Below are 230,686 nucleotides of genomic sequence, written 5' to 3'. Positions count from 1 at the left end.
GCGAAAAAAATGGGCGCGACGCATGTCATCAATGTCCGGGAACAGGATGCCGGTGAAGAAATCAAAACGATCACGAATGGCAGAGGCGTTGATGCTGCCTGGGAAACAGCGGGGAATCCGGCGGCATTGCAATCCGCACTGGCTTCCGTGCGCCGGGGCGGAAAACTGGCGATTGTCGGTTTACCTTCTCAGAACGAGATTCCGCTCAATGTGCCGTTTATTGCAGATAACGAGATTGATATATACGGAATCTTCCGTTATGCGAATACGTATCCGAAGGGAATTGAATTTCTCGCTTCCGGTATAGTGGACACGCAGCATCTTGTAACGGACCAATATCCGCTGGAGAAGACGCAAGAGGCGATGGAACGCGCCTTTCAATACAAACATGAATGCTTAAAAGTGATGGTGTATCCAAATCGCTGAGTGAACGGGGAGGATCTTTGCATTCTCCCTCTTGCTTATCAAAAATGAAAACGGATTCTTGGGGTGGGAAATGATGATTGAAACAGAAAAAGCAGCGGCAGTAAAGACGAAACATCGCGGCCTGTCCTGGATGGAACGGATCGGCTATGGATTCGGCGATATGTCGTACAATATTATCTTTCAGTTTGTAAACGCATACTTATTATTCTACTATACAGATGTCGGCGGCATTAAGCCTGCGGTCATCGCAGCTTTGTTTCTTATCGTAAGGGTGCTGGACGCTGTTTTTGACCCGATTATGGGCGTGATTCTAGACAAGACGAATACAAGATGGGGAAAGGCAAGGCCGTATCTTTTGTGGGTGGCGTTTCCTTTTGCGTTATTTACGTTCTTATGCTTTACGACTCCTCATTTCGGCGAAACGGGGAACATGGTTTATGCGTACATCACTTATATTCTGCTTGGGATGTCCTTCAGCATGCAGACGATTCCGGTCAACAGCTTAACGGGTCGGATGACGAATTCCGTGGAGGAACGGACGGTTCTGACGACGACCCGGATGATTTTGGTTTATATCGGAATTCTATTGTCGATCTCTTGTGCGACACCGCTTGCGGACGCCATCGGCGGGAAAGATCAGGCGTTTGGATTTCAGATGACGGCGCTTATCTATGCGGCGGTGAGCATCGCATTGAATCTGTTCAGCTTCTTTACCGTGCGGGAACGGATTCAGCCTGAAAAAAGAAAAAACAAGGAATGAAAAAGACGTTGTCTGTTTTGTTCCGAAACAAGCCTTTGCTCATTTTGGTTTCTGCATTTTTGGCGTTTGCGATTGGGTTTAACATTAAGCTCAGCACGATGGTGTACTATTTTACGTATAACGTCAGCCATAAGGAATTTGTGTTTTTAGGAACCGTGTTGTTTTTCGGCGCCGCGCTGATCAGCAATCTGTTTATTCCTTTCTTTTCTGAGAAGCGGGGCCGGAAGCAGGTCATGATCATCACGGCGGCGTTATCGCTGATTTCTTATGCGGGCCTTCAGTTTACATCGTATTCCTCGATTCCCCTTATTTTCTTTTGGCTTTTCGTTTCGGGATTTTTTACGACGCCTTTAAATACGCTTGCTTGGGGAATGGTTGCCGATTGTGTCGATTATGCGGAATGGAAAACCGGAGTCCGGGCTGATGGCGTGGTGATTTCGAGCATGAGTTTCATCAATAAGCTCGGAGTTGCGTTAGCCGGGTCATTTTCGGCCGTTTATCTCGGAATCGCCGGGTATGCCGCGAATACCGATCAGACCGCCTCGTCATTGAATGCGATTAAAAATATGAATGCGCTCATTCCGGGATTGTTCATTCTGCTGTCTATTATTCTTATTTCTTTTTATCCTTTAACTGAAAAGAAATATCAGCAGATGATGTCTGATCTGGAGCAAAGGGCTGCAAGATGAGTATACGTAAAATTTAAAATATTCTATGTAAACGGTTGTATTTATGACTGAAAGCACTATACTGAAACTATAATCGAGAATTGATAAATGAGTGTGATAATGTGGGAAGCCAATCTGTTATTTGTATTGGAGAATTGTTAATTGATTTCTTTTGTACCGATGTGGATGTTGATTTGACGGAAGGACGCAATTTCTTAAAAAGTGCCGGCGGCGCACCGGCGAATGTGTCGGCAGCCATTGCTAAGCTGGGCGGAGACGCGGCTTTCAGCGGAAAAACAGGCAAAGATCCGTTCGGGTATTTTCTGAAGCAGACATTGGACGCCGTACACGTCGATACCTCTATGCTCGTCATGGATGAGAAAGCGCCTACCACGCTTGCGTTTGTTTCATTAAAACAAAACGGGGAGCGCGACTTTGTGTTTAACAGAGGAGCGGACGCTTTGTTTACGCTGGATGATATTGATCTGGAAAAGGTAAACGATGCGAAAATCCTTCATTTCGGATCAGCGACGGCATTGTTATCTGATCCGTTTTGCTCAGCCTATTTACGGCTGATGTCGATTGCGAAAGACAATGGACAGTTTATTTCCTTCGATCCTAACTACCGTGAGGATTTATGGAAAGGAAGAGTTTCAGAGTTTATAAACACCGCAAAAAAAGCCATCGCCGTAAGTGATTTTGTGAAAGTCAGTGACGAAGAGCTTGAGATCATCAGCGGTGCGAACGATCATAAAGAAGGCGTTGCGGTTCTTCATGAGCTCGGGGCCGGTATTGTGGCGGTGACACTCGGGAAAAGCGGCACCCTTCTTTCAAATGGGAAGGATATTGACGTCATTCCGAGCATTCCGGTGACATCAATAGACTCAACGGGAGCGGGAGATGCGTTTGTCGGCGCGGCGCTGTATCAGCTGGCGCGCACGGCTGAGATTCAGACGGCAGCCGAAGATTTTGCGAAGCTGCGTGATATTGTCTCATTTGCCAATAAGGTGGGGGCGCTCGTGTGCACCAAAATCGGTGCGATTGATGCTTTGCCGAGCTTAAAAGAGGTTGAAGTATCACTGTAAAGTATGGAGGATGTTTCTTGAAAGTCATCGGACTTCGGGAAGCATCCTCTTTATTAGGTCTGAAACCCTTTTCGATATACGGTATACTTTAGAAAGGCATCCAGTAAATTGAACCGCTGTGAAGTACATACAATAATGTTTTTATCAGTTCTGAGTAAAACCAAGTTTCTGCTGCTGCCGTCATGTACAGTGTGACGGCCTGTGATATTGAACCGCGGAGGAATTTTTTTTATGAAACATGTTTTTCTTATTGTGCAATGCGCGTTTTCTGTTTTTTGTTTTCTTTGTCTCGCCGCTGTCAATTGGTATCAGGGGAGTGAGCTTGTTTCTGATTCGTTTGATTGGAATGATACGGCTAAATTCTCAAAGCTTTTGAATGGGACGGATACGATTACAAGTCCGGAACAGATTTCGCAGCTGGATTTCTTTGTGTATGCTGCGAAGCATTATCCGTTAGTGAGCGGGTTGATGATCGGGCTGTTTGTTTATTTTTTGTTCTCACTGTATCTGCTCGTGAAGAATTTCCGCCGGCACAAATGGGCTGAATGAGACTATTTTCATATAAAAATACATAAATTCAAGAGAAAATGAAACCTTTTTCGAAAAAAACAGTATATATAACTGTGAACTTGTTACTATTTAATTTTGGGAGGAAAATGAAAAATGAGTATTTTAGGAAGATTTAAAGACATTATGTCAAGCAATATCAATGCGCTGCTGGATAAAGCTGAAAACCCTGAAAAAATGGTTGATCAATATTTACGGAATCTGAACAGTGATTTAGGAAAAGTGAAAGCGGAGACAGCTTCTGTCATGGCTGAGGAACAGCGGGCGAAAAGAGCATTAACGGAATGCCAGGCTGATGCCGAAAAGATGGAAAGTTATGCGATGAAAGCGTTGCAGGCCGGCAATGAAGCCGATGCGCGGACATTTTTGGAAAGGAAAACGGCTGTTGAATCAAGACTGACTGAACTGCAGACGGCTTATCAGCTCGCTTCTTCCAACGCGTCTCAAATGCGTAAAATGCATGACAAGCTTGTCGCTGATATCGGAGAGCTTGAGTCGCGAAGAAATGCCATGAAAGCGAAGTGGTCTGTGGCAAAAACGCAGGAGAGAATGAACAAATTGGGGTCCTCTGTGTCAAATGCGGGCCAATCGCTGACAGCTTTCGGCAGAATGGAAGACAAGGTCAACCGGGCGCTTGATCACGCCAATGCGATGGCTGAGCTGAACGCGTCTCCGAAAGACGATATTGACGAGCTGACGGCTAAATATGACAGCAATCAAAGCAGTGTCGACGATGAGTTGGCGGCGCTTAAGCAGAAAATGCTTTTCAGTAAAGATCAATAGACAGCGGGCTGCAGCTTTGTCCGATATAAAGAGAAAGTGAGAGAAACAGAATGATCATTTCTTATAAATGCCCGAACTGCGGCGATGATATGGTCTTTGACAGTTCATCCGGCATGCTGACATGTCACAGCTGCGGGCGGCAGGATCAGATTGAAAGCCTGCCAAAAGAGTATATAACGACGAGATTTTCCGAAAATGAGGCGAACGAGTACCGCTGTGAGAACTGCGGCGCGGTATTAATGACTGAGGCGGAAACGACGGCCACGACGTGCGGGTTTTGCGGAGGAGCCGCCGTTCTCGCCGACCGATTATCGGGAAATCTCGCGCCTTCGATGGTGATCCCTTTTACGATCAGTAAAGAAGAGGCCATGAGCGCTTTTAAAAAGTGGTGCCGAAACGGCCGTCTGACACCGAAAGGATTTATGTCTGCCGATCGGGTGAAGAGCATAACCGGCATGTACGTGCCGTTTTGGATGTTTGATTTAAACAGCAAGGTTCAGGTCAATGCCGTTTGTACGAGAGTGCGTCACTATGATGATGGAGAATACCGGGTGACGGAGACCGAGTATTACAACGCGTACCGCGATATCAATCTTGATTATCTCAAAATTCCGGTCGACGCTTCAGAAAAAATGAATGATGAATTAATGGACAAATTGGAACCTTACTCATACAGTGAGCTGAAGGAGTTTAATACGGCTTATTTAGCTGGCTATATAGCGGAAAAGTACAATTATACCGATGACGATCTCTTTCCGCGGGCGAAGGATAAAATCAGCCATTATATTGATTCTTATATCAGATCCACCTTCTCCGGGTATACGACGGCTGACATTACGGATGAGCAGATTCAGACCGATAAAATCAGCAGCTTTTACGTACTGCTTCCGGTCTGGATGGTCAGCTACGACTATGAGCGGGCTGAGCACATTTTTGCGATGAACGGGCAGACGGGCAAGGTTGTCGGCAAACCGCCGATCAGTGCCGGAAAAGTGGCCGCGTGGTTCGGCGGCATAACCGCCGGTGCGTTTTTAGCATTAAGACTCGTCTCACTTATGATAGGAGGCGGTTTTTAATGAAAGTATCGATGAAAAAAGCGTGTCTCTTCTGCTTCGTCCTTTTTCTGATACTGTCTTTTTCTTTACATACATCGGCGTCTGCCGCGGAACAGAAGCAATATGTTTATGACAATGCTCATTTATTAACGAAGGATGAAACGAAGAAACTTGAGGAATTGGCCGGGAAGCTGGGAGAAAAGCGCCATACCGATTTTATCATTCTTACCGCAAACGGAACGGGCGGTAAGGAGATCGAACAGTATGCCGGTGATTTTTATGACAGTCATTTTAGCGGAAGCACGGCGATATTGACTATTGATATGAAGGATCGGGAAGTATTTCTCTCCGGATATAAAAAGGCGGAGACGTATTTGAACAGCAGCCGGCTGAATACGATCAGAAATACGATCTCGTCAGATATTTCCGCAGGCCATTATGAAAAGGCGTTTCAGACCTACATCAAGCTGGCTTATAAAGATATGGGGAAAAGTCCGGACGACAAGTCTGACAATCTGCTGCTCACATGGTGGTTTCAGCTGATTATCGCTGCAGCCGCGGCCGGAATCGCCGTCACTGTGATGGTGTACAATTCCGGCGGCAAGGTCACCGTCACAGGCAGCACGTATATGGATCACGATACGTCTGAAGTGCTGAGCCAGCACGACACATATATCCGGACCGACATTACAAGAGAAAAAAGCCAGATAAAGATAATGACAATGACGGCGGAGTCACGAGGGGCGGCACGAGTTACAGCGGAAGCAAGGGTAGTTTTTAAATTATATGTAAAGGATTTGAGCATACATGGGTTTTTTCAGAAATCAGTTAGCAAATGTGGTGGAATGGGAAGAATTCAGAGACGACATGGTTTTCTATAAATGGAACAACCGTGAAATTAAAAAAGGCAGCCGTCTGATCATCCGGCCGGGACAGGATGCCATCTTTTTATACAACGGGAAGATTGAAGGGATTTTCCGTGATGACGGTGATTATGATATCGAATCAGAAATCATTCCGTTTCTATCGACACTAAAAGGGTTTAAGTTTGGCTTTAACAGCGGCATGCGGGCGGAAGTGCTGTTTGTGAATACGAAGGAGTTCACCGTGAAGTGGGGCACAAAAAACGCCATCAACATTCCGGCGGCAGGAATGCCGGGCGGTATGCCGATCCGCGCAAACGGCACATTTAACTTCAAGGTCATTGACTACATCGGATTGATTGATAAGATTGCGGGTGTCAAAGACAGCTATTTAGTAGAGGACATTAAAATCCGGATTACGTCTATTCTCGATCAGCTTTTGATGAAATGGATCACCAGAGAAGGAAAAGACATGTTCAATCTGCAGTCGAATTCATTTGAAATCGGAAAAGGGATTCAAGAAGATCTTGATATGCAGCTGATCGGAGACGGCATGTCGATTACGGGCTTCAATATTATGAGCTTTAACTATCCGCAGGAAGTTCAGGATATGATTACGAAAAACGCTTCTTACGGCATGGTGGGGGATGTGAACCGCTATCAGCAGATTTCCATGACGGACGGAATGTCATCCGGCAAAATGAGCGGAAGCGGCGCCGCCTCAGACATGGCGGGCATGATGATGGGAATGAATGTGGCAAATCAAATGATGAACCAAATGAATCAAAATCAGCAGAACCAGCCGCAGCAAGATCAAAGTCAGCAGAATCAGGGGACGGCGCCGGCAAACAGCTCGGAAGGAGCGGCTAAGCCGAAATTCTGTCCGAACTGCGGAACGAAAACGGAAGGCGCGAATTTTTGCCCGAATTGCGGACAGAAGCTTGCCTGACGATATACGAAAAAGAGGCCTTTTTGGGGCCTCTTTTTTTGTCATGATTTCATTGTTTGAACGATGAGGGCTGTCAGCGCTTTTGATCCCTCAGGTATGAGATGGACGCCGTCCGGTGTGAAGTATTCAGGGTGCTGCAATGCTTTTGCGTGCCAATCGACAAGCGTCACATTTTTGCGTGACTCGGCCTGCCGGCGCAATGATTCGTTTACTTTGCTTTCCCACTGCCGCGGTACACGCGTGTTGACAAGATAGATATCGGCTTTTGAAAAGGAGTCGATCAGTGATTCAATTTGGCTGTTTGTGAAATAGCCATTCGTCCCTAACTCGATGATGACCGCTTTGTTCGGCTGATTAAATGACGCATATTCCGAAGTGAGCTGGAGTGCTTGAGAGACTTGTCTTCCTACCTTTCCGTCGATGGTGACATGAGGGAGGGACTGCCGCAGGTATGACGCAATGTCCAGCATCACCGAGTCACCGATGGCCAGCACGTCTTGCTGAGGCTGTGTTTGTTTTGGATCAGCCGTTTTTTTGAGATGACCGTTCCTTTTTCTCGTCGTTTTTCTTCGTATCTGACTTGTCTGCTGGTTCTTTCTTGTATTTGTCTGACGCGGTATCCGTTCTTTCGCCGCCGTGTTTTTCTTGCTGTCTTCTTCTTTTGCAGGCTGATCGTGATCGGCCGTTTTGTGCGAAGAGGCGGCGGTTTCTTGCTGATCATTCTGCGCGTACGTCCATTGCGGCTGTTTTTCTCTTCGGCTATCCCTGACAGCCCGCCCGCAAATACGAGAATGGCGGCAAGAATGAGACCGAGCGACATTCTGCTGATGACAGAGGACGTCTTCCATTCCAGAAAGCGGTTCAGAAACACGCGGCGTAAAAATGGCCGGAAGCCCGCAGTGCGGATCGGCTGTTCAATGAAATGATAAGATAGCTCGGCAAGAATGAAAGTGGCGCCGATTCTGACGGCGCAGTGCCAATAAACCGGATTTCCGATTTCCTGCACAGGTGTGCTCAGCACGAAAACCGGGTAATGCCAAAGGTAGATTCCGTATGATCTCGTTCCGATCCAGCGAAGCGGCTTCCATGAAAGAACATGTCCCAAAAAGCTGCTCGGATGGCATAAACATGCGACAAGAACCGCTGCGGTGATGCTGATCAAAAGCATGCCGCCCTTGTACAGGAAGGGTTCATATTCATCCGTGTAAAAGACGCAAAGCAGCAGCGCGGCAAAAGCGGCAAGCTCCGTCCCGTGAAGCAGGTGTTTCATGCTGCTCGGCAGCCGTTTGGAAGATAATCGTTTCATCGGCCACACTAAAGCTAAAGCGCAGCCGATCAGCAATTCAAATGACCGGGTATCCGTCCCGTAATAAACGCGGCTCGGATCTCCGCCGGGCACATACATCATACTCATTACGACTGCCGAACATAACGCGATAAACATGACCGCGGCCGCAAGCCGGGCCCGTGTTTTACATATGTACATTCCCGCAAGCAGCAGGAAGGGCCATATGATATAAAACTGTTCTTCAATCGCCAGCGACCAAAGGTTTTTTAATGGCGAAGGGGAGCCGAAGCTGTCGAAATAAGAAAGTTGATGAAAGATAAACCACCAATTGCTTATGTAAAAAAGTGAGGAGACCGCATCTCCGCGTACGGTATGCAGGAGCTCGCTGTTAAACAATACGACCCAAATGACCGTCGTGATAATCATGAGATAAGCCGCCGGCAGAAGCCGTCTGATCCGGCGCACCCAAAAATCACGCAAATCAAGGGTGATGTCATTGCCCTGGGCAGGCAATATAATAGATGTAATTAAATACCCCGATAAAACAAAAAAGATATCAACACCAATGAAACCGCCGTCGGCCCAGTTAAAATTCAGATGATATGCGATAACTGCGAGGACGGCAAAGGCGCGAAGTCCATCCAGTCCGGGAATATAGCGGTGATGCAGTGACTTGTCTGACATGGTATTCCTCCAATAAAGTGTGCGGAAATTCTCGCTGTTTTGCGGATAGCTATAGCTGATTTCTGTACAGTCTTCCATTTGTTCCGTTAATTAGACGCATTCGGAAGGGGATTTTGTTTCAGAAAAAATGAATGAAATGCTGTGATTTTCTTAAACTTTTCAGCCCCCGTCCGGCGTCTGTTATATGAAAAGGGTCCATTATGCATCTTGGCTGTTGCGGGACGAAAGAAAAAATCCATGATCTGCGGATATCATGGATTTTTTCTTTCTTTATCTGATGTAGCGGTCTCCGACAAGCAGCTTGGAGATGACGGAGGTCGGTATTGTAAACTCTGTAACGCCCATATATCCGGGTGCCGCTTCGTATTCATCAAATGAAATAACAAGTTTGTGCTTATCTGTAATATAAAAATTCTGGTCGGCGCGGATGGCTTTAAAAGGCTCCGTCATATCATCTTCTTCGACCCAGTATATTTTATTCGGATCTTCTTTCATCTGTTTTTTCATTTGTTCTTTAATATTTTCGCTGATGACTTTAATATAACGGTCATCTTTAAATAAACTCTTTAACGTAAGCACGGCCTCATTCTTTTTATCAATCGTGATGTAACGGCTTTGCGTATAAGATGAAGCTTGCGTTTTTTCGATATCACGGCGGATTGAGATCAGATCCGCTGTGTCAGTAACGGTTTCATAATCGCTGTAAATACTGAGGTGGCCTTTTTTGCTTTTTGAGGTCGCCTTCATAAATTCCTGGTACAGCTCTTTGCTTTCTTTCATATAATGCCGGTTGATGCTGTCTTCGAGTTTATGATCGGAAAGTCCGGACAGAGCGGGCGTTTTCACATCAATGCTTGATTGGTTCTTTTCTTCCTTCATCTCTACGAATGTGATGGCTTGGACGACTTTGCCGATGACGGGGATTTTAGACATGGCTTGTGCGGCATCCGGGTTGATATTGACAACGGCGGTAAATAAGACGGCCGCAGCGACTGCCGCGGATGTCGGCCACATCACGATTCGTTTTTTCTTCGGTTTTTGCTGAAGGGCTTTTTCGACAATGCTGTCCAGTTCCTTAGGAATGGGCACACTTTTATACTCTTCTCTTAATTGTTCTAATCTCTTTTCCATTAAGAAAGATCCTCCTTCGTCAGCTGAATGCGCATGAGCTTCAGCCCCCTGTAAAGGCGTGTTTTGACGGTGTTGATGTTTTCCCCCGTGATGTCCGCGATTTCTTCTAATTTCAGGTCTTCAAAGAAACGCAGAATGATAATGGTTTTATATTGATGCGGCAGGTCATCAAGCGCTTCGTGAAGGTCTGTGTCTTTGTAGTGATCTTCCTTTCCGCGGCTTAAAAACTCGATCGTTTCATCGTCCATCACTTTCAGTTTTTTCTGTTTGCGGAGAAAATCAATGGCCGTGCGCACTAAAATTTTATAAAACCAGCTTTTGATCACATCGGGGTTTTTGACGGATTCGACCGATGTCAGCGCTTTTTGAATTGATTCCTGAACAATATCTAACGCGTCATCCTTGTTCTTCACGTAACTGTACGCAAGCCGGTAAAAGTCTTCCTTGCGCTCAGTTATGCACATCACAAGCGACGCTTTGGCTGTTTCGTTCTTCATTGCTTCAAAGGGCTCCTTTTTTAAAAATACGTATCATAGGCTGCTGCCTAAGGATAGACGGGACAGGGTGAAAAATAGTTTGCGCAGAGGGGATCATTTTTAAAAGGAAAAGGAAGGAAAGACGATGAGATGAAAAAAAGAGCCGGAACGGCTCTTTTTCGGATGTGTCTGATATTCAGCTGAACGGTTTAGTTCGGTTTGACTAAGATTTTCACTTGGTTTTTCTCTTTGATTAAAGCGCCGAAGCCTTCTTCAATGAGATCGTCGAGCACGATTTTTTTCGTGACGAGCTTATCTGCTGAGAAGTAGCCCTCTTTCATCAGTGCAAGAACGGAAGGGAAGATGTCACGGTATCCGATAATGCCTTTTACGGTCCGTTCTTTGATGACGATATCGTTCGGATGAATTTCCGCTCCTTTTTCCCAGATGCTGACGATAACCGTTTCACCGGCAATGTTTGTTGACTGGATCGCCTGGCGGAGAACGACAGGAACGCCTGTTACTTCATAAGAAACATCAACGCCGCCGTTTGTGCGTTTAGCGATTTCTTCAACGACATCGTCCGTTTTTGACGGATCAATGATGATAGCGCCGAGTTCTTTCGCTTTTTCCTGACGTTCCGGTGAAAGTTCAACCGCGTAAATATCTGTGGCGCCGGCCGCTTTCAGGGCTTCAATCACAAGCAGCCCGATCGGTCCGCAGCCAAAAACTGCCGCCTTGTCGCCCGCTTTTAATTTGCTTTGGCGGACGGCGTAAAGCGCTACCGCTGACGGCTCAACAAGCGCGCCCTGTTCGTAAGAAAGCTCTTCAGGAAGCTTAAACAGCAATTCTTCGTCAACGGATACATATTCAGAAAATCCGCCGCCGCCTCCGGCTAAGCCTAAAAATCCCATTTGTTCATCAAGGTTATAGGCTCCCTGATGTCCGTGTGTGGCAAAAATCGGTTCCACGACGACACGGTCGCCGACGCTGTAATTTTTGACGCCTTCGCCCACTTCCACGACTTCTCCTGAGAATTCGTGACCCATCGTGACGGGCGCCATTTCGTTTGTTAACGGATGAGGTTCGCCGACCGGAATAAAGATCGGGCCTCCCAAATATTCATGAAGGTCGCTTCCGCAAATCCCGCACCATTTGACTTTAATTTTGACTTTACCCGGTTCTGCTTTAGGTTCATCAATGTTTTCGATTCGAATGTCTTTTTGATTGTGCCATCTTGCCGCTTTCATTGATTATCACTCCTAGTCTGATTGAAACGAGTATAGGTACATGATCAATATGAACCACGGTTAAAAGGAATAAAGTGCTTCCTAAAGCCTGATTTCTCAAAATATATCATATTATGCAACTATCAATAGGCCTTATAAAAAGTCCATATTGAATGCAGAAATACTCTATGAATATTATAACGCTAATGAATTAAATTTTGTAGTATAATTTACCATGGAATTATATAGAACAGGTAATTGTGCCGTCGTTATGTGCATGTCTCATCACGTTGTAATGAACATGTAAAGTGATTGAAATATTATAATCGTCTTCTTGGTGTATAATTTTGCCTAGAATAAAGAATCAGGAGGACGAAAGCTTGAAGAAGTTATTCTTAGCCTTATTGATTTTAGCAGGAAGCACGCTGGGAGCGATCAGTTACTCTTCTGATGCAAGTGCTAAAAAAGTGAACGGAAATATTACATGGTATAATGGAGTCGGTAAAAAAGGATCTTCCGGTAAAAAACTGGGACACTGGGATTGCGCGACAAAATTAGGATTTGACGTTCCGAGAAACGGAACGAAAATCAGAGCTTATGCGAAAGCAAAACCGAAAAAGGTTATCACAGTATACAAAAATGATGTAGGCCGTCTGCCGAATGCCGTATTGGATGTCAGCCCGAAAGCGTTCAAAGCGCTCGGATATCCGTTAAGCAAAGGAAGAGTATCCGGTCACTACAGCTATTAAAATAGACCATCTTAAAAAGCAAGGACTCTGATTCTTGCTTTTTCTGATTGACGGAGAGATTGATAATGAAGAAGAAACGATGGATCTGGATGTTGCTGGCCGCCGTTTTGGCGGCGGCGGTCATCGCGTCCGTTTTACTGATTAAAGGAAAAAGCGACGGCGGCGGAAAAGCCGTTGTCTCCGGCGGTCATGACAAGCTGCTTGTTTCCATTACAGACAAAGATCTGATGACGAAATATTACGAGGACGGCCGCGTGCTGTACGAGGAAAAGCTTTCGGCATATCCGGCGTTTGCACTCGATGACGCCCATCAGGTGCTCTATTTTGTCGGGAATAATGACCAAAATGAGATGCGTCTGTATAAGCTTGATCTGAAGACGAAAAAGAAGACGGTGCTTTATAAAGGAACGGCAAGCGCTGACAGTCTGTTTTTATCAAAGGATCTGACGCACATTTATTTCCGTCTCGGAAAAGCGGATGAAGATATTTTCCGTCTCGCATCTTTTGATTTGAAAACGAAACGTTATGAAAATCTGTATCCTGCCGCCGATGAGAAAGACGACAGTGTAAGCAGCTTCTTTTATAACCGCAGCCAAAACGATTTTGCGCTTCTGCATTATTCCGTAAAAGAGGATTATCAAAAAACGGATGAGGCAAATGAGAAGGGGATTGACCCTGAACCGACGAATATCCGGTTTGCAGCAGGAGCTGGCGAACACCTTCAGGACCTGACAAACCTTGAACAGTTTATCAGCGGCGTGGCGGTGTCACCGGACGGAAAGAACCTTGTCTTTACATCTTATACACAAAAAGGGACGGAACAAAAAGCGTCCATCCGTCTGATGAATGTCAAAACGAAAAAAGATGAAACGATTATCTCAAACGGGAAGGATTTCGCTCCGCTGATTGATGCCCAGCCTCAGTTTTCTAAAGACGGCAGCATCATTTATTTCATGGCGGAAGCAAAAGGCGCTAAGCGTCTGAAGGATGAAACGGGGCGGAATGCGAAGGTCCGGACCATTTATGCTTATCATTTGGATTCGAAAAAATGCGAAAAAGTCTGGGAAAATGACAACGGCATTATCAATAGTTTTTCCGTCATCCAATCATAAAAAAACACTCAGCGCCCGCTGGGTGTTTTTTAATGAACAAAGCTGGCTGCGGCTGAGGCGAGCCATTTGAAAAAACGGAGAATCGGAACGGCAAAATGAAGCGTTTCGATGAATGACTGTGCGGCAAGGTTTATTTTCCGCCGTTTTGCCATTTCCTTCAGATCTTTCTGCTGCCGATCGTTTTTCATGTTCATTGCTCCTTTGCATCGTAAAAGGACATGATAACGCAAAGGCCTCTCATGAGACATGGAGGCCTTCTCTATGTTGAGACTCGTAAAAGGGAGGTCTAACTTGATGCCGTTTGATTATTGTTTTGGAGATTTACCAACGAACGGACGCCGTCGATCATTTTACTGCCGCAAAGGGGGCAAGTCGGGGTATCACTGCCGGCAAAATTCTTTCTGCTCCAGCCGATACAGTCCTCTTTTGTGCATTCCCACGTACTGACATCTTCTTTAGGCAGCGGTTCCTGATTACGTTTGTTGTAGTAAGACATAAAGTCACTTCTTCCCTTATGAATTTTCGTGCACTCCTTCATTGTCTCATACTTTTCCCTAATCTCCTAATTCCTTTTTCTATCCAGATTTCCAATGAGGGTGCATCGTCTTCCTGTTATTACAGTATATGCAAATAAGCGCCTTCTTATTTTTTATTTTTGGATAAATAAAAAAAGCCCCTTCTGGAGAAAAGGGGGGATGTTTGTTTACTGTTTATCCGTGACGTCCATCGGCCTCATCATGTCGTAATCTTCGTGCTCTAAAATATGACAGTGCCATACGTAGCGTCCGCTGTAAGGAGCGAAAGTCGCCGCGATTCTGATGACCTCTCCCGAGTGCGCCTGCACGGTGTCTTTCCAGCCTTTTTCACTTGGAGGAGGCGGGACGGCGGGGCCTGTATACACAATGTCGCCGAATTTGTTATAACGCTCTAAGTCAAAAGGACGCCGGTCAAGGATTTGGAAGGAAACAAGGTGCAGGTGTATCGGATGGGTTCCCCCCATCGGATTGATAATCGACCAGATTTCCGTTGTGCCGAGCTTCGGCGCTTCTGTCACAGGATCATGCCATCGCTTGTTATTCAGCGTCAAAACGGGCCGGCCGTATTTGTCTTGCGTATTTGTGAGTTTAAGCGTCCTGATATTGTGTATTCTCTTTGATGTCACATTAGGCATTGTTGAAAGATATTTAGGCTTCCGGCTTGTGTCTTCTCCTTTCAGCGGTTTTGTGACGCGGAATTGCATCACATTGGCGTCTGTATCCGGATCGACGTCGCCCCCGCAGCCGGTGCCGTTCGTTAAAATGATATGTTCTCCGTCAAAGGCGGAGAAATCGATGAGCACATCATACCGCTCTGCCGGGGCTAAGCTGATAGATTGTGTTTTGACCGAGCGGGGAAGCAGTCCGCCGTCAGAACCGATTTGGATAAACTTCCCGCCGTTATTGAGCGAGAGAGAAAATGTTCTCGTATTGGAAGCATTAAGGATGCGGAAACGATATGTCCGCGGTTCAACTTCCATATACGGCCACGCTTTACCATTGACGAGAATGGTATTTCCGCAAAAAAACGGGACGATGGAAGGGTCGGGCAGCGTTTCGGAAGGGTTAGCAGGTCCGCTCGGATAAGACAAGGAACCGTCGTCATTTAACGTGCGGTCCAAAATCATAAGCGGTACGTCGTACTCCCCGGAGGGAAGCTTCAGCTGCTTTTCTTTTCGCTCGCGGATGATATACATCCCGGCAAGCCCGGCGTACACATTGAGTCTCGTAATCGCCATGGCGTGATCGTGATACCATAACAGAGCCCCGCGCTGTTTGTTTGGATAATGGTATACCTCTTTCTCAAAATAAGGACCCGTTTCCTTAAAATCCTTCGTGAACCATGCTTCCGGGTAGCCGTCGCTGTCCGGCGGCGTTGCTCCTCCGTGTAAATGGACGACGGTTTTGACATCGGGGTCCTGATGGCCGCTTTCTGAATGGTGAATGGTATGATCCACGGGCAGAAAATGCTTATCCGGCAGGTCATTCATCCATTTAATATAGACGTTTTCATCTTTGTTCACGTCGATCGTCGGGCCGGGAAACAAACCGTTATACCCCCAAAGCCGGGTCGGCGGGAGATCGCGGTGCAGCTTGTGAAAGCATTCCTTCATGGTGACTTCATAATACGTGCTGCCGTCTGATTTCTTCTGCGGCTGGAGTGTTTCGATAATCGGCAGTTCATCTGCAAATTTTTCTAGTGCCATTTTTCATCCTGTCCTTATCATTTATTGAAATCCTGTACTACAGTTAATGCTGCCTGGAACAGGTTGGTTAAAAAACACCCGCCCTTTTTTGAGGGGGGTGTCTGCGGTTATTGCGCAACCCGGCTTTCGGAAGCGCTCTCTTTCGGTTTTGTTTTTTGCGGAATACATATGAGGCAAGTACCAGCAGAGTAATAAATCCTGTCAGCAGAAATTCAGACCGCATTGAGCTGATAAACAGCATAGATAACAAGATGGCGCAAATGGCGATGATCGTCAGGTAGGTTAAGTACGGATAAAACCACATTTTGATTTTAAGAGATTCAGGGTTTGTCCGTTCGATTTTCTTTCTCATTCTCAGATGTGAGACGGCGATGACGAGATAGACGAGCAGTGCGATCGCCCCTGATGAATTGACCAGGAACAAAAATACGGAGTCTGGAGAAAAGTAGTTCATAACAACGGCAATATAGGAGAAAAAGGTGCCGGCGATAATGGCTTGAACCGGTACGCCTCTTTTACTCAGTTTCATAAAACGCCGCGGCGCTTCATTTCGCTCTGCCAGTGAATACAGCATCCGTGACGTCGTATAAAGCCCAGAGTTCAGGCAGGACAGAACGGCTGTCAGGACGATGAAATTCATGATTTGAGCGGCTGCGGGAACCCCGATATGGCTCAAAACGGCAACGAAGGGGCTTTCCAAAATATTGGCTGAATCCCACGGCAGCAGTGTGACCACAACCGCAATGGAGCCGACGTAAAAAATAATGATCCGCCAAACGACTGAGCGGGTCGCCTTTGTGACGGATTCGACCGGATTTGACGTTTCTCCCGCTGCGATTGCGACGATTTCAGATCCCATGAAAGAAAAAATGACAACGACGATGCCGAGCAGTACGGAACTCGGACCTTTAGGGAAAAATCCGCCGCTGCCCGCCAGATTTTCCAGCCCGACCGGTTTGCTGCCGGGGACGATTCCGAAAATGAACGCAAATCCCGCGATTAAGAAGACAACGATCGTCGCTACCTTCACTAAGGAAAGCCAGTATTCAAATTCGCCGAACGATTTAACTGAATAAATATTCGTCAGTGTTAACAGCACGGTCAGAAGCAGACTCGTCAGCCATAACGGAATGCCCGGGAACCAGTACTGTATGATTCCGGCGCCTGCAATGGCTTCAATGGCAATGACGATGACCCAGAAAAACCAATACAGCCATCCGATCGTAAAACCGGCCCAAGGACCGATGGCGTCATGCGCGTACTGTGAAAACGAACCGCTTGTCGGGTTGATGGAGGACATTTCCCCCAGCATTCTCATAATAAAAATCACTAATAATCCTGCTAAAGCGTAGGAGACAATCGCTCCGGGTCCGGTGGAATGAATGACTGATCCGCTTCCGACAAATAATCCGGCGCCGATCACGCCGGCAATTGAAATCATGGTCATATGCCGGGTTTTTAATCCCTTAGATAAAGAGTTAGGCTGATTCATTCTTTGCCTCCTTTTGGTTTGTTTATGCTGAATATTCCGACAAGTATTATTCTATCATAAATGTCACAGACAGTTGAAAATGATGTAAGAAAATATGACATTTTTTTCTCATCCGTACAGCAGAAGGTGTCGGGATGAAAGAGGAACATGCCATTGACCATTCACACGTTCATATGGAGCCTCTCAAGCTGAAATAAAGCTTCCTTTCTAAAGGGAGCTTTTTCCTTTTTCGGACTGGAAACAATTCGCTGGAAACGTTTTTTATACTGTTTATATTTTGTGGTAAAGTTAGGTTACGATAATTGAAATTTGAGAGATGACTAGGAGGAGAAGAATGGCTTATAAAGAAGAGCTGCATCCGCTGCTGGAGAAAGCCGTTGAGCATATTGAAAACATCATCATAGGAAAACGGGATATCGCCATACTCAGTCTGGCCGCCATTCTCGCAAAAGGGCATGTGCTGCTGGAAGACGTGCCGGGAGTCGGAAAAACGATGATGGTCCGGGCTTTGGCCAAGCTGATCGGAGCTGACTTTAAGAGAATTCAGTTCACGCCGGATCTTCTGCCGTCAGATGTGACGGGTGTCTCTATTTATAATACGAAAACAATGGAATTTGAATACCGCCCGGGACCGATCATGGGGAATATCGTGCTGGCTGATGAAATTAACAGAACCTCTCCGAAAACGCAGTCTTCCCTGCTTGAGGCGATGGAGGAAGGGAATGTCACGATTGACGGAAAGACAATGCGGCTGGCTGAGCCGTTTTTCGTCATGGCCACACAAAACCCGGTTGAATATGAAGGAACGTATCCGCTTCCCGAAGCCCAGCTTGACCGGTTTTTATTTAAGCTGCGCATGGGCTACCCGACTGCCGAGGAGGAGCTTCGGGTTCTGTCTTTGCAGGAAGGGCGCAATCCGCTTGAAACAATCGAGCCCGTCATTTCTAAAGAACAGTTTATCAGCCTTCAGCAAAAACTGGAGCAGGTGCGGGTGGATGATGGAATTAAAGCGTATATCGTCGGAATTACTCAGCATACCCGCCGGCATCCGTCCGTACATCTGGGCGTCAGCCCGCGCGGTTCAATTTCATTAATGAAAGCCGCGCAGGCGTACGCGCTGCTTCATGACCGCGATTACGTCATTCCTGATGACGTCCAGTATTTGGCTCCGTATACGCTGCCGCACAGAATGATCTTGACCGCCGAGGCGAAATTTAACGATGTGACGGCGGAAGCAGTTATAGAGAACATCGTGCAAACGGAAAAAGTTCCCGTTCAAAGGATGTCGGTCCGCTAATGAGAAAGAAGATGCATTGGCTTCTATATGGCTGGAAGCTGCTTATGTTGGCCGTACTGACGGCGGCTGTCTTTTCTTATGCCATGTTTCAGGGCGGATTTGTGAGCTGGTTTTTATTTTATGCGTTTTTGCCGTTTACCGTTTACGCCGGGCTGGTCGCTGTGTACCCGCTGCGGGCGTTTCAGGTGACGCGTGACGTGTCCTCCGCCCAGTTAACCTCAGGCGACAGGCTGTCTGTCACCATCAGGCTGACGAGGCGCCTGCCGTTTCCGCTGACATATATGGTCATTGAAGATGTGATGCCGGAAACGCTTGGTGAGAGGCGCAGTGCGAAGCAGCTTGTGTTTCCCTGGTTTCAAAGGAAGCTGACGTTACAATATGAGCTGCCGCAGGTGCCGCGCGGAGAGCATCATTTACATACGATAAGAGTGCGGACGGGAGATGTTCTCGGGCTTTTGGACAAGACGGCGTCGTTTTCCGTAACGGATACGGTTCTGGTTTTCCCGGCGTACGGGCCTGTTTACTATAAGCCGCAGGCTGCATCCGGAGAAGAGGGTGCGGGTGCCGGCGCTCCGTTTCAGGTACACCGCACAGCAATGGCTGCGAGCGTCAGAAATTATCAGCCGGGCGACCGGTTTTCCGCACTTGACTGGAAAACATCGGCTCGGCGAAATGAGCTGATGACGAAGGAATTTGACCCGCTGCAGAGTATGAATATGATTCTCCTTTTGGACTGCAGGCCGTCCCCTTCGTTTGAAGCCGCGGTGTCAGCTTCGGCATCCCTGCTTTACACGGCGCTTGTGAAGGGCTCTCCCGCAGGATTTATTTCATTGGGGAGCGACCGGACTGTATTTCCCGTCCGGGAGGGAGACCGGCATTTCAGAAAGATGCTGCGTTACCTGGCATCAGCTTCAGAATCGGAAGAAGCTGATGCAGACGGGCGTTTAGGAAAAGAACTAGGTAAAGCTTCCATTGCCGTCGTGACGGGCAGTCTTACAGAAGACCTTCTCAAACAGGCTGAGCCCGGCCGTGCTGACATGACGGTGTTTTTGGCGAAAGAAACGAATGCCGCGCTTTCGGAGAAAGAACGGAAACTCGCTCTCATCTTCGCTCAGAAAAATATTAAGGTGCAAATGATCAGGGGCAAACAGGTGTCCCATGTTGTTTAGAAAGAGAGGTGGCGCGCCATGCCGCATGACGAGAACCAGGGAAGCAGGCTGAGTCTGCTGCTGTTTTATTTTCTCGCTTTTTTATTGTTATGGGAATGGCTCAGGCCGCTGCACAATTTTACGGATACAAAACATACCGGTTTTTTCATCGTTTTTATCGGTTTGGCATTTCTGCTGTCATTCTTCCGGATGAGGTGGTACGTCACCGTGCCGTCCTGCATTCTGTTTACGTTGATCAGTATTCACATCCTGTTTTATAAAGGTTCTATTTTTCAGCCGGAATGGCTCGTTTCTTTTTTGCGGGACGTGATGCAAAATGCCCGCCACATCGGGACCGGAAGATGGAATGATATGAATCCGTCATTCCGCACGTTGCTGTTTTTGTGCTTTTATGGCTGCTCGTGTATTTGCTGCATTACTGGGTGATCTATCAGCGGAAAATATTATTCTTTTTATCATGACGGTGGCGTATATCACCGTGCTTGATACGTTTACTCCTTATGATGCCGCGTACGCCGTCATCCGGATCGTCTTTATCGGCTTTTTGATGATGGGGCTTTTGTATATGGAGCGCATCAGGCTTACGGAACACATAGCGTTTAAAAAAGATTGATACTCAAATGGTTTCTGCCGCTGATGCTGTTTATCTGCGCTTCCGTCGTGTTCGGTCTGGCGGCTCCGAAATCAGACCCGAACTGGCCGGATCCCGTGCCGTTTCTAAAAAAATAACAAACCACAAAGAAGTGCCCGCCGCCGAAAGCAAAATCGGCTACGGCAATCATGATGAAACATTGGGCGGCCCTTTTCAGGAGGATGATACGCCGGTTTTTACATGGAAGGGAAAAGAACGGGCGTACTTCCGGGTGGAAACGAAGGATACATACACGGGGAAAGGCTGGGTGGAGACCGATCAGGGCATGTCCTATAAACTGAACGGCGGCAACGTGGAAAATATATGGTTTGACCGGAGTGTGCAGACGAGACGGTATACGGCACAGGTGTCCATTGATGAGAATTATCTCTATAATCACGTCATGTATCCGATCGGCGTCTCCAATATTAAACCGAAGCACTCGATTCAGCTTGAAATGAACGGAAACACCGAGCAAATTACGCCGGTCAGTGAACAAGTGGGCAACATCCGCAATATGGGACGGTACACGGTGACTTTTCAGGCGCCCGTCTTTAAGCTGAATGATCTCAGAAAAGTGAAAGTGAAACGATACCGTGAGCAGAATCAATTCAATGACCGGTATTTACAAGTCCCCGACAGCCTTCCGAAAAGAGTGAGACAGCTTGCGGACAGACTGACGCGGGATCATCATAATATGTTCGATAAAGCGAAGGCGATCGAGGATTATCTCGGATCTTCCGCATTTTCGTATAATACACAGGATGTCGCGGTTCCGGAGCACAATCAGGATTATGTCGATCAATTTCTGTTTGAAACGAAAAGAGGATATTGTGATAACTTTTCATCGGCAATGGCGGTGCTGCTCCGCTCCGCGGGAATTCCCGCCCGTTGGGTGAAGGGCTATACATCCGGCGAATATAAAGGGGCAGGCGACCATAACGGCCACATTTATGAAGTCACAAACAACAACGCCCATTCGTGGGTAGAAGTGTATTTTCCCGATCAGGGCTGGGTGACGTTTGAGCCGACAAAAGGCTTCACCAATCCGACGGAGTTTACGTCAGAGCAAAATCATACCGCGGCAAAAGACAGCGGAGGCTCAGCGGGGGGTTCGGATTCACCGTCTGACAAGCAGCGTCAGGAAACAAAGCCGGAAAAAGAAGAAACACCGAAAAAGCGGGATCACAGCGCGGCACCGCATCCTGTGATCCGCAACAAAACCGCGGCACACCTGTGGCCGTATGCAGCCATCGTCATCGTGATTTCAGCCGCGGCGGCACTCGTCTGGCTGTTCCGGGCGCGCTGGATTCCGCACGTTACAGCAGCCAGATTGAAGCGGCGAACGGATGAAGACGTCTTTTTCGACGCATATGCCGCGCTGCTCCGCCAGCTGAAACGAAAAGGTTTCAGCAGGGGAGACGGAGAAACACTGCGCGATTTTGCTGCGAGGATTGACGAGGCGCACCATACAAACGACATGTCCGAGCTGACGCTGCGCTATGAGCGGGCCTTATACCGCAGGGATAATGCCGCAAAGCTTTGGAATGAATCGGGACAGTTGTGGGAAAATATAATTAAAACAAGATAGTCTTGACCGCATATCGTCCTGTTGTTAGAATAAATGAATGTTAAATGGGAGCCCGGGAGCGTTAAAAAGCCGGGCTTCCGTACAAGTCTTGCGCGACAGAGGGCTGAACGTTTGTCCTCCGTTTTTTCTGTGTCAAAAACTTAGAGGAGATTAGGTGACAACCATGACGAAGTTAGTGAATGAAATGATTCTTGTTCTTGATTTCGGCAGTCAGTATAACCAGCTGATTACCCGCCGGATCCGTGAATTTGGCGTATATAGCGAGCTGCACCCCCATACGTTGACAGCTGAGGAAATCAAAGAAATGAATCCAAAAGGAATTATCCTTTCAGGCGGACCGAACAGTGTATATGATGAAGGATCTTTCCGCTGTGACGAAAAAATCTTTGAACTCGATATTCCTGTATTAGGCATCTGCTACGGCATGCAGCTGATGACTCATTACCTCGGAGGGAAAGTCGAGGCGGCAAGCCAGCGCGAATACGGAAAAGCGAACATTCAGATTCAAGGAACCCCTGACTTGTTCAAAGATCTTCCGGAAGAACAGGTTGTGTGGATGAGCCACGGCGATTTGGTTGTAGAAGTTCCTGAAGGCTTCACTGTTGACGCAACAAGCCATCACTGCCCGAATTCAGCGATGAGCAAAGCGGACAAGAATTGGTATGGCGTTCAGTTCCACCCGGAAGTGCGCCACTCTGAATACGGCAATGATCTTCTGAAAAACTTTGTATTCGGCGTTTGCGATTGTGAAGGCAAATGGTCAATGGAAAACTTTATCGAAATCGAAATGCAAAAAATCCGTGAAACAGTCGGAGACAAACAGGTTCTTTGCGCGCTAAGCGGCGGTGTTGATTCCTCTGTTGTGGCTGCTTTAATTCATAAAGCGATCGGCGACCAGCTGACTTGTATTTTCGTCGATCACGGCCTGCTTCGTAAAGGCGAAGCGGAAGGCGTCATGAAAACGTTCAGCGAAGGCTTTAATATGAATGTCATTAAAGTTGATGCGAAAGACAGATTCTTAAACAAGCTGAAAGGTGTTTCTGATCCTGAGCAAAAACGCAAAATCATCGGCAACGAATTCATTTACGTATTTGATGATGAAGCGGACAAGCTTAAAGGCATCGATTATCTTGCGCAAGGAACGCTTTACACGGATATTATCGAGAGCGGTACTGCAACGGCGCAAACGATCAAATCGCATCACAATGTCGGCGGACTTCCTGAAGATATGCAGTTTGAACTGATCGAGCCGCTGAACACCCTTTTCAAAGACGAAGTGCGCGCGCTTGGCACAGAGCTCGGCCTTCCGGATGATATCGTATGGCGTCAGCCGTTCCCGGGCCCTGGACTTGGCATCCGCGTACTCGGCGAAGTAACGGAAGAAAAACTTGAGATCGTTCGTGAATCAGACGCGATTCTGCGTGAAGAAGTGGCGAACCACGGCCTTGAGCGCGACATCTGGCAGTACTTCACGGTTCTTCCTGACATCCGCAGCGTCGGCGTCATGGGAGATGCGAGAACGTATGATTACACAATCGGTATCCGTGCCGTAACATCAATTGACGGCATGACATCTGACTGGGCGCGTATCCCTTGGGATGTGCTTGAAGTGATTTCAACACGGATCGTAAACGAAGTGAAACACATCAACCGCGTCGTGTATGACATTACGAGCAAGCCGCCTGCAACGATTGAGTGGGAATAAATCAAGATAAAAAACGTCTCTTTTTAAAAAAGAGGCGTTTTTTTTCATCTTTTTGAAACCGTTTTGCCCCGATTCATATCTAACAGCATAGGAGGTGGATAAGGTGAAGGAAGAACGATTGATCAAAAAGGCGAAAAAAGGCGATGCCGCAGCCTTTGAAAAACTGATCACAGCACACCAGGATACTTTATATAAAACAGCTTATCTCTATTTGCATCACAAGGAAGATACACTGGACGCTGTTCAGGAAACGGCTTACAAGGCTTTTCTTCATATCGCGCAGCTGAAGGAGCCGAAATATTTTAAAACGTGGCTGATCCGGATTCTGCTTCATACGATTTTTGCGATGAGGAAAAAGCACGGAGACGTCATTCCGTTTGAGCCGCAGCATGATACGCGCGCGGAGAATAAGAACATTGAAGAATACATAGATCTTCGGAATGCCCTTGAAACGCTTGACGAACATATACAGCTGACCATTCAGCTTTATTATTTTCAAGATTTCTCGATTGCTATGATCGCTGAACAGACCGGAATGGCGGAAGGCACTGTAAAAACGCATCTGCACAGGGCGAGAAAAGCATTGAAGCAGGAGCTGGAAAAGGAGGATAAACACATATGGAAAAGCATCAAATGAAGCAATTGTATCAGGACATTGACGTGCCGAAAGCTGAGTTGAAAAACGTGATACACAGCGCCGCTGTCCGTGCCGGAAAAGAAGGCGCCGTCAGACGGAGATGGGGACGAAAAGTGATAAACGGCCTCGCGGTTGCTGCTGCTTTGTTTATTCTGTATCTGTCCTCAGGCTTGTTCATGCCCTCCGTTAACACGGCTATGGGAAACATTCCTGTTGCCGGACAAATTTACAGTCTGTTTCAGGATAAGGCAGGTTCTGCGCTGTTTAAAAGCAATTTGGTGACAAAATTGAACGAGAAAGCGGAATCACGCGGAATCACGGTGACAGTGAAAAGTGTGTATTACGACAGCGGACAGCTCGTTTACAATTTTACCGTTGACAATTTGAAATCAGATGAGGAGAGCATCTCTTTTCAAGTCGATTATAAAGATCCACGGAATATGTTAGCAGAGGATTATGACAGCAGTGATATGAAAAAAATGAAAGACGGGCGGTACGCGGGGCAGCTTCGCCTGTTCACGGACGGCTCAAAGCTGAAAGACGGTGATAAGCTTCCGCTTGTCATTACACAAATCAAGGATATCCCTGGAAACTGGCGCTTTACACTTCCGATCAAAAAACAAAAGTCCGTTTCTCTTGAAGGAACGAAAGCTGTGAATGTAAATCACGGATTATACCGCTTTTTCGATATCCGGGCGGAAAACGGAACGATGGGATCGGCTCTCCTGTATTCTATCGACTTCTATGATGCAGCTAAAAATGATACCATCTCGATTGACGAAGCAACGGATGATGCTGGAAACCATTATGAAATGACGATGTCGAATATTGAACTTGGCGGCAGGAAGAATCTTCCCGGCGGCGGGAAAAGAATACGCGGCCAAACTCAATTCAGCAAACCGATAGACCCGAAAGCGAAAACACTTTTCATAACGGGTAATTTAAAATCAGAATCAGAGCCGGGAGAAATCGTGCCTCTGAAAACAAAACTGCCCGTCAGTTATAAAACGAAACATCATCATGTCGGCATTACCATCAAAAAGATCAAACAGCAAGACAGACGGGTAATTGTCGATTATCAATTCAGCGGAATTGATGTAAGCAAGGCGGATGAAGATCAGCTGATGAATGTCGGTGAATCAATCGGTCTCGGCAATACGAAAAAAATGAAAACTTGGCCATCGCTTAATGAGTATGAAAAAGGCTATTATCTGAAAGGGAATAAGGCGAAAGTCACGAATCTTAAAACGGGTGAAATGGAATCCGTTTTTGAATTGGATGATTCATCCGATAAAGACTATTCATTGCGCGATTTCTCATTCGATTCATATGCTTTGTACGTCAATCAAACGGTTATGAACTTGCTGGCGGATGACAAGGGGATCACATTCGCGGTGCCGGTTCGGCCTGCGGACGGAAAATAATGCCGGGAAGGCGGCTTTTGCCGTCTTCCATTTTTGGTCAATTAACGAATAAACCAAATTTTTTTAACGGGATTGTTCGTTTTTTTATTGAGTTTTCAAAATTGAATTGATACAATAGACTCAGAAATCAAATATGCAGATATCGTATAATGGCGGGGATATGGCCCGCAAGTTTCTACCAAGCTACCGTAAATGGCTTGACTACGGATCAATCTCAATCGTTTGATATAAATAATCCATTCTTATTTATTCAGACTGAACGTATGTAGTCAAGCGTCCCAAAATGTTATTTGGGGCGTTTTTTATTTGGCGGATAACGGGCAGAATAAATGGGAGAGAATGAAGGAGGCAATTGGCTTGAAGCAATTTTTTCAGTTTGATGAGCTGGGGACAAGCTATCGTAATGAAATCATCGGCGGTTTAACGACCTTTTTGTCAATGGCGTACATTCTGTTCGTCAATCCGCTGACATTGTCTTTAAACGGTGTGAAAGGATTTCCCGAAGCATTGAAAATTGATCAGGGCGCGGTGTTCACCGCTACAGCCTTGGCATCTGCGGCCGGCTGTATTTTAATGGGGCTCATTGCAAAGTATCCGATCGCGATTGCGCCGGGTATGGGATTAAATGCGTTTTTTGCTTTCTCTGTCGTACTCGGCATGGGGATTTCATGGCAGGCTGCGCTTTCCGGCGTCTTGATTTCCGGAATTATCTTCGTGGCGCTTTCACTGACGGGATTGCGGGAAAAAATCATTAATGCGATTCCGCCTGAGCTGAAATTGGCGGTCGGCGCGGGTATCGGTTTGTTTATCACATTTGTCGGTTTGCAGGGTTCGGGCATTATTGAAGCGAACTCATCGACTTTGGTGTCTATCGGCAATATTCACAGCGGCCCTGTGCTGCTGACGGTTTTCGGTGTTATTGTGACGGTCATTCTGATGGTGCTTCGCGTAAACGGCGGCGTGTTTATCGGAATGCTTCTGACGGCGGTTGCCGGTATGATCTGCGGGCTGATTCCGGTTCCGACACACATTGTCGGCAGCGTGCCGAGTCTTGCGACGACTTTCGGACAGGCGTGGATGCACCTTCCGGATATCTTCTCCGTACAAATGCTGATTGTCATTTTAACTTTCCTGTTCGTCGGATTTTTCGATACGGCCGGTACGCTGGTAGCTGTAGCGACACAGGCCGGACTGATGAAGGAAAACAAACTTCCGCGCGCGGGAAGAGCGCTTCTGGCAGATTCAACATCAATCGTTATCGGAGCCGTGCTCGGTACGTCTACAACGACTTCTTATGTTGAATCCAGCTCAGGCGTTGCGGCGGGGGCGCGCTCCGGCTTTGCGGCTGTTGTGACGGGCATTCTCTTTTTGCTGGCGATGTTTTTCTCGCCGCTTCTGTCAGTTGTCACCACGAATGTGACGGCTCCGGCTTTAATTATCGTCGGCGCGCTGATGGTGGCGCCGCTCGGTAAGATCGCCTGGGATAAATTCGAGGTGGCTGTTCCGGCATTTTTAACGATGATTATGATGCCGCTGACGTACAGTATTGCGACGGGGATTGCGATCGGTTTTATTTTCTACCCGATTACAATGATCTGCAAAGGAAAAGGAAAAAGCGTTCACCCGATTATGTACGGGCTGTTCGTCATCTTTATCCTGTATTTCATCTTCTTGAAATAACGGAAAAACCGGCTGAGGACAGCCGGTTTTTTGTTTTTGTCCTATTCCGTAAAACCAATACATACTATAAAACGTCATGTGGGTGTCCGGGTGAAGAAAACCGCTTGACTGTTTAAGGCCGCTTCGGTACCTTATATAAGTGTTTTATTTTCTTGCTAAACAAATTCCGCCGTATTTTTTTGATAGGAGTTGCTGACATGACGGAAGAAAGAAAAGAAACGTTGGAAGAAGAAAAACAGCATCAGGGAACTGATGAAGAACCGCTGTCGAGAATGTCCAGAAATGCGGGACGTTATCAAAAGCAAAAGAAAAAGAAAAGGAACGGCGCCCGGCTCCGGCTTTTACAGAAAAACTCGCTTCTGCATGGGCCGCGGTCAAACGTTATTGCCGTTTCGCGCTGCGCATTTTGACTTCACCGGTGAAGGTCGTTGGGGAAGACGGCTTTTCCCGCTTTAAATATGCTCTTATTTCAATGCTTGTATTCAGTATCTTTTTCTCAATCGGAAATTGGTTTCAGCTGAGGGCAAGCCAGCAAAGGCCTCTCGGATACGGGGAGCGGCATCATACGTTTTTTGACGGCTTTACCGTCGTTCTCGTGTATACGCTCGTCTTTTTTGCCGCTGCGGCGGGCGCGGTCTGGCTTGTATCACGTTATATGATGAAGCAGAAAATTACGATGCGGGATGCGGCCGCGGGGGTCGGATCGCTTTTGGTTCCGGCTGTCGCCTGCTCTATCGTGTGGATGATTTTCGCGATATTGAATCTGCCGGTCATCACCGTGGTGTTTACGGCGCTGACCTTGTTTCTGGCCGCCTCGGCGATGATGCAGTTTGTGCAGATTCTATACAAATCGGCTGAAAAGCCTGCGGCTGACGTGATGTACTGTATTTCCGCGGCGGTCATCATCATGCTCGTTTTTACGGCTGTGACATGGCCGCTCATTTCCGAGTACTTTACTGCTTCGCTGATTCCTTTATAAGTCGAAATTTGTCTTTCACAATGTTTACAAATTTTTCTAATAAAGCGTGTTGTTTTGAGGACCCGGCCGAGATATGATGAGAGCAACAGCAATTCGAAAGCGGCACTACTCTTTATGATTCGGAAAGGGATGATGAAGATGGCCCCGTTGTTGCGAGAAGCCATTAATCGGAAAAAACAGCACCTGAGGACAAAACTGATCCGCTCTGGGTTTTATCAAGACCATGTTCAGGAACTGTCCGGATACACGCTGAGTGAACTTGAGAAGGAATATGAAGCCGTCAAACGATTGAAAAAAGCCGAGCTTCACTGATAAGAGCTTGAAAGTCTGCCTTGCGGGGCGGGCTTTTTTTCTTTTGAAAATGATGAAAAGAGGGTAAACTATCCTTAATTGAAAGATTGGCTTTTCAAAGTCAGAGGAGGGGAATCAGTGATGCAGACAATTTTATCCAACAGTATAGGTATGGTTCTCATTATTCTCATCATTAACATTATATATGTCTCTTTCTTTACGATCAGGATGATTCTGACATTAAAGGGACAGCGCTATTTCGCCGCAGGCATCAGTACGATTGAAATCCTTGTGTATGTGACCGGCCTGAGTCTCGTTCTCGGCAATCTGAATCAAATTCAAAACGTCATTGCCTATGCGCTCGGCTACGGCCTCGGCGTCATAGTGGGAATGAAAATTGAAGAAAAACTGGCGCTCGGCTACATAACAGTCAACGTCATTACGAAAGAGCTTGATCTGGACCTGCCGAAACAGCTCCGGGAAAAAGGGTACGGTGTTACAAGCTGGGTTGCGGGCGGACTTGAAGGAGACCGGACCGCCATGCAGATTCTGACGCCGCGCAAATATGAGCTTCAGCTTTATGATACGATTAAAACGCTTGATGAAAAAGCGTTTATCATCGCCTTTGAGCCGAAAACGATCCACGGCGGATTCTGGGTGAAAGCAGTGAAGAAGAGGAGAATTAAGGAATGACAAAGCCAAAAAAGAAACGGTTTGAAGTAACGGAAGATGAAACGATTGACACCATTCTCACTTTAATGAAGGAAGAGGGTTATATGCCCGTCCGGCGGATGGAAGAGCCGATCTTTACAGAAAAGAAAGAAAATGGATCAATTCAAGTCGTTCCTTGCGGGAAAAAAATCGTATTTGAAGGGAAATTGATCTAAACACGAACATTAAAAGAAAGAATTTTTATATCGTTCGATAATGTCGTTGACATTATCCAAGTCCGTTGTTAAGATAAACATGAAATCAAAACACGACCTCATATAATCTTGGGAATATGGCCCATAAGTTTCTACCCGGCTGCCGTAAACGGCCGGACTATGCAGGAAAGTGATAAACAGCTGACATGGATATCGCAGAAGCGAACGACTGACGATACGCGCGCCATGCCCGGTTTGTATTGCTTCCTCATAGTTGCAATATAAGCCGGGCTTTTTTTCTGAAAAACAAAGCATGAGAAGGTGGGAACAGAATGCAGCCGCTAGCAGGAATCATCATGGGAAGCACCTCCGATTGGGAGACAATGAAACATGCATGCGACATACTTGACGAACTTCACATTCCTTATGAAAAACAGGTAGTATCCGCGCACCGGACGCCTGATTTGATGTTTGAATATGCTGAAAGCGCCAGAGACAGAGGCTTAAAAGTCATTATCGCCGGAGCCGGAGGAGCGGCGCATCTGCCGGGTATGACGGCGGCCAAAACGACACTGCCGGTGATCGGCGTACCGGTTCAGACAAAATCGCTTAACGGGCTTGATTCTCTTCTGTCTATCGTACAGATGCCCGGCGGCGTGCCGGTCGCGACGACGGCGATCGGAAAAGCGGGCGCAGTGAACGCGGGTCTGTTAGCCGCGCAGATTTTGTCGGCATTTGACGGTGACATTGCGGATAAACTAGAGGCGAGAAGAAATGCGACAAAACAAACGGTGCTGGAAAGCAGTGATCAGCTTGTCTGATAAAAAACGATTTATCCCGGCGCCGTCATCGGCATTATCGGAGGCGGACAGCTCGGAAAAATGATGGCTGTCGCCGCAAAACAGATGGGCTATAAAGTCGCAGTCGTCGATCCCGTGAAAGACTCGCCATGCGGACAGATCGCCGATATTGAGATTACCGCCCAGTATAATGACCGTGAAGCGATTCAAAAATTGGCCGGAGTCAGTGACATCATTACGTACGAATTTGAAAATATCGATTACGAGGCGCTCAACTGGCTCAAAGAACATGCATATCTTCCCCAGGGAAGCGAGCTGCTGCTTATCACCCAAAATAGGGAAACGGAAAAAAAGGCGATCCAGTCAGCAGGCTGTCAAGTCGCTCCTTATCGGATCGTAAACAGCGGACGGGAGCTTGAGGAAGCTGTTCAGGCACTGGGGCTCCCGGCGGTGCTGAAAACATGCCGCGGCGGATATGACGGCAAAGGCCAATTTGTCATTAAGGAAGAAGGACAGACAGATGAAGCGGCCGCGCTGCTAGAAAACGGCACGTGCATACTGGAAAGCTGGGTATCATTCCGGATGGAGCTTTCCGTTATCGTGACGAGATCGGTGCACGGTGAGATTTCAACCTTTCCGGCTGCTGAAAATATCCATAAAAATAATATTCTATTCCAAAGCATCGTGCCCGCGAGAGCGGAGGAAACGGTTCAAAAGCGGGCAGAGGCGCTTGCCGTTCAGCTCGCGGAGAAATTGGAGCTTGTCGGGCCGCTTGCGGTGGAAATGTTCGTCACAGAAGACGGAGACCTTTTGATCAATGAACTGGCGCCGCGTCCTCACAACTCCGGACATTATACGCTCGACCTTTGTGAAACGAGCCAGTTCGAACAGCACATCAGAGCAGTCTGCGGACTTCCTCTCGGCAGAACCGATCTTCTCAAACCGGGAATGATGGTGAATCTGCTCGGTGATGAAGTGAAGCTTGCGGAGGAGCATACGGAGCTTTTAAAAGAAGCCAAACTGTACCTGTACGGAAAACATGAGATTAAAAAAGGCCGCAAAATGGGGCATATGACATTTTTGCGGAAGCCTGATGAAAAATGGATTCAGGACATCACGAACATATGGATGAAAAGAGACGGAGGACGAGCATAATGATCGAACGTTATTCAAGACCTGAAATGTCCGCGATCTGGACGGACGAAAACAGATACCAGGCATGGCTGGAAGTCGAGATTTTAGCCTGTGAAGCCTGGGCTGAGCTTGGCGTCATTCCGAAAGAAGACGTCAAGGTCATGCGCGAAAACGCGTCTTTTGACATCAACCGCATTTTGGAAATCGAGCAGGATACGCGCCATGACGTCGTTGCATTTACCCGCGCGGTTTCAGAATCATTAGGCGAAGAAAGAAAATGGGTCCACTACGGCCTGACGTCAACAGATGTCGTGGATACCGCTCTTTCCTATCTATTAAAACAGGCGAATGAGATCTTGCTCAAGGACATTGAGAGATTTGTTGACATTATAAAAGAAAAAGCGAAAGAACATAAATACACGGTCATGATGGGCCGCACGCACGGCGTACACGCGGAACCGACGACTTTCGGCCTGAAACTCGCGCTTTGGCACGAAGAAATGAAACGCAACCTTGAACGTTTCAAGCAGGCAAAAGAAGGGATCGAAGTCGGGAAGCTTTCCGGCGCGGTCGGCACATATGCAAATATTGATCCGTTCGTAGAGCAGTATGTCTGCGAAAAACTCGGCCTGAAAGCGGCGCCGATTTCCACTCAGACATTACAGCGCGACCGTCATGCGGATTACATGGCGGCACTGGCTTTGATCGCGACGAGCATTGAAAAATTCGCAGTAGAAATCCGCGGTCTGCAAAAGAGTGAAACACGTGAAGTGGAAGAGTTTTTTGCAAAAGGACAAAAAGGCTCATCGGCTATGCCTCATAAACGGAATCCGATCGGGTCGGAAAATATGACGGGCATGGCGCGCGTGATCCGCGGGTACATGCTGACGGCATACGAAAATGTACCGTTATGGCATGAGCGTGATATTTCTCATTCATCAGCTGAACGCATCATTCTTCCTGACGCGACAATCGCGCTGAATTACATGCTGAACCGATTCAGCAACATCGTCAAAAACTTAACGGTATTCCCGGAAAATATGAAACGCAACATGGACCGCACACTCGGTTTAATCTATTCTCAGCGCGTGCTGCTCGCTTTAATCGACACGGGTCTGCCTCGTGAAGAAGCATATGACACGGTTCAGCCGAAAGCGATGGAAGCGTGGGAAAAACAAGTGCCGTTCCGCCAGCTTGTCGAAGCGGAGGAAAAAATCACGTCCCGCCTCACACCGGAACAGATTGCCGATTGCTTTGACTACAATTATCATCTGAAAAACGTCGACTTGATCTTTGAGCGTTTAGGTTTATAGAAGAAGCCAGCCGGAGGCGGCTTCTTCAGCCGCCTTAGATTGAATATTCCCAACATTCGGGTTAGGAGGCCTTCCGTGAATATTGTGAACAATAATCTTCTTTATGAAGGAAAAGCGAAACGAATTTATCAAACTGAAGACGAACAGATTCTCCGCGTGGTCTACAAGGATTCCGCAACAGCCTTTAACGGTGAGAAAAAAGCGGAGATCAGCGGAAAGGGCCGTCTGAACAATGAAATTTCAAGCCTGATTTTCAAACATCTGCACGCCAAAGGAATTGACAACCACTTTGTGGAGCGTGTTTCAGAATCAGAGCAGCTCATCAAAAAAGTGAGCATCATTCCGCTTGAAGTCGTGGTCAGAAACATTGCCGCCGGAAGCATGTCGAAACGTCTCGGCATCCCGGAAGGAACTGAGCTTCCGCAGCCGATTATCGAATTTTACTACAAGGATGACGCACTGGGTGATCCGCTCATCACTGAAGATCATATCCGGCTCTTAAAAGCGGCGGCTCCTGAGCAGGTCAAAACGATCAAATCGATTACAAACCAGGTGAATCAAGAGCTGCAGCATATTTTTGAAGACTGCGGCGTCAGATTAATAGATTTTAAGCTGGAATTCGGCTTAGACACAGAGGGACGGGTGCTTTTAGCGGATGAAATTTCTCCTGACACGTGCCGTCTGTGGGACAAAGACACAAACGAAAAGCTCGATAAAGATTTGTTCAGACGGAACCTGGGAAGCTTAACCGACGCATATGAAGAGATTTTCAAAAGACTGGGAGGCATTTCATAATGTATAAAGTGAAAGTTTATGTCAGCTTAAAAGAAAGTGTGCTCGATCCTCAAGGAAGCGCGGTGCAGCATGCATTGCACAGCATGACCTACAATGAAGTGCAGGATGTGCGCATCGGAAAATACATGGAGCTGACGATCGAAAAATCTGACCGCGATCTTGACGCGCTCGTGAAAGAAATGTGTGAAAAGCTTCTTGCCAATACAGTCATTGAAGACTACCGATATGAAGTTGAGGAGGTTGTCGCACAGTGAAATTTGCGGTGATTGTGTTACCCGGCTCCAACTGTGATATTGATATGTTTCACGCCGTAAAGGACGAACTAGGCGAAGAAGTCGAGTATGTCTGGCACGAGGAAACAAGCCTTGACGGATTTGACGGCGTGCTCATCCCCGGCGGGTTTTCATACGGCGACTACTTGAGATGCGGCGCCATCGCCAGATTCGCAAACATCATGCCGGCCGTGAAAAAAGCGGCTGCCGAAGGAAAACCGGTTCTCGGCGTCTGCAACGGATTCCAGATTCTGCAGGAGCTCGGACTTCTGCCCGGCGCCATGAGACGCAACAAAGATTTAAAGTTCATCTGCCGCCCGGTTGAATTAATCGTGCAGAACGGCGGTACGTTATTCACATCTTCCTATGAAAAAGGACAATCGATTACGATTCCGGTTGCCCACGGCGAAGGCAATTTCTACTGTGATGACGAAACGCTTGAAAGATTAAAAGAAAACAATCAAATCGCCTTCACATACGGCGGCGATATTAACGGAAGCGTCAGCGGCATTGCCGGCGTCGTGAATGAGAAAGGCAACGTATTAGGCATGATGCCTCACCCTGAGCGCGCAGTCGATGAACTGCTCGGCAGCGCAGACGGTCTTACATTGTTCCGGTCTATCGTGAAAAATTGGAGGGAAACTCATGTCGCTACTGCTTGAACCAAGTAAAGAACAAATAAAAGAAGAGAAACTCTATCAGCAAATGGGTGTCAGTGATGACGAGTTCACACTCATTGAATCTATTATCGGAAGATTGCCGAACTACACGGAAATCGGGATTTTTTCCGTGATGTGGTCAGAGCACTGCAGCTATAAAAACTCAAAACCGGTTTTACGCAAATTCCCGACTAGCGGCGAACGCGTGCTGCAGGGTCCCGGAGAAGGCGCGGGAATCGTTGACATCGGTGACAATCAGGCGGTCGTGTTCAAAATTGAATCGCATAACCATCCGTCAGCGCTTGAGCCATACCAGGGTGCTGCGACCGGAGTGGGCGGTATCATCCGTGACGTTTTCTCAATGGGCGCCCGTCCGATAGCTGTATTAAACTCTCTTCGATTTGGTGAACTCACTTCACCTCGTGTGAAGTACTTGTTTGAAGAAGTAGTGGCGGGAATCGCGGGATACGGAAACTGTATCGGCATCCCGACGGTCGGCGGAGAAGTGCAGTTTGACGCTAGCTATGAAGGCAATCCGCTTGTCAATGCAATGTGCGTCGGCTTGATTGATCATAAAGATATTAAAAAAGGCCAGGCGAAAGGTGTCGGTAACACGGTCATGTACGTCGGCGCTAAAACGGGCCGCGACGGCATACACGGCGCTACTTTCGCATCAGAAGAAATGTCAGATTCATCTGAAGAAAAACGTTCTGCGGTGCAGGTCGGCGATCCTTTCATGGAAAAACTTCTCCTGGAAGCATGCCTTGAAGTCATCCAATGCGACGCCTTAGTCGGCATTCAGGATATGGGGGCGGCCGGTCTGACAAGTTCGAGTGCTGAAATGGCAAGCAAAGCCGGCTCCGGCATTGAAATGAACCTTGATCTCATTCCGCAGCGGGAAACGGGTATGACCGCTTACGAAATGATGCTTTCCGAGTCTCAGGAACGCATGCTTCTCGTCATTGAACGCGGACGTGAACAGGAAATTGTCGATATTTTTGATAAATATGATCTTGAAGCGGTTTCCGTAGGTCATGTTACGGATGATAAAATGCTCCGCCTCCGCCATAACGGAGAGGTTGTTTGCGAACTTCCGGTCGACGCACTGGCGGAAGAAGCGCCTGTATACCACAAACCGTCAGCAGAACCCGCGTACTACCGCGAGTTTCAGAAAACGGAAGTTGCCGCGCCTGAAGTGAAAGATGGGACAGAGACGCTTTTTGCCCTGCTGCAGCAGCCGACAATCGCCAGCAAAGAGTGGGTGTATGATCAATATGACTACATGGTGCGTACAAATACGGTGGTCGCTCCCGGCTCTGACGCGGGAGTGCTCAGAATCCGCGGCACGAAAAAAGCGCTGGCAATGACGACGGATTGCAACGCCCGTTATTTATATCTTGATCCAGAAGAAGGCGGAAAAATCGCCGTTGCCGAAGCGGCGCGCAACATCGTATGCTCCGGCGCCGAACCGCTTGCGGTCACGGATAATCTGAATTTCGGAAACCCGGAAAAACCTGAAATTTTCTGGCAGATCGAAAAAGCGGCCGACGGCATCAGCGAGGCGTGCAATGTTCTCAGCACACCCGTCATCGGCGGTAACGTATCACTTTATAATGAATCGAACGGAACGGCCATCTACCCGACGCCTGTTATCGGCATGGTCGGCTTAATTGAAGATACCGCTCATATTACGACACAGCATTTCAAACAAGCGGGGGATCTTGTATACGTGATCGGCGAAACAAAACCTGAGTTTGCCGGAAGCGAACTGCAAAAAATGACAGAAGGCCGCATTTACGGCAAAGCGCCGCAAATCGATCTTGATATAGAGCTGTCACGCCAAAAAGCATTGCTTGACGCAATTAAAAAAGGCCTCGTTCAATCCGCGCATGATGTGTCAGAAGGCGGCTTAGGCGTAGCGATTGCTGAAAGCGTCATGACGACGGAAAACCTTGGCGCCAACGTGACTGTTGCAGGGGAAGCGGCATTATTATTCTCTGAATCTCAATCACGCTTCGTCGTTTCGGTCAAAAAAGAACACCAAGCGGCGTTTGAAGCAGCTGCGGCTGATGCGGTTCATATCGGTGAGGTAACGGCTGACGGACTTCTGGCGATTCAAAACCAGGACGGACAACAATTGGTTCACGCGCAAACGAAAGAACTTGAGCGCGCGTGGAAAGGAGCTATTCCATGCTTGCTGAAATCAAAGGCCTGAATGAAGAATGCGGTGTGTTTGGCATCTGGGGACATGAAGAAGCCCCGCAAATTACGTATTACGGCCTCCACAGCCTCCAGCACAGAGGACAGGAAGGCGCGGGAATTGTCGCGACTGACGGCGAAAAGCTGACGGCGCACAAAGGCCAAGGGCTGATCACTGAAGTATTTCAAAACGGCGAGCTCAGCAAAGTAAAGGGAAAAGGCGCGATCGGGCACGTTCGTTACGCAACGGCTGGAGGAGGCGGATATGAAAATGTTCAGCCGCTCCTGTTCCGTTCGCAAAACAACGGCAGCCTTGCGCTCGCCCATAACGGCAACTTGGTCAACGCCACACAGTTGAAGCAGCAGCTTGAAAACCAAGGGAGCATTTTTCAGACTTCCTCCGATACGGAAGTGCTGGCTCATCTGATTAAACGCAGCGGACACTTTTCGCTGAAGGATCAGATCAAAAATTCGCTGTCTATGCTGAAAGGCGCTTATGCCTTTTTAATCATGACAGAAACAGAGATGATTGTAGCGCTTGACCCGAACGGACTCAGACCGCTGTCAATCGGCATCATGGGCGATGCTTATGTGGTCGCTTCAGAAACGTGCGCATTTGACGTCGTCGGCGCAACGTACCTTCGCGAGGTAGAGCCGGGCGAAATGCTGATCATCAACGATGAAGGCATGAAATCAGAGCGCTTTTCCATGAATATCAACCGTTCCATCTGCAGCATGGAGTACATTTATTTCTCAAGACCTGACAGCAATATCGACGGCATTAACGTGCACAGCGCCCGGAAAAACCTCGGGAAAATGCTTGCCCAGGAGTCCGCGGTTGAAGCGGATGTCGTCACAGGCGTGCCTGATTCCAGTATTTCTGCGGCCATCGGCTATGCCGAAGCAACGGGCATCCCGTACGAACTCGGTCTCATTAAAAACCGTTATGTCGGCAGAACGTTTATCCAGCCGTCACAGGCTCTCCGTGAGCAAGGCGTCAGAATGAAGCTGTCCGCCGTCCGCGGTGTTGTCGAAGGAAAACGGGTCGTCATGGTTGATGATTCCATCGTGCGCGGGACGACAAGCCGCCGGATTGTCACAATGCTCAGAGAAGCGGGGGCGACAGAGGTGCACGTCAAGATCAGTTCACCGCCGATCGCTCATCCGTGCTTCTACGGCATCGACACATCAACCCATGAGGAGCTGATCGCTTCTTCTCATTCCGTGGAAGAAATCCGTCAGATCATCGGAGCCGACACGCTTTCTTTCTTAAGTGTAGACGGATTGTTAAAAGGAGTCGGCCGAAAATTTGAAGACACCAATTGCGGACAATGCCTCGCTTGTTTTACGGGCAAATATCCGACGGAAATTTATCAGGATACAGTGCTTCCTCACGTAAAAGAAGCGGTGCTGACAAAATAAAATGTGAAAATGACATAAAGGCAGCGGGAATTCAGGCTGCCTTTCTCTTTCTGCCTTTTAAGGAGAAACGAATTGACAAGGAGTGATAGGGATGTCTGATGCTTATAAAAATGCCGGAGTTGACATCGAAGCCGGATATGAAGCCGTCAAACGAATGAAAAAACACGTGGAGCGCACGAAAAGGCTCGGCGTTATGGGAAGCCTGGGCGGTTTTGGCGGAATGTTTGATCTGTCAGAGCTTCCGTATCAAAAGCCTGTTTTAATTTCCGGAACAGACGGTGTCGGCACCAAACTGAAACTCGCATTTTCAATGGATAAGCATGACACGATCGGCGTCGATGCGGTCGCGATGTGTGTAAACGATGTGCTTGCCCAGGGAGCGGAGCCGCTGTTTTTCCTTGATTATTTGGCGGTCGGCAAGGCTGATCCGGTGAAAATTGAGCAGATCGTTCAGGGTGTGGCGGACGGATGCGAGCAGTCAGGATCAGCGCTTATCGGCGGTGAGACGGCGGAAATGCCGGGGCTGTATACGTCTGATGAATACGATATTGCGGGCTTTTCAGTCGGCGTCGCGGAAAAAGATGAAATCGTCACCGGTGAACATATCGAAGAGGGGCATCTCTTAATCGGACTTACTTCAAGCGGCCTTCACAGCAACGGATTCTCCCTGGTGAGAAAAGTGCTTCTTGATGACGGCGGACTTGATTTGGATACTGTCTATGAACCGTTTGCGCGTCCTCTCGGAGAAGAATTGCTGGAACCGACGAGAATATATGTGAAGCCGGTGCTCAAGGCGGTGAAAAGCGGTAAGGTGGACGGCATGGCGCATGTGACAGGCGGAGGATTCATCGAGAACATCCCGCGGATGCTGCCGGACGGATTGAGCGCGGAAATTGATTACGGATCATGGCCGATCCCGCCGATTTTTCCGTTTCTGCAGGAGCACGGCAAGCTGAAAGAAGAAGAAATGTTCAATGTTTTTAATATGGGCATCGGTTTTGTCCTTGCCGTTAAAGAAGAAAACCTGACAGACGTCATCGGCACGCTTGAAGCTCAGGGCGAGAAGGCTTATTTGATCGGCCGGGTCAAGCGGGGCGAAGGCATTTCTTTCGGCGGTGCGGCTCTTTCATGAAAAAGTTTGCGGTATTTGCTTCAGGAAACGGATCGAACTTCGAGGCCATTGCCAAACGCATGAGAGAAGAGAAGTGGGATGCGGAGCTCTCGCTTCTCGTGACGGATAAGCCTCAGGCAAAGGCAGTGGAAAGGGCGGAGGCTTTACATATCCCGTCATTCGCCTTTGAACCGTCATCTTTTGAAAACAAAGCGGCCTTTGAACGGGCCATTATTGAACAGCTGCGTCTGCACGAGGCGGAATTAATCGTTCTCGCCGGCTATATGAGACTGATTGGAGATACGCTGCTTGGAGCATACGGGGGCCGCATTATTAATATACATCCCTCGCTTCTTCCGGCATTCCCTGGGATTGACGCTGTCGGACAGGCGTATCGGGCCGGTGTGAAAGTGGCCGGCATTACCGTTCATTACGTCGACGAAGGCATGGACACCGGACCGATTATCGCGCAAAAAGCATTCGAAATACAGGAAAACGATACGCTTGAAGACATAGAGCATACAATACACGAGCTTGAGCACAAATGGTATCCGAGCGTTGTGAAACGGCTGCTGGGACTAAATAACAGAGGTGAAAAGGCATGACAATCAAACGCGCACTAATCAGTGTTTCTGATAAAACAAATCTCGTACCTTTCGTAAAGGAACTGACAGAGCTCGGCGTCGAAGTCATTTCGACCGGAGGAACAAAAAAACTTCTTCAGGAAAACGGTGTGGATGTCATCGGCATTTCAGAAGTGACTGGATTTCCTGAAATTATGGACGGACGGTTAAAAACGCTCCATCCTAATATTCACGGCGGACTGCTTGCCGTAAGAGACAATGAAGAGCATATGGCGCAGATCAATGAGCACGGCATTGCACCGATTGACCTTGTGGTCGTCAACCTTTATCCGTTTAAAGAAACGATTTCAAAAGAAGACGTAACATACGATGAAGCGATAGAAAACATTGATATCGGCGGCCCCGGCATGCTGCGCGCTGCATCGAAAAACCATCAGGATGTGACGGTCATCACAGATCCGGCCGATTACAGCTCTGTGCTCAATGAGATGAAAGAACACGGCGGCGTTTCGCTCAAAAGAAAACGCGAGCTTGCGGCCAAAGTATTCCGCCATACCGCGGCATACGACGCATTAATCGCTGATTACTTAACACGCGAGGCCGGTGAGAAAGACCCTGAGCAATTCACCGTTACTTTTGAGAAAAAACAGTCGCTCCGCTACGGTGAAAACCCTCACCAAGAGGCGGTTTTCTACCAAAGCGCACTTCCTGTCTCCGGTTCCATCGCGGCGGCAAAACAGCTTCACGGTAAAGAGCTTTCTTACAACAACATTAAGGACGCGGATGCGGCCGTTCAAATCGTCCGGGAATTTACAGAACCCGCAGCTGTTGCCGTTAAACATATGAATCCATGCGGAGTCGGTACGGGAGCTTCAATTGAGGAAGCATTCAATAAAGCGTATGAAGCTGATAAAACTTCCATTTTCGGCGGCATCATCGCGCTGAACCGTGAAGTTGATCAGGCAACGGCTGAAGCCCTTCACGGCATTTTTTTAGAGATCATTATCGCCCCTTCTTTCAGTGAAGAAGCGCTGAACGTGCTGACGGCGAAGAAAAACCTTCGTCTGCTTACGCTTGACGTAACCGCATCAGGAAAGAAAGAAAAACAGCTGACTTCCGTACAGGGCGGTCTTTTGATTCAAGATTTAGACGTCCATGGATTTGATAATGCCGAAATCAGCATTCCGACAAAAAGAGAGCCGAGCGAGCAGGAATGGGAAGATTTGAAGCTGGCCTGGAAAGTCGTCAAACACGTGAAATCCAACGCGATCGTTCTTACAAAAGACCATATGACGGTCGGTGTGGGCGCAGGACAGATGAATCGCGTCGGTTCAGCCAAAATCGCCATTGAGCAGGCCGGAGAAAAAGCGAAAGGCAGCGCGCTCGGATCAGACGCGTTTTTCCCGATGCCGGATACAGTCGAAGAAGCCGCAAAAGCCGGTGTCACGGCGATTATCCAGCCCGGCGGATCGGTCCGCGATGAAGATTCGATTAAAAAAGCGGATGAATACGGAATCGCCATGGTATTCACCGGCATCAGACATTTCAAACATTAAGGAGGGGAACGAAGCGTGAATGTATTGATTATCGGAAAAGGCGGCAGAGAGCATACATTGGCTTGGAAAGCGGCGCAAAGCCCGCTTGTTGACACGGTGTACGCCGCGCCCGGAAATGACGGTATGGCAGACTGCGCGACGCTGGTCAACATTGAAGAAAGCGATCATGCCGCACTCATTGCGTTTGCGAAAGAACATCATGTCGGCCTGACGATTATCGGCCCTGAAGTTCCTCTGATTGAAGGGATAGCCGACCAGTTTGAAAAAGCCGGACTGCTTGTTTTCGGACCGTCTGAAAAAGCGGCTATTATTGAAGGAAGCAAACAGTTTGCCAAGGATTTAATGAAAAAATACGGCATTCCGACGGCGGAGTATGAGACGTTTACTTCATTTGAAGAGGCGAAAGCATATGTACAGCAAAAAGGCGCGCCGATTGTCATTAAAGCGGACGGACTTGCCGCCGGAAAAGGTGTCACGGTCGCGATGACGGAAGAAGAAGCGATTGAATGCCTGCACGATTTTCTTGAGGATGAGAAATTCGGGGAGGCGAGCGCATCTGTTGTCATTGAAGAGTTCCTCGCCGGCGAAGAATTTTCTTTAATGGCGTTTGTAAAAGGGGAGACCGTCTATCCGATGGTCATCGCTCAAGATCATAAACGCGCCTTCGATGGAGATAAAGGTCCGAACACGGGCGGAATGGGCGCCTACTCACCGGTGCCGCACATTTCCGATGATATCGTCAGAAGCGCAGTCGAAACGATTGTGAAGCCGGCGGCAAAAGCAATGGTGAAAGAGGGACGCTCCTTCACGGGCGTGCTGTACGCGGGGCTGATTCTGACGGAAAACGGATCAAAAGTCATTGAATTCAACGCGCGCTTCGGAGATCCGGAAACACAGGTCGTCGTGCCGAGAATGGAATCTGACCTCATTCAGGTGCTCTTAGATCTACTGCATGAGAAGGATGTTGACCTAAGGTGGAAGGACACGGCCGCGGTCAGCGTTGTGCTGGCTTCAGAAGGCTATCCGGAAGGCTATGCGAAAGGGACGCCGATCGGCAGTTTGACGTCCGCTGAAGACGGGATCGCCGTTTTTCATGCCGGAACGAAAAAAGACGGCGGACAATTTGTTACAAACGGCGGCCGGGTCGCCAATGTCACGGCATTTGCTGAGACATTTGAAGCGGCGAGGGATAAAGTGTACAGCGCCGTTTCAGGGCTGGCAAAACCCGGACTGTTTTACAGAAGCGATATCGGCGCCCGTGCGCTGAAAGCATCGCAGCGATAAAGAGGAAACCCCCGCGTCATATAAGATGCGGGTTTTCTTCTGAATGACGACTAAGATTGTCATGCAGTCTTGAATTCTGTCCCGGCTTTTGTGATGCCGGGATCGCCGGCAGATTCTTCTCAGACTCGCGGGACAGGAGAAATTAAATAACAAGCCGAAACGGCTTGTTATTTTTCTTGCTGGTAGCTGTCTTCCTGATTCATTCCGGTTTGGAACATATATGTCACCGGACAGAAGCGGAGGATGCCGGACGCCGCTTTCATCGCGCCCATTATCATACAGAAGAGATGCATCTTGCACCAAGGTTTTCTCGTGTATTTCGCTGAAGCGGCAGACAAAATGGTGAGGCCGCAAGTGATGCGCATAACGGCGTTTAATAAACTGATATTCGGTTTCATCATTTCAGCTCCCTTAGAAAAAGTTTTTCATTCATCTTCAATAATTTGTAACGTTTTAGCCGTGCGATAATTGTGCGGATGTGATACGATGGGTCTAATATAAGCGAAGGAGAGTATGTGAATGTCCGAACGTACCTTTAACTGGAAAAATAAAGACATCAGATCACAGGCGGATGTTGTAGACTCAAAGCTGCTTCCAACGCTACTTTTACGGGATGCTCTCGTATTAAATCCTTTTTTAAAACAATGGCTGAAAAAGAACGTCTGGATTTACGGAGACCGAATTGTATATGTTGGTCATGAGCTTCCTGATGCAGCAGAGCACATTCATACCATAAATTGTGAAGGAAAATACATTGTGCCAGGTTACATTGAACCGCATACACATCCTTTTCAAATATATAATCCCCAAACGCTCGCCGAATATGTGTCTCAATTCGGAACAACGACGTTTGTTAATGATAACTTGTTTTTCTTTTGCACAGCGGTAAAAAGAAAGCGCTTACTATATTGGAAGAACTGAAAAAACAGCCGGTGCAATATTTTTGGTGGTCCAGATATGATCTGCAGACTGAAGTGCTGAATGAGGATCAGCTCCTTTCTTTTGATGTCCGCAAGCAATGGATTGAGCACCCGGATGTCATTCAAGGCGGAGAATTGACCGGATGGCCGCGCCTCATGGACGGCGATGACTTGATGCTTCATTGCATGCAGGCGACAAAGAAACTGCGCAAGCGGATAGAAGGGCATTTTCCCGGAGCCTCTGAAAAAACACTGACGAAGATGAAACTGTTCGGGGCTGATTCTGACCACGAGGCGATGAATGGAGACGAGGTGATGAGACGGCTTGAATTGGGTTACTATGTCTCGCTCAGACATTCATCCATCCGCCCTGATTTGAGAACGATTTTGCAGGATCTCCATCAAAAAGGCTTCCGGCATTATGATCATTTCTTTTACACGACGGATGGAGCGACGCCGCATTTTTATAAAGGCGGCATGACGAATGAATTAATCAAAATCGCTTTGGAGGAAGGGGTTCCGGCGATTGACGCCTACAATATGGCCTCCTTTAATATCGCGAAGTATTATCAAATGGATGACTTTCTCGGTGTGATCGGTCCGGGCCGGCTTGCTTCATTGAACATTCTCGATGACCCGATGAATCCGGACCCGGTCACGGTGATCTCCAAAGGCATCCTGCTGAGGGAAGACGGCCGAAATATGAAGGCGTTTACAGAAACGGATTGGAAAAAGGGCGGTCTTGTCCCTCTTGAGCTTTCATATGATATGACGATGGATGATTTACAGTTTTCAATGCCGATGGGTGTGATAATGCGCAACGCCGTCATTATGGAGCCGTATATGATTGCGATTGATAATTCTGTTGACCAGCTTTCTTTTGATCATGATGAATGCTATCTCACGCTTCTCGATAAGCATGGAAAGTGGCGGGTCAATACAATGCTGAAAGGTTTTGCCGATCGGGTGCAGGGCTTTGTCAGTTCCTACACGACAACCGGAGATATTATCGCTGCCGGAAAAAATAAAGAAGATATCCTGCTCGCTTTCTCACGGATGAAAGAAATCGGCGGCGGAATCGTGCTTGCCGAAAACGGGAAGATTCTTCATGAGATTCCCCTCGCTTTAAACGGTTCTGCATCCGCGGAGAATTATGAAGAAGTGCTTGAGAAAGAGCAAAAACTGAGGACGTTGCTGGAGGAGCGGGGCTACCGATTCTGCGATCCGATCTATACGCTGCTCTTTTTGCAGAGCACACACCTGCCTTATATCCGCATTACGCCGAGAGGAATATTCGACGTGATGAAAAAAACTGTACTCTTTCCATCGATAATGCGTTAAAATATAAAAGCAGGGAGCCGACATATGAAAAGATGGAAAACCGTTTGTATGCTTTGTTTTGCGTTTTTGATGCTTGCCGCCTGCCGGCAGAACAATGCCGATCAGGTGCAGCCGAAAGAAGCGGAAGCTCCTTTAACGGGGCTGAAAACTGAGCAGAAGCTTGCAGAACGCCGTCCGATTGCAGTCGCAGTGAACAATCATCCAAAGGCGAGGCCCCAATCCGGGCTGTCAAAGGCGGATGTTGTCATCGAAGCGCTCGCGGAAGGCCGGATTACGCGGTTTCTCGCGATTTTTCAAAGTGAGATGCCGGAAACGGTCGGGCCTGTGCGGAGCGCGAGGGAATATTTTGTCACGCTCAGCAGCGGGTTTAACAGCATATTTGTCCATCATGGCTGGAGTCCCGGCGCTAAAAAGCAGCTGGAGTCCGGAACTTACGATTATATAAACGGTTTGGATTTTGACGGAAGCCTGTTTTGGAGAGCCGATTTCAGCAAGCCGCCCCACAATTCCTACACGTCGTATGACAATATCAGGAAGGCGGCGGAACAAAAAGGATACAAGCTGAACGGAAAAACAGAACCGCTCCCATTTCAGACATCAGATGCAAAACCCGGAAACGAAACCTACAATATTCGGATAGATTATGGAACACAAAACGTTACAAATCTTGTCGAATACGATTATGATAAAAAAGCTGATGCTTATACAAGAAGCTCTGATGGTGTGAAAGCGACAGACCGGGAGACCGGAAAGCCTTTAGCCATGCACAACATTTTTATTGTTGAAGCCGGCCATCGTATGACAGACAAAGATGGAAGGCGGGCCATCGATATTCAGTCAGGGGGGAAGGGCCTCCTGCTTCAGCACGGCGATGTTATAGAGTCAGACTGGGAATATAAAGACGGCCGTATTCTGCCCGTAAAAGGCGGTGAGATTCTTCCGTTTGTGCCAGGAAAGACATGGATTAATATCGTGCCTGATCTCGATGCAGCTTCCATTAGTAAAGGAGAAGGTGTTTGACGATGCAAATCGATAAATTACGCGGAAAAGAACTGGACCAGTTATTTTTATCTATTTTATCGCTGAAAGATCTGGAGGAATGCTATCGTTTCTTTGACGATCTTTGTACGATTAATGAAATCCAATCGCTGGCGCAGCGTTTGGAAGTGGCGAGAATGCTCCGCGAAGGAAATACGTATCACAAAATTGAAAGCGAAACGGGTGCTTCCACAGCGACGATTTCCCGGGTGAAGCGCTGCTTAAATTACGGGAACGACGCCTATGAAATGGCGCTTGACCGAGTAAACAAAGGAGAATCCTCCTCAGCTACGTAAAAAACCGCTCTGCCGATGACGGCAGGCGGTTTTTTTTATGCGTGCTGATTCAAAAGGCCGGGAAGTTCCCTCAGGCTTCCGTCTTCCTCCCGGTATACGATGTGTTCAGCTGAGAAATGAATCGGCGAGCTGATACCCGCCGCCGCGGCAAGGTGAAACAGCCCTTCACGCAACGAGAGCACGTAGTTGCAGACGCGGTGCTGTTTATCCTCGATACTGAGCGCGCGCTGAAGTTTTGGATCGGTTGTCGCTACTCCGACAGGACAATGATTGGTGTGGCATACTTGAGCGCGGATACAGCCGACTGAAAACATCATTCCCCGGGCAATATTGACAAAATCCGCGCCTAACGCGAGGGCAACGGCAATCTTATCCGGAGTGAGCAGCTTTCCGGATGCGAAAATTTTCAGCTTATCTCTTATACCGTATGTCTTCAAAAGGCCGTCAACAAGGGGGAGGCCGGTCAGAATCGGCAGGCCGACGGAATCCGCCAGTTCATGGAAAGAAGCTCCCGTTCCCCCTTCACTGCCGTCAATCGTAATAAAGTCGGGAAGTTTGCCTGATGAACTCATACAGGACATAAGGTCTTCAAGGTCTTTGCGGCTGCCCGGGACAATTTTGATGCCGACCGGTTTTTCACCGACAGTTCTTAATTTCTCAATGAAATCAAGCATGTCCGGAACATTTGAGAATTCGTTGAAGCGGTTTGGGCTGTCAATGGATTGTCCGGGCTGCACATTTCTGATGGCGGCAATTTCTTCGGTCACCTTTGAACCGTCAATATGACCGCCTCTTGCTTTCGCCCCTTGCGCAAGCTTTAATTCAAAGGCTTTAATCTGCTCGAGGCGGCTTTTTTTCTTAAATTCTTCCCATGAAAATTCTCCATCTTCAGTGCGCACGCCGAACAGCCCGGGGCCGATTTGGCAGATAATATCCGCGCCGCCTTTCAGGTGATACTCAGACAGGCCGCCTTCGCCTGTATTCATCCATGTGCCGCCGGCCTGGTGCAGCCCTTTTGACAGGGCGGTGATTGCCCTGTCGCCAAGTGAGCCGTAGCTCATCGCTGATTGTCCGATTAACCCTTTCACATAAAACGGCTTCTTGCATGTGTCGCGGCCGATCACTTGCACATCGTCCGGATGCAGGTAATAAGGGTCCGCTTTTGCTTTTTCGCGGTGTTCGCTGCGTTTCAGCAGGTTGTCCTTGTCAATCTTGTATACCATCGTGTCGATCTTCGGCGTCTGATCTGCGCGCAGCTCCTCCCTTTGTTTCGGGAAGAGGGCGTTACGGATATAATAGCCCGGCTGATTGAAATCCCGTTCTGAGCCGAAGCCCATCATTCTGCTCTTATACTTTCCCGACATGACCGTCTGTTCATATTCTCTCCGGGAAAACGGCTGTTCTTCGTTATCATTGCTGAATAAATACTGCCGCAGCTCAGGTCCGATTTTTTCAAATATGTAGCGCAGTTTTCCCGCTACGGGATAATTGCGCAGCACTGAATGTTCTTCCTGCTTTTCGTCTCTTATGTATATCCAGAGAAACAATGCGGCGGGAACTAAAATAATAAAAATCAATATACAAATCAGTACGATAATGGCTTGTTCCATTGAGATCAGACTCCTTGTCTTTTTTCTCTTTGACATTCCACATATTGTCTGTTTTCAAACATAGCCGTTTCCCGTCCGGCGGAGCGCAATCTTTTTTTGTGAATCAGGTGAATGACGTCTTTTTCCGTTTTTCCGGGCCAAACGAATTTGTTATAATGTTTAAATGGCAAGAAACGAATGGAGGAAAGAAAACGCATGTACGATGTTAACGAGTGGAAGCATGTTTTTAAACTCGATCCGAATAAAGATTTACCGGATGAACAGCTGGAACGGCTTTGTGAATCAGGGACTGACGCCATTGTGATCGGAGGAAGCGACAATATCACCGAGGACAATGTGCTGAGACTGATGTCAAAGGTGCGGCGGTTTTTAGTGCCGTGCGTACTTGAGGTGTCGACGATTGATTCCATTGTGCCCGGGTTTGATCTTTATTTCATTCCGAGTGTGCTCAACAGCAAAAAGGCGGACTGGATTGTCGGCATGCATCATCAGGCGATGAAAGAATACGGAGAGCTCATGTCAATGGAGGAAATCGTGACGGAGGGCTACTGCATCGTCAACCCTGATTGTAAGGCGGCCGCTTTGACGGAGGCGGATACACATATAGAAACAGAAGATATTCTCGCCTATGCGCGGGTCGCGGAACATTTGCTTCATCTCCCGATTTTTTATCTGGAATACAGCGGGATGCTGGCGGACATAGAAACGGTGGAGAAAACGAAGGCTGTGCTGGACAAGTCCGTCCTGTTTTACGGAGGCGGGATTAAAGACGCGGAAACGGCGGAACGGTTCGGCCGTCATGCCGATGTCATCGTTGTCGGAAATGCCGTATATGAAGATTTTGATCAGGCGCTCAAAACGGTGGCGGCTGTAAAGACAAAGTAGCCAAGCGGACGAAATTGATTTATGATAGAACATATGTTTGATAGGCGGTGAACGGATATGAATTACATTAGCAATCAATTATTAAGCGGATTAAATCCCGTTCAGCAGGAAGCGGTCAAGACGACGGACGGTCCGCTGCTTCTGATGGCAGGCGCGGGAAGCGGAAAAACACGTGTGCTGACGCACAGAATCGCATACTTAATGGCGGAAAAACACGTGGCGCCATGGAACATTCTGGCGATTACCTTTACAAATAAAGCAGCCAGAGAAATGAAGGAGCGGGTGGAGAGCATTCTCGGACCCGGCGCGGATGAAATCTGGATTTCCACCTTCCACAGCATGTGCGTGCGGATTCTGCGCAGGGATATTGACAGAATCGGCATCAACCGAAACTTCTCCATTCTTGATACGGCTGATCAGCTTTCCGTTATTAAAGGGATTTTGAAAGAGCGGAATATCGATCCGAAAAAGTTTGATCCGAGAAGTATTTTAGGCTCCATCAGCAGCGCAAAAAACGAGCTGATCGAACCTGAGGAATTCGCAAAAACGGCCGGCGGCTACTACGATCAGGTCACGAGTGACGTGTATACCGATTATCAGAAAAAACTGCTGAAAAACCAATCGCTCGATTTTGATGATTTAATCATGACGACGATTAAGCTTTTTGAGCGTGTGCCGGAAGTGCTTGAGTTTTATCAGCGCAAATTCCAGTACATTCACGTAGACGAGTATCAGGATACGAACAGGGCGCAATACCTGCTTGTGAAGCAGCTTGCGGCCCGTCTTGAAAATATCTGCGTCGTCGGTGACTCCGACCAGTCCATTTACAGATGGCGCGGGGCGGATATCGCGAATATCCTTTCCTTTGAAAAAGATTATCCGAGCGCAAACGTGATTCTGCTCGAGCAAAACTACCGCTCAACAAAGCGGATTCTGCAAGCTGCTAACGAAGTGATCAAAAACAACTCAAATCGCAAGCCGAAAAACCTGTGGACGGAAAATGACGAAGGCATCAAGCTTTCTTATTACAGCGGCGACAATGAATTCGGCGAAGGCCAATTCGTCGCGGGCAAAATTTATGAGCTGCACAGCTCGGGCCGGCGGAAGCTTTCCGATATCGCGATTTTATACCGGACAAACGCCCAGTCGCGCGTCATTGAGGAAACCCTTTTAAAATCCGGTCTGAACTACAATATCGTCGGCGGAACCAAGTTCTACGACAGGAAAGAAATTAAAGACATTCTTGCATATCTGCGCCTTGTGTCAAACCCGGACGACGACATCAGTTTTACGCGGATCGTCAATGTGCCGAAGCGTGGCGTCGGCGCCACTTCGCTAGAAAAAATCGCTTCATATACGGCGATGAACGGAATGTCAATGTTCCAGGCGATCAAACAGGTTGATTTCATCGGCGTCAGCGCAAAAGCGGCAAACGCGCTTGACGGCTTTGGCGCGATGATTGAGAATCTGACGAACATGCAGGATTATCTGTCCATTACGGAACTCACGGAAGAAATTCTCGAAAAAACGGAATACAGAGAAATGCTGAAGGCCGAAAAATCAATCGAAGCCCAAAGCCGCCTTGAAAATATCGACGAGTTTCTTTCCGTGACGAAAAACTTCGAACAAAAAAGCGAAGACAAGTCTCTCGTCGCGTTTCTGACTGATCTGGCGCTGATCGCGGATATTGACCAGCTCGACCAGAAGGAAGAAGAATCAGGCGGAAAGGATGCCGTCACTTTAATGACACTGCACGCCGCTAAGGGGCTTGAATTTCCAGTCGTGTTCTTAATGGGCATGGAAGAAGGCGTGTTCCCGCACAGCCGCTCCCTGATGGAAGAAGCCGAGATGGAAGAAGAACGCAGGCTCGCATATGTAGGCATTACGAGGGCGGAAGAAGAACTGTATTTAACGAATGCCAAAATGCGAACCTTATTCGGCCGCACCAATATGAATCCGGAATCCCGCTTTATCAGGGAAATACCTGGCGATTTATTGGAGAACCTAAATGAGAAGAAAACACCTCGCATGCAGCCGGGACGAAAAGTGCAGCCGAAACGCGGGCCCGTATCCCGTCCCGTTTCCTACGCGAACAAAACAGGCGGCGACTCGCTCAGCTGGGCGGTCGGCGATAAAGCGGGCCATAAAAAATGGGGCACCGGAACGGTTGTCAGCGTAAAAGGAGAAGGCGAGAGCACCGAGCTTGATATCGCATTCCCGAGCCCAGTCGGCGTGAAGCGTCTGCTTGCCGCTTTTGCGCCGATTGAAAAGCAGTAACCTGAAGAGGAAAGGAAGAACATGATGGACAAAGAAACAGCGAAACACCGGGCAGAAGAATTGCGCCGCACCATCGATCAGTACAGTTATGAATATTACACCTTAGATGAACCGAGCGTGCCGGATTCCGAGTACGACAGACTGATGCAGGAGCTGATTGCCATAGAGGAAGAGCACCCGGAGCTCAGAACGCCTGATTCGCCCACACAGCGGGTCGGGGGAGCGGTGCTTGAATCTTTTCAAAAGGTGCAGCACGGCACGCCGATGCTCAGTCTCGGCAACGCATTTAACGATGATGATCTCCGCGATTTTGACCGCCGCGTCCGTCAGGCTGTCGGTGACGGCGTCGCTTACAATGTGGAGCTGAAAATAGACGGTCTTGCTGTTTCTCTCCGTTATGAAGACGGCTATTTCGTCAGAGGCGCGACAAGAGGAGACGGAACGACGGGCGAAGATATCACGGAAAACTTAAAAACGATCCGCAACATTCCGCTGAAAATGAAACGGAATCTTTCCATAGAAGTGCGCGGAGAGGCGTACATGCCGAAACAGTCATTTGAAGCGCTCAATGAGGAAAGGCTGAAACATGAAGAGGAGCCGTTCGCCAATCCCCGGAACGCGGCTGCGGGCTCACTCAGACAGCTCGATCCGAAAATTGCAGCGAAACGAAATCTTGACATCTTCGTCTACAGTATAGCGGAGCTTGACGAGATGGGTGTGGAAACACAGAGTCAGGGCCTGGATTTTCTGGATGATCTCGGTTTTAAAACAAACCAGGAACGGAAAAAATGCGCCACGATAGATGAAGTCATTGAAATGATCGAAGAGCTGCAGGCGAAGCGGGCCGATCTCCCTTATGAAATTGACGGAATCGTCATCAAAGTCGATTCGCTCGACCAGCAGGAAGAACTCGGGTATACGGCAAAAAGCCCGCGCTGGGCGATTGCTTATAAATTCCCGGCGGAAGAGGTCGTGACAAAACTGCTCGATATCGAACTGAATGTCGGAAGAACGGGCGTTATTACGCCGACCGCCGTTCTGGAACCGGTAAAAGTCGCGGGAACGACGGTCTCAAGAGCATCCCTTCATAACGAAGATTTAATTAAAGAGAAGGATATCCGCATTCTCGATAAAGTGGTCGTCAAAAAAGCGGGCGACATCATCCCTGAGGTCGTCAATGTCTTAATTGAACAGCGGACCGGGGAAGAAAAAGAATTCAATATGCCGACCAGCTGCCCTGAGTGCGAAAGCGAACTTGTCCGCATTGAAGGGGAAGTCGCGCTGCGCTGCATCAATCCGGAATGTCCGGCGCAGATTAGAGAAGGCCTGATTCACTTTGTCTCACGCAACGCGATGAATATTGACGGACTCGGAGAACGTGTCATCACACAGCTTTTCCGTGAACATCTCGTCCGTAATGTAGCTGATTTGTATAAGCTGACGAAAGAACAGGTTATCCGGCTTGAGCGGATGGGGGAAAAATCAACTGACAATCTGATCAGCTCCATCCAAAAGTCGAAAGAGAATTCGCTGGAACGCCTGCTGTTCGGTCTCGGCATCCGTTTTATCGGCTCAAAAGCGGCCAAAACACTGGCCATGCATTTTGAAAGCCTGGAAAATCTGAAACAAGCCACGGAAGAAGAGCTGCTTGCGGTAGATGAAATCGGCGAAAAGATGGCCGATGCCGTTATCACCTATTTCCGCAAAGAGGAAATGCTTGAGCTTTTGAATGAACTTGAGGAACTCGGTGTGAACACACTCTACAAAGGCCCGAAAAAAGTAAAAGCGGAGGACAGCGACTCTTATTTTGCCGGCAAAACCATCGTGTTAACCGGAAAGCTTGAAGAGCTGTCCAGAAATGAAGCCAAGGCGCAGATTGAAGCGCTCGGCGGAAAGCTGACGGGATCTGTCAGCAAAAAAACAGACTTGCTGATTGCCGGAGAAGCGGCCGGAAGCAAGCTGACAAAAGCGCAGGAATTAAACATTGAAGTATGGAATGAAGCACAGCTATTGGGAGAGCTAAAGAAATAAGAGGAGTGTTTTCTATTGAAAAAGATGTTGGCATTGGCGGCGACGGCAACGGCGGCAGTACTCATGCTGTCGGCCTGTTCGCCGAGTTTCGGGGGAAAAAAAGAGGAAGAGATCACGCAGAAAACGGCAAAGTCTTCTGAAAAAGCGATCATACCGAAATATAATATCTCTGATTCCTACTATAAAATGGTGCTCCCGTTTAAGGCCGGAAAAGCGCGCGGCCTGACCGCGGACCGGCTGAACACGAGGCTGGACATCGATGAATTCGAGACGGGGCTGATGCGGCTCGCTCAAGACACGTTCCCGACGGATGACTATTTGTATCAGGAAGGCCAGTATTTAGATGAGGACACGGTACTCAGCTGGCTTGACCGCAAAAAAGAAGGCAGTGATCTGAAAAAGGCGAAAAAGGCAGACGCCAATTTCCAGAATCTCGGCTTAAACCCGGTGCTGCCAAGCTCGGGATCAGCAAAAGAGAAAACGAAAACAGCCCGATTTACTTAGCGTCCATGCTTGAGCAGGATTACCTAGTAAGAAAAGATAAAAATTCCATCCAGCTTGGCGGTGTCATGATCGGTCTCGCTCTCAACTCTGTATACTATTACCGCGAAAACACAGGTGATCCGCAGCAGGAAGTGGAGCTCAGCGACAAAACGATCCGCAGCCACGGTGAAGAAATCGCACAGGAAGTCGTTAACCGCCTTCGGAAAATGGATAACCTGAAAAATGTGCCGATTACCGTCGCCCTTTATAAACAAGCGCCGAAAACATCAATCGTACCGGGGAATTACATTGCGAAAACAGAAGTCAAGGCCGGCTCATCCACCATTTCAAACTGGGATGATGTCAAAGAAAAGTACGTCTTCTATCCGGCGGATACAGACACGGCAAAGAAATACCCTGATGATTCCGAAGTGTTTAAACGCTTCAAAAACGCCATCGACAGCTACTTCCCGAATTACACAGGAGTTGTCGGAACGGCAATGTACGAAAACGATGAAATGAGAAAAATGAAGATTGAAATCCCGATGCAATTTTACGGGAAAAGCGAAGTCATCGCCTTTACCCAATACTTAACAGGTGAGCTGATGGATTATTATTCAAAAGGCTCAGTTGATGTCGAAATTAACATTACCTCGTCTGACGGGCAGGAAGCGCTGATCGTCCGCAATGCGGGTGACAAAGAACCGACCGTCCATATTTACGATTAACCAAGAGTGTGAATATCGTTGGAGAGAGGAATGAGGTATGTTAAGATATTTGTATAATTAGGAATTAACAGGAAAACACATTGCATTTCTAAGCGGATGTTACGAATCTGCTGTGAAAAAAGAAGGGCAGGAATGTTGATGAATGACATTTGCTGAGTACACACACCGCCTACAAACGTTATGAAAAGGGTGAATCAGCATGCATAAAGATATTAAAGCGATTTTTGAGGAAGATAAGGTGCTCGCTGAAGCAGGTGAAATATACGGATTTACCAAGTTTCAATTTATCGCGGACGCAGAGAACTACGTATATGAAATTGTGAAAGATAACGAACCGTATATCTTAAAAATTACGCATACGATCAGAAGAACACCGGAATATATTCTCGGAGAAATGGAATGGCTTCATCATCTGGCAAAGGGAGGGCTTTCAGTAGCAAAGCCGATTCCTTCATTAAATGGCAAAGATGTCGAAGAAGTGCCGGACGGAAAAGGCGGAGCGTTTTTATTAAGAGTCTATGAAAAAGCGCCCGGACGCAAAGTGGAGGAATCAGACTGGAACGGAACTCTGTTTTACCAGCTTGGAAAGTACACGGGGAACATGCACCGGCTGACGAAAAGCTACCGTCTGAGCGATCCGGCATATAAAAGGCAGGAATGGGATGAAGAGGAGCAGCTGAAGCTGAGAAAATACGTGCCCGCAGATCAGCATCTCGTATTTGAGCGGGCGGATGCTCTAATGGAAAAACTGCGCCGTTTGCCGAAGAATCCTGAAAACTACGGCCTTGTGCACGCCGATCTGCATCATGGCAATTTCAATTGGGACAACGGAAAAATCACTGCATTTGATTTTGATGATATCGGCTACAATTGGTTTGTGAATGATATCAGTATTCTGCTGTACAACATGTTGTGGTATCCGGTCATCCCGTATGAAGACAAGGCCGCGTTTACGGGTGAATTCATGACTCACTTTATGAAAGGCTACAGGGAAGAAAATGACCTTGATTCCGCATGGTTTGAACACATCCCGGATTTCCTCCGGCTGCGCCATATGCTGATCTACGGATTATTGCATCAGGCGTTTGACCTCAATTCACTCGGGGACGAGGAACTCGGGATGCTGAAAGCCTTCAGGCGCGATATCGAAAATGAAACACCGATTACGGAGTATCAATTTTCTGCATTCGTATAAATAGAAAAACGCCGGCTGAATCCAGCCCGGCGTTTTTTATAACGTATCACATTTCACTCCGACGACGCCCTGAATTTCTTTAATATCATAATAGACGTCAGTGGTGTAGCGGTTTTTATGAACACTGACTTTCACTTCCATAATCGGAAATTCTTTTTCACCCAGATCATCAATCCGGACGGAGTGAATGCGGAGCTGTTTGCTTTTCATTTCCTTTAAAATCTCGGTCATTTTGTCTTTATCGGAAAGAGACATTCTCACGCGGATATCCTTTTCCTTCAAGCGGTTGGGACCGATTTTTCTGATCAGCCACGGAAGAAATTCGACACTGATCAGGATAAACAAGAGGCTTGCGAACGCCTCTTTATAAAAGCCGGCGCCTGTAGCCAGACCCAGCCCGGCCGCGCCCCAGATGATAGCCGATGTCGTCAGGCCGGATATGACGTCATTGCTTTTACGCAGGATCACGCCCGCGCCGATAAAACCGACGCCGGAAATGATTTGGGCGGGAAGGCGGAGCGGATCCATCATGATACGGTAATATTTTGGGAAATGATATGCCGCATTAATGCTGACGATCGTCAGCATACAGGAGCTGACGGCGATGACGATACAGGTTTTCAGTCCGAGCGGTTTGTTTTTCAGTTCTCGTTCAAGACCGATGATCATGCCGATCAGCGTGGCAATGCCCAGCTTTAATAAAATGTCTGGTTCGATAGGCCAGCTCAATTTGCACAGCACCTCCGCAATTTTTCTTATAATAAATTGATATGATTTTCTCACAGTATTTATAGCAGGACAAGTGCGGAAGAAAAAAGCCGTCAGGGATAAAATCTGACGGCTTTTTGTCTATTTCTTGTTTTTCAAAAGAGCTTCCATCCGGCTGAACAGCTGATAAGAAGCATCGGCCGGTTTTTTGGTCAGCAGGCTGACGGCAATACCGGCAATCAGACTGAGGAAGAATCCCGGAATGATTTCGTATACGCCGGTTGAAGCGGCAAGCCCTGTCGTAATCCAGATTAAAACGGCCGCGGCCCCGGTAATCATCGCCGCAAGCGCTCCCCATTCATTCATCCGTTTCCAGTACAGACTGAGCAAGAGCGCCGGGCCGATAGCCGAACCGAAGCCAGCCCACGCATATCCGACCAGATCAAGAATGGTGCTGTTCGGATTCATGGAAAGCAGGATGGCGATAACGGCCACGATCAATACCGACAGGCGTCCGGTCATGACCAATTCTTTATCGCTCGCTTCCCGTCTGAAAAAGGCGCGGTATAAATCTTCCGTAATGGCGCTTGCCGTTACGAGAAGCTGTGAGGAAATGGAACTCATGATCGCCGCTAAAATCGCAGACAGCAAGAAGCCCGTAATCAGCGGGTGGAACAAGATTTTAGAAAAAATAATGAAAATCGTTTCCGGATCTTTTACGGAGACCCCGAAGTGATGAGAATACGCAACCCCGATAATCCCGGTCAGCAATGAACCGACAACTGAAATAACCATCCAGCTCATCCCGATTCTGCGGGCGGGTTTTAAATCTTTCACTTCTTTAATCGCCATAAATCGTACGATGATATGAGGCTGGCCGTAATAGCCGAGTCCCCATGCCAAATAAGAAATAATGCTAATGACGCTCGCGCCTTTAAAGATATCCAATAGTTTCGGGTTAACGGCGTTGATCGAATCAATCGTCGTTGAAACGCTCCCGAGCTGGGTAAAAGCAACGATCGGCACAAGCACTAATGCCGCAAACATGATCGCTCCCTGTACAAAGTCAGTCAGACTGACAGCGAGGAAACCGCCAAACAGCGTGTAAAGGACAACAACACCGGCCGTTAAAAACAAACCGAATTTGTAGTCGGCGCCGAATGCCGATTCAAATAACCTGCCTCCGGATACCATCCCGGACGATGTGTACAGTGTGAAAAAGATCATAATAATCACGGCGGAAACAATTTTCAGCAATGATGACGAGTGGCGGAACCGTTTATCGAAAAAATCGGGAATCGTAATCGCATCATCCGCAACTTCCGTGTAAGCGCGCAGCCTCGGAGCAAGCAGCAGATAATTTGAATACGCGCCGATCGTCAAACCGAGCGCCAGCCATAAGGTCGATAACCCCGTTGCGAACATTGCGCCGGGAACTCCCATCAGCATCCATGCGCTCATATCCGCCGCACCTGCGGACAGCGCCGTTACGAACGGGCCGAGTCCTCTTCCGCCCAGCATGTAATCATTAATATTCGTTGTCTTTCTGAATGCGTACCAGCCGATTAACAGCATGGCAGCAAAGTAAATGCCAAGAGATATAATTAATTCAATACTCACGTTTTTGGACCCTCTCTTCTTTCATGTAAATGTTGCATCACCTCTGTAGATTAGTAGTGCCGGAATATGCGCCGGCGATCCAGCCTTTAGTCATCATTCCATGCGAATCACATATTTAGTGCCGGCTATGGTTACTAAACCTAACAAAGTATCCCCGATCAATCAACTCTCGAAACCTGGCCCGCTCAAGGAAAAAATCCCCGCCAACATAGAACAGCTTAGAGATGAAAACGCTACCAATAAATTATAAAAGTAAAAATTTTCTGACATATAATTCGTTTCTCTTTCTCCCCGATTTAGGATAAAATAGAGAGGGTTTCATCATGCCTCAGAAGGCGGCGTTTTGTTGCTTTAGAGGGCTCGTTTTTGATATGATCAGTATTATATGACGAAACGGAGAATTATGCGGAGGTGGATCTTATGTCACGAATTTCTATAGAAGAAGTAAAGCATGTCGCTCATTTGGCGAGACTCGCCATTACAGATGAAGAAGCTGAAATGTTCACAGAACAGCTTGACAGCATCATCTCGTTTGCCGAGGAGCTTAATGAAGTGGACACGGATAACGTGGAACCGACAACACACGTGCTGAAAATGAAAAACGTAATGAGAGAAGATGAAGCGGGTAAAGGCCTTCCGGTCGAGGATGTCATGAAAAATGCTCCCGATCATAAAGACGGCTATGTCCGTGTGCCATCTATTCTGGATTAAAGGAGGGAGACAGTATGTCATTATTTGATCACAAAATCACAGAACTGAAACAAATGATACATAAAAAAGAAATCAAGATTTCCGATCTTGTTGATGAATCTTACAAACGGATCGCATCCGTGGATGATAAGGTGCAGGCATTCTTACAGCTTGATGAAGAAAGAGCCCGCGCTTACGCGAAAGAACTTGACGAAGCGGTTGACGGACGGTCTGAACACGGTCTTCTCTTCGGAATGCCGATCGGCGTCAAAGACAACATCGTGACCAAAGGGCTTCGCACAACATGCTCAAGCAAAATCCTCGAAAACTTCGATCCGATTTACGATGCGACGGTTGTGGAGCGTCTTCAAGCCGCTGAAGCCATCACGATCGGAAAGCTGAATATGGACGAGTTCGCGATGGGTTCTTCTACTGAAAACTCCGCGTACAAAGCGACGAAAAACCCTTGGAATCTCGATACGGTTCCCGGCGGATCAAGCGGCGGTTCCGCAGCTGCGGTTGCAGCGGGCGAAGTGCCGTTTTCACTCGGATCTGATACGGGCGGCTCCATCCGTCAGCCGGCTTCTTTCTGCGGCGTCGTCGGATTAAAGCCTACATACGGACGCGTGTCACGTTACGGTTTGGTCGCTTTTGCGTCTTCACTTGACCAGATCGGACCGATCACAAGAAACGTAGAAGATAACGCATTCCTGCTTCAGGCGATTTCAGGCCCGGACAAAATGGACTCTACGAGCGCCAATGTCGAAGTGCCGGACTTTCTTTCTTCATTAACTGGCGATATTAAAGGCTTAAAAATCGCCGTGCCGAAAGAATATCTCGGAGAAGGCGTCGGCAAAGAAGCGAAAGAATCGGTTTTAGCCGCTTTAAAAGTGCTTGAAGATCTCGGAGCGACATGGGAAGAAGTATCTCTGCCGCACAGCAAATACGCGCTTGCGACATATTATCTGCTGTCTTCTTCCGAAGCGTCTGCAAACCTTGCGCGCTTTGACGGCATCCGCTACGGCTACCGCTCAGACAATGCGGACAACCTGATCGACCTTTATAAACAGACGCGCTCAGAAGGCTTCGGCAACGAAGTGAAGCGCCGCATCATGCTCGGCACCTTCGCGCTCAGCTCCGGCTACTATGACGCGTATTACAAAAAAGCGCAAAAAGTGCGCACGCTTATTAAAAAAGATTTTGAAGACGTATTTGAGAAATACGATGTCATCGTCGGACCGACAACGCCGACACCGGCATTCAAAATCGGCGAAAAAACCAGCGATCCGCTCACAATGTACGCCAACGATATTTTAACGATCCCTGTCAACCTCGCGGGTGTGCCGGGAATCAGCGTGCCGTGCGGATTTGCGGACGGACTGCCGCTCGGACTGCAAATCATCGGAAAACACTTCGATGAAGGCACTGTATACCGCGTCGCTCATGCTTTTGAGCAGGCAACAGATCATCATAAAGCGAAACCTGAACTGTAAGGGGTGAAATGAAGTGAACTTTGAAACGGTAATCGGACTTGAAGTCCATGTGGAATTAAAAACAAAATCTAAAATTTTCTCAAGCTCACCGACGCCATTCGGCGCGGAAGCGAATACCCAAACGAGCGTCATCGACCTCGGCTATCCCGGCGTGCTGCCCGTTTTGAACAAAGAAGCGGTCGAATTCGCGATGAAAGCCGCAATGGCTTTGAACTGCGAAATCGCAACGGATACGAAGTTTGACCGGAAAAACTATTTCTACCCGGACAACCCGAAGGCATATCAAATTTCTCAATTTGACAAGCCGATCGGCGAAAACGGCTGGATTGAAATCGAAGTCGGCGGAAAAACGAAAAAAATCGGCATTACCCGTCTTCACCTTGAAGAAGATGCGGGAAAACTGACGCATACGGGCGACGGCTATTCCCTCGTTGACTTCAACCGCCAGGGCACGCCGCTTGTCGAGATTGTATCTGAGCCGGATATCCGCACACCGGAGGAAGCTTACGCATATCTCGAAAAGCTGAAATCAATTATCCAATACACAGGCGTTTCCGACTGTAAAATGGAAGAAGGTTCACTGCGCTGTGACGCCAACATTTCCCTCCGTCCGATCGGCCAGGAGAAATTCGGCACAAAAACGGAGCTGAAAAACCTGAACTCCTTCGCGTTCGTGCAAAAAGGACTTGAGCATGAAGAAAAACGCCAAGAGCAGGTGCTTCTGTCAGGCGGAGTCATTCAGCAGGAGACGCGCCGCTACGATGAAGCGACGAAAAAAACCATTTTGATGCGTGTCAAAGAAGGTTCGGACGACTATCGTTATTTCCCTGAGCCTGACCTTGTCGAGCTCTGCATTGATGACGAATGGAAAGAACGCGTAAGAGCAACCATTCCTGAGCTTCCGGACGAGCGCCGCAAGCGTTATATCGAAGAGCTCGGCCTGCCGGCTTATGACGCAATGGTTCTGACGCTGACGAAAGAAATGGCTGACTTCTTCGAAGAAACGGTCAATAAAGGCGCGGAAGCCAAGCAGGCATCAAACTGGCTGATGGGTGAAGTCTCAGCTTACCTGAACGCCGAACAAAAAGAGCTTGAGGATGTCGCACTGACTCCTGAAGGCCTTGCCGGGATGATTAAGCTGATTGAAAAAGGAACCATCTCGTCCAAAATCGCGAAGAAAGTCTTTAAAGAATTAATTGAAAAAGGCGGCGACGCAGAAAAAATCGTCAAAGAAAAAGGCCTTGTGCAGATTTCTGACGAAAGCGTGCTTCTGAAGCTGGTAACAGATGCGCTTGACAGCAACCCGCAGTCAATTGAAGACTTCAAAAACGGAAAAGACCGTGCGATCGGCTTCCTTGTCGGGCAGATTATGAAAGCCTCAAAAGGACAGGCCAACCCGCCGATGGTCAACAAAATCTTACTTGAAGAAATCAAAAAACGATAAAAAAAGCAGCCGCCTGAAAGGGCGCTGCTGACACGGAGACCGGTAAGCGCCGGTCTCTTTTTTTATAAGCTGAAATAGGTTTCAATGGAAGCCCGCAGCGTTTCAATCTGCTCATTTCCGCTGCCTGCCAAGTTGGATAGCATTCCTTTAATAATCGGTTTTCGCGGCTCTTCCTTTGCGTATTCCTCTTCAATGACTTCAAGCGATACGAGGACGTCCTCAGGCAGCCCCTGCTGTGCTTTTATCTTTTGAATATCCGCAAGCAGTCTTTCTCTGTCCGCCGCCGGCTGAGTGAAGATATCCTCAGGCAGCAGCGGATCGGGATTGTCTCTTATCAGTCCCGTAATCAGGTCATCGATTCTGGCAATCAGAAAGGCCGCCACGTTTTCCGTCCGGAATGCCGTATGTTCATTAAAAATCAAGAAATGAATATAGGAGCTCACTATTCCTTGCGCCATAACGGACGCATCCGCTATAAACGGTATGACGGCATCTCCGTAAACGGAGAGCAAAGCATCCCGGTACAGCATGTTAAATTGAATATTGACCTCATGAAAATACTGTTTGACCTTTTGATTTTCAGGAATGACCTTTTCGCTCAGCAAGAGAATGATAAAGTCCTTGTGCTCCATAAATTCATGGAATTGATAAGCGATTTGTTTTCGGAATACGTCCTTAGGCGATTTATGCTGATGTTCTGTTTTGATTTTCTTTATTTCTTCCATAGACATGCCGATGTAATACTCACATGCTGAGAGCAAAAGGTCTTCTTTTGATTTAAAATGAAGATAGAAGGCCCCTTTTGAAATTCCGCATTCACCGGCGATTTCCTGAATGGTTGTTGAAGAAAACCCTTTTTTGGCAAATAAATGGATGCCTGTTTTTATGATTTTCTCTTTTTTTCGTTCATGACGTGCTTCCCCTTAATCCTGAAAAATTTAGAAAAATTTACTGCCTTATTAGTTGACGATGTTGAGTTATACCGTTTAGTATTATATAGAATGACCAGTCAGTCAATAAAAATTAACGGAGGACATGATGAACCACATTATTAACTTTGTACTGAAGAACAAATTCGCAGTTTGGCTGATGACGATTATCGTTACTGTAGCAGGGCTGTATGCCGGTATGAATATGAAGCAGGAATCCATACCGGACGTCAACATGCCTTACCTCTCAGTAAATACGACTTATCCCGGAGCTGCTCCGAGTCAAGTTGCGGATGACGTGACAAAACCGATCGAGCAGGCGGTGCAGAATTTAGAAGGAGTGAGCGTCGTAACGTCCACATCCTCTGAAAACGTCTCATCGGTTATGATTGAATATGATTACAACAAGGATATGGACAAGGCGAAAACCGAAGTCGCTGAAGCGCTGGACAGTGTCAGCCTTCCTGATGACGCGAAAAAACCTGACATTTCCCGTTACAGCCTCAACTCTTTCCCGATTTTGACGCTCAGTGTGACAAGCGGCAAAAGCTCGCTTGAAGATCTGACTAAAAATGTGGAAAACACTCTCGTTCCTAAGCTTGAAGGCATTCAGGGCGTTGCGTCCGTGCAAGTTTCCGGACAGCAGGAAGAGCAGGTGGAATTCTCTTTCAAAGACAAAAAAATGAAAGAGTACGGACTTGATGAAGATACCGTCAAGAAAGTGATCCAAGGCTCTGATGTCAATACGCCGCTTGGATTGTACACATTCGGCAACAAAGAAAAATCAGTTGTCGTTAACGGAAATATTACGTCAATTAAAGATCTGAAAGATATGAGAATTCCGGTCACATCTTCTTCTGCCGCTCAAGGTCAAGCGGGCGGAGCCGGTGCGGCATCTGCGGCGGACGCTCAGGCTATGCAGCAGGCACAGCAAAGCGCGGCAGCAGGGGTGCCGACAGTCAAGCTTTCTGACATTGCCGACATTAAAGATGTGAAAAAAGCTGAATCCATTTCCCGCACAAACGGAAAGGACAGCATTGGAATTAATATCGTAAAAGCCAATGACGCCAACACGGTAGAAGTGGCCGATGCGATTAAAGATGAACTGAATCAATACAAAAAAGACCATAAAGGGTTCAAGTACAGCTCGACTCTTGATATGGCAGAGCCGATTACAGAGTCAGTGGATACGATGTTAAGCAAAGCGATTTTCGGCGCGATTTTTGCGGTCGTGATCATTCTCTTATTCTTAAGAGATATTAAATCAACGATGATTTCTATCGTTTCCATCCCGCTGTCACTGCTGATTGCGCTTCTCGTGCTGAATCAGCTTGATGTCACATTGAACATAATGACGCTCGGTGCGATGACGGTCGCCATCGGACGGGTAGTCGACGACTCGATTGTCGTGATCGAAAACATTTACCGCCGCATGAGGCTGAAAGATGAACCTTTACGCGGGAAGCAATTGGTGCGTGAAGCGACAAAAGAAATGTTTAAACCGATCATGTCATCAACGATCGTAACCATTGCCGTATTCCTGCCGCTTGCCATGGTCGGCGGACAGATCGGTGAACTGTTTATGCCGTTTGCCTTAACAATCGTCTTCGCGCTTGCCGCATCACTGTTGATTTCGATCACACTGGTGCCGATGCTTGCGCACAGCTTATTCAAAAAATCGCTCACAGGCGCACCTGTTAAAGCGAAAGAGCATAAGCCGGGCAGATTGGCCAATTTCTATAAAAAAGTGCTGAATTGGTCATTAAGCCATAAATGGATTACATCTATCATCGCGGTTCTGATGCTTGTCGGAAGTTTGTTCCTCGTACCTCTGATCGGCGCGAGCTACCTGCCTGCGCAAGCGGACAAAACGATGCAGCTCACATACACGCCTGAACCGGGCGAAACGAAAAGCGAAGCTGAAAAAGCTGCGCAAAAAGCGGAAGACATGCTGCTTAAACGCAAACATGTCGATACCGTTCAGTATTCTTTAGGCTCGCAAAGTCCGCTCGGCGGAAGCTCAAACGGCGCATTGTTCTACGTGAAATACGAGGATGACACGCCTGATTTTGACAAAGAAAAAGACAATGTCTTAAAAGAAATCAAAAAAACATCCAGCCGCGGCGAATGGAAATCACAAAATTTCAGTTCGTCAGGCAACAACAACGAATTAACGTACTATGTGTACGGAGATTCAGAGTCTGATATTAAAGGCACGGTCAAAGACATCGAAGGCATCATGAAAAAGGAGAAGGATCTGAAAGACGTCAACTCAGGCCTTTCCAGCACATATGATGAGTACACGTTCGTCGCTGACCAGGAGAAACTCAGCAAGCAGGGCCTGACGGCTTCGCAAATCTCCCAAGCCCTGATGTCCCAAACGTCACAGTCTCCTTTGACAACGGTGAAAAAAGACGGCAAAGAGCTTGACGTCAACATCAAAACAGAAAAAGACCAGTATAAGAGTGTAAAAGAATTAGAGGATAAAACCATCACATCGCCTGCAGGCCAAGAAGTAAAAATCGGCGATGTGGCGAAAGTGAAAAACGGCACGACATCCGATACCATTTCCAAACGCGACGGCAAAGTGTATGCTGACGTAACGGCAACCGTCACTTCTGACAACGTCACGAAGGTGTCATCAGCCGTTCAAAAGAAAGTTGACAAACTGGATAAACCGGACAATGTATCGATTGATACCGGCGGTGTATCAGCGGATATTGCAGATTCCTTTACGAAACTCGGGTTAGCGATGCTTGCCGCAATCGCCATCGTATACCTCGTTCTTGTGATCACGTTCGGCGGAGCATTAGCGCCGTTTGCGATTCTGTTCTCGCTTCCGTTTACAGTCATCGGCGCATTAGTCGGACTGTATGTATCCGGAGAGACGGTCAGTCTGAATGCCATGATCGGTATGCTGATGCTGATCGGAATCGTCGTCACAAACGCGATTGTCTTAATTGACCGCGTCATCCATAAAGAAGCGGAAGGCCTATCGACGAGAGAAGCGCTCCTGGAAGCCGGCTCTACGAGATTGCGTCCGATTCTGATGACGGCGATCGCGACAATCGGCGCCCTGCTTCCATTGGCATTGGGCTTTGAAGGCGGAAGCCAGGTCATTTCTAAAGGACTCGGTGTCACCGTTATCGGCGGTTTAATCAGTTCGACTCTGCTGACTCTTCTGATTGTGCCGATCGTATATGAAGTATTAGCGAAATTCCGTAAGAAAAAACCTGGAACGGAAGAAGAGTAAGACAGCGGGCCTTGGCTCCTTAAACGGAGCCGGGGCCTTTTTTCTTCTGGCAATTCCTGTACATATTGTTGCGATTTTCTCAAGTCATAGTATAATTAAAGGTTGTTAGTGTTAATAATGGATCGGATACTCTTAAGTAGGATGATGAGATAATGAAACGTGCACGCATAATATACAATCCGACTTCAGGACGGGAGCTTTTCAAGAAAAATCTTGCCCAGGTCCTGCAAAAATTTGAACAAGCCGGTTATGAAACCTCCACCCATGCCACCACATGCGCGGGGGATGCCACCCACGCCGCAAAAGAAGCCGCTTTGCGGGAGTTTGACCTGATTATCGCAGCCGGCGGAGACGGAACGATTAATGAAGTCGTCAACGGTCTTGCGCCGTTAGACAAACGCCCGACACTCGGCATCATTCCGGTCGGCACGACAAATGATTTCGCCAGAGCGCTGGGCATTCCGAGAGAGAATATACTGAATGCCGCTGATACCGTCATTAACGGCGTGGCCCGCCCGATCGACATCGGACAGGTGAACGGTCAATATTTTATCAACATCGCCGGCGGAGGCCGTCTGACGGAGCTGACGTATGATGTGCCAAGCAAACTGAAAACGATGCTCGGCCAGCTTGCTTATTATTTAAAGGGAATGGAAATGCTGCCTTCACTTCGACCGACAGAAGTCGAGATTGAATATGACGGCAAGCTGTTTCAAGGCGAAATTATGCTGTTTTTAGTGACGCTGACCAACTCGGTCGGCGGATTCGAGAAGCTGGCCCCTGATTCCAGCCTGAATGACGGCATGTTTGATTTGATTATTTTGAAAAAAGCCAATCTCGCGGAGTTTATCAGAGTCGCGAGCATGGCGCTCAGAGGCGATCATATTAACGATCAGCACATTATTTACACAAAAGCGAACCGCGTGAAAGTCAATGTATCAGAAAAGATGCAGCTGAACCTGGACGGCGAATACGGCGGCATGCTGCCCGGCGAATTCGTGAACCTGTATCGGCATATTCACGTCATCATGCCGAAGGAGAAAGCGGAACAGCTGGATGACTAATACGCGGACAAAATCCTAAAACAGTATTCGTTTTAGGATTTTGTCATCTTTTCAGCGTGATCGGAAACCTTTGAAGGCTGACATTGAATTTGAAGGTTTGCCAGCACGCTGAAACAAGGCTTTTGGTAAAACGAGAGGTGATTATAGATGAAAATGAAACCCCCGATAGAAAAAAATGAATACTATGACGTGACATTTGAGGATTTGACGCACGAAGGAGCGGGCGTCGCAAAGGTTCAGGGATTCCCGATCTTCGTACCGAACGCCCTGCCTGAGGAAAAAGCGCAAATCAAAGTGACACGCGTCAAAAAAGGCTTCGCTTTCGGCCGCTTGATTGAACTGAAAGAAGAAAGCCCGCACAGAACGGATGCCCCGTGCCCAATCTACAAACAATGCGGCGGCTGCCAGCTTCAGCACATGACCTATGAAGGCCAGCTCTTGTTTAAACAGAAACAAGTCAAAGACGTCTTAGAACGGATCGGCAAGCTGGACCTGTCCAATGTCACCGTGCACCCGACGCTCGGCATGGAAGACCCGTGGAACTACAGAAACAAAGCGCAGGTGCCGGTAGGAGAACGGGAAGGCGGACTCGTCGCCGGATTCTATCAGCAAAGAAGCCATGACATCATTGACATGAGCGCCTGCATGATCCAGCAATCCAAAAACGACGAAGCCGTTCAAGCTGTCAAAGATATTTGCGCCTCATACGGCGTCAAAGCCTACAACGAAGAACGCCACAAAGGCTGGCTCCGCCACATCATGGTCAGATACGGCGTCGTCACGGGCGAAATGATGATCGTCTTCATCACAAGAACAAGCGATTTCCCGCACAAAGCGAAGATCATCGAAGACATCACGACGCAATTCCCGCACGTCAAATCAATCGTGCAGAACATCAACCCAAATAAAACAAACGTCATCTTTGGGGACGAAACAAACGTCATCTGGGGCGAAGAATACATCTACGACCTCATCGGAGACGTCAAATTCGCCATCTCCGCCAGATCGTTCTATCAGGTCAACCCGGAACAGACAAAAGTGCTCTACGACAAAGCGCTTGAGTACGCGGAGCTGCAAGGGGAAGAAACCGTCATCGACGCCTACTGCGGCATCGGAACGATTTCTCTCTTCTTAGCGGAGCAGGCGAAGAAAGTATACGGCGTCGAAATCGTGCCGGAAGCCATTGAGGATGCAAAACGCAACGCTGAGCTGAACGGCATCACGAACGCGGAATTCGCAGTCGGAGAAGCGGAAACCGTCATTCCGAAATGGTATGAAGAAGGCATCACGGCCGACACCCTCGTCGTCGACCCGCCAAGAAAAGGCTGCGACGAAGCCCTCCTGCGGACAATCATCGACATGAAACCGAAGCGGGTGGTGTATGTGTCCTGCAATCCAGGCACGCTTGCAAGAGACCTGCGGGTGCTTGAGGATGGCGGGTATCAGACGCTTGAAGTGCAGCCTGTGGATATGTTCCCGCATACGAATCATGTGGAGTGTGTGGCTGTGCTGGAATTAAGAGAAGGCAACTAACCCTTAGGGATGGTTGCCTTTTTTAATCCGCATTTTTTTGTATTCAGGACGAACTCGTGACATGAGAGGAGTACCAGAAGATGTTTGGTTAACGTCTATAATATAGCTTTCTATACATCTCTTTATTAATATTCACTCTAGAGGGGCAGCTTTTTTAATACACTTTCATATCTTGTTTTTCTCCTTACTAATCATTACTTTTTCTAAATAACTCTTAAGAAATACATTATCTATCCTATCCGGGATGTAACCCAGACGTTTATTTAATATATTCTCTATGATATACATTTTCTTTGTGTAATATTGGTAATTATCCGTTGCGATTTGAACACTTTCTGATTCATTTCCCTTTTCTGATTCAAGTCGAGATTTATATAGCTGATCATACTTCTGTTTGCGTATTTTTCTTGAGAGCCGCAGTAAATGAAATAATTCAATTGTTGGCATAGTCATTAGTTCTGGTGTAGACTTATCCAAATCTAATTCAGAAGTATGCTCACGATAATCTATGATTTCACGTTTGCCATCTCTCTGAACATTATGTATGTACATTAAGCAAAAACTACAGTAATACTGATTATCCTTTTGAATTGAAGTTGCACAATAAGGGCATGTTTCCATTATGTTCTCCTTTCTTAATGTTCTAAGATAGTATGTATTTCGGTTATAAACAGGAGTTTTAAATAGTATTGAAATTCTTAACCAATAAAAACCCTTTTAATGATAAAGAGTTTATTGAATACAGCATGTATAAATTTCCTGCAAAATCAATAGTGATCCCCTTGTATAGAAAATCCACCGATCCCTAAATCCAATAACAAAACCCGAAAATAATAAATTATATCGTTATAATTAAGATAATTATTTATAAAAAGATAATAAAGTTGGATAAAAATGAGAAAATACTGGCGGGAATGACGATATAAAGTTAGTGAACAACGGTATAGAATCTTACTTTTCGAGGTGAACAGAATGGGAGAAGAACAAGACATTATTACAGTAACCGATCTGCGCAAAAAATATGGATCATTTGAAGCAGTGAAAGGGGTATCCTTTTCTGTCAAACGCGGCGAGCTGTTTGCATTTCTGGGAACGAACGGTGCAGGGAAATCGACCACTATCGATATTCTCTGTACGCTGATTAAAAAGACATCCGGAAAAGTGGTAATAGACGGTTATACGCTTGGTGAGGGAAAAGAGAATAATCATATCCGCAAAAAGATCGGAGTTGTTTTCCAAGAGAGCATTTTGGATGAACGATTGACCGTTTATGAAAATATCATGAACCGCGGACAATATTATCATTTAAGCAAGGTACAAGTGCAAGAGAACTATCAGTTTGTAACAGACTATTTAAAATTGGATGATATTAAGGAGAAAAAATACAGCGATTTGTCAGGCGGACAAAGAAGAAGAGCGGATATTGCCCGTGCCATCATCCATAAACCAACTATATTATTTTTAGATGAGCCTACTACAGGTCTTGATCCGCAAACGAGAGTATTTGTTTGGAATGCGATTAAAAGGCTGCAGGAAGAAACAAACATGACGATCTTTTTAACGACCCATTACATGGAGGAGGCCGCTGTGGCTGATAACGTTGTGGTCATCAAAGAAGGACGTCTGATCGCAGAGGGTACACCGAGTCAGCTGAAAGATCAATATGCGTTTGACAGTCTGCACATGATGTTTAAGCAAGGCGTTGATCCGACTGCATGGTTTGAAAATAAACAACTGGATTTTACGGTTAAAAACTCTATTTATTCCCTTCGTGTTGAGTCTACTCTCCATGCGCTGGACATTTTGAAAGGTCTTGAAGGAAAAATTGAATCTTTCGAGGTGATTAAAGGAAATATGGATGATGTGTTTATCCATATTATCGAAGAACAAGGAAGCAGTTTGCCAGTAAAGGGGAGCATTGCATAAATGAAGTCTTTATCCAGTTTAATCAGCAGAAATATAAAAATATACTTCCGTGATCGAACGCTTTTGCTTCTTTCTTTGCTGTCAGTATTTATCGTCATTCTGTTATATGCCGTGTTCTTACAGCAGACACAGCTGGACGCTATTAAGGCCCTGGTCGCTTCGACAGATGATCCCAAAGCAATGGTGAACGAATGGATGGTGGCGGGATTGCTGTCCATTACAGCTGTGACAACGACTTTAGGCGCTTTCGGAATTATGGTGAAAGATAAAGAAAGCAAGAGAACGTATGACTTTTTAACAGCTCCTTTATCAAGGGCGACCATCCAATTGAGCTATGTCATTCATTCATTTGTCATCGGCTTGATCTTTTCTTTCATCGCCTTTTTAGGCTGTGAAATTTTTCTCGTTTCAACAGGCAGCAAGCTTTTAAGCGGTACAGATATACTTGAAGTATTGGGGATCATTATTCTTTCAGTTGCACTCTCAAGTTCCATAAATTTATTTTTAACGCTGTTTATTCACACACAAAATGCATTTTCGACGTTAAGTACAATTGTCGGAACAGCCATCGGTTTTTTATGCGGAGTATATGTGCCGATCGGCGGCGTACCGGTGTTTGTGCAGAAGATTATTATGTATTTCCCTATCAGCCACACCGCCGTTCTGTTCAGAAAAGCGTTTATGACAGACTCAGTTGATAAAGTATTTAAACATGCTTCTGCGGACCAAATACAGGAATATGAAAAGCATTACGGGATCGTCTACAAGTTAAACGGCCATTTTATCAGTACGGCTGCGAGCTTGTGGGTCATTGTCATTACAGCCATCATATTTACCGTCATATCTATTTTCATATTTAAAAAACAAAATAAATGACTTCTTCAGACGATACATAACGATGTAACAGGCAGCATCCGTTTACTGGATGCTGCCTGTTTTGTTTATCATTATTTCCGAAGTCTTACTTAATATTTAGATAATCCTTAACAAATTCTTTGTCCTCTTCATCTTCGGGAAAGGTACCCAAGTTATTGAACTCCCAAATCATTTGTCTTTCGTATTCGTCCAAATCAGACTCAATAATATCTTCATAATCATAATCAATTGAAAACGTTCCAGAGCTTTCAAGATTTAGTGTCAAATTTGCCCATACTTCGGGGTTATTTTCTTTAAATTCAGTGTGTAACTGCTTAAACAACTCTTGGAGGTCTAGTAGTAGTTCGGTATAAATTTTTTACTGACCTGAAATTGTTCTGGAATGTCATGAGAGTATATATATTCATCGTTTTCGGGTGTTTGAAAGAAAAAATAAACTTCTCGTGAGCCGTCTAGTGTTTCTGCATAAAGAACAACTTTGCTCCATTCAGAAGGGATCATTCTTCTTATAACATCAGCTATTTGCAGATAAATGTTTTCTAACATTTGTTTTCCCAACTTTATTAGATGGATTTTCAGGATAGTCTTCTAAGTTTTTTTATTGGATTATATCCAGACCGTTATTATTAAATTGCGGGTGTTCATAACGATAGCTTATTTACAAAATGGTTATAGCCCAGCAAAGAAGTGCTGAGCATTAATGATTTATAGACCGAAGTAGCTTATTACAAACTGTTTATCATCCTCATCTTGAGGCAAAATCCCCAAGTTTTGATATTCCCATACCACTTGCCGTTGTGTTCCGTTTAAGTCTGAGGCGATGACATCGGTGTAATCGTAGTCAATTGAGAATTTACCGCTTCGTTCGAGATGCAAAGTGAGGTTTGTCCATAAGTCCTCGTTGTTTGTTTGATCCCGTAACTCTTCAAAGTAATCATGCAATTCATATAGAAGTTCGTCATATATATCTTCATCAACATTAAAATGTTCAGGAATATCGTGTGAATATATATATTCCTGATTTTGTGGAGTAGTAAAGAAGAAGTAAACTTCTGAAGAATCATCTAAAATTTCGGCATAAAGAGCAACCTTCTCCCACTCAGAGGGGATAATTTCATTTATTTGCTCAGCGATTTTTTGATATAGTACTCCCATCTTTTCAGTTTCCACAATATCAGCCTCCTGCTTGATTTTTTATTCTAACATTTTTAAATCTTTTATTTCCGATCTTATATTTGACCTTAAATAAATTAGGTCTTAAAGAGTCTCCACTATAAATAGGCTTAATTTCAATTGTTACTAATTTGGGAGGTTCTTCTTTAAGAGCTTTTGCCCATTCCTGCTCCATCTCATACCATTCCCACCGCTCCTATTAATCTGAGAATTCATAGGCACGATGTTGTCGAATTGCCCTGAGCCTTTGAATTGGGTGGCGATTAGGTGGCCTCCGTCGTCATCTGTCAGACGGTCTGGTTTACCTGCTTTTGACTGTGCATATTGGTTGCGTTTTGCTTCTCCCAGCTGCAAGTCTGCTTTGACACTTGTAATTCTACCATAGTTGTCAGTGGTGTACGTGTAGCCTTCTTTTGTTTTATAGATGACATTCGGCTTCAATACTTTCTTTCTGGTCCATTTCGCAAAATGCTCGCCGTATTTGACCGTTACCGGCGGTACATGCGGTGCCGGTGTCCGTCTGCCGCTTGCGGAGGTTCCGTACGGTTTCGGCAGGATGACCTTGGCGAATTTCTGCAGTCCCTCTTTAAGTGTGACCCCGTTGACTGCATTGTAAGGCACGCCCGCCGGCACTAAGTCGTGACGCGGATGATACGGGAGAATATCAGCCAGGGTGAGATCTCCAATTTGATGTAACTTGGTTTTGACACGTTTTTTTGATACTTCTATGCCTGTGTTGACCTTTTGCTTGATGTGGTCAACGGTTTGTTTTGAGACCGTTATCGCTTTTTGAGCTGCGGCGGATTTGCGTGCTGCTGTTTTGACTTTGGTTGTCACTTTGGCGGCTGTTCCTGTTTTTGAGACGGCACCGACGCCTTTTGTGCCGACAACTGATGTCACAACGGTGCCCACTGCATATGACACCCATCTTGCTCTGGAGTAGGTGTCGCCATTCACCATGTCTTTTTGGTACGATTCTTCGATTGCCGCTGAAATGGCTTCATACGTTTTGATCGGGTGAGCCACCGCTCCTGTAATGGCTTCAACCGTTCCGCCCGGATCTGTGACCATATCCCACAGGCCTGTGACCGCGTCTTTTCCGGAATCATAAAGGCCGACGGCAACGCCTTTGAAACCGTCTGTAAGTTCACGCGTGTTTTCAATTTGAGTGAAGTAGCGCTGCTGTTCTTTTGTCAGGTTTTTATAGCCGATTGTTTTGGCCATTGAGTAGAATTCATCAGCATTCGCATAATCGTAGTTTTTCAGTCTTTCTTTCAGTTTTTCAATCTCTCGTTCCTTCGCTTCCTCTTTCTTCATCTTCAAATAAGCATCCGAATGTCTTGCAATCTCGCCTTTTTTCTTATGGATGTCGCTTTCACGGTACGCCTTGGCGTTGTAGTGAAGCGGCGTGGCGCTTTTTCCTTTGCCCGTGGCGTTTTGGAGCTGCTGAAAGTCGGCTTGGATGAACTGTTCGTTCGCTTCGGTTTCTGCGTATTCTTTCGTTAGATCGTGATCAAGCTTGCCGAGCTTATGTATCGTTTCGCTTCTTTTTTTGTCAGCTGAAGACAGCTTCTGATCTGTGCTTTCCGTTGAAAATAGATCAAGCGAGATGATGTCTTCGATCTCTCCGAGGATGGAGCGCATGTCCTTTTTCTGCCCTTCCATAATCGCCTTTGATTTACTAAGGGCGTGGGTGAGTTCATGCTCCAGGAAAGATTCCTCCACATGCGAACTGGAAAGTCCGGCATCTTCGACCTTGCCGGGAAGGCTTGTGAGAAATGCGATTTTCATGTCGATCAGATCAAGCCAGCTGTCAGTAACGCCGGCGTGGTCCTTGAAAAAGGCTTTGATGTTGTCAGCGCCCCGGCCTGAGAAATCACCGTCACCGAGATCAGCCATGCCTTGAAATGCTTTTTTCAGATTAACCATTTGACCGCGCAGTTTTTTGTATTCACCCGCGCGCTGTTTGGCAGCGGCCAGGAGGGTGGTTGCTTCGAAAACTTTCATGACCATATCCTTTCTTTTGTTCGATATCAAAATTTTACCACGTGAGTCAGGATATACAGTGTAGGAAATAGGTAATAAGAATAAAATGAATCTTTTGGCTTGCGACTTCCTTCCTGTATGAAGGGGGCTTTTTTATGTTTTGTACAATAATCCTCAAATTCGGCTTACTGCGCTCCGGTGATTTTAAGCGTGCCTGTTTTTTCTAATGTCTTACACTCGAAACAACCCAACCGCTGAGGTATAATAGAAGCAGAGTATTTATCATACAGATTCAATTCGTGAAAGAGAGTGGAACAAAATGGGCCGTAAGTGGAACAACATTAAAGAAAAGAAAGCATCAAAGGACGCAAATACGAGCCGGATTTACGCGAAGTTCGGCCGTGAGATTTATGTGGCGGCAAAACAAGGCGAGCCAGATCCGGAATCGAACCAGGCATTAAAAGTGGTGCTTGAGCGCGCAAAGACGTACAGTGTGCCGAAAAATATTATTGAGCGTGCGATTGAAAAGGCGAAAGGCGGCGCGGAGGAGAACTTTGACGAGCTGCGTTACGAAGGTTTCGGGCCGAACGGTTCAATGATCATCGTTGATGCGTTAACGAATAATGTAAACCGCACGGCGCCTGAAGTGCGCGCCGCATTCGGGAAAAACGGCGGAAATATGGGTGTGAGCGGGTCTGTCGCTTACATGTTTGATGCGACCGCCGTTATCGGCGTTGAAGGCAAGACGGCGGATGAAGCGCTGGAATTGCTGATGGAAGCTGATGTGGACGTGCGCGATATTTTGGAAGAGGATGACAGTGTTATCGTATATGCCGAGCCTGATCAATTCCATGCCGTACAGGAGGCATTCAAAAATGCCGGCGTTGAAGAGTTCACGGTTGCGGAGCTGACGATGCTTGCGCAAAATGAAGTCGAGCTTCCGGAAGATGCGAAAGCTCAATTTGAAAAGCTGATCGATGTGCTGGAAGACCTCGAAGACGTACAACAGGTTTATCACAATGTGGATTTAGGCGAATAAAGACAAAAAGGCCGGGACGGCATAAGTTCCGGCCTTTTTATTTTGCTTATGCGGCCGGCCTGTATCGTATTTCTCCGTAAGCAATTATTGATTATTTCACCAAAACTGGGCGGATGCCCATACGTTTCCTTCCGCATGTCATAAACTGGACTGTAACCTATGTGAAGGAGCGATAAATCATGAATGAAAGAAGACCGATTTACGGCGGCTATGGCGGCTACGGAGGCTACCCGGGGTACGGTTTTGGCGGCTACGGAGGCTACGGTGGCTACGGCGGCTTCGGAGGATATCCGGGATACGGTTTCGGCGGAGGCTACGGCTACCCGGGATACGGTTTTGGCGGTTACGGCGGTTTTGGCGGCTACGGAGGCTTCGGAGGATATCCGGGGTACGGTTTTGGCGGCTACGGAGGCTACGGCGGCTACCCGTTCCATCATCATCATCATCGGGACAGCCAATATATCTGACCATTCGGGAAAAGCACTCTTGGAACAGCAAGAGTGCTCTTCTCATGTTCTTGCAGCTGTGTTACGATTGAAGCAAAATCATCAAGTACATAGGACTTTTCTGTAAATCATGAGCAAGTTGTTTATAAACTGAAAAGCATGATCTGTAAAAATCTCTTTATCGGGAGGTTTTACATGTGAGAAGTGAAGACGAAATGATGAAATTGATTCTTGATATTGCGATGAAGGACGAGAGAATCCGTCTTGTCACTTTAGAGGGATCAAGAACCAATAAAAATGTACCGAGAGACAAATTTCAAGACTATGATATTTCTTATTTTGTGACCGATATGGACTCTTTCACATCTGACGAAAGCTGGCTGGATCAGTTTGGCGAAAGATTGATGATGCAAAAACCTGAAGATATGGAACTTTTCCCTCCGGAGCTCGGAGACTGGTTCTCCTATCTCATGCTATTTAAAGATCATCATAAAATCGACTTAACTTTGATCCCTCTGAGTCAAACAGAGGATTATTTTACACAGAGTGATGGTTTGGCGGAAATAGTATTAGACAAGGATGACCGAATCAATAGTAAGATTATTGCGAGTGATGAACAATATCATATAAAGAAACCGACTCCCAGAGAGTTTGATGATTGCTGCAATGAATTTTGGATGGTTTCAACCTATGTGATTAAAGGATTAATGCGTAAAGAAATACTGTTTGCGCTGGATCATATGAATGACATTTTAAGGCCTAATGTTTTGCGTATGATTGCGTGGAATATCGGGATAGAGAATCAGTTTTCATTAAGTGTAGGGAAGAATTATAAGTATATTCAACATTACATGAATGCGAAAGATTGGGAAATCCTGCTGAATACTTATGTCGGCAATACTTATGAAAGCGTGTGGAAGGCATTGTTTGACTGCCAAGGTCTCTTTAGAGCATATTCAAAGTCAGTGGCTGTTTTATTGAGATATGAATATCCTGAATATGATCAACGAATTACGGAATATACATTGAAACATTATCAGCGTTTTCAAGCAGATTTTTCATTATGATTTTTTACTTCAAATTCCAGATGAGTTGCATTGTGTCCGTTTTTAACGGGCTTTTTTATTTTCTTACAGGGCATAAATGCCGATACGGATTCATACCTATTAAGGTCATGTGTTTAGGAAAGGAGGATCGTAATGAAAGAAAATCAGCCGTTTACACCGGTCAAATCCTATAAACCCTTCCACAGCCGGTTTGATCCCTGCCCGCCGATCGGGAGAAAATACTACAGAACGCCGCCGCATCTTTATATGCGGTTTCAGCCGTATCACTTGGAGCAGTTTTCTCCGATGGAGGCATTGAGAAAAGGGACCCTTTGGAAGGATCTTTACGATTTCTATGATAATCCTTATCGGGGGGGAATCGAATATGGCGAAAAAGATTGATGATGAATACTATCGGCTGCTGGAACAAATTCAGGCGGCGGACTTTGTCTTGGTGGAGCTGACGCTTTATCTGGATACGCATCCCCATGACCGTCTCGCGCTTCAGCAGTTTCATGAATATTCCCGGTACTCAAGACAGCTGAGAAAGCGGTTTGAGCCTGAGTACGGACCGCTTCTGCAATTCGGCGTGAGTCAGGTCGGCGCTCAATGGGACTGGGGCCGCGGTCCTTGGCCATGGCAAGTATAAGGAGGGATCTGTAAATGTGGGTATATGAAAAAAAGTTGCAGTATCCGGTTAAAGTCAGTACATGCAACCCGATGCTGGCTAAGTTTCTCATTGAACAATACGGCGGGGCGGACGGCGAATTGGCCGCAGCGCTCCGGTACTTAAACCAGCGCTACACGATTCCTGACAAGGTGATCGGCCTGCTGACGGATATCGGCACGGAGGAGTTTGCGCATTTAGAAATGATTGCGACGATGATTTATAAGCTGACAAAAGATGCGACACCGGAGCAGCTGCGTGATGCAGGGCTCAGTGATCATTATGTCAACCATGACAGCGCGCTGTTTTATCACAATGCGGCCGGAGTTCCGTTCACAGCGTCTTACATACAGGCGAAGGGAGATCCGATTGCTGATTTATATGAGGATATTGCGGCTGAAGAAAAGGCGAGAGCGACGTATCAATGGATTATTGATATTTCCGATGATCCTGACCTGAATGATTCACTCCGTTTTCTGCGTGAGCGTGAAATCGTTCACTCTATGCGTTTCAGGGAAGCGGTTGAGATTTTAAAAGAAGAACGTGATAAGAAGAAAATTTTTTAAACGGCCCTCAAACATGACGGCTGTTTTTTCCTTTCTGCGTTTGGTCTATAATAAAGGTGTCGAATATTCTGATTACAGGAGGATTTTATGACACCATTTACGATTACGGAGGAGAAGACGGGGGCATTCCGGGTCACCTCCGCCCGGAAGGATGATGAAGAAGAGGTCATGGATCTGCTCGTGCAAGCGGCAGAATGGCTTCGCGATAAAGGGTCGAACCAGTGGATCGGCCTTCTGCAAGGGGAAGATACCCACAATATGCGGGAGGCGATCGCCAAAGGGTATGTTTTTTTATTCAGGCAGAATGAAGAGCTGGCCGGCGTCGTCATGCTGCTTCCCGAAGCAAGCGGGTGGGACAGACGTCTATGGGGCGATGAAGGACATGAGGAGTCCGTATATCTCCACCGGCTGGCGATTAACAGGCGGTTTGCAGGCGCGGGGCTCGGCCGGACAATCATGACTTGGGCGGAGACGGGTGTGTCTTGTCCGGGAAAAACGAAAATCCGGCTCGATTGCGTGTCCGGAAACAAGGCGCTTCAGTCGTTTTACAGCGGAATGGGTTACGAATCAAAAGGGCTCGCGCCGGGTTATCATTTGTTTGAAAAAAAGGTGAGTAAATAAAAAGCTCCTTATGACGGAGGTGCAAAAGACATGGGGTTTTTTTATCTGATCTGTCTGGCCGCATTTTGTCTTAACTTTGCCGTATCGGCTGTGCTCCGTAAGAAATGGCCGAAAAAGATGTGGCCTGAGTGCCTTTTGGCGGTGCTGGGCCTGACTGCTTTCGGTACGGTTGTTTACAGTATTTTCGGTATCGGCGGCTGGGAAGGAATGGGCTTGGGGCTTGCCGCGATGTTTGCGGGTTCCGGAGCGGCAGCCGGTTATGCCGCTGAGGTGTGCTTACGGGTCGTCAGATCGAATCAAAAACAGTAAGCAGAAGTGAAAAAACGCGGCCTCGGCTGCGTTTTTTTGTGTGTTGCCGGCCGCTGTATAGAAAACAGGCGGATGTCCATAATGGTAATGACTTTTAAGAAGAAGGTGCGAATATGGGACATTTACTTACAGTGGCTTGGGAGTTAGTATGCGGTTTGGGTATTTTATTTGTGATTTTAAAATTGCTTGGAAAAACTCAATTCTCGCAAATTACGCCGTTTGATTTTATTTCCGCGCTCATCCTCGGCGAACTGGTCGGAAATGCGGTGTATGATAAAGACGTCAGGATTATTGAAATCATTTTTGCTTCTCTGTTATGGGGAGTTTTAATTTATCTCATCGAACTGATTACGCAGAAAGTAAAAAGCACCAGAAAGCTGTTGGAAGGCGAGCCGAATATAATCATCCATAAAGGAAAACTGAAATATGATGTGCTGAAAAAGAATAAACTGGACATTAATCAATTGCAAAGCCTTCTCAGACAGGCGAATTGCTTTTCCATACAGGAAGCGGAGTACGCGATTTTAGAAACAAACGGGATGGTCAGCGTCCTGCCGAGCTTTCAATATGACACGACGAAAAACGGCGACATGCAAATAAAGCCGAAGCAAGTCTCTTTGCCGGTCACGCTGATTATTGACGGTGAAGTGCTGTATGAAAATCTGAAAGAAGCCGGGCTGGAAGAAAAGCAGCTGACTCAGGAGCTGAAAAAGCTGAACATCAAAAAAACGGAGGACGTGCTGTATGCGGAATGGAAGCCTGATAAACCGCTGTTTGTCCTGCCGTATGAGGAGAAAAAATAAAAAGAGCATTGCCCTGGGGCAGATGCTCTTTATTATTTTTCGTGTACGCCTGTTTTAACGGCTCTGACATGATACATACCGACATCCGTTCCAAGCATATAATCAGGTTTCGGCTTGCCTTGGTTTGCTTTGTGGGCCGCGATGTGGTCTTCGCTTTTTTCCCATTGTTTCCAATGGTCTTCTGACTCCCAGCGGATTAACACGACGACTTCTTCATCACCGCGCCGGACTTTTTTTTCCAGAACCGTTACGTCTATCAAACCTTCCTGCTTTTCAATCACGCCTTTTGAACTGAAGCGTTCGATTACTTTGTCGGCATGTCCTTCTTTTACGGTCATTTTTCTGATTTGCACAAACATCTGGCAGCTCTCCAATCCTTTTCACGCTTTATCCAACATTTTAAATGAAAATGATTCTCAAAGTCAATTGAGATGCCTGACGGATTACGATTTCAGGAGAAAGACATGACCATCCTCATCTTTAAATTGCACGAAGCTGCCCCATTCCATTTGTTTCGGTTCATCTAAAAAGGTGATGCCGTTCTTTTTCATCTGTTCGTATGCGGCAAAGACATCTTCACACTCAAATACGATAGAAGCCTTCATTTGCTCTGACCCTTTCATCATCGATTTCGGATAAATAACCAAATGAGTGGCGGCCCCTTTGGGCGCTACCTCAAGCCAGAAGGCGCCCGGTCCCATCGGATGCTCGGCGACGGTTTCAAACCCCGCCTTTTCCGTCCAGAATGTTTTCGCTTTTTGCTGATCATCAGTGTATACGGCGACTGTCGCGATTTTTTTGATCATCATACTGACCTCCTGTTTCATTTCTTTTATAGTGTATCCTCCTGCCGAAAAAAGCAATCAAAAGCTTTAATGTGCCGGCTTTTTTTAATTTCTCTAGTGCGATCGGCGATTCCGATTTATAATTTAGACAAAAGTACATTCTTGAAAGAGGAGACGGCAGTGAACAAAGACCAATTACTTCATGATTATATTATTACACATTCGGCAGAGCTGACGGAAAAATGGCTCAAGCTGAGACGGAAGCTGAGAGGGCGTTTTTATTCTGCGAATCAATTAAGTGAGGAAATGAAACGGCTGCTGATCGAGCAGCATACCTTTACAAACACGGTCATCGCAAGCGCTTTTTTGGAAGATCCGGCCGTTTTTCAGCATAATAAAGACAAATGGGCCGCACAGGTAGCGAAAAGCAGAGTGGAGCAAGACGCGGAGGTTCATGAGGTCGTTGAGGCGATCGGCAATTCAAGAACCGTCTTTTGGGAGGCGGTCACCCGTTTTATGGATGAGCATCAGGACATCGTAACAAATGAGGATGCCCGCCGCTGGAATCACCTTGTCAACGGCTCGTTTGATCAGCTGATGACGGATTTTACTGAACAGTTTCAGAAATTAATGATCGCGAGGCTGTCATCTCAGCAGGAGCTTATTTCCGAATTGAGCTGTCCGGTTATTTTAATCGCGGATACGATCGGCACTCTGCCGCTCATCGGCGCGATTGATACGAGACGGGCGCGTGTGATTTTGGAGTCGGTGCCGGAAAACTGTGTCGCCAAACGGATCACAAACCTTGTGATTGATCTGTCCGGTGTGCCCATTGTCGATACGATGGTGGCGCAGCAATTGTATATGCTGTCGAAAACGTTATTTCTCCTCGGCATCAGAACCGTGTTTTCCGGCATTCGGCCTGATGTGGCACAGACTTCTATCCAATTGGGGCTTGATTTTTCAGAGTATCAAACTTACGGCTCCCTGGAGCAGGCGCTCGCCAGCATGGGTGTCACATGTGTGATCGAGGAAGCAAAAGCATAGAAAAAAGGTGCTCCGGCCAGAGGCGGGGCGCTTTTTTTGTCAGCGGAAAACAATTTAAATATTCTAAAACTTAGTTGACAGCTGGGGATAGTTTGAATTATTCTTATACACATCGAACCGGCACAAATAGCTGATCGTACACAAACGAAAGCTGGCCGTTCTGCCCAAATCTGATACCGGTATAATTGCCCATCAGTCAACTGAAGGCATATTATTTCCCTTTTTTGAAAGGGGATAATATGCCTTTTTTTATGCGGAAAAAGAGAGGAGAAATCAGGCACATGAAAAAAACAGCGGCATTTTTAGTATTGATCTTATTGGCAGGGGCGCTGTCAGCCTGTCAATCTGAGTCCGGCAGCGCGTCATCAGACGGAAAGACCGTTCAGCTGCTGAATGTATCGTATGATCCGACACGGGAGCTGTATAAAGAGTATAATCAGGCCTTTTCTTCCTACTGGAAAAAGAAAACGGGTCAAGATGTAACCGTTCAGCAGTCGCACGGAGGTTCGGGGAAGCAGGCCAGATCCGTAATAGACGGACTCGACGCTGATGTCGTAACGCTTGCTTTAGGTTATGACATTGATTCGATAGCAGAAAAAGCCCGACTCATTGATCAAAACTGGCAGTCACGTCTGCCGGATCAATCAACTCCTTACACGTCAACCATCGTATTCTTAGTCAGAAAAGGGAATCCGAAACACATCACTGATTGGGCTGACTTGGTGAAAAAGGACGTTTCGGTCATTACGCCCAATCCGAAAACATCGGGCGGAGCCAGATGGAACTATTTAGCGGCATGGGCATATGCCGATGAAACGTATCATCATGACGACACGAAAATCAAACAGTTTATGAAAGACCTCTACGGCAATGTGGAAGTGCTTGATTCAGGGGCGCGCGGAGCCACGACCAGTTTTACAGAAAGAGGGATGGGGGATGTGCTGATCGCCTGGGAAAATGAGGCCTATCTCACACTGAAGGAATTCGGCAAGGAGAAATATGAGATTGTCAATCCTTCAATCAGCATTCTGGCTGAGCCTCCTGTCTCTGTTGTCGACAAAACCGCCGATAAAAAAGGAACAAAAAAAGCGGCTGAAGCATATTTGTCCTACCTCTACAGCAAAAAAGGGCAGGAGATCGCCGCGAAGAATTTTTACCGGCCCCGCGATAAAGAGGTTCTGAAAAAGTATGAAAAACAATTCCCGCAGATTAAAACGGTGACGGTCGAAAAGGAATTCGGCGGCTGGAAAAAAAGCGCAGGAAACCCATTTCAATGACGGCGGAACCTTTGACAGCATCTATGAGAAATAGAAAGAGGAAACGAGTATGAGAACGTTACTTTTCAAAAAAACAAAACCGTCCGTGATTCCGGGGTTCGGATTAACGATGGGATTTACATTTTTATATATGGCCGTTTTGGTTATCGTGCCGCTGTCCATGGTGTTTTTTCATACGATGTCAATGGGGCCCGGGGACGTCTGGCATATCATTTCTGAGCCGAGGGCCGCGGCTTCCTATCGGCTGAGCTTCTTGACGGCGGGCTGCGCCGCTTTGATCAATGCGGTTTTCGGCGTTGTCATCGCCTGGGTGCTGACGAGATATGACTTTCCGGGGAAAAGGCTGGCTGACGGCCTGGTTGATCTGCCGTTTGCGCTGCCGACCGCCGTCGCAGGCATTACATTAACGGCAATGTATTCACCGGACGGCTGGATCGGACAGTTGTTTCCTTTCCGTATTTCCTTTACACCGATCGGCATTGTCATCGCATTGACGTTTATCGGGCTGCCTTTTGTCGTCAGGATGGTTCAGCCCGTCTTAGAAAATCTCCAAAAGGAAACGGAAGAAGCATCTGCGTCACTTGGAGCTTCGAAATGGAAAACCTTCCAAAAGGTCATTCTGCCGGAGCTTTTTCCTTCTATTATATCGGGTTTCGCATTATCTTTTGCCCGCGCCCTCGGGGAGTATGGTTCTGTTGTATTTATCGCGGGCAATATGCCGTTTAAAACCGAGATTTCCCCGCTGATCATTATGACGAAATTAGAGCAATACGATTATGCCGGGGCAACAGCTGTTGCGGCAGTCATGCTTGTCATCACATTTTTCATTTTATTCATCATCAATGGATTGCAATGGCTCACCGCGAGAAAATACGCAGGAAGGTAGGGGATATGCCATGCAGCTGGAAACAGCGAAAACAGCCGTGCCTAAGCGGGAGATACGGGAATCACCCGTTGTGAAATGGGTGCTGATCTCAGCAGTTCTGCTCTTTTTGTCCATATTTTTAATCATGCCGCTTGCATTTATATTTATTGAAGCTTTTAAAAAGGGAGCGGAAGCATATATCCTCTTTGTCACGCATCCGGATTCCCTTGCCGCGATGAAATTGACGCTCCTCGTCGTTTTTATCACGGTTCCGCTGAATACGCTGTTCGGCGTCGCCGCGGCGTGGGCTGTGACCAAATATGAATTCAGGGGGAAAAGTCTGTTTATGACACTGATTGATCTGCCGTTTGCCGTGTCTCCGGTAATCGCGGGCTTAATCTTTGTCCTTTTGTTCGGGCTTCACGGCTGGCTTGGTCCATTTTTACTTGATCACCAGATAAAAATCGTATTCGCAGTCCCGGGAATCGTGCTTGCATCCTTGTTTGTGACGCTCCCTTTTATCGCCCGGGAATTAATACCGCTTATGCAAAGCTTGGGAAATGCTGAAGAAGAAGCGTCCGTCACCCTTGGTGCTGGTGGCTGGAGAACGTTCTGGCATGTGACGCTGCCTAATATCAAATGGGGGCTGATCTACGGCGTGATTTTGAGCGCGGCCCGGACAATCGGCGAATTCGGCGCCGTATCAGTCGTTTCCGGTCATATCAGGGGTGTTACCAACACGCTCCCGCTTCATATCGAAATTTTGTACAACGAATATCAGTTTACGGCCGCTTTTGCGGCGGCCTCCGTCATGTCGGTTTTTGCGATTGTGACACTGTTTTTGAAAAACATCATTGAATGGAAAGCCGGTTATCGTTCTGTTAAAGCCGGATGAGGAAGGAGTCATTATGGAGATTACGATCGACAGTATTTCTAAGCATTACGGAAACTATCAGGCATTGCGGGATATCAATCTTCACGTCAATAATGGCGAGCTGGTTGCGCTTCTCGGCCCGTCAGGCTCAGGCAAAACGTCATTATTGAGAGTCATTGCCGGCCTCGAGCAGGCAGATGGGGGACGTGTCCTGTTCGGAAAACAAGATGTGACGGATACGCATGTAAAAAGCAGACATGTCGGTTTTGTGTTTCAGCACTATGCGTTATTCAGCAAGATGACGATTTTTGAAAATGTCGCCTACGGATTAAAAGTCCGTCCGCGAAAGCAGCGTCCCGCCAAAAAGGAAATTGCCGAAAGAGTGAGAGAGCTTCTGGCGCTTGTGAAACTGGAACCTTATGAAAAGCGCTATCCCTCGCAGCTGTCAGGCGGACAGAGACAAAGAGCCGCCCTCGCACGCGCCTTGGCCGTAGAACCGAACATTCTGCTGTTGGATGAACCGTTCGGCGCGCTTGACGCCAAAGTAAGAAAAGAGTTAAGGCAATGGCTCAGACGGCTTCATGATGAATTCGGCATGACAAGTATTTTCGTCACTCACGACCAGGAAGAAGCGCTTGATGTGGCCGACCGCATCGTCATTATGAATGAAGGTGCGATTGAACAGATCGGAACGCCGCAGGAGGTGTATGATCACCCCGCAAATCCGTTTGTGTACGACTTTCTCGGCAGTGTCAACGTATTTGAAGGAAGAGTGGAGGAAGGAAAGCTGATCACCGGAAACGCAGCAATACCTGTCGGGCATGCTGATCAGGACAAGGGGATCGCTTATGTGAGGCCGCACCATTTTACCGTAGAAAAAAACCGTCCGGTCTGCATTCATTTGAAGCAAAGGCGGCTCATATCCGCGCCATCGGACCGTCCGTCAGATTGGAAGCCGTCCGTACCGACACAGGCCAGCACTTGGAGATTGAGCTCTCAAAAGAGCAATATGACGCCTTGGGGGCGGGCGTCGGCGACACGGTTTATGTCAAAGCGAAGGAAGTGAAAGTTTTCGCAAAGAAAACATATCCGAAAATTGTGTAAATGCTGTTGATTTCTGAATGAAAACATAATAGTATAATTATATATTTCTTATCAGAATAGTATGAATTAAAACACTCATTGTCAAAAGACGAACGGCCAGACATAAAGGGGGAGCATGATGACGTCCAAAGGAAACGTAGATCCGCATGTGATCGAAAAGATTATCAGTGCGCTGGAAACGCTCGATTTCGGGACTGTTCAGATTACGGTTCATAATTCCCAAGTGACACAAATTGATAAGGTGGAGAAATATCGATTTTCCCTGAAGAGCAAAGAAGTAAAACAATCTTAAAAAACAGCCAATGACAGGAGGCGGTACATATGAAGCATTCAACTGTTCCTTTCCGGGAGAGCCGGTATCTGCACCTGCCCGAAGTGCGCTTTCTGCAACGGTGCACGAAGCAATACGGCATAAATAAAGGCGTGCTCAATACAATTGACGGCTGGTTTTATGATGCGGGCGTCATTCCGATTCCCGTCAGGCGTCTTTATGTGCTGGCATTCCTCGATTTCGTGAAAACGCCGGGGCAGAAGGGGAATATCCGATTCGGGCACGGCGGATTGACGAAAAAACTGCATGATTTCATGGATATGCAGGAGTGCGCAGCAAAACGTCAGGCCTGACATCCTTAAAATCTTCTTAAAATCATGCAAATTTCTCCCATTTTATTTATAATAGACCTATCACCATCATTTTTTGGGAGGACTTTTGACATGCAAACTGCTGCTTATGAGAGCAAACAATCTATTATGCAGCGCATTATAACGGTATTTGTGTTTACACTGTTAGTTGCGACAATCGGCCTGTATACGGGCCAGTTCATTCCGCCGGCATTGATGCTGCCGCTGTCGATCTTAGAGGTCGTCATGATCATCGCCGCATTTTGGCTGCGCCGAAAAAAAGCCGTCGGATATGTGTTTGTCTTTTCATTCGCTTTTATTTCCGGAATGACGCTGTTTCCGATCATCAGCCATTATGCGTCCGCAGCCGGAGCCTATGTCGTATTGGAGGCATTCGGTTCTTCGTTTGTGATTTTTGCGGTGCTCGGTACGATCGGCGCTAAGACGAAAAAGGACTTGTCGTTTTTATGGTCCTTCTTGCTTGTCGCTCTTATCGCGCTTCTCGCAGTGGGGATCTTTAATATTTTCAGCCCGCTGAATTCCGCCGCCATGATGGCGTATTCCGTCATCGGAACGATTGTGTTTTCAATGTACATCTTATACGATCTGAACCAGATCAAGCACCGGGACATCACGGCTGACCTGATTCCTTTGATGGCATTGACGCTTTATATCGACTTTATCAACTTGTTTATCAACCTGCTTCGGTTTTTCGGGATTTTAAACAGTGATGATTAACCGCGCGGAAAAGGCGCCCTGCTAAGAGGGGTGCCTTTTGTTAATTCTAAGAGTTTTGAATTTTTAATCTCATAAGCCATGAGATCCCCTTTGTCATACGTTTGCCAGCTAGAAGTGAACGGAGGGTTTGTCATAATAACAAACCTGTTTCAAAAAATTTGAAAGGGGAAGGATATTATGCCTTGTAGTACAGATTATGCAACATATGTATTGAGAGTTTGTACCGATGCGGATTCTTATTCTGCAAAAGCTACTTCCATTGATTGTGTAGCATCATATGGGGGCGGGACAATCGCAACATTTGATTATTCCATGACAATTGATGTTTGGAACGGTTCAAAATGGGTGGCTAATGAAACAAAGAAAGGTTCTTTTAGTCACTCAACACCTAAAAAAGTATTTAAACTCTCAAATCAAAAATCGTTAAAAAAGGATCAAATAGTGTGAGAGTGAGGTTGAAGACTAAAAATCGATATACAAATGTAACTTCCAGCATTAAAACACCTGCATTTATAGTGAAGAGAAAGTAATTTTAAAATTATTTCTTCTGAAACAGCCTGAACAAACAAATGTGCAGGCTGTTTTTTTATAACCCTCATCTTTTTACTTCAATTTCCATCTCGTGGAAATTCGCCTTTGTTTTTACGATACTACTTTATGTTCTGTCTCCGGAAAACAGCAGAAGCTTATCAAATAATATTTCAAGCATTTTTGTCAATTCCGCTTTTTGTTCAGCGGTGAAGTTTTCCATGACTCCTGAAATATTGGAGAAGTGGCCGGGAAGAAACAGCATCAGCTTTTCTTTTCCTTCCCTTGTGAGTTCGATGCTGATTTTGCGTCTGTCGCCGGTATGCCGGCTGCGGTTTACAAAGCCGTCCCGTGCGAGTCCGTCGATCAATCCGGTGATGGTCGCTTTGGTGACATTGGATTTTTTCGCCAGCTCCGTCGGACTCAGGCTGTGGCCGGGTGCGTCAAACAGAAACATTAAAATTTTGAATTTCCCTTCGGACAATCCGTGACTTGAGAAATAATGCTCCATGACCTGATTCATTTTTTTAGACATATCAAATAACGTCAAAAATGTTTTCAATGATTCAGCATCCATATCGGCGTAAATCTCAGCGCGTCCGGCAATCTGCGAGTAATCCGGCAAATGTCTCAACTCCATTTTTGTAAGCCTCCGTACCATTTTAGTGATTCAAAGTATAAGCTTGCCGGATTCAAAAGGCAACCTATAAAGATTGACAGTTTTTCAGCCTATATAGTAAGGTGGCTAATAGTTAATGAATGATAAATAAATAGAGAAGGCGGTATCGTGATGAACCATGAAGTGAAAAAGATCATCATAGCGGGCGGAGGGATCGGCGGCCTGTCCGCAGCGATTTCTCTCGGCAGAGCAGGTTTTGAAGTAACCCTTTGCGAGGCGGCGTCCGACATGCGAAAAAGCGGAGCGGGCATTCTTCAGCCTCAAAATGCGCTTCGGGTGCTTCGGGAAATCGGTGTGTATGATGAATGCTGCCAACACGGCTTTCAAACGGAATGGCTGAAGCAGCATGATGAAAACGGAACGCTGCAGTTTAAAGTGAGTGAGGCGTTTTTAGATGATACATTGCCGGGGCGGAATAATATATTGCGGCAAACGTTAAACGATATCCTCAGCAAGCATGCTGAAGCGGCGGGAGTCACGATTCTGCCCGGTAAAAAAGTCGTGTCTTACGAAGAAACGGCAGATGAAATAACGGTGCATTGTGGAGACGGAACCGCGATGACGGCTGACATTCTCGCCGGCTTTGACGGCATCCGCTCCGCTGTCCGCGATCACATGCTGCAAAGGGAAGTGAAAACAGAGTATCTCGGCATGGGAGCGCACAGATTTTACATTTCTTTTCCCGAGCCGATATTTCATGATTCGACACTGATGTATAAAAAAGGGCAGACGCAGGTCGGGGTCGTGCCGCTGTCTGAAAAAACAGGATACGTATTTATCATCCGGCCGTATGACGCTGACTTCAGGGATGATGAGGACACACGTTTTGAACGGGTGAGAGACTTGCTGCGCGGAATTCCGGGAGTAAAGTTTGTGACAGAGAATATGTCAAGGGAATATCCCGTTTTGTTTCATAAGATTGAGCAGATGGCGGTCAAAGAACCGTGGCACAGAGGCCGCGTCGTTCTGGGCGGGGATGCCGTCCATGCAGGAGCGCCGACATTGGCGCAGGGAGCGGCGATGGCGATTGAAGACGCGATTGTGCTTAGTGAAGAACTGCAAAAGCACAAAAACTATGAAACTGCATGTCAATCATACTTTGAAAGACGGGCGGAGCGGGCATTACAGGTGCAGAATCTCTCATCTGAAATCGTCCGCCGCGAGATAAAGGGAACGCCCGGCGTCCAAGACATCATCGGTGAATGCTATCGATTGCTCAAAGAGCCTTATTAAATAAAGAAAGTCCAGAACATGGCGTCTGGACTTTTGTCAGTCTTGCTCAGATTTATTCCGTATCCGCTCAATCACCTCATGCAGCCCCTCAGGCTTGTGAAACTCCACCGGCGAACTGCCTTTTTCAAACGAGATCGTCTCCGCCTCAATGAGCGCGACATAGCGCCCGTTCACTTTTGCGAGATGGATGGATTCGCCGAAATCAGCCAGTAATCCTTTAATCTCTGTTTCTCCGACTTTCATTTTCAGCTCGGCTTCCGGCGTGTGTTCAATGATCTGCGCGGATGCCTCGATGACTTGATGGGTGTCGAGTCGCTCCTGAATTTCCCGCTTTTCACTCGCTTCCCAAATTTCAATGTCGTGCTCAAACTGCTGAAGCTCTTCGCTGTTTTCTTCAAAAGTTTCATACACGTGCTCCTGCACCATGTTCATGACTTGGTTTTTCATGATTTCTGGCATCGATTCGCCATATTCGACAAATTTGAGAAAATCTTCGAAATAACGGGCGTGCGAGGCCTGGTGGATTTTCAGCTCATGCTCTTCCGTCATGCCTTCTTCCGGCATATACGGATATTGAATGCTTTTCATGTTTTTTGTCGTGATGGCCATTTCGACCTTTTTAATGAGAGACGAGGCGTCTGAGATGCGGGCGACCTTCGGCTCGAAATCGCATTTCATCATAAAGACGAATTTGTCCTCAAAATATTTGCGCGGAACGGCCGATGCCACGATAAAAACACCGCCGCGCACGGCGCTCGTGTCAAGGTAAGTGCGGACGAACTGCTCGCTTGCCTCGATAAATGCTTCCTTCGTATCCGCAAGTCTGGCGCGGTTGAAAAGGTTGTAATTCGGATTTGAATCAAGCTCATGGCTCGGCTCCGTGATAAAATGGCCGATTTTTGTGGGGACCTGCTCGGATTGCGGATGCCGTTCGGCTTTCCGTTTGACGATTTTCTTCAATTCCCCGTCAAGAAAATCCTTCAGCTCGCTTTCTTCAAATTCTTCCGTGTCAAGGGTCTGGAAATGTTTGAACTGTTTGTTTGCCTGTTCGTCTTTTCCTTCCACTTGAATGACGTAAAACGATAAAAACTTGATTTCAAAATCCATATGTGAACTCACCTTATTTCTGTATTTAACAAGCCTCTCCAGTATAGAAAAAACCGTTATCGATCGTCAATCCGATGATTGATCCGTGACGGCGGATAATCGGCCGGTGAAAAGGGCAATGTAGTTGGAAGGAACGCATCAACGTGTTAGAAAGGGTGTTATTCATGAAGGAAACAGGTCCGATTCCGCAGCCGAAGACATTCGGCCCGCTCGGCAATCTTCCTTTGCTTGATAAAGACAAGCCTACAATGTCGCTTATCAAACTGGCAAACGAGCAGGGGCCTATTTTTCAGCTGCATACGCCGGCGGGCGCCATTATCGTCGTGTCCGGCCATGAACTGGTGAAAGAGGTTTGTGATGAAGAGCGGTTCGATAAAAGCATTGAAGGGGCTTTGGAGAAAGTCCGGGCGTTTTCCGGTGACGGGCTGTTTACAAGCTGGACGCATGAGCCTAACTGGCGAAAGGCGCATAATATTCTGATGCCGACCTTCAGCCAGCGCGCGATGAAAGATTATCATTCGATGATGACTGATATCGCGGTGCAGCTGATTCAAAAATGGGCTAGGCTGAACCCGGATGAGGCCGTTGATGTGCCTGCTGATATGACCCGCCTGACGCTCGATACGATCGGGCTTTGCGGCTTTAACTATCGGTTTAACAGCTATTACAGGGAAACGCCTCATCCGTTTATCAACAGCATGGTGCGCGCCCTTGATGAAGCGATGCACCAAATGCAGCGTCTCGATGTTCAGGATAAGCTCATGATCAGGACGAAGCGCCAATTTCATCATGACATTCAGGCGATGTTTTCGTTAGTAGACAGTATTATCGCAGAGCGCCGGTCAGGCGGACGGGATGAAAAGGATCTGCTGGCCAGAATGCTGAATGTGGAAGACCCGGAAACGGGCGAAAAACTTGATGATGAAAATATCCGGTTTCAAATTATCACGTTTTTAATTGCCGGCCACGAAACGACCAGCGGCCTGCTTTCCTTTGCCATCTATTTTCTGCTGAAACATCCCCGTGTTTTGGAAAAAGCCTATGAAGAAGCCGATCGGGTTTTGACCGATCCCGTTCCTTCTTATAAACAAGTACTGGAGCTTAGTTATATCCGAATGATTTTGCAGGAGTCATTGCGCTTATGGCCGACCGCGCCTGCGTTCAGCCTTTATGCGAAAGAGGATACGGTGATCGGCGGGAAATATCCGATCACGCCGAAAGACAGAATTTCCGTCTTAATTCCCCAGCTTCAACGTGATAAAGACGCGTGGGGAGACAATGCGGAGGAATTTTATCCGGAGCGGTTTGAACATCCTGATCAAGTGCCTCACCATGCGTATAAGCCTTTCGGAAACGGGCAGAGGGCGTGTATCGGTATGCAGTTCGCCCTGCATGAAGCAACTCTTGTTCTGGGGATGATTCTGCAGCATTTTACCTTTATCGATCACACCGATTATGAGCTCGATATTAAACAGACACTGACGATTAAGCCCGGCGACTTTCATATCCGGGTGCGGCCGAGAAACAAAGGAGCCGTTGCGGCAGCTCTCCCGGCGGCTGAAAAAGCGGCGGAAGACGTCGAAAAAGAAAAACGGGAAACAAAAGGCGCATCCATTATCGGGCTTGATAACCGACCGCTTCTGATTTTGTACGGCTCAGATACGGGAACCGCAGAAGGCGTGGCGCGGGAACTTGCCGATACTGCCGGGATGCACGGCGTCCGGACTGAAACGGCGCCTTTAAATGACCGGATCGGAAAACTGCCGAAAGAAGGAGCTCTCTTGATCATTACGTCCTCTTATAACGGAAAGCCTCCGAGCAACGCGGGACAATTCGTTCAATGGCTTGAAGAAGTCAAACCCGGGGAGCTGGAAGGTGTCCGATATGCCGTCTTCGGCTGCGGTGATCATAACTGGGCGGCGACATATCAGGCTGTGCCGAGACTGATTGATGAGAAGCTTGCCGAAAAAGGGGCGGAACGCTTTTCTGCCCGAGGCGAAGGGGACGTCAGCGGCGATTTTGAAGGAAAGCTTGATGAATGGAAAAAAAGCATGTGGACGGACGCCATGAAGGCATTCGGTCTCAAGCTGAATGAAAATGCCGAAAAAGAGCGAAGTGCGCTGGGTCTTCAATTTGTCAGCGGGCTTGGCGGGTCTCCGTTGGCACAGACGTATGAAGCGGTTTACGCATCCGTTGCGGAAAACAGGGAACTTCAGGCGCCGGAAAGCGGCCGGAGCACAAGGCATATTGAAATCACTCTGCCGAAAGAGGCTGCCTATCATGAAGGGGATCATCTCGGCGTGCTGCCGGTAAACAGCAAAGAGCAGGTCAGCCGTGTTCTCCGCCGGTTCAATCTGAACGGGAATGATCAAGTGCTGCTGACGGCCAGCGGACAGAGCGCGGCTCATCTCCCGCTCGATCGGCCGGTCAGGCTGCATGATCTTCTGAGCAGCTGTGTCGAATTGCAGGAAGCGGCATCAAGGGCCCAAATCCGGGAAATGGCCGCTTATACGGTCTGTCCGCCGCACAAACGGGAATTGGAAGATTTTCTTGAGGAGGGCGTCTATCAGGAGCAAATCTTAACATCGCGCGTCTCAATGCTCGATCTCCTTGAAAAATATGAAGCGTGTGAACTTCCGTTTGAGCGATTTCTGGAGCTTTTGCGCCCGCTGAAGCCGCGGTATTATTCGATTTCAAGTTCGCCGCGGAAACATCCCGGGCAGGCCTCAATTACCGTCGGTGTCGTTCGCGGCCCCGCCCGGAGCGGTTTGGGTGAGTATCGCGGAGTTGCTTCGAATTATTTAGCGGACCGCCGCCCTGAGGATGGTATCGTGATGTTTGTCCGCACTCCGGAAACACGATTCCGGCTGCCGGAAGATCCGGAAAAACCGATTATTATGGTCGGTCCCGGCACAGGAGTCGCCCCGTTCCGCGGATTTCTGCAGGCCCGCGCGGCGTTAAAAAAAGAAGGAAAAGAGCTGGGCGAGGCTCGTCTGTATTTCGGATGCAGAAACGATCATGATTTTATTTACCGTGATGAGCTTGAAGCTTATGAAAAAGACGGAATCGTGACGCTTCATACGGCTTTCTCCCGCAAAGAAGGCGTACCGAAAACGTATGTGCAGCACTTAATGGCGAAAGACGCCGGCGCTTTAATTTCCATCCTCGGCCGGGGAGGGCACCTCTACGTATGCGGCGACGGTAGCAAAATGGCGCCCGATGTAGAGGCAACGCTGCAAAAAGCGTATCAGTCGGTCCACGAAACAGACGAACGGCAAGCGCAAGAATGGCTTTTGGACCTCCAGACAAAAGGCATTTACGCAAAAGATGTTTGGGCGGGGATTTGACCAATGTGATGAAAAGGACTGGATGACTCCAGTCCTTTTTCCTTCAATAAAATGAATTGCTTTCCAATCGATATACATTCGGCTTGTCCAACCACACCTGGTCAAGATATCTTCCCTGCTTGACTCCCGGACCTTCTATTTTGGTCATTTCTAAAACCTGCAGAAATTGTCATCAGAAGTGTGGCTTAAAAGTTTTACCATATGTTCCTCCGTTAGCCAGAAATTCAGACAGCCCTTGCATGCTATCTATTGAGTTGAAGATCAGCAGGCTTCTCTTTTTTATTAGGATGCTTATATAAAGGACGTCTCATGCTGTAATGGAAGCATACCGGCGCAAAGAGTCCCATCTGCTGTTCCCAAGACTAAATAGTTGCGCCTATTTTGGATAAAACCTCTTTACAAATATATGGAATTAGAATATACTCTGTTTCACAAAGTACTTTGCGAAAAGAGGAGCCTGTCTTATGTCAAATCAGAATTTTCGTGAATCAGATATAGCCGAAAACCTATCTCATATCAAGGTCTTGACGAATTACAAGACTGAGTACTCAAGGCAAACCAGTCCATATTTCATTATTTGGGGCTGTATATGGATTATTGCGTATTCCGTTTCTTTATGTAAGGTACCTTCTGTAGTCCTCGCTTGTGTATGGTTTATACTGGCAATAGTAGGATGGATACTAACTTTGAAGACATATCTTAAGCAGAAACAATTTGATCCTATGCCCACTTTTTTAAAGAATCAATTAAAATATGCATGGATTGGATTCAGCTTCATGGTATTCATTTTTGTTTTCCTGATTTTAATGGGATTATTGCCGCGAACAGGAGAATTTCTATCATTTTTGATTGTTTTGATGGTGTCTATTATGTACATATTCTTAGGCATCGTGTTAACAAAAGAGATTTTTGTTATGGGGTTTTGGCTGAGCATACTCGGTATGCTTACATTCTGTTTATTTCCTGAGGCAATGAATATTGTTTTTGCATTTATTGGCGGAGGCAGCCTATTACTTACAGGAATGATTTTGAAAAGAAAAGGGCAAGGAAATGAGTAATGTTAACAATATCAATGATTTAATACATGCCAAAGTACGGTTGGGAATTATGAGTTTACTGATGACTTATGATCAATGTGATTTTACTTTCCTGAAAAAGTCATTAGACATCACAGATGGGAATTTAGGTTCGCATCTGAAAAAGTTAGAAGATGCAGCTTATATAGAACTAACCAAGAAGTTCGTATCCAAAAAGCCGAAGACTATTGTTCAGATTACGAAAGAAGGGAAAGCAGCCTACAAGGAGTACATTAATACGATTGAATCCATATTTAAAATAAATAACAGTGGGGGAATGGTGTAAATGCTGCAAGTTGAACATATAAGTAAGCGCTATGGCACGACTCTGGCTTTGGACAATGTTGCTTTAACAATTCCGAAAGGAGTCTGCTATGGACTTGTTGGACCGAACGGATCCGGCAAATCTACCTTAATTAAGATCATCTCGCGCATCATCCGGGAATATGACGGTAAGGTTGAATTTGTCGGTAATGAAAATGGCAGATTGGGTTATGTTCCACAGGATATCAGCCTTGAAGAAAAATTAACCGCAAAGACCAACATGGAATTTTTCGGAAAGGTGCATGGACTGAATGGCTTAAAACTAAAGCAAACAACAAAAAAACTGTTAGAAGATATCGGGTTGTCAGAAAGGACAAACGACGTTGTGGAGAACTTTTCCGGAGGAATGAAGCGCCGTTTAAATATCGGGTGTGCATTAATGCACGATCCAGACTTAATTATTCTAGATGAGCCGACGGTAGGCGTGGATCCGCAATCACGCCGATACATTTTTAACATCGTAAATCGTCTCAAAAAAGCCGGTAAAACCATTATTTATGTGAGTCATTACATGGAAGAGATTGAAACTCTTTGTGACTATGTAGCTTTTATCGACAGAGGGCAGATTATCGATGAAGGAGAAATAAATGAACTGCTTAAACGACATGAAGAATCATCTATTATGTTTAACTCCTCATTGTCTCATGAATTAATAAAGAGCCATGGTTTTGAGTTTTCAGTCGTTAATTCAGGGCTGATAATAAAAACCAAAGAACCTTTAGAAACCATGGAGCACTTAATTAGGATCAGTAAGGAAAACAATATTGTGCCTCATCAGTTGTTTTTATATAAGCCAAAATTAGAAGATGTATTCTTTAAACTTACCGGCACTGATTTGCGTGATGAAGAATAAAGGGGGAATTTATCATGTTACCGCTCGCTCAAATTGAAACGCTAAAACAGTTAAAGGATAAGTCTCTGTTTTTTTGGACGATCATATTACCCATTGTGTCCATCATATTGCTGATTGAGCTATTTACGACAGACAGTACAAACAAAACTTTAGTAGCTTCTCAATCCGTAACCGGTATGAGCGTATTCTTTTCTACATTCATTATTATCTCCATCGTTATAAGTTTTGTAAAGGATCGGGAAAAAGGAATTGTATCAAGACTGGCAAGTACCCCTTTAAAGCCTTATAACTTCTTCTTAGGAAAAAGCATTCCTTTTTTAGTCATAACTTTTATGCAAATTCTTCTTCTTTCTGTTTTAGGAATATTTCTGTATGATATTGAAATTAATAATTTTCCGGCGTATCTGTGGGTTGTTGTATTGATATCTTTACTGGTTACATCCTGGGGAGTTGCCATTTCAGTCTTTGCAAAGACTGAAAATACCGGCTTGGTCATGACAAATGTGATTGCATTAGGTACCGCTGTTGTATGTGGTTTATGGACCCCTTATGATCAATTGCCAAGCTATCTTCAAACTATTGGAATGCTCTTTCCTCAGTACTGGGCGCATCAAGGGTTAATTCAATCGGTCTCGACGATATCGGGAGGAGAAAGTCTAATATGGGTAACCCTTGTTGTACTGAGCTATACAATACTGGGATTTATAGTTTCTCTAATTGGATACCGGCATTACATTAAAATGGCAAGAAATTAGACCGCTGAAGAATGGGTCATTAAAACGCAGCTGGGACTAAAAGGAGAGCGGGAAATGATAAGTGAAAAACTAAAACTGTATGTCGAGGCTCTATTTAAAAAGTACGAAAGAAATTCGTTACTGAGCAGAAAAAAACGGAGCTAATTCCTTTATTGGCGGGTTTGATGAAACCAGTTCACAATTTTTTTCGCTAATGAGAAACAGAAATTTGCAAGACGCCTTAAGGACCAGTGTTGGAGAACAGTTTAAGCAGTCACAAATGCCAGCTCTGCTGCATGGTTGGATTATAAAAACAAAAGGTATACGTGAAGAAAGCATTTTTGTATATCTTTAGAGTCTAAGCGATAATTTGACAGGGAAAGGACTGGATGACTCCGGTCCTTTTTTTACATCAGCCAAAAAAACCTTCAAGTTTTTCAGTCCCTTTGCATACAATAACTTCAGCCCGCCTGTTGGGCGGCTGTCTTTGATATTCATTTTTCGTTTTTAGAAGTTTGTGTTATTCTTATATTTGGTATCTCCTATTTTCAGACCGGGTCTGATACGGTACCTTTTAATGCCAGAAAAAAATGTGAAACGAAGAACGGATATCCTGCGTCTAATGGCTGGCGGGATAAGATGTTCAATGGGCATGACACGAATGATAAATATATCGTTTTTTAAAATGGTGTGTTTATGGGGCTGTGTGATGCTTTCGTTTTGCTCGGAAAGCAGGAATTGAAGCAAAAAGTAAGAATACAGATTTAAAGTGTTTAGGAAAGTAGAGGTTGCCATGAAGAAATTATTTTCTTACAGACTTAGTTTTTTTGTACTGGCTATTATTTTGTTTTGGGCCAAAACGTATTTAGCCTATCATGCTGAATTCAACCTTGGGGTGAAGGGTCCGACGCAGCAGTTTCTGCTTGTGATCAATCCGTTCTCAAGCGCCATTTTCTTTTTAGGACTGGCATTGTTTGCGAAAGGCCGCAAATCAGCGATTATCATGGTGATTATTGATTTCATCATGACGTTTATTTTGTATGCAAATATCCTATTCTATCGATTCTTCGATGATTTCTTGACATTCCCGAACTTAAAGCAATCCGGTAATGTGGGAAATATGGGAGACGGCATCTTCAGCATTATGTCCGGCCATGATATTTTATACTTTGTTGATATTATTATTTTAATCGCGCTTCTGGTGTGGAGACGTGAGCTGAAGGAATTCAAGCTGAAAAAACGGTATACGTCATTAATTATCGTGACGGGTATTGTTTTGTTCTTCGTGAACCTGGCGATTGCCGAAGAGGACCGCCCGGAGCTGCTGACAAGAACGTTTGACCGCAATTACATTGTAAAATACTTAGGCCTTTATAATTACACGATTTATGACGGCGTACAGACTGCGCAGACGGAATCCCAGCGGGCATATGCCAGCAGCGATGACCTGACGAGCGTTGAAAACTACACATCGTCGCATTATGCGAAGCCGAACGCCGAGTATTTCGGCAAGGCCAAAGGCAAAAACATCATTAAGATTCACCTGGAGAGCTTCCAATCGTTTTTGATCAACTACAAACTTGACGGAAAAGAAGTCACGCCGTTCCTGAATAAACTCGCCCGCGGCGGAGAGGACATGACGTACTTTGATAACTTTTTCCACCAAACGGGCCAAGGTAAAACATCTGACGCCGAGCTGATGATGGATAACAGCCTGTTCGGACTGCCTGAAGGGTCAGCCTTCGTGACAAAAGGGGAAAACACGTATCAATCGCTTCCTGCCATCCTTGACCAAAGTGAGGGCTATACAAGCGCCGTTTTACACGGTGACTACAAATCATTCTGGAACCGTGACCAGATTTACAAACATATCGGCTACGATAAATTCTTTGACGCCAGCACATACGATATGTCTGATGACAACCTTGTCAATATGGGACTGAAGGATAAACCATTCTTCAAAGAATCCATTCCGAAGCTTCAATCGCTGAAACAGCCGTTCTACGCGCATTTGCTCACGCTGACGAACCATTATCCGTTTACGCTTGATGAAAAAGACGCAACGATCGAAAAAGCGAAAACGGGCGACGCGACTGTGGATGACTATTTCCAGACGGCGCGTTATCTCGACGAGGCGCTTGAACAGTTCTTTAAAGATCTGAAGTCATCCGGTTTATATGACAACTCGGTGATTATGCTTTACGGAGACCACTACGGAATCTCTGAAAACCATAACCGCGCGATGAAAGAAATTCTCGGCAAAGAAATTACGCCTTATCAAAACGCGCAGAATCAGCGTGTGCCGCTTATGCTTCGCATCCCTGGCAAAAAAGGCGGGGTGAACCATACGTACGGCGGTGAAATGGACGTTGTGCCGACGATCCTTCACTTGGAAGGCATCGATTCTAAGAAATATATTAATTTCGGCACCGATCTCTTCTCGAAAGACCATGATGATACGGTGACGTTCCGTAACGGAGATTACGTCACGCCGAAATATACTTCCATCTCCAATGTCGTATACGATACGAAGACAGGAAAAGAACTGAAAGGCAATCAGGAAACGAAAAACCTGAAAGCCAGAGTCACAGAGCAGCTGAAGCTGTCTGACAGCGTGATGTACAAAGACTTGCTCAGATTCCACAAATTGAGCGACTTTACGCCGGTTGATCCGTCTAAATATCATTACGGCAAAGAAAAGCTGAATCAGGATAATAAATAATAAAAAGAGCCTTACGGAATTTCCGTGAGGCTCTTTTTTTTGTGTATCTTCACCAATCTGAAAAAAGAGAGAGCTTTTGGTCACAAAGGGCGCCAATCTCTCATATCTTACAGTAGATTTTGAAACCGGTGATAGAGAATCGGACAAATTATCGGGTTGGTTTCTCTTATACGGGCGGTTTCGAATCCAATATTCACAGAGAAGAGGGGTAGAGATGAAAGCAGTCATTCTCTGCGGCGGAAAAGGAACGAGAATGAGCGAAATCACCAATGAACGTCCCAAACCGCTCGCCATGATAGGCGGCAAACCGATTCTATGGCATATTATGAAACTCTATCAATACTATGGCGTGAACGAATTTATCCTGCTTCTTGGTTTCAAAGGAGAGATGATTAAGGAATATTTCTTAGATTATGACTGGAAGAATCACAGCATGACGCTGGACAGCTCTACCGGAGAAGTGCGGATATTGGGAACATCCGAGCCGTGGAAAATCACTTTTTTAGACACGGGGGAACACACGCAGACAGCGGGGCGGCTTTTACAGGCGAAGGACATCATCGGTGATGAAACCTTTCTTATGACGTACGGGGACGGACTGGCCAACATCAACCTGTTTCATCTGATCAGCTATCATCAATCAAAAGGGGCTGCGGCGACCGTCACCGGTATAGAAAAGACCTCGCAATTCGGAACGCTGACGGTTGAAGACGGTATGGCGAAAAGCTTTTCTGAAAAAACCTCAAGTGACGGCATCATCAACGGCGGATTTTTCGTGCTCAGCCCGAAGGTATTTGATTATCTGCCGAAAGACAGGGACGTCATGTTTGAAGAAGAACCGCTGAAGGAGCTGGCAAAGGACGGCGAATTGGCGGTATACCGGCATTACGGTTTCTGGACGGCGATCGATACGTATAAAAACCTGCTGGAAATCAACAAGATGTGGGACCGGGGACAACATGTATGGAAGGTATGGTGATCAAGTTTGAGTTTCTGGAAAAATAAAAATGTGTTTGTGACGGGATGTACAGGTCTTTTAGGAAGCTGCTTGGTGAAGGAACTGATCGATCAGGGGGCTAATGTGACGGGACTTGTCCGTGACACTGTGCCCAAGTCGAACCTGTATCAGGGAGAACAAGTGAAGCAAATGAATATCGTGCACGGCGCGCTTGAAGATCTGGATGTGATTGAGCGGGCGCTGGGCGAATATGAAATTGACACGGTCTTTCATTTAGCCGCTCAGGCGATCGTCGGCGTCGCAAACCGCAATCCGATTTCCACATTTGAAGCCAATATTCTCGGCACATGGAATATCCTTGAAGCGTGCCGCAGGCATCCGCTCATCAAACGGGTGATCGTCGCGTCCAGTGATAAAGCATACGGCGACCAGCCGACACTGCCGTACGATGAAAACATGCCTCTTCAGGGCAAACATCCGTATGACGTATCAAAAAGCTGTGCCGATTTGTTAAGCCACACATATTTTAATACGTACGGACTTCCGGTCTGTATTACGCGCTGCGGCAACTTGTACGGCGGCGGAGATTTGAACTTCAATCGGATTATTCCGCAGACGATTCAGCTCGTGCTGAACGGTGAAGCGCCGGAAATCCGCAGCGACGGCACATTTATCCGTGATTATTTTTACATCGAGGATGCGGTCGAGGCATACCTTTTGCTGGCGGAAAAGATGGAGGAGCTCAATCTTGCGGGGGAAGCGTTCAACTTCAGCAATGAGATTCAGCTGACGGTGCTGGAGCTTGTAGAAAAAATTCTTAAGGCCATGGACAGTGACCTTAAGCCGAAAGTGCTCAACCAGGGAAGCCATGAAATCAAGCACCAATATTTATCGGCGGAAAAGGCGAGGAAGCTTCTGAATTGGACACCCGCGCATACCATTGATGAAGGATTGGAAAAACGATCGAATGGTATAAAGCCTTTTTTCAAAAGTAACAGAAACAGAGGTGAGAGAAAGACGTGACAAGCGCATATTGCACAGTTTTATCAAAAGGAAGGCTGTATCAGGCTATCGCTTTGTTCGGCTCATTGAAAGCGGTTCAGGCGGACGCCCCCATTTTTACTTTGTGTATGGATCAAGACACCTATGACGTGCTTCAGGCAATGCGGCCGGATAATGTCACCTTGATTCAGGTGTCCGCACTGGAAAATGAGGAGCTCCTTGAACTGAAGCGGACGAGGGATCAGAGCGAATACTGCTGGACGGTGAAGCCAGTATTTCTCGAATTCGTGCTGGACGGACATCCGGAATTAGAGCGTGTCACGTACATTGATGCCGATTTGTTTTTCTTCGCTGATCCGCGCGCGATTTTTGACAATCAGCCGGATTGTTCGGTGCTTCTGTCACGGGGCGATATCGTCATTCCCTCATTTGAAAAACAGGAAATCGACATGCTGCAGCGTCTTTTAGGCCGATATAATTCCGGTTTTCTCAGCTTCAAAACCGACAGTGCCGGCACAGATTGTCTCAGATGGTGGAAAGAACGCTGCCTGGAAGAATGCAAAAATGCGCCGGGCGAAGGAAAATTCGGAGATCAAGGCTATTTGGATTACATGTCCGGCCTGTTCCCGAATGTGTGTGACATCATCACGCCCGGCGTGAATATCGGCCATTGGAATTACGGCCGCCACACGTTTTCATGGAAGGACGGGCGTCTTGTGCTCGAAGACGGAAATCCGCTGATTTTCTATCATTTCAGCGGATACCGGATCGTCACAGCCGGCGACATTCGGCAGATTCATGAGACGGACCGGACCGACCTGCCGTTTGTCCATCAGCTTTATCAAGACATTCTGAAGCGGGTGATCGGGACGGTCAGCGCCGTCTGCCCGGAGTTCAGCGGCTTTGCATCTGAGGATGATAACAAATAAATGATCATATACAGGAAGTGAACGAAAAGTGAAGGCAAGCGTCATTGTTCCCGCATATAATTCCAAGGAGAGGCTTTATAACAGCCTGCTGTCCCTGAATGAACAGGAATGCACAGAGCCGTTCGAAGTGATTGTGGCTGACAACGGTTCGGAAGACGGAACCTTATCCATGCTTGAATCATTCAGCGCGAATTTTCCGCTGATTTTTGTGAGAATTAAAGAAAACAGAGGGATCGCTTACGGCCGGAATCAAGCGGTCCGCAATGCCAGAGGCGATATTTTGATTTTCCATGACAGCGACATGCTTGCCGAAAAGGATTTGGTGGCGAAGCATATCAAGGCTCATGAGAACCGGGACGATCTTGTCGTATGCGGTATGTTCTGGAAGCGGATTTACAGCTTTTATTATGACCGTTTTGAAAAAGAGCATAAGGAAAAACTCGCCGAACTGTATGAAGAGCTGCCGGGCGATAAAGAGGCGCTCCTTGATGAAAGTGACATCAGAGACGGAAGCTTTCTTGACCGATGCTTTGATTTAGATACCGACTTTATCCGGGTGCTGAAAAGCATTTTGGAAAAATACGGAGATGATTTGAACGGCTACCGTCTGCCGTGGCGTTTTTTCATTACGAACAATTCATCAGTTAAGAGGCAGCACGTGGCAGATCTCGGCCTGTTTGATGAAGGCATTGTCAGATACGGCTTTGAAGATTATGATCTCGGCATCAGGCTTCATCAGTCGGGAATGAGATTTCAGCTGCGGCGCGATATCATGAGCGTCCATCAGGAGCATCCGAGCAACTGCGCTTCCATTGATGACATCAGGGCGAATATCGCGTACATGTGCGACAAGTACAATGACATTCATTCGCTTGACGTGCACCTCGCGTTTAACGGCCCGTTTGACGCGGAGTTAACCAACAGCCTGATGGCAGACATCGAGGTGCTGCTTGATTATGAGAAATATGAAAGCCTGCTGCACATTTTTCTCGAGCTGCTGCACGCGGTTAAAGACCGCAACCTTGACCCGGACTGGAAGACGAAAAGCCCGCGGATCACGGCGAACAGCTTCCAGCTGCCGGAGGTCGGAAAGCTTTTGACAAAAGCGGAAAAAAAGCTGGGCGTCACGCACTTTGCAAGGGCGTTCAAAGCGCTGACTGCTGATTTACTGCATGTGGATCTTAAATAAATTGGATGTGATATGGTGAGTAAATATCATTTTTCAACCATTGTTTCCAGAACGCATATCTTTAAACTGATGCCGATGATTCATTCTCTCCATGAGCATTGCCGGGATTTTCATCTGTATGTGCTGTGTGTCGATCAGAAAGCGTACGAACTGCTTCAGCAGGTGCCGTGGGAACATGTCACGGCGGTTCAGCTCCATGAAATGGAGGACCCGGAGCTGCTTGAAGCAAAGGGCGGCCGGACGTTTCATGAATATTGCTGGACGCTGAAGCCGGCATTTCTGTTCCATGTGATGACAGAGTATGATGAAGCCGAATATTTTGCCCACTTGGACACCGATCTCTTTTTCTTCTCAGATGCGGGCGAGCTGTTTGCGGAAAAGCCGGATGCTTCCCTTTTTCTGACGGATCACCGCAATTCAGAACGGTTTGCGTCTTATTACAAGCTGACGGGGCAGTACAACACCGGGTTTGTCGGCGCGCGGAATACCGGGGAAGCGTACCGGGCGGTCTGGCAGTGGAGACAGGATTGCATCTCCTATTGTACGGTGGAGATGAATGAAGAAAAAAAGACATACGGTGACCAAAGGTATGTTGAAAAGTGGCCCGCGCAGTTTGAACACGTTCATGTCACGGAGTCGATCGGCGCGAATGCGGCGCTGTGGAATATTGAGCAATATGACGTCAGCCTGCGCGACGGGGCTGTATATGTCAATGACACCCCGCTGATTTTTTATCATTTTTCAGGCTTTACGCTCGTCACGGAGAACGAATTCAATCTGTGCTGGTACTATCACATTGATGACGAGGCGACAGTCAGTATGATTTACGTCCCGTACATCAAAAACGTAAAAAAATGGATTGATGAAATTCAAAAAGCGTTTCCTGATTTCAGAGACGGGTTTATTCCGAAATATGCGGTTCCTGACACTCATTTTTATACGGTTGAAACATAAAATCCCTGCCTTTTCGGCAGGGATTTTTTTATGAATGCCATTCTTTTAATGTTTTGTCGCTCGGCAGGACAAAGGCGAGCAGACCTAAAACGGGCAGAAAGGCGACGGCTGTCATGGTCGGCGTCAATCCCGCTGAATCAATAAGAGCTCCGAGCGCAACCGCTCCGATCGCGCCCATTCCGAAGGCGAGCCCGACCGTAAGCCCTGACATCGTTCCGATTTTGCCGGGAACAAGCTCCTGCGCGTAGACAACCGTCACGGAGAAGCTGGACATCAGAACAACGCCGATCAGCGCCAGTACGCCATAGGCGATGACAGGTCCCGCAAACGGAAGGAAAATCGTCAAGGGAGCCGATGCCGTCATGGAAACGATGATGACGTTCCGCTTTCCGAAACGGTCTGCAAGCGGCCCGCCGAGAAACGTTCCGACAGCTCCGAAAAATAAAAAGACGAAGATGTAGCTCTGTGCCTGCTGAATGCTGACATGATAGGCATTCATCGCATAGAACGTATAAAAGTTGCCGATCGCGCTCACATACCAGGAGCGCGCGAAAATTAAGAAGATAATCATGATAAGGGCGAGAATAATCGGTTTTGTAATCACGGTCTGCACAGCGGCGGCCGGTGATTTTTTACTTACGGCGCGCAAATGAATAAGACGGCCTTTATACCATTTGGCGATATAAATGAGAAACAGCACAGCGATTGCGGCGACTAGCGTAAACCAGACAGAGCCGAATTGACCGAGCGGAACGAGAATCAGCGCGGTAATCAAGGGCGCCATCGCCTGGCCGGTATTCCCTCCGACTTGGTAAATCGATTGCGCCAATCCGCGCTTTTCGCCGGCGGCCATGTAAGCGACACGCGATCCTTCTGGATGAAAGACGGCGGAGCCAAGGCCGATAAAAAAGACACAGCATAAAATCGTCAGAAAAGACGGGGCGAACGCGAGACCTAAAATGCCGAGCATGCTTGCGGTGAGTCCGAGCGGCAAAGCATACGGCATCGGGCGTTTATCCGTATACCAGCCGATGACGGGCTGCATCACGGAAGACACCATATTCAGCGTAAAGGCGATAATTCCGAGCTGCGTAAATGTAAGATTCATGGAACGTTCCAAAATCGGAAACATCGCCGGAATCACCGCTTGCAGTGAATCGTTCAGCAGATGACAGATCCCGATAATGAACAAAATAGAATACATGGTTGTCTCGGGACGATGGACAGGTTTTTCTTTAAGCGGGGCGGCAATTGCCAAAGTGATTCTCCTCCTTTTTATGTAAACGAAGCATACACCATATTATTCATAAGGTGAATGAATTATCAAGTGCAAAAAAGGCTCTTCTTTCTCAAACAGAAAAAAGAGCCTCCCTTTTTATTTATTTAACAAACTGTGTTTTCTCGAATACATCATATAAACGACGATCCCGGCGGCGATCCAGATGACAAAGGCGAGCCATGTCACGCCCGGCAGGCTGCTTGCGAGATACAGGCATAAGCATGCGCTGATGATCGGCACAAAAGGCACGAAAGGAACACGGAAGGAAGATTTGATCTCCGGATGTTTCTTTCTTAAAACGATGACGGCGATCGCAATGACCGTAAAGGCCGCCAAGGTTCCCATATTGACGAGATGCGCCAAGGTTCCCAGATCAATAAAACCTGCGATCCCGGCGGCAACGATCCCCGTCACCCATGTGTTTTGAAACGGTGTTTTAAAACGCGGGTGAACCTTGGAAAACATGCGGGGCAAGAGGCCGTCTCTGCTCATCGCAAATGTAAGGCGCACCTGAGCGTAAAGCAGAGCGAGCATGACCGTTGTAATCCCGATAATCGCGCCGACGGAAATAATGCCTGCTATTTTGTTCTGGCCGACAAATTGGAGCGCGAAAGATACAGGGTCTCCGACATTCAGCTTGGTGTACGAAAGCATTCCCGTCAGGACAAGCGATACCGTAATGTAAAGGACGGTGCAGATGGCAAGCGCGCCGATGATTCCGACCGGCATTGATTTCTGCGGGTTTTTCACTTCTTCCGACGCGTTTGACACGGCATCAAATCCGAGATACGCGAAGAAAACGGTCGCGGCGCTCGTGATGACGCCTTTCATCCCGAACGGCATAAACGGCGACCAGTTTTCCGGTTTCACGTAGCCGAAACCGACGACGATAAACAGCAGAATGATCGCAATTTTCATCAATACAATGACATTGTTAAAGCGGGTGCTTTCTTTCACGCCCCTTGAAACAATCGCGGTAATGACCAAAATAATGATAACGGCCGGCAGGTTGAATACGGCACCCGTTTTGCTGCCGGGTGCGGCGGTCAGCGCCTCCGGAAGATGCAGCCCGAAGCCTGCAAGAAGCGACTGGAAATAAGATGACCAGCCGGTTGCGACGGCGGCGAGCGCGATAACATATTCAAGCATTAAGTCCCATCCGATTAAAAACGCGAGACACTCCCCGAGAGTGACATATGAATACGTATATACGCTGCCTGAAATCGGAATGGATGAAGAAAATTCCGCATAACAAAACGCGGCGAGCGCGCAGGCAAGGCCCGCGAGCACAAACGACAGAATCAAAGCCGGTCCTGCGCCTGTCGCGGCCACAGTCCCGGTAATCACAAAAATCCCCGTGCCGACAACACAGCCGATTCCGAGCAAAACCAAGTCAAAAGCGCTTAACGAGCGGGACAGGCTGGTCTGTTTGCTCTGGGCCTTTAAGTCGGCCAGCGGCTTTTTCCGAAATAGTAAAGACATATGGGTCCTCCTGAAAATTCATAATATTCTTATCATTATATACACTGACGTTTGTATTATATTGTCGAAATTTCTCGCAGTCAATTAAAGAATTTCCCACTTTAAAAGAACAAAGCTAAAAAGCGTCGATGCACGGAAGGAAAGGGAATTTTATTGTGAAATAGTTCAATTTTCTCACCTTAAGACCGATACAAAAGATGACTCATCAACTAATTTCAAGTTTCGGTGAAAGGGAGATGTTTACATGTTTCAATATGAAGAACTAAATAAGCAGTTTATCGGCGGCCGATGGAGGGATGGAAGCAGCCGGAACGTATTGGAAAACAGAAATCCTTATACTCAAAAAGTCATCACCTCATTCCGAAAAGCGACGCCTGATGACGTGGATGCGGCATATCGCGCCGCGGCTCTTGCGAAACAAGAATGGGACAAAGTAAACCCTTTTAAAAAGCGGGCCATTTTGGAAAAAGCCGTTTCTTTCATTGAAGAGCACGAAGAAGCGATTATTTACTTAATCATGGAGGAGCTTGGCGGAACACGGCTGAAGGCTGAGTTTGAAATCGGACTTGTCAAAAATATGATAAAAGAAGCCGCAACATTTCCGGTGCGGATGGAAGGGAAAATTCTCCCGTCCACGATTGACGGAAAAGAAAACAGGCTGTACAGAATACCCGCCGGAGTCGTGGGGGTGATCAGCCCGTTTAATTTCCCGTTTTTCCTTTCGATGAAATCTGTTGCGCCGGCACTCGGCGCGGGGAACGGCGTCGTGCTGAAGCCTCATGAAGAAACGCCGATCTGCGGCGGAACGCTTATCGCGAAAATTTTTGAAGCGGCCGGCGTACCGGACGGGCTGCTGAATGTCATCGTGACGGATATCGGGGAGATCGGCGACAGCTTTGTTGAGCATCCCGTGCCGCGGATAATCTCATTTACAGGTTCAACCGGAGTGGGCAGCTATATCGGACAGCTTGCGGTCAAACACTTTAAAAAACCGCTGTTGGAGCTTGGCGGAAACAGCGCGCTGATCGTGCTTGAGGATGCTGATCTTGAATACGCCGTCAATGCGGCCGTATTCAGCCGGTTTACGCATCAAGGCCAGATCTGTATGTCGGCGAACCGCGTGCTCGTTCACACATCTGTATATGACAAATTTACAGAACTTTACGAAGCGAAAGTGTCATCGCTGAAAGTCGGCGATCCGATGGACCCTGATACGGTTATCGGTCCTTTAATCAATGAGAGACAGGCGGAAGGTCTGAGACGGTCTGTCGAAAAAGCGATAGAAGAGGGAGCGGTTCCGGTGCTGTCCGGCCGATTCAGCGGAACGGTCGCTGAGCCCGTCATTTTAAAAGATGTGAAACCTGAGATGAGCATCGCGAAGGAGGAGCTGTTCGGACCGGCCGTCTGCATCATGCCGTTTGAAACGGAGGATGAAGCGGTAAGCATCGCAAACGCGACACCGTTCGGTTTAAGCGGAGCCGTGCATACGGCAAACGTGGAGCGGGGCGTTGAGTTTGCTAAGCGGATCGAAACCGGCATGATTCACGTCAACGATACGACCATTAATGATGAACCGAATGTCGCGTTCGGCGGCGAGAAACAATCAGGTCTCGGCAGGCTGAACGGCGAATGGAGCCTTGAAGAATTCACCACGCTGAAATGGATTTCGGTTCAGCATGAAAAACGTCAATTCCCATATTAAGAAGGAGTGAAAGAAATGAGTATACAGACAGAGCAGCAAACGCACAGCCTGCTTGACGCTTTTGTCAAAGTTGCGCCTTTTTTAAACAGCCTGATCCAAGATGACATCACCATCGGAATTTATGATACAGAAAAATTAATCGTGAATATTCCGGCTAAAACGTTTTCTCTTAATGTAAAGCCGGGAGACCCGCTGCAAAAAGGGGACATCATTACAGACGCGATCCGCATGAATCAGAAGAAGACAAGCATGGTGCCGAAAGAGCTGTTCGGATTTCCGCTGATCGCCAGAGCGATTCCGCTTCATGATGAAAACGGAAAAGTCATCGGCGGCGTCGGTCTCGGCACGAGCCTTGAAAAATCAGCCAAGCTTCATGATGTCGCTGAAAGCCTGTCCGCCGTCGTGGAACAGACCGCTTCGGCCATCGCGGATATCTCAGAATCCATCAACGGCTTTTCAGCACAGATGACCGGAATTTCCGCTCAGGCGAAACAAGTCAGTGAAAGCGCGGGAGAAATCGCCGACATTTCCGTCACTGTCAAGGGCATCTCGGATCAAAGCAATCTGCTCGGTTTGAATGCGGCCATTGAAGCCGCGAGAGCAGGAGAATCCGGCAAGGGCTTTTCCGTGGTGGCGGATGAGATCCGCAAGCTTGCCACTCATTCAAAAGACAATGTCGGCCAAATTGACCAGATTACGAAAAAAATCCACAGCCTGCTGAAAGGGCTGGAGGACTCAATTGAATCCATCAACCAGAACACGGACGGCCAAGCGGCGGCGGTTGAACAAATTTCTGCCACGATGCAGGAGATTTCAGGAAGCGCCCAGCATTTAGCGAAAATGGCTGAAAACGTTCTCGGAGAATCATAAAAAAAAGGGAGCTTACGGGCTCCTTTTTTGTTTTCCCTTTATCAAGCGGAAACTGCACTTACACGTTTGATCCGTCATGCTAAAGGGGTACACATACGAATACATCACCAATGATAAAGGAGAGTCTTGTATGTCTGATGCAAATCTGCACAACCCGCTGACGAAATATGATCATGATGAATTTCCAAAACAATATCAAGAACCGCCCGGTTTGCAGAAAGAGATGAAGCCTGTGCCGGACTGCGGTGAAACAAGCTATAAAGGAGCCGGCAAGCTGAAGGGAAGAAAAGCCCTCGTCACCGGCGGCGATTCAGGTATCGGCCGGGCCGCCGCAATTGCTTATGCCCGGGAAGGGGCGGATGTGGCCATTAACTATCTGCCTGAGGAACAGCCGGATGCAGAAGAAGTGAAAGCGTTAATTGAAAAAGAGGGAAGAAAAGCCGTTCTGCTGCCGGGAGATTTAAGCGATGAAGCGTTTTGCGGAGAATTGGCGGAAAAAGCGTATCAAGAGCTTGGCGGTCTTGACACGCTCGCTCTTGTCGCCGGCAAACAGCAGGCAGTGGATGATATCAGCGATCTTACTACAGAACAAATCTATCAAACATTTGAAGTCAACGTATTCTCGCTGTATTGGCTCGTCAAAGCCGCGCTTCCGTATCTGCCGGAAGGCGCGTCTATTATCACGACAACGTCCGTAGAAGGGTATAATCCAAGCCCGATGCTGTTGGATTATGCCGCGACGAAACATGCCATTATCGGTTTTACCGTCGGCCTAGGAAAGCAGCTGGCGAATAAAGGAATCAGAGTCAACTCGGTAGCGCCGGGGCCGATCTGGACGCCGCTTCAGATTTCCGGAGGACAGCCCGGTGAAAACATTCCGAAATTCGGCAAGGAAACACCGGCCGTTCCATTAAAGCGTGCCGGACAGCCGGCGGAGCTTGCAGGGATTTATGTCTTTTTGGCCTCAGAAGAATCGAGCTATGTGACATCCCAAATTTACAGTGTAAGCGGAGGAATTCCGACAGCGTAATCAATAAAGAGCTGCCCTGCATACGGGGCAGCTCTTATTTTCGTTGTTATGTGCCGAGCACGTTTTGATTATACAGGACACTCGGATGTGACGGATGATAGGAGGCGGCTTTGTCGTTATGAATTTTCGCTTTTTCTTTGTCACCGAGCTGCCAGTGGCAGACGCAGAGCTGCAGATGGGGATACCAGGTGGAATATTCGAGCTGGGTAAAGCCTGCATCACTGCTTTTGGCGGATAGGGCGAGCTCATACCAAAACACGCCCTGCCGGTATTGCCGTTTCTCCGAAAAATAGTCGCCGAGCCTGCAGCAGAACTCCGGCCGCGGACAATCGATCAGAAATGATTTTAAGAGAGACGTCATGGCAGCCTCTTCATGGCCGACCGCCCTGTAGCAATCGGATAGATATTGGCACGTTCTGATCTCGTCTTCGATCCAGCACTGTTTTGTGGAAAGAAAATGGTGATAATACGTGATGGCGCGCTGATACTGGCCGTGATCCTTTAATTCATTCGCGAAGTAAAACAAATCGCGCGGTGTCATCGTTTCACTGTTTTCCGCCATTTTCTCATAAATCTTCAAGTTGCGGTCTGAGGGAGGCGAGTGCTTTTTCTCGGATTTCCGGTGTGTGACGGCAATATCGGTTTCTATGATGTTTCCGTATACTTCAAGATACTCATGCACGGCTCCGATCCAGCGGAATCCTTTTTCACGCTTGACGAGTCGGTTGCGGCGGTATCTGAAGCTGACCTCTCCCCGATCATCAAAGCCGACGTGATAATACATGGATACCGCGTCCACCTCTTTTGAAAGCGACGCCTTCAGTTCAATCAGCTTTTCACGGTCCTTTTCCGTCAGCATATCGTCGGCGTCCAGCCACAGAATATAATCCATTTCCGCTTTCGAAAACACAAAATTACGGGCGGCCGCAAAGTGATCGATCCATTCAAAATCATAAATCTTATCCGTATAACGGGCCGCGATTTCTTTCGTCCGGTCGGTCGAGCCCGTATCAGCAATCACAATTTCATCCGCAATGTCTTTGACGGAATCAAGACAGCCCGCAAGCACCTCCTCTTCATTTTTCACGATAACGCACAAACTGACGCTGATCATGTCATCACCTCTTCCCCTCCAGTGTATAAAAGGAGAGGCGGAAACATTCTTCGGACAAAATGATCTCTTCCAAGAAATTTGTCTGTCCTTTTACTAGTTTTATTCCAGCGCCTGATTTAAAATGAACACATGAACTTACGTGAGGATTGATAGGAACCATGAGCATCATAAAAGCGGAAAACCTTTATAAAACATACGGAGATAAGACATTATTCGACCATATCTCCTTTCATATTGAAGAGAATGAAAGAATCGGTTTAATCGGCCCGAACGGAACGGGGAAGTCTACGCTTCTGAAAACCATTGCCGGCCTTGAATCAACGGAGGAAGGCGAGATTACGGCTTCAGGAAACGTGCATATTGAGTTTTTGCATCAGGACCCTGAGCTTCCGGCCGGACAAACCGTTCTTGAACATATTTATTCCGGCGGATCAGCCGTCATGAGAACGATGAGAGAATACGAAAAAGCGCTTCAGGCGCTGAATGAAGAACCGGAAAATGACCAGCGCCAGAAACACCTGCTTGATGCGCAGGCCCAAATGGACGCGAATGATGCGTGGGAGGCGAATACGTTAGCCAAAATGGTTTTAACCAAACTTGGCGTCACCGATCTGATGAAGGATGTCAGCGAGCTGTCCGGCGGCCAGAGAAAGCGCGTCGCGATCGCGAAAAACGTCATCCAGCCGGCTGACCTGCTCATTTTGGATGAACCGACAAACCACTTGGACAATGAAACGATTGAATGGCTGGAAGGCTACTTATCGCAATATCCGGGCGCCGTTATGCTTGTCACGCACGACAGATATTTTCTGAACAGGGTGACGAACAGAATTTACGAGCTTGAGAGAGGCAGCCTTTATACGTATAAAGGAAACTATGAAGTGTTCCTGGAAAAACGGGCCGAACGGGAAGCGCTGGCGGAGCAGAAAGAAACAAAACGCCAAAACCTCCTGCGCCGCGAATTGGCGTGGCTCAGAAGAGGAGCGAAAGCGCGCTCGACGAAACAAAAAGCGAGAGTGGACAGAGCGGAGGCGCTCAAGGAGCAAAAAGGGCCGGCAGTCTCCGGATCACTCGATTTCGCGATCGGTTCCCACCGTCTCGGAAAACAAGTAATCGAAGCCGATAACGTCGCCATTACCTATAACGGCCAAGCGCTGATCAGCCAGTTTAATGAGCTTGTCATCCCGGGGGAACGAATCGGCATCATCGGGCCGAACGGAATCGGGAAAACGACACTTTTAAACAGCCTCGCCGGCAGAATTCAGCCTGACAGCGGCAATATCACCATCGGGCAGACGGTCCGGATCGGCTACTACACCCAGGATCACAGCGAAATGAACGGCGATATGAAAGTCATTGAATATATAAAAGAGACGGCCGAAATCGTCAAAACGGCGGAAGGCGATGTCATCACCGCGGAACAAATGCTTGAGCGTTTTCTGTTCCCGCGTCCGATGCAGCAGACATATATCAGAAAGCTGTCGGGCGGGGAAAAACGCCGTCTGTACTTGCTGAATGTACTGATGCAGGAGCCGAATGTGCTGTTTTTAGATGAGCCGACCAATGATCTGGACACAGAAACATTAAGCGTGCTCGAGGATTATATCGAACAGTTCCCGGGCGTCGTCATCACCGTATCCCATGACCGCTATTTCCTTGACCGCGTCGTGGACCGCCTGATCGTATTTGAAGGACACGGCGTCATTTCCCGTTTCCAAGGTTCGTACAGTGAATACATGGAACAAGCAAAAGCGAAGAAGACGGCGGTAAAACAGCCGGCCGAAGAGAAAAAGGCGGAAGAAGAGCCGAAGAAAAAGCGCAAAAAGCTTTCATATAAGGATCAGATCGAATGGGACGGCATCGAAGACAAAATCGCCGGCCTTGAAGAAAAGCATCAGCGTCTGGAAGCGGAAATCGCTGAAGCGGGAAGTGATTTCGGAAAGATACAAGAACTGATGGCCGAACAGGCAAAAACGGCTGAAGAGCTTGAAGCGGCGATGGAGCGCTGGACCGAATTGTCACTGATGATTGAAGAACTTGAGAATTAAGAAAAGCCGGTACGGCCCCCGAGAAGATGGCGGGTCATACCGGCTTTTTGTTTTAAACAAATGTCTCCCGGCGCTTTAAAGACAAAGGTCAAGTTTATCCGGCATAGAAAGTTTACGTTTACGTTAAGGTTCAAATGGTGTATAATAGAAACAGATACGACTAGAGGGGGATTCACCTTGGAATGGATGAAGATTGATCAAGTTGCCAAGCGAAGCGGACTGACAAAACGAACCATTCGTTTTTACGAGGAGATTGGTTTGATTCCTGCTCCTAAACGGACAGAAGGCGGCGTCCGGCTTTACTCTGAAGATGATATGGAGGAGCTCGAAAAAGTCACCAGCACAAAAGAAGTGCTCGGTTTTTCCCTTCAGGAGCTTCAGCAGTTTATGGAGATGAGCCGTCAGCTGGAATTAAACAAAGAGGGGTACTTGTTGTCACTGGATCCGAAGGAACGGAAAGAAAAGCTGGAAGAGATTCAGCACGCTTTGAACCACCAGCTTGAGATGATTGATGAGAAGATCAGCACATTTCAGCATTTTAAAACGCGCCTTAACGGAATGAAAGAAAAAGCTGACCGCGCCATTCAATCAATCGAATAATTTTGCTGTAAACGCTATGGATATAGCGTTTCTTTTAATGGATAAAACAGGAGGTCTGGTCAAATGGATACATCATCACAACAGAAAACAGGCTTATTCAGCCAGCCGAAAGCCGTTTGGGCGGTTGCGTTTGCCTGTGTGATTTCCTTTATGGGAATCGGTCTTGTCGATCCGATTCTTCCGGCGATCGCCGCACAATTACATGCTTCACCTAGTGAAGTATCACTGTTATTTACAAGTTATTTGCTCGTTACCGGTTTTATGATGTTTTTCTCCGGCGCGATTTCCAGCCGGATCGGCGCAAAATGGACGCTGCTTCTCGGACTTATTTTTATCATCGTGTTTGCCGCTCTCGGCGGAAGCTCAAGTTCAATCGCTCAGCTTGTCGGCTATCGCGGCGGCTGGGGGCTTGGGAATGCTCTCTTTATTTCAACCGCGCTTGCCGTTATCGTCGGGGTATCTGTCGGCGGCAGCGCCAAAGCTATTATTCTGTATGAGGCCGCGCTCGGACTGGGAATTTCCGTCGGGCCGCTTGCCGGCGGAGAGCTGGGCAGCCTTTCATGGCGCGCTCCGTTCTTCGGAGTGTCTGTCCTGATGTTTATAGCGCTTTGCGCGATTTCACTCATGCTGCCGAAGCTGCCTAAACCGGCGAAACGCGTCGGTGTGTTTGATGCGATGAAGGCGCTCAAATATAAAGGCCTTTTGACAATGGCAGTATCTGCATTCTTATACAACTTTGGATTTTTTATTTTGCTTGCTTATTCTCCGTTCGTGCTGGATTTAGATGAACACGGTCTCGGATATGTCTTCTTCGGCTGGGGCCTTCTGCTGGCAATTACGTCAGTCTTTACGGCGCCGCTCGTGCACAAAGTGCTGGGCACAGTGCGTTCGCTCGTCGTTCTCTTTATCGCCTTTGCGGCCATTCTCGTTATTATGGGGGTCTGGACTGCCCATCAGACGTTGATCATTACATGTATCGTTGTTGCCGGTGCCGTTCTCGGTATGGTGAATACGATCATGACAACCGCTGTGATGGGTGCTGCGCCGGTTGAACGTTCAATCGCGTCTTCAGCCTACAGCTCAGTCCGCTTTATCGGCGGTGCGCTCGCTCCGTGGATTGCGGGAATGCTGTCAGAACACTTCACCGCAAGCACTCCATATACAGTAGGCGGGATTGTCGTTTTTGTCGGCATGCTTGTCCTTCTCATGGGACGCAAACATCTCGCCGGAATAAAAGCCGGACATTAAGAAAAAAAGGAACTTCCGCACGGGCGGGAGTTCCTTTTTGTGTTTACAGCACTTTCGTCGTCCAAGATTCACAATTCCATGTTTCCGTCGCGATATCCATGTAAAACTCGGGTTCGTGGGAAATCAGCAGAATGGAGCCTTTGTATTCTTTCAGCGCGCGTTTCAGCTCTTCTTTCGCATCGACATCCAGGTGGTTTGTCGGTTCGTCAAGCACGAGCAGGTTTGTTTCTGAATTGATCAGCTTGCACAGTCTGACCTTCGCTTTTTCTCCTCCGCTGAGAACGGAGACGCGGCTTTCAATGTGTTTGGTCGTCAGGCCGCATTTGGCGAGGGCGGCGCGGATTTCGTACTGGGTAAAGGAAGGAAATTCGCTCCACACTTCTTCGATGCACGTATTGTTATTGGTTTCTTTCACTTCCTGCTCGAAATAGCCCGTGTATTGATGCTCGCCGCGCTCCACCGTGCCTTCCAGCGGCTGGATTTCACCGAGAAGGCTTTTTAACAGCGTCGTTTTCCCGATGCCGTTTGCGCCGTACAGGGCGACTTTCTGTCCGCGCTCCATTCTGAGATTGAGCGGGCGTGACAGCGGAGTATCGTAGCCGATGACTAAGTCCTTCGTTTCAAAAATGAGCTTGCCTGACGTTCTCGCAGGCTTGAAATGGAATTCCGGTTTCGGTTTTTCGGCCGCCAGTTCGATCATATCCATCTTATCAAGCTTTTTCTGACGGGACATCGCCATATTTCTCGTGCTGACGCGGGCTTTGTTGCGGGCGACGAAATCTTTCAGCTCAGCCACTTCCTGCTGCTGTTTTTTATAGGCGGCTTCGAGCTGCTGTTTTTTCACTTCGTAGACTTCCATAAACTGATGATAATCACCGACATAACGCGTCAGCTCCTGGTTTTCCACATGGTAAATCAAATTGATTACGCTGTTTAAAAACGGAATGTCGTGAGAAATTAAGATGAACGCATTTTCATATTCCTGCAAATAGCGTTTCAGCCATTCAATATGCTGTTCATCAAGGTAGTTCGTCGGTTCGTCCAACAGAAGGATTTCCGGCTTTTCCAAAAGCAGTTTGGCGAGCAGCACTTTCGTCCGCTGTCCGCCGCTTAAGTCAGTGACGTCGCGGTCAAGTCCGACATCCTGCAGGCCGAGGCCGCGGGCGATTTCTTCAACTTTGCTGTCAATCACGTAGAAATCATTGTTTGTCAGGGCGTCCTGAATGACACCGACATCTTCAAGCAGCTGCTCAAGCTCATCAGGGTCCGCTTCGCCCATTTTGTTGTAAATCTCGTTCATTTCTTCTTCCATCGCAAATAAGTAATGGAACGCATCCTTCAGCACGTCGCGGATCGTTTTTCCTTTTTCAAGCACGGTATGCTGATCGAGATAGCCGACACGCACGTTTTTCGCCCATTCAACCTTACCCTCATCAGGCTCAAGCTTTCCGGTAATAATATTCATAAACGTTGATTTACCTTCGCCGTTTGCTCCGATTAAGCCGACGTGTTCCCCTTTTAAAAGACGGAACGATACATTGTTAAAAAGCGCACGGTCACCGAAGCCGTGGCTTAAATCTTTTACGGATAAAATACTCATCATTACACCTCTATCGTTATCAGACACGCTTTTTTTATCATGTGTCTTTCTCATTTATGATTATAAAGGAGGAGACCGTTTGTTAAAAGGCTTGGAAGGAAAAAGAAAATTGCGTTTGGCGCGTGCATTTGAGATACTATGGAGTAGATTTTAAGAATTGAGGAGAACGACATGACCCAAACATGGCCATTTTTACAGCATACACAACCATTTATCGCCGAAAACTGGGAGGCGTCAGGCTTTCAGGAGCCGACCGTTATTCAGGAAAAAGCCGCTCAGGTGATTATGGAAGGGAAAGACGTCATTGCCGAATCCCCGACGGGAACGGGAAAAACATTGGCGTACACGCTTCCGGTTCTGGAGCGGATCAACCCGGAACAGAAACATCCGCAAGTGATCATTTTAGCGCCGTCCCGCGAGCTTGTGATGCAGATTTTTCAAGTGATTCAGGAGTGGAAAAAAGGCTCCGATCTTCGCGCTTTGTCTTTGATCGGCGGGGCAAACGTGAAAAAGCAGGTGGAGAAGCTCAAAAATAAACCGCATATCATTGCAGGCACACCGGGCAGGGTGCTCGAATTGATTCAGGCGAAAAAGCTGAAAATGCATGAAGTCAAGACGATCGTTCTTGATGAAGCGGATCAGCTCGTGACAAAGGAACACCGCGAAACGATGAAAAAAATCATTAAAACGACGCTGAAAGACCGACAGCTTTTAAGCTTTTCCGCTACGCTGCAGCCGGAGACAGAAGAGGTGCTGAATGCCATCGCACATGAACCGGCCGTTTTGAAAGTGGAGCGGAATACGGCGGAAAAAGCGCGCGTCACGCATCAATATCTCGTCTGCGATCAGCGGGATAAAGTGAAGCTTTTGCAAAAGCTGTCACGGCTGAACGGCATGCAGGCGCTCGTGTTTGTCAGAGATATCGGAAATTTAAGCGTCTATGCGGAAAAACTCGCCTATCACCATGTGGATCTCGGCATCCTGCACGGAGAAGCGAAAAAATGGAGCGGGCAAAGATATTATCAGCGTTTGAACGGGGAGAATTTCCGCTGCTTCTGGCGACTGACATTGCGGCGCGCGGACTCGATATCGATGATCTTCCGTACGTCATTCACGCGGACATCCCGAATGAAGACGGATATATCCACAGATCCGGCCGGACGGGGCGGGCCGGTAAAGAAGGAACCGTACTCAGCCTTGTCACGCCGATGGAAGAATCCAAACTGAAAAAATGGCCAAATCACTCGGAATTGAGCTGAAAGAGGCTGTTTATTCAGGCGGAAAATTATCTGAGAAATAAGAAACGGAGGGCGGGAAGCCCTTCTTTTTTTATTGTAAAATAATAGAAAAGGTTCGGGTGGGGGAGTGGGAAGATGGGTTCAATAGACCGATTTCAAATATTGAAGGAACGTGAGCTGAAAATACTTGAACACTGGTTTAAGAACGATAACATCAGACGGAGAATGGATGCGATGCTGCCATTAGACGCGTGGTATGCACGATTGAATAAAGATGAAGACGATACTGTCATTATGGCATATGACGGGCAGCTTCCGGCAGGAATGGTCTCTATAGAGTTTGTGGAGGAACGGGCGTATATCGGATTGATCGTCAATCCTTTGTACCAGCTTCAAGGGTACGGAAAACAGATTTTGCAAAAACTGCTGACTGATCCTGGGTTTACCGGCGTGCGGGAATGGGCGGCAAGCATCGAAAAAGACAATCAAATCAGTTTAGCCTGCTTTCAAGCAGCGGGATTCACTTTGGAAGATACGGAGCCTGATGAAGACGGCTTTCTGACTTTGATTCTTCGCGGCTGATGCGAAAAAGCAGAAAAGGAGGGGACAAAGCCCTCCTTTTTTCATCATCATGTTAACTTAGATCACTGACTTTGATGATCTGTTTGCCTTTGTTTTCTCCTTTAAACAGGCCGAGGAACGCGTCAGGAATATGGCTGAATCCTTCCGTAATCGTTTCTTCATAATGAAGCTTCCCGTCCTTGAGCCATTCGGCCAATTGTTTCGCGCCTTCGGAAAAGCGGTCAGCATAATCACTGACGATGAACCCCTGCATCAGCGCTTTTGTTTTGATCAGCTTCGGCTGGACGCGGGGGCCCATGTCTTCCTCTTCACTTTCGGTATTATATGAAGAGATCGCTCCGCATACCGGAATGCGGGCGAATTCATTCAGCAGGTTTATCACCGCATCTGAAATCGGTCCGCCGACATTGTCAAAATAGACATCGACGCCGTCAGGGCATGCCTGTTCAAGCGCTTTTTGAATATCATCCGCCGTTTTGTAATTAATGGCTTCATCAAATTGAAGCTCCTCTTTCAGGTACGCGATTTTTTCGTCAGAACCGGCGATGCCGACAACCCGCGCGCCTTTGATTTTGGCAATCTGCCCGACCGTTGAGCCGACGGCGCCCGCAGCCCCTGAAACGACGACGGTTTCGCCCTTTTTCGGACGGCCGATATCGAGCAGCCCGAAGTAAGCGGTCAGTCCGGTCATCCCTAAAATGCCGAGATACGCCTGGGCGGGTGCGATATCCGTATCCAACTTGCGGAGGGCGGACTCATTGACGGCTGAATATTCCTGCCATGCGAGATTTCCGATCACAACATCTCCTTTTTTCAGCTTATCGCCGTCTGTCAGAACTTCGGCAATCACTCCGCCTGTTATGGCTTCATCTAAAGCGAACGGCTCTACATATGATTTTGTATCCTGCATCCGTCCGCGCATGTACGGATCAACGGACACATAACTCGTTTTCACAAGCACTTCGCCGTCTTTCGGTTCGGGAACGGCAATCGTTTCAAAGCGGAAATCGTCATGGACGGGAACGCCTTTGGGGCGTCTTGCCAATTGAATCTGCTGCTGATTTTTCGGCATGATGCATCCTCCTTCAACATGAGTGTTTGTTCCAAATGTAACACGAACCATTTCCCGAATACAAAATCAAACCGTCCGCCGGCAACAAAAAAGAAGGGCCCGGGCCCTTCTTTCCTTATATGCGTATTTAAAAGAATAACCGGTACACATCGGTGTTTTTCTCATGTTCCAAATATTCATAGGCATTCGTTTTTGAAGAATGAAGCATGTCAGCGGTAATGACGGGCTGAAGCGCGGTCAGATAAGAACCCAGCTTATTTTCAATTTCTTTCGGCAGAACGGATTCGATATCACCGATATTGATAATGATAGAGAAAACGAAATCGATATTAATATGAAAAGTATCTTCAGCAAAGACCGTAAGCTCTTTTATTCCATCCGGGCAGCGGGTATGCCGGCGGAATACCTGCTTCACTAAATCACTGACAACCCAAGCGTTAAATCGCTGTTCCGGTGAAAAGTAATGAATAGGAACCACCTCCCTGCTTAATCGGCTCATGAAGATTTTTATTTTTCTGATAAATGTAGCTTTCCCTACTGTAACATGTCCCGCCGGAAAATATCCAGCGACAATCTGCCCGTTTTTTCCCGGAACTCTCTTTCTTTTGTTTGACCTTTGGTTGAGCGGGTAAACATCCAATATACAAAAACAAAAGGGAGGACTTATCAATGAAACCGGTAGTAAGAGAATATACAAATGATCAAAAACTGATGCAGGACGTAAAAGAGCTTCAGCAATTGGGTGTCGCAAAAGAAGACGTATATGTGCTTTCTCATGATGACGACAGAACGGACCGTCTGGCAGATAATACTGATGTCAATACCATCGGAGCGAAAGAAACGGGCATTAAACACGCGGTCGGCAATATGTTTAATAAAAAAGGCGACGAGCTCCGCAACAAAATTCATGAAATCGGCTTTTCAGAAGAGGAAGCATCACAATTTGAAAAGCGCTTAGATGAAGGAAAAGTTCTTCTGTTTGTCACGGATAACGAAAAAGTAAAATCATGGGCGTAAGCTGAACAGATCCCAAGGGGTTTTCGGTCCCTTGGGATTTTTTTGCGGTTTCCGCAATAAAACCGAAAGGCACATGCTGTACATTTTCGGTGCCGTTTCTCAACTGATTTGATAGAATTCAATTGTAATAAATTGGAATGAAAAATCAGGAGGAGCACAATTCATGAAAAAAATGTTATTTATGCTGGCGGTTTGTTTATGTATGAGCCCTGCGGACGTCTATGCCGCTGACCTGGGACGGCAGACGTTAGGAACAAATGACGGCTGGGGAGCCGCTTCCGGCGGGACAACCGGCGGCGCGAAAGCCTCTTCATCGAATGTCTACACCGTATCAAACAGACAGCAGCTCGTTTCTGCATTAGGGGGAAGCGCCAACAGCACGCCGAAGATTATTTACATACAAGGCACAATCAATATGAATACGGACGACCGGAATAAAACGCTCGGCTTTAATGATTATAAGGATCCGGCATATGATCTCAACGCTTATCTGAAGGCGTACGACCCGGACAAATGGGGGAAAAAAGCGCCGTCAGGCACCCAGGAAGACGCCAGACAGCGATCTCAAAAAAACCAGAAAGCACGGGTCGTGATTGACATTCCTTCAAATACGACGATCATCGGTTCGGGTTCAAATGCCAAAGTGACAGGCGGAAGTTTTAATATAAAGAACGGCGTCGACAATGTCATCATCCGCAACATTGAATTTCAAGACGCTTACGACTATTTTCCGCAATGGGACCCGACGGACGGCAGCAGCGGCAACTGGAACTCGGAATATGACAATATCACCATTAACGGCGCGACGCACATCTGGATCGATCATTGCACCTTTAATGACGGATCGAATCCCGACAGCGGTTTTCCTTACTATTACGGGAGAAAATATCAGCACCATGACGGCCAGACGGATATAGCCAACGGGGCGAATTATATTACATTGTCCTATAATAAATATCATGACCATGACAAAGGCTCCGTCATCGGAAACAGCGACAGCAAGACGTCGGATGAAGGAAAACTGAAGGTGACCCTTCACCATAACTATTACCAGAACATCGTCCAGCGCGCACCGCGGGTCCGGTACGGGCAGGTTCATATTTATAATAATTTTTACGCAGGCTCTAAAAGCGCCGCATACCCGTTCAGCTATGCGTGGGGCGCAGGCCACGCGTCAAAAATATATGCCCAGAATAATGTCTTTGAAGTGCCGGGACTGGCTGCTGATAAAGTCATCAGCGTCTTCAGCGGCGGAAAAGCGCTTCATGAAGACGGCACTCTTTTAAACGGCGCCTCCATCAACGCGTCAGCCGCCAACGGATTAAGTCAGTCCGTCGGCTGGACACCGTCATTGCACGGTTTCATCGGCTCATCATCAAATGTAAAATCAGATGTTATATCTAAAGCCGGGTCGGGTATATTAAAATAATAAACAAGAAGCACAAAGGAAAATATTCCTTTGTGTTTTTTAATTAACAAAAACGTTTATTAACTTAGTTAAGTAGTAAAATGGGATAGGGGATGGAAGACAACAAAATAGGAGGAGACCTGTAATGGCTTCAGAAAAAGACGCAAAAAAACAGCAGGCAGTAAAAATCATTCCTTTGCTTATTACTGTTGCTGTGGGATTAATCATTTGGTTTATTCCCGCGCCGTCCGGACTTGAACCTAAAGCATGGCATTTGTTCGCTATTTTTGTCGCAACAATTATCGGCTTTATCTCCAAGCCCTTGCCAATGGGCGCAATTGCAATTTTTGCATTGGCAGTCACCGCGTTAACGGGAACGCTATCTATTGAAAATACGTTAAGCGGATTTGGAAACAAGACAATCTGGCTGATTGTCATCGCCTTTTTTATTTCCCGGGGATTTATCAAAACCGGGCTCGGCGCCAGGATTTCTTACGTATTCGTACAACGGTTCGGGAAGAAAACACTCGGCCTTTCTTATTCACTGCTTTTCAGTGATTTAATTTTATCACCTGCCATTCCGAGCAACACGGCACGGGCGGGCGGCATTATTTTTCCTATTATCAGATCATTATCCGAAACTTTCGGATCAACGCCGGCAGACGGAACAGAGCGGAAAATCGGCGCTTTCTTATTAAAAACCGGTTTTCAAGGAAACTTGATTACGTCTGCGATGTTTTTGACGGCAATGGCGGCGAACCCGCTGATCGCCAAGCTGGCCCACGATGTCGCAGGGGTGGACATCACATGGACAAGCTGGGCAATCGCGGCCATTGTACCGGGATTGGCGAGCTTAATCATTACGCCGCTCGTCATTTATAAGCTGTATCCGCCGGAAATTAAAGAAACACCGGACGCGGCTAAAATCGCAACGGAAAAATTGAAAGAAATGGGTCCGTTTAAAAAATCCGAACTCTCCATGGTCATCGTCTTTTTATTGGTGCTTGCGCTGTGGATTTTCGGAGGAAGCTTAAATATCGACGCAACGACGACGGCCCTGATCGGATTATCCGTTTTGCTTTTGTCACAGGTATTAACATGGGAGGACATCAAAAAGGAACAAGGTGCATGGGATACGCTGACTTGGTTCGCGGCGCTTGTGATGCTGGCGAATTTCCTGAATGAGCTCGGCATGGTGTCTTGGTTCAGCGATATGATGAAATCATCTGTTTCCGGTTTTTCATGGATTGTGGCATTTATGATTCTGATTGTCGTGTATTATTACACGCATTACTTCTTTGCGAGTGCAACCGCGCATATCAGCGCCATGTATGCGGCATTTCTTGCCGTCATCGTGGCGGCAGGCGCTCCGCCGCTGTTGGCGGCGCTCAGCCTGGCGTTTTTCAGCAACCTTTTCGGTTCGACGACGCATTACGGATCAGGAGCGGCTCCGGTCTTTTTCGGAGCGGGTTATATATCGCAAAGCAAATGGTGGTCCATCGGCTTTATCCTGTCAATCGTCCATATTGTGACATGGCTTGTGATCGGCGGATTATGGTGGAAAGTATTAGGGTTATGGTAGAAGAAAAAAGGCAGACTCAGGTCTGCCTTTTTTTATTTCTGTAAGGAATGGGAAGGGCCTGCACATGATGACTTCAGTGCGAATAGAATATTGCCGGGGTGATAATATGAGCAGCGGCCGTAATCAATACATGATATTGAAACAGAAACCTTACAAATATATGAGCAGACATATGAAACGCCGGTATGAACAATTACCATGTGAACATGAAAGTCCGGAAACAGGGACGGAAAAACGATTTCCGTCTTCAGATGAAGATCGATCTGCCTTGTGCGTACCCGGGCTGCGAGGTCCCGAAGGCAAAAGAGGACCCGCCGGCTCCCGCGGTCCGCAAGGGGAGGCGGGTCCGCCCGGTCCCCCGGGGCCTGAGGGGCCGCCGGGAGCGGTTCCTGCGGTAGCTTTTCAAAATACAGCAGAACTAATGACGATTCCGTTAGAAGGAACACCGATAAACGTGTTAAGCGCAGTGATAGCTGCGCCGACAGATCAATTGGTGAAAACGGATGCCGTCATACAAGTAAATGTGGAATTAGATCCGCTCGCGTCTCATTTCTCATTGGTCTTAGCTGTCGAGCTGCAAAGAAATGGCGTATCGATACAAACACAGAGACAAGAGAGGAACCTCTTTTCTTCAGGCGGGCAAATCATAGGAATTCCTTTTACGTACATCGACGGAATGATGGCGGATGAAACAGCCGCGTATCAGCTCTATTTATCCGTCCTTTCTTCGAACTACGTAACACAAGTCGCAGCGGCAAACCGCTCCCTCATTGCGACGGGATTCCCCATTCAAGGATCGGATTAAGGTGATGAAAAGAAATCACCTTTTTTATTTAGGTTGTCAAAACACAGCCCGTATTAATATGCTGTCTTAATAAGTAAGACGGTCAACAACGGGAAGGAGAGGGAAAAAGATTGAATGAATAATCCGATTATAAACGGAAGCTTTGAAACCGGCACATTAGCGGGGTGGAGTTCGGCAAATACCCAGATTAACAGTTTGTTTGCACATTCAGGGAGATATTCTGCGCAATTTATTGGAGCTCAGCCATATGCTTACCTCAGTCAAATCGTTCCCATTTCAGCCAAGTCAGTGACTCTATTCGTATCACTCGCAACGCTCGGAAATGAGCCAAGTCCCCAAGTCACTCTCCAGATCATCTATGTCAGCGCAGCAGGTGAACAAATCAGTTCCATTCAAGAAAATATCACACCCGGAAATTTGCCGAACGTGCTCTTTCACACATGGTCTGAAATCTATAAAACAAGCAGTGTGCCTTCTGGCGCGGCCTCTGCCGTCATTGTATTAAGTAAAGTTTCTTCCGGAACGGTTTTAATAGATGACGTTTCATTGGCGCAAACCGGGGGTGAACCTGGCGTAACAGGAATTACAGGTCCCACAGGAGTGACGGGTCCCACAGGAGTAACCGGAGCAAGAGGAGCGACCGGAGTAACTGGTGCAACGGGAGCAACTGGTGCAACGGGAGTAAGAGGAGCGACGGGTGTAACCGGCCCAAACGGAGTAACTGGTCCGACAGGAGTAACTGGAGCTACCGGCTCGACTGGTGTAACAGGAGCAACCGGAACCACGGGCTCGACCGGAGTGACTGGAGTAACAGGCTCAACCGGTGCAACCGGAGTAACCGGAATAACGGGCTCAACCGGAGTGACTGGTGCAACAGGATCGACAGGAGCAATTGGTTCAACCGGACCGACAGGCTCAACGGGAGCAACGGGAGCAACCGGCCCCATCGGAGCAACGGGTGCATCCGGGGCGACAGGCGCAACGGGAATAACGGGAGTAACCGGCTCGACCGGTCCAACGGGAGAGATCGGCCCAACCGGAGTAACGGGTCCAACGGGAGAGATCGGTCCAACTGGATCGTCAGGCTCAACTGGGATTACCGGCGCAACGGGATCGACAGGAGAAACAGGCGCGACTGGCTCAACAGGAGTAACTGGAGCAACGGGTGTAACCGGTTCAACCGGCGCAACCGGAGCGACAGGTACAACAGGCCGAACTGGTTCAACGGGAGAAACCGGAGCAACTGGAGTGACTGGTGCAACGGGGATAACAGGAGCGACTGGAGCAACCGGAACCACGGGCTCAACTGGAGTAACAGGGGCGATTGGAGCAACCGGCTCAACCGGAGTAACGGGTCTAACTGGTGTAACGGGCTCAACTGGTGTAACAGGAGCAACGGGATCGACAGGCTCAACCGGCACAACCGGTGTAACGGGAGTGACTGGGTCAACGGGGATAACCGGAGTAACAGGCGCAACTGGGATAACCGGAGCCACTGGGATCACCGGAGCAGGCGCGATCATTCCTTATGCTTCAGGTCTTCCCACTGCCGTGACGACCATTGCCGGCGGATTAATCGGAACGGTGAGCCTTGTCGGGTTCGGCAATTCTGTGACGGGCGTCAATGTCGGAGGGGGAGGCGCAATTGATCTTACCGGGGCTGGAGGAACTCTGCTGAACTTTGCTTTTTCTGCTCCGAGAAGCGGAACCATTACATCAATTGCCGCCTATTTCAGTACAACCGCAGCATTGTCGCTTGTCGGCTCGACTGTTACGATAACCGCACAACTATACAGTTCTACTGTGCCGAACAATACGTTCACGCCGATCCCCGGAGCATCCGTCACTTTAGCTCCTCCCCTCACCGGCGTATTGTCAATCGGCAGCATCAGCAACGGAATCACGACAGGACTGAACATTGCGGTAACTCCTCAAACCCGGCTGTTAATGGTATTCTCCGCCACTGCTACAGGCCTTTCGCTTATTAATACAGTGGCGGGATATGCAAGCGCGGGAGTTACAATTTCCTGATAGATTGCAGACTGACTTCGGTCAGTCTTTTTTATGTGTTATATCAATTGTGTAAAAGTAAATATATACCTATCATCACCTTTTTGGTAAGCCGCAAGAGAAAAAGATCACGAAAATTCTCAAAAATGAGAAATAAAGATTTAAAAAATGGTATGATTTTAGGAGGAAAGGACGGCTGGTGCTGTGTTGGAAGCGAAGCGGTTTTATGTCTCTCTGCAAATGAAAATCGCCGGATTAATTACGGCTTTATTAATACTTGTCATCGGAACGCTCACGGTTATATTTGCCTTTCAGCAATTAAAGGAAGGGCAGAAGCAGGCTGAACAGCTGGCGGTGCAAACGGCAAAAACCATTTCATATATGCCTCCCGTAAAAGAGGCGTTCCGGCTTGCGGATCAAGAGGCTTTTACAAAGTTAGATGTCATTGAACAAATGAAAGAACAGGCAGGCGCGCACGCCGTCTACATCACTGATCAAAAAGGGCATGTTGCATTTCATTCGGCCCGAAGCAGTATTCCGAAAGAAAATCAAAATCTGCAAAACAAAACCGTCATGTTCGGCGGGTCTCCGGTTTCCGACGGAATGAAGGCCGTCCGGGGAAGCGCCCCGGTTATTTTGGAGGAAAAAAATCATAACGAAGTCGTCGGAACGGTGACAGTCGAATTTCTACAAGATGAGATAGAAAAAGATATGAAAGCGCATCTGCGGCATTTAGGCTATTTTGCATGTTTGGTGTTTCTTATCGGCATCGGGGGAGCGGCGGCGCTCGCAAAAAGCATCCGTAAAGATACACTCGGCCTTGAACCGCATGAAATTGCAGCGCTGTACAGGGAACGCAATGCGATGCTCCTTGCGATGAAAGAAGGGATTATCGCCGTAAACAAAGAAGGCGCGGTAACCATGATGAATTTATCTGCGGCTGATATGCTGAATCTTCCGGAACCGATGATCGGAAGGCATATAAAAGAAATCATGCCGGGCGCAAAGCTCATGCCGGTGTTGGCAGGGGGAGAATTACCGCCGAACGTGGAGGTGCGTGCCGGAGATAAAGTATTTATCTTAAACGTGAAAGAAATGAAGCAGACCGGACAAGTATACGGAGCGGTGATCAGCTTCCGCGAAAAAACGGAGCTCAAGAAACTGATCAACAAGCTGACTGAAATGAAAAAATACTCGGAGGATCTCCGGGCGCAAACGCATGAATTCTCGAATAAGCTTTACGCGATACTCGGTCTGTTAGAGCTGGGAGAATATAATGAAGCCATTGAACTGATAAAAGAAGAGTACGCCATCCAGAATGAACAGCATGAAATCCTCTTTCAAAACATTCATTCACAGCGGGTTCAGGCCATACTATTAGGAAAAATGGGAAAGGCGTCTGAGAAGAAAGTGAAGCTTTCAATAGATGAAAACAGCTTTTTAGAATCGCTGCCGGAGCATGTGGGTTCATCCCAGCTCATTACGATCATCGGAAATCTTATTGATAACGCTTTCGAAGCCGTCGCCGAAAAAGAGAAAAAAGAGGTATCCTTTTTCATGACCGATATCGGCAGGGATATCGTCATCGAAGTGGCGGACTCAGGAGACGGCGTGCCTCAGGAAAAAACAGAAACGATATTTGAAAAGGGCTACTCTTCAAAGGGGACAAGGAGAGGATACGGCTTAGCCAATCTGAAAGAAGCCGTCAGTGAATTGCAGGGATCGATAGAGATTTCGCAGCAAAAGAGCGGCGGTGCTGTATTTACGGTGTTTATACCGAAAGAAAGGCCAAAGGGGGAATCGGTGTGATTAACATCGCGATTGCAGAGGACGACTTTCGAATAGCGCAAATTCACGAAAAATTTATCGAACATCTTGATGGATTCAATGTCATCGGCAAAGCAATCAATGCCAAAGACACCATATCGCTGCTTGAGAAACGGCAGCCTGATCTGCTGCTTTTGGATATTTATATGCCGGATGAGCTGGGGACAGATCTGCTCCCGCTTATCCGCGGCCGTTTTCCTTCCGTTGATATCATCATTATTACGGCTTCTGCCGAAACAAGGCTGCTGCAGGAAGCGCTCAGATCAGGCGTTTCCTACTATGTCATAAAACCGGTGTCGGCACATAAATTTACAGAAGTGCTTTTGCAGTACCGTGAAAAAAGAGAATGGCTGCACTCACAGCCGGAGCTGAGCCAGTCCGTGATCGACATGTTTTTCGGAAGCGGTCAGAAAGAACAAAAACAGCACAATGATCTGCCGACAGGCATTAATTCGATTACGCTTCAAAAAATCAAAAACGCGCTCAGGGCGTCCCAAAAAGGGATGACGGCTGAAGAACTGGGCGAAAAAATGGGCGCCTCCAGAACAACGGCGCGGCGCTACGCCGAGTTTCTCGTTTCTCGGGAAGAAGCGCTCGCTGAATTAGAGTACGGCATTATCGGCAGGCCGGAACGGAAATATTATTTAGCACATGAATAAGGGATGGGAGAAATGAAGCGGTTGGGAGTGCTTCTTGTCATGCTGGCGGCGCTGGTTTCTTTTGACGGACGGCAGATGGCGGGCATCCGTTCAGCTGAAGGGCCGGTTGAAATTGTCGTTCCGGCAGCGCCTCAAGGGGGCTGGGACGTAACGGCAAAAGCTTTGCAATCGGTAATAGAGCGGAAGCAAATATTAGGCCGGCCTGTTAAGATCGTCTATAAACCCGGCGGAGGCGGAGACAGCGGCTGGAAATATGTAAACGAACGAAAAACGGATGTCATCAGTATGAATTCAAGTCTGCTGTTAAGCAATGAAATTTTGGGACAAAGCCGGCTGAAGGCAGCTGATTTTACGCCTTTGGCCATTATCGCAAAAGAGTGGCAGACCGTCGCTCTTCCGAAGGATTCAAAGATAAAAAGCGGAAGGCGGCTGCTCGGCGATATTAAAGCACATCCGGGCGGCATAAAAATCGGATTTGCGCCCGGCCTCGGAAATGATGACCAGCTCTCCTTTGCGAGAGCGGCGGAAATGGCCGGAATTTCTCCGTTTGATATCCGCTTTTTTCAATACGGAAGCAGCAATGAAGTCATTGAAGCTCTTATCAGTCACGAGATAGACGCCGCCTCAATGACCATTTCAGAAGCGAGAGACGCCTATCGGAAAGGGAAAATCACATTGGCGGCCGTTACGTCTGACAAAAGGCTCTCCGGCTTCAGCGATGTGCCGACATGGAAAGAGCAGGGGGTGCCGTTTGTCTTTGCGCACTGGAGAGGCATCATGGGGCCGAAAGACATGACCGAAGGCGAGATCGCCTATTGGGATCAGGCTTTGAAACAGATTACCTCATCCGCGGAGTGGAAGCAAATGTTGAAAAAACGGGATTGGGAGAGCTTTTATAAAAACAGCAGCGGCGCAAAACGCTTTTTAGAAGAGCAGACCGAGTTCTATAAAGAGATGATGAGCAGCGAAAAATAAGCCTTCCGCATATTTGCGGAAGGCTTTTGATTTATAAATGAACAAAATGAACGAAAAGGTTATAAAAAATTAAAAATCTTTAAAATCCAAAATATTTACTTCAATATCCAATTCTCATAAGATAGCAAAAAGGCGGATAAAGGGGATCGGGCCTTTAAAATGTAAGCGTATTCATAATAAGGGGGACATACTGTGTTAGCAATCTTAGGCTTTCTTATGATGCTTGTTTTTATGGTGCTGATTATGACAAAACGGCTTTCAGTGTTAACGGCGCTCGTATTAACGCCGATCGTGTTTGCGCTGATTGCCGGGTTTTCTTTTAACCGGGTCGGCGAGATGATGATCTCCGGCATTGAACAGGTGGCGCCGATCGCAGTGATGATTATATTTGCGATTCTTTATTTCGGCATTATGATTGATACCGGTTTATTTGATCCGATGGTGTCGCGTATTTTAAAGCTGGTTAAAGGCGACCCGCTCAAAATTGTAGTCGGAACAGCCGTTTTGACCATGCTTGTCGCACTGGACGGAGACGGCTCGACGACGTATATGATTACGACAAGCGCAATGCTGCCTTTGTATATCATGCTCGGAATCCGTCCGATTATTTTAGCGGGAATCGCCGGGGTCGGCATGGGTATCATGAACACGATACCATGGGGCGGCGCGACGCCGCGTGCGGCGAGTGCGCTCGGCGTTGACCCGGCAGAGCTGACGGGGCCGATGATGCCCGTCATCGCGAGCGGAATGGTGTGTATGATTGTGGTCGCTTATGTACTCGGAAGGATGGAAAGGAAACGGCTCGGGGTGATCGAATTAAAACAGCCGTCCCATACAAATGAAACGGCTGCGGCTGCGGAAGATGAATGGAAGCGGCCGAAACTGTGGTGGTTCAATTTACTGTTAACGCTTTCTTTAGTGGGATTTTTAGTGTCAGGAAAAGTGAATTTAACCGTGCTGTTCATCATTGCGTTTTGTATCGCGCTGATTGTCAACTATCCGAAACTTAACGATCAAAGGGAGCGCATTTCAGCCCATTCGAGCAATGTGCTTGCGATCGGTTCGATGATTTTTGCCGCAGGCGTGTTTACCGGAATTTTAACGGGGACGAAGATGGTTGATGAAATGGCCATTTCCCTCGTATCGCTTATTCCGGAACAGATGGGAGGTTTTATTCCGGCGATTGTTGCCTTAACGAGCGGTATCTTTACGTTTCTGATGCCTAATGACGCCTATTTTTACGGCGTGCTGCCCATTTTATCTGAGACCGCCGTGGCGTACGGTGTAGATAAGGTGGAAATCGCCCGCGCTTCGATTATCGGCCAGCCGATTCATATGTTAAGCCCGCTCGTGCCGTCGACGCATTTATTAGTCGGGCTTGCCGGGGTCACCATTGATGAACACCAGAAATTTGCGATGAAATGGGCGGTTCTTGCCGTTATCGTCATGACGGCCTTTGCGCTCATCATCGGCGCAATCACGATTTTTTAACATAAAACACCCGGTTCGTCGCACACTAAAGGCATCAGAGGAGGTGCCATGATGAGTGATCCGTTTATGCCGCTTTTTTCAGTGAGAAGCGGCGCCGGTTTTAAAGCGGCGGATGGCGTTTACGGACTGACCGTGCAGATTGCGAATGTTTACTTTATCGAAAGTCCCTCAGCTCCGCGGGAAATCATTCTGGTTGACGCGGGAATGCCTCAATCGGCGGAGATGATAACAGAAGAAATGAAACGCCGATTCAAAGAGGGGTATGAGCTGAAGGCGGTCATTTTGACACACGGTCATTTTGATCATGTCGGTGCGATTGAAGAACTGCTTGAGCTTTGGGATGTGCCGGTTTACATTCATGAAAAGGAGCTCCCGTACGTCACGGGGAAAGCGGATTATCCGCCTGCCAGGCCCGATGCGAAAAAAGGGCTTGTCGCAAAGCTGTCACCGCTGTTTCCGCGCCATACGATCCGCATTCCGTCCGTTCAGGCACTGCCTTCAGACGGTACCGTTCCGTTTCTTGAGGAATGGAGATGGGTGCATACGCCAGGCCACACACCCGGCCATATTTCATTATTCCGGGATAAAGACCGCGTGCTGCTTGCCGGTGATGCCGTGATCACTGTTGAACAGGAATCGCTTGCGGACGTTGTCATTCAAAAACAAGAGCTTCACGGGCCGCCCGCCTATTTTACAGCGGATACGCAGACGGCGGCCGCATCCGTTCAGAAACTGGCGGAACTGGAGCCGGAAGCGCTTTTGACGGGTCACGGAATTCCGATGACGGGAAAAAACTACCGTGAGGATTTGCTTACACTGGCTGAAAAACTGCATTCCGTTTTGTGAAACACCTGCGAAAATCACAGGTGTTTTTTCTTTGCAGTTTCCAGTATGATACAAAAAACCATTGTGTTCACACCTAAAAACGATACAATGGGAAACAGATGTAAATTGAAGGAGAGAGTTTTTTGAAACATACGGAAATACTTTGGGATGAGGCGAAGGATTTTATTGATGTCTGCTATCGGGAACTCGGAATGGAATCGCAAATCAACGCGCGACTGCACGCGATAAAAGATGAGATAGAGCGGACGGGAAGTTACGTCCATACGGCGGAAGAGCTTGAACACGGGGCGAAAATGGCGTGGCGCAACAGCAACCGCTGTATCGGGCGTCTGTTCTGGCAATCGCTGAACGTCATTGACCGGCGCAATGTGAACACGAAAGAAGAGGTGCGTGACGCATTATTTGAACATATTGAAATCGCCACGAACGGCGGAAAAATTAAACCGACGATTACGATTTTCCCTCCTGAGAAGAACGGGGAGAAACAAGTGGAAATCTGGAATCACCAGCTCATCCGCTATGCGGGATATGAGACTGAAAAAGGAAGAGTCGGTGATCCGGCATCATATGAGCTGACGGCTGTTTGCGAAAAACTCGGCTGGCGCGGGAAGCGGACCGATTTTGATATTCTGCCGCTGCTTTTCCGGATGAAAGGGGACGGGCAGCCGGTCTGGTATGACCTGCCTCAGACGCTCGTGAAAGAAGTGCCGATCACCCATCCGGATATTGAAGAGTTTGCCGATTTAAATCTCAGATGGTACGGGGTTCCGATTATCGCCGATATGAGGCTTGAAATCGGCGGACTGTCGTACAACGCGGCGCCTTTTAACGGATGGTATATGGGAACCGAAATCGGCGCAAGGAATCTTGCTGACGAAAAGCGGTATGATATGCTCAAAAAAGCCGCTTCGGTCATGGGGATTTCCGCCAGCCTGAATACTGACCTGTGGAAAGATCAGGTGCTGGTGGAACTGAATAAGGCAGTGCTCTATTCATACAAAAAACACGGTGTCAGCATTGTCGATCACCATACGGCCGCGAATCAATTTAAGCGCTTTGAAGAACAGGAACAAGACGCGGGCAGAAAGCTGACGGGCGACTGGACCTGGCTGATTCCGCCGATCTCGCCGGCTTCCACCCACATTTTTCATAAATCATATGACGATACGATTGTGAAGCCGAATTATTTTTATCAGGACAAGCCTTATCAGTAACTGATGGAAAAGGTGCGGTACCCTTTCAGACGGTGTGATTCTTCGATGGTTACGTTTGTGACATTTGAGAAGGGGCTGCCTTTTCTGACCGCTTCGGCAAATTGTTTTAACGACTCTTCAGGGCCTTCGGCAAGGATTTCCACCCGGCCGTCATCACGGTTTTTTACCCAGCCGGCTATCTTATGTCTGTCGGCTTCCATCTGGACGAAGTAGCGAAAACCTACGCCCTGAACCCGGCCGTCTGCAATCATATGATACTGAAGCATGGAAAAACCACCTTTTTCTTACTATGATAAAGGAAAGATAGGATATTTCGCAAAGGATGTGAACGAGATGACGCAAGACTATTCTGTCTTATCTATCAATCTCGGAAAGCCCGCAATTCATGAATTTGCCGGCAGACAAATCAATTCAGGCATCATCAAGCGGCCCGCAGATTCTCCCGTCATGCTGTATAAAACCCATTTTGACGGGGACGGGCAGGCTGATCTGAAGCATCACGGAGGTCCCGATAAAGCGGTGTGCGTGTATCCCGCCGAGCATTATTCATATTGGGAAACAACGCTCGCGAGAAAACTTCCCGCCGCCGCGTTCGGAGAGAATGTAACGGTCAAAGGACTGGCCGAACAAGACGTGTGGATCGGAGACGTCTTTCAGCTGGGGGAAGCCGTCGTTCAAGTAAGCCAGCCGCGCCAGCCCTGCGTCAAACTCGCGCTCAAATATGGCATCAAAGATATGGTGCTCCGTGTACAGCAGACGGGATTTACCGGCTTTTATTTCAGGGTGCTTGAAGAAGGATATGTCGATCCGCGTCCCGTTCTCAAGCGTCTGTCGAGAGGCAAAGAAAGCATTTCCGTCTGGTATGCGAACGAAGTGAAATACCGTGATTCAGGCAATCTGTCAGCGATTGAAGAAATACTGCGGGAAGAAGCGCTGTCAGAAAGCTGGAGGGAGTCCTTCCTTAAAAAAAGGGACAGGCTCACTAATGTATAGAAAAAAAGCCGTGCTGCACTGACAGCACGGCTGATTTACGTTATGCTTGTTTTTTTGTTTCCAGCAGATTGGCAAGGAAGTACTTTTTGAAGCTTTGAAGCTTTCTTCCTTCATAGTGGGTAATTCCTTTTTTCTTTAACTCTTCTACATACCAGCCTTTACTGCCATAATGCATGTCAGAAAACTCCTTTCTCCGTTCTCCCGTTGGGGAGGTTTCTTCAGCTTTTGCCAAACTTTTGGCATTGTAACATCTATAAAAAGACGCTGAAAAGGGATAATGCAAAAACTGAGACTTTCGATTCAGAGATGTAAAGCTTTCTTACATATATATGTAAAGGGCGGTCTTTTCATGCTTAATGGCCGGTTAATTTTAACAGCACCGTTCCGAGTGTCATGATTCCGAAAACGACGCCGAAATAAATCAGCATCCCCTTCTTTTTCTTCACCCCGTAAACGGTGAGAATGATGCTTTCAATAAAGAAAATAAACCCGAAGATAATAAACCACATGTTGAAAAATGGCTCCTTTCACAGACATATGTCCAGTGTAGCACAACTCTTATAACGGAGCATAAAAAAGCCGGGCACTGTATCAGTGTCCGGCAAGTTTGACGAGAAGCTGGGCCAAATGCTGTTTTTCATTGTCATCCGCAATGTCCCACAGTTCTTGTAAGAGTTTTTCTTCCGCATTGCGGGGCTCCTCGTGTTTGGCGAGATAGTCCCCGAGGATGGCGGCGCTTTTGATGATTTTGCTGTCATCCAGACCCAGTTTTTTTCCGGCGGAAATTTTCTGATGAAGGTACGCCTTAAATTCCTCGAAATCCTCTAAAATCTGCTGTTTCGTTACGCCGTGCATGGCGTGTATTTCGTTTTCGATTTTGATTTTTTCTTTATCTTTTTTCATGCGTCTCCCTCCTTCGGGTTAGTTGTTGTATACCTGTTTGGAAGGGAGATGAAACATTACAATGCAGTTAAAATAATCGGTTTGTCTTTTGTGATCACGATGGTGTGTTCCACTTGGGCGACAAGGCTTTTATCCGGCGTTTTAAACGTCCAGCCGTCTCCCGCTTCAACAATCGTTTCCGCTTTCGTGGAAATAAACGGCTCAAGCGCGATCACGGTTCCGTTTTTAAACAGCGCGTTATCAAACGGATCGTAGTAATTCATGATGTGGTTCGGCGCTTCATGAAGGTTTCTGCCGATTCCGTGGCCCGTCAGCGTTTTAATAACGGTAAATCCGTTGGAGCGGGCTTCATGGTAGACGGCTCTGCCGATCTGGTTTTGGCGTTTGCCTGCTTTTGCCTGATCCAATCCTTTCTGAAATGCGGATGCTGCGCAGTTACAAAGCTTTTGCAGACGTTCATCGCCTTCTCCGAGTACAAATGAAATTCCCGTATCGGAATAAAAACCGCCGAACTCCGCCGAAATATCGATATTTACAAGATCTCCGGCTTTTAAGATTTTAGAGGCGCTCGGGATGCCGTGAGCGACTTCGTCATTTACGCTGATGCATGTCACGCCCGGGAAATCGTATTCCTTCTCCGGAGCGGAAGCGGCTCCGTGCTCGTCAAGCACAGCCTTTCCGATCAGGTCAAGATCTTTCGTGCTCATGCCGGGCTCGGCTTTTTTCTTCATTTCTTCACGCGCCAGCGCGACGATTCTGCCGATTTTTTTAAGGCCTTCTAATTCTTGATCGTTCGTTACAATCATTGTCATTCCCGCTTTCTATTTTTAATCATCTGATTCAAGCTTACCACAACTGGTTTATAAATAGAAAACCAACAAGCCTTATGTGAATAAATGAAGGAAAATTGGTATAGATCACTAGATAACTTATGTGGTATATTTAAGAAAAAGAAGGGGGATGGGTAAAATGCTTCAATTTTTGCAAAAACTCGGAAAATCATTTATGCTTCCGATTGCCGTTCTGCCCGCCGTTGGTATTATTTTGGCCATCGGCAGAGAGGACTTATTAAATATTCCGTTCATTTACGCGGCGGGGACCGCGGTATTTGATCATCTGCCGCTGATTTTCGCGATCGGAATCGCGATCGGGATTTCCAAAGACAGCAACGGGGCCGCCGCTCTGTCGGGAGCCATTTCTTATATCATGCTGGACGCGGCTGTAAAATCAATCAATTCGACAAATAATATGGCCGTTTTCGGAGGGATTATCGCGGGGTTAATTGCGGGATACACGTATAATCGCTTTAAGGATACGAAGCTGCCCGAATATCTCGGGTTTTTCAGCGGGCGCCGGCTCGTTCCGATTGTAACGGCGCTGATTACCATTATTTTGGCGGGGATCTTCGGATTTGTGTGGCCGCCGATTCAGTCGGTGATTACGTCTTTCGGGGAATGGATGATCGGGCTTGGCGGAATCGGCGCCGGGATTTACGGGATTTTTAACCGGCTTTTGATTCCATTCGGTCTTCATCATGTGCTGAATAATATTTTTTGGTTCCAGTTTGGCGATTTTCACGGAAAAACGGGAGATCTGGCCCGCTTCTTTGCGAAGGATCCGACGGCGGGAACTTATATGACGGGATTCTTCCCGATTATGATGTTCGGGCTTCCGGCCGCATGTCTGGCAATGATTGCCGCGGCTAAGCCAAGTAAGCGCAAAGCGACGGCCGGAATGATGATCGGTCTCGCGCTGACGGCATTTATTACCGGAATTACAGAGCCGATTGAATTTGCATTTATGTTTTTATCACCGCTTTTGTACGGGGTTCATGCTATATTAACCGGGTTCTCTTTATTTATCGTGAATGTTCTCGGAATCAGGTCAGGTTTTTCATTCTCGGCGGGGGCGATCGATTATCTCCTCAGCTACGGCATTGCCGAAAAACCGCTTTTGCTGCTCGTTGTCGGGCTTTGTTATGCAGTGATCTATTTTGTCGTATTCTATATGCTCATCAAAACGTTAAACTTGAAAACGCCGGGACGGGAAGATGATGAGGAAGAGGAAGAAGTGCTTAGTGAAGATACGGCCGGTTCCGTCGAAGAACATGCCATGCTCAAGGGGCTCGGCGGCAGGCAAAACCTCGAAACGATTGATCACTGTGCGACCCGCCTCAGGCTGACCGTGCAGGATACGTCTCTCATTAATGAGGCGGCGCTTAAAAAAGCGGGAGCAAAAGGGGTTATCAAAACGGGGAATAAAACGGCACAGGTCATTATCGGGCCGAACGTCGAATTTGTCGCGGAAGAGCTGAGAGAAGCCGTCCGCCTTGACGACCAGAAGCAGACTTGAAAAATCCGGATCACCTATGTGATCCGGATTTTTTTTGAACATATATCAAGTTTCACATAATGTACAAAAAACAACGTTTTCTTCTATGTTAAGATTCATGTAGAACAAGTATGGAGATGATGTAAGGTGACATGGATTGCAGTTGTTTCAATTGTTGTCATAAGCCTGATTAAGATTGTGCTGACATGCCTTCCTACCGGAGCGGTGGAATGGATCCTCCGCAAGTTTGAAACCCATTCAAAGCTCAGTGACGCGTCCGCTGCCGTTTCCCTCGGCGGAAAACGTCTGGAAGGCGAAGACAAACGCCGGGTGATTGATGATTTTAACGAAGCCGTGTTTATCGAACGGCATTATATATACCCAGGGGATGAAGAGCGTTATCTTCATCCGCAAAACGGAGCCGATCCGCTTGTCATTAAGACGAGAAAAGGAAAAAAGATGTGACGGTGTTTGTATACAGCTACGAAGATCATGTAGATGTTGTCAAACAGCAGAAAAAGAAAGTCGTCGCTTATTCAGTTCTTTCCGACAGCCTGCAAAAGCGCTCTATGGCCGCCGCCGGGAGCTGGACATAAAAAAGCCAGATCATTGATATGATCTGGCTTTTGTTTATTCTTTTTGATCGTCTGCTGAGGAATCTTCACGTTTCGTATAATCAAATTGTGAAGGGTCCACTTTCTTAAAGCCTTTCGGCTGATAGAAACGAAGCAGATCGCCGTTGATGATCTTATCAGACATTTCAAGCTCAGTCTTGACGAGAGAGTCTTCTTTTTTGTCGACTTCTGAATCATCTAAAAGTCTTCCGGTTTTCGTATCGTAATACTTGCCGGACACTTTCGTATAGTTCGGTGAGATGAAGTCTCCGTTACGGAACGGAATGACTTCTCTGTGCTCTTTCGATAAGATATCTGAACCTGACATGAGATAATCTTTCGTATCGACGCCGAGCAGATGAAGAACGGTCGGCGCGACATCGACTTCACCGGCAAATTTATGATTGCGGCCGCCTTTCACGCCGGGAGCGTGGATAAAGAGCGGCACCCGCTGAAGCTGGGCATTGTCGTATTCAGTGATCTCATCTTTGCCGAGCACTTTCGCCATCGCTTTATTATGGTTTTCGGAGATGCCGTAGTGGTCTCCGTACATCACGATAATCGACTTATCGTACAGGCCGTCTTTTTTCAGGTCATGAAAGAACTGTTCAATTGATTCATCCAGATAGTTCGCGGACTGGAAGTAGTTATTGACGACTGAATCGCCAAAGTCTCCCGCCGGGAAGTCCGTGTCTTCTTTATCCATTCCGAACGGGAAGTGGTTGGACAGCGTAATGAACTTCGTATAGAACGGCTGCGGCAGGCTCTTTAAGAGCGGCATGGATTCTTTGAAATACGGTTTGTCTTTCATGCCGTAGTTTTTCGTGTTTTCTTCGCTCATGTCATAATAAGCGGAATCGAAAAACTTATCGATGCCTTCCGCTTTGTACATTTCGTTACGGTTCCAGAAAGTCTGCGTATTTCCGTGGAAAGCGGCAGACGTGTACTTTTTGCCTTTTAAGATCGCAGGAACGGACTGCAGCGTGTTTTGCGCTTTATTGACGAAAACCGAACCTTGCGAAAGCGGGTACAGAGAGTTCTCCATCATAAATTCCGCATCAGATGTTTTACCTTGTCCCGTTTGGTGGAAAAAGTTATCAAAGTAGAATGTTTGATTATCGTGCGCCAGTTTGTTTAAAAACGGCGTCACTTCCTTGCCGTTAATTTTATAGTCAATGATAAAGGATTGCAGAGACTCTAATGAGACGTAGATGACGTTTTTTCCTTCGGCTTTTCCGAAGTAGACGTTGTTCGGCACGTCATAGTTGGCCTTCATATAGTTTTCCACATCCGTTACATCGCTTGAATCGGCAAGCGCGCGCTGGCTGTTTGATTTCACATTCTGCACGGCATCGTAAATCGTAAAGTTGTACGTGCCCAAGTATTTCACCAGATAGTTACGGTCAAATGAGCGTGTCAAAAGCTCAGGACGGTCGGATTCCGCGACGGCGAGGTTGATCAGGAACATAAGCACGGCGGAAGCCAAAACGATTCTGAATGATTTCTTCACCGGTTTTTCAGCCGGTTTTTTCATCTTAAGGGCCAAAATAATCAAAATGACGGTATCCAGGAAGTAGAAGGCGTCTGTCCATCTCATTAACGAGAACGCGCTGTCTCCGAGCTGGCCGCCGTTTGTCTTTGCCTGCATCATGACCGGGATGGTAATGAAATCATTAAAGAATCTATAATAGACGATGTTTGCAAAAAGCAAAAAAGACAATAAAAAATGAATCACAATAATGGCTGTCTGCTGTAATTTTTTCTTGAAAAGAAGCCCAAATCCAAGAAAGAACAAGCTGGAGCTCAGCGGATTCACAAAAAGCAATATTTTCTGGATCGTGTTGTCTATGCCGAGGTTAAAGTTTAAAATATAAGCGACATATGTTTTCACCCACAATAACACGACCGCTATCAAGAAGAAGGCAAGTCCTCTTTCTTTTATAAATGTTTTCATTGTTACACTCCTTTTTTCCGATCACGGTTTACACGGAACGATAGAAAAAACGAACGTAATCAATATACCATGAAACCAGCAAATAGAAAAGGTGGAAAAGGCTCATCGGAAAAAGGGCGAAAAACGCTGTCGCAACGGGGGTTGATCTGTTGAATGACAGCTTTAAAACATATAAATGGAACAAACTGGGCTTTGTGTTTCCGTTTAATCATACCCGGTTCTTTTGAAAAAAGAGGTGAACAGTGATGGATATTGCCCATATCGTGGCTGAAGATAAAATCAAGCGCGCCATTAAGGATGGAGAGTTCGCCGGCATCAAAGGAATGGGAAAGCCCCTGCCGAAAGACGATGCCGCACATCTTCCGGAGTCGCTCAGAATGGGCTACCGCATATTAAAAAACGCCGGGATCGCCGAGGATGAGGGCGCGCTGAAGAAAGAGCTGATGACGCTCGATTATTTGATCGCCAAGTGCCGCAATGAACAGGAGCGGGATCACCTGCGGAACAAACGGACGGAAAAACAAGTCAGACTCGACAAACTGACGGAGGAGAAAGCCATGTTTTCAAAACCCGCATCTTCTCATTATAAGGAGAAAGTGTACAGACGGCTGGGCCGCCCGTAAGCCGGCTCTTTAGATTTTTTTCTGAAAAGGAATGTGCTCCATAAGGCGCGGGTAGGAAATGTGGAGCAGGCCGTTTACGCACTGCGCCTGTAACAGGTGGGGCTCAGCCGGTTCAGGAAGCTCAATCGTCTCATCGATTTCCCCGTAATACCGGTTTTGGCAGACGCCCATGTTCTTTGGAAAAAGGGGTGTGATGTTTCCTCTTATATGCAGCCGTGTTCTTGACAGCAGCCTCAATGTCAATTCTTCTTCGTAAACGCCGGGCATTTCCACAATGACAAATGTGTGCTGTTCATCCTGATAAATATCATAAGTCAGGGTGTTTTTTTGTAAGGAGAAAAAATCTTCGGGAGATTTCCGTTTCAGGACATTGGTCCAAAAGTCGCTGGGCTTGTGCTCGTTCGTAATCTCAAGCCACTTTCTCATTTTTTCGATATCCACTTCGGCAGAACCTCCCTATATTTGATTTGCGATCGGCATTGACGGGTTGGCGATCTGATCCTGATCGCTCACGTCAGGGTCAAGATGGCCCGAATTCAAACATCCGGCGGCCGGCGAAAAATCCCCTAAAGAAAAGTTTGCGCCGACAAATTTGCTGTTGGCGGTGTGGCTGTTTTGTACGGTCTGACCGATATCGACGTTTCCGTTTTGCGTTGCTCCGTTTACTTTTATATTGACGACGTTAATTTGGTAAGGCATTCATAAAAACCCCTTTAATCTATAGTCGGCGGTACCGGCATAACATTTGCGGTATCTGCGGTTCCGATTTCTGTCTGGTCGTTGACATCAGGATCATTTAACAAGTTCTCCATCATCGATTCTATAGGTGACGTATCGCCGAATGAAGAGTTCAGTCCTTGTGATTTGTTATTTGTGGTGGGACTGTTGTATGCCGCTTCCCCAATCGTAATAGATCCGTTGCCAGAAATACTGTTAATCTTCAAATAGTACAGGTTGATAACAGTGGATGGCATCTCTTCACACCTCTTTAACTTAGTTGTACAGTACTGTATGCTTTTTGTGCTCCTGTTGTGAATTCCGCCCGGACATGTTCCCGACCAAACAAGAAGTCAAGGCCCGGTTCCGGAGGGCTTTTTTTTGTTTCAGGGTCTTTCGCAGTATATTTGTGATGAAAGCGCTATAAAAATAGATTGACGACATGTATATACATCATTACAATAGAGTCATAAACATGTATATACAAGTTTGCGAGACAAAATGAAAACGGTTACGGAGGGGTTGGCATGGGTGAGTTTAACCGGGCTGCGCGGCAGATCGCTGAAGCTGTCGGCGGAATTGAAAATATTGAGGCGGCGACTCATTGTGTGACGCGTTTGCGGTTTGCATTAATAGATGAAACCAAGGTAAACCAAAAAATGCTTGATGCAATAGACATTGTCAAAGGATCTTTTGCGGTAAACGGGCAGTTTCAAGTCGTGATCGGGCAGGGGACGGTCAACAAAGTATATGCGGAATTAGTGAAGGAAACGGGGATGGGTGAAGCGTCCAAGGATGATGTGAAGAAGGCGGCAGCGCAAAAAATGAATCCTTTGCAGCGTGCTGTGAAAACGCTTGCGGACATCTTTATTCCGATCTTGCCGGCGATCGTTACGGCCGGGCTTTTAATGGGTCTGAACAATATCTTAACGGCGGAAGGCATTTTCTACAGCACGAAATCGATTGTCCAAGTGCATCCGCAATGGGCGGATCTCGCCAATATGATTAATCTGATTGCGGGGACGGCCTTCGCTTTTCTGCCGGCTTTAATCGGCTGGTCGGCAGTGAAGCGGTTCGGAGGAAGCCCGCTTTTGGGTATCGTGCTCGGGCTGATGCTGGTGCATCCTGATCTGTTAAACGCATGGGGCTACGGGGCCGCCGAGCAGAGCGGCGATATTCCGGTGTGGAACCTGTTCGGCCTTGAGGTGCAGAAAGTCGGGTATCAAGGTCAGGTGCTTCCGATTCTGCTGGCGTCTTATTTACTTGCCAGGCTTGAGCTCTTTTTGACGAAACGGACGCCGGAGGGCATTCAGCTGTTGGTCGTCGCACCGGTGACGCTTTTGGTCATCGGTTTTCTATCCTTTGTTATCATCGGTCCGATCACCTTTGCGATCGGTAACGCGCTGACGGCGGGATTGATTGCCGTTTTCGGCCAATTCTCCGCCATCGGAGGCCTGCTGTACGGAGGGCTGTATTCGGCGCTTGTGATCACGGGGATGCATCATACGTTTCTCGCGGTCGATCTTCAATTAATCGGATCAAAGCTCGGCGGCACATTTTTATGGCCGATGCTCGCATTGTCAAATATCGCTCAAGGATCGGCGGCTCTGGCCATGATGCTGATTACAAAAGATAAAAAACAGCGGGGGCTTTCACTGACGGCCGGCATTTCCGCATATTTGGGCATTACAGAGCCGGCGATTTTCGGCGTGAATCTGCGTTACAAATTTCCGTTTGTGATCGCTATGATCAGTTCGGGAATCGCGGGGATGTTTATCTCCGTCAAAGGCGTTCTCGCAAGCTCGGTCGGAGTCGGCGGCGTGCCGGGGATCTTCTCCATTATGAGCCGGTACTGGGGTCCGTTTGCGATCGGAATGCTGATTGTGCTGATTCTCCCGTTTGCGGGAACATACGGGTATGCGCGGCTGAAACGGCAAAAATAGAAAACCTGCGGGGCGCCTTCTAACAGGCTGTCCCTTTTCCCTTTCCATTCAAAACAATACAGGCGGTGAAGAAAAATGAAAACAGACAGCACACCATGGTGGAAAAAGGCAGCGGTATATCAAATTTATCCGAAGAGCTTTAATGATACGACGGGAAACGGGATCGGTGATCTGAACGGTATTATCGAGAAGCTTGATTATTTGCAGAAGCTTTTGATTGATGTCATTTGGCTTACGCCGATTTACGATTCGCCGCAGAATGACAACGGTTATGACATTCGCGATTACTGCACCATTTATGAAGAATACGGAACGATGGAGGATTTTGAACGCCTTCTTGATGAAGCGCACAAAAGAGGAATCAAGGTCGTCATGGATCTTGTCGTAAACCATACATCAGTCGAGCATCAATGGTTCAAAGAAGCGGTCTCGTCACCCGACAGTCCGTATCGGGATTTTTACATTTGGAAAGACGGAAAGGAAGACGGCCGGGCGCCGAACAACTGGGAATCAAAATTCGGCGGTTCCGCTTGGGAGCTCGACCCGGCGTCAGGCCAGCACTATCTGCATTTATTCGATGTGTCGCAGGCCGATTTGAACTGGGAAAATGAAGAGATGAGAAAACAGGTTTACGACATGATGCATTTTTGGTTCCGAAAAGGGATCGACGGTTTCCGGCTGGATGTGATCAACCTCATTTCTAAAGACCAATCGTTTCCTGATGCCGAGGATGGCCGTGACGGGCGCCCTTATTATACGGACGGGCCGCGCGTGCACGAATTTCTTCATGAGATGAACCGGGAAGTGTTTTCGAAATATGACAGCATGACGGTCGGTGAAATGTCCTCGACAACGGCTGACCACTGCATCCGGTACACAAACCCTGAAAATAAAGAACTCGATATGACCTTTAACTTTCATCATTTAAAAGTGGATTATCCGAATGGTGAAAAATGGGCGCTCGCTCCGTTTGATTTTCTGAAGCTGAAACGGATTTTAGCGTTTTGGCAGACGGAGATGCAAAACGGCGGAGGCTGGAACGCATTATTCTGGTGCAACCACGACCAGCCGCGGGCCGTATCCAGATACGGAGACGACGGCGAATACCGGACGAAATCAGCCAAAATGCTGGCGGCGGCCATTCATATGATGCAGGGCACGCCCTACATTTATCAAGGTGAGGAGATCGGCATGGGCAATCCGAAGTTCGATGACATCGGCTCATACCGCGATGTCGAATCACTGAACATTTACAAAAAGATGAAGGAAGAAGGCGTGTCAGAAAAAGACATTATCGCCATTTTAAAAGAGAAATCAAGAGACAATGCAAGAACCCCCGTTCAATGGAACAGCGGACCGCACGGCGGCTTCACGACGGGAACGCCTTGGATTCCGGCGGCGGATGATTATCGGGACATTAACGCGGAAGCTGCTTTGCGGGACCCGGATTCAATTTTCTACCATTATCAGAAGCTCATCAAGCTCAGAAAGGAATATGACATCGTGACTGAAGGAACGTTTGAGCTGCTTGCTGAAGATGATCCGGCGGTTCTGGCGTACGTCAGACACGGCAAGGATGAAAAACTTCTGTGCATCAACAACTTCTACGGGAAAGAAGCGGACTTTACGGTTCCGCTTAAAGACACGGACGGCTGGCGGTTTACGGTGCTGCTGACGAATGATGAACCGAGGGAAGGGCGGCCGGAACGATTGACGCTCCGTCCGTATGAATCGATCGTTTATCATCTGACAAAAGCGTGATACACTAATCTGGGTGGTCATGAATGAAAGTGAATAAATATATCACAATCTATAAAGATATGGTGCGGCAGATTGAAAGCGGCCAGCGGAAGGCTGAAGACGTTCTTCCGTCTGAAAATGATTTGTGCGATCAATACGGCACATCACGAGAAACCGTCCGTAAAGCGCTCAATATGCTGGCGCAAAACGGCTACATCCAGAAAATCAAAGGCAAAGGCTCCGTCATATTAGACAGAGAAAAAATGCGCTTTCCCGTCTCAGGCCTGATCAGCTTCAAAGAGCTTTCGGAAACGCTCGGAAAAGAGACGAGAACGGAGGTTCACCGTCTCGGGCTGATCCTGCCTCCCTCAGAAGCCGCAAAAGAGCTTGGTACAGAAGCGGATGAAAAGGTGTGGGAAGTCGTCAGATCAAGACGGATTGACGGAGAACATATTATTTTGGACAAGGATTACTTTGTGAAAAAACATGTGCCTCAATTGACGAAGGCGATTTGCGAAGATTCGATCTATGAGTATCTCGAAGGAGAGCTCGGCCTGTCCATCAGCTACGCGCAAAAGGAAATTGTCATGGAGCCGGCGGGGGAGGAAGACCGGAAGTATTTGGATCTCGGCGGGTTCAGCCATATGGCGATCGTGAAAAACCGCGTCTTTTTGGAGGATACCAGCCTCTTCCAATATACGGAAAGCCGGCACAGGCTCGATAAATTCCGTTTCGTCGACTTTGCGAGAAGAGAAAAATAAAAACGGACTGCCGCGGCAGCCCGTTTTTTTGTCAGTATCAAAATGAATACTATCCAACAAAAATGTGCGTACTGGTACTTTCAAAAATAATGGCTACAATAGTACATAACGAGATGAAAAGGAGAGATCATGAATGTCAGATAAAAAACAGCAGATCATCGAAGCGTATCAATTCAGACACGCTACAAAGGAATTTGATCCTGAGAAAAAAATTTCAGAAAGCGATTTTGAATTCATTTTAGAAACGGGAAGATTATCCCCAAGCTCACTCGGTTTGGAGCCTTGGAAATTTGTCGTCGTTCAAAATCCGGAGCTTCGTGAAAAACTCCGCGAGTTCACATGGGGGGCGCAAAAGCAGCTGCCGACCGCAAGCCATTTCGTACTTCTGCTTGCCCGGACGGCAAAGGATATCCGTTTTGACGCCGATTATGTCAAAAATCACTTGCGGGAAGTCAAAAAAATGCCGGAAGATATGTATGAAGGCTATATCAGCAAAACGGAAGAATTCCAGAAAAATGATTTCAATCTGCTTGAATCAGATCGCGCGCTGTTTGACTGGGCATCCAAACAGACTTACATCGCCCTCGGCAATATGATGACAGCCGCTGCGCAGATCGGCATCGATTCCTGTCCTGTAGAAGGCTTCAACTACAAAGAAATCCACCGGATTCTTGAAGAAGAAGGGCTTCTGGAAAACGGAAGTTTCGACATCTCTGTCATGGCCGCATTCGGCTACCGTGTCAGAGAACCGCGCCCGAAAACAAGATCTGCCTCAAAAGACGTTGTAAAGTGGGTTTAAGATAAAAAAAGCTGCCGGGCGTGTCCCGGCAGCTTTTACTGTTTATTTGGTTTTGCTAAAAAACAGGCGGTGATCCAGGACGTAACGGGAATGATGATGCCGATCCCGATTCCGGCGCAAAGAATGGTGACGGCTTCCGCACTGAATACTTTTGAGTTCACTATTTTTTCAGCTGAGTATGATAAGTCTTTAAACCAGATAATTAAAGCCAAATAGCTGCCGAAAAAAGCAAAGAATAACGTATTCGTATTCGTTCCTAAAATATCTCTCCCGATGCTTAATCCGAATATGTACAGTTCTTTTCTGCTCATGGACGGATTATGACTGTAAATTTCCCGCATGGGTGAAGTAATGGAAATCGCGACATCGGTAATCGCTCCAATCGTGCCCATGATGATCATAGCTGCGGTAACCTTCACAAAATCCACCCCGACAAACAGTGTGAATATACCGATATCCCCCAATTCTTCTTCACCGAATCCCTGAATCGAAGTATGTTTTGTTACGGCCATAATAAAAAACAGCAGCAATGCAATGGTCAGCATTGCAGAAATAAAGGCGGTTACGGTTTTGACGTTTCCTCCATTAATATAAAAAAGAGTAATGCTGCAAATCACGGCGGAAGAGAGCAATGTTAAAACAATCGGATTGATATGCGGGTCTGTCATGAAAATAATGGTGAGAAAGAGAACACCGAAATTTAAGAATAACGCAATAAAAGACCTCGCTCCTTTTTTCCGCCGATGATGACCATTAATAGAAATAAAATCGCCGCGAGAATTACGATGACATTCATGAGCTTGCCTTCTTTCGTTTAATAAAAAAGACAGAAGCATACAGACTGGCGGGTATGGTTAATACAATTCCGATCCCCCCGGCCAATGCTCTGGCTATTTCCAAGGAAATGTTCATAGAAAGAGTGAATCCTATCGGGGAATCATTTTCAAATACAAAAGCATCATCGGAATAGAGCCGCTTATATAAGCAAAAAACAGAATGTTGGTCATCGCCCCCATGATGTCTTTTCCGATCTCCATCCCGGAACGTCTGAGAGCTTGTAATGAGATACCCTTGTTTTCTTCATATAATCCGAAGACAGATGACGTCATGGTAATGGCCACATCCATGACCGCTCCCAGTGATCCGATAAATACCCCGGCCATAAACACCGTGTGATAAGGGCGGGTTAAATACTGCATTTCCTCATATCTGAGACCTTTCTCTCCGGTTGCCAGCATTACCAGATACGTAATCAGCAGGGAAACGAACGTGCCTGCGAGTGTCGCGGTTATGGCGGCGTATGTTTTCGCGTGAAAACCGCTGACAAGCAGCAATGAGATGACCGTAAAGATGAGAATACAGATACCGCAGATGAAAATTAACCCTATATTAGGATGCTTCCTGTACAAATCTAATGCAAACGACAGTAAAACGGCATTAAACATCAGGCTGACGATCGAAAAGAAGCCTTGTTTTTTGCCGACGATAAGCAAGGTGAAGATGAAAACCCAGGCGATCAGCAAAAGCTGTTTATCCCGTTTTTTATCTATAATGCTTCCCGATATATCTTTGTTTGATGGTTTCCCTTTATCAATAGAAACGAATACTTCATCGCCAATCGAATATTTCTGATCATTTGCTCCGGATAAAGAATACTGATTGGACAAATGAATGAGCTGTCCTTTCTGACTTCCGTTTTCAAGTCTGGCTGTGATCGTCTGAGTGAAAATCTTATCTTTGTTTTTATGCATGTCCTGTACGTCAGACTGATGTTCCAATGTTGTTTTCGTCACTTTGGCAATCGGCCGCTCATAAAAAGAAGCGTTGTGAGTGACAAAAATGAGCGAGCTGATAAAACAAAGCGCTGTTATCACGTAAAACAGCTTTTTCTTGTAAGACATGCGGTTTCGTTTGTTTCCTGTAATCTTCAAAAAAAGTCCTCCAAACAGGCGGCGCCGTGTGAAAGAGAGGCCCTGCCGTGAAGTGTTGAACGATGCGGATGCAGTCTTTCGCGAATAACGTTCATATTTTATCACTCGGCCGTACGGCTGTCGACTCAGAGGGGGACCGGCAGAAAAAGCTCTCCTGATATCAGATCAGGAGAGCTTTTGGGATGAACCGCCTGATAAAAGCGGTCTTTTTATGCTTCGTTCACTTTTTTTGCTTTTCTTCTTTGATACAGATACAGTGCCGTTCCGAGCGCGCTGATGAGTAACCCGGCAAGAAGGATGGAATACATCGTTGTGGCCGTATCAGGAAGCAGGCCGCCCGGCGATACTCCGTCCTGCGCAGGGCCGGATGACGGTTTTTGTCCGCTTGGCTGCTTTCCGGAGCCGTGATCTCCGCTTGTCGGCGGCGCGCTCTTCGTGTTTGCGTTTAATATGGTGTATTCACTGAAATGATTTGTATAGCCCGTGACGAGATCGTGTGAAACCGAACCGTTGTCTGTTTTTGTATAGACGTTCTTTTTCCGGTCTACATGATAAATGCCGGGCTGTTTCGCCTTTTTCATATTCTCAATGCGCAGGGTGAGCTTTACCGGCGCTTTGAATGTTTTGATGTCTTTGTTTTTCTGCTTCATTGTAAAGTCGTATACATTTGAAAGCGCCCCGCTAACTTTTCCTTTCGGCGTCACACCGAATCGTGTATCAGCTGAAGCAGGGTTTGCCATCGGCATTTTCATGCTGAACTTGTCATGCAGGATCGTAAGGGAAGAATCCGAAGTTCTGTCCTTTAACAGGCCGATTTGTTTTTGGTCACGCTGAGATCAATCGGCTTTTTGGCGCCGTCATTCTTATCGTAATACACGATCGGCGTGTTGGCGTTTTTTGCATAGACGGCAAATGCGCTGTCATCTTCAAGCGTCCACGAACCGTTTTTTTGTTTTGTCGGCAGGTACACTTCCTGCGCGCGGCCGTCAACTTTCGGTTCCACCGCTTTTCCCGCTTTTTCAAGCTGCTCAACGAAGACCTCATAGTCGACAAAGCCAAGGTCTTCTTTATGGGACGCTTCGTTAAAGACGGAATATCCGTCTCCGCCTTCACCGACAAAGTTACTGGTGGCGACTCTGTATGTCTTCTTATCAGAAATCGGCTTTACACTGCCGTCATCCTGTACGGCCGCAGCTTGAAGAACGCGGTGTCCCGGCTTTTTATTCAGTGTAAACGTGTATGTTAAACCGGCAACTTGAGGGAAGGCGCCGCCTTGAGCCTCAATTCCGCTTAACCCTTGTTCCAGGGCTTGTTTGATCTGTTTTCCGGTTAAATCCGCGACGTAAAGCGTGTTGCCGAACGGCATCACATTCAGCACGTCGCCGAGGGTGATGTCTCCTTTATCAATGCCCGCGCGGATGCCGCCCCCGTTTGTGATCGCGATTTGGGCGCCGGCGGCTTCCTTCGCTTTTTGCAGCATGCCGTCTGCGATGAAGTTTCCGAGATTGGTTTCTTTGGAGCGGACATGCTCGCGCTGGCCGTCAAGTGCGACCTTCGTTGAACCGACTTTTTCATTTTTGACTGAGACGAGCTCTTTTTTAAACGGATCAAGCTCTTTTTTCAGATCCGGGTCTTCTTTCGTCTGCTCATTCACCGGCAGCGCTTGAAGAGAGGATTGTTCCGGCAGGACGACGCCGTTTTTGTCAAATGCGACATCGACACGGCCTAAATATTCGCCGTATTCTTTTGCTTGGGCGACGATGGTCGGCTCTTCGTTTTTGACAATTTCCATTTTATCTACAAGCGTATGCGTATGTCCGCCGACGATTAAGTCGATGCCTTTTACCTTTTTGGCAAGATCGAGATCACGCTGATGCCCGATATGGGTCAGGGCGATAATTTTATTGACATGTTCCTTGTTCTGTATTTCTTTTACCGTATCTTGTGCGGATTGGAAGGCATCATGAAAGACAATGCTTTTTCCCGGGCTTGATGTGACGGACGTATCTTCTGTCGTCAAGCCGAATACGGCGACTTTTTCTCCGTTTACATCAAGCAGAATATATGGATAGATGCCTGCTTTTTTCTTTTTCCCTGCCGTAAATGTGTCTGCTTTTTTCATGAATGGTCTGAGTTTTGACTCTTTGGACACATCGACATTTGAGCTGACGAGCGGAAAGTCAGGCGCTTGAAAATTGTATTTCCCGGATGGGTCAGACGCGCTCCCGTTACCGCTCAGGAAGCTGGCGAGAGCACCCGGACCTTTATCAAACTCATGATTTCCGAAGGTCATTGCGTCGTAGCCCATGCTGTTCATCAATTTTAAATCAGCCAGCCCCTGCCACTTTGTGAAATAGAGATCGCCTGAGAAAACGTCTCCCGCATCCAGCAAAATACTGCGGTCGGTTTCGCTTCTGATTTCTTTGATTTTCGTCATCCGCCTCGCCGCGTTATCAAGGTGGGCGTGCGTGTCATTTGTATGCATAACGGTGAGTTTCCATGCGTCATCTTTCGGCGGATCTATGCCCGGTTCATCATCTTTGAATTGGAGCTTGTACTGTCCGTAGCCCGCGTTTTGTGATTCACCGATATAGGCGACGTCATCTGCGCGGTCGGCAAACGGCTTTGCGGCCAAGGAAGATTCAAATGTCAGATTTGTCCCTTTGACCGGAAGGATGGACCAGTTATGATCAGCCTGCGGATTAATCGTTTTCTGCTGGATGATGTAATCCATTAAGACCTGCCTGTTCTCATCGGCAGAAGAGTATACGATTTTATCATTGCTTAAGTGAGGGAATCCTCCTCCGCCTGAAGCGCGGTAATTATTTGTGACGATCAGAAATTCCTGCTTGGCGCTGACGGGCTTTCCTTGATAAGAAAGGTTGACGATCCGGCTTGCATCGGGATGAATGACTGTTCCGTTTTCGTTGTATTTCGCCGGTTTTGTGACATCGACCTGATAGGTGACACCGTCAATGACATCAAAATTGTATGAGCGGTAGGCGTCATTTAAAAGCGCTTGGCTGCCGCCTTTTGCCTGATCGATCTGATTAAATTGCCCCGCGGACATTTCGAGCCAGTCTTTCACTTCGCTTCCGTTCAGCTTGACGATCTGAACCGTGTTGTCATACAGGTACAAATCGCCGATGTTTTTGATGGCGAGGTCGCCAGCGGAAATGTTTGTATAGTAGTTTGAGCCGTTCCGCCCGCCGGCTTTAAACGGGGCGCCCGCCGAGAGGATAGGCAGATCTTTGTACTCCGTATCCTTCATCTTATTTTCGGCGTACCATTTTTGCGCATCCGTTACGATTTGAATGGACGGATCATCTTTTACTTGGGCGAAGAAACTGTTGATATCGGCTTTTGTCTGGCCGACGGGTTCTCTGATGTATTTTAAAGTGCCTTCGTGCGCTTTTTTTGACGGTATTGACGACGGTCTCGTTTTCCGAAGTCACATTGCCGGCAATCGGCTCGATGCTTCCTTTTGCATCTTCCACATGCCACGCGCTGTCTGTTTTTTCAAGCCTAAGGTCGATGACGCCCGCATATTTGCCCCAGCTGCTTGACATAACAACGGGGATGCCATTAATCGTGCCTTTATCGACGTCGAATTGAGCAGCGCCTTTGTATTCGGCATCAGGGAAAAGCCCGTGCTGATGGCCGGATACGATCGCGTCAATTCCGCTGACTTTCGTTGCCAGGTCAAAAACGGCGTTTTCCGCTCCGGAAGACTGCGCTTTTTTCGATGCCGCTGTGGGCGAGGGCGATGACGATATCGGCTCCTTCAGCTTTCATTTTCGGAACGGTTTTCTTTGCGGATTCCACAATGTCCTCGACCTGAACGCGGCCTTCGAGATTTTTCTTATCCCACGTCATGATCTGAGGAGGAACAAAGCCGATGTAGCCGACTTTTAGCTGATGCTTGCCGCCGTTTTCATCCGTGACGGTTTTGTCTTTTATGACATAAGGCGTATAACGGTTTTCGCCGCTTACTGTTTTCACATTGGCGTTAACGATCGGATAATCAGCGCCTTTGATTGTCCCGTCCAGGAATTCAAGCCCGTAATTAAATTCATGATTGCCGAGTGTTCCTGCGTCATAATGCAGACTGTTCATCACTTCAATGATCGGATGGGTCTTTGCGCCTGAAATGATATCATTTTTCTCATATTTTACGGCATATTCTCCGAGGGGATTGCCCTGAATCAGATCTCCGTTATCGACAAGCAGCGTATTCGGGTTTTCGCGCCTGTGCTTCTCAATAAGCTGAGCCGTTCGGGCCAGTCCGAATTCCGTTGTCGGTTTGTCGCTGTAGTAATCGTAGTCCATCATGTTAGCGTGAACGTCAGTTGTGGCTAAAATGCTGAGATTCACACTGGAGGATTTGTTTTCTTCTGCTTTAATGGGTGATGTTGGGAGGATTAGACTAAGTATCATAACTAGGGGCAGCAGAATACGGAGTGTCATATTGACGCTGCATCGTCTTTTCTGTATTCTCACCTGTTCTCCACCTTTCAACAAATTTTGTCATGCAGTACCATTGTAAGAATATTTTGTGAAAGTTTATATAGATTTCATGATGATTCTTGTAAAAAGATAAAAAATGAGGATAATGACCTATGTAAAACAGGCGGGCGGTAAACGCGTTACCTATGTTTGATGTTAGTGTGGCTGGGGTACATGGATTTATGTAGACTTCATCAAGCAGGAGGTAGTAACTATGGGTAAAAAAATTGCAGTTGTATTAACGGATTACTTTGAGGATGTCGAGTATACTGAACCTGCGAAAGCTTTTAAAGATGCGGGTCATGAATTAACCGTAATTGAACAGGAAAAAGGAAAAACCGTCAAAGGCAAACAAGGGGAAGCGGAAGTGAAAGTGGACGCGTCCATCGATGATGTGAATCCGAAAGACTTTGACGCATTGCTGATCCCGGGCGGATTCTCTCCTGACATGCTGCGTGCGGATGACCGTTTCGTCCAATTTGCCAAAGCGTTTATGGATGATAAAAAACCGGTGTTCGCCATCTGCCACGGACCTCAGCTTCTCATCAACGCGAAAGCATTGGACGGGCGCAAAGCGACAGGATTTACTTCAATCCGAATCGACATGGAAAACGCGGGCGCGAATGTGGTGGATGAAGAAGTCGTCGTCTGCCAGAACCAGCTGGTCACAAGCCGCACACCGGATGACATTCCGGCATTCAACCGCGAATCATTAAAACTGCTTGCGTAATATAAAAGCGGAGCGCCGTATCAGGCGTTCCGCTTTTTTGTGAAGATTCCCGGATGACCAGCTCAGGCGCCAGAATAATGCGTTGTTTTTGTGCTGGGCATTGGTGATTTTATGATGCAGCAATTGAGCCGCTTCTTTTCCCGACTGCCGCGGAAAGGAAGAAACGGTTGTAAGCGGGGGATAAGAAATTTCAGCTTCCGGCACGTTATCAAAGCCGACAATGTCAATATCTTCGCCCGGAACGAGCCCGGCTTTTCTGATCCCTTGCATGACGCCGAACGCGACCAAATCACTGAAGCAGAAAATCGCGGTCGGGCGCTCAGACCGGCGGAGGAGCTCCGTCACGGCCTCACAGCCTGCTTCGCGGGTCGGCGCGCTGTCAATGACATATTCATTTTTCACTTCCAGATCCGCTTCACGGAGCGCTTTTTTAAACCCTTTCATACGCTTCGTCCATGTTGATGAGTGCTTCACGCCGCCCAGAAACGCAATCTCCTGATGGCCTTTCTCAATGAAATGACGCACTGCCTTATAAGTGCCTTCTTCATAATCGGCTCCGACAAAATCACAGTCTGCATCGGCAATCTCCCTGACGGCGAGCACGACCGGAATGTCAAGCTGCTCAAGGCGGGAAAGGGTTTCCTCAGCCGCACCTGAAACCGGACACAAAATCAATCCGCCGACCCTGTGCTCCAGCATGGTCGAAATCAGCTGCTCCTGTTTGGCGACGGAATCAAATGTCGTGCCTAACAGCACCGTTAATCCGACTTCCTCAAGCGTATTCTGAACGCCGATCAGAAACTCTGAGAAAAACGTATTGGAAATGTCAGTGATAATCAATCCTACCGTTGTGGACGTCTGTGATCGTAAATTCGCGGCGACCCGATCATATACGTACCCCAGCTCCCGCATGGATTGCAGCACTTTCTCACGGGTCGCTTCGGAAATTCGGGGATTGTTGCGGACAATTAATGAAGCGGTGGATGTTGAGACGCCGGCATGTTCGGCGACCTGCTGCAATGTCACCCGGCGTTTTTTTTGCTGTTTCATACGTCGCATTCCTCACTTGGTTTTTATTCGTTACATCCATTATAAGCGTTTTGGCGCATGAGAAGAAAGAGAGAGGAGGGGGAAAAAGATAAAGCGCCGGAAGACGGATTGTCCTTCGGCGCTTCTGTCACAATAGGTTATTCAAACATTTGCTCTTTAATATACTGAACCGGCATTTCACGGCCTGTCCAATATTCAAATGCCATGGCGCCCTGCCAAAGCATCATGCCGAGACCGTTAATGGTGTTGCAGCCGGCCGCTTGAGCTTGTTCAAGCAATTTTGACGTAACGGGGTTGTAAACGACGTCTGTCACAATCAAATCCGGACGGAGCATGGATGTATCTTCAATAACGCTTAAGCCTTCAAGCGGTTTCATGCCGACACCTGTTCCGTTTGTGAAAATATCGCTTGAAGCGATTTCAGCACGCAGCGCATCTTGATCTTCGAGCGGGAAGACTTTCGCTTTACAAGAAGATCCCTTCATTTCTTCATTGATGATGCGGACATTTTCTTCTGCTTTTTCGAAAAACGCGTCATTGCGGGCGAAAATAGAGATTTCTCCGAGGCCTTCCAATGCGGATTGAATCGCTATCGGAGTGGCGGCCCCGCCGGAACCGACCAGCGTCATTTTTTTCCCTGTGATATCGATGCCGTGTTCTTTTAAGTTGCGGACGTATCCCATACCGTCAGTGGAGTGTCCGATCAGTCTGCCGTTTTCATTAACGACTGTATTTACCGCGCCGGTGAATTTCGCTGAATCCGCGAGTTCATCGAGGTAAGGGAGAATGTTCATCTTATTCGGCATCGAGACATTGAAGCCTCTGACGTTTAAGGCACGCATTCCCGTTACCACATCTTCCAGCTGTTCATTGCCGACTTCAAACGCGAGGTAAGCGTAGTTCAATCCTAATTTTTTAAACGCCAGGTTGTGCATCGCCGGAGATAAAGAGTGTCCGATCGGTGTCGCGAATAATCCGATAAGCTGAGTTTTTCCGTTAATCCGTCCTAATTCTTTCTTCATGATGTATTCCTCCGTTAGTCCATTCATTTGTTTTTCATCCCGCTTTGAGGGCAAAAAACGCTGATTACATATGTTTATTTAAAATGCTGAGTACGCTGCGCAATTCCTCAACGGGAATCTGCCCGGGCGCTGATGCTTCTTTGCCCGCTCCGAACGTGCACGCTGAGCCGAAGACTTCGCCGGCCAGGCGGCTGATCAGGCCTGTTCCCGCCATTGACATCGTGATGATCGGCCGGTCCGCGTATTGTGTTTTCATCGTGTGAGTGGCATCCAATAAGACGAAAACATCTTCCGTGCTTTGCGGCATCACCGCGATTTTCGGAATGTGCGCGCCATACGCCTGCATGTTCCGCAGCCGGGAAATGATTTCTTCTTTTTTCGGTGTCTGATGAAAATCATGATTGGACATGACGACATATACGCCGTTGTCTTCAGCGGTTTTCACAATTGATTTGACTTCCGCTTCTCCCGTAAACAGCTCAACGTCTGCAAGGTCAATATGTTTTGTTTCGATGGCGGTTTTAAGCAATTCAATGTAAAAGCGGTCATCAATAACTTTATTTCCACCTTCTTTATGGGTTCTGAATGTGAAAAGCAGCGGTGTTGCGTCTGCGGCTTTCCGCAGCTTTTCAAGCATGCCTTTTACGGCGTCCAGGCTGTCAACATGCTCGTATACATCCGCCCGCCACTCAATGATATCCGGGCGAAGCCTGTTGACGGCTTCAATTTCTTCGAGCAGTTCTTTCTCTCCTGCCGCCATCAGCGGCACAATGATCTTCGGAAGCCCTTCGCCGATGACCGTATTTCTGATCGTGATAGATTGCATGATAAATCCTCTCCCTTAAAAAATAGTCAGGCTTTCATCACTTGCTTAAAGCGGATTCCGATAAACAACGCGAGAAGGGCGCTGACGGCCGCAATTCCGATATCAAGCAGAAAAACAGGCGTCAGGCCGGCGGCTTTGGATATCGCTCCCGTTACAAGCGGAATGACAATAAAAGATAAGCTTGATGCTATATTAACAAAAGATGTGATCGTACCTTTATTTTTAGGGAATAAAACAGCCATAACCGTCATCGCCAATTGCAGAATGCCCGCAGTTGAAAGTCCGATGACAAAGGAGCTGATGACCGATACGGCCGGCTGCTGAATAAAAATCAGAGCAAGCAGCGCGATTGCCGCGATCACAGGGTACAGCACCATTACCGTAATCGGCTGAATCACTCTGTTTAACAGCACAGCCAGCAATAACACGGACACAAGCGCCCCGATACTGTAATAGCTCAACAATTTGACGGCCTGCACCTCAGGCATGCCCAAAACGGATTGCCCGAACTTAGGAAGCCATACTTGAACGAGCATAAACAGCGCCGTTGATGAAAAGCCTAACAGAATGATTGCGAGGCCTTCGCGCCATATCGACGGCTGTGATGTGAACGCGTCATCAGACGGAGAGGCTTCCGTCCGACCGCCGTCTTCTTTTTGCTTATGATTCGGAAACGGAACTTTCAACAGGAAAAAGCCGTTCAGGAAGAAAATAATGCCCGGTACGAAAAACGTCCAGCCGTAAAACAAATGCCTGTCCGCAATAAACGCGATGAAAAACGGAAGCACCGTCGCGCCGATGGATACAAACGCTTTGATTAACACGGTTGCAGAGCTTGCGTTTTTCGGAAATCCTTCAATAAGCGCCGGATATGTCCCGGAATCCAAAAAGGAATTGGCGATCCCGGCGAAAATAGCGAAGATAAACGCGGCCGTATAGTTTGTCGAAAGCGGAATTCCGATTAGGAAAATCAGATACAGAAAGGCGCCCGACACGATAAACGGCCGTCTCCCGAATGTATCCGAAAGCTTCCCGGCAAACAGAAGCGAAATCAGCTTCCCGATCCCGATGGCGGAGACCAAATAGCTGACCCCGGCTGCGGATGTATGAAGCTGTTTTGATAATGCCTCCATATTGGATGCGATAATAATATTGATCATGCCCAGCAGGAAATAGTTAATATAAAGACCCGCTGCCATTTTGGTGTATATGTTTTTCATGATGACATCCCCTAATGCGGTTAATAAAGAATTAAATTATTTTTTTAATTGATAAAAGCACAGCACCATTCCCCTTTATTGAACCACTGCCTTTCTTTGAAAACTGGTTTGATAAAACGATTGCATAGACAAACTTGAATAACGCTGATAACGAGTATATCGTTCTACTAAACAAAAAAGATAAGCGGCCCGCTCATTTAGTATATCGTTCTACCAAGTTCACAGTTACTATACTCCTTCTTTTTATATGTGTCAAACCGATGAACTTTTATTTTTACTTTTTAAATAAAAAAGACCCGCCGTTTTTCGGCAGGTCTGACATGGGTTTATTTTCTGAGAGAGGCGAGCTCCTCGGCAATGGCCTGCATTTCACTCGGGCTGAATGATGCTTTTTCATGACCATTTGATGAAGGTATGTAAGATCTTCTATTTTTTCATCACTGAAATCTTCCGCTCTGATGACGCCGACATTGAGCATGTTGAGCTTTTGCGAAATGTCTTCAATCATTTTGTTTAACGTTTCTGTTTGTTGGCTCGGCAAATTCATGCATCCTTTCATGACCGTTTTCGTACCCTTTATTCTAACAGAATTCATTTAGAATAAAAGCTTATTTCCACAGCCGCAGAAAAGTTGCTAAGATGTTGATAAGGTTTTTGATCCTCAAAATGCGGGGAAAGAATAGGGAGGTTATCGATATGATACATGTGCTGTTTGTCTGTCTGGGAAATATTTGCCGGTCGCCTATGGCAGAGGCGGTATTTTCTGATATGGTGAAGAAAAACGGGCTGAACGGGCAGATTAACATTGATTCAGCGGGAATCGGCGCCTGGCATGCGGGAAATCCGCCGCATGAAGGGACAAAGGAGATCCTGAAGAAGAAAGGGATCAGCGCAAGCGGCATAACGGCGAGGCAGGTCCGTGAGTCTGATCTGACCGATTTTGATTACGTCATTGCGATGGATGCAGAAAATATCGGACATCTGCGCAGCATGGCCGGTTATAAAAAGCGGCGCCGCGTATTGCAAGGCTGCTTGATTACGTACCGGAGTCGGACCTTGCCGACGTGCCCGATCCGTATTATACCGGAAATTTCAGCGAGGTGTACGCTTTGGTCGAGTCCGGGTGCCGTCATTTGCTGGAGACAATAAAGAAAGACCATCATTTATAAGGGGGATTGACCGATGAAGCAGACACGCATCATGGCAAAAGCGATTCTGATCGGCGCTGCCGCCGGCGGAGCACTGTCCTTATTACATAAGCCGACGAGAGAGGCATGTTTCCGGAATATGGACGCGTGCAGGCGGCGTGCGGCATTTTACCGAAAACATCCTGAAGCCCTGAAGCAGCAGGCTTCTGCAAAACTGGATCAAGTGAAAAGCCTCGCCAATACCGTATCGGACGATCTGAGTTTTTTAAACGGGCAGATCACCAAGCTGAAGCAGACGACGCCGCAGGTCATTGACCTGTTAAAAGAAACGAAGGAGCATTTTTCGAAAAACGATCATTGAGGTGGGATGTCATGAGTTTTATAAAGGAGCTGTTTGCAAGGTTTTCTCTGCATGAAGGACAAAGTAAATCGGCGGAGCTGGCGTATTTTTTCCTGCTGTCATTGTTTCCGTTAATGATTTTCATGCTGACGCTCACCGCCTATCTTCCCATATCGGCAGAAGACGTGCTCGGGGCGGTCGATCAATACGCGCCCGACAGCGCCATGTCCATGGTGAAATCCATAACGGAGCAAACGCTGAACAAGCGCAGCGGCGGACTTTTGTCATTCGGGATTATCGCCGTCATCTGGTCGGCTTCGAATGGTATGAACGCGATTGTCAGAGCATTTAACCATGCCTACGAAGTCGAGGAAAACCGCTCATTTATCATCATTCGCCTGACCTCAATCTTTTTAACCATTGCGATGGTGGTTACGATTTTAATCGCACTGCTTCTGCCGGTGTTCGGCAGAGAAATCGGAATGCTGGCCGCGGATTTTATCGGCGCCTCCGGCTTGTTTTTGCAGGTGTGGTCGGTTGTCCGCTGGGGTATCAGTCCGCTTATCCTGTTAATCGTGTTTACCGCGCTTTACATTTTCGCGCCGAATAAAAAGCTTTCCCTCCGTTTTGTGCTGCCGGGAGCCGTATTCGCGGCAGCCGGCTGGATTATCGTCAGTATGCTGTTCTCATTTTACGTCGGCACCTTTGCCAACTACAGCGCCACATACGGGAGCATCGGGGGAATTATCGTCCTGATGATCTGGTTTTACCTTACGGGAACCCTGCTGATTTTAGGAGGAGAAATCAACGCGCTTTTACATAAACGTAAAAAGCTTCCTGATGAAAATCCGTACCGCGGGAGCAAGCTATAGAGGAACGGATGACGTTCAAGCTGAAAAACGGAGGGAATCGGCTATGACCAAGCATACGAAAAAAGGCGGAAGCCATAATAAACAAAACTCAAAAAACGGTCCGAAGAATAAAACAAGCGGAAGCGCTAACGGGCAGAACGGATACCACTAGAAAGAAGCCGCCTGGCTCAGATCAGGCGGCTTTTTTATGAGACCGGAAAAGAATGGGATTCGGAAGCGGGGCTGTGCTTTGTTTTTCCGAAGACGAGCGCAAGCCAAATACAGACCAGAATCACCGTAATAAAGTAAAACAAGTTGGCGCTTTCAAACCGCTGCATATACCAGCCGCCCGCCACCGGGCCGATCATGCTGCCGAGGCTGAAGGAAATGCCGCAGAGCAGATTGCCCGCCGGCAGCAGATGGGACGGCAGCAGATCGCTCATATAGCTGATGCCGAGGGAAAACATACTGCCGACCGCCATTCCCGCCGTGAAAAAGCAGCAGCCGATGACAGAAGGCGACGGAAACAGTCCGGCCGTCAAAAAGCAAAGGGCACCCGTTAATAAGATGACGAGCAGGACAGGTTTTCTCCCGAATCGATCGCTTAATAAACCGAGAGGGAACTGGAATACAATACTTCCGATGGCAAAAGCGGGCAATATCAGCGCGACGGCATCAACGGATATACCTAAACGAAGGGCGTACACGGGAAAGCTTCCGTTCAGCGCCGTTTCTAAAAAACCGTACCCGAAAGCCGGGAGAAAAGCGACCCAGCCGAAAAGAAGGGCGCGGTAAAACCGTTTTGCGCTGTTGTCCCCGGATGTTTCATCCGGACCTTGCGCCGGGTACTCGTTACGTAAGGCAAACACAAACAGCCAGGCACAAAGACTGATACAGCCGGATACGATAAACGGAAGGGACGGACTTGTTTTCACAAGAGGGACCATGAAAGGGCCGACAGCGAATCCGAGCCCGAAGGACAGTCCGTACAGCGAAATGTTTCTTCCTCTGTTTCGGGGCGTTGACTTGGAAGTCACCCACGTTTGGGTTGAAAAATGCAGCATATGATCCCCGATTCCGATAAGCAGCCGAAGAAAAAACCACAACCATATGGATTGAAGCCAAATAAAACTGAATAAGCTGATGATAACAAGAAATCCGCCCATGACCATCAGAGGTTTGAATCCGAGCTTGCGCAGCGGGGCCTCCATAAACGGCGACGCCAGAAGCACGCCGATATAAAGGCCGGTTGCGTGAAGTCCGTTTATGGCTGCGGATTCTCCGTTCGTTTCAAAAATGACAGAGATCACCGGCAGAAGCATGCCTTGGGAAAATCCGGAGATGGAAACAAGCAGAACCAAAATAAAGAAGTACAGTCGTGACATCGCGTATTTCTCCTTCTTCAGTATCTTTCTTGATCGTACACGGATTTTCCGCGTCCGGCAACCTGAAAATGCCAATTCGAGCTGCCGAGGAAGTGTAATTGAGGGAGTTTTTGAGAAGGATATAAAAAGACTTATTCGAAAAAAGGAGCCAGGCAGATATGAATCGGATTTTTTTCTTTACGGCTGCGGCGGGAGTTCCGCTTTCAGTCATCGGCGGCCTGATGCACTGGCCGTCAGCGGTTTTGTTTATTATTTATTGCTTGACGATTATTGCGCTTGCAAGTTATATGGGGAGAGCGACTGAATCTCTTGCCATTATCGCGGGACCGCGGATCGGCGGTCTGCTGAATGCCACGTTCGGTAATGCGGTAGAGCTGATTATATCGCTTTTTGCCCTAAAAGAAGGGCTGACGGGCATCGTGCTTGCTTCACTGACCGGTTCGGTGCTCGGCAATCTTTTGCTCGTCGCGGGACTGTCGTTTTTTATCGGCGGTTTGAAATATAAGCGGCAGGAATTCAATATTCATGATGCACGGCATAATTCAGGCCTGCTGATTTTTGCCATTATCGTAGCTTTTGTCATTCCCGAAGTATTTTCCATGGATATGGGGGAGAAAAGCAAGCTAAATTTGAGTGTCGGCATCAGCATTATCATGATCCTTTTGTACGTGGCGGCTCTTTATTTCAAGCTCGTCACCCACCGCGGTGTTTATCAGCCGAATCAGCCGGAGACAAAGGAAGAAGAGGAGCAGCCAGAGTGGTCGGGGAAAAGAGCGACAGCCGTCTTATTTATTTCAACTATTATTGTCGCCTACATATCTGAAAACCTTGTCCATACGTTTCATGCGGTGGCTGAACAGTTCGGCTGGAGCGAGCTGTTTATCGGGGTGATTATCGTCGCAATTGTCGGAAATGCCGCAGAGCATGCGTCGGCGATTATTATGGCGTACAAAGACAAGATGGATGTCGCCGTTGAAATCGCGGTAGGTTCGACTTTGCAGATCGCCATGTTTGTGGCCCCGGTTCTTGTGATCTGTTCCATCTTTTTTCCGGTCAATATGCCGCTTGTATTCACATTGCCCGAGCTTGTGGCGATGATATCATCCGTCCTTTTGATGACGATGATTTCAAATGACGGTGATTCGAACTGGTTTGAAGGGGCTACGCTCCTTGCCGCTTATGTCATTATGGCGATCGGTTTTTTCCTGCTTTAACCTGTAAAAAATGCGGATAACAACGATTGCGGAGGAAAAGACTAAAGGAAAATGCTATAGAAAGAGTGATATGATGAGAAAGCTGTTTCATGCCACATTGATTCTGCTGTTATCCTTTAGTTTTTTCGCAATGCCGTCTGCCGGTGCAAAGAAACCGTTTAAGGTTCCCAACTCTGTCGTAAGCATTTCAAAGGAAAATACGTATCCGAATGCTTCACAGGACCAGCCGATGCTTCAGCCGAGCAAACTGGCAAAGGAATTGTTAGATACATCCGAGATCAACATCGAAAATCCGCATCTGATAAAGATGCTGAATGAATCCTCGGTTTCCGGTTCACCGCTTGCCATCGGATATCGGGCGACAATATTTCTCGGGAAATGGGCGCTCGGCTATCAATCGAACGAAACGGTCGCCAACTGGGAATATAAAAAAATCAATACAAACAGAGCGGATAACCGGGGCGGACAGCAAACCGCGGTTATCTCATATGCCCAAGAACAGCAATACAAAATCAAAGGCGGGCTCACAGCGAAGGTGCCGAACGCAGAAGACGTAAAAAGTATGATGATGCAAAAAGCGATGAAGAAAACAAAACTGCCGCTCGCTTTTGAAACGGTTATCGGCGCAGGCACAAAACGCGATCAAACCTACAAAATTTCTCCGCAGCGGCTCGGCTACCTGCACGCCTACGCTCCGGCCGTTAATGAAAAAGGAAAAGTAACATACGGTGAAGTGTATTTGGTGCTGAAAGGCAGCAAGCGGAAACTTGTCGTCAAAAATGTGACTTCGCAAGGAATCGGGGCTTGGATTCCGGTTCAGGATCACGTCACATTCGGTTTTCAAATGACAGCGCAGCCGAGATAACTAAAAAAAGCTGATTCCGGTTCGGGAATCAGCTTTTTTGTGTGTGATACATTTCCTCAAGCAATTGCACATTGTTGTTGTACAGCTCCCGGGCAAGAACGCGTCTCACCGCAAGGCTCGCCGAGAAGTATTCTTTATCTTGAACCATGCCTTTGACGGTAAATTCTATGCCTCTCGTCAATTTGTTCAGGCTCATGATTCCATGCACTTGAAACGGCTCCGTCGCATTGAGAAATTCATCCCGCTTCAGTGAATCGCGAAGCTCATCATTGAGCATGTCGCAGGCTTTTTCTAAGACGGCATATACCCGCTCGGGATCTTCTTTATAACTGATCACGACGGACTCGGTAATCCGCATAAAATCAATGTTATAGTTTTGAAGCTGTCTGACCTCACCGTTTGAAATGGTAAGCAGCTTGCCGGTCCACTCACGGATCTGAAGGGAACGGAGCCCGATTTCTTCGACTGTGCCGTTGAACAGATTGTTAATCGTCACGTAATCGCCTTTATGAAGCTGGCGTTCGTATATCAAAAAGACACCGGCCAATATGTCCTTGATTAACGACTGGGCGCCGAAACCGATGACGATACCGGCAACACCCGCCCCGGCTAAGATTCGGCCGAAATCATGAACGAATAAAGAAATGACGTAAAAGATAAAACCGATCGTCGCCGTATACTGGGTGATGGATCGGACGAGGCTTTCAATCGTTTTCCCTTTCCGTTCCTCCAAGAAATCTATGCGTTTAAATAACACCTGGACAAAGCGGTTGATCAGAAAAACACCGGCGTAAAGCACGAGAGCGACGATGATGATCTCAACCACTTTGCTTTTCAAAATATCCGTAATTGTCGTTTCCATCTTCTGTTAACCTCTGGCTTTTCGTAATGAAAAATCCGTGTCCTGATAATAACTGTTTTTGACAAGGACGTTCGGTCCGAGGCACCGGACGTTTGTGCAGCGGCAGTTCAGCTCTTTGCTCAGCTTCGTCTGTCTCCACTTGTCATATGCATCGGGAAGGCTGTCTGTTTTAATATTGCCGAGCGGCGGTGTATCGCCGAAATCCGTGACAATGATATTTCCGTCAAAAATGTTCACATTCAGGCGGGAGCGGCCGTCAGGGTCGTTTCGCACCGTAACGTTTTTCGCTTCCCGCAGGCGGCGGAGGAGCTTCTGGTCTTCTTCATCAGGGCTGCATGCGTAAAACGGGAGCGTGCCGAACAGCATCCATGTCTCTTCATCGCGAATGTCGAGCAGATGATGAATGGCCTGTCTCATGTCCTTCAGGCTGAGTGATTCAAGCGCGCTGGCGAAATCACTCGGATACATCGGATGGACTTCGTGCCGCTGGCATTTCATTTCTTCCGTAATCTGCCGGTGAATATGTTCAATATGCGGCAGCGTCCGTTTGTTCAGCATCGTTTCCGCTGAAACCATTACGCCTGCTTCGACCAGCGTGCGGCTGTTTTCAATCATTTTGTCAAAATAGCGCGCCCGCTGTTCAAATGTCGGTTTCTTCTCCATCATCGCAAATCCGATGTCGGCAAAGTCCTCGACCGTTCCCCAGTTGTGAGAAATGTGAAGGACGTCCAAATAAGGAATAATCCGTTCGTAGCGCCCGATATCAAGCGTCAGGTTTGAATTGATCTGTGTACGGACGCCGCGTTCATGGGCATATTTCAAAAGCGGGACGACGTATTCCTTTACCGATTTCAGCGAAAGCATCGGTTCGCCGCCCGTAATGCTGATAGAGCGCAACAGAGGAATTTCATCAAGCCGCCTTAATAGAAGGTCGATCGGCAGCGCATTCGGGTCTTTCGGCTGGAGCGTGTACCCGACGGCGCAGTGCTCGCATCTCATATTGCACAAAGTCGTCGTTGTGAATTCAACGTTCGTCAGTTTCATATCTCCATACTGGTCGACATCCATGTACGCTTCCCAAGGATCGTACTCCGGTGTGATCGGACGCAGTGTTGTGTTTTGTGTCATGACTATCTAACTCCTTTATAAATGGGGCATACTAACGTCTGCCAACTGTTAATTTTAGACCTGATCTGCCAAGATCGCAAGTAGCGGAACCATTGAAAAACGGCAAAAAATACGCTACCATTATAAAAAATGAATGGAGTGGAAGTATGGGGAATGCAGTAAACAGCAAAGATCAGCAGCTCGATTACCTGAAGAACAGACTCGATATGTTTATGAATGTCATTGATTCATTAGACCCTGAATCAACGGACGTTGAAGATATAGACCGGCTCATCGGCATGCTTGATGATCTGGAAGCAAAATACGAACGCTTTAAAAAGGATTGGGAATAAACCCCGGCGGATGCCGGGGTTTTTCTTTTTCCATAATGCGGCTGTATAAAAGGGCAGGGCCAACTGCAAAATAAGGAAAAATGCAGAAGGAGTGCTGGTCATGAAATGGTTTTGTTCAATTTGCTGCATGGCCGTTTTACTTGCGGGAGGCATCAACAGCGCAGAAGCCGTGCCGAATGAACGGATAAACTGGGGATTTAAACGCAGTGTCAATCATCAGCCGCCGGATGCCGGCAGACAGCTGGACAATCTGGTCAAAAAATATGATGCCTTTTATTTGGGCAATACGAAAGAAAAGACCATCTATTTAACGTTTGATAACGGATATGAAAATGGGTACACCCCGAAAGTGCTTGATGTGTTAAAAAAACATCACGTCACGGGCACTTTTTTTGTCACGGGTCATTTTGTGAAAGAGCAGCCTGATTTGATTAAACGGATGTCAAAGGAAGGCCATATCATCGGCAATCATTCTTTTCATCATCCTGATCTGACGACAAAAACGGGCGATCAGATTCAAGACGAACTCGATTCCGTCACGGAAGCTGTGTACAACATTACCGGAAAGCGGGACAATCTGTATCTCCGTCCGCCGCGCGGCGTATTCAGCGAATATGTCCTCAAAGAAACGAAGCGCCTCGGCTACCAAACCGTTTTCTGGTCCGTCGCATTTGTCGACTGGAAGGTTAACGAGCAAAAAGGGAAACAATACGCCTATGATCACATGATAAAGCAGGCGCATCCCGGCGCGATCTACCTTCTTCACACCGTTTCAAAGGACAATTCAGAAGCTCTGGACGATGCCATTACCGATTTGAAAAAAGAAGGCTACACGTTTAAAAGCATTGATGACCTGATGTTTGAGAAAGAAATGAAGCTGCCGCGCCTGTAAAAAACACCTCTCCTGGTAATGGAGAGGTGTTTTGTTATTTGATACATTTAATCAAAGCGGCCCAATCCAGATCCCCGAAGCCTTGTGCGATCCCGCTTTCAAAATGGCTCTTGGCCAGTTCGGCAAGAGGGAGTTTTGCGGAAACCTGTTCTGCGGCGGCGAGCGCCAGATTGGTATCCTTGAGCCCTAAAGACATTTTGAAGCCGGCCGGCTCAAATTTCTGCTCGGCCATGATGGTTCCGTAATTTTGATAGACGGGAGAGCCAAAGAGCGCATTGGCGATTTCTAAAAATTGTTTTTGTTCTAAACCGAACTTCTCCATCATTAAGAATGATTCAGATAACGCCTCCAGCATAGAAACGAGCAAGAAATTGACGCTGATTTTCGCGGCATTGGCCGTTTTTGTTTCTTCACCCGTATCAAATACTTGCTGACTCAGGATGTTAAGCAGCGGTTCGGCCTTTTTCTTCGCTTCTGCCGGTCCGGCTGTGATGATGCGAAGCTCGGCCTTCTCGGCGGCATCGGGGCGGCCGAGGACGGGAGCGGCAATAAAGGACTGCCCTCTGCCCGAATGTGCGGCGGAAAGCTGTTCTGACAGCGCCGCACTGATCGTGCTCATTGAAATATGAATGCCGTTTTCAGATAACCCGGCAATAATGCCGCAAGCTCCGAACGTCACGCCTGTTACAGCTTCATCGTCTGACAGCATTGACAGCACAATGTCCGCATGTTCAGCTGCCTGGCGGGGCGTTTCGGCATATTCGGCCCCTTTATCCAGCAGGTCAGCCGCTTTTTCTTTCGTCCGGTTATATACAGTCAGGCTGTATCCGGCTTTCATGATATTTTCGGCGATGGGGCGGCCCATACTGCCGAGTCCGACGATGGCGATCTTCATTTGACAGTCCCTCCAATGAAAAGTTTTCCACCATTATACATGCAAAATGGTTATTCTGCTGGGTACAGGATTGCCGCTTTCAGTTCAGGTTCTGAAGACCATCCGGAGTCTGAGGCGGCTTTCCCCTTATAAAATCCGGTAAACCGCGTCTTGATGATTGTTTTCGAACGGGGCTTTACAGTGAACGTTTTTGATTTGAATGTGACGTCCTTTATGTTTTCTGATAAATCCGGCGTGACAGAAATGGTTTGTTCCCCTTTTCCGTAATGATTGATATAAAGCGTGCAGCTCATGCCCGCTCTTTTTCGCTCAATCAGATGACTGCATTCGCTGCGGTGCTTCAAATATTCGACAGACTCTTTTTCGGGCGCGAACTGTTTTAAGGAAAAAGCGGCATATTCGGTGGCAGGACTGATAGCGGAAGCGGCTCCCATACTGAGAAAGATCAGAAACAGCCCCGCCGCGGGAAGCGTCCGCCTGAATGCGGCGGCACACCAGATTAACGCCGCAAAGTAAAGGACGACCCCGGGAATGACGGAGATATGGGCTCCGTCTTCCGACCAAGAGGAAAAGCCGAGTAACTCAAAGATGTAATCAGACACCGTACAGCCGTTATACAGCGGGGCAATGGACATGACACTGAATAGCAGGAGGACAGAAGAAATGATTTTGTGAGAAAAGATGGTAACGGCGCACACCTCTTTACGTTTTTTTCCAGACTATCATGTTTTCTCAAAAAAAAGAACAGCCGGCAGCCGTTCTTACTTGAAAATATTAAACCAGCCTTTGCGGGCGAACCAAAACAGCATGGCGGCCACAAGAACGGCCATGACGCCCAAAACGATAAAATACCCGTATTTCCAATGAAGCTCAGGCATGTTATCGAAATTCATGCCGTAAACCCCCGCGATGAACGTCAGCGGGATAAAAATGGTCGAGACGATGGTTAATGTCATCATAATGGCGTTCATCCGGTTTGAATTCAGCGTCACATAGCTGTCCCGCAAATCTGACGTCATATCACGGTTTGACTCGATCAGCTCGGCCAGTTTTAACAGGTGGTCATAAATATCGCTGAAATACGCCTTCGTTTCACGGCTTTCTTTTACATGGTCAAGGCTCAAAATCCGGTACATTAAATCGCGCATCGGAATGATCGTCCGTCTCAGATTCAAAAGATCAGTCCGCAATTCAAAGACTTCATTCATTAAAGTGCCGTAAGATTTATGGGTTCTGCTGTCTTCAATTTCATTCAGCCGGTCTTCAATTTTGTACAGCACGGGGAAATATTCATCGACAAGCTGATCCATAATCATATAAGTGATGTGCCCGGGCCCTTTTTTGGCTAAACCCGGAGAAGCGAAAAACCGTTCTCTCACTCTTGAGACGCCGGGCGATTCGTGCAAATGGAAGCTGACGATGAAACGGTCGGACTGAAAAATGTCCACCTCTTCCATTTCCAGTGTGTCCGGGTTCAAGGCGTGGAGCACATAAAAACGGTAGCCGTCATAATGGTCGATCTTCGGCCGCTGCATGTGCTGAAAGCAATCCTCGATCGCAAGCGGATGAAAGTGAAAATAATCCCGCAGCAGCTCGGTTTCATGCATCTCAGCGCCGAAAAAATCAATCCAGTACCATGCGATGTCCGGTTGTTCTGTACGTGATAGGGGGATATTATCTAATATCTCATTATGTGTTGTGATTGCGGTTATATGTATCATAAACAACCCTCCGCCTGCCATTATATCATGCGGCGTTATGAAGAAAAGTATACGAATTGCCGCCCGGCCGCTTCATGATATACTTGGACAAAAAGGGGTGGAGCATATGTGGAAGGAAACGGTTTCGGTCACGCCGCCGTATCATTTTGATAAAGTCCTTGAAAGGCTGTCGCTCGATCCGCTGAATGCGGTCGATCTTCATGCAAGATCAATCAAAGTGCCGCTCAGAACACGGGACGGCAAACTGTCCGTCATCACGGTTCAAGCGGAAGGCACCGCCGCAGACCCGGTCTTCCTCGTCAGCGGAGAAACGGACCGCGAGGAGATGATTGAACGGATCAAACACATTTTTCAATGGGAACAGCCGCTTCAGCCTGTGCTTGATCATTTCTCAAAAACAAATCTGTCGGCGCTTTTTGAGGAGCATGCGGGAACCCCGCTCGTCTTGGAATATGACGTCTACAACTGTCTCATGAAATGCATCATCCACCAGCAGCTCAACCTGTCTTTCGCATTTACCTTAACGGAACGGTTCGTCCATGCCTTCGGTGAACAAAAAGACGGCGTCTGGTGCTATCCCGAGCCGAAAACGATCGCGGCGCTTGATTATCAGGACTTGCGGGAGCTCCAGTTCAGCATGAGAAAAGCGGAATATGCGATTGACATTTCACGCATGATTGCAGACGGAGCGCTCAATCTGGCGGAACTTACCCATTTATCGGATGAAGACATTATGAAAAAGCTGATCACCATCAGAGGCATCGGCCCGTGGACCGTCCAAAACGTCCTCATGTTCGGCCTCGGCCGCCCGAATCTGTTTCCTTTGGCGGATATCGGCCTGCAAAATGCCATCAAACGCCGCTTCGCCCTTGAGGATAAACCGTCAAAAGACGTGATGCTTCAGGTAAGCAGCGAATGGGCGCCGTATTTAAGCTATGCGTCCTTGTATTTGTGGAGAAGTATTGAATGAAAAACCGCTTTGATCATTTTTTGGAAACTTCCAGTGAAAAACATGAAGGAACCGCCGGCTGCATGTTATACTGAAAAGATGTGATATTTCAAATCAGCCGTTTTCCCAGGAGAAAGGCTTTATATAGAAACGGAGAGAAAAAAACGTGAATCAACATCAAAAAAAGGCGCCTGCCGAATTGAAAATCGGGCAGACATTTCCGCTGACCATCAAACGTCTCGGCATTAACGGAGAGGGCGTCGGCTATTTTAAGAAAAAAGTTGTCTTCGTTCCCGGCGCTCTGCCCGGGGAAGAAGTCGTTGCCGAAGCGACAAATGTGCAGCCGAAATTTTCAGAAGCACGCGTCAAAAAAATCCGCAAGCCGTCTGAACACCGCGTCACGCCGCCATGCCCGGTCTACGACCAGTGCGGCGGCTGTCAGCTTCAGCATCTGGCATACACCCAGCAGCTTCGCGAAAAACGCGACATTGTCATTCAGTCTCTGGAACGTCATACGAGATTCAATGTCGAAGAAATGAACATTAAAGATACGATCGGAATGGACAATCCTTGGAATTACCGGAACAAAAGCCAGTTCCAAGTCGGACGCTCGCAAAGCGGCAGCATCATTGCCGGCTTATACGGACTTGATTCTCATAAAATCGTCCCGATTAAGGAATGCATTGTCCAGCATCCGGCGACAAACAAAACAACGGGTATCGTCCGCCGTATTTTGGAAAAACACAACGTATCCGTTTATAACGAACGGACCAAAAAAGGCGATGTCCGCACCATCGTGACGAGAGTCGGTTTTGAAACAGGCGAAGTGCAGGTCGTGCTTGTCACCGCGAAAGAGACACTGCCGAATAAAGATGAGATCGTCAAAGCCATTCAGAACCGGCTGCCGGAAGTGAAATCGATTATTCAAAACGTCAATGGCGCGCGCACATCCGTCATTTTCGGTGACAAAACAAAAGCGCTGGCCGGAAGCCATGCCATTCAAGAAGTGCTCGGTGACGTGTCATTTGAACTGAGCGCCCGCGCCTTCTTCCAGCTCAACCCTGAGCAGACGGTCAAGCTGTATGACGAAGTGAAACAAGCGGCTCAGCTGACAGGAAAAGAAAAAGTCGTAGACGCGTATTGCGGCGTCGGTACGATCGGCATGTGGGTTTCAAGCGGCGCAAAAGAGATCCGCGGCATGGACGTCATTAAAGAATCAATTGATGATGCGAAGAAAAACGCCAAAAAACACGGCATCAAAAACGCGGCATATGTCACAGGAACAGCCGAACACTGGCTCCCGAAATGGTCGAAAGAAGGCTTCCGTCCCGACGTGGTCATCGTCGACCCGCCGAGAACGGGCTGTGACAGAACATTTTTAGATACCATCAAAAAAGTAAAACCGAAACGCTTCGTCTACGTATCCTGCAATCCTTCCACACTGGCGAAAGACTTGCAGACGCTGTCGAAGGACTATCGCGTCGAATATATTCAGCCTGTGGATATGTTTCCGCAGACGGCTCATGTGGAAGCTGTGGCGAAGCTTGTGTTGAAATCGTCTAACTAAAATAAACAATTCGTAATCAGACCTGGATTCGGTATAAACATTTCCGATTTCCAGGTTTTTTTATGCGCAGCCTTTGCCCTGGCTGTCTTTTCTAAACTTTATGTTTCTTCTTTTCTCGGAGATCTTTATTTAAACTGACGAAAAGAGTTGAAAAACGTGTGGAAAAGCGAGTGAAAAACAGCCAATTTTGACCTCGTTTGTATAATGACGCTGTGGTGTATTATGACATTATTGGGATAATGTAAAATAATTTGATATCATTGGTTTGAGATGAAGTTGTAACATTATTCAACTGTAAAGTATTTATCATGCCAAAGTAAGTAGGTCTTTAATAAAAGATAAACAGGAGGTGAAACCGAATGAGAGATATTGGAATTTCAACAACTGAACGAAGGTTCTGAAGTAGAAGCTGTAAAAGGCAAGGGTGCTTACTTACACTAATCACCAGCGGCAGTTGGCACATCGATAAAAGATCAAACACACTAAAAAAGCATGTTTGGTCGTTATACATAATATGAAAGCCTAAACAGGAAAAAAGGACCCCAATGATTTCCCTTATTCCCAAAAAAGGAATAAATCCGAGGCGGAACCGCAAGTGATAACAACTCTTACAGTAATACCTGCGATGGTTATATCCTTAATAAGTAATTATCGCGACAATCGTGCTTCATCATATAATGATGTTAGATTGTCACTTGGCTAAAAAGTATTGCAGAAAAGGAAATGGTAATTGAAATGGGTAAAGTATATAAAAAACGACCGTTATATAAAAAAAGTTGGTTTCACACGTTGTTGGCATTTTTAATATCACAGCTTTATTTTAGTTTTGTAGAATTAACGGGATGGGGTCCGAATTATAGAGAAATGAATGGATTCCCAGCAAACATAGCTGAACTGGATTTCTTTCAAACATATCTTTCATTCTATGATAATCCATGGTTTAATATTGTCACTGTTTTCTTGGGGGTTTTCACTGTTATACAAATCATTACAGGTATAACAAAGAATATTCGAATGAAAGCAATAACTTCTGACGCCTTATTTAATGATGAAAGAAAATGAACACTTTCTTATTAATCTTATGAGTGAGGACTGCGGCACTTAGTCAGCAGTCTATTTTATTGGTTTTGGATCAGAATTATCGAAGCGTAACCTTATACAAATATATATAGGTGATTGTATAAAGATATTAACATATGGGCTTTGAAAGCCGATCGACCCTTCGTACATATACTGTATAGAGCCAAGCCACTTGCGGCGTTGGTTATTTCTAAACCATGAGCAAATCCGAAAAGATCCAGATTGAAGTTCTTGAATTCTGTTAAGTTCGAGTTTATTTTCTCTTGTCATCCTCTTTACTTCATGTGATTCACAATCGGCAAGTTAAGGCTTTTTCTTTTTACATTCTCTTCAGTACTCAGATATACCACCCAGCCCCATTTGCTTAATCAACTTATTTCTTGAAATTTGTTTTATGGTAATAGGGAGAACTCATATGATATTCTATTTAGGTTGGACTCCTTTTTATCCAAAAAGAGCAAAAGTAAGGCCGCTAAGAAAGATGAAGGTCAGCGCTAATCTTAATAAACCACAATATAAATAAAAATTAGGTGTAGATAATCATCACACTTTTTTCTCTCTCAAACCCTTTTAAAGGTTAAGGAGTTGACTGAGTTGATCAGAAATGAACGGTATGGGGTTAACTATAGCGGTAGTCTATTACGTTAACTCAATTAATGTGTTCTACTCCAGTTTGCTTTTTCACTTTTTAAAAAGTGAAATGTTCAAAATTTACTATCGTTTGATAAGAAGTGCTGACACATGCTATAAGTGTAAAAGAAGCATGGTCAGTTTTTAATTTTGGGATAAAGGTTTGGCTGTATCCCATCATGAAAGGATTTGGATTTGTTATGACAGATAATTTCTGGCGTGGATTACCGCGGCCATTTTTTGTACTGGCACCAATGGAAGATGTGACGGATGTCGTTTTTCGCCATGTTGTGAGTGAAGCAGGCAGACCTGATGTGTTTTTCACAGAGTTTACAAACTCAGAAAGCTATTGTCACCCGGATGGGAAGGATAGTGTACGCGGCCGTTTGACTTTCACGGAGGATGAACAGCCGATGGTTGCCCACATATGGGGAGATAAGCCTGAAAACTTTCGCCAAATGAGTATTGGGATGGCGGAATTAGGGTTTAAGGGCCTGGATATCAATATGGGCTGTCCTGTCCCTAATGTGGCTGGGAATGGAAAGGGAAGCGGCCTGATTTGCCGTCCTGAAGTTGCGGCAGAATTAATACAGGCGGCGAAAGCAGGAGGTCTGCCGGTAAGTGTGAAGACGAGACTTGGCTACACGGATGTTGACGAATGGCGCGGCTGGCTGACACACATACTGAAACAAGACATTGCGAATCTTTCCATTCATCTGCGTACAAGAGCGGAAATGAGTAAAGTAGATGCGCATTGGGAGTTGATTCCGGAAATTAAGAAACTTCGTGACGAGATTGCGCCAGATACCCTTTTGACGATCAATGGGGATATTCCTGACCGGGAGACCGGCTTGAAACTCGCTGAACAATACGGTGTTGACGGGATTATGATTGGACGAGGCATTTTTACTAATCCGTTCGCCTTTGAAAAGGAGCCGAGAGAGCATAGCAGTAAGGAATTGCTTGATCTTTTGAGATTGCACCTGGATCTCCATGATGAGTATTCAAAAGAAGAAGCTAGAGCATATAAACCGCTCCCTCGCTTTTTCAAGATATATCTCCGCGGGTTCCGGGGAGCAAGTGAATTAAGAAATCAATGCATGAATACAAAGTCAACAGATGAAGTGCGTGCATTGCTCGATGACTTTGAGAGAAAGTATCTTGATGGGATGGAGCAAGAGTGACATAAACAACCCTTCATCCGGCCCGGAGTTCGGTTTGAATTCCGGGTCTTTTTGTGTGCAGCTTTTACCCAGACAGATCCATGGCCGGTTTCGTCATGCAGAAATAAACGAATAATGGTACATTGATAGAAGATACATCATAAAGGGGGAGAGAAAAATGAAACGACTGTGCATCATCCCCTGCGGCAAGAAAAAAATTTGGGATGTCCATTCAGATACAGGGTCGGTAAGGGCGGAAGACGCTTATCTCAGCCCGTTTCATCAGGCGTGCGAGCGATATGCGAAAGCATTTTTCGATGAGTGGGTGATTTTGTCGGCGAAGCACGGATTCCTTCGTCCGGATGATACTGTTCCCGGAAATTACGATGTCACTTTTGGAACCGGTCATCCGGAGATCATGGCAGCGGACGAGCTGCGCCGTCAATTTCATGAAAAAGGCTTTTCCGACGTCGAAGAGCTTGTCATGCTTGGCGGGAAAAAATACCGAAGCGTTCTAAACGCCGTCATCGGAGAGCATCAGCATATCACCTGGCCTCTGTCATCGTATAAAGGCATTGGTTACATGCTTCAAGCGCTGAATCGGGCTGTTGAAGAAAAGGATGAACTGCAGCGCGTGGATATGAAAAAAGAGTGTAACCACTCAAACGCCGCGTTAGACTGTATGCGGAAGTATGAAGCAATAAAAGATTTCCGAGGAAATAAATACGTCGATCATTGTCAAAGACAGGGTGATGCCCGGTCTTTTTGTATGCCATAAAACGAGACAAAGTGATCAGATCGAGACAAAATGAGACACCTGTCTCAAACTGTCTCCATTGTAAAAATAAAAACATTCATTTTACGGGCTTCAAAGGCTGGCATGCTTCTTGCATTTATAAGTGTGAACCCTAAATAGAAGGAGGCGCACAAAATGGAATTGTTAAAACGAGAAGGCTTGTCATTAACTGAGGAAAAAGCGCTGTGGATGTACCAAAAGATGCTGGAAATCAGGGGCTTTGAAGACAAAGTGCATGAACTGTTCGCGCAAGGAGTGCTTCCCGGATTCGTCCATTTGTATGCCGGTGAAGAAGCGATAGCTGCGGGGGTGTGCGCTCATTTACATGATGGCGACAGCATTACAAGCACACACAGGGGACATGGCCATTGTATCGCCAAAGGCTGTGATCTGGACGGCATGATGGCGGAAATATTCGGAAAAGCGACCGGACTGTGTAAAGGCAAAGGCGGCTCTATGCACATTGCGGATCTTGATAAAGGCATGTTAGGCGCAAATGGAATCGTCGGGGGCGGATTTACGCTCGCATGCGGATCAGCGCTCACGGCTAAATATAAACAAACTAAAAATGTAAGCGTTTGCTTTTTCGGGGACGGAGCCAATAACCAAGGCACCTTCCATGAAGGGCTGAACTTAGCGGCAGTATGGAACCTTCCTGTCGTGTTCATCGCCGAAAACAACGGCTACGGCGAAGCCACGACATTTGAGTACGCGTCAGCCTGTGATTCAATCGCCGATCGGGCGGCTGCCTACAACATGCCTGGGGTCACGGTGGACGGAAAAGATATTTTAGCAGTTTATCAGGCGGCCGGGGAAGCGATAGAAAGAGCAAGAAACGGCGGAGGCCCGTCTTTGATTGAATGTATGACTTACCGAAACTACGGCCATTTCGAAGGCGATGCCCAAACTTATAAAACAAAGGATGAAAAGACTGAGCATCTTGAAGAAAAGGATGCCATCCAAGGCTTTAAAAACTATCTTCTAAAAGAAACGGATGCAAATAAATTGTCAGACATCGAACAGCGAGTCAGCGAATCGATTGAAAAAGCCGTCTCGTTCAGCGAAAAGAGTCCGTATCCGAAAGAGTCAGAGCTGTTGACAGACGTCTACGTGTCATATGAAAAAGGGGGAATGTGAGATGGCGAGAGTCATAAGCATGTCGGACGCGATCAATGAAGCAATGAAGCTTGCGATGAGAAGAGACGACAATGTGCTTGTAATCGGTGAGGATGTCGCCGGGGGAGCGGCGGTCGATCATTTGCAAGATGATGAGGCATGGGGCGGTGTACTCGGGGTCACAAAGGGGCTCGTACAGGAATTCGGGCGCAGCCGAGTGCTGGATACACCGATTTCTGAGGCGGGCTATATGGGTGCGGCCATGGCTGCGGCATCCACGGGGCTGAGACCGATTGCCGAGCTGATGTTTAATGATTTTATCGGAACGTGCTTTGACCAAGTGATCAACCAAGGGGCGAAATTCCGCTATATGTTCGGCGGTAAAGCGCAAGTGCCGATCACCGTCCGCACCACATACGGAGCCGGGTTCCGGGCAGCGGCTCAGCATTCGCAGGCGCTGTATGGCCTGTTCACCAGCATCCCGGGGCTGAAGACGGTTGTGCCGTCCAATCCGTATGACGCCAAAGGTTTGCTGCTGGCGGCAATAGAAGACAATGATCCGGTATTCTTTTTGAAGACAAAACGTCCTACAACATGAAGGGCGAGGTGCCGGAAGATTATTATACAATTCCGCTCGGAAAAGCGGATATCAAACGCGAAGGCAGCGACATCACGCTGTTTGCGGTCGGCAAGCAGGTTAATACTGCGCTTGAAGCGGCTGCACAGCTTTCTGAGAAAGGCATCGACGCCGAGGTGCTTGACCCCCGGAGTCTGTCTCCTTTAGATGAGGAAGCGATTTTCACATCGTTAGAAAAAACAAATCGGCTGATCATCATTGACGAAGCCAATCCGCGCTGCAGCATCGCCACGGATATTGCTGCGATTGTCGCCGATAAGGGCTTTGATTTGCTTGATGCGCCGATTAAGCGGATTACAGCGCCGCATACACCGGTGCCGTTTTCGCCAGTGCTTGAAGATCAATATTTGCCGACACCAGACCAAATTGTCAGCGTCACGCTTGAATTGCTTGGCGAGCCGGCAATGAATTAAAGGAGGGATGTAGAATGGCTGTAAAAGTAGTAATGCCGAAGCTTGGAATGGCGATGAAGAAAGGTGAAGTATCCGTCTGGAATAAAAAAGTCGGCGACCCGGTTGAAAAGGGAGAAAGCATCGCCAGCATCAACTCGGAAAAAATAGAAATGGAAATAGAAGCGCCTGAAAGCGGCACGCTTCTTCACATTAAAGTCAAAGAGGGAGAAGGAGTCCCCCCGGGAACGCCCATCTGTTATATCGGGGAAAACGGCGAAGAAGTGCGGGAGAAGGAGGCGCCGGCTCCTGAAAATGCAGGGAAACCGCAAGCTGAACCTGAACATATTCCCGCTCCCAAAGCCGGGCAAAAGCGTAAACACCGCGTGAAAATATCTCCCGTTGCCCGAAAAATGGCGGAGAAAGCCGGGTTGAAAGTTGATACGCTGAACGGGACGGGTCCCGGAGGCCGAATTGTAAAAGCTGACGTCATCAAGGCCATGAAGACAGAAGCTGAACCGCAGTCTTCGGTTCAGACGGCACAGCCGGAGGGAAAACCGGCTTCAGCGATGAGAAAAGTGATTGCAGACCGAATGCACAAAAGCCTGCAAAACAGCGCCCAGCTGACGCTGACGATGAAAGCGGACATTACGGAGCTTGTAAAATGGCAGCAGCAGCTCGCCGACAGCGCGAAAAAGCGGAGCGGTGTTAAACTGACGGTCACACATTTCGTATCCCGGGCCGCGGCGCTTGCGCTGAAACAGCATCCTGAGCTGAACAGCTCTTATCAAGAGGAGCGGATCATCACCTATCCATATGTCCACCTCGGGATGGCGGTTTCTCTTGAAAACGGTCTCGTCGTGCCGGTGATCCGGGATGCGGAAAAGCTTTCATTTCTTGAGCTTGCGGATCACATCAGCACATCGGCACGCCGGGCGCGGGAAGGCAATGCTTCCGGAGATGACCTGCACGGATCGACATTTTCTATTACAAATCTCGGGGGTTACGGAATTGAGCATTTCACCCCGATTCTTAATCCGCCTGAAGCCGGTATTCTCGGAGTGGGCGCAAGCTATGAAACGCCGGCGTTTAAAGGAGATGAGCTTGTCAAAAGCACCATGCTGCCGCTGAGCCTTACCTTTGATCACAGAGTATGTGACGGCGCCCCGGCTGCGGACTTCCTGAAAACGGTCAAAGCGCTGCTTGAAGAGCCTGCCGGTTTGATTTTATAGAGAGAGGTGAAAAAATGAAACTAGCCATTATCGGCGGCGGGCCGGCCGGATATGCAGCTGCCGTGACTGCCGCGCGGAGGGGAGCAGAAGTCGTTCTGATCGACAAAGGGCCGCTCGGAGGCACTTGTCTCAATGAGGGGTGCATCCCGACAAAGTCGCTTTTGGAAAGTGCGAATGTGCTCGATAAAATCAGGCACGCAAATACATTCGGCATCGAACTGCCGCAAAACATTACACTCAATTGGAACCGCATGCAGGGGCGCAAACGGCAAATCGTCAGCCAGCTCGTGCAGGGAATTCAATACTTAATGAAAGCAAATCAGATTAAAGTCATCAGCGGGACAGCTTCATTTCTCACAGAGCAGACATTACTTGTTGAAGGTGAGGGAGGCGCAAAAGACATTCTGGAAGCGGACTGGATATTGATTGCATCCGGATCTGAACCGGCGGAGCTGCCGTTTGCCCCATTTGACGGCGATTGGGTGATCGACAGCAAAGATGCGCTTTCTTTACTGAAAATCCCTTCGTCTCTGCTCATTGTCGGGGGAGGTGTGATCGGCTGCGAATTTGCCTCTTTATTCAGCCGGTTTAAAACGAAAGTGACGGTGATTGAATCGGCTGACCGGCTGCTCCCGGCAGAAGACGGGGAAATCGCCGCCGCTTTCGAAGACTCTTTAAGAGACAGCGGGGCTGATATTCAGACAAAAGCCGCCCTTCAGCGGATTGACAAAGAAAAGAAAACCGCCGTGTGGACAAAAGACGGAAAAGAAATTGAGGCTCAGGTTGATCACATTTTGGTTGCAATCGGCAGAAAGCCGCGTTTGCAAGGCCTGAATCTGGAGCAGGCCGGCATCCGGTATTCTCCGCGCGGCATTGAAGTCAATGACCATATGCAGACCAATGTGCCTCATATATATGCGTGCGGCGATGCGGCCGGAGGGATGCAGCTCGCGCATGCCGCCATTCATGAAGGAATCACAGCCGCCGCGCATGCCTCGGGAAAGGATAGCAAAGTCAATATGCGGGCGGTGCCCCGCTGTATTTATACATCGCCGGAAATGGCAGCTGTCGGGCTGACGGAAACACAGGCGAGAGAGACATACGGAGATGTGAAAATCGGAGAATGCTCATTTTCTGCTAACGGAAAAGCGTTAATTAAGCATCAGTACGGCGGCAAAATGAAAATCATTGCCGAACCGGAATTCGGAGAAATCGTCGGCGTGTCAATGATCGGGCCGGACGTGACGGAATTGATCGGTCAGGCGGTCATGATGATGAACGGTGAAATGACGGCGGATATGTCGGAGCACTTTATCGCGGCGCATCCGACTCTGTCAGAAACGCTTCAGGAAGCCCTGCTGAATGTCACAGGACTTGCGGTGCATTCCGTATAACCGGAATACCCTTTCTCAGATGAGAAGGGGTATTTTTCGTTGAAAGCGCTTTACTTTTCCCCTACAATATATGAAAAGATGGTCTGAACAGGGGGGAGCAAATACAATGAATGTCATTCGGAATGATTTTAAAACCTGGAAGCGTTTTGTGAAAGAAGGCGTGCTCGATGAATCCCGTATTCAGAAGCGGGTGGCTTCCTCATGGCACCGCTGCAAAAAAGCCGACGTCAACCCTTATCTTGAAAAGGGACCGAATGTAATGCCGGCAGATCATTTAGAAAGGCAGGCCGAAAAGCATGCGTTATTTTTAGCAGCCTCAACGCCGTATGCAGAAAGAATGAAAACGGCGATGCGGGAAATGGAAATGATGGTTCTTCTGATTGATTCTGACGGCGTTGTCCATTCAGTTGACGGCCACCCGCGCACCATTCATGAAGCGAACCGCATCAATTTCTTAAAAGGCGCCCGCTGGACGGAAACGGCCGTCGGCACGAATGCGATCGGGACGGCTCTTTATACAAATGAACCGGTCATGATACACGGCTCTGAACATTATTCGCTCGCTTCTCATCAATGGAGCTGTTCCGCCGCGCCCATCCGTTATGAAGACGGGCGGCTGGCGGGTGTCATTGATATTTCCTGCCCCGCCGCCCGCGCTCAGCCTTTTATGCTCGGAATTGCCTCCTCCATCGCTTATACGGCGGAACGGGAGCTTGCCCTAAAGATCAAAATGACAGAACTTGACATGATCAGCAAATTCGCCGGGCTTACCCGGTCTCACGATCCGATCGTGCTTTGCAATGAAATGAGCCGGGTTATCGCTGCAAGCCGTCCCGTTCAGCATTTTACCGGACATATGCTGCGCGAGCTTGAGGAACAGGGCTATCATATCAAGCAGACGAAGCGGGAGGAGAACGGCTTCTCATGCATTTACTTATCCAAACGAGAAGAAAAGCCGTCGTTTATATTTCATGGTGCGGCAGGCAAAAGCCCGTCATCCCGACATATGCTCCAGCAGCTGGAGCTTGTCGCCCGAACGGACGCAACCGTTTGTCTTACGGGAGAAACCGGGACGGGAAAGGAGATTGCCGCCCGGGCGATTCACAACAACAGCTCCAGGAAAAACGGCCCGTTTATCGCTGTCAACTGCGGAGCGGTTCCTGAAAAGCTGATTGAAAGCGAACTGTTCGGCTACTCGGAAGGCGCCTTCACCGGGGCCAAACGGAAAGGACATAACGGCGCTTTGCAAAAAGCCGATAAAGGCACGCTTTTCCTCGATGAAATCGGAGAAATATCACACTCCATGCAGGTCGCTCTGTTACGGGTGCTGCAGGAACGGAAAGTCACCCCGGTCGGCGGGACAAAAGAGATTCCCGTTGACATCAGAATCATCACTGCCACCCACACTGATCTGAGACAGCTTGTCGAATGCAAAAAGCTGAGAGAAGATTTATTTTACCGGCTTCACGTCTGTCCGATCCACCTCCCTCCATTAAGAGAACGCACCGAAGACATTCCCGGCCTCTTCCTTGAATTTCAGCGAAATCGCGGCTGGCGGGGGGAGCTTCCTGATGACTTTTTAGACCTATTAAAGAGCCGGAAATGGCCGGGGAATATCAGGGAATTGTTTAATGTATTTGAACGTCTTTCCGTCATGTTCCCGGACGGACGGCTGTCAGGGCGCCCCATTGCAGCCCTGCTTGAAGCGTCAGGTCTTAAAGAGGCGGCCGAGTCTTATGAACAGGAAGAAGCGTCCCCTGTCTCCATCCGGGAACACATTCAGAAAAACATCATCGTAAACGCGCTTGAATCAGCGAAGGGGAATGTCACGCTGGCTGCCAAAATGGCCGGAATCCCGCGGAGCACGTTTTACAAACGCCTCAAAAAATTCAAACTCACCGCCGGACAATTGTAAGAAACAAGCATACTTCTCTTGGCTGCCGGACACGTTATGTGTGAGGCCTAAAGGAGGTTTGAGACGTGAATACACAGCGTGCGAAAGACATTTCGGAATCCGCCGCCATGGCGTATGTGACGTATGAAGGAGTCCCGATTTATATTCAGCATGTCAACGAAGACAAGGAAACAGCCAGGATTTTTCCGATCGGAAATCCACAATTTGAGCAGGAAGTGCTGCTTTCTGATTTACAAGAGCATTTTTGAGAAGGGGTCTGCTGATGACAGCAGGCCTTTTTCGTACCTGTGGGAACTTTCCCGCTTTTTGAGAAAAATAACTAAAAATGATCAAATGATCTAACTCCTCCAAACCCGGTACAGATCGGAGCTTCTCATGATATAAATAAAATGTAAACGTTATCAGAGGAGGGCTTCACATGACAGACAAATCATTCTCAATCGTTATTGCAGGCGGCGGCAGCACATTTACCCCCGGAATTGTATTAATGCTTTTGAATCACCTGGAAGAGTTTCCGATCAGAAAGCTGAAACTTTATGACAATGATAAAGAAAGGCAGGAGCGGATTGCGGGTGCGTGTGAGGTATTCATAAAAGAAAAAGCGCCGGACATTGAATTTTTGGCGACTGATGACCCAGAGACGGCTTTTACGGATGTTGACTTCGTCATGGCGCATATCCGCGTCGGAAAATATGCGATGCGCGCGCTCGATGAACAAATCCCGCTGAAGTACGGCGTGGTCGGCCAGGAAACATGCGGGCCGGGCGGAATCGCATACGGCATGCGCTCTATCGGCGGTGTTCTGGAGATTCTTGATTATATGGAAACGTACTCGCCTGACGCATGGATGCTGAATTACTCCAATCCGGCGGCGATTGTGGCCGAAGCTACACGGCGCCTCAGACCGAATTCAAAAATATTGAACATCTGCGACATGCCGGTCGGAATTGAGGATCGCATGGCGAACATCCTCGGATTATCTTCACGAAAAGAAATGAACGTCCGTTACTACGGCTTGAACCACTTTGGCTGGTGGACGTCCATCACCGATCGAGAGGGCAATGATTTAATGCCGAAGCTGAAAGAGCATGTCCGTGAATACGGCTACGTTCCGAAGACGGAGGCCGAACAGACTGAAGCAAGCTGGAATGACACATTCAAAAAAGCGCGCGACGTACAGGCGGCTGATCCGGATACGCTTCCGAACACATATCTGCAATATTACTTATTCCCGGATGATATGGTGAAAAAATCAAATCCGAACCATACGAGAGCCAACGAAGTCATGGAAGGGCGGGAAGCTTTCATTTTCAGCCAATGCGATATGATTACGCGCGAACAATCATCGGAGAAGAGTGAAATTAAAATTGATGATCATGCTTCCTATATCGTCGATCTTGCCCGGGCCATCGCTTACAACACAGGGGAGAGAATGCTGTTAATCGTTGAAAATAACGGCGCGATCGCAAACTTTGATCCGTCAGCCATGGTTGAGATTCCTTGTCTCGTAGGTTCAAACGGACCGGAACCGCTCTCAGTCGGGAACATACCGCAATTTCAAAAAGGCCTGATGGAACAGCAGGTGTCTGTCGAAAAACTGACGGCTGAAGCGTGGGAAGAGCGGTCATTTCAAAAGCTGTGGCAGGCGCTGATCCTGTCAAAAACAGTGCCGAATGCCCGTGTGGCAAGACTGATTCTTGAAGATCTGATGGAGGCTAATAAGGACTACTGGCCTGAGCTTGATGTAAGCCCGTCTCCTATTTCCTGATGACAATCTTCCCCGTTTTCTTTATCTGTTATTCTATATAATAGAAAGAAAACGGGGGGATTTTTGGGATGAGTCTTGAAGAACTGGTTAATCAGCATTACGCGAAATTAAATGACAACGATTTTTATATTTTAAAATATATATTGAATCATAAGCATACGTGCTACCATCTCGGTATCAATGACATGGCGAAAGTCTGTAATGTCTCTCGGTCTTCCATCCTGCGGCTCGCCCAAAAACTGGGCTTCAGCGGCTATAGTGAATTCCGTGTTTTTCTGAAATGGGAGGATCAGCCTGAAGAGGGCGAGAATATGACGTTTGAAAAGCTGCTGGATGATATTGAAGCCAATGTAAAATACGTGAAGTCAAAAGATATGACGGAGATGTGCCGGCTGATAGATGAAGCAAAACGGATTTTCGTTTACGGATCGGGGACGGCTCAGAGGGTGTGCGCCCGCGAGCTGCAGCGGATGTTTGTATCCCGGCGGAAGTATCTGATTTTAATTCAGGACATCACAGAGTTTGATATCATGTGTGATGATTTTAAGGTTGATGACGTATTCATCATTATTTCTTTATCAGGCGAAACACCCGAATTAATTCCGCAGGTAAGGACCCTGTCCGCAAAGGGAGTTCCGTTTATTTCAATCACCAATCTGAAAAACAACGTCCTGGCGCAAACGACGCCGTATAATCTTTATGCGACCAGCAAGCCGGTGACGTTAAGCGATAAAACGGAAATCGTCGCATTTGCCCCGTTTTTTCTGGTGGGCGAAGCATTATTCCGTGCATATGTTGATTATAAAGAGCTCGAAAATTTTGATAAATAGCGGGAGGTCACGTGAAATGATGCAAAAAGTCCAGCGCTTCGGCAGCGCGATGTTTGTGCCTGTTTTATTATTTGCATTTTCCGGTATTATTGTCGGTCTGAGCACGCTGTTTAAAAATAAAACGCTGATGGGGCCGCTGGCTGATCCTGACGGGCTTTGGTATCAATGCTGGTACGTCATTGAACAGGGCGGCTGGACCGTCTTTAATCAGATGCCGCTCCTGTTTGCGATCGGCATACCTGTCGCCTTAGCGAAAAAAGCGCAGGCGCGGGCTTGTTTGGAAGCGCTTACAGTTTATCTTACATTCAATTACTTTATCAATGCGATTCTGACGGTTTGGGGCGGGGCTTTTCATGTCGATATGACTCAGGAAGCCGGCGGAACGAGCGGGCTGACGATGATCGCCGGCATCAAAACGCTTGATACGAATATTATCGGCGCCATCTTTATTTCATCTATTGTCGTGTATTTGCACAATCGTTATTTTGATAAAAAACTGCCGGATTTTCTGGGGATTTTTCAAGGCTCTTCATACATCGTAATCATTTCTTTCTTCATTATGATACCGATTTCACTTGCGGTGGCATACGTATGGCCGATGGTTCAGTCCGGAATCGGCTCGCTGCAAAGTTTTCTCGTTTCTTCCGGGGCGATCGGCGTGTGGATTTACACATTCCTGGAGCGGATTTTAATTCCGACCGGCCTGCATCATTTTATTTACTCGCCGTTTATTTACGGTCCGGCTGTGGCTGAAGGCGGTATCGTCACCTATTGGGCTCAGCATCTCGGGGAATACTCTCAAAGCGTCAAACCGCTGAAAGAATTGTTCCCGCAGGGGGGCTTCGCGCTTCACGGCAACTCGAAAATCTTCGGCATTCCGGGAATCGCGCTCGCTTTTTACGCCACAGCTTCAAAGGAAAAGAAAAAAATCGTCGCCGGCCTTTTGATCCCGGTCACCTTGACGTCCATTGTCGCAGGGATTACAGAGCCGATTGAATTTACATTCCTTTTTATCTCGCCGTTTTTATTTGCGGTTCATGCTTTGCTTGCCGCTTCCATGGCAACCGTCATGTATATGGCCGGCGTCGTCGGAAATATGGGAGGCGGTTTGATCGAAGCTGCGACCTTGAACTGGATCCCGCTGGCGTCAAGCCACGGCTTGACGTATGTATACCAGATCATCATCGGGCTGTGTTTTACCGCTGTTTACTTTTTTGTATTCCGTTTCCTCATTCTCAAATTCAACATCGCCACACCGGGCAGAGAAAAAGAGGAAGGGCAGGAAACAAAGCTTTATTCGAAAAAGGAGTACAGAGAACGGAAGCAGGCTTCAAAAGAAACAGCCGCGGCAGACGAAACACAGCGGGATACAGCCGCTTTGTATATTGAAGCGCTGGGCGGAAAGGACAATATTACGGAGGTCACCAATTGCGCCACCCGTCTCCGCGTTACTGTCGCTGATGAATCAAAGGTCAAAAGTGACGCCGATTTCAGAGAGCTGGGAGCCCATGGCGTCGTCAGAAAAGGCAGGGCGCTTCAGGTCATTGTCGGATTAGGCGTTCCGCAAATGCGGGAGCGCATTGAACAGCAATTGGATCAATAAGGTCAAAACCTTCCCCTCCCCGGGAAGGTTTTATCTTTTTCGCAGATTATTAAAAAAACGGCACACCAAATTTCTTTATTCATTTGCCGGAAAGGCATAAAATAATAATATTGAACAAAGGATTTGGAGGCTTACACATGTCAAAGGCTTTATCATATGTAAAACCGTATTCCCTTTTGGCGGGAATCGCTCTGTTTTTCATGCTCATCGAGCTTGCGGTAGAGCTGATACAGCCCCTGCTGATCGGGAAAATCATTGACGAAGGAATTTTAAAGCAGGATCTCGGTACGGTTTGGCTGTGGGGCGGCGTGATGATCGGACTGACCGCTGTTTCATTCGCATCGGGAATTTTAAATTCATTCTACTCCGCCCACATCAGCCAGAGCTATGCGTATGATACGCGAAAAGGGATTTTTCAAAAAATTCAATCCTTCTCTTATTCGACGTTTGCGCAATTCTCATCCACATCGTTTATCACCCGGCTGACAAACGATGTGACACAGGTCCAGAATATGCTTTTCATGAGTCTCCGGTTTATGCTCAGGGCGCCGTTAATGATCGCGGGCGGCATTATTCTCTCGCTGACCGTCAATGCGAAACTCGGGTTTTTTCTGCTGATCACGGTGCCGATTTTGCTTTTGTTTTTGCTGTGGGTGCTGAAAAGAGGCGGCGCGCTGTTTCGGTCCGTGCAAAAGCGGCTTGATCAGGTCAACACGATCATGCAGGAAAACCTGACGGCGATCAAACTGATTAAAGCGCTCCTCCGTGCAAACCACGAAGTGAAACGTTTTTTGAAATCGAATACGAAGCTGATGGAAAAAACGGTTTCCGCTTTTCGTCTCGTGGAAGCGGCGATGCCGATTTTAATGCTGTTGATGAACAGCTGCATTTTGTTTATCTTATGGTTCGGCGCCAAAAGCATTGCTCAGGGCGGAGCGCAGGTCGGCGATGTCGTTTCCGTCATTAACTATGCGACGCGGATTACAGGCGCGCTGTCCGTCCTTCCTTTTCTCATCATGGTATTTTCCCGGGCGAAGGCTTCCGGGGAAAGAATCGGTGAGGTGCTGGAAACAGAAGGCGGCGAGGGAACGGGGCACGACCCGGCACGGGCGCTTGCAGGCGGGATTGAGTTTCGCGAAGTGTCCTTCCGCTATCCGGACATGGAAAAAGACGCGCTGCATCACGTGTCCTTTTCTGCCAGCCCGAGAGAAACGGTTGCCATTATGGGCGCGACAGGTTCAGGGAAATCAACGCTTTTTCAGCTGATTCCGCGCCTGTACACGGCTGATTCGGGCAGTATTTTCATAGACGGCAAACCGATCGGTGAATTCTCCGCTTGCGGGCTGCGCAGGGAAATCGGCTATGTGCCGCAGGAAGTGCTTCTGTTTTCGGGCACAATCCGTGAAAATATCGCCTGGGGACGGGAGGATGCTTCACTAGATGAAGTAATGGAAGCGGCCAAAGACGCGCAAATCCATGACACGATTATGAAGCTGTCAAACGGATACGACACGGTGCTGGGACAGCGGGGCGTCAATTTGTCAGGCGGGCAGAAGCAGCGGATTTCCATCGCGCGCGCTTTTATCAGGAAGCCGTCCCTCCTGCTGTTAGATGACAGTACGAGCGCGCTGGATCTTCAAACGGAAGCGAAGCTTTTACAAGCGATCAGATCCTATGAATGCACGACACTGATTATTACGCAAAAAATAACAACCGCGATGAAGGCTGACACCATCTTATTGCTTGAAGACGGCGAACTGCTTGCAAAAGGCACGCACAAAGAGCTGATGGCACAGTCTCATCTGTACCGGCAGATTTATGAATCACAATTCGGAAAGGAGGGAGCTGACAGTGGAGAAAGACATTCGTAAACCTTTCCGATATCCGAAAATACCGCTCAAACCAAATGAAGGCGGCAGAAAACGCGCGAAAGCAAAAGATACAAAAGGCACGCTGCGCAGAATCTGGTCGTATGTAGCCGAGAAAAAAGGGCTTTTAACCCTTGTGATCATCATGGTAGTCATAAGCGCCATATTCGGCCTGCTCGGACCGTTCGTCATCGGGAAAGCAATTGATCATTTTATCGTCGGACGGACGATGGACGGATTGGCGGGTGTACTGTTCATACTGTTTGGGATTTACCTCGTGCAATCATTGTCCTTATGGTTTCAAAACTATTGGATGATCAATATCTCGCAAAGCACCGTGTTTAAAATGCGGAGCGAACTGTTCACCCATCTGCATGAGCTGCCGATACCGTTTTTTGATAAACAGCGCCTCGGCGACTTGATGAGCCGGGTTACCAATGATATCGAAAATGTCAGCTCCACTTTAAATACATCCGTCATTCAAGTGCTGTCGAGCGTCATTACATTCGTCGGCACAATCGCCGTCATGCTGTACATGAGCCCGCTTTTAACATTGATCACGCTTTTGATTATTCCGATCATGCTTTTGAGCATTAAATGGATCACCAACCGGACGGGACTCCTGTTTAAGCAGCAGCAGAAAAACCTCGGCGAGCTGAACGGTTTTATTGAAGAGTCGATATCAGGAGCGAAGGTCATTAAAGCCTATTCGAGGGAAGACCGCGTCATGGAGCAATTTTTAGAAAAAAACGCGGCGTTACAATCATCAGGGTTTTGGGCGCAGACAATTTCGGGATTCATTCCGAAAGTCATGAATTCTTTAAACAATTTAAGCTTTACGATTATAGCGGCGGTCGGCGGGCTGTTTGCGCTGAAGGGGTGGATTTCGATCGGCTCCATCGTCGTATTCGCAGAATACTCGCGGCAGTTCACGCGCCCTTTAAATGATTTAGCCAATCAGTTCAATACGATGTTATCGGCCATCGCCGGGGCTGAACGGGTGTTTGACGTGCTGGATGAAAAAGAGGAGCGGGAAGATGAAGAGCATGCGACGCACCAGCCGATCAAAACGGGAGAGATTGAATTCCGAGATGTCTCCTTCGGCTATCAGGAAGACAGCCTGATCTTAAAACATCTGTCCTTCAGCGTTCCGAAAGGACAGTCAATCGCCTTCGTCGGACCGACCGGAGCGGGTAAAACGACCGTTACGAGCCTGATCGCCCGTTTTTACGAGCCGAATAACGGAAAAATCCTCATCGACGGAACGGACATCAAAAAACTGACGAGATCCAGTCTGAGAAAAACATGGGGTTTGTCCTGCAGGATTCCTTTCTCTTTCAGGGCACCATCAGGGAAAATATCCGTTACGGCCGTCTGGATGCATCTGACCAAGAGGTGGAGGCAGCAGCAAAAGCCGCCAATGCCCACGGATTCATCCAACGGCTCCCGAAAGGCTACGATACCGTCCTTACCCAAAACGGCGCGGGCATCAGCCAAGGACAAAAACAGCTTATTTCCATCGCGAGAGCTGTGCTGGCGGACCCGGTGCTGCTCATTTTGGATGAAGCGACGAGCAACATTGATACGGTGACGGAAGTGAAAATACAAGAAGCGCTCGGCCGTTTAATGGCGGGCAGAACAAGCGTCATCATCGCTCACAGACTGAACACGATTCAAAAAGCCGATCAGATTCTTGTGCTGAAAGACGGCGAAATGGCTGAAAAAGGAACCCATGCCGAACTGCTCAGCCAGAACGGGTTTTACCGGGAATTATATGAAAGCCAGTTCCGGGAATCATAGATAGGGAAAAAGACCTCCGACAGAGTGCGGAGGTCTTTTTTTGCGAAGACAAATAGTACTTTTAAGTTATTTTCGTTAAATGTAACAAAATTACTTGACGTAAATAAGTTATGTATATATACTAGCTTACATAAAGTAAGTGATAATAATTTTCAAGGAGGATTTTATGAATAAATCATTCGAAACAGGAACACTGCTTTTAAGGGTTGTAACAGGTATTATCTTTTTTGTTCACGGTTTATCCAAGTTTCAAGGGTTGGAAGGAACTACGCAATTTTTCCAGAGCATCGGGCTTCCGGCCTTTATGGTCTACGTCATCGCGACGATTGAGCTTGTCGGCGGGGTTCTGATCTTTTTCGGTTTGGCGACGCGCATAATCGGCGTTCTGTTTGCCCTCACATTAGTCGGCGCCATCTTCACGGCGAAGCTTTCCTCACCATTTATGGGCGGATCGGAATTTGATTTCATCTTACTGGTTGCGTCAATTCACTTAGCGCTTTCAGGAAGCCGACTGCTTTCATTGGATCAGCTCCTTTTCAAATCAAAAAAGGGAGAAACTTTTTCAGCATAAGAAAGAAGGCGTTCAAATGACCGGCATTCATCAAGATACGGCAATCGGTTATGTCAAATTGACCATTAAAAATATGGAACGGTCGCTCGGCTTTTACCAAAATGTGATCGGCCTTCAAGTCATCTCGCAAACCGATCGTTCCGCAGAACTGTCAGCAGACGGAAAACGCGTCCTGCTGGTGCTTGAAGAAAATCCAAGCGCCGTCGTTCTGCCGGAGCGGTCTGTCACCGGCCTTTACCATTTCGCGATACTTCTGCCTGACCGGAAAGAACTCGGCATCGCATTGGCCAGGCTGATTGAAAACGGCATCGCGCTCGGTCAGGGGGATCACGCAGTCAGTGAGGCTCTTTACCTGTCTGATCCGGACGGAAACGGCATTGAAATATACGCCGATCGTCCCCGCAGCACGTGGCGCCGGGATGCAGAGGGCAATTATGTCATGCAAACGGCGCCCGTCGATGTGGACGGGCTTTTGGAAGAAGCCGGAGCTGAACGGAAAAGCCGTCTCCCGGAAGGAACCGTAATCGGTCACATCCATCTTCATGTGACGGATTTACAGGAAGCCAAAGCGTTTTACACCGATATCCTCGGTTTTGACATTGTCGGCAATTACGCGGGCATGTCCGCTCTGTTTGTTTCAGCGGGAGGGTATCACCATCACATCGGTCTGAATATATGGGCCGGAAAACATGCGCCGCCGAAACCGGGAAATGCAAGCGGGCTGGATTATTACACCATCGCGCTGCCGCATCAAAAAGAGCTGTCACGTGTGACAAAAGCGCTGACCGATGCCGGCTTTGAGATCGAAGAAAAAGAAGAGGGCGTATTCGTCAAAGATCCTGTATCAGGGACGGATATCGCATTTACACTGTAAGAAACAACCCTTGCCGTCTCACCGGCAAGGGTTTTTATTTTTCTAAAGGCTCGGGAAAGAAGAACGTCGATTTGCAATATACACCCGGCTTTTGTGTGACTGAAGAGAGCGAACATCTCAGTGAGGCGCAAAAATGACGAGTGGAGCCCGCCATCGCCGGCCCGGGCTCAGGGCATCCGCTGAATTGAAAATGGTGTCCGTCGGCGGATCAGGGAGCAGTATGGGCAGACTTTGAATAGAAAAAGGGAAAAGCCGCATCCGGTCACAAGATGCGGCTTTTCATATACAATTTACAATTGTGTGAAAAATGCCCAAAATAAATTGTGCTTCCTGATTCTTCCTGATATGATAAGCTGAAAAAGGAGAACCTCAACAAATGAATTCAAATGCAGCACAGACGGAACAGTCTATGAAGCATAACGGAAACCGGATGACGGTCAAGGACTTTATCATTCTTGCCAAACCGGGGATTATCATCTCAAATTCACTCGCCGCATTGGGCGGATTTTGGATCGCATGGCTTCAGTCGGAAAGGACGGGCGGAGGGCCCGGTATATTTGCCGCCATGGCGGTTGCCATGATCGGAACGGCGTTAGTCATGGCGTCAAGCACTGTTTTTAATAACTTCTTTGACCGCGGCATGGACGCAAAGATGGCGCGAACCCGCACCCGCGCCAGCGTCACGGGAAAAATACCGCCGACGGTCATGATCCTGTACGGCACATGTCTCGGCGCATGCGGATTCATCATGCTTGCTTCGCTTAATGTACTGACCGCCGTTCTTGGCCTGCTTGCATTTTTGCTGTATGCCGTCGTTTATACGCTTTGGTTTAAAAGACAATCCGTCTGGAGCACATTTGTCGGCAGCTTTCCGGGGGCGGCTCCGCCTTTAATCGGTTATTGCGCGCTGGCCGGGTACATTGATATGCCCGCGATTTTGTTATTCGCGATTATGTTTTTGTGGCAGCCGCCGCATTTCTGGGCGATCGGAATCAGGCGAAAGGAAGAGTATCGTGCCGCCGGCATTCCGCTTTTGCCGATCATAAAAGGCAATCGCGTCACAAAAATAAAAATGCTGCGCTATATCGCCGTTCTGACTGCGGTTTCGCTGCTCGTTCCTCTTTATATAGAGGTCAGCCCGTTTTATACCGCAATCGCTCTCCTGCTCGGGGCCATCTGGCTGTACCGGAGCGTCAAAGGCTTTCACGCGGCGGATGACACGCAATGGTCGAAGGGGATGTTTTTTTATTCAATTGTTTATTTCAGTCTGCTTTTTCTTATTTTAATGGCTGATTCGTTTATCAATGCGGTTCTCAGAACGTAAACAGGCGGCCTGCAGATACAGAGCCGCCCCGTTTTGTTTATGCTTTTTTGATGAGAGCCAAAATATCTTCAAGCCAGGAAATATAATTCCGTTCCCGCTCAAGCGCTTTTGTCAGCACGAGATAATGGCCGAAATCAGGAGAAGAAAATGAATCCGCCTCCGCCGACGATGTCATCAGTTCTTGATAACTGTTTTCCAGATCGGACAATTTCTCCTTCCGTTTTACGAGCTGATCGGTGAATAGCTCATCAGCTTCTTCCTGCGTCAAAGCTGAGATGAAATAAGCCTTCAGCATAAATTCATCCTTCACCGTTTCCGGAATCGGGTCTTTTTTCGTCAGCCAGGCAGCAAGCTCCAGCTCTCCCTTGTCAGTCAGCGTGTACATTTTTTTCTCAAGCTTCGTTCCTTGAATCGCAGTGCGAAACGTAATAAATCCCTCAGCCGTCAGTTTTTTTAATTCCGGATAAATCTGGCTGTGCTTTGCGCTCCAAAACTGGCCGAGCTCTTCCTTAAAATAGCTCGATATATCATATCCGCTCAATTCGCCTTTTCGCAAAAGCCCTAAAATCGCGTACTTTAAAATTCTCATGTTGTCCTCCAAGCCCATTCATTTGACAGCTAGTATACCATACGGCCGCTCAAAAACGCAGAAGCGCCGGATGCTTGTCATTGGATCTGCGGCGGCAAAATCAGCGAAAATTTGCAGCAAGGGGTTATCGAAACGGCAGCAGAACTGGAAAAAGCCTTTCTCGTGTCTTTGCCTCATTCATATGACATCATGATATAATCATTGTAAAAATTAATAAATACTGGGAGGGACATATGAAGACGGTGATTGTGTATGCAAACCCGGATGAGAACAGTTTCAATGCGGCTCTCGTAAAATACGTCGCCATGGCTTTAAAGGACAGCGGCCAAAGCTATACGGTCATTGATTTATACGCCGATCAATTTGATCCCGTGCTGAAGTACGGCGGCGAAAAAAAGCGCTCTGACATGAACCGGGACGCTGAAACGAAGAAATACCGGAAACTGATGAAAGAAGCGGATCATCTCATTTTCATCTACCCGCTGTGGTGGGGAGGCGTTCCGGCGATTATGAAAGGCTTTTTTGACAGAGTGCTTGTCGCCGGAGAAGCCTACACATATGAAAACGGCCGCGTAAAAGGACTGCTCCGGGCAGAGACGGCACAGGTCTTTTATACGGCGGACTCCCCGGGCTGGTACTTAAAGTGGTTCCGGAAAAACTCGGACTGGATTACGCTGAAAAAAGGCATTCTGCAATTTTGCGGCATTCAAAAAGCCGAGCGGAACCTTTTTTCTGTCGTCAGAACGAGCACACCCGAACTGCGGGAAAAATGGCTGCGCCAAGCATACGCCAAAGTCCGGCGCGCTTGTGAAAAAGGAGCGGCCGCATGCAGATAAAAGAAATTTTCGTAATTCGCTGCCTGTCCTGTTTAAGTGTCGTTCTGCTTCACGCAGTTTCAATGGTGCTGATGATTCAGGAAGAGTCCTTAGCCAGTGCCGCCCATACGGTTGATGCCTTTCGGACCCTGTTGATGTTCAGCACGCCGGCGTTTATCTTTATTTCGGAATTTCTGCTTGCCAGGTCATACCCGAAAGGCGTTCCAGCGGGTTTTTTAAAGAAAAGGGGCAAAGTCATTTTCGTGCCGTTTCTGTTTATTGCCGCGGTGGATGCCATTTTAATGAAAAGCGTGGCGGAAGAAGGAGCCGGATTCGTTTCAGTGATCGGTAAATTTTTAGAAAATGTGTTTTTAGGAAACTTCATCGGCTACTTCATTCTTGTGATCTTTCAATTTTACATTCTCCATATGCTGCTGCACCGCTGGCTGAACAACACATCCCCAGTGTGGGTGCTGTCTGTTTCGTTTATCATCAACGCCGTCTATCTGGCTTACTTTTCGATCTTTCATCCGCCGGCATCATCGGGGCTTGATTCTATTTTTCCGTTCTTTTGGGTTCCGTTTCCGGGCTGGGTGTTTTATTTCTGTCTGGCATTTTATTGCGGAAAGGAATATCCGCGTTTTTTATCGCTCATCAATCAGTACCGTTATGCGGTTTACTTCAGTGCGGCCGTATCGGCAATATTGATTGTGGCCGTTTCATATATCAGCGGCGGCTCCATTTCCTCTAAGCGTCCGGATATTATGATTTACGCGGTCAGTATGATCTTTCTGTGTTTTCATCTGTTTTCAAAGCTCAAAAAAAGTGCCCGCGATTGTGATGATGATCAGCAACTATTCGTTTTCAATCTATCTGCTGCACTCCTACTTTTTAATCAGCGGATATCTTCTGGAAGGCTATTTGCGGTCAATGCCTTTAGCGGCTGCCATCCTTCTTTTATTTTTGATCTGCACGTTCGGTCCCATTTTCGTATCTTGGGGGTGCAACCATTTCAGATACGGATACCTGTTTGTCGGGAAAGTGTATCAGCCCAAGCAGACCAAAAGAAATACGGCGGCGCATCAAGGCCGCACAGTCTGAAAAAAAGGCGGCGTTTCGGCCGCCTTTTTGATACGGGTCCGCTTTATCCTGCACGAGGACGGATAGTTGTACATCCTGCAAACAAAGCCCCCGCCTGCGGCTGTTTTGACGGATGCATTTATGACAAAATAACGCCATTGATTTTCTCCCTTGTGAAGACCGATATATTGTATACTTATAGGAAATACTTTCAAAAAAAGTGAAAAAGAGAAAAACTGTGAGCTTGGATGAACGACTAAAAAGGAGCGGGGACATTATGAATGACTGTGTCAAAACATTCGGAGAACTTCCGGCCGAACTTTATTCCTTTGCGGGAGGAAAAGGAAGCATTCTCTCTAAAATGTATCAAAGCGGGTACCCTGTGCCTGAAGGGTTTGTGATTTTGCCGTCAGCCTTTCAGGACGGACAGCTCCGCCATCAGGCGAGAGAGGCTGTTGATCAATATGTGAATTCCATCCGCAGCCGCCATGCAGCTGCGTTGTTTGCCGTACGCTCATCCGCGCTGAGCGAGGATTCCGCTCAGGCTTCCTTCGCCGGAGAATTCGATACGGTGTTGAATGTCAAAACAGATCAAGACATGTCCAGGGCGATTGATGAAGTTCGCCGGTCGGTACAGTCAGAAAGAGTAAAAGCGTACAGCGCCGTTCAGGGAATGGAAGATGAGCATGAAATCGCAATCGTCATCCAGCTGATGATACCGTCTGAGATATCCGGAGTGCTGTTTACCGCAGATCCGATTACGGGGAGCAGGCGGGAGATGACAGGCAATTACGTCTACGGTCTCGGGGAGCAGCTCGTTTCCGGGGAAGCCGATGCCTATTCTTTTAAACTGGCACGGCCCAAGAAAAAATATGACGGCCCCGGGGAATTTCGCAAATATGCGTCAAAGCTCTATAAACTGGCGAAAAAGCTGGAAAAAGATCTTGGAGGGCCGCAGGATATTGAATGGGCCGCCGCGGGCGGGACATTGTATATTCTTCAATCCCGCCCGATTACGACCTTACAAGCCGGAAATCTGGAAACCTATGAATGGAATGATTCTTTCAGCGGTGATTTTTTATGGACAAACACCAATATAGGAGAAGCGATTCCCGATGTGATGACGCCGCTGACATGGTCGCTCCTCCGGAATCTGGATGAAGAGTCAGGCATCATTCCGGGCTATTATGTCTGGTCCGGCAATATTTGCGGCAGAGCCTATAACAATATGAGCCAGCCTCTTTCCGTTCTCGCCGCTTTCGGTCTGAATCCGAAAGGCGGAAAAATTGGAAAAATGATGAGCGATACATTGGGAGAAATCCCGGCGGAAATGAAGATTCCTTTATATCCGTTCTCAAAGTATGAACTTTTGAAAATCATCCCGAAAAAACTGAAACCGTATCTGTCGAAAATGAAGCAAGCGAAAAAAAACATGTCCTCCTACTTGGACGAATCGCCGGAGTGGTGCCGGAATATTGAAGAAAAGCTGAAACGCGCCGAAACGGAGCGGGCATTATTAGCGATATGGAACAATGAGATCTATCCGTATTTATGCAACGCGTGGTTTGCGTTAATATCCGGCGGGCGTGATTCTGCGCAATCCTCTTCGTCGTTAACCTCTCAATTAACAAAACTCGCAGGCATAGAAGATGCGAATCTCCTGCTTTCCAATCTGAGGGGAAAAGGCGGACTGGCCAGCCTGGAGCCGATTATCGGCATTGATCAAGTCATGAAAGGCCGTATGAGCGAGGAAGAATATCTCAGGAACCAAGGCCACCGTGGTCCGCATGAATACGAACTTTCCATACCGCATCCGGGAGAAAACCGGGATTGGCTGACGAAGCAGATCAAAGAACACAAGGAGTCGGGTATTGATGCCGAACAACTGCTTTTGAAACAGCAGCGGGCGCATGAACAGGCCTTCCGAAGATTTGAAAAAAAGTTTCCTCATAAGGTCAAATGGCTCAAAGCCAAAATGGAAAAAGCGTCAGAATACGCGAATATGAGAGAAACAACCAGATCCGAATTTGTCAGGGTGTACCGGACAGCCAGAGCATTCGCGCTCAGAGCGGCGGAAATGACCGGCATGAAGGACGATATTTTCTTTCTGTATCTGCATGAAATAACCGATCTGCTCGCGGGGAAAGAGCCGGCGGTTGCGTCGATTCAAGCGAGAAAGCAAAACTATGAAACCTATAAAAAACTGCCGCCGTTCCCATCCGTTATTAACGGAAGATTCAATCCGTTTAAATGGGCTGAGGATCCTGACAGAAGAGCGGATTATTACGATGCTTTTATGCCTGCGGAAACGGATGATGCGCATACTTTAAAAGGTTTCGCGGGAGCGGCCGGGAGAGTGGAGGGCATTGTCCGTGTCCTTGATGTCCCGGAAGACGGGGATTCTTTTGCGGCGGGGGAAATTTTAGTGACGTCGACAACCAATGTAGGCTGGACCCCGCTTTTTCCAAGAGCGGCTGCCATCATAACGGACGTCGGCGCCCCTTTGTCCCACGCGGCGATCGTCGCCCGGGAACTGGGGATTCCTGCCGTTGTCGGGTGCGGAAATGCAACGTCAAAACTGAAAACGGGGGACAGGGTGGCCGTTGACGGCGGGCAAGGAATCGTTCAGCTGGAACCGCGGCAGACTCCGGTCACTTCTGAAGAGGAAAATGGTAAACTGATAGAATAAAATCAAGAGAAAGGAGCCGCGCATGAATAAAGCAGTTATTAACGGGGAGCAAATCAGAAGTATGAGCGACCTGCACCAGACATTGAAAAAGGAACTTGCCCTTCCTGAATACTACGGTGAAAACCTTGACGCTTTATGGGATTGTCTGACCGGCTGGGTGGAATATCCCCTCGTTTTAGAATGGAGACAGTTTGAACAAAGCAAGCAGTTTACAGAAAATGGCGCCGAGAGTGTGCTTCAGGTCTTTCGTGAAGCGAAAGCGGAAGGCTGCGACATCACCATCATACTTTCATAATACGATCAGCGGGAGAGAGACAAAAATGGAAAAACAAACCCTCAGCTATCCGATTGGAGAATATCAGCCGGCTGAATCGATTTCGTCCGGACAGAAACAAGAATGGATCAATGCGCTGGAACACGCTCCGGCCAAACTGAAACAAGCTGTCAGAGCGATGTCGGACAGTCAGCTTGATACGCCGTACCGCGAAGGGGGATGGACTGTCCGCCAAGTGGTTCACCATCTGGCGGACAGCCACATGAACGGCTACACCCGGTTTAAATTGAGCTTAACGGAGAATGAACCGGAAATCCGTCCTTATGATGAAAAAGGCTGGGCCGATCTTCATGATTCCAAAACCGCCGCTTGCGGGGATGCGCTTGAGCTGTTAACAATCCTGCACAGAAGATGGGCCGCTCTTTTGCACTCCATGACGGAAGCCCAATTCAAACGGACGTACTTCCATCCTGTATCTAAAGAGACGGTTACGCTGGAACAGGCGCTCGGGCTATATGTCTGGCACTCTGAACAACACATCGCCCATATTACTGAGCTTTCCCGGCGGATGGGCTGGCATCTGTCTTAGAGGATGCCGGCTTCCGGAAAAACGCCAAAACAGCCGCAGACACGATCGTGCATAATGAAATGACGGCGGCTGCCGTATAAAGATGGTGGTAGCCGCTGGAAATGCCCGCTTCAATCGCATCAGAAACCGCTTTTTTGACGGCGGGAACGGGGATTCGGCTTACCTGCTCCTGCAACGAAGAAAGTCCGCCGCCGATATCGGGCGTTTGCGCCTGATCAGCGGGAATGCCGCTTTTCATTAAACGGTTTTTAATGTCCGCTCCGATCCGGTCAAAGCTCGCTGTAATGAAGCCGGCATATAAAGCCGGAGCGAGCGTCAGCCCGACCTGCCTTACGAGTGACAGCGTGGCGAGCGCTGTTCCTTTGTTTTGGCCCGCCGTTTCTGATACAAGCACATTCAGCGGAGCCCCGAGCAGAAATCCGAAACCGATCCCCGCAATGACACTCGCCGTGACAAATTCCCATTTATCCGTCACCCATAACGGAAACAGGCTGAATCCGGCAAAGGCGATGGCGCCTGATACAACCGCGGAGAAGACCGGCCCTTTTTTATCCGTGACCGCCCCGCCGAGCCACGCTCCGATTCCTGACGCCAACGCAAGCGGCGTCATCCAATAACCCGCTTTCTCCGCCGATACGTGCAAATATTGCTCCGCATAAGAAGGAATAAAAATGACCGCAGCGAGCAGCCCTCCCGATAAAAATCCGATGACAAGCGTCCATTGAAACACTTTATTTTGCAGCAGCGAGTAGGCGAGAATCGGATCGCCCCCCCGGTTTTCAACCCGCTTTTCGACCTTAAGCAGTACCAGAAAGAGAAGTGCCGCTCCCAAAAGATACCCGTACACCTTTACGTCCATTATGCTTTCTGACAGCTTCGCCCCATTGAGATTCGTGATACCGATCATACAAGATAAGATCGCAAGAGACAGCAGCATTGTGCCGGCGAGGTCAAGCCGTTTCGCCTCAGGCTCTTTCGTTTCAGCGATAAACAAACCGCCGCACACAACCAAAGCGGCGGCAATCGGCAGGTTAATCAAGAACAGCCAATGCCACGACCCGGTTGCATCAAGCAAAAAGCTCCCGATATTCGGTCCGAGGACGGCCGCCATACCGTTCATCGCCCCTAAAAGCCCGAGAGCTTTCCCCTGTTTCTCCTTCGGAAGTACGGCCAGCACATGCGAACTCCCGATTATAAAAATTCCGCCGCCGCCAAGCGCCTGAATGAGCCGTGCCGCCAAAAACATCGGGAAGCTCTGACTGAGTGCGACAAGCAAAGAGCCGAGTCCGAACAGCCCGACCTCCATCATAAACAGCTTTTTCCGCCCGTATCGGTCCGACAGCTTGCCGACAATCGGCACACTGACACTGAGTCCCAATGTGTAGAGGGTCACTCCCCACGATCCCCATGAAGGAGAAACATCAAAAGAGCTGTTAATCGTCGTCAGAGCAGCGGAAATAATTCCGTTGTCCAGCGCCGCCATGAACACACCGATCGTAAAAAGAGTGATGGCCCGGCTCTGGTTTTTTTCTGTTTGCAATGGCTCCGGCATACTGATCAATCCTTCCGTTTTTAGTTCACTTCGAGTATATTATTCACTTTAAGTGAATTAAATGTCAAACAAAAAAAGGCCGCCGATACCGGCAGGCCTTTTTCATCTCTATGCCTGTTTGGAAGAATCAAGCGCTCTTGCCAAAATGGCAAGTCCTTGATTGACCGTTTGTTTTTCTTCAGCGGTCAGCGTTTCCAATGAACGCTTCAATTTTACATGTCCTTTTTGATAAAGGCTGCGGAAAATATCTTTCGCGTTTTCCGTTAATTGAACGACGACTGAACGGCGGTCTTCTTCTGACGGAGCGCGTGTAATGAAACATGATTTTTCTAAACGGTCAAGCAGCCCCGTCGTATTTGAAAGAGAAGCGCCCATTTTCTCCGCTATGTCACTCACCTTAAGCGTCCCGTGGTTGTTCAGAAGCATCAGCACCTTCATTTGCGGCATGCTCATATCAAGCTTCATCCACTCCGAAACATCGCCGAGTCCCGCCGAGGTCATCACTTTCATGTACAGCACCCAAATATCCCGTTCCTCAGGAGAAAAAATATCGCCGCCTAATACCGTTGTATCATGCAGATTATAATCCATCGTCTCACTTCCTCATTCATACTCCTGCATACCATATTACTGATTTTAATCAGAGAAAGAAAGTTGCAGACGAGTTTTGTTTGAATGTGAGGTGGTAGTGTATAATATGTTGGAGATTATTGGGGGAATTATAATAAATAAGCTATTTTATGATGATTGGAGAGAACATTGCTGACTAAAAAGAATGCCTTATCGATATTAAAAGTAATATTTCCTATTGCAGTTTTGCTTTTAGTCATTTATCAGTCCAAAAAGGAATTGACAGACCTTTCTTTTAAACGAACGCTGTACATTATTAACGGGATTGAGCGTTACGATTTATTTATTCTCGTTCTGCTCGGCCTCCTTGCCGTCAGCGCGATGTCCTTTTATGACTTTGTGCTGAAACGGACGCTTCGCCTCGACATTCCGAATTGGAAAGTTTTCAGGGTTTCTTTTATCGCCAATTCCTTTAACAATGTCCTTGGATTTGGCGGTCTGGCGGGCGTCGGGCTGCGGACGATGCTTTACAAAGAGCATACGAATGACGTAAAACGCCTCGTCGCAGGCATCGCCTGGCTTACGTCCTCAGCGCTGCTCGGGCTGTCCGTCTTCAGTATCCTGACCATTGCCCGCATTCTGCCGGTCGGAGAGATTACAGGTGAGAAACCGTGGCTGTGGGCTGTTATCGCCGGAGTGGCGCTTATTGTGCCGGCAGCCTTAATCGCCGCTTGGATCAACAATAAAAAATCTGGCGCAGAAGACGGTGAAGCAAAACCGAGGCATCCGGTTTTTTCTTACATCGGGGCATCGTTTGCCGAATGGTTTGCGGCGGCCGTCGTCATGTATTATTCCCTGTATGTCATGGGGATTCACGCGGATGTCCGCCATGTATTCGGTGTATTTGCCATTGCCGCTATCGGGGGAATCATCAGCCTTGTGCCGGGAGGATTGGGTTCGTTTGACCTTCTGTTTCTGCTCGGCATGCAGAATATGGGCTTTCCGCAGGAGGCGGTTGTGACATCCATCGTCATCTACCGGATTGTGTATTCATTTATTCCGTTTGTGTTCGGGCTGTTCTTTGCGGCCGGCGATTTAACGGAAAATACGCTTAAACGGCTGGAATCAAATCCGAAGATGGCGCCCGCCGTGGAAACGACGAACGTGCTTCTCGTATTCCAGCGCGCCATCTTAATCAGAGTGCTTTACGGTTCGCTGTCGCTTTTGGTTTTTATGGCGGGAGTCGTTGTGCTTGCGTCCGTCGCCCTGCCGATTGACAGGGAGACGGTCATCCCGCATATTCCGCGCCCGGCGCTCCTTGCGTTTAACGCGTTATCGTTAAGCGCGGCTTTGATTCTTTTAATCTTGCCGATTGAATTATACAAACGGACGAAACGTTCTTATTCAATGGCGGTTGCCGCGCTGGTCGGCGGTTTTGTGTTCAGTTTCTTAAAAGGATTGAACATCAGCGCGATCTTTATTCTGCCTGTCGTCATTGTATTGCTGGTGCTGTTAAAGCGGCAGTTTATCAGAGAGCAGGCATCGTATACGCTCGGCCAGATGATTTTTGCCGCCGCTCTGTTTATTATCGCCTTGTTTAACTACAATCTCATTGCCGGCTTTATTTGGGATAAAATGAATCGGCTGCTGCGCCACGATTATTTCGTTCATAACAATTCTCACATTACATATGCTACGATGACGGCCATTATTGTTGTGCCGCTGTTTTTCCTTTTGTTTACGGTCTTTTATCATAAAAGATCGAAGCCGATCGGAGAAAAGGCCGATCCTGAACGGCTGAAGTCCTTTTTGGCGGAAGAAGGCGGAAACGCCCTCAGCCATCTCGGCTTTCTCGGGGATAAGCGGTTTTATTTCTCAAGCGACGGCAAAGCGCTTTTATTGTTCGGCCAGATTTCCAGAAGGCTTGTCGTGCTCGGTGATCCGTCAGGACAGAGAGACTCTTTTCCGCTTGTGATTGAGGAATTTCTGAATGAAGCGCATAAGCAGGGGCTGAGTGTCATGTTTTATCAGATCGAACGTGAAGATCTGGCGCTGTACCATGACTTCGGCTATAACTTCTTCAAGCTCGGAGAAGAGGCGTTCGTGGATATGGAAGCATTTACGCTGTCAGGTAAGAAAAAAGCGGGGCTGCGGGCGATTAACAACAAATTTGACCGCGAAGGCTACACATTTCATGTCGGGGAACCGCCGTTTTCCTCCGAGTTTATCGCCAAGCTGAAAGACATATCGGACGAATGGCTCGGACCGAAAAAAGAGAAAGGTTTTTCTCTCGGTTTCTTCGACCGGGATTATCTGGAACAGGCGCCGATTGCTTACGTGAAAGACGCGGAAGGGGAGATCATCGCTTTTGCCAACCTGATGCCGATGTATCAGGAAGGCGAGATATCAGTCGACTTGATGCGTTATCGGAAAAGCGCGCCGAACGGTATTATGGACGCGCTTTTCATCCGTCTGTTTCTCTGGGCGCAGGAAAAAGGTTATACCACCTTTAATATGGGCATGGCGCCTTTGTCAAACGTAGGAACGGCTTTTACATCTTTCTGGTCGGAAAGAATCGCGGCCGTCATTTTCAACAACGTCCGGTATATGTACAGCTTCAGCGGGCTGCGGGCCTTTAAAGAAAAATACAAACCGGAGTGGCGCGGGAAATACTTGGCGTACCGCAAAAACAGATCGCTGTCCGTCACGATGATTCTCGTCACCCGCCTGATCGGAAAAACCAAAAAAAGACGCCGTTAAAAGGCGTCTTTTTTTGAAGAATTAACTAAAAATTCTAATTTTACTCTGTTATACTGAATAACATGATCATAAGGTGAAAGGAAGGCTGATGAATGAAACAGGCAACCGTGTTTAAATATGAAGCGTTTACCGATATTCCTGATTTGGGAAATCCCGCAGGAATCGTCTTTAACGGAGATGATTATTCAGATGAAGAGATGCAGATGATCGCCGAATTGGCAGGGTACAATGAAACCTCATTTCTCTGCAAAAGCGGAGAAGCCGATCTGCGCATCCGCTATTTTACACCCGGCCACGAAATGAATTTATGCGGACATGCTACCGTCGCCTCTCTTTACGCATTAATTGAAAAGGGAAGGCTTCAGGCTGATCAGACATATCAAATTGAGACAAAAGCCGGCATTCTTCCCGCAAAAGCCGCTGAACGAAACGGCCGGGTATACATCACGCTCAAACAGGCACCCCCGCAATTTCTGCCGTTTACGGGCGACAAAGAAAAGCTTGCGGCCTCGCTCGGGATTACGGCTGAGGATTTTCACAGCGAGCTGCCGATTGTTTACGGATCAACGGGGATCTGGACACTGATTGTTCCGCTGAGATCACTTCAAGCATCACGGAATATGGTGCCTGACAACGCACAATTCCCCGCTGTTTTGCGCGATCTTCCGAAAGCGAGCGTTCATCCGTTTTCTCTGGAAACCGTTCATTCGGAAAGTGATCTGCACGGCCGTCATTTTTCTTCACCTTTCTCCGGAACGACCGAAGATCCCGTCACGGGAACCGCTTCAGGCGTCATGGCAGCCTATATGCGGCAATACGGAGGCTCTGAAGCCGAATGCCTCACGATCGAACAAGGCCAGGAAATCGGGAAAGACGGAAAAGTGGAAATCAGAATTGCGGAGGAAAACGGAGAGATGAACATCAAGATGACGGGAACGGCCGTGTATGCCGAATCAATCAATTTTCAGCTTCCGTAACGGTTTACAAAAGACGGTCGTATCCGTTATATTATAAATGATAATCATTTTCAATTGAATAGGAAGGTGAATCGGCATGCCGAAAACCGAACAATTACAGCAAAACGAAAGTCTTGCACATACAATCAGAAACAGAAGATCCATCCGGTCGTTTAAGCCGGAAACCGTACCTTCTGAAGTCATATTAGATATGCTGGAAACGGCCGTTTACGCACCGAACCACAGACTGACGGAGCCATGGCGTTTTATCTACGCAGCAAGCGAAGCGGGAAAAGCAAAGCTTGCGGACAGCTACGTCTCATTTTTCAAAAAATAAAAGATGATTTCAACGAGGAAAAAGAGCGGAACATGAGAAAAAACCTCAGCGCCGTTCCGGGATTTTTGCTGGTCGTCTTAAAAGAAGATGAAAATGAATTTACGAGAAACGATGATTTCGCGGCGCTGAGCGGCATGATTCAAAACCTTCAGCTTCTCGCACATGAAAACGGCATCGGCATGGTCTGGAAAAGCGGCCGCATCATGTATGACAAACAGGTTCACCAAGACTTCGGCCTTGCAGACAATGAGCGCTTCGCCGCCATCATTCAAACGGGCTATCCGGATGAACAGCCTAAGGCGAAAGAACGGACGCCGGCAAAGAGCCTGTTTACCGAGTTGTAAAAAAATCCCCGTCTCCATACAGAGGCGGGGATTTCGTATTAGCGGGTTTTGCTTTTAGCTCTGTTGTCAGCGGCTTTCATCCGCGCCTGCGCTTCGCGGTCAGCGGAATCAGCAAGCTCGCTTGAATATTCCTCGTACGTGCCGTCTGTTTCGCGTTTCAAAGCATCCGGAACTTGAGGAAGTTTTTGTTTGTTTTTATCACGGTTTTTGTGAGTATGATTTCTGCCCATATCAATCGCCCCCTGAAAAAAGTGATATCAAACAAACATAGTATCTGCCCGGTCCCGATCTTTATTCAGTTTATTTCCGTTTGGCTGCTCTTTCCGCTTTTTTGAATTCACCGGAATAAAGGACTTCCTGCATTTTTTTCAGATTGGCTCCCTGCTGATGTTTTTCGCGCTTCTTTTCCATAAAAGAAGACCCTCCTTCAAAACAGAATACCAATAGGATTGGCTTTTATTTCCGTTTTTATGCAGATAAGAGATCCTTTAAAGCCAACTCAAGTTCTTCATACGTAAATTGAAAACCGGATGTCAGCGCCTGCTTAGGCAGGGCGCGCTGGCCTTTTACGATCAGCAGGCTCATTTCCCCCAAGGCCTTCTCCAGAAAAAATTCCGGTACGGGAATCCAATGGGGGCGGTGCAGGACGCTTGCGATCGTCTTTCCGAATTGCTTCATTTCTACGGGGTTCGGCGATGTCACATTCATGGGACCGGATAAGTCATCATGCTCCGCCGCAAAAGCAATAAGTTCCGCGGCGTCATCGACATGAACCCATGACAGCCACTGCCGTCCAGAGCCGACGGTGCCTCCGGCTAACAGCTTATAAGGAAGAACCATGAGCGGCAGGGCGCCTTTTTCACCGAGCATCACCCCGAATCTGGCATATACCGTCCGAATGCCGAGCGCTTCAATTTTCTGGCCTTCACGCTCCCACATATGAGCCGTATGACTGAGAAAGTCTTCATTTGACGTATCGGACTGCTCAGTGAACGTTTTCTCTGTGCTGGTGCCGTAAATGCCGACGGCGCTTGCCTGAATTAAAGCCCGGGGTTTTTTCGGCTGCTGCTTCATAATCCGTCTGACTTCTCTCGTCGCTTCTACCCGGCTTGAGATGATTTGTTCTTTCGTTGTGTCCGTCCAGCGGTCAAAGATGGATTTGCCGGCGAGGTTCACCCATACATCAATAGGGGGAAGCTCGCGCTCAGGCGCCGCGTTTTCGGCCAGCCATTGAACATATGTCACATTTTTTGTTCGGTTTCTCTCTGTTTTCTTGATAAAATATAGACATGATGTCCCCGGCGGGTAAACACACCTGTCAGATGCCGGCCCAGAAAACCAGTGCCGCCTGTCATCGCGATATTCATATCCATCTCTCCTTACACGTTGATACATATACTGTACCTCATTTGCCAAAAAGAAAAACGCCTGAACATCGGGGCGGGAAAGGAGACCGGGATGCCGTTTATTACAAAAATATCGACCCAAAAGAAAAATACCGAGCGCTTCAACATCTTTCTTGATGAGAAATATGCATTCAGCGTCGACGCCGACGTACTTGTGCGTTTTGACCTGAAAAAAGGGAAAGAACTGGACGAGCTTGACATTCTTGAGATCCAGCACGGCGATGACGTGAAAAAAGCCTTTAACCGCGCCGTAGAATTTTTATCATACCGGATGCGCTCTGAAAAAGAAGTCCGGGATCATCTGAAGAAAAAAGAAACACCGGACATGGTTATTTCTGAAGTCATCCATAAACTGTACGATTACCGCTACTTAAATGACAAAGAATTTGCCGAAGCCTATGCGAGCACCCACAAAAAAACAAACGGCAAAGGCCCTGACGTCCTGTTCCGCGAGCTGAAAGCGAAAGGAATAGACGACGATACCATCAAGGAGACGCTCAGCGCGTTTACATTTGATGAGCAGATACAAGAAGCGCTGAAACATATCGGCAAAATCCTCAAAAAAGACAAAAAGCTGTCCACAAAAGAGATCAGACAGCGGGCGCAGATGCAGCTTCAGCGAAAAGGTTTCCCTTTCGACGTCATCAATGCCGCTCTGGAGCAGACGGAGTATGAAAATGATGATGAAGCCGAGATGGAAGCTCTGAAGGCTCATGCGGAAAAAGCGATCAGGAAATACCGCTATGACGGCAGCTATGAAAGCGGAATGAAGGTCAAACAGTACTTATTCAGAAAAGGATTCTCGATTGACGATATTGATCAATTCTTGCAGGAAGAGGAGTAAACTGAAATGGACAAACGATACAGTCAAATGACGCCTCATGAACTACAGACAGAAATTGCGGGACTGACGGAAAAAGCGCGAAAAGCGGAACAGATGGGCATTGTAAATGAACTGGCCGTGCTTGAACGGAAAATGACGATGGCCAAAGCTTACATGCTGAACCCGGAAGACTTTCGGCCCGGCGGGGTGTATCAGATAGAAGGTTCTGATGACACTTTCCGCATTGATTACATCAACGGCGTATTCGCCTGGGGACACAGATCTTCCCCGTCTGACGGGGAAGAAGCACTGCCGATTTCCGTTTTAAAAGAAAAATAATAACAAAAGAGGCCGGTTCCGGCCTCTTTTCTTTTCGGGCACATTCGTTTCAACCTTTCAGTAAAAAATGATTGAATTCATTTTTGATATCTTTTAAGATGGAATTCGTTGTTTTTAATAAAAGGAGGCGATTTGCGTTGAATATCAACATGAAACAGCCATCTGTGAAATTAATGATTTTTGTTTTAATGATTTGCACATTTTCCATCGGGTATACGGAATATGCTGTCATGGGTATTCTGACGTCGATTGCCGATGACTTTCATATACATGTATCTTCAGCGGGCATGCTTGTTACGGCGTACGCGGCAAGCGTCTGCCTGACGGGCCCGATTGTAACCATTATCGCGGTTAAGCTGCCGAGAAAGCCAGTGCTGCTAGGGTTGATGGGCATCTTCGTCCTTGCCAACCTGATGAGCGTCTTTGCGCCGAACTTCGCCGTGCTGGCGATTTCCAGAATTTTATCCGCATCCATTCACGGAGCCTTTTTTGCGATCGCCATGGTGTTTGCGAGTGAAATGGTGCCGCCTGAAAAACGTTCCGCCGCCGCGGCTTCCATGAACGGCGGATTAACCGTGGCGCTGATGCTCGGCGTCCCGTTCGGCTCTTATTTAGGGGATGCCCTTAATTGGCGTGCCGTCTTTTTCATTATTTCCGTTTTAGGCCTGATCGGTCTGATCGGACTGATGCTGGTCGTACGGAATCGAAAACCGAAAGTGATTCCGATGCTGATGAATGAATGGAGTGTCTTTAAGCATAAACAAGTGATTTTTTCCTTTGCGATCACCATTCTCGGCTACTCAGGCGTATTTATCGCTTACACGTTTATTGAGCCGATTTTAAGAGATTCAGCGGGGTTCGGCACAGTCGGCATCACAGGCGCGTTATTTGCCTACGGTCTCGGCGGAGTGGCGGGGAATTTCTTCGCGGGGAAAGTGCCGCTCAAACTGCTGACGCGCACGATGATCGGTGTGATGATCGGCTTGATCGGCGTCTTGGCGATTTTCCCTTATATCGCTGTCTTTCCCGCCGCCGCCGTTTCAGCGACATTTTTGTTCGGCGCATGTGCGTTCGGCACGCCGCCGCTTTTGCAGACCAAGGTTATTTCTTCCTCTGAAAACGGCACGACAATAGCCGCTGCGGTGAGCGTTTCCGCCTTTAACCTGGCAAACGCGCTCGGCGCCTGGATCGGCGGATTGATTCTCGGGGGAACGGGATCTTACTCATGGCTGTTTGCCGGCGGTGCGCTGATGACGGCTCTCGGCCTTGTGCTTTCCACGTTCGCTCATCTGTCTGAGAAGAAAGATGTTTATGAATACCAAGTGCATAAAGGATAACAAAAAGCTTGCAGGGGATATTCCGCCTGCAAGCTTTTTTCAGTGTTTCAATGTAATGCTGATCACCGTATGTTTATCGCTCTCAGCTAAGGAAATATTCCGGGTTTCCGGTACCCCGTCTTTTTCAAAAACGACGGCATAGGTTCCTTTCGCGCCGCTTTTCCATGTCATCTCGCCGTGGTGATCAGTCTTGCCTATTATCTCTCCGCGGTCTATATTCGGCTGATGATCTGACTCCGCCGCTTTCATCACGGTAACCGTCACACCGGCCGCCGGTGAACCGTCTGCATCCTCAACATGGAGCGTAACGGGCAGTGCTTTTTTGGCGGCGGAATCATCCGCTTTGCCGCATCCGCATAAAACGGCCGCCGCGAGAAAGATAACAAAAGCTTTATTGATTTGACCAATATTGAATGTTGTCGAATACACTGTTTGTCACCCTTGTTCCCAGATTGTAAGACGACCCGCCGTTTGTATGAATGGCAATGGCGGTCTGGCCGGTGTCGCTGTAATTGCGGTAAACGGGCGATCCGCTCTGGCAGCCGAACGTATCTGTCGTGTAAGTGAGTTTATATGTCTCGGCAGAACGTATCGGCTTGCTGTCCGACCACATGGAACCGGACACTTTGTCGCACGGATATCCTGTCACGGTTGAGGAAAGCCCGGCCGGACTGGAACTGTTGGTCGTCCGGTAGCCGTACCAGCCGACAGTATTCCCGGGCGACCCGTTTACTTTGATTGCGCCGTAGTCGTAGTTTGTGTCACCGTTTTCTGTCCACCCTTTGACACTGTAGAATGTCTTGCCTGAATAAGAGCCGTACGGGTACGATGACCCGTTGCGGCCGGGAGCTGCCGTAATTTTCGATGCCCAGCCGTTTTTCTGATCATACACGCAATGTCCCGCCGTAACGATCGTGTCGGCATTGACAAAAAAACCGGTGCATCCGTAGGTGCTTGTGCTGCCGCTGTATGTAACGGTCAGCTGTGCTGTCGCTCGATATGGAAATGATGTTGTGGGAGAAATTCTGATTCGTTCGTCTGTCCCAATAATACTGGAAGGCTTTAATGACTTGATGTCAGCTTTGCTGTTTTGTGCAAGCTGTCTTTTGGTGAGGCCCGTTCCTTCATAAGCGGGGGATGTCTGTGTTGTTTGTACAGGCTGATTCTGATTTGCGTCAAACTCCTCACCGCTGTTTGATACAGATGTCTGCGGGCTGCCCGCTGCTTCAGCTGAAACAGCAAATAATGAAACTGACAGTAAGAATGCGGTAAGGCTCAGCAATCGTTTTGAAACTGTCTTCATTTTATAAAACCCCTCCTTTTTTGTCTACCGGCTTTCGTTTTAACATTTAACATATTATGGAATTTATTTAGCGTTATGACCGCAAGAGGATGTCTTTTTCCGCAAAAAAAAGACCGGGTCATTCCCGGTCTTTTACGGTGTATGTTATCGTCTGCCTGAAGCTCTCATGCGCTCTTGGGGGTGCGAATTAATTGAACCGTCCGCCCGTTTAGAAGCGTAGTCATCCTTTGCCCGCGGTTCGCCTTCAAACTTATTATTGTTCTGATTAGGAAATCCTTTTGCCTTGTTCCGGACCATTTGTTTTCCCCCTCGGCCAATATCAAAAGGTTGCGCCTTCTGGACTGAAGACGTAAAGTTAGTATATGCCTGTGACAAGCTGCGTAAAAGCAGCAGGTTTTCCCAAGGAAAGGAGACAGAGACATGAATACATATATCGACAAACTGACGAATTTGCTGCTTGAGAAAAATGACATGCTCAGCTATTTGCAAGCGCGGACTTGGGTTGAGCTTTTATGGGGAGATTTCGAAGCGACTTACGCAAAAGCCGGCCGCCCGTATCAAGGAGAGCAAATGACGGAACGCGTCGTCAAGGAATGGATCGAATCATACGGCAGCAAGCTCCATATGTTCCAGAGCGTTCGGGAAGACGTTTCTCATTATTTGGATCAAAGCAGGGGTCTCCTGCATTAATATAGCAGTACGCCCGCCGGATACCGTCCGGCGGTTTTTCTTTTTATAAAAGAAATGGGAAAATCATGTTTGACGACCCGCAAAATGTGGAAATGTGTAATAACTTATAAAATAGCGGGGAGGAACCACAATGAACATGAAAAAGGGGTTAACCGCATTTATTCCGGCCGCAGGACTTTGCTTATTTTTAGCCGCAGGCACCGTTTTTTTTGATCCGGCAGCGAATGCCGCAGCAGTTCACCAGACAAAAATAGACACCGCAGCAGATACATATATCGTGAAAGCAGGAGAACTTAATGTCCGCAAAGAACCCAATAAACAAGGGCGGATTATCGGCACGCTTCGTTCAGAGGATTCCGTAAAGGTTAAACGGCTTCAAGGAGCAGATTGGGCTGAAATTGACTACAAAGGTCACAAAGCCTATATTTCCACGCATTTTCTGATGAAGCAGCCGGTGAAGGCGGTGACCGCGAAACAAACCGATTTTTATACGCCGACTTTGGAAACCGGCAAAAAAGGGTCCGTTAAAGCGGGTGAAACCGTCAATGTGCTCGGCTGGGGGGTTCAGCCATGACGGAGGGTTTGACCGTAAATGGGCGTACATCACATACGGCGGGAAAGCAGGTTATGTGAAAACGGCCGACTTAACTCAAAAATAAAGATTCAGGCAGGCGAATGAGCCTGCTTTTTTTCTGAAACTTTTCGCCTTTCCTTTCGTAAAAGATGAAAAGGAGAGTGATGGATATGATAATGGTGATCGGCGGCCTTCTGATGGCTGCGGCCGGCATTTCAGTCACATTTTTTCCGCCGAAGTCGATCAACAGCCTGTACGGATATCGGACGAAGCGCTCTATGGCGGATGAGTCGCAGTGGAAAGAAGGCAATCGATTCAGTGCGCTCCTCATGATTCTGTTCGGCCTTATTTCGGCGGCAGCTGGATTTTCGGGCAGCCTGCTTATCCGGCTGACTCAGCCGTTCGCCCTGATTGTTCAGGCCGTATTGTTGATTGCGATCAGCGTACTGATCATCGTCTTAACAGAAAGAAGATTGAAACAAACGGGGAGGAGAATCGATGAATGACATTACGTTTCACATGATCGAAACAAACGGAGTGACGCTGCACACGGCTTCAGCCGGTCCGAAAGACGGTCCTCTGGCGGTGCTGCTGCACGGGTTTCCGGAATTCTGGTACGGCTGGAAGAGTCAGATCAAACCGCTGGCGGATGCCGGATACCATGTTGTCGTGCCTGATCAGCGCGGCTATAATCTCAGTGACAAACCGGAGGGCATTGAAAACTATACCATTGATACGCTCAGAGACGACATTATCGGGCTGATCACTCATTTTACAAATGACAAAGCCGTCGTCATCGGACATGATTGGGGAGGAGCCGTGGCCTGGCATTTGGCATCCACGCGGCCGCAATACGTTGAAAAATTGATCACGGTCAATATCCCGCACCCGGCGGTTATGCGGAAGGTCACACCGTTCTACCCGCCGCAGTGGAAGAAAAGCTCTTATATCGCTTTCTTTCAGCTTCCGGAAAAGCCTGAACGGAGATTGTCTGAAGACGATTACCGCGTATTGGATCACGCGATCGGCTTATCCGAACGCCCGGCGCTTTTTTCACGGGAAGATGTCGACAGCTACAAAGAAGCATGGGTCAGAAAAGGAGCGCTCACGGCGATGCTGAACTGGTACCGGGCGATCAGAGCCGGCGGTTTAGGCCCTGCCGTTCCGCTTAAAATGCCCGTTCCGTACCGGTTAATATGGGGCGTCAACGACCGCGCGCTGAGCAAAAAGCTCGCCAAGGAAACAAAACGGATGATTCCAAACGGCGACTTAATCTTCATAGATGATGCCTCACATTGGGTCATTCACGAAAAACCACGCATCGTCAGCCATTTGATTCATGAATACCTTCAGCAATAAAGTCTGTCCCGCGTACAGACTTTTTCTTTTTTTCTCATATCTGCCGAAAAACATGACAAAATATAAATCATATGCAGAAAAAAATTTCTTTCCCTGTAACAAAAAAGGGTTTAAACGTCATTAAAAAAGGAAAAGCCTTACTGAAGTTTTGCGGACAATTCCTTTAAGGCCGTCCTAAAAAAGAATAATACAAAGAAGGTGCCTTCATGAAACAAAGGTTAATCTCAATTATTATTCCGTCTTACAATGAAGGGAACAACGTCAAGCTCATCCATGAATCTTTAAAAAAAGAATTTCAGACGATTCATTATGACTATGAAATTTTCTACATCAATGACGGAAGCGCGGATGACACCCTTCAGCAGATTAAAGAACTGGCCGCCAGAAACCATCGCGTCAAATACATATCTTTTTCCCGCAACTTCGGGAAAGAAGCGGCCATTCTGGCAGGATTTGAACACGTGCAGGGCGAAGCGGTAATCGTGATGGACGCCGATCTGCAGCATCCGACCCATCTGCTGAAAGACTTCATTCAAGGCTATGAAGAAGGGTATGACCAAGTCATCGCGCAGCGCAACCGAAAAGGGGACAGCCCCGTGCGTTCCGTGCTTTCTTCCCTGTATTATAAATTTATCAACAAAGCCGTCGAAGTGGACCTGCGTGACGGGGTCGGAGATTTCCGCCTGCTGAGCCGGCAGGCCGTTGATGCTCTTTTGAAGCTGAGTGAAGGGAACCGTTTCTCGAAAGGGCTGTTCTGCTGGATCGGGTTTGACCAGAAAATCGTATTTTATGAAAATGTCGAAAGGAAGAACGGCACGTCCAAATGGTCATTCAGCAATCTGTTCAACTACGGAATGGACGGTGTCGTCTCCTTCAACAACAAGCCCCTCAGGGTATGCTTTTTCACCGGTATTCTGATATTGCTTCTGTCGATGGTTTATATTGTAACAACCTTTGTTCATATTCTGACACACGGCGTGTCCGTACCCGGATACTTCACCATTATTTCCGCCGTGCTGTTTTTAGGGGGCATCCAGCTTTTGAGTCTCGGCATCATCGGAGAATACATCGGCCGGATTTACTATGAAACAAAAAACGCCCGCACTATTTAATTAAAGAAGCGAATATAACGTACGGAGAACAAAATGAAACGAATTATACAAAAAAGCGCAAGTGGAACCATTAAACAGCCGCCGCTGTGCGCAGGGTCTGGGGACGTTGTATGAAAAAAATAAATGGATCTTGCCGGCAGCCTGTGTGCTGGCTGCGGCAGCCGCTCATATTTTTTTCTTAAAAGAGTGGTCGGCAGGCCGCTATATGACGGGGTCTGGAGACGGGATCGCCCAAATGGCGGTCTTCAAAAAGCTGCTGTTTGATCAATATATGAACGGCAGGCTGTTTTACAGCTATTCGTTCGGACTGGGCGGGGGAGTGTACAGTCAGCTCGGCTATTATTTCTCTACTTCTTTTCTATTCCTGTTTATCTCCGCCGCTGTCCGCTTTTTGCAGCTTATTCAGCTGACGGGTGAGGCTGATGCGCTGTTTTGGGCGCAGGCCTCCGTTTTTATCAGCATCGCCAAGCAGAGTTTCATCATATTCACGGCGGCGTGTGTGTTCCGCTATTTCGTCAAACGGACGGTGCCTGCTTTTGCCGGCGCCGTGTTGTACGGGGTCTCGATTATCTACTTCCGGCATGAGGTGTATTGGGACTTTTTCACTGACAGTATGGTGTGGCTGCCGCTGCTCGTGCTCGGCGCGGAAAAAATCATCAGGGAAAAAAAGCCGGCGTGGTTTATCTTCGCCTGTGCGCTGACATTGATCAACAACTTTTATTTTGCGTATATTAATCTGATTTTCATCGGCATTTACATCTTATTCAGATGGATCATTCATCTTGAAGACAATGAAGCCAAAAAGCTCACTCAATGCAGAATGTTTATTCTGTCAGGCCTTCTCGGCTTCGGCATAAGCGCAGTCTCCTTTATCCCTGTCGTATACGGATATCTTCATAATCTGCGGCCGCCGTATTCAGAGCAAATTGCATGGCTTGATTTTTCCGACAACATTTTATTTTCAAGCCGGATAATCATTCTGCCGGCGGTTTTTTACTTTTTCTATTTACATTTTCTTTATATAAAAACCGGCTGTTCCGGCTGTTTGCGGGAATCAGTCTGCTGTACATTCTGTTTCACTTCAGTCCGTTTGCGGCAAGCGCCTTTAACGGTTTTTCAGCTCCGCAAAACAGGTTTGAATACGTCCTGTGCTTCACGATTGCGGGAACGGTTGCAGCAGGGCTTTCTAAGCTTTCAGACATCAGCATGAAGAGTATGCTGATATCCGCCGTACTCGCCGTTCTGCTCTATTGGAGCCAAGTGAGACGGTTCAGCCTGGATATTTCTGATCAGGCCAACCTGCCTATCCTGCTCCTTCTGGGGCTGACCATTGCCGCTTTCCTTGCAGCAAAGACAAGACTGAAAGGCGCGGTGCCCGCCGTCTATGCCGTCATTCTCTTGACGGCGGTGCTGACGGCTAATACATATGAAAAATATGCGTTATCAGAAGGCGGGAAGATTTATACGGTATCGCATACCTTTATGACGGGTCCTGACTATAAGGGCAAAGAACAAACAGAGCTTATTCAGCGTCTGAAAGAAAAAGACCCTGATCCGTTTGCCCGTTTAGATTGGATGAACGGTGTTTTCAATAACACCCCGATCATTTACGGGTTCAACGGATTCAGCGTATACTCAAGCATCCTGAACCGCAATCTGCTGTCCTTTTACTGGAACGATCTCCGGATTGATATGGGCAGAGAAAGCGTCAGCCGCTATGCGACATTAGGAAACAGGGCTAATTTATACAGCCTGCTTTACGGAAAATATTATATGACGGAAAAACAAACGAGGCCGGCGTGCCGTACGGGTTCAAAAAAATCATGGAATCATCCCATTATGCGGTTTATCAAAATCAATATATGCTTCCGTTCGTACGGACAGCTGATCGCGTATATAACGAGGACGGTCTGAAAAAAGCGCCCGCCCTTGCCAGAGAACGGGCAATGCTTGACGGGATCATCACGGAATCAAGCACAGCCAACACGAAAAAAGCGCCTGAAGCGAAAAATATGATCCGTCAGGCAAAGGTAACGGCCGACCATTCGGATTATCAAGACGGCATCCTGACGGTAAACGAAGACGGCGGCGGCCTGATCATTATGCCGCAAGCCGCTAAGATGGACGGCGGCGATTATTACGTCAGCTTTTATTTGAAGAATAAAGCGAAGGACCAGGGCTTTACATTAAAAGTGAACGGTTACACGACAACGAGAAAATCGAATCGATCCATTTACAAAACAGGTGTCAACGATCTTACTGTCAGAGTGCCGAAAACAAAAACATCCAAATCCGTCTGCCGAAAGGATCGTATCAGCTTGACAGACTGGCGCTTTACGAAGAACGGTACGATACGCTGAAAAACGCATACCGAAAAGCGGAAAAAGCACCGCGGGCCGATCTCAGATGGCGCGGAAATACGCTTCATATCTCGTATGAAAACAAAACCAGCGCGCCGTATATCATGCTTCCGATTCCATATGAAAAAGGCTGGGAGCTGAAGATAAACGGCAGAAAAGAACAGATTGAAAAAGCGGATTATTCCTTTATCGGATTTAAAGCGCAAAAAGGAAAAACGATATTCAATTAACGTATTACCCGCCGTTTTTTAAACCCGCGGCCGCCCTATCGGTGATCAGTCTCGTGTTTGCCGCTATATATGTGAGAAGACAAAAAAAGCCCGGCTCTTAAACAGAGCCGAGCTTTAATTTTTTCTGCAGTTTTTCCTCGCTGAATATCCAGCCCGTGTAGGAAGAGAGAAGCTCTAAATCATGACTGAGGTGGACGATGGCGACAAAAGGATAGTGGCCTTTGCTCCGGTAGCGCAAATCAATAAAGCGCACCTCATAATGATCTTTAAAAGTATCGACCTCCCACCTGTAAACGGGGGAAAATGAAAGAAAGGCTGCAATATTTTCGTCCTGTTTCGCGGCCTTCATCACATCGGTTTCCGGAACGGGCACGCGGTTGAATGTATCCAATATCACGACATGGCCGTCAAGGCTTCTGCCGACATAAAAGGCATGCGCCGTCGTCACGGCGATACGCCACTGCCTGAATTTCATCGTCGGCGAAATAATGATGGTTTCAATCTCCTCTTCAATCATTTCGCGCAGCCTTCGCTTTATCCGCAGCTGCATCAAAAACCGGACGGCGTAATATCCTGCGAGGATGATATAAAGCATCAGAAATGTCACGCCCGGATGACCTCCGATATACCACACGGCAATCGCGGCCAAATGGCTGACGAAAATAAACGGATCAAAGGTATTGATTAAACCGAGAGCGATCCATTTTCTCGAAAACGGACGGATGGCCTGTGTGCCGTACGCGTTAAAAATGTCAACAAACACATGCAAAACGACAGCCAGAAGCGTCCACAGCCACAGGTGCAAAAAGTTCGCTTCCGGATAAAACATAAACAAAATACCCGGAATCAGAACGGACCAAAATAATACGGCGGGAATGGAGTGCGTGAATCCTCTATGATTTCGAATATAAACGGCATTATTTTTCAGCTTCAATATGGTATCAATATCAGGTGCCTGAGAGCCGGCAAGCGCGGCGATCATAACTGCCTGAGACATGGGGGTGTGCATGCCGACGGCAGGATCAAGAGTTGCGATTCCGCCAAGCGCGATACCCATGACAACGTGAGTGCCAGTATCCATTGTTGACCTCCTAGCAGGCGTTAAAAATCAGCCGCCCGCATATTTCGCATTATAAGATATTCCCCATTTTCTGTTTGCCCAATCATGGCGTTTATCCGCCGTTCTCATATGTTTCCGCTTTTTCTTTATCACTATTTAATGTAACATATTATCGTAACGTGCCCTTAGTTTACACCAAAATACAGTGTCAAGAAAAGCGGAACCCGAAACATCTGAGGAGAAGATATGAACGCACTTGAAGAAAAAATGAAACAAAAAGATATAGACAAATTTCGCGAGGACTTAATTACATGGTTCGAAAGAGAACAGAGAATTCTGCCGTGGAGAGAAAATCAGGACCCGTATCGGGTGTGGGTGTCAGAGGTGATGCTGCAGCAGACGCGCGTAGATACCGTTATTCCTTATTTCTTGCGGTTTGTTGAGCAATTTCCGACCGTTTCGGCGCTCGCTGAAGCCGATGAGGAAAAAGTGCTCAAAGCCTGGGAAGGGCTAGGTTATTACTCCCGTGTAAGAAATCTGCAAAGTGCCGTAAAAGAAGTGCATGAGCGGTACGGGGGAGTCGTCCCTGCCGGGGAAAAGGAATTTGGCGGACTGAAAGGCGTCGGCCCTTATACAAAAGGCGCCGTGCTCAGCATCGCATACAACAAACCGATTCCCGCCGTAGACGGCAATGTGATGCGTGTCATGTCGAGAATTCTTTCCATATGGGACGATATCGCAAAACCTAAAACCAGAACCATTTTCGAACAGGCGGTATCCGCTTTCATTTCTCATGAAAAACCATCTGAATTCAATCAGGGTTTAATGGAGCTCGGCGCGATCATCTGCACCCCGAAATCGCCGTCATGCCTGCTTTGCCCCGTACAAAAGCACTGTTCGGCATTTGCGGAAGGGACAGAGCGGGAGCTGCCCGTTAAAAGCAAAAAGAAAAAGCCCGGAATAAAAACAATGGCAGCCGTTGTGCTGACAGACGATCAAGGCGATGTCTATATTCATAAACGGCCGCCAAAAGGCTTGCTCGCCAACCTGTGGGAGTTTCCGAATACCGAAACCCAGAAAGGAATCAAAACCGAAAGAGAGCAGCTTGAAGCCTATTTAGAAAAAGAGATGGGAATAACCGCTGAAATCGGGGAGCTGGAAGGCATCGTAGAACATGTTTTCACCCATCTCGTCTGGAATATTTCGGTCTTTTTCGGTAAAGTAAAACAAGTGTCGGATACAACGGAATTCATACGGGTCACAAAAGAGGAGCTCAAGGAATACGCATTTCCCGTTTCCCATCAAAAGATATGGAAAATGGCGGAAGAAAGCGGCCGCCTGTAAAAAGCGTCAGTCATAGCTGACGCGAGTGCCGTGGCCGTAATCCGCTTCATTCCGTTTCAGTCCGCCGCGGGCTTCGATTTCCTGAATCAGTTCCCGGTATTTGGACTGGCCTTCTTCGTTTAAATACGGCATAATTTGCTGGAAGGCATGATGGAAATAGGCGAGCTCTGAATCTCTCCAATCTTGTTTGGGCATCATGGCCAATTCGCCCATATCACGTCCGACATACATATAAAAGACCCCTTTCAACACATATTGCTTTTATTGTTTGTTGAATGAAAAGAACTATACACAGCAAGGAGCTGAGGAAAAATGGAACAAAATAAATGCGCACTGATCACGGGAAGCAGCCGAGGCGTCGGGAAAGCAGCCGCCATCAGACTCGCGGAAAAAGGATACAATATCGTCATCAATTACGCCCGCAGTAAAAAAGCGGCATTAGAAACCGCCGAAGAAATTGAAAAACTCGGCGTTAAAACGCTCGTTATTAAAGCTAATGTTGGCCAGCCGGCAAAAATCAAAGACATGTTCCGCCAGATTGACGAAACATTCGGCAGACTGGACGTGTTCGTCAATAATGCGGCTTCAGGCGTGCTGAGACCGGTTATGGAACTCGAAGAAACACACTGGGACTGGACGATGAATATCAACGCGAAAGCATTGCTTTTCTGCGCTCAGGAAGCAGCAAAGATGATGGAGAAAAACGGAGGCGGCCACATCGTCAGCATCAGTTCGCTAGGCAGCATCCGCTATCTTGAAAACTATACGACGGTCGGTGTCTCAAAAGCTGCTTTAGAATCGTTAACCCGTTATCTGGCGGTTGAGCTTTCTCCGAAAAACATCATCGTAAACGCGGTGTCAGGCGGAGCGATTGATACGGACGCGCTGAAGCATTTCCCTAACAGAGATGAACTGCTGGAAGATGCCCGCCAAAATACGCCGGCCGGCAGAATGGTCGAGATTAAAGATATGATCGACACGGTGGAGTTTTTAGTTTCTTCAAAAGCGGACATGATCCGCGGCCAGACCATCATTATTGACGGCGGACGCTCTCTGCTCGTATAAGTTTTAAAAAAGATGAATAGCCTTATCGTCTCCTGCGCATTCTAAAGTGCGTGGAGGTGATAACAATGGCAAACTCAAAATTCAGCAAAACAGACGTTCAGCAGGTGAAAAGACAAAACCAGCAATCAGCTTCCGGTCAGGGTCAATTCGGCACTGAATTCGCCAGTGAAACTGATGCGCAGCAGGTTAGAAAGCAAAACCAATCTGCTGAACAAAACAAACAGCAAAACAGCTAATCACTGAAACGAAAAAGCACTTCATCTTCGGATGGAAGTGCTTTTTTCTGTTGCCGAAACGACAAAACTTGTGATTCCTCTACAGAATGAGTCAAAGGGTTTTCCGGCGGAAAATCGAAATGGTAAGGAGTATCAACCTAAAAGCCTAAGGAGGAACCCGATGTCAGAGTTTGAAAAGCTTGTAAGTGAACAGATGAAAATCATGGATCAGCTTCTCGAGCTGCAGTCAGAACTTGACCGCTGCCGCCAGGTGGAAGCGGAACTTATCAGTCTGGAAAGAGATGCAAAGCTGGACAATGTACAGGACGAAATTGCGACAAAGCGAAAAGACCTGGCCGGCATACAGGAGTTATTCCAAAGGCAGACAGAGCAAGTCATCCAGTCTTATCGCAGCACGGAAAAGCCGTCTTCCTATGTGCAGAAATGAATGTGCCATTCCGGAAGCGGAGTGGTTCTTTTATTTTCATTTTTTAATTCGTAACGTTATAATAGTGAAAAGACTTGTCGGAAAGCAATTGCGGCTGCATTGACTGCAGGGCTTTACAGAAAGTAGGGGAGAAATATGGGATATCCCAAGGAAGGAGAAACCATTCAAATTCACAGCTATAAGCATAACGGGCTGCTTCATCGAATTTGGAATGAAACGACGATTTTAAAAAGTACGGAATTGTGTATCATCGGAGCCAACGACCGGACAATGGTGACGGAATCCGACGGACGGACGTGGGTGACGAGAGAACCGGCGATCTGCTACTTTCATGCCCGTCAGTGGTTTAACGTCATCGGAATGCTGAGAGATGACGGGGTACACTATTATTGCAACATCAGCTCGCCGTTCGCTTATGACGGAGAGGCCATCAAATATATTGATTACGATTTGGATGTCAAGGTGTTTCCGGATATGACATATAACATTCTTGACGAGGATGAATACGATGACCACCGCAAATCAATGAATTACCCTAAAGAGATCGACAGCATTCTGAAGGAGTATCTGAATACGCTGCTGCACTGGATTCATCAGCGGAAAGGACCGTTTGCTCCGGAATTTGTTGATATGTGGTATGAACGGTATCTGCGCTATACAAAATAAAGAATACAATAAAAAACCTGTTGGGGTGTCAACAGGTTTTTCACATGGGCTCACACGCCTTAAAGAGAGAGGGGGATAAAGTGTGGGCGTAATCAGACGCTATATGCAATTTGTAAAACCTTATAAAAACAAATTTTTATCACAGTGTTAATCGGCATTATAAAATTCTCCATCCCGCTGGCTCTCCCGCTTCTGTTAAAATACGTGGTCGATGACATTATTCAAGGGAGCGGAACGGCAAGCGCTAAAACTTCATCGCTATTCACGATAATGGGCATCATGTTCGTGCTGTTTTTAATTCTGCGTCCCCCGGTAGAGTACTATCGGCAATACTTCGCGCAATGGACGGGCAGCCGGGTGCTCTACGATATCAGGGGGGTATTGTTTGATCATATTCTAAAATTGAGCCTGAGGTTTTATGCCAACACGAGAACGGGCGAAGTCATTTCCCGGGTGATAAATGATGTCGAACAGACAAAAGACTTTGTCATAACGGGACTGATGAATATCTGGCTTGATATGATGACGGTGCTGATCGTCATCTGCATTATGTTTACACTCGATGTCAAGCTGACATTGATATCTGTCATTTTGTTTCCGTTATACGGAATTTCAGTGAAATACTTTTACGGCCGCCTCCGAAAACTGACACGTGAGCGTTCTCAGGCACTCGCCCAAGTTCAGGGACATTTGCACGAAAGAGTTCAGGGGATGCCCGTTATCAGAAGTTTTGCCATTGAAGATTATGAACAAGCCAATTTTGATGAAAAAAACGGACATTTTCTGGACAGAGCGATCCGTCATACGAATTGGAACGCAAAAACGTTTGCAGTCGTGAATACCATTACGGATTTGGCGCCGCTGCTTGTTATCGCGTTTGCGGGTTATTTTGTCATAAACGGTCCGCTGACGGTAGGGACGATGGTTGCGTTCGTCGGCTATATTGACAGAATGTACAATCCGGTCAGAAGATTGATCAACTCATCGACCACGCTGACCCAGTCGATCGCTTCGATGGACCGTATATTTGAATTTATCGACGAGCCGTATGAACTGACTGATAAACCGAATGCAGTAAAAGCTGACGACATTAAGGGCGAAGTTGAATTCCGAAATGTCTCGTTCCGTTATGAGGAAGGAAAAGAAACGATTTTGCAGGACGTTTCCTTAAAGGTGACAAAAGGGGAAACCGTCGCGCTCGTCGGAATGAGCGGCGGCGGAAAATCGACGCTTGTCAGCCTCATACCGCGTTTTTATGATGTATCCGGCGGCAGCCTGCTGATTGACGGCACAGATATTCGCGATTATGAAGCGAGAAGCCTCCGCAATCAAGTTGGAATGGTGCTTCAGGATACGTTTCTGTTCAGTGAGACGATTCGTGAAAATATCGCCATCGGTAAACCGGGAGCGTCTCTGGATGAGGTGGTTGCGGCTGCGAAAGCGGCAAATGCCCATGAATTTATTATGAACTTCCCCGAAGGCTACGAAACCAAAGTCGGCGAACGGGGCGTCAAATTGTCAGGCGGGCAGAAGCAGCGGATTTCGATCGCCCGTGTATTCTTAAAAAATCCGCCGTTGCTGATTTTGGATGAAGCGACATCGGCTCTTGATCTTGAAAGTGAACACTACATTCAGGAAGCGATGGAAAAGCTTGCGAAAAACCGGACGACTTTTATCGTCGCCCACAGGCTGTCCACGATTACCCACGCGGATAAAATTGTCGTCATGGAAAACGGCGCCGTCGTCGAAACCGGCACGCACGAGGAATTAATGGCCCGAGGCGGCCAGTACAGACACTTATTTACGATTCAGAATTTGAACTGATACAAAAACGTATGCCGTCCGAATGGGCGGCATACGTTTTTTTGAATGCAAAAAAACCCGGTTTACGGAAGCACCGGGTTACTCTTCGTCTGTTTCTAATTCGCTGTCTTTCGGGTGGTATGTCTGAAAACTCGTAATTAATGTATCGAGATGCTCCAGCTGCTCGCGGTATTCCGCAACCGCAGCCATAATGCTGAGCATATTGTAATCAAGCAGTTCATCCTCGCAGTTCTGCTGATTTTTCAAGAAAGACTTCGTCAAAAGCTGTTTATATCTTATGCTTTCTTCAGCATCGTCATCATGCGGTTTGATCTTGCCGACCGTCCGCATCAGAATCCTTTCGTGCCAATGAAGCAGATAATCAATTTCTTCTGTCAGCGTCTCCTGAAATTCCTCCGGCATATGATAAATCTCGTTTTCATAGCGGTGCAGCTTTTTCAGTGTATCAAGCGCCCGATTTGCCGTAATAATCGCCTGTCTGAATAAAACAAGCTTGCGCGACTTTACATACGTCGTTTTCTTAAAGTAGCTTCTCTCCTCTTTATAAAGAAGGTACGTATGATCAAGCTTCATCATTTTTTCCTTCAGCTTCTCAATATCCTCTTTCAATATCGAGTGTTCCGTGGACTGGCGCATCGTCAGCCTGATCCATTTCATGATCTCATCGGTATATTCAACTGTATGATGAGTCAGCTTCGTTTCGTATTTCGGCGGAAGAAACACAAGGTTCACAATAAAAGAAGACAGCACGCCTAAAATAACGGTGCTTGTTCGTATCAGAGCGAACGTCAGGAAGCTGTTTCCCGGTGTTTCTAAAATCGCGATAACTGTCACGAGCGCAATCGAAATGGTGTGTTCAATTTTCAGTTTTAACATGATCGTGATGACAATCACTGCGGTCAATCCGATCATAATCGGACTCGGTCCGAAAATCAGTCCGAATACCGTAGCGATGACAGCGCCGATGATATTTGCCTGAACCTGATCAATAATGATAAGAAAAGACCTGTAAATAGAGGGCTGTATGGCAAATATAGCTGCAATCCCGGCAAAGATCGGCGACGGAAGTCCGATCCATGATGCTAAGTAGAGCGCGAGCGTAATCGCAATCCCTGTTTTAAAAATGCGGGCACCAAGTTTCATTGGTTTGTGCGTGCATTCCTTTCTCTAATAAATTATGTGCCGAACGAACGGCTGACACTTACATTTCCCTGTCGGCTGATTTGCTAAACAATAAAGTAATATACAGGGATCATACCAATTATTCAAGGTCTTTTTTTGAAAAAACCATTATCTCACAAATCGGACAAAAAGAAAAAGCGGAAGCCCTGGGCTCCCGCTTGTTTCAGCAGTTATTTTTTCATATGTCTGAACGCATCTTCAACGGCTTGTAAAGTGGCGTCGATATCCTCTTCAGTATGTGCGGTTGTGATAAACCAAGCTTCATACTTCGATGGAGCGAGATTGATGCCGCGCTCAAGCATCAGCTTGAAGAACTTGGCGAATGCTTCTCCATCTGTATTTTCCGCCTGCTCGTAATTGACGATCTTTTCATCAGTGAAGTAAACCGTGAGCGCGCCTTTTAAACGGTTGACGGTGATGGTAATGCCATGTGTCTCCGCATGGGCGAGAATGCCCTGCTCAAGTCTGGCGCCGAGCTCATCAAGCCGCTCGTAAACGCCTTCTTCCTTCAGCACTTCCAGGCAGGCGATGCCTGATAGGATAGATGCCGGGTTTCCGGCCATCGTGCCGGCTTGATATGCCGGGCCGAGCGGAGCAACCTGCTCCATGATCTCTTTTTTGCCTCCGTAAGCGCCGATCGGCAAGCCGCCCCCGATAATTTTACCGAGCGCCGTTAAATCAGGCTTCACTTGAAGAAGATCCTGCGCGCCTCCGTACATAAAACGGAACGCCGTGATCACTTCATCATAAATGACGAGCGCGCCCGCTTTATGGGTCAATTCATTTACCTGTTCTAAAAATCCTTCTTCAGGTTCAACGATGCCGAAGTTGCCGACGATCGGCTCGACGAGAACCGCTGCAATTTCTGAACCCCATTTATCCAGCGCGGCTTTGTAGCTTTCAATGTCATTGAAAGGAACGGTAATCACCTCATTGGCGATGCTTTTCGGCACGCCGGCGGAATCAGGGGTGCCGAGCGTAGACGGGCCGGAACCCGCAGCGACAAGTACGAGATCAGAATGGCCGTGATAGCAGCCGGCGAATTTAATGATTTTTGTCCGGCCTGTATAAGCGCGTGCAACCCGGATCGTTGTCATCACCGCTTCAGTGCCTGAGTTTACGAATCGTACTTTATCAAGTGAAGGAATGGCCTCCTTCAGCATTTTGGCGAAAGTGACCTCATGTTTGGTCGGCGTCCCGTACAGCACGCCGTTTTCGGCCGCTGTTTTAATCGCTTCAGTAATATGCGGATGGGCATGTCCGGTAATAATCGGGCCGTAAGCCGCTAAATAATCGATATACTGATTCCCGTCTACATCCCAGAAATAAGCGCCATTCGCTTTTTCCATCGCAACGGGTGAACCGCCGCCTACCGCTTTATAGGATCTGGACGGGCTGTTCACGCCTCCGACGATATGCTCTAACGCTTCCTTATGAAGTTCAACTGATTTTGTATACAAAAATGACCCTCCTAATATCTCCTTACATCATGTTCTATTGTAGCATGCTTCATTGCGAGCACAACGGTTCATGCTTCCAGAAAAGAGCGGGGGGATAACGGTTGTAATCTTAACGTGAATTGGATACGCTTAATAAAAAACCCGGAGGTATAAGAAATGACGATTGAAATCGGACAAACAGCACCGGATATGAAATTAGTGAATGACAGCGGGGAAGAAGTAGCACTGACGGATTTTAAAGGGAAGTACGTCGTTCTCTATTTTTATCCGAAAGACATGACACCCGGATGCACGACGGAAGCATGTGATTTCCGTGATCAGCACGAAAGTTTCGCGGGACTTGATGCGGTTATCATCGGAGTAAGCCCTGACAGCCGTGATAAACATGAAAAATTTAAGCAAAAACACGATCTTCCTTTCCAGCTCCTCGTTGATGATGAGCACAAACTGGCGGAAGCTTTTGATGTGTGGAAGCTGAAGAAGAATTTTGGGAAAGAATATATGGGTATCGAGCGATCCACTTTTTTGTTAGACAAAGAAGGCCGTCTTGTGAAGGAGTGGAGAAAGGTAAAAGTGAAAGATCACGTTGCCGAGGCGCTTCGCGAATTGGAACAAATTGCGTCTAATTAATGGACAAATGCTGAACTCACGGGGTTTTCTTCAGATTACATTTGACAGGAGACCGGAAAAAGATGTACACTAATTATAAACATTATAAAGTAAGAATCTTTTTTAGAAGAGAGGTGCATGACGGATGGCTGCACATGAATTAAAAGAAGCCTTAGACACGTTGAAGGATACGGGAGTCCGGATTACTCCTCAACGTCATGCCATTCTGGAATATCTCGTGGATTCTATGGCACATCCGACAGCGGACGATATATATAAAGCCTTGGAAGGGAAATTCCCTAATATGAGTGTTGCGACAGTGTATAACAATTTGCGTGTATTCCGGGAAGCGGGGCTTGTAAAGGAACTGACGTACGGAGATGCGTCCAGCAGATTTGACTTTGTCACCTCTGACCATTATCACGCCATTTGTGAAAGCTGCGGAAAAATCGTGGACTTCCATTATCCCGGGCTTGACGAAGTGGAACAGCTTGCTGCTCACGTCACAGGGTTTAAGGTAAGCCACCACCGTTTGGAGATTTACGGCGTCTGCCAAGAATGTTCCAAAAAAGAAAACCACTAAACGAAGCTGACCGCTTTGATACGGTCAGCTTCGTTTATTTTACACTGTTTTTTCTGTTATAAGACTCATCGAACGCTTGGCCTTCCAATCCTTTATCCAATGTAAGCGGCTCTCTGCAATGCATGCACATATCCACTCTGCCCAGAATCTTCGTTTCTTTCTCGCAAGCGGGGCACATCACCCGGACCGCTTTTGTGGACAGCATGCCGATCCAAAAATAAACGGCGGTGCTGAGTCCGATCGACAGCAGGCCGAGAATCATAAACAAGCTGGCAAGCAAAACAGACTGCTTAAAGAACAGCCCGATGTACATAATGATAAACCCAACGAAAACCAAACTTAACGCAAACGTTCTGATCTTATTAATTTTGCTTGAGTATTTCGCCATGTCCATCCCCCTCTGGTTTAACTATAGCACAAAACAGATGGCATATTCTTCATGTTTTCGTAAGAAAAGGGAAGAATAAATATGGCACCTGAAAGGAAATTTGTTATAATAGTGCAATGTGTTTAGAAAAAAGGACTTTCATGTTTTATCATAGAAATGTAGAAACAATAGCTAGTGAAACAATCGCATTGGAGGAATCGTAATGGACAATCTTCTCCGTCCAATTTACCAAGAAAGAGCAAGTCATCCCGATACGCTGGCCGTCCTTATGATTGAGAGAAGGAGTAAAGCATCATCCATCACGGATAACTTTGATGCGGTCATGCTTGTCATTGTCAAACAGGCTGATGAACCTCTTTTTATAAAGCATTATGAATTCGAACACAAAACCGCTTCTTTACATATTGTAACGGATTCTCTGCTTCAGGAATGGATTCTGCTTGGGACAAATAGAAGAGTCATAGATTGGATCATCAACGGTAAAGTGCTGTTTGACCGCAATGAATATATATCTGAACTCAATGACCGGCTCAGCACTTTTCCTTTCGCCGAGCGGAAATTAAAGATCGGAATGGAATACGGCAAGCTGATCAGAAGATTTGTAGAAGGAAAAGCGTTTTTTGAAGCTGATCATTTTCTGGATGCATATTATGCGGTAGTGCACGCTCTTCACCACTTGGCCCGCATAGAAGTGATTGACCGGGGGTTTTATCCCGAAACGACAGTCTGGAACCAGGTCCGTCACATTGAGCCGCAGGTATATAAGCTATATTCCGAACTTGTCGAGAGTCACGAAAGCTTGGAGAAAAGGCTTGAATTATTATTCTTAGCAAATGATTTTCTCATCCATTCAAAAGCTGAAATCGGTTCTGCGCACCTTTTTCAAGTGATGAAAGAAAAAGAAATGTGGCAGTTTGGAGAATTGCTTCAGCACACTGAACTGGTGCACTTCACCCAAGATCTCGGTGTCATGCTTGATTACCTGACGGAAAAAGGCTTTGTTGAAGTATCTCAAATAGAGACCAAAGGGCAGGAAGTATATCATCGAGGATATTCTTTCAAAAAAAGTGTTGACGCTGAATCATAGGCATGGTATATTATTAAACGTCGCTGATGCGCTTCACCAAAAAGCTCACAGCGGCGGAGAAATAAAACAAAAACATTTGACAGCAAAACGCTGAAATGTTATACTGAAAAAGTCGCCTCGAGATGAGGTTGAGATGATCTTTGAAAACTAAACAAGACAAAACGTACCTGTTAATTCAAAGTTTTAAATAAATCGCACAGCGATGTGCGTAGTCAGTCAAACTAAGGTCTGCATGATGCAGATCACACAGACGTTACTGCAGGATG

The 230,686-nt window shown here is 47.5% G+C and carries 194 protein-coding genes, 31 pseudogenes and 2 riboswitches (1 of these 227 cut by a window edge); of the genes and pseudogenes, 161 read left to right on the top strand and 64 right to left on the bottom strand.

Features of this window, described 5'->3' with window-relative positions:
• The 8 genes and pseudogenes from gutB to D368_RS19590 all read left to right on the top strand — a co-directional run.
• On the top strand, positions 1 to 426 hold the end of the coding sequence (gene gutB, locus D368_RS19625) for a sorbitol dehydrogenase (RefSeq protein WP_101562780.1). 636 nt of this gene lie to the left of the window's left edge; only the last 426 of its 1,062 coding nucleotides appear in the window; its start codon lies off the left edge, out of view; its stop codon occupies positions 424 to 426.
• Between the two features lie 73 nt (positions 427 to 499).
• A pseudogene (locus tag D368_RS19620) lies at positions 500 to 1,875 on the top strand (glycoside-pentoside-hexuronide (GPH):cation symporter).
• A gap of 101 nt (positions 1,876 to 1,976) precedes the next feature.
• Positions 1,977 to 2,939: a carbohydrate kinase family protein gene (locus D368_RS19615; RefSeq protein ID WP_101562781.1), complete on the top strand. Its 963-nt coding sequence runs from the start codon at positions 1,977 to 1,979 to the stop codon at positions 2,937 to 2,939.
• A 231-nt stretch (positions 2,940 to 3,170) separates the two neighbouring features.
• A complete protein-coding gene (locus D368_RS19610) occupies positions 3,171 to 3,488 on the top strand; it encodes a YjdJ family protein (RefSeq protein ID WP_025853950.1) in 318 nt (105 codons plus the stop codon).
• Between the two features lie 114 nt (positions 3,489 to 3,602).
• Entirely contained in the window at positions 3,603 to 4,289 is a 687-nt protein-coding gene (locus D368_RS19605; RefSeq protein WP_128575071.1) for a PspA/IM30 family protein, read from the top strand.
• Positions 4,290 to 4,339: 50 nt separating this feature from the next.
• A complete protein-coding gene (locus D368_RS19600; protein ID WP_060674429.1) occupies positions 4,340 to 5,365 on the top strand; it encodes a TFIIB-type zinc ribbon-containing protein in 1,026 nt (341 codons plus the stop codon).
• Positions 5,365 to 6,125, top strand: a pseudogene (locus D368_RS19595) (TPM domain-containing protein). Before D368_RS19600 ends, D368_RS19595 begins: the two are co-directional and overlap by 1 nt.
• A gap of 26 nt (positions 6,126 to 6,151) precedes the next feature.
• On the top strand, positions 6,152 to 7,156 hold the full coding sequence (locus tag D368_RS19590; RefSeq protein ID WP_101562782.1) for an SPFH domain-containing protein: 1,005 nt from the start codon (positions 6,152 to 6,154) through the stop codon (positions 7,154 to 7,156).
• Between the two features lie 41 nt (positions 7,157 to 7,197).
• On the opposite strand, the pseudogene D368_RS19585 reads toward D368_RS19590, so the two are convergent.
• The 4 genes and pseudogenes from D368_RS19585 to D368_RS19570 all read right to left on the bottom strand — a co-directional run bounded on the left by D368_RS19585 (position 7,198) and on the right by D368_RS19570 (position 11,985).
• Positions 7,198 to 9,128, bottom strand: a pseudogene (locus D368_RS19585) (acyltransferase family protein).
• A gap of 270 nt (positions 9,129 to 9,398) precedes the next feature.
• A complete protein-coding gene (gene rsiV, locus D368_RS19580) occupies positions 9,399 to 10,259 on the bottom strand; it encodes an anti-sigma-V factor RsiV (RefSeq protein WP_003155804.1) in 861 nt (286 codons plus the stop codon).
• On the bottom strand, positions 10,259 to 10,756 hold the full coding sequence (gene sigV / locus D368_RS19575) for an RNA polymerase sigma factor SigV (RefSeq protein ID WP_101562783.1): 498 nt from the start codon (positions 10,754 to 10,756) through the stop codon (positions 10,259 to 10,261). The genes rsiV and sigV overlap by 1 nt, the downstream gene beginning before the upstream one ends.
• Before the next feature lie 188 nt (positions 10,757 to 10,944).
• A complete protein-coding gene (locus tag D368_RS19570) occupies positions 10,945 to 11,985 on the bottom strand; it encodes a 2,3-butanediol dehydrogenase (protein WP_003155800.1) in 1,041 nt (346 codons plus the stop codon).
• A gap of 359 nt (positions 11,986 to 12,344) precedes the next feature.
• Between D368_RS19570 and D368_RS19565 the strand changes: the two genes are divergently transcribed.
• Both D368_RS19565 and D368_RS19560 read left to right on the top strand, forming a co-directional pair.
• Positions 12,345 to 12,713, top strand: coding sequence for an RlpA-like double-psi beta-barrel domain-containing protein (locus D368_RS19565; RefSeq protein ID WP_007408877.1), 369 nt, complete (start codon positions 12,345 to 12,347; stop codon positions 12,711 to 12,713).
• Between the two features lie 65 nt (positions 12,714 to 12,778).
• Positions 12,779 to 13,825: a TolB family protein gene (locus D368_RS19560; RefSeq protein ID WP_071391385.1), complete on the top strand. Its 1,047-nt coding sequence runs from the start codon at positions 12,779 to 12,781 to the stop codon at positions 13,823 to 13,825.
• 29 nt (positions 13,826 to 13,854) lie between these two features.
• Here D368_RS19560 and D368_RS20365 read toward each other — a convergent pair whose 3' ends face one another.
• The 4 genes from D368_RS20365 to gabP form a co-directional block, all read right to left on the bottom strand.
• Positions 13,855 to 14,013 carry a hypothetical protein gene (locus tag D368_RS20365; RefSeq protein WP_165409795.1) on the bottom strand — a complete coding sequence of 53 codons (159 nt, stop codon included), beginning with the start codon at positions 14,011 to 14,013 and terminating at the stop codon, positions 13,855 to 13,857.
• A gap of 98 nt (positions 14,014 to 14,111) precedes the next feature.
• Positions 14,112 to 14,321 carry a cold-shock protein gene (locus D368_RS19555; RefSeq protein ID WP_007408879.1) on the bottom strand — a complete coding sequence of 70 codons (210 nt, stop codon included), beginning with the start codon at positions 14,319 to 14,321 and terminating at the stop codon, positions 14,112 to 14,114.
• Positions 14,322 to 14,528: 207 nt separating this feature from the next.
• Entirely contained in the window at positions 14,529 to 16,067 is a 1,539-nt protein-coding gene (gene cotA, locus D368_RS19550; RefSeq protein WP_071391386.1) for an outer spore coat copper-dependent laccase CotA, read from the bottom strand.
• Positions 16,068 to 16,134: 67 nt separating this feature from the next.
• A complete protein-coding gene (gabP, locus tag D368_RS19545; protein WP_128575070.1) occupies positions 16,135 to 17,559 on the bottom strand; it encodes a GABA permease in 1,425 nt (474 codons plus the stop codon).
• A 334-nt stretch (positions 17,560 to 17,893) separates the two neighbouring features.
• Here gabP and D368_RS19540 point away from each other — a divergent pair, with 334 nt between their 5' ends.
• The 23 genes and pseudogenes from D368_RS19540 to purD all read left to right on the top strand — a co-directional run bounded on the left by D368_RS19540 (position 17,894) and on the right by purD (position 42,958).
• The gene (locus D368_RS19540) at positions 17,894 to 18,856 is read left to right on the top strand and encodes an AAA family ATPase (RefSeq protein ID WP_128575069.1); all 963 of its coding nucleotides are present in this window, start codon (positions 17,894 to 17,896) and stop codon (positions 18,854 to 18,856) included.
• Positions 18,856 to 20,025, top strand: a complete 1,170-nt coding sequence (locus D368_RS19535; RefSeq protein WP_128575068.1) for a DUF58 domain-containing protein — start codon at positions 18,856 to 18,858, stop codon at positions 20,023 to 20,025. The genes D368_RS19540 and D368_RS19535 overlap by 1 nt, the downstream gene beginning before the upstream one ends.
• A gap of 18 nt (positions 20,026 to 20,043) precedes the next feature.
• Positions 20,044 to 22,247, top strand: a pseudogene (locus D368_RS19530) (DUF4129 domain-containing transglutaminase family protein).
• A 163-nt stretch (positions 22,248 to 22,410) separates the two neighbouring features.
• Positions 22,411 to 23,952, top strand: a complete 1,542-nt coding sequence (gene guaA, locus D368_RS19525; protein ID WP_007408887.1) for a glutamine-hydrolyzing GMP synthase — start codon at positions 22,411 to 22,413, stop codon at positions 23,950 to 23,952.
• 103 nt (positions 23,953 to 24,055) lie between these two features.
• Positions 24,056 to 24,589 carry a sigma-70 family RNA polymerase sigma factor gene (locus D368_RS19520; protein WP_021495186.1) on the top strand — a complete coding sequence of 178 codons (534 nt, stop codon included), beginning with the start codon at positions 24,056 to 24,058 and terminating at the stop codon, positions 24,587 to 24,589.
• A complete protein-coding gene (locus tag D368_RS19515) occupies positions 24,571 to 26,013 on the top strand; it encodes a DUF4179 domain-containing protein (protein ID WP_094247188.1) in 1,443 nt (480 codons plus the stop codon). The genes D368_RS19520 and D368_RS19515 overlap by 19 nt, the downstream gene beginning before the upstream one ends.
• Before the next feature lie 122 nt (positions 26,014 to 26,135).
• Positions 26,136 to 26,237, top strand: a riboswitch (purine riboswitch).
• Between the two features lie 133 nt (positions 26,238 to 26,370).
• Entirely contained in the window at positions 26,371 to 27,693 is a 1,323-nt protein-coding gene (locus D368_RS19510) for an NCS2 family permease (protein WP_128575067.1), read from the top strand.
• Between the two features lie 197 nt (positions 27,694 to 27,890).
• Positions 27,891 to 28,672, top strand: a pseudogene (locus tag D368_RS19505) (hypothetical protein).
• 138 nt (positions 28,673 to 28,810) lie between these two features.
• On the top strand, positions 28,811 to 28,984 hold the full coding sequence (locus D368_RS19500; RefSeq protein ID WP_003155777.1) for a Fur-regulated basic protein FbpA: 174 nt from the start codon (positions 28,811 to 28,813) through the stop codon (positions 28,982 to 28,984).
• Positions 28,985 to 29,101: 117 nt separating this feature from the next.
• Positions 29,102 to 29,656, top strand: a complete 555-nt coding sequence (locus D368_RS19495) for a DUF2179 domain-containing protein (RefSeq protein WP_014469850.1) — start codon at positions 29,102 to 29,104, stop codon at positions 29,654 to 29,656.
• A complete protein-coding gene (locus D368_RS19490; RefSeq protein ID WP_007609843.1) occupies positions 29,653 to 29,850 on the top strand; it encodes an NETI motif-containing protein in 198 nt (65 codons plus the stop codon). The genes D368_RS19495 and D368_RS19490 overlap by 4 nt, the downstream gene beginning before the upstream one ends.
• 78 nt (positions 29,851 to 29,928) lie before the next feature.
• Positions 29,929 to 30,030: riboswitch (purine riboswitch) on the top strand.
• A gap of 131 nt (positions 30,031 to 30,161) precedes the next feature.
• Positions 30,162 to 30,650, top strand: coding sequence for a 5-(carboxyamino)imidazole ribonucleotide mutase (gene purE, locus D368_RS19485; RefSeq protein WP_003155768.1), 489 nt, complete (start codon positions 30,162 to 30,164; stop codon positions 30,648 to 30,650).
• A 9-nt stretch (positions 30,651 to 30,659) separates the two neighbouring features.
• Positions 30,660 to 31,784 (top strand): 5-(carboxyamino)imidazole ribonucleotide synthase, encoded by a 1,125-nt coding sequence (gene purK / locus D368_RS19480; RefSeq protein ID WP_128575066.1) that lies wholly within the window; start codon positions 30,660 to 30,662, stop codon positions 31,782 to 31,784.
• Positions 31,784 to 33,076 (top strand): adenylosuccinate lyase, encoded by a 1,293-nt coding sequence (gene purB / locus D368_RS19475; protein ID WP_007408896.1) that lies wholly within the window; start codon positions 31,784 to 31,786, stop codon positions 33,074 to 33,076. Before purK ends, purB begins: the two co-directional genes overlap by 1 nt.
• Positions 33,077 to 33,151: 75 nt before the next feature.
• Complete coding sequence (gene purC, locus D368_RS19470; RefSeq protein WP_071391395.1) at positions 33,152 to 33,871, top strand: phosphoribosylaminoimidazolesuccinocarboxamide synthase; 720 nt, start codon at positions 33,152 to 33,154, stop codon at positions 33,869 to 33,871.
• The gene (gene purS / locus D368_RS19465) at positions 33,871 to 34,125 is read left to right on the top strand and encodes a phosphoribosylformylglycinamidine synthase subunit PurS (protein WP_003155758.1); all 255 of its coding nucleotides are present in this window, start codon (positions 33,871 to 33,873) and stop codon (positions 34,123 to 34,125) included. The genes purC and purS overlap by 1 nt, the downstream gene beginning before the upstream one ends.
• Positions 34,122 to 34,805, top strand: coding sequence for a phosphoribosylformylglycinamidine synthase subunit PurQ (gene purQ / locus D368_RS19460; RefSeq protein WP_007408898.1), 684 nt, complete (start codon positions 34,122 to 34,124; stop codon positions 34,803 to 34,805). The genes purS and purQ overlap by 4 nt, the downstream gene beginning before the upstream one ends.
• On the top strand, positions 34,789 to 37,017 hold the full coding sequence (gene purL / locus D368_RS19455) for a phosphoribosylformylglycinamidine synthase subunit PurL (protein WP_128575065.1): 2,229 nt from the start codon (positions 34,789 to 34,791) through the stop codon (positions 37,015 to 37,017). Before purQ ends, purL begins: the two co-directional genes overlap by 17 nt.
• On the top strand, positions 36,993 to 38,423 hold the full coding sequence (gene purF, locus D368_RS19450) for an amidophosphoribosyltransferase (protein ID WP_060674456.1): 1,431 nt from the start codon (positions 36,993 to 36,995) through the stop codon (positions 38,421 to 38,423). The genes purL and purF overlap by 25 nt, the downstream gene beginning before the upstream one ends.
• 91 nt (positions 38,424 to 38,514) lie before the next feature.
• Positions 38,515 to 39,555: a phosphoribosylformylglycinamidine cyclo-ligase gene (gene purM, locus D368_RS19445; RefSeq protein WP_071391397.1), complete on the top strand. Its 1,041-nt coding sequence runs from the start codon at positions 38,515 to 38,517 to the stop codon at positions 39,553 to 39,555.
• Positions 39,552 to 40,139, top strand: coding sequence for a phosphoribosylglycinamide formyltransferase (gene purN, locus D368_RS19440; RefSeq protein ID WP_071391398.1), 588 nt, complete (start codon positions 39,552 to 39,554; stop codon positions 40,137 to 40,139). Before purM ends, purN begins: the two co-directional genes overlap by 4 nt.
• Positions 40,136 to 41,674 carry a bifunctional phosphoribosylaminoimidazolecarboxamide formyltransferase/IMP cyclohydrolase gene (gene purH, locus D368_RS19435; RefSeq protein ID WP_128575064.1) on the top strand — a complete coding sequence of 513 codons (1,539 nt, stop codon included), beginning with the start codon at positions 40,136 to 40,138 and terminating at the stop codon, positions 41,672 to 41,674. Before purN ends, purH begins: the two co-directional genes overlap by 4 nt.
• A 15-nt stretch (positions 41,675 to 41,689) precedes the next feature.
• Positions 41,690 to 42,958, top strand: a complete 1,269-nt coding sequence (gene purD, locus D368_RS19430; RefSeq protein ID WP_128575063.1) for a phosphoribosylamine--glycine ligase — start codon at positions 41,690 to 41,692, stop codon at positions 42,956 to 42,958.
• A 167-nt stretch (positions 42,959 to 43,125) separates the two neighbouring features.
• Here the strand turns inward: purD and D368_RS19425 are convergent, their stop codons facing one another.
• Positions 43,126 to 43,356, bottom strand: a complete 231-nt coding sequence (locus tag D368_RS19425; protein WP_128575062.1) for a YgaP family membrane protein — start codon at positions 43,354 to 43,356, stop codon at positions 43,126 to 43,128.
• A gap of 121 nt (positions 43,357 to 43,477) precedes the next feature.
• Between D368_RS19425 and D368_RS19420 the strand changes: the two are divergent.
• The 3 genes and pseudogenes from D368_RS19420 to D368_RS19410 all read left to right on the top strand — a co-directional run bounded on the left by D368_RS19420 (position 43,478) and on the right by D368_RS19410 (position 46,553).
• Positions 43,478 to 45,219, top strand: a pseudogene (locus tag D368_RS19420) (adenine deaminase).
• Positions 45,220 to 45,243: 24 nt separating this feature from the next.
• Positions 45,244 to 46,239, top strand: coding sequence for a DUF3048 domain-containing protein (locus D368_RS19415; RefSeq protein WP_071391403.1), 996 nt, complete (start codon positions 45,244 to 45,246; stop codon positions 46,237 to 46,239).
• Between the two features lie 2 nt (positions 46,240 to 46,241).
• Positions 46,242 to 46,553, top strand: coding sequence for a YerC/YecD family TrpR-related protein (locus D368_RS19410; protein WP_003155745.1), 312 nt, complete (start codon positions 46,242 to 46,244; stop codon positions 46,551 to 46,553).
• A gap of 35 nt (positions 46,554 to 46,588) precedes the next feature.
• Here the strand turns inward: D368_RS19410 and D368_RS19405 are convergent, their stop codons facing one another.
• On the bottom strand, positions 46,589 to 48,163 hold the full coding sequence (locus tag D368_RS19405; RefSeq protein ID WP_071391404.1) for an FMN-binding glutamate synthase family protein: 1,575 nt from the start codon (positions 48,161 to 48,163) through the stop codon (positions 46,589 to 46,591).
• 195 nt (positions 48,164 to 48,358) lie between these two features.
• On the opposite strand from D368_RS19405, the gene pcrB reads away from it, so the two are divergent.
• The 5 genes and pseudogenes from pcrB (at position 48,359) to D368_RS19380 (ending at position 55,762) form a co-directional block, all read left to right on the top strand.
• Positions 48,359 to 49,048: a heptaprenylglyceryl phosphate synthase gene (pcrB, locus tag D368_RS19400; protein ID WP_003155740.1), complete on the top strand. Its 690-nt coding sequence runs from the start codon at positions 48,359 to 48,361 to the stop codon at positions 49,046 to 49,048.
• A 57-nt stretch (positions 49,049 to 49,105) separates the two neighbouring features.
• Entirely contained in the window at positions 49,106 to 51,325 is a 2,220-nt protein-coding gene (pcrA, locus tag D368_RS19395; RefSeq protein WP_128575061.1) for a DNA helicase PcrA, read from the top strand.
• A 24-nt stretch (positions 51,326 to 51,349) separates the two neighbouring features.
• Positions 51,350 to 53,356: an NAD-dependent DNA ligase LigA gene (gene ligA / locus D368_RS19390; protein WP_101562794.1), complete on the top strand. Its 2,007-nt coding sequence runs from the start codon at positions 51,350 to 51,352 to the stop codon at positions 53,354 to 53,356.
• 15 nt (positions 53,357 to 53,371) lie between these two features.
• A pseudogene (locus D368_RS19385) lies at positions 53,372 to 54,567 on the top strand (CamS family sex pheromone protein).
• Positions 54,568 to 54,766: 199 nt separating this feature from the next.
• Entirely contained in the window at positions 54,767 to 55,762 is a 996-nt protein-coding gene (locus D368_RS19380) for a phosphotransferase enzyme family protein (protein WP_015388584.1), read from the top strand.
• A 36-nt stretch (positions 55,763 to 55,798) separates the two neighbouring features.
• On the opposite strand, the gene D368_RS19375 is transcribed toward D368_RS19380, so the two are convergent.
• Together D368_RS19375 and putP are read right to left on the bottom strand one after the other, a co-directional pair.
• Positions 55,799 to 56,491 carry an MgtC/SapB family protein gene (locus tag D368_RS19375; RefSeq protein ID WP_003155735.1) on the bottom strand — a complete coding sequence of 231 codons (693 nt, stop codon included), beginning with the start codon at positions 56,489 to 56,491 and terminating at the stop codon, positions 55,799 to 55,801.
• Between the two features lie 120 nt (positions 56,492 to 56,611).
• A complete protein-coding gene (gene putP / locus D368_RS19370) occupies positions 56,612 to 58,090 on the bottom strand; it encodes a sodium/proline symporter PutP (protein WP_007408914.1) in 1,479 nt (492 codons plus the stop codon).
• A gap of 420 nt (positions 58,091 to 58,510) precedes the next feature.
• Between putP and gatC the strand changes: the two genes are divergently transcribed.
• The 3 genes from gatC to gatB are packed head-to-tail and all read left to right on the top strand — an operon-like array spanning position 58,511 to position 61,717.
• Positions 58,511 to 58,801 carry an Asp-tRNA(Asn)/Glu-tRNA(Gln) amidotransferase subunit GatC gene (gene gatC, locus D368_RS19365; protein ID WP_003155732.1) on the top strand — a complete coding sequence of 97 codons (291 nt, stop codon included), beginning with the start codon at positions 58,511 to 58,513 and terminating at the stop codon, positions 58,799 to 58,801.
• Between the two features lie 14 nt (positions 58,802 to 58,815).
• Positions 58,816 to 60,273, top strand: a complete 1,458-nt coding sequence (gatA, locus tag D368_RS19360) for an Asp-tRNA(Asn)/Glu-tRNA(Gln) amidotransferase subunit GatA (protein WP_060674468.1) — start codon at positions 58,816 to 58,818, stop codon at positions 60,271 to 60,273.
• Positions 60,274 to 60,286: 13 nt separating this feature from the next.
• Entirely contained in the window at positions 60,287 to 61,717 is a 1,431-nt protein-coding gene (gene gatB, locus D368_RS19355) for an Asp-tRNA(Asn)/Glu-tRNA(Gln) amidotransferase subunit GatB (RefSeq protein WP_015388583.1), read from the top strand.
• A 62-nt stretch (positions 61,718 to 61,779) separates the two neighbouring features.
• Here the strand turns inward: gatB and D368_RS19350 are convergent, their stop codons facing one another.
• Entirely contained in the window at positions 61,780 to 62,607 is an 828-nt protein-coding gene (locus D368_RS19350; RefSeq protein WP_128575060.1) for a TetR/AcrR family transcriptional regulator, read from the bottom strand.
• A 148-nt stretch (positions 62,608 to 62,755) separates the two neighbouring features.
• On the opposite strand from D368_RS19350, the gene D368_RS19345 reads away from it, so the two are divergent.
• From D368_RS19345 to rlmD (D368_RS19335), 3 genes are all read left to right on the top strand, one after another.
• Entirely contained in the window at positions 62,756 to 65,899 is a 3,144-nt protein-coding gene (locus D368_RS19345; RefSeq protein ID WP_071391411.1) for an efflux RND transporter permease subunit, read from the top strand.
• Between the two features lie 152 nt (positions 65,900 to 66,051).
• On the top strand, positions 66,052 to 66,963 hold the full coding sequence (locus tag D368_RS19340; protein ID WP_020955460.1) for a diacylglycerol kinase: 912 nt from the start codon (positions 66,052 to 66,054) through the stop codon (positions 66,961 to 66,963).
• 147 nt (positions 66,964 to 67,110) lie between these two features.
• Positions 67,111 to 68,496, top strand: coding sequence for a 23S rRNA (uracil(1939)-C(5))-methyltransferase RlmD (gene rlmD / locus D368_RS19335; RefSeq protein WP_033574958.1), 1,386 nt, complete (start codon positions 67,111 to 67,113; stop codon positions 68,494 to 68,496).
• Between the two features lie 165 nt (positions 68,497 to 68,661).
• On the opposite strand, the gene D368_RS19330 is transcribed toward rlmD (D368_RS19335), so the two are convergent.
• Positions 68,662 to 69,117 (bottom strand): hypothetical protein, encoded by a 456-nt coding sequence (locus D368_RS19330; protein ID WP_486129302.1) that lies wholly within the window; start codon positions 69,115 to 69,117, stop codon positions 68,662 to 68,664.
• 351 nt (positions 69,118 to 69,468) lie between these two features.
• Between D368_RS19330 and D368_RS19325 the strand changes: the two genes are divergently transcribed.
• The gene (locus D368_RS19325) at positions 69,469 to 70,422 is read left to right on the top strand and encodes an ABC transporter ATP-binding protein (RefSeq protein ID WP_071391414.1); all 954 of its coding nucleotides are present in this window, start codon (positions 69,469 to 69,471) and stop codon (positions 70,420 to 70,422) included.
• Positions 70,423 to 71,298, top strand: a complete 876-nt coding sequence (locus tag D368_RS19320) for an ABC transporter permease (protein ID WP_071391415.1) — start codon at positions 70,423 to 70,425, stop codon at positions 71,296 to 71,298.
• Between the two features lie 85 nt (positions 71,299 to 71,383).
• On the opposite strand, the pseudogene D368_RS19310 reads toward D368_RS19320, so the two are convergent.
• The 3 genes and pseudogenes from D368_RS19310 to D368_RS19300 form a co-directional block, all read right to left on the bottom strand.
• Positions 71,384 to 71,844: pseudogene (locus tag D368_RS19310) on the bottom strand (antitoxin YezG family protein).
• A 159-nt stretch (positions 71,845 to 72,003) separates the two neighbouring features.
• Positions 72,004 to 72,468 (bottom strand): antitoxin YezG family protein, encoded by a 465-nt coding sequence (locus tag D368_RS19305; RefSeq protein ID WP_128575059.1) that lies wholly within the window; start codon positions 72,466 to 72,468, stop codon positions 72,004 to 72,006.
• Between the two features lie 4 nt (positions 72,469 to 72,472).
• Positions 72,473 to 74,478: pseudogene (locus tag D368_RS19300) on the bottom strand (T7SS effector LXG polymorphic toxin).
• A gap of 298 nt (positions 74,479 to 74,776) precedes the next feature.
• Between D368_RS19300 and D368_RS19295 the strand changes: the two are divergent.
• The 9 genes from D368_RS19295 (at position 74,777) to D368_RS19255 (ending at position 79,954) form a co-directional block, all read left to right on the top strand.
• Positions 74,777 to 75,496 carry a YebC/PmpR family DNA-binding transcriptional regulator gene (locus tag D368_RS19295; protein ID WP_003155709.1) on the top strand — a complete coding sequence of 240 codons (720 nt, stop codon included), beginning with the start codon at positions 74,777 to 74,779 and terminating at the stop codon, positions 75,494 to 75,496.
• Between the two features lie 179 nt (positions 75,497 to 75,675).
• Positions 75,676 to 75,963, top strand: coding sequence for a spore coat protein (locus D368_RS19290; RefSeq protein WP_101562803.1), 288 nt, complete (start codon positions 75,676 to 75,678; stop codon positions 75,961 to 75,963).
• 176 nt (positions 75,964 to 76,139) lie between these two features.
• Positions 76,140 to 77,009 (top strand): aminoglycoside 6-adenylyltransferase, encoded by an 870-nt coding sequence (gene ant(6) / locus D368_RS19285; protein WP_128575058.1) that lies wholly within the window; start codon positions 76,140 to 76,142, stop codon positions 77,007 to 77,009.
• Positions 77,010 to 77,141: 132 nt separating this feature from the next.
• Positions 77,142 to 77,390 carry a spore coat-associated protein CotJA gene (gene cotJA / locus D368_RS19280; protein WP_003155704.1) on the top strand — a complete coding sequence of 83 codons (249 nt, stop codon included), beginning with the start codon at positions 77,142 to 77,144 and terminating at the stop codon, positions 77,388 to 77,390.
• A complete protein-coding gene (gene cotJB, locus D368_RS19275) occupies positions 77,374 to 77,637 on the top strand; it encodes a spore coat protein CotJB (protein WP_007408934.1) in 264 nt (87 codons plus the stop codon). Before cotJA ends, cotJB begins: the two co-directional genes overlap by 17 nt.
• A gap of 14 nt (positions 77,638 to 77,651) precedes the next feature.
• Entirely contained in the window at positions 77,652 to 78,221 is a 570-nt protein-coding gene (gene cotJC, locus D368_RS19270; protein ID WP_003155700.1) for a spore coat protein CotJC, read from the top strand.
• Positions 78,222 to 78,308: 87 nt separating this feature from the next.
• On the top strand, positions 78,309 to 78,842 hold the full coding sequence (locus D368_RS19265) for a GNAT family N-acetyltransferase (RefSeq protein WP_071391418.1): 534 nt from the start codon (positions 78,309 to 78,311) through the stop codon (positions 78,840 to 78,842).
• 30 nt (positions 78,843 to 78,872) lie between these two features.
• Complete coding sequence (locus tag D368_RS19260) at positions 78,873 to 79,151, top strand: YesK-like family protein (RefSeq protein ID WP_071391419.1); 279 nt, start codon at positions 78,873 to 78,875, stop codon at positions 79,149 to 79,151.
• 113 nt (positions 79,152 to 79,264) lie between these two features.
• Positions 79,265 to 79,954, top strand: coding sequence for a YetF domain-containing protein (locus D368_RS19255; RefSeq protein WP_071391420.1), 690 nt, complete (start codon positions 79,265 to 79,267; stop codon positions 79,952 to 79,954).
• Between the two features lie 32 nt (positions 79,955 to 79,986).
• Here the strand turns inward: D368_RS19255 and hmoA are convergent, their stop codons facing one another.
• Positions 79,987 to 80,313: a heme-degrading oxygenase HmoA gene (hmoA, locus tag D368_RS19250; protein ID WP_071391421.1), complete on the bottom strand. Its 327-nt coding sequence runs from the start codon at positions 80,311 to 80,313 to the stop codon at positions 79,987 to 79,989.
• Between the two features lie 84 nt (positions 80,314 to 80,397).
• Positions 80,398 to 80,760 carry a VOC family protein gene (locus tag D368_RS19245; RefSeq protein WP_071391422.1) on the bottom strand — a complete coding sequence of 121 codons (363 nt, stop codon included), beginning with the start codon at positions 80,758 to 80,760 and terminating at the stop codon, positions 80,398 to 80,400.
• Positions 80,761 to 80,919: 159 nt separating this feature from the next.
• Here D368_RS19245 and D368_RS19235 point away from each other — a divergent pair, with 159 nt between their 5' ends.
• The 9 genes and pseudogenes from D368_RS19235 to D368_RS19195 all read left to right on the top strand — a co-directional run bounded on the left by D368_RS19235 (position 80,920) and on the right by D368_RS19195 (position 87,712).
• On the top strand, positions 80,920 to 81,786 hold the full coding sequence (locus tag D368_RS19235) for an STAS domain-containing protein (protein WP_071391423.1): 867 nt from the start codon (positions 80,920 to 80,922) through the stop codon (positions 81,784 to 81,786).
• A gap of 239 nt (positions 81,787 to 82,025) precedes the next feature.
• Positions 82,026 to 83,097: pseudogene (locus tag D368_RS19230) on the top strand (sulfate ABC transporter substrate-binding protein).
• A 15-nt stretch (positions 83,098 to 83,112) separates the two neighbouring features.
• The gene (cysT, locus tag D368_RS19225) at positions 83,113 to 83,949 is read left to right on the top strand and encodes a sulfate ABC transporter permease subunit CysT (protein ID WP_060674487.1); all 837 of its coding nucleotides are present in this window, start codon (positions 83,113 to 83,115) and stop codon (positions 83,947 to 83,949) included.
• Positions 83,950 to 83,959: 10 nt separating this feature from the next.
• Positions 83,960 to 84,823: a sulfate ABC transporter permease subunit CysW gene (gene cysW, locus D368_RS19220; RefSeq protein WP_070081481.1), complete on the top strand. Its 864-nt coding sequence runs from the start codon at positions 83,960 to 83,962 to the stop codon at positions 84,821 to 84,823.
• Between the two features lie 13 nt (positions 84,824 to 84,836).
• A pseudogene (locus tag D368_RS19215) lies at positions 84,837 to 85,906 on the top strand (sulfate/molybdate ABC transporter ATP-binding protein).
• Positions 85,907 to 86,024: 118 nt separating this feature from the next.
• Positions 86,025 to 86,198, top strand: coding sequence for a YezD family protein (locus D368_RS19210; RefSeq protein ID WP_003155693.1), 174 nt, complete (start codon positions 86,025 to 86,027; stop codon positions 86,196 to 86,198).
• Positions 86,199 to 86,227: 29 nt separating this feature from the next.
• The gene (ribR, locus tag D368_RS19205; protein ID WP_128575057.1) at positions 86,228 to 86,530 is read left to right on the top strand and encodes an FMN riboswitch-binding regulator RibR; all 303 of its coding nucleotides are present in this window, start codon (positions 86,228 to 86,230) and stop codon (positions 86,528 to 86,530) included.
• A 90-nt stretch (positions 86,531 to 86,620) separates the two neighbouring features.
• Entirely contained in the window at positions 86,621 to 87,265 is a 645-nt protein-coding gene (locus D368_RS19200) for a Bax inhibitor-1/YccA family protein (protein ID WP_060674493.1), read from the top strand.
• 177 nt (positions 87,266 to 87,442) lie between these two features.
• On the top strand, positions 87,443 to 87,712 hold the full coding sequence (locus D368_RS19195; RefSeq protein ID WP_128575056.1) for a hypothetical protein: 270 nt from the start codon (positions 87,443 to 87,445) through the stop codon (positions 87,710 to 87,712).
• A gap of 208 nt (positions 87,713 to 87,920) precedes the next feature.
• Here the strand turns inward: D368_RS19195 and D368_RS19190 are convergent, their stop codons facing one another.
• Positions 87,921 to 88,433 (bottom strand): MarR family transcriptional regulator, encoded by a 513-nt coding sequence (locus D368_RS19190; protein ID WP_128575055.1) that lies wholly within the window; start codon positions 88,431 to 88,433, stop codon positions 87,921 to 87,923.
• Between the two features lie 150 nt (positions 88,434 to 88,583).
• On the opposite strand from D368_RS19190, the gene D368_RS19185 reads away from it, so the two are divergent.
• Positions 88,584 to 89,705, top strand: a complete 1,122-nt coding sequence (locus D368_RS19185; RefSeq protein WP_128575054.1) for an FAD-dependent oxidoreductase — start codon at positions 88,584 to 88,586, stop codon at positions 89,703 to 89,705.
• Between the two features lie 36 nt (positions 89,706 to 89,741).
• Here D368_RS19185 and D368_RS19180 read toward each other — a convergent pair whose 3' ends face one another.
• Positions 89,742 to 90,812 carry a DUF3900 domain-containing protein gene (locus D368_RS19180; protein ID WP_128575053.1) on the bottom strand — a complete coding sequence of 357 codons (1,071 nt, stop codon included), beginning with the start codon at positions 90,810 to 90,812 and terminating at the stop codon, positions 89,742 to 89,744.
• A 164-nt stretch (positions 90,813 to 90,976) separates the two neighbouring features.
• Here D368_RS19180 and D368_RS19175 point away from each other — a divergent pair, with 164 nt between their 5' ends.
• The 11 genes and pseudogenes from D368_RS19175 (at position 90,977) to D368_RS19120 (ending at position 104,900) form a co-directional block, all read left to right on the top strand.
• The gene (locus D368_RS19175) at positions 90,977 to 94,159 is read left to right on the top strand and encodes a bifunctional cytochrome P450/NADPH--P450 reductase (protein WP_128575052.1); all 3,183 of its coding nucleotides are present in this window, start codon (positions 90,977 to 90,979) and stop codon (positions 94,157 to 94,159) included.
• A gap of 464 nt (positions 94,160 to 94,623) precedes the next feature.
• Positions 94,624 to 95,217 (top strand): hypothetical protein, encoded by a 594-nt coding sequence (locus D368_RS19170; RefSeq protein ID WP_128575051.1) that lies wholly within the window; start codon positions 94,624 to 94,626, stop codon positions 95,215 to 95,217.
• The gene (locus D368_RS19165; protein WP_007609957.1) at positions 95,210 to 95,521 is read left to right on the top strand and encodes a winged helix-turn-helix domain-containing protein; all 312 of its coding nucleotides are present in this window, start codon (positions 95,210 to 95,212) and stop codon (positions 95,519 to 95,521) included. The genes D368_RS19170 and D368_RS19165 overlap by 8 nt, the downstream gene beginning before the upstream one ends.
• Positions 95,522 to 96,412, top strand: a complete 891-nt coding sequence (locus tag D368_RS19160) for an ABC transporter ATP-binding protein (protein WP_128575050.1) — start codon at positions 95,522 to 95,524, stop codon at positions 96,410 to 96,412. It begins immediately after the preceding gene.
• A gap of 14 nt (positions 96,413 to 96,426) precedes the next feature.
• On the top strand, positions 96,427 to 97,167 hold the full coding sequence (locus D368_RS19155) for an ABC transporter permease (RefSeq protein ID WP_032867543.1): 741 nt from the start codon (positions 96,427 to 96,429) through the stop codon (positions 97,165 to 97,167).
• 772 nt (positions 97,168 to 97,939) lie between these two features.
• Positions 97,940 to 99,868: a lipoteichoic acid synthase gene (gene ltaS / locus D368_RS19145; RefSeq protein WP_003155677.1), complete on the top strand. Its 1,929-nt coding sequence runs from the start codon at positions 97,940 to 97,942 to the stop codon at positions 99,866 to 99,868.
• 214 nt (positions 99,869 to 100,082) lie between these two features.
• On the top strand, positions 100,083 to 100,847 hold the full coding sequence (locus D368_RS19140; RefSeq protein WP_003155676.1) for a glucose-1-phosphate cytidylyltransferase: 765 nt from the start codon (positions 100,083 to 100,085) through the stop codon (positions 100,845 to 100,847).
• Between the two features lie 6 nt (positions 100,848 to 100,853).
• Positions 100,854 to 101,821: pseudogene (locus D368_RS19135) on the top strand (GDP-mannose 4,6-dehydratase).
• A 24-nt stretch (positions 101,822 to 101,845) separates the two neighbouring features.
• The gene (locus tag D368_RS19130; RefSeq protein WP_003155673.1) at positions 101,846 to 102,757 is read left to right on the top strand and encodes a putative nucleotide-diphospho-sugar transferase; all 912 of its coding nucleotides are present in this window, start codon (positions 101,846 to 101,848) and stop codon (positions 102,755 to 102,757) included.
• Positions 102,758 to 102,785: 28 nt separating this feature from the next.
• A complete protein-coding gene (locus D368_RS19125) occupies positions 102,786 to 103,946 on the top strand; it encodes a glycosyltransferase family 2 protein (RefSeq protein WP_128575049.1) in 1,161 nt (386 codons plus the stop codon).
• Between the two features lie 15 nt (positions 103,947 to 103,961).
• Positions 103,962 to 104,900 (top strand): putative nucleotide-diphospho-sugar transferase, encoded by a 939-nt coding sequence (locus tag D368_RS19120; protein ID WP_003155671.1) that lies wholly within the window; start codon positions 103,962 to 103,964, stop codon positions 104,898 to 104,900.
• Between the two features lie 28 nt (positions 104,901 to 104,928).
• Here D368_RS19120 and D368_RS19115 read toward each other — a convergent pair whose 3' ends face one another.
• Both D368_RS19115 and bcaP read right to left on the bottom strand, forming a co-directional pair.
• A complete protein-coding gene (locus D368_RS19115; RefSeq protein WP_065180693.1) occupies positions 104,929 to 106,158 on the bottom strand; it encodes an MFS transporter in 1,230 nt (409 codons plus the stop codon).
• 117 nt (positions 106,159 to 106,275) lie between these two features.
• Positions 106,276 to 107,661 (bottom strand): branched-chain amino acid transporter BcaP, encoded by a 1,386-nt coding sequence (gene bcaP / locus D368_RS19110; protein ID WP_025649927.1) that lies wholly within the window; start codon positions 107,659 to 107,661, stop codon positions 106,276 to 106,278.
• Positions 107,662 to 107,905: 244 nt separating this feature from the next.
• Between bcaP and yfmT the strand changes: the two genes are divergently transcribed.
• From yfmT to D368_RS19095, 3 genes are all read left to right on the top strand, one after another.
• Positions 107,906 to 109,363, top strand: a complete 1,458-nt coding sequence (yfmT, locus tag D368_RS19105; protein ID WP_033574964.1) for a benzaldehyde dehydrogenase — start codon at positions 107,906 to 107,908, stop codon at positions 109,361 to 109,363.
• Between the two features lie 15 nt (positions 109,364 to 109,378).
• Positions 109,379 to 110,233 (top strand): methyl-accepting chemotaxis protein, encoded by an 855-nt coding sequence (locus D368_RS19100; RefSeq protein WP_017419081.1) that lies wholly within the window; start codon positions 109,379 to 109,381, stop codon positions 110,231 to 110,233.
• A gap of 130 nt (positions 110,234 to 110,363) precedes the next feature.
• On the top strand, positions 110,364 to 111,263 hold the full coding sequence (locus D368_RS19095) for an SDR family oxidoreductase (protein ID WP_007609985.1): 900 nt from the start codon (positions 110,364 to 110,366) through the stop codon (positions 111,261 to 111,263).
• Positions 111,264 to 111,309: 46 nt separating this feature from the next.
• Here D368_RS19095 and D368_RS19090 read toward each other — a convergent pair whose 3' ends face one another.
• On the bottom strand, positions 111,310 to 112,377 hold the full coding sequence (locus D368_RS19090; protein ID WP_128575048.1) for a glycosyltransferase family 2 protein: 1,068 nt from the start codon (positions 112,375 to 112,377) through the stop codon (positions 111,310 to 111,312).
• A gap of 158 nt (positions 112,378 to 112,535) precedes the next feature.
• Between D368_RS19090 and D368_RS19085 the strand changes: the two genes are divergently transcribed.
• The 3 genes from D368_RS19085 (at position 112,536) to D368_RS19075 (ending at position 116,273) form a co-directional block, all read left to right on the top strand.
• A complete protein-coding gene (locus tag D368_RS19085; protein ID WP_063174326.1) occupies positions 112,536 to 114,425 on the top strand; it encodes an ABC-F family ATP-binding cassette domain-containing protein in 1,890 nt (629 codons plus the stop codon).
• Between the two features lie 177 nt (positions 114,426 to 114,602).
• Positions 114,603 to 115,025: a MerR family transcriptional regulator gene (locus D368_RS19080; protein WP_003155658.1), complete on the top strand. Its 423-nt coding sequence runs from the start codon at positions 114,603 to 114,605 to the stop codon at positions 115,023 to 115,025.
• A 63-nt stretch (positions 115,026 to 115,088) separates the two neighbouring features.
• Entirely contained in the window at positions 115,089 to 116,273 is a 1,185-nt protein-coding gene (locus D368_RS19075) for an MFS transporter (RefSeq protein ID WP_128575047.1), read from the top strand.
• A 43-nt stretch (positions 116,274 to 116,316) separates the two neighbouring features.
• On the opposite strand, the gene D368_RS19070 is transcribed toward D368_RS19075, so the two are convergent.
• Positions 116,317 to 117,873, bottom strand: coding sequence for an ABC-F family ATP-binding cassette domain-containing protein (locus tag D368_RS19070; protein ID WP_012117051.1), 1,557 nt, complete (start codon positions 117,871 to 117,873; stop codon positions 116,317 to 116,319).
• Between the two features lie 171 nt (positions 117,874 to 118,044).
• Between D368_RS19070 and D368_RS19065 the strand changes: the two are divergent.
• A pseudogene (locus D368_RS19065) lies at positions 118,045 to 119,173 on the top strand (DEAD/DEAH box helicase).
• 73 nt (positions 119,174 to 119,246) lie between these two features.
• The gene (locus D368_RS19060; RefSeq protein WP_033574967.1) at positions 119,247 to 119,693 is read left to right on the top strand and encodes a GNAT family N-acetyltransferase; all 447 of its coding nucleotides are present in this window, start codon (positions 119,247 to 119,249) and stop codon (positions 119,691 to 119,693) included.
• A gap of 52 nt (positions 119,694 to 119,745) precedes the next feature.
• Here the strand turns inward: D368_RS19060 and D368_RS19055 are convergent, their stop codons facing one another.
• Together D368_RS19055 and D368_RS19050 are read right to left on the bottom strand one after the other, a co-directional pair.
• Positions 119,746 to 120,765, bottom strand: a complete 1,020-nt coding sequence (locus tag D368_RS19055; protein ID WP_033574968.1) for an NADP-dependent oxidoreductase — start codon at positions 120,763 to 120,765, stop codon at positions 119,746 to 119,748.
• Positions 120,766 to 120,892: 127 nt separating this feature from the next.
• Positions 120,893 to 121,243, bottom strand: a complete 351-nt coding sequence (locus D368_RS19050) for a DUF3212 family protein (RefSeq protein WP_050515827.1) — start codon at positions 121,241 to 121,243, stop codon at positions 120,893 to 120,895.
• A 191-nt stretch (positions 121,244 to 121,434) separates the two neighbouring features.
• Here D368_RS19050 and D368_RS19045 point away from each other — a divergent pair, with 191 nt between their 5' ends.
• From D368_RS19045 to nosA, 11 genes are all read left to right on the top strand, one after another.
• Positions 121,435 to 121,782 carry a YflT domain-containing protein gene (locus tag D368_RS19045; protein WP_003155650.1) on the top strand — a complete coding sequence of 116 codons (348 nt, stop codon included), beginning with the start codon at positions 121,435 to 121,437 and terminating at the stop codon, positions 121,780 to 121,782.
• 163 nt (positions 121,783 to 121,945) lie between these two features.
• Positions 121,946 to 123,211, top strand: coding sequence for a pectate lyase (locus D368_RS19040; protein WP_128575046.1), 1,266 nt, complete (start codon positions 121,946 to 121,948; stop codon positions 123,209 to 123,211).
• Between the two features lie 124 nt (positions 123,212 to 123,335).
• A complete protein-coding gene (locus tag D368_RS19035) occupies positions 123,336 to 124,772 on the top strand; it encodes an anion permease (protein WP_015417012.1) in 1,437 nt (478 codons plus the stop codon).
• A 106-nt stretch (positions 124,773 to 124,878) separates the two neighbouring features.
• Complete coding sequence (locus D368_RS19030) at positions 124,879 to 125,577, top strand: hypothetical protein (protein ID WP_031379289.1); 699 nt, start codon at positions 124,879 to 124,881, stop codon at positions 125,575 to 125,577.
• Positions 125,578 to 125,691: 114 nt separating this feature from the next.
• Positions 125,692 to 127,608: an NTTRR-F1 domain gene (locus D368_RS19025; protein WP_033574970.1), complete on the top strand. Its 1,917-nt coding sequence runs from the start codon at positions 125,692 to 125,694 to the stop codon at positions 127,606 to 127,608.
• 183 nt (positions 127,609 to 127,791) lie between these two features.
• A complete protein-coding gene (locus D368_RS19020) occupies positions 127,792 to 129,396 on the top strand; it encodes a sensor histidine kinase (RefSeq protein ID WP_015417015.1) in 1,605 nt (534 codons plus the stop codon).
• Positions 129,393 to 130,073: a response regulator gene (locus D368_RS19015; RefSeq protein WP_015417016.1), complete on the top strand. Its 681-nt coding sequence runs from the start codon at positions 129,393 to 129,395 to the stop codon at positions 130,071 to 130,073. Before D368_RS19020 ends, D368_RS19015 begins: the two co-directional genes overlap by 4 nt.
• Positions 130,074 to 130,085: 12 nt before the next feature.
• Positions 130,086 to 131,048 carry a tripartite tricarboxylate transporter substrate binding protein gene (locus tag D368_RS19010; protein ID WP_031378873.1) on the top strand — a complete coding sequence of 321 codons (963 nt, stop codon included), beginning with the start codon at positions 130,086 to 130,088 and terminating at the stop codon, positions 131,046 to 131,048.
• 192 nt (positions 131,049 to 131,240) lie between these two features.
• Positions 131,241 to 132,539 carry an Mg(2+)/citrate complex secondary transporter CitM gene (citM, locus tag D368_RS19005; protein WP_015417018.1) on the top strand — a complete coding sequence of 433 codons (1,299 nt, stop codon included), beginning with the start codon at positions 131,241 to 131,243 and terminating at the stop codon, positions 132,537 to 132,539.
• A gap of 51 nt (positions 132,540 to 132,590) precedes the next feature.
• The gene (locus D368_RS19000; RefSeq protein ID WP_015417019.1) at positions 132,591 to 133,385 is read left to right on the top strand and encodes an MBL fold metallo-hydrolase; all 795 of its coding nucleotides are present in this window, start codon (positions 132,591 to 132,593) and stop codon (positions 133,383 to 133,385) included.
• Between the two features lie 122 nt (positions 133,386 to 133,507).
• On the top strand, positions 133,508 to 134,599 hold the full coding sequence (gene nosA, locus D368_RS18995; protein WP_015417020.1) for a nitric oxide synthase: 1,092 nt from the start codon (positions 133,508 to 133,510) through the stop codon (positions 134,597 to 134,599).
• Here the strand turns inward: nosA and D368_RS18990 are convergent.
• A complete protein-coding gene (locus D368_RS18990; RefSeq protein WP_003155611.1) occupies positions 134,593 to 134,865 on the bottom strand; it encodes an acylphosphatase in 273 nt (90 codons plus the stop codon). The genes nosA and D368_RS18990 overlap by 7 nt on opposite strands.
• A 67-nt stretch (positions 134,866 to 134,932) precedes the next feature.
• Here D368_RS18990 and D368_RS18985 point away from each other — a divergent pair, with 67 nt between their 5' ends.
• Entirely contained in the window at positions 134,933 to 135,592 is a 660-nt protein-coding gene (locus tag D368_RS18985; protein ID WP_015239385.1) for an MOSC domain-containing protein, read from the top strand.
• Between the two features lie 40 nt (positions 135,593 to 135,632).
• Here the strand turns inward: D368_RS18985 and D368_RS18980 are convergent, their stop codons facing one another.
• The 4 genes from D368_RS18980 to map all read right to left on the bottom strand — a co-directional run bounded on the left by D368_RS18980 (position 135,633) and on the right by map (position 137,301).
• Positions 135,633 to 135,767, bottom strand: a complete 135-nt coding sequence (locus D368_RS18980; protein ID WP_003155609.1) for a YflJ family protein — start codon at positions 135,765 to 135,767, stop codon at positions 135,633 to 135,635.
• A 178-nt stretch (positions 135,768 to 135,945) separates the two neighbouring features.
• Complete coding sequence (locus D368_RS18975) at positions 135,946 to 136,101, bottom strand: hypothetical protein (RefSeq protein ID WP_003155608.1); 156 nt, start codon at positions 136,099 to 136,101, stop codon at positions 135,946 to 135,948.
• Positions 136,102 to 136,183: 82 nt separating this feature from the next.
• Positions 136,184 to 136,495 (bottom strand): DUF3243 domain-containing protein, encoded by a 312-nt coding sequence (locus tag D368_RS18970; protein ID WP_003155607.1) that lies wholly within the window; start codon positions 136,493 to 136,495, stop codon positions 136,184 to 136,186.
• Between the two features lie 56 nt (positions 136,496 to 136,551).
• A complete protein-coding gene (gene map / locus D368_RS18965; protein ID WP_007408490.1) occupies positions 136,552 to 137,301 on the bottom strand; it encodes a type I methionyl aminopeptidase in 750 nt (249 codons plus the stop codon).
• 163 nt (positions 137,302 to 137,464) lie between these two features.
• Here map and nagE point away from each other — a divergent pair, with 163 nt between their 5' ends.
• Both nagE and D368_RS18955 read left to right on the top strand, forming a co-directional pair.
• Complete coding sequence (gene nagE / locus D368_RS18960) at positions 137,465 to 138,847, top strand: N-acetylglucosamine-specific PTS transporter subunit IIBC (RefSeq protein ID WP_012117066.1); 1,383 nt, start codon at positions 137,465 to 137,467, stop codon at positions 138,845 to 138,847.
• A 126-nt stretch (positions 138,848 to 138,973) separates the two neighbouring features.
• Positions 138,974 to 139,422 (top strand): annotated as a pseudogene (locus D368_RS18955) (YfmQ family protein).
• Between the two features lie 34 nt (positions 139,423 to 139,456).
• Here D368_RS18955 and ltaS (D368_RS18950) read toward each other — a convergent pair.
• Positions 139,457 to 141,394: a lipoteichoic acid synthase gene (gene ltaS / locus D368_RS18950; RefSeq protein ID WP_015417024.1), complete on the bottom strand. Its 1,938-nt coding sequence runs from the start codon at positions 141,392 to 141,394 to the stop codon at positions 139,457 to 139,459.
• Positions 141,395 to 141,639: 245 nt separating this feature from the next.
• Here ltaS (D368_RS18950) and D368_RS18945 point away from each other — a divergent pair, with 245 nt between their 5' ends.
• Complete coding sequence (locus tag D368_RS18945; protein WP_007610033.1) at positions 141,640 to 142,017, top strand: DnaJ family domain-containing protein; 378 nt, start codon at positions 141,640 to 141,642, stop codon at positions 142,015 to 142,017.
• Positions 142,018 to 142,026: 9 nt separating this feature from the next.
• On the opposite strand, the gene D368_RS18940 is transcribed toward D368_RS18945, so the two are convergent.
• From D368_RS18940 to D368_RS18930, 3 genes are read right to left on the bottom strand one after another with little or no spacing between them, the layout of a single operon-like run.
• Positions 142,027 to 142,458 carry an Hsp20/alpha crystallin family protein gene (locus D368_RS18940; protein ID WP_003155596.1) on the bottom strand — a complete coding sequence of 144 codons (432 nt, stop codon included), beginning with the start codon at positions 142,456 to 142,458 and terminating at the stop codon, positions 142,027 to 142,029.
• 15 nt (positions 142,459 to 142,473) lie between these two features.
• Complete coding sequence (locus tag D368_RS18935; protein WP_003155595.1) at positions 142,474 to 142,716, bottom strand: spore germination protein; 243 nt, start codon at positions 142,714 to 142,716, stop codon at positions 142,474 to 142,476.
• A gap of 14 nt (positions 142,717 to 142,730) precedes the next feature.
• Positions 142,731 to 142,991 carry a spore germination protein gene (locus D368_RS18930; RefSeq protein WP_014417185.1) on the bottom strand — a complete coding sequence of 87 codons (261 nt, stop codon included), beginning with the start codon at positions 142,989 to 142,991 and terminating at the stop codon, positions 142,731 to 142,733.
• A 270-nt stretch (positions 142,992 to 143,261) separates the two neighbouring features.
• Here D368_RS18930 and treP point away from each other — a divergent pair, with 270 nt between their 5' ends.
• From treP to D368_RS18910, 4 genes are all read left to right on the top strand, one after another.
• A complete protein-coding gene (gene treP / locus D368_RS18925) occupies positions 143,262 to 144,677 on the top strand; it encodes a PTS system trehalose-specific EIIBC component (protein WP_128575045.1) in 1,416 nt (471 codons plus the stop codon).
• Positions 144,678 to 144,752: 75 nt separating this feature from the next.
• Positions 144,753 to 146,438: an alpha,alpha-phosphotrehalase gene (treC, locus tag D368_RS18920; protein ID WP_031378879.1), complete on the top strand. Its 1,686-nt coding sequence runs from the start codon at positions 144,753 to 144,755 to the stop codon at positions 146,436 to 146,438.
• Between the two features lie 23 nt (positions 146,439 to 146,461).
• Positions 146,462 to 147,178, top strand: a complete 717-nt coding sequence (gene treR, locus D368_RS18915) for a trehalose operon repressor (protein WP_031378880.1) — start codon at positions 146,462 to 146,464, stop codon at positions 147,176 to 147,178.
• Positions 147,179 to 147,311: 133 nt separating this feature from the next.
• Positions 147,312 to 147,977, top strand: coding sequence for an NAD(P)H-dependent oxidoreductase (locus tag D368_RS18910; protein ID WP_031378881.1), 666 nt, complete (start codon positions 147,312 to 147,314; stop codon positions 147,975 to 147,977).
• Positions 147,978 to 148,012: 35 nt separating this feature from the next.
• Here the strand turns inward: D368_RS18910 and D368_RS18905 are convergent.
• The 3 pseudogenes from D368_RS18905 to D368_RS18895 all read right to left on the bottom strand — a co-directional run bounded on the left by D368_RS18905 (position 148,013) and on the right by D368_RS18895 (position 154,408).
• Positions 148,013 to 148,773, bottom strand: a pseudogene (locus D368_RS18905) (YibE/F family protein).
• Positions 148,770 to 149,908, bottom strand: a pseudogene (locus D368_RS18900) (YibE/F family protein). Before D368_RS18900 ends, D368_RS18905 begins: the two co-directional pseudogenes overlap by 4 nt.
• Before the next feature lie 209 nt (positions 149,909 to 150,117).
• A pseudogene (locus D368_RS18895) lies at positions 150,118 to 154,408 on the bottom strand (multifunctional 2',3'-cyclic-nucleotide 2'-phosphodiesterase/3'-nucleotidase/5'-nucleotidase).
• A 220-nt stretch (positions 154,409 to 154,628) separates the two neighbouring features.
• Between D368_RS18895 and D368_RS18890 the strand changes: the two are divergent.
• On the top strand, positions 154,629 to 155,144 hold the full coding sequence (locus D368_RS18890) for a type 1 glutamine amidotransferase domain-containing protein (protein WP_003155578.1): 516 nt from the start codon (positions 154,629 to 154,631) through the stop codon (positions 155,142 to 155,144).
• Here the strand turns inward: D368_RS18890 and D368_RS18885 are convergent.
• The 5 genes and pseudogenes from D368_RS18885 to D368_RS18865 form a co-directional block, all read right to left on the bottom strand.
• Positions 155,113 to 156,194: pseudogene (locus D368_RS18885) on the bottom strand (LacI family DNA-binding transcriptional regulator). The gene D368_RS18890 and the pseudogene D368_RS18885 overlap by 32 nt on opposite strands.
• Before the next feature lie 137 nt (positions 156,195 to 156,331).
• Positions 156,332 to 157,216, bottom strand: a complete 885-nt coding sequence (locus tag D368_RS18880; RefSeq protein ID WP_003155575.1) for a shikimate dehydrogenase — start codon at positions 157,214 to 157,216, stop codon at positions 156,332 to 156,334.
• 64 nt (positions 157,217 to 157,280) lie between these two features.
• A complete protein-coding gene (aroD, locus tag D368_RS18875; RefSeq protein WP_128575044.1) occupies positions 157,281 to 158,042 on the bottom strand; it encodes a type I 3-dehydroquinate dehydratase in 762 nt (253 codons plus the stop codon).
• A 26-nt stretch (positions 158,043 to 158,068) separates the two neighbouring features.
• Positions 158,069 to 159,262, bottom strand: a complete 1,194-nt coding sequence (locus D368_RS18870; protein WP_014304620.1) for an MFS transporter — start codon at positions 159,260 to 159,262, stop codon at positions 158,069 to 158,071.
• A gap of 326 nt (positions 159,263 to 159,588) precedes the next feature.
• Positions 159,589 to 159,803, bottom strand: a pseudogene (locus D368_RS18865) (DUF1128 domain-containing protein).
• A 155-nt stretch (positions 159,804 to 159,958) separates the two neighbouring features.
• Here D368_RS18865 and D368_RS18860 point away from each other — a divergent pair.
• The 3 genes and pseudogenes from D368_RS18860 to D368_RS18850 all read left to right on the top strand — a co-directional run bounded on the left by D368_RS18860 (position 159,959) and on the right by D368_RS18850 (position 161,622).
• Positions 159,959 to 160,431: pseudogene (locus tag D368_RS18860) on the top strand (low molecular weight protein-tyrosine-phosphatase).
• A gap of 13 nt (positions 160,432 to 160,444) precedes the next feature.
• Positions 160,445 to 160,771, top strand: a complete 327-nt coding sequence (locus tag D368_RS18855; protein WP_003155568.1) for a hypothetical protein — start codon at positions 160,445 to 160,447, stop codon at positions 160,769 to 160,771.
• An 11-nt stretch (positions 160,772 to 160,782) separates the two neighbouring features.
• On the top strand, positions 160,783 to 161,622 hold the full coding sequence (locus D368_RS18850) for a YihY family inner membrane protein (protein ID WP_033574984.1): 840 nt from the start codon (positions 160,783 to 160,785) through the stop codon (positions 161,620 to 161,622).
• A 185-nt stretch (positions 161,623 to 161,807) separates the two neighbouring features.
• Here D368_RS18850 and D368_RS18840 read toward each other — a convergent pair whose 3' ends face one another.
• Positions 161,808 to 162,986 carry an MFS transporter gene (locus tag D368_RS18840; protein WP_073981958.1) on the bottom strand — a complete coding sequence of 393 codons (1,179 nt, stop codon included), beginning with the start codon at positions 162,984 to 162,986 and terminating at the stop codon, positions 161,808 to 161,810.
• Between the two features lie 158 nt (positions 162,987 to 163,144).
• Here D368_RS18840 and cax point away from each other — a divergent pair, with 158 nt between their 5' ends.
• Together cax and D368_RS18830 are read left to right on the top strand one after the other, a co-directional pair.
• On the top strand, positions 163,145 to 164,200 hold the full coding sequence (cax, locus tag D368_RS18835; protein WP_033574986.1) for a calcium/proton exchanger: 1,056 nt from the start codon (positions 163,145 to 163,147) through the stop codon (positions 164,198 to 164,200).
• 70 nt (positions 164,201 to 164,270) lie between these two features.
• Positions 164,271 to 165,065 carry a YfkD famly protein gene (locus D368_RS18830; protein WP_088005349.1) on the top strand — a complete coding sequence of 265 codons (795 nt, stop codon included), beginning with the start codon at positions 164,271 to 164,273 and terminating at the stop codon, positions 165,063 to 165,065.
• A 28-nt stretch (positions 165,066 to 165,093) separates the two neighbouring features.
• Here the strand turns inward: D368_RS18830 and D368_RS18825 are convergent, their stop codons facing one another.
• Together D368_RS18825 and yfkAB are read right to left on the bottom strand one after the other, a co-directional pair.
• A complete protein-coding gene (locus D368_RS18825; protein ID WP_015388541.1) occupies positions 165,094 to 165,927 on the bottom strand; it encodes a mechanosensitive ion channel family protein in 834 nt (277 codons plus the stop codon).
• A gap of 6 nt (positions 165,928 to 165,933) precedes the next feature.
• Positions 165,934 to 167,055 (bottom strand): radical SAM/CxCxxxxC motif protein YfkAB, encoded by a 1,122-nt coding sequence (gene yfkAB / locus D368_RS18820; protein WP_128575043.1) that lies wholly within the window; start codon positions 167,053 to 167,055, stop codon positions 165,934 to 165,936.
• Between the two features lie 146 nt (positions 167,056 to 167,201).
• Between yfkAB and D368_RS18815 the strand changes: the two genes are divergently transcribed.
• Both D368_RS18815 and pdaA read left to right on the top strand, forming a co-directional pair.
• Positions 167,202 to 167,387 carry an SE1561 family protein gene (locus D368_RS18815; RefSeq protein WP_003155558.1) on the top strand — a complete coding sequence of 62 codons (186 nt, stop codon included), beginning with the start codon at positions 167,202 to 167,204 and terminating at the stop codon, positions 167,385 to 167,387.
• A 100-nt stretch (positions 167,388 to 167,487) separates the two neighbouring features.
• A complete protein-coding gene (gene pdaA, locus D368_RS18810; protein ID WP_003155556.1) occupies positions 167,488 to 168,279 on the top strand; it encodes a delta-lactam-biosynthetic de-N-acetylase in 792 nt (263 codons plus the stop codon).
• Between the two features lie 34 nt (positions 168,280 to 168,313).
• On the opposite strand, the gene D368_RS18805 is transcribed toward pdaA, so the two are convergent.
• The 3 genes from D368_RS18805 to corA form a co-directional block, all read right to left on the bottom strand.
• A complete protein-coding gene (locus D368_RS18805; protein ID WP_101562821.1) occupies positions 168,314 to 169,174 on the bottom strand; it encodes an NAD(P)-dependent oxidoreductase in 861 nt (286 codons plus the stop codon).
• A 50-nt stretch (positions 169,175 to 169,224) separates the two neighbouring features.
• The gene (locus D368_RS18800) at positions 169,225 to 169,872 is read right to left on the bottom strand and encodes a hypothetical protein (RefSeq protein ID WP_071391436.1); all 648 of its coding nucleotides are present in this window, start codon (positions 169,870 to 169,872) and stop codon (positions 169,225 to 169,227) included.
• Between the two features lie 63 nt (positions 169,873 to 169,935).
• Entirely contained in the window at positions 169,936 to 170,895 is a 960-nt protein-coding gene (corA, locus tag D368_RS18795; protein ID WP_003155549.1) for a magnesium/cobalt transporter CorA, read from the bottom strand.
• Positions 170,896 to 171,001: 106 nt separating this feature from the next.
• On the opposite strand from corA, the gene D368_RS18790 reads away from it, so the two are divergent.
• From D368_RS18790 to cyoE, 19 genes and pseudogenes are all read left to right on the top strand, one after another.
• Entirely contained in the window at positions 171,002 to 171,865 is an 864-nt protein-coding gene (locus D368_RS18790) for a DNA-3-methyladenine glycosylase family protein (protein ID WP_043866920.1), read from the top strand.
• A 145-nt stretch (positions 171,866 to 172,010) separates the two neighbouring features.
• Positions 172,011 to 173,411: a 23S rRNA (uracil(1939)-C(5))-methyltransferase RlmD gene (gene rlmD / locus D368_RS18785; RefSeq protein WP_070081509.1), complete on the top strand. Its 1,401-nt coding sequence runs from the start codon at positions 172,011 to 172,013 to the stop codon at positions 173,409 to 173,411.
• 735 nt (positions 173,412 to 174,146) lie between these two features.
• Positions 174,147 to 174,473, top strand: coding sequence for a YfzA family protein (locus D368_RS18780; protein ID WP_071391437.1), 327 nt, complete (start codon positions 174,147 to 174,149; stop codon positions 174,471 to 174,473).
• A gap of 848 nt (positions 174,474 to 175,321) precedes the next feature.
• Positions 175,322 to 176,305, top strand: coding sequence for a tRNA dihydrouridine synthase (locus D368_RS18775; RefSeq protein ID WP_071391438.1), 984 nt, complete (start codon positions 175,322 to 175,324; stop codon positions 176,303 to 176,305).
• A gap of 157 nt (positions 176,306 to 176,462) precedes the next feature.
• Positions 176,463 to 176,912 (top strand): annotated as a pseudogene (locus D368_RS18770) (DUF6884 domain-containing protein); the annotation flags it as partial.
• Between the two features lie 303 nt (positions 176,913 to 177,215).
• The gene (acoA, locus tag D368_RS18765) at positions 177,216 to 178,217 is read left to right on the top strand and encodes an acetoin:2,6-dichlorophenolindophenol oxidoreductase subunit alpha (protein WP_101562823.1); all 1,002 of its coding nucleotides are present in this window, start codon (positions 177,216 to 177,218) and stop codon (positions 178,215 to 178,217) included.
• 1 nt (position 178,218) lies between these two features.
• Positions 178,219 to 179,246 (top strand): annotated as a pseudogene (acoB, locus tag D368_RS18760) (acetoin:2,6-dichlorophenolindophenol oxidoreductase subunit beta).
• 14 nt (positions 179,247 to 179,260) lie between these two features.
• Positions 179,261 to 180,454, top strand: coding sequence for a dihydrolipoamide acetyltransferase family protein (locus tag D368_RS18755; RefSeq protein WP_128575042.1), 1,194 nt, complete (start codon positions 179,261 to 179,263; stop codon positions 180,452 to 180,454).
• A 14-nt stretch (positions 180,455 to 180,468) separates the two neighbouring features.
• Positions 180,469 to 181,848 carry a dihydrolipoyl dehydrogenase gene (gene lpdA / locus D368_RS18750; protein ID WP_128575041.1) on the top strand — a complete coding sequence of 460 codons (1,380 nt, stop codon included), beginning with the start codon at positions 180,469 to 180,471 and terminating at the stop codon, positions 181,846 to 181,848.
• A 106-nt stretch (positions 181,849 to 181,954) separates the two neighbouring features.
• Positions 181,955 to 183,763 (top strand): sigma-54-dependent Fis family transcriptional regulator, encoded by a 1,809-nt coding sequence (locus tag D368_RS18745; protein ID WP_128575040.1) that lies wholly within the window; start codon positions 181,955 to 181,957, stop codon positions 183,761 to 183,763.
• 65 nt (positions 183,764 to 183,828) lie between these two features.
• Positions 183,829 to 184,011 (top strand): H-type small acid-soluble spore protein, encoded by a 183-nt coding sequence (locus D368_RS18740; RefSeq protein WP_003155535.1) that lies wholly within the window; start codon positions 183,829 to 183,831, stop codon positions 184,009 to 184,011.
• 170 nt (positions 184,012 to 184,181) lie between these two features.
• Positions 184,182 to 185,531 carry a maltose-6'-phosphate glucosidase gene (gene glvA / locus D368_RS18735; protein WP_128575039.1) on the top strand — a complete coding sequence of 450 codons (1,350 nt, stop codon included), beginning with the start codon at positions 184,182 to 184,184 and terminating at the stop codon, positions 185,529 to 185,531.
• Positions 185,532 to 185,599: 68 nt separating this feature from the next.
• Positions 185,600 to 186,361: a MurR/RpiR family transcriptional regulator gene (locus D368_RS18730; RefSeq protein ID WP_128575038.1), complete on the top strand. Its 762-nt coding sequence runs from the start codon at positions 185,600 to 185,602 to the stop codon at positions 186,359 to 186,361.
• Positions 186,362 to 186,377: 16 nt separating this feature from the next.
• The gene (locus D368_RS18725; protein WP_015388532.1) at positions 186,378 to 187,964 is read left to right on the top strand and encodes an alpha-glucoside-specific PTS transporter subunit IIBC; all 1,587 of its coding nucleotides are present in this window, start codon (positions 186,378 to 186,380) and stop codon (positions 187,962 to 187,964) included.
• 137 nt (positions 187,965 to 188,101) lie between these two features.
• Entirely contained in the window at positions 188,102 to 189,835 is a 1,734-nt protein-coding gene (locus D368_RS18720; RefSeq protein WP_128575037.1) for an ABC transporter ATP-binding protein, read from the top strand.
• Positions 189,816 to 191,632, top strand: a pseudogene (locus D368_RS18715) (ABC transporter ATP-binding protein). The gene D368_RS18720 and the pseudogene D368_RS18715 overlap by 20 nt, the downstream one beginning before the upstream one ends.
• Before the next feature lie 166 nt (positions 191,633 to 191,798).
• Positions 191,799 to 192,203 (top strand): DoxX family oxidoreductase CatD, encoded by a 405-nt coding sequence (gene catD / locus D368_RS18710; protein ID WP_014304646.1) that lies wholly within the window; start codon positions 191,799 to 191,801, stop codon positions 192,201 to 192,203.
• A gap of 16 nt (positions 192,204 to 192,219) precedes the next feature.
• On the top strand, positions 192,220 to 193,077 hold the full coding sequence (gene catE, locus D368_RS18705; RefSeq protein ID WP_128575036.1) for a catechol 2,3-dioxygenase: 858 nt from the start codon (positions 192,220 to 192,222) through the stop codon (positions 193,075 to 193,077).
• Positions 193,078 to 193,453: 376 nt separating this feature from the next.
• Positions 193,454 to 194,401 (top strand): heme o synthase, encoded by a 948-nt coding sequence (cyoE, locus tag D368_RS18700; protein ID WP_128575035.1) that lies wholly within the window; start codon positions 193,454 to 193,456, stop codon positions 194,399 to 194,401.
• A 37-nt stretch (positions 194,402 to 194,438) separates the two neighbouring features.
• Here cyoE and D368_RS18695 read toward each other — a convergent pair whose 3' ends face one another.
• A complete protein-coding gene (locus tag D368_RS18695; RefSeq protein ID WP_012117104.1) occupies positions 194,439 to 194,990 on the bottom strand; it encodes a PadR family transcriptional regulator in 552 nt (183 codons plus the stop codon).
• Positions 194,991 to 195,223: 233 nt separating this feature from the next.
• On the opposite strand from D368_RS18695, the gene D368_RS18690 reads away from it, so the two are divergent.
• The 5 genes and pseudogenes from D368_RS18690 (at position 195,224) to bstA (ending at position 200,437) form a co-directional block, all read left to right on the top strand.
• The gene (locus D368_RS18690) at positions 195,224 to 195,826 is read left to right on the top strand and encodes an NAD(P)H-dependent oxidoreductase (RefSeq protein WP_071391447.1); all 603 of its coding nucleotides are present in this window, start codon (positions 195,224 to 195,226) and stop codon (positions 195,824 to 195,826) included.
• A pseudogene (locus D368_RS18685) lies at positions 195,817 to 196,906 on the top strand (acyltransferase family protein). The gene D368_RS18690 and the pseudogene D368_RS18685 overlap by 10 nt, the downstream one beginning before the upstream one ends.
• Before the next feature lie 256 nt (positions 196,907 to 197,162).
• Entirely contained in the window at positions 197,163 to 199,574 is a 2,412-nt protein-coding gene (locus D368_RS18680) for a PEP/pyruvate-binding domain-containing protein (RefSeq protein WP_071391449.1), read from the top strand.
• A gap of 22 nt (positions 199,575 to 199,596) precedes the next feature.
• Positions 199,597 to 199,869: a ribonuclease inhibitor Barstar gene (locus D368_RS18675; protein WP_025650237.1), complete on the top strand. Its 273-nt coding sequence runs from the start codon at positions 199,597 to 199,599 to the stop codon at positions 199,867 to 199,869.
• A 25-nt stretch (positions 199,870 to 199,894) separates the two neighbouring features.
• Positions 199,895 to 200,437: a bacillithiol transferase BstA gene (gene bstA / locus D368_RS18670; protein WP_094247143.1), complete on the top strand. Its 543-nt coding sequence runs from the start codon at positions 199,895 to 199,897 to the stop codon at positions 200,435 to 200,437.
• On the opposite strand, the gene D368_RS18665 is transcribed toward bstA, so the two are convergent.
• A complete protein-coding gene (locus D368_RS18665; protein WP_128575034.1) occupies positions 200,397 to 201,989 on the bottom strand; it encodes an MFS transporter in 1,593 nt (530 codons plus the stop codon). The two genes, bstA and D368_RS18665, sit on opposite strands and share 41 nt — an antisense overlap.
• A 108-nt stretch (positions 201,990 to 202,097) precedes the next feature.
• Entirely contained in the window at positions 202,098 to 202,580 is a 483-nt protein-coding gene (locus tag D368_RS18660) for a MarR family transcriptional regulator (RefSeq protein ID WP_003155512.1), read from the bottom strand.
• 168 nt (positions 202,581 to 202,748) lie between these two features.
• On the opposite strand from D368_RS18660, the gene mprF reads away from it, so the two are divergent.
• From mprF to D368_RS18645, 3 genes and pseudogenes are all read left to right on the top strand, one after another.
• A complete protein-coding gene (gene mprF / locus D368_RS18655) occupies positions 202,749 to 205,319 on the top strand; it encodes a bifunctional lysylphosphatidylglycerol flippase/synthetase MprF (RefSeq protein WP_101562833.1) in 2,571 nt (856 codons plus the stop codon).
• A gap of 92 nt (positions 205,320 to 205,411) precedes the next feature.
• A complete protein-coding gene (locus tag D368_RS18650; protein WP_025650233.1) occupies positions 205,412 to 206,296 on the top strand; it encodes a PhzF family phenazine biosynthesis isomerase in 885 nt (294 codons plus the stop codon).
• Positions 206,297 to 206,372: 76 nt separating this feature from the next.
• Positions 206,373 to 206,956 (top strand): annotated as a pseudogene (locus D368_RS18645) (nitroreductase family protein).
• 38 nt (positions 206,957 to 206,994) lie between these two features.
• On the opposite strand, the gene D368_RS18640 reads toward D368_RS18645, so the two are convergent.
• The 3 genes and pseudogenes from D368_RS18640 to D368_RS18630 form a co-directional block, all read right to left on the bottom strand.
• A complete protein-coding gene (locus tag D368_RS18640) occupies positions 206,995 to 207,186 on the bottom strand; it encodes a YfhD family protein (RefSeq protein ID WP_003155508.1) in 192 nt (63 codons plus the stop codon).
• 70 nt (positions 207,187 to 207,256) lie between these two features.
• Positions 207,257 to 207,367 carry a YfhE family protein gene (locus D368_RS18635; RefSeq protein ID WP_003155504.1) on the bottom strand — a complete coding sequence of 37 codons (111 nt, stop codon included), beginning with the start codon at positions 207,365 to 207,367 and terminating at the stop codon, positions 207,257 to 207,259.
• Positions 207,368 to 207,424: 57 nt separating this feature from the next.
• Positions 207,425 to 208,323, bottom strand: a pseudogene (locus D368_RS18630) (TIGR01777 family oxidoreductase).
• A 91-nt stretch (positions 208,324 to 208,414) separates the two neighbouring features.
• On the opposite strand from D368_RS18630, the gene recX reads away from it, so the two are divergent.
• The 3 genes from recX to D368_RS18615 all read left to right on the top strand — a co-directional run bounded on the left by recX (position 208,415) and on the right by D368_RS18615 (position 210,861).
• Positions 208,415 to 209,206, top strand: coding sequence for a recombination regulator RecX (gene recX, locus D368_RS18625; protein ID WP_003155502.1), 792 nt, complete (start codon positions 208,415 to 208,417; stop codon positions 209,204 to 209,206).
• Positions 209,207 to 209,212: 6 nt separating this feature from the next.
• Positions 209,213 to 209,524 carry a YfhH family protein gene (locus D368_RS18620; RefSeq protein ID WP_025650230.1) on the top strand — a complete coding sequence of 104 codons (312 nt, stop codon included), beginning with the start codon at positions 209,213 to 209,215 and terminating at the stop codon, positions 209,522 to 209,524.
• Between the two features lie 143 nt (positions 209,525 to 209,667).
• On the top strand, positions 209,668 to 210,861 hold the full coding sequence (locus tag D368_RS18615) for an MFS transporter (protein WP_128575079.1): 1,194 nt from the start codon (positions 209,668 to 209,670) through the stop codon (positions 210,859 to 210,861).
• A gap of 39 nt (positions 210,862 to 210,900) precedes the next feature.
• On the opposite strand, the gene D368_RS18610 is transcribed toward D368_RS18615, so the two are convergent.
• The 3 genes from D368_RS18610 to D368_RS18600 form a co-directional block, all read right to left on the bottom strand.
• Entirely contained in the window at positions 210,901 to 211,290 is a 390-nt protein-coding gene (locus tag D368_RS18610) for a DUF2606 family protein (RefSeq protein ID WP_101562836.1), read from the bottom strand.
• Positions 211,253 to 212,164 (bottom strand): trypsin-like serine peptidase, encoded by a 912-nt coding sequence (locus tag D368_RS18605; protein WP_003155497.1) that lies wholly within the window; start codon positions 212,162 to 212,164, stop codon positions 211,253 to 211,255. The genes D368_RS18610 and D368_RS18605 overlap by 38 nt, the downstream gene beginning before the upstream one ends.
• Before the next feature lie 144 nt (positions 212,165 to 212,308).
• The gene (locus tag D368_RS18600) at positions 212,309 to 212,461 is read right to left on the bottom strand and encodes a small, acid-soluble spore protein K (protein WP_003155495.1); all 153 of its coding nucleotides are present in this window, start codon (positions 212,459 to 212,461) and stop codon (positions 212,309 to 212,311) included.
• A 123-nt stretch (positions 212,462 to 212,584) separates the two neighbouring features.
• On the opposite strand from D368_RS18600, the gene D368_RS18595 reads away from it, so the two are divergent.
• From D368_RS18595 to D368_RS20355, 8 genes and pseudogenes are all read left to right on the top strand, one after another.
• Entirely contained in the window at positions 212,585 to 212,854 is a 270-nt protein-coding gene (locus tag D368_RS18595; protein ID WP_003155492.1) for a YfhJ family protein, read from the top strand.
• A 130-nt stretch (positions 212,855 to 212,984) separates the two neighbouring features.
• Positions 212,985 to 213,513, top strand: a pseudogene (locus tag D368_RS18590) (SH3 domain-containing protein).
• Positions 213,514 to 213,598: 85 nt separating this feature from the next.
• Positions 213,599 to 213,934 carry an SdpI family protein gene (locus tag D368_RS18585; RefSeq protein ID WP_070081524.1) on the top strand — a complete coding sequence of 112 codons (336 nt, stop codon included), beginning with the start codon at positions 213,599 to 213,601 and terminating at the stop codon, positions 213,932 to 213,934.
• Positions 213,927 to 214,787, top strand: a complete 861-nt coding sequence (locus D368_RS18580) for an alpha/beta fold hydrolase (protein WP_128575033.1) — start codon at positions 213,927 to 213,929, stop codon at positions 214,785 to 214,787. The genes D368_RS18585 and D368_RS18580 overlap by 8 nt, the downstream gene beginning before the upstream one ends.
• A 206-nt stretch (positions 214,788 to 214,993) precedes the next feature.
• Positions 214,994 to 215,973: pseudogene (locus tag D368_RS18575) on the top strand (glycosyltransferase family 2 protein).
• Positions 215,974 to 216,104: 131 nt separating this feature from the next.
• Positions 216,105 to 217,813 (top strand): annotated as a pseudogene (locus D368_RS18570) (YfhO family protein).
• The gene (locus D368_RS20360) at positions 217,699 to 218,259 is read left to right on the top strand and encodes a YfhO family protein (RefSeq protein ID WP_486129301.1); all 561 of its coding nucleotides are present in this window, start codon (positions 217,699 to 217,701) and stop codon (positions 218,257 to 218,259) included. Before D368_RS18570 ends, D368_RS20360 begins: the two are co-directional and overlap by 115 nt.
• On the top strand, positions 218,184 to 218,489 hold the full coding sequence (locus D368_RS20355) for a YfhO family protein (RefSeq protein ID WP_486129303.1): 306 nt from the start codon (positions 218,184 to 218,186) through the stop codon (positions 218,487 to 218,489). Before D368_RS20360 ends, D368_RS20355 begins: the two co-directional genes overlap by 76 nt.
• A 97-nt stretch (positions 218,490 to 218,586) precedes the next feature.
• On the opposite strand, the gene D368_RS18565 is transcribed toward D368_RS20355, so the two are convergent.
• Positions 218,587 to 219,570: a metal-dependent hydrolase gene (locus D368_RS18565; RefSeq protein ID WP_003155481.1), complete on the bottom strand. Its 984-nt coding sequence runs from the start codon at positions 219,568 to 219,570 to the stop codon at positions 218,587 to 218,589.
• Positions 219,571 to 219,795: 225 nt separating this feature from the next.
• On the opposite strand from D368_RS18565, the gene mutY reads away from it, so the two are divergent.
• Positions 219,796 to 220,893 carry an A/G-specific adenine glycosylase gene (gene mutY, locus D368_RS18560; RefSeq protein WP_071391453.1) on the top strand — a complete coding sequence of 366 codons (1,098 nt, stop codon included), beginning with the start codon at positions 219,796 to 219,798 and terminating at the stop codon, positions 220,891 to 220,893.
• Positions 220,894 to 220,899: 6 nt separating this feature from the next.
• Here the strand turns inward: mutY and D368_RS18555 are convergent, their stop codons facing one another.
• Entirely contained in the window at positions 220,900 to 221,124 is a 225-nt protein-coding gene (locus tag D368_RS18555; RefSeq protein WP_003155479.1) for a hypothetical protein, read from the bottom strand.
• A gap of 81 nt (positions 221,125 to 221,205) precedes the next feature.
• On the opposite strand from D368_RS18555, the gene fabL reads away from it, so the two are divergent.
• The 5 genes and pseudogenes from fabL to D368_RS18530 all read left to right on the top strand — a co-directional run bounded on the left by fabL (position 221,206) and on the right by D368_RS18530 (position 225,111).
• Complete coding sequence (gene fabL / locus D368_RS18550) at positions 221,206 to 221,958, top strand: enoyl-[acyl-carrier-protein] reductase FabL (protein ID WP_003155478.1); 753 nt, start codon at positions 221,206 to 221,208, stop codon at positions 221,956 to 221,958.
• A gap of 83 nt (positions 221,959 to 222,041) precedes the next feature.
• Positions 222,042 to 222,194 (top strand): annotated as a pseudogene (locus D368_RS18545) (gamma-type small acid-soluble spore protein); the annotation flags it as partial.
• A 160-nt stretch (positions 222,195 to 222,354) separates the two neighbouring features.
• A complete protein-coding gene (locus tag D368_RS18540; RefSeq protein ID WP_003155476.1) occupies positions 222,355 to 222,621 on the top strand; it encodes a YgaB family protein in 267 nt (88 codons plus the stop codon).
• A gap of 135 nt (positions 222,622 to 222,756) precedes the next feature.
• On the top strand, positions 222,757 to 223,287 hold the full coding sequence (ntdP, locus tag D368_RS18535) for a nucleoside tri-diphosphate phosphatase (RefSeq protein ID WP_003155475.1): 531 nt from the start codon (positions 222,757 to 222,759) through the stop codon (positions 223,285 to 223,287).
• An 82-nt stretch (positions 223,288 to 223,369) separates the two neighbouring features.
• Positions 223,370 to 225,111, top strand: a pseudogene (locus D368_RS18530) (ABC transporter ATP-binding protein).
• Between the two features lie 78 nt (positions 225,112 to 225,189).
• Here D368_RS18530 and D368_RS18525 read toward each other — a convergent pair.
• Positions 225,190 to 226,254, bottom strand: a complete 1,065-nt coding sequence (locus tag D368_RS18525) for an aromatic acid exporter family protein (protein WP_003155468.1) — start codon at positions 226,252 to 226,254, stop codon at positions 225,190 to 225,192.
• Positions 226,255 to 226,463: 209 nt separating this feature from the next.
• Positions 226,464 to 227,753, bottom strand: a complete 1,290-nt coding sequence (locus D368_RS18520) for a glutamate-1-semialdehyde 2,1-aminomutase (RefSeq protein ID WP_007408567.1) — start codon at positions 227,751 to 227,753, stop codon at positions 226,464 to 226,466.
• A 156-nt stretch (positions 227,754 to 227,909) separates the two neighbouring features.
• On the opposite strand from D368_RS18520, the gene bcp reads away from it, so the two are divergent.
• Positions 227,910 to 228,383 (top strand): thioredoxin-dependent thiol peroxidase, encoded by a 474-nt coding sequence (gene bcp / locus D368_RS18515; protein WP_003155466.1) that lies wholly within the window; start codon positions 227,910 to 227,912, stop codon positions 228,381 to 228,383.
• Between the two features lie 124 nt (positions 228,384 to 228,507).
• Complete coding sequence (perR, locus tag D368_RS18510) at positions 228,508 to 228,945, top strand: peroxide-responsive transcriptional repressor PerR (protein ID WP_003155465.1); 438 nt, start codon at positions 228,508 to 228,510, stop codon at positions 228,943 to 228,945.
• Positions 228,946 to 228,979: 34 nt separating this feature from the next.
• Here the strand turns inward: perR and D368_RS18505 are convergent, their stop codons facing one another.
• Entirely contained in the window at positions 228,980 to 229,333 is a 354-nt protein-coding gene (locus D368_RS18505; protein WP_003155464.1) for a YgzB family protein, read from the bottom strand.
• A 202-nt stretch (positions 229,334 to 229,535) separates the two neighbouring features.
• On the opposite strand from D368_RS18505, the gene D368_RS18500 reads away from it, so the two are divergent.
• Positions 229,536 to 230,420, top strand: coding sequence for a nucleotidyltransferase-like protein (locus D368_RS18500; RefSeq protein WP_101562839.1), 885 nt, complete (start codon positions 229,536 to 229,538; stop codon positions 230,418 to 230,420).
• The last annotated feature ends 266 nt before the right edge of the window (positions 230,421 to 230,686 follow it).

It is taken from the genome of Paenibacillus lentimorbus NRRL B-30488, assembly GCF_000411595.1.
GTDB lineage: Bacteria > Bacillota > Bacilli > Bacillales > Bacillaceae > Bacillus > Bacillus velezensis.
This window is presented reverse-complemented; position numbering and strand designations above follow the sequence as displayed.

Coding starts and splice junctions, on each gene's coding strand:
- D368_RS19010 (WP_031378873.1), top strand. CDS start 130,086: ATGAAGCGGTTGGGAGTGCTTCTTGTCATGCTGGCGGCGCTGGTTTCT.
- D368_RS19155 (WP_032867543.1), top strand. CDS start 96,427: ATGTTACCGCTCGCTCAAATTGAAACGCTAAAACAGTTAAAGGATAAG.
- D368_RS18790 (WP_043866920.1), top strand. CDS start 171,002: ATGTGGAAGGAAACGGTTTCGGTCACGCCGCCGTATCATTTTGATAAA.
- aroD (WP_128575044.1), bottom strand. CDS start 158,042: ATGCAATCTATCACGATCAGAAATACGGTCATCGGCGAAGGGCTTCCG.
- ltaS (WP_003155677.1), top strand. CDS start 97,940: ATGAAGAAATTATTTTCTTACAGACTTAGTTTTTTTGTACTGGCTATT.
- gatC (WP_003155732.1), top strand. CDS start 58,511: ATGTCACGAATTTCTATAGAAGAAGTAAAGCATGTCGCTCATTTGGCG.
- D368_RS18525 (WP_003155468.1), bottom strand. CDS start 226,254: ATGAAACTTGGTGCCCGCATTTTTAAAACAGGGATTGCGATTACGCTC.
- D368_RS19175 (WP_128575052.1), top strand. CDS start 90,977: ATGAAGGAAACAGGTCCGATTCCGCAGCCGAAGACATTCGGCCCGCTC.
- D368_RS19325 (WP_071391414.1), top strand. CDS start 69,469: ATGGGAGAAGAACAAGACATTATTACAGTAACCGATCTGCGCAAAAAA.
- D368_RS19380 (WP_015388584.1), top strand. CDS start 54,767: ATGCATAAAGATATTAAAGCGATTTTTGAGGAAGATAAGGTGCTCGCT.
- cotJB (WP_007408934.1), top strand. CDS start 77,374: ATGGCGAAAAAGATTGATGATGAATACTATCGGCTGCTGGAACAAATT.
- D368_RS19605 (WP_128575071.1), top strand. CDS start 3,603: ATGAGTATTTTAGGAAGATTTAAAGACATTATGTCAAGCAATATCAAT.
- rlmD (WP_033574958.1), top strand. CDS start 67,111: ATGAAAATGAAACCCCCGATAGAAAAAAATGAATACTATGACGTGACA.
- D368_RS19170 (WP_128575051.1), top strand. CDS start 94,624: ATGTCAAATCAGAATTTTCGTGAATCAGATATAGCCGAAAACCTATCT.
- sigV (WP_101562783.1), bottom strand. CDS start 10,756: ATGAAGAACGAAACAGCCAAAGCGTCGCTTGTGATGTGCATAACTGAG.
- perR (WP_003155465.1), top strand. CDS start 228,508: ATGGCTGCACATGAATTAAAAGAAGCCTTAGACACGTTGAAGGATACG.
- D368_RS19000 (WP_015417019.1), top strand. CDS start 132,591: ATGAGTGATCCGTTTATGCCGCTTTTTTCAGTGAGAAGCGGCGCCGGT.
- mutY (WP_071391453.1), top strand. CDS start 219,796: ATGAACGCACTTGAAGAAAAAATGAAACAAAAAGATATAGACAAATTT.
- D368_RS18640 (WP_003155508.1), bottom strand. CDS start 207,186: ATGGGCAGAAATCATACTCACAAAAACCGTGATAAAAACAAACAAAAA.
- D368_RS19195 (WP_128575056.1), top strand. CDS start 87,443: ATGCCTTGTAGTACAGATTATGCAACATATGTATTGAGAGTTTGTACC.
- D368_RS19610 (WP_025853950.1), top strand. CDS start 3,171: ATGAAACATGTTTTTCTTATTGTGCAATGCGCGTTTTCTGTTTTTTGT.
- D368_RS19200 (WP_060674493.1), top strand. CDS start 86,621: ATGCAAACTGCTGCTTATGAGAGCAAACAATCTATTATGCAGCGCATT.
- D368_RS18600 (WP_003155495.1), bottom strand. CDS start 212,461: ATGGTCCGGAACAAGGCAAAAGGATTTCCTAATCAGAACAATAATAAG.
- D368_RS18665 (WP_128575034.1), bottom strand. CDS start 201,989: ATGCCGGAGCCATTGCAAACAGAAAAAAACCAGAGCCGGGCCATCACT.
- D368_RS18985 (WP_015239385.1), top strand. CDS start 134,933: ATGACGCAAGACTATTCTGTCTTATCTATCAATCTCGGAAAGCCCGCA.
- D368_RS19590 (WP_101562782.1), top strand. CDS start 6,152: ATGGGTTTTTTCAGAAATCAGTTAGCAAATGTGGTGGAATGGGAAGAA.
- D368_RS18840 (WP_073981958.1), bottom strand. CDS start 162,986: ATGTCACGACTGTACTTCTTTATTTTGGTTCTGCTTGTTTCCATCTCC.
- D368_RS19165 (WP_007609957.1), top strand. CDS start 95,210: ATGAGTAATGTTAACAATATCAATGATTTAATACATGCCAAAGTACGG.
- treP (WP_128575045.1), top strand. CDS start 143,262: ATGGGTGAGTTTAACCGGGCTGCGCGGCAGATCGCTGAAGCTGTCGGC.
- D368_RS18815 (WP_003155558.1), top strand. CDS start 167,202: ATGGGGAATGCAGTAAACAGCAAAGATCAGCAGCTCGATTACCTGAAG.
- D368_RS19035 (WP_015417012.1), top strand. CDS start 123,336: ATGGCTTCAGAAAAAGACGCAAAAAAACAGCAGGCAGTAAAAATCATT.
- cotJC (WP_003155700.1), top strand. CDS start 77,652: ATGTGGGTATATGAAAAAAAGTTGCAGTATCCGGTTAAAGTCAGTACA.
- D368_RS18975 (WP_003155608.1), bottom strand. CDS start 136,101: ATGTGGTTTATTATCTTCGGGTTTATTTTCTTTATTGAAAGCATCATT.
- corA (WP_003155549.1), bottom strand. CDS start 170,895: ATGATACATATAACCGCAATCACAACACATAATGAGATATTAGATAAT.
- D368_RS19180 (WP_128575053.1), bottom strand. CDS start 90,812: ATGGATTTTGAAATCAAGTTTTTATCGTTTTACGTCATTCAAGTGGAA.
- D368_RS19025 (WP_033574970.1), top strand. CDS start 125,692: ATGAATAATCCGATTATAAACGGAAGCTTTGAAACCGGCACATTAGCG.
- D368_RS19515 (WP_094247188.1), top strand. CDS start 24,571: ATGGAAAAGCATCAAATGAAGCAATTGTATCAGGACATTGACGTGCCG.
- D368_RS19095 (WP_007609985.1), top strand. CDS start 110,364: ATGTCTGATGCAAATCTGCACAACCCGCTGACGAAATATGATCATGAT.
- D368_RS19290 (WP_101562803.1), top strand. CDS start 75,676: ATGAATGAAAGAAGACCGATTTACGGCGGCTATGGCGGCTACGGAGGC.
- acoA (WP_101562823.1), top strand. CDS start 177,216: ATGGAATTGTTAAAACGAGAAGGCTTGTCATTAACTGAGGAAAAAGCG.
- D368_RS18880 (WP_003155575.1), bottom strand. CDS start 157,216: ATGAAGAAAGAATTAGGACGGATTAACGGAAAAACTCAGCTTATCGGA.
- D368_RS19190 (WP_128575055.1), bottom strand. CDS start 88,433: ATGGAGTTGAGACATTTGCCGGATTACTCGCAGATTGCCGGACGCGCT.
- ntdP (WP_003155475.1), top strand. CDS start 222,757: ATGGGATATCCCAAGGAAGGAGAAACCATTCAAATTCACAGCTATAAG.
- D368_RS19075 (WP_128575047.1), top strand. CDS start 115,089: ATGGATACATCATCACAACAGAAAACAGGCTTATTCAGCCAGCCGAAA.
- D368_RS19490 (WP_007609843.1), top strand. CDS start 29,653: ATGACAAAGCCAAAAAAGAAACGGTTTGAAGTAACGGAAGATGAAACG.
- gabP (WP_128575070.1), bottom strand. CDS start 17,559: ATGAATCAGCCTAACTCTTTATCTAAGGGATTAAAAACCCGGCATATG.
- purL (WP_128575065.1), top strand. CDS start 34,789: ATGTCGCTACTGCTTGAACCAAGTAAAGAACAAATAAAAGAAGAGAAA.
- gatA (WP_060674468.1), top strand. CDS start 58,816: ATGTCATTATTTGATCACAAAATCACAGAACTGAAACAAATGATACAT.
- D368_RS18595 (WP_003155492.1), top strand. CDS start 212,585: ATGAATACATATATCGACAAACTGACGAATTTGCTGCTTGAGAAAAAT.
- ligA (WP_101562794.1), top strand. CDS start 51,350: ATGGACAAAGAAACAGCGAAACACCGGGCAGAAGAATTGCGCCGCACC.
- D368_RS19320 (WP_071391415.1), top strand. CDS start 70,423: ATGAAGTCTTTATCCAGTTTAATCAGCAGAAATATAAAAATATACTTC.
- D368_RS18605 (WP_003155497.1), bottom strand. CDS start 212,164: ATGAAGACAGTTTCAAAACGATTGCTGAGCCTTACCGCATTCTTACTG.
- pdaA (WP_003155556.1), top strand. CDS start 167,488: ATGAAATGGTTTTGTTCAATTTGCTGCATGGCCGTTTTACTTGCGGGA.
- D368_RS18725 (WP_015388532.1), top strand. CDS start 186,378: ATGATGCAAAAAGTCCAGCGCTTCGGCAGCGCGATGTTTGTGCCTGTT.
- D368_RS19410 (WP_003155745.1), top strand. CDS start 46,242: ATGCAAATCGATAAATTACGCGGAAAAGAACTGGACCAGTTATTTTTA.
- D368_RS18755 (WP_128575042.1), top strand. CDS start 179,261: ATGGCTGTAAAAGTAGTAATGCCGAAGCTTGGAATGGCGATGAAGAAA.
- bstA (WP_094247143.1), top strand. CDS start 199,895: ATGGAAAAACAAACCCTCAGCTATCCGATTGGAGAATATCAGCCGGCT.
- D368_RS18970 (WP_003155607.1), bottom strand. CDS start 136,495: ATGAAAAAAGATAAAGAAAAAATCAAAATCGAAAACGAAATACACGCC.
- D368_RS18585 (WP_070081524.1), top strand. CDS start 213,599: ATGATAATGGTGATCGGCGGCCTTCTGATGGCTGCGGCCGGCATTTCA.
- D368_RS18620 (WP_025650230.1), top strand. CDS start 209,213: ATGGACAAACGATACAGTCAAATGACGCCTCATGAACTACAGACAGAA.
- D368_RS19030 (WP_031379289.1), top strand. CDS start 124,879: ATGAGCAGCGGCCGTAATCAATACATGATATTGAAACAGAAACCTTAC.
- D368_RS18850 (WP_033574984.1), top strand. CDS start 160,783: ATGAGTTTTATAAAGGAGCTGTTTGCAAGGTTTTCTCTGCATGAAGGA.
- D368_RS18990 (WP_003155611.1), bottom strand. CDS start 134,865: ATGCTTCAGTATCATATGATTGCAGACGGCCGGGTTCAGGGCGTAGGT.
- D368_RS18935 (WP_003155595.1), bottom strand. CDS start 142,716: ATGCCTTACCAAATTAACGTCGTCAATATAAAAGTAAACGGAGCAACG.
- cysT (WP_060674487.1), top strand. CDS start 83,113: ATGAGAACGTTACTTTTCAAAAAAACAAAACCGTCCGTGATTCCGGGG.
- D368_RS19040 (WP_128575046.1), top strand. CDS start 121,946: ATGAAAAAAATGTTATTTATGCTGGCGGTTTGTTTATGTATGAGCCCT.
- pcrB (WP_003155740.1), top strand. CDS start 48,359: ATGTACGATGTTAACGAGTGGAAGCATGTTTTTAAACTCGATCCGAAT.
- cyoE (WP_128575035.1), top strand. CDS start 193,454: ATGAATTCAAATGCAGCACAGACGGAACAGTCTATGAAGCATAACGGA.
- D368_RS19345 (WP_071391411.1), top strand. CDS start 62,756: ATGAACCACATTATTAACTTTGTACTGAAGAACAAATTCGCAGTTTGG.
- lpdA (WP_128575041.1), top strand. CDS start 180,469: ATGAAACTAGCCATTATCGGCGGCGGGCCGGCCGGATATGCAGCTGCC.
- purE (WP_003155768.1), top strand. CDS start 30,162: ATGCAGCCGCTAGCAGGAATCATCATGGGAAGCACCTCCGATTGGGAG.
- D368_RS18910 (WP_031378881.1), top strand. CDS start 147,312: ATGTCAGATAAAAAACAGCAGATCATCGAAGCGTATCAATTCAGACAC.
- D368_RS19295 (WP_003155709.1), top strand. CDS start 74,777: ATGGGCCGTAAGTGGAACAACATTAAAGAAAAGAAAGCATCAAAGGAC.
- purM (WP_071391397.1), top strand. CDS start 38,515: ATGTCTGATGCTTATAAAAATGCCGGAGTTGACATCGAAGCCGGATAT.
- D368_RS19090 (WP_128575048.1), bottom strand. CDS start 112,377: ATGATCAGCGTCAGTTTGTGCGTTATCGTGAAAAATGAAGAGGAGGTG.
- treC (WP_031378879.1), top strand. CDS start 144,753: ATGAAAACAGACAGCACACCATGGTGGAAAAAGGCAGCGGTATATCAA.
- D368_RS18830 (WP_088005349.1), top strand. CDS start 164,271: ATGATGAGAAAGCTGTTTCATGCCACATTGATTCTGCTGTTATCCTTT.
- D368_RS19570 (WP_003155800.1), bottom strand. CDS start 11,985: ATGAAAGCGGCAAGATGGCACAATCAAAAAGACATTCGAATCGAAAAC.
- D368_RS19140 (WP_003155676.1), top strand. CDS start 100,083: ATGAAAGCAGTCATTCTCTGCGGCGGAAAAGGAACGAGAATGAGCGAA.
- D368_RS18720 (WP_128575037.1), top strand. CDS start 188,102: ATGTCAAAGGCTTTATCATATGTAAAACCGTATTCCCTTTTGGCGGGA.
- ribR (WP_128575057.1), top strand. CDS start 86,228: ATGAAGCATTCAACTGTTCCTTTCCGGGAGAGCCGGTATCTGCACCTG.
- D368_RS18695 (WP_012117104.1), bottom strand. CDS start 194,990: ATGAGAATTTTAAAGTACGCGATTTTAGGGCTTTTGCGAAAAGGCGAA.
- cotJA (WP_003155704.1), top strand. CDS start 77,142: ATGAAAGAAAATCAGCCGTTTACACCGGTCAAATCCTATAAACCCTTC.
- D368_RS18870 (WP_014304620.1), bottom strand. CDS start 159,262: ATGAAAAACATATACACCAAAATGGCAGCGGGTCTTTATATTAACTAT.
- D368_RS18500 (WP_101562839.1), top strand. CDS start 229,536: ATGGACAATCTTCTCCGTCCAATTTACCAAGAAAGAGCAAGTCATCCC.
- D368_RS19160 (WP_128575050.1), top strand. CDS start 95,522: ATGCTGCAAGTTGAACATATAAGTAAGCGCTATGGCACGACTCTGGCT.
- D368_RS18555 (WP_003155479.1), bottom strand. CDS start 221,124: ATGTATGTCGGACGTGATATGGGCGAATTGGCCATGATGCCCAAACAA.
- D368_RS19500 (WP_003155777.1), top strand. CDS start 28,811: ATGGCCCCGTTGTTGCGAGAAGCCATTAATCGGAAAAAACAGCACCTG.
- yfmT (WP_033574964.1), top strand. CDS start 107,906: ATGTTTCAATATGAAGAACTAAATAAGCAGTTTATCGGCGGCCGATGG.
- treR (WP_031378880.1), top strand. CDS start 146,462: ATGAAAGTGAATAAATATATCACAATCTATAAAGATATGGTGCGGCAG.
- yfkAB (WP_128575043.1), bottom strand. CDS start 167,055: ATGACACAAAACACAACACTGCGTCCGATCACACCGGAGTACGATCCT.
- pcrA (WP_128575061.1), top strand. CDS start 49,106: ATGAATTACATTAGCAATCAATTATTAAGCGGATTAAATCCCGTTCAG.
- D368_RS19535 (WP_128575068.1), top strand. CDS start 18,856: ATGAGAAAGAAGATGCATTGGCTTCTATATGGCTGGAAGCTGCTTATG.
- D368_RS18505 (WP_003155464.1), bottom strand. CDS start 229,333: ATGGCGAAATACTCAAGCAAAATTAATAAGATCAGAACGTTTGCGTTA.
- D368_RS19265 (WP_071391418.1), top strand. CDS start 78,309: ATGACACCATTTACGATTACGGAGGAGAAGACGGGGGCATTCCGGGTC.
- D368_RS18775 (WP_071391438.1), top strand. CDS start 175,322: ATGACAGATAATTTCTGGCGTGGATTACCGCGGCCATTTTTTGTACTG.
- nagE (WP_012117066.1), top strand. CDS start 137,465: ATGCTTCAATTTTTGCAAAAACTCGGAAAATCATTTATGCTTCCGATT.
- D368_RS19405 (WP_071391404.1), bottom strand. CDS start 48,163: ATGGAACAAGCCATTATCGTACTGATTTGTATATTGATTTTTATTATT.
- D368_RS18945 (WP_007610033.1), top strand. CDS start 141,640: ATGGATATTGCCCATATCGTGGCTGAAGATAAAATCAAGCGCGCCATT.
- cysW (WP_070081481.1), top strand. CDS start 83,960: ATGCAGCTGGAAACAGCGAAAACAGCCGTGCCTAAGCGGGAGATACGG.
- D368_RS19070 (WP_012117051.1), bottom strand. CDS start 117,873: ATGAGTATTTTATCCGTAAAAGATTTAAGCCACGGCTTCGGTGACCGT.
- D368_RS18660 (WP_003155512.1), bottom strand. CDS start 202,580: ATGGATTATAATCTGCATGATACAACGGTATTAGGCGGCGATATTTTT.
- D368_RS20365 (WP_165409795.1), bottom strand. CDS start 14,013: ATGAAAAACGATCGGCAGCAGAAAGATCTGAAGGAAATGGCAAAACGG.
- D368_RS19245 (WP_071391422.1), bottom strand. CDS start 80,760: ATGATCAAAAAAATCGCGACAGTCGCCGTATACACTGATGATCAGCAA.
- map (WP_007408490.1), bottom strand. CDS start 137,301: ATGATTGTAACGAACGATCAAGAATTAGAAGGCCTTAAAAAAATCGGC.
- D368_RS18690 (WP_071391447.1), top strand. CDS start 195,224: ATGAAGACGGTGATTGTGTATGCAAACCCGGATGAGAACAGTTTCAAT.
- D368_RS19060 (WP_033574967.1), top strand. CDS start 119,247: ATGGGTTCAATAGACCGATTTCAAATATTGAAGGAACGTGAGCTGAAA.
- D368_RS19100 (WP_017419081.1), top strand. CDS start 109,379: ATGAGTATACAGACAGAGCAGCAAACGCACAGCCTGCTTGACGCTTTT.
- catD (WP_014304646.1), top strand. CDS start 191,799: ATGAATAAATCATTCGAAACAGGAACACTGCTTTTAAGGGTTGTAACA.
- D368_RS18890 (WP_003155578.1), top strand. CDS start 154,629: ATGGGTAAAAAAATTGCAGTTGTATTAACGGATTACTTTGAGGATGTC.
- recX (WP_003155502.1), top strand. CDS start 208,415: ATGCCGTTTATTACAAAAATATCGACCCAAAAGAAAAATACCGAGCGC.
- D368_RS19560 (WP_071391385.1), top strand. CDS start 12,779: ATGAAGAAGAAACGATGGATCTGGATGTTGCTGGCCGCCGTTTTGGCG.
- D368_RS18825 (WP_015388541.1), bottom strand. CDS start 165,927: ATGGAAACGACAATTACGGATATTTTGAAAAGCAAAGTGGTTGAGATC.
- fabL (WP_003155478.1), top strand. CDS start 221,206: ATGGAACAAAATAAATGCGCACTGATCACGGGAAGCAGCCGAGGCGTC.
- D368_RS19085 (WP_063174326.1), top strand. CDS start 112,536: ATGAGCATCATAAAAGCGGAAAACCTTTATAAAACATACGGAGATAAG.
- D368_RS19330 (WP_486129302.1), bottom strand. CDS start 69,117: ATGGAAACATGCCCTTATTGTGCAACTTCAATTCAAAAGGATAATCAG.
- purN (WP_071391398.1), top strand. CDS start 39,552: ATGAAAAAGTTTGCGGTATTTGCTTCAGGAAACGGATCGAACTTCGAG.
- purF (WP_060674456.1), top strand. CDS start 36,993: ATGCTTGCTGAAATCAAAGGCCTGAATGAAGAATGCGGTGTGTTTGGC.
- D368_RS19045 (WP_003155650.1), top strand. CDS start 121,435: ATGAAACCGGTAGTAAGAGAATATACAAATGATCAAAAACTGATGCAG.
- D368_RS19260 (WP_071391419.1), top strand. CDS start 78,873: ATGGGGTTTTTTTATCTGATCTGTCTGGCCGCATTTTGTCTTAACTTT.
- D368_RS18650 (WP_025650233.1), top strand. CDS start 205,412: ATGAAACAGGCAACCGTGTTTAAATATGAAGCGTTTACCGATATTCCT.
- D368_RS18730 (WP_128575038.1), top strand. CDS start 185,600: ATGAGTCTTGAAGAACTGGTTAATCAGCATTACGCGAAATTAAATGAC.
- bcaP (WP_025649927.1), bottom strand. CDS start 107,661: ATGTCTTTACTATTTCGGAAAAAGCCGCTGGCCGACTTAAAGGCCCAG.
- ltaS (WP_015417024.1), bottom strand. CDS start 141,394: ATGAAAACATTTATAAAAGAAAGAGGACTTGCCTTCTTCTTGATAGCG.
- D368_RS18930 (WP_014417185.1), bottom strand. CDS start 142,991: ATGCCATCCACTGTTATCAACCTGTACTATTTGAAGATTAACAGTATT.
- hmoA (WP_071391421.1), bottom strand. CDS start 80,313: ATGTTTGTGCAAATCAGAAAAATGACCGTAAAAGAAGGACATGCCGAC.
- D368_RS19185 (WP_128575054.1), top strand. CDS start 88,584: ATGAACCATGAAGTGAAAAAGATCATCATAGCGGGCGGAGGGATCGGC.
- D368_RS19210 (WP_003155693.1), top strand. CDS start 86,025: ATGACGTCCAAAGGAAACGTAGATCCGCATGTGATCGAAAAGATTATC.
- purS (WP_003155758.1), top strand. CDS start 33,871: ATGTATAAAGTGAAAGTTTATGTCAGCTTAAAAGAAAGTGTGCTCGAT.
- D368_RS19600 (WP_060674429.1), top strand. CDS start 4,340: ATGATCATTTCTTATAAATGCCCGAACTGCGGCGATGATATGGTCTTT.
- D368_RS18855 (WP_003155568.1), top strand. CDS start 160,445: ATGAAGCAGACACGCATCATGGCAAAAGCGATTCTGATCGGCGCTGCC.
- D368_RS18580 (WP_128575033.1), top strand. CDS start 213,927: ATGAATGACATTACGTTTCACATGATCGAAACAAACGGAGTGACGCTG.
- catE (WP_128575036.1), top strand. CDS start 192,220: ATGACCGGCATTCATCAAGATACGGCAATCGGTTATGTCAAATTGACC.
- cotA (WP_071391386.1), bottom strand. CDS start 16,067: ATGGCACTAGAAAAATTTGCAGATGAACTGCCGATTATCGAAACACTC.
- D368_RS18805 (WP_101562821.1), bottom strand. CDS start 169,174: ATGAAGATCGCCATCGTCGGACTCGGCAGTATGGGCCGCCCCATCGCC.
- D368_RS18635 (WP_003155504.1), bottom strand. CDS start 207,367: ATGGAAAAGAAGCGCGAAAAACATCAGCAGGGAGCCAATCTGAAAAAA.
- D368_RS19540 (WP_128575069.1), top strand. CDS start 17,894: ATGGCTTATAAAGAAGAGCTGCATCCGCTGCTGGAGAAAGCCGTTGAG.
- guaA (WP_007408887.1), top strand. CDS start 22,411: ATGACGAAGTTAGTGAATGAAATGATTCTTGTTCTTGATTTCGGCAGT.
- D368_RS18540 (WP_003155476.1), top strand. CDS start 222,355: ATGTCAGAGTTTGAAAAGCTTGTAAGTGAACAGATGAAAATCATGGAT.
- D368_RS19055 (WP_033574968.1), bottom strand. CDS start 120,765: ATGCCGAAAAATCAGCAGCAGATTCAATTGGCAAGACGCCCCAAAGGC.
- D368_RS18745 (WP_128575040.1), top strand. CDS start 181,955: ATGAATGTCATTCGGAATGATTTTAAAACCTGGAAGCGTTTTGTGAAA.
- purH (WP_128575064.1), top strand. CDS start 40,136: ATGACAATCAAACGCGCACTAATCAGTGTTTCTGATAAAACAAATCTC.
- D368_RS19425 (WP_128575062.1), bottom strand. CDS start 43,356: ATGAAACCGAATATCAGTTTATTAAACGCCGTTATGCGCATCACTTGC.
- D368_RS19340 (WP_020955460.1), top strand. CDS start 66,052: ATGAAACGTGCACGCATAATATACAATCCGACTTCAGGACGGGAGCTT.
- D368_RS18675 (WP_025650237.1), top strand. CDS start 199,597: ATGAATAAAGCAGTTATTAACGGGGAGCAAATCAGAAGTATGAGCGAC.
- D368_RS18980 (WP_003155609.1), bottom strand. CDS start 135,767: ATGCATTATGGCAGTAAAGGCTGGTATGTAGAAGAGTTAAAGAAAAAA.
- D368_RS18680 (WP_071391449.1), top strand. CDS start 197,163: ATGAATGACTGTGTCAAAACATTCGGAGAACTTCCGGCCGAACTTTAT.
- D368_RS19555 (WP_007408879.1), bottom strand. CDS start 14,321: ATGTCTTACTACAACAAACGTAATCAGGAACCGCTGCCTAAAGAAGAT.
- purB (WP_007408896.1), top strand. CDS start 31,784: ATGATCGAACGTTATTCAAGACCTGAAATGTCCGCGATCTGGACGGAC.
- cax (WP_033574986.1), top strand. CDS start 163,145: ATGAATCGGATTTTTTTCTTTACGGCTGCGGCGGGAGTTCCGCTTTCA.
- D368_RS19415 (WP_071391403.1), top strand. CDS start 45,244: ATGAAAAGATGGAAAACCGTTTGTATGCTTTGTTTTGCGTTTTTGATG.
- D368_RS18565 (WP_003155481.1), bottom strand. CDS start 219,570: ATGGATACTGGCACTCACGTTGTCATGGGTATCGCGCTTGGCGGAATC.
- rsiV (WP_003155804.1), bottom strand. CDS start 10,259: ATGGAAAAGAGATTAGAACAATTAAGAGAAGAGTATAAAAGTGTGCCC.
- D368_RS18780 (WP_071391437.1), top strand. CDS start 174,147: ATGGGTAAAGTATATAAAAAACGACCGTTATATAAAAAAAGTTGGTTT.
- bcp (WP_003155466.1), top strand. CDS start 227,910: ATGACGATTGAAATCGGACAAACAGCACCGGATATGAAATTAGTGAAT.
- D368_RS19255 (WP_071391420.1), top strand. CDS start 79,265: ATGGGACATTTACTTACAGTGGCTTGGGAGTTAGTATGCGGTTTGGGT.
- glvA (WP_128575039.1), top strand. CDS start 184,182: ATGACAGACAAATCATTCTCAATCGTTATTGCAGGCGGCGGCAGCACA.